This window comes from Microbulbifer sp. MI-G, assembly GCF_030440425.1.
Lineage (GTDB): Bacteria > Pseudomonadota > Gammaproteobacteria > Pseudomonadales > Cellvibrionaceae > Microbulbifer > Microbulbifer spongiae.
The window spans coordinates 547,501-778,186 of record NZ_CP098023.1; the positions used below are offsets into that span (position 1 = coordinate 547,501).

Consider the following 230,686-nt stretch of genomic DNA (forward strand, 5'->3'; position numbering starts at 1 on the left):
GGGTCAGCGACTTATTGTCTGTAGCAAGGTTAACCGTTTAGGGGAGCCGTAGGGAAACCGAGTCTTAACAGGGCGTTTAGTTGCAGGCAATAGACCCGAAACCCGGCGATCTATCCATGGGCAGGTTGAAGGTTGAGTAACATCAACTGGAGGACCGAACCCACTAATGTTGAAAAATTAGGGGATGACCTGTGGATCGGAGTGAAAGGCTAATCAAGCCGGGAGATAGCTGGTTCTCCTCGAAAGCTATTTAGGTAGCGCCTCGCGTCTCACCCACGGGGGTAGAGCACTGTTTGGGCTAGGGGGTCATCCCGACTTACCAACCCCATGCAAACTCCGAATACCGTGGAGTGCAATCGCGGGAGACACACGGCGGGTGCTAACGTCCGTCGTGGAAAGGGAAACAACCCAGACCGCCAGCTAAGGTCCCAAATACCAGTTAAGTGGGAAACGATGTGGGAAGGCCCAGACAGCTAGGAGGTTGGCTTAGAAGCAGCCATCCTTTAAAGAAAGCGTAATAGCTCACTAGTCGAGTCGGCCCGCGCGGAAGATATACCGGGGCTCAAACTGGTAACCGAAGCTGCGGATGCTCTTAGGAGCATGGTAGAGGAGCGTTGTGTAAGCCGCTGAAGGTTGACCGGGAGGTTGGCTGGAGGTATCACAAGTGCGAATGCTGACATGAGTAACGATAAGGGGGGTGAAAAACCTCCCCGCCGGAAGACCAAGGGTTCCTGTCCAACGCTAATCGGGACAGGGTTAGTCGGCCCCTAAGGCGAGGGCGAAAGCCGTAGTCGATGGGGAACAGGTTAATATTCCTGTACTTGCTATTGCTGCGATGGAGTGACGGAGAAGGCTAGGCCGGCATGGCGATTGGTTGTCCATGTTTAAGGTTGTAGGCTGGGGACTTAGGCAAATCCGGGTCCTTAAGGCTGAGAGCTGATGACGAGTCTCTATTTTGAGACGAAGTGGTTGATGCCCTGCTTCCAGGAAAAACTTCTAAGCTTCAGGCAATAGTGAACCGTACTCTAAACCGACACAGGTGGTCAGGTAGAGAATACCAAGGCGCTTGAGAGAACCCTGGTGAAGGAACTAGGCAAAATGGTACCGTAACTTCGGGAGAAGGTACGCCGGTTTTGGTGATGGGACTTGCTCCCTAAGCTGAGGCCGGTCGAAGTGACCAGGTGGCTGCGACTGTTTATTAAAAACATAGCACTCTGCAAACTCGTAAGAGGACGTATAGGGTGTGACGCCTGCCCGGTGCCGGAAGGTTAATTGATGGGGTTAGCTTAGGCGAAGCTCTTGATCGAAGCCCCGGTAAACGGCGGCCGTAACTATAACGGTCCTAAGGTAGCGAAATTCCTTGTCGGGTAAGTTCCGACCTGCACGAATGGCGTAACGATGGCCACGCTGTCTCCACCAGGGACTCAGTGAAATTGAAATCGCTGTTAAGATGCAGTGTACCCGCGGCTAGACGGAAAGACCCCGTGAACCTTTACTACAGCTTTGCACTGAACTTTGAGCCTATTTGTGTAGGATAGGTGGGAGGCTTTGAAGCAGTAACGCCAGTTATTGTGGAGCCGTCCTTGAAATACCACCCTGGTATGTTTGAGGTTCTAACTCAGGTCCGTGATCCGGATCGAGGACAGTGTATGGTGGGTAGTTTGACTGGGGCGGTCTCCTCCCAAAGAGTAACGGAGGAGTACGAAGGTGCACTCAGCATGGTCGGAAATCATGCAATGAGTATAATGGTATAAGTGCGCTTGACTGCGAGACAGACATGTCGAGCAGGTACGAAAGTAGGTCATAGTGATCCGGCGATTCTGAATGGAAGGGTCGTCGCTCAACGGATAAAAGGTACTCCGGGGATAACAGGCTGATACCGCCCAAGAGTTCACATCGACGGCGGTGTTTGGCACCTCGATGTCGGCTCATCACATCCTGGGGCTGAAGCCGGTCCCAAGGGTATGGCTGTTCGCCATTTAAAGTGGTACGCGAGCTGGGTTTAGAACGTCGTGAGACAGTTCGGTCCCTATCTGCCGTGGGCGTTGGAGATTTGAGAAGAGTTGCTCCTAGTACGAGAGGACCGGAGTGAACGAACCTCTGGTGTTCCGGTTGTCACGCCAGTGGCATTGCCGGGTAGCTATGTTCGGACGGGATAACCGCTGAAAGCATCTAAGCGGGAAGCCTCCTTCAAGATAAGATCTCCCTGACTCCTTGAGAGTCCTGAAGGGCCCTGGAAGACTACCAGGTTGATAGGCTGGGTGTGGAAGCGTTGTGAGGCGTTGAGCTAACCAGTACTAATTGCCCGTGCGGCTTGACCATACAACAGAGATGGTTACTGGCGACTGAGCGAGTGGATTGTGTATAGAAAGGCACACAACAGGCGGTTTGCGGTGTATTACTACAGGGTGTTTTACCGAATGATTTGGGGTTATCGCCGGTCACACTGACCGAGGCAAACAGCGATAACACGGCGGGCAGAGTTAAGGCTCTTAAGACCAACGCCACCCGGAGCCAGTTTGCCTGACGGACATAGAGCTGTGGAACCACCTGATCCCTTGCCGAACTCAGCAGTGAAACGCAGCATCGCCGATGGTAGTGTGGGGTCTCCCCATGTGAGAGTAGGTCACTGTCAGGCTTTTAAAAGAGAAAACCCCTGCAGGGAAGCCTGCGGGGGTTTTGTTTTTTTGGGGTATATTGCAAAGCCCTGATCCCTCGCGGCCAGGGCTTTTTCCTTGTCTTGCTGTCGTCAACGGCAGAGGGCAGTTGATATACTCCGCGCCCACATTTTCAGCTAATCAAGTAGAAGAGGACTGGTGGATGGTGGCCAAGCTGATGACAGGTCTGGACTTGAAAGGTAAGCGTGTACTCATTCGCGAGGACCTGAATGTCCCGCTGAAGGGTGGGCGAATCACTTCTGATGCGCGCATCCGTGCGGCAATTCCCACGATCCAGGCCGCGATCAATGCTGGTGCCAGGGTAGTGCTGATGTCCCACCTGGGGCGGCCGGTCGAAGGGGAATACGCAGAAGAACTCTCCCTGGCTCCTGTCGCTGAGTATCTGGGCGAGTTGCTGGCTCGTGAAGTGCCGCTGGTGAAGGAATGGCGCAGCGGTGTGACACTGGCTGATGGCGAGGTGGCTCTGCTGGAGAATGTGCGCTTCAATTTGGGTGAGAAAAAGAATGATGAGGCCCTGGCCAAGGCCTATGCACAGTTGTGTGATGTCTTTGTGATGGATGCTTTTGGTACTGCTCACCGGGCCCAGGCATCTACCCACGGTGTGGCCAAGTATGCCCCGCTAGCCTGTGCTGGCCCGCTTTTGGCTGCGGAGCTGGAAGCTCTGGAAAAAGCGCTGGCCGAGCCGGCGCGTCCGCTGGTGGCGATCGTCGGCGGTGCCAAGGTTTCTACCAAGCTGACCGTTCTGGAGAGTCTGGCTGACAAAGTGGACCAGTTGATCGTCGGCGGCGGTATCGCCAACACGTTCCTTGCTGCCAGCGGCAAGCCGGTAGGGAAGTCCTTGTGTGAATACGATCTGGTGGATACCGCCAGAGGGCTGATGGAGAAATGCAATATCCCTCTGCCTGTGGATGTGGTGACCGGTAAGGCGTTGAGCGAAACTGCCACGGCGGTAACCAAGTCAGCCGATGCTGTGGCTGAAGACGATATGATCTTTGATATTGGTTCCCAGTCCTCCGAGCAGCTGGCGCAGATCCTAAAAAACGCCAGAACCATTATCTGGAATGGCCCTGTGGGGGTTTTCGAGTTTGACCAGTTCGGTGCCGGCACAGAGCATTTGTCCCAGGCAATCGCCGGTTGTGATGCGTTCTCTATCGCCGGTGGTGGTGATACCCTGGCAGCGGTGGACAAATACGGCGTTGCCGATAAAGTATCCTATATCTCCACTGGCGGTGGGGCCTTCCTTGAGTATGTAGAGGGCCGGACATTGCCGGCGGTAGCCATGCTGGAGTCCCGTGCAAACGATTGAGACAGCATTTCAACTCATGCCTGTCAATGATTGCTGGCAATTGATAAAAGCACAATTACAGATACGACGAAGAAACGAGAAAGGAATGAATTATGGCTCTTATCAGCCTGCGCCAGTTGCTGGACCACGCCGCAGAGCACAGCTATGGGGTGCCCGCATTTAATGTAAATAATCTGGAACAGATGCGCGCGATCATGGAAGCGGCCAGGGAGACCAACTCCCCCGTTATCGTGCAGGCGTCTGCCGGAGCGCGTAAATATGCCGGGGCACCTTTCCTGCGCCATTTGATCCTTGCCGCTATTGAGGAATTTCCGGAAATCCCGGTGGTGATGCACCAGGATCACGGCACCAGCCCTGCGGTATGCCAGCGTTCGATCCAGTTGGGTTTCAGTTCTGTGATGATGGACGGCTCGCTGCAGGAAGATGGCAAGACACCGGCTTCCTATACGTACAATGTCGATGTAACCCGCTGCGCGGTGGATATGGCACATGCCTGCGGTGTTTCCGTTGAAGGTGAATTGGGTTGTTTGGGCTCCCTGGAAACCGGCATGGCGGGAGAGGAGGATGGTGTTGGCGCCGAGGGCAAATTGTCCAAGGAGCAGTTGCTGACAGACCCGGAAGAGGCAGCGGATTTCGTACAGAAGACCAGGGTGGATGCTCTGGCGATTGCCTGCGGTACCAGCCATGGCGCCTATAAGTTCACCCGCCCGCCCACCGGCGATATCCTTGCCATTGGTCGCATCAGGGAGATCCACGCTCGTATTCCCGATACCCATCTCGTGATGCATGGCTCTTCCTCAGTGCCACAGGAGTGGTTGGCGGTGATCAACGAGTTTGGGGGGGAAATTCCCGAAACCTATGGAGTGCCTGTGGAGCAGATCTGTGAGGGCATCAAGCACGGTGTGCGCAAGGTCAACATCGACACCGATCTGCGTTTGGCCTCTACCGGCGCTATTCGCCGCTTCCTGGCCCAGAATCCCTCTGAATTTGACCCACGTAAATTCTACAAAGCCACTCTGCAGGCGATGAGGGCGATCTGTGTGGCCCGCTACGAAGCGTTTGGCAGCGCTGGCCAGGCCAGCGGGATTCGCCCTGTCAGCCTTGAAACCATGAGTGAACGCTATGCCGCTGGCGAATTGGAGCCAGCAATTAAGTGAGCGGTTACTTGCGCTAAAAGCCACGGGGGCGGTTATCGCGCGTGCCCTTATTGATTCAGAATATCTATTGGCCAGCCACACCGTCACTTCCTTACTGAAAAATGCAGTACCATTGATCCAATGGATACCTTGCAAGATATCAGTAACTTTGAAAGCAGCCCGGTGATCAAGCGCCCGGACTATTCGGCGCTGCGCCGGAAGTTGCCACAACTTGACTTCAATAGTGACGCGGCCCCACTGGTAACGGAGTTGCAGGACTATCGGAATTTCTATGACCTGCACTTCCCGCTCGCCCACAAAACTGGGGTTGGCACCTTTATCGCAGCGGGCTTTGAGCTGGTGTCACAATACTGGCTGGTGGAGAACCCCCGTGGCACACTGTTTATCTGTCACGGATACTTTGATCACACCGGTATCTATGGTCCGGCGATTCGCTTCGGCCTGGAGCGCAACCTGAATGTGGTGATTTTCGATTTTCCGGGTCACGGCCTTTCCAGTGGGGAGCGGGTAGCCATACAGACCTTCCTGCAATACCGCCAGGTATTTGACCGCCTTCTCTATATTGCCAGCGACAAGCTGCCAGGACCCTGGCATGGTATGGGGCAGAGTACCGGGGGGGCGGCGTTAATGGTCCACTTGCAATACAGTCGCTGGCAGCCACTGGATAAGATTTTCCTGCTTGCCCCACTGGTACGCCCGGCAAACTGGCACCTGGTCAAGTGGAAGTACTACCTGGGGCGTCTGTTTATCAGCGAGCCCAGCCGTGAATTCAATATCAATACCCACGATGCGGAATTCTCCCGGCGCCAGGCGTTGCGCGATCCTCTGCAGTCCCAGGTGATTTCCATGTGCTGGCTCGGTGCCATGGTGGACTGGATAAAAACCTTCCCTAAAACCGCACGAAATCCCCGCAAAATGCTGGTTGTGCAGGGCACCGGTGATGGTACAGTGGATTGGCGCTACGATATGCGTGCGATCCGCGACCGATTTCCCCATTGCCACAGGGTATTGATTCGCGGTGCCCGCCACCAGATGATCAATGAAACACAGCCCTATCGGCACCAGATACTGGCGGCGATGGACGACTGGTTGAACCGCTGAAAGAGTTTGCGGCAGGCAGAGAGGATTTTCTCTCCGTGAGGGTGAACTGTGATAGGGGCATTATTGCGATAGGGTAGATTGGTTCAGTCCCGGTAGCCACACAATAAACACTAACTGGATATTGCGTCGGCCTGTCATTATTCCGTAGCGATGTTATCCGATGCCTTGAGAGAAAATTCGGGCGTGTTTGGCAAGGCAATAAAATAGAGAAAAATCAGCCTGCCTTTGTTGCTGGGGAACTCTATTGGGAAAAACCGGTGGTGGCACCGATGGTTCTTCCCTTTGGTGCAATGTGGTTTCAGCACCTGCGGGAAGAATAGACTAGACTTCTGCCGCAGCATTGTCATAAGTGAAAATTTGATTCACAACCGTTTCTATGCTCAGGTGAAAAATTGTCACACTGAAAAAAATTGTTGCTTAACCTCCTGCCATTCCCCCAATGCGGCTGGTGTGTGCAGGCAGATAGTAATCTGTTCAAATTGGCCACTGCATGCTGTCAGCACCGCCAGTGCCTGATGGGCTGCAATTGCATGGGGAAAACGATTGGTGCCGGCCCCTAATGCGGGAAAGAGAAGGTATTTTAGGCCGTTTTGTTCTGCCAGCGCTAGCACATTTTCGTAGCAGTGTCGCAATTGCTGCAGGGCCTGTGCGCCCCATTGGTCGCCGCTGCTCCACTGGGGTGTCACCGTGTGCAGTAGATAGTTTACCCCCAATTGGTAGGCTCGAGTGAGACGGGCCTCACCTACGGCACATTCGGGTTGCAGTTGGCACTGTGTTACCAATTCCACGCCACCGCGCGCATAAATCTGTGCGGAAAGACCTCGCCCGCAAATCAGGTGTTTGTGCGCTGGACACACAAGTGCATCCCCATGTAGTGTCAGAATATCGCCCCAGGTCAGTATAATTGGTCTCACGGTGTCCCATTTCCAAAGTGTGATTTACTAATACTTTAGCGTGCGACTTTGGCTGCAGAAAGAATCCCCCTATACTCAGCACTGCTGCGCTCCTGTGGCAGGTGCCTTCTGCTGGAGTCATGTGCGGGCACCGGGCTGCAGGACTGGGGACCACTGCGGTCTGTTTGGCAACAGAGATAATCATGCATTCAGGGTATAATAAACAGAATCCCACGCTTTGTACGTCGGTGGAGGAGATGCGGCAGATAGACCTCCGCCGCCGCATCCTGGCCGCTTCTTATATGTTGATATTCGCCATGGCAGTAACAGGCGCCATGGCCGTCATTGCTCTGTCTGTCACAGAAATACTGCAGGCGATAACACTGTCGGTGGTTGCAGTGATCATCCTGTGTACTTACGTCATCATCAATGTGTCAGGCCCCAGTGAGAAGACACCGCTACTGGTTGGGGGTCTGCTGTTGGCACTTTACTTTTATCTGCTATTAACCGGTGGCGTGAACAACACCGGCTTGATGTGGGCTGTTATGCTGGTTCCCGGTTTTATCAACCTTTACGGTTACAAAACCGGCACCGTTGCCCTTTTGGGTATCGGTATTGCCACCGCGTGTGTGCTTTTCTACCCTGAGTTTCCCGGTTTTACTGCCACATATGACACCGCTTACCGCGCGCGCTTTATCGCAGTCTTCGGTGCTCTCACAGCCCTGACCGCGCTCCTTGATAGCAGTCGTCACCAGACACAGCAGCTGCTGGAACGACTGACAGGGGAACTGGAGAAAAACGCATCCACAGATGCCCTGACCGGGCTCGCCAACCGTCGCGAAGCCTACCGTGCCATCCACGACCTGGAGCACCGCAATCGGGAGCTGCACAGTAAATATGTGATCTTGATTGGCGACCTCGATAATTTCAAGACGATCAACGATACCTACGGGCATGCGTTCGGTGATCGTATTCTGCAGGATGTTGCCAGGGTGCTCAGGGACAACACCCGTGCGGGGGATATTGTCGCGCGCTGGGGGGGCGAGGAATTTCTGCTCTTGCTGCCCAACGCGGATGTGCGTGGTGGCAGCCTACTGGCAGAGAAGTTGCGCCGCAGGGTAGAGACTCTAAGCCGCCGTTACGTACAGCCGGTGAAAGTCTCCATCAGTTTTGGTGTCGTGGAAGGCAATAGCCGCAGTTGTCCTCACAATCAGTTGCTTGCAGAAGCAGACAAGCGTATGTACTGTGCGAAAAACAGTGGCCGCAACAAGGTGGTTGCGGCCTGATAGTGATGACTGTTAAGCGATAAAGCTGCGCAGACAAAAGCCAATACCCAGGGCGAGCGCGGCTGCAGCCCCGCCAAAAATCAGCGTTGTGAGCCCCGAGGCCAGTATCCGGCGGGAAAACACCAAGCCTTTACACAGGCCAATGGCAAAGAAAGTGCAAGCTGCTAAAACCGTGCTGATGTAGAATTGCTGTGTTGTGTCCAGCGGTTGAACAAGATAAGGCAGCAGTGGTATGGCGCCCACTCCAATAAACGCGAAAAAGGTCACCAGTGCCGCCCCGAGGGGTTTGCGTGCGAAACGACTGATGCCGTATTCCTCCGCCAACATGGTCTCTATCCAGAGCTTGCGATTGGCGGTAATGGTAGCGACGATTTGTTCCAGTATTTCCCCATGAAATCCTTTGCGGTGAAAGATCTGGCGAATTTCCTCCCGTTCTCCCTCAGGCACTAGGGCAATATGCTGGCATTCGGTGCGGGTTGCCGCCGCCAATTGCGCCCGCTCCACGCTGGTGGCCTCGTAGTTGCTCACAGCCATGCTGAAGCCATCGGCAATCAGGTTAGCGAAGCCCATGACCAGCACCACTGCTTCGGAAAAGCCGGCACCGAATGCCCCGGCTACAATGGCGAAGGTGGTGACACAGCCATCAATAGCTCCCAGAACAAAATCGGAAACCCGCTGGGATTTGGGTGCGCGGTGCAGGCGCGCCTGAATACGTTCCGGGCGGTGTTCTTCGAGCAGGGCGTATCGATCTGCTTTGTCCAGCTTCCCTTTTTTTCCTCCCATTACAAGGGCTCTCCCTTTGGAGCCTATCTCCGCGCCGCTATAACGGTGTGTTTATGCCGCAAAGTCACAAGTCGGGGGCACGGTAGGCTGTGGCTAGATTCTAGATCAAAGCTCGGCACCAGGTGCCATTGCGCAGTGATTGCTGTCGTGCGCATCTGGGAGGAGGGTAACTGACTGTACTGACTTGCAAGGTTGAGATGGAATTTGATATCCAACCCCTCCGGCTCGGCAATGTCTCATTGGGCCGCGGGCCGGTGGAATGCCCTGGATCGCCGCCGGTGGTGTGCACCTTACCGGCATGCTTTTTCATGGACCCGGCAAGACTATTTGTCGCTTGCAATCTATTCGCACGCTTTAATGTACGATAAAGCTGCCTCTGTCAACACCGGTATTACCGGTCTTTGGGTCATAGGCGTAGACCAGGATTTCATAGACACCGGGTGTATCGGTGGAAAAAAGGGCACTGAATGTATTCATGGTGTCGTGTAACTTTAACGGCACTGTGGCAAAGATCTTTCCCTCTTTTTTTACCTGCGCCACCACTTCAATTGTGCTGCCATCCCAGAGGCCGCCCTCGGTAATTGAGCAGCCACACATCATCACCACGTTGGCGCGGATCTCATAAGGGCTCTGGTCGAGGCCAGTGTAGAGGTGTGTCTGCGGATTGAGCAAGTCCACCACCATACCCGGTATTTCCACGATCAGCCCTTCGCCATTGATGGGTTTGCCAGGCACCAGCCAGGTTTGGGTTTGCGCAACCACCCGGGCCTGTTTTTTAATGTATGGGGCGAGGATTTCAATAGTAAGAAACACCGGATTGCTGATATCCAGTGTTGCAGTGAAGTGCGCTGCCCCGGTGGCGATCGGTAGATAGCGTTCCCGCGGGGTTTTCATGATCTTGCCGGTATCTCCGGTACTGCCCTGGGTCAGTCCTTTGGCAAGGATCTCACCGGTATCCGCCGCGCGGATAATGACCATGGCACCCCCAATGGAGGAGCCAATAAATTTCGCATCCCTGGCCTGGGCGCGCACGGTAATCTCTGTAGGTATGGCCTTCGCCCACAGGGGCATGGTGATGCACTGCACAGCCAGAACACAGAAAAAAATAGCCAGTTTTTTCATGGTATATTCCCCATGCAAAGCCCTGTCAGTATCAATGGGTTTCCAAAAAGCAATTCCCCAAGCCACAGCCCCGCACAGCTACCACAGAAGGTGCGGTAGAGTGGATTTACCGAGCGTGTTGCATAGGCGAAACGGCTTTTTTGCTCGGGTTAAGCGCCTACAATCAGGCGCCCTGAACAGATTTCACCCAGCGGGCTACACGGCTCTCCAGTACCGGTATCGGTAGAGCGCCGCCGCCCAACACGGTATCGTGGAAACCGCGGATATCGAACTTATCGCCCAGTTGCTCCTCGGCCTGTCTGCGCAGCTCCTGGATTTTCAGCATACCGATCTTATAGGCGGTGGCCTGTCCCGGCCATACCAGGTAACGGCGCACTTCGGAGCGCACAGCAGTTTCCGGGATTGCGGAATTTTCCAGGAAGTATTCCACCGCCTGCTCTTCACTCCAGCCCTTGGCGTGCATACCGGTATCCACCACCAGGCGAATAGCACGCCACATTTCGGCAGTCAGATGACCGAACAGATTGTAGGGGTCCTCATAGGCCCCCATTTCCTTGGCCAGCTTCTCAGAGTACAGTGCCCAGCCCTCTGAGTAGACGGTAAAGTGCGCCTGGGTGCGAAACAGCGGGATACCCTCCAGCTCCTGGGCAATGGAGATTTGCATATGGTGGCCGGGATTGCCCTCGTGGTAGGCCACGGTTTCCATATCGGTGGTGGAGTAGGCGCTCATGTCAGACAGGTGCGCGTAATAGACCCCAGGGCGGGTGCCATCCGGGGTACCCGGATAGTAGTGCTGGGCTCCACCGTCCTGCTCGCGGAAGGACTCAACGCGCTTCACCACCAGCTCTGCCTTGGGCAGCAACCCGAAGTACTCGGGCAGCCTGGTGCTGATATCGTTGAGAAAGGCTTTCGAATCATTCAAGTAGCTCTGGCGGCCCATGTCGGTATTTGGGTAGTAGAACTGCTTGTCCTCGCGGATAAAGGTAAAGAATTCCTGCAGGCTACCTTTGAAGCCCACCTGCTCCTTGATGGTTTCCATTTCTCCCCGGATACGCGCCACTTCCTTCAGCCCGATATTATGGATCTCATCGGCGGTCAGCTTGGTGGTGGTGGTATTGGCCAGGCGCTGGTTATAGAAAGCCGGGCCGTCTGGCAGGCTGCTGGCGCCCTGGGGTTGCGCGGAGGCTTTCTGCATATCTTCCTTGAGCCAGGAGATCAGGGTTTTGTAGGCGGGCAGGAATTGGGTTTCCAGGGCCCTGCGGGCGTCCGCGGTCAGCTTGTCAGCTTGTTTCTGGTTGATCTTACCGGCTTCCAGCAATGCGGCAATCTTGCCCTTGGCGCCGGCCCACAGGGGGGCGTCATCACCATTCTTGAAGGGGGCGCCGTCAATCAGCTTGCTGGACTGTTCGATAGCGCCCTCAAAGGCAAAGCGCGGTGGGCGGATACCCGCCTTGGCGGCCAGCTCGGCCCGCTCAAGCAACTGGTTGATAGCGCGGGAGATACCGCCGATACGGGCAATATAGGCCTGCATATCCTCGATAGTGTCCACCTTGTGGAAGTTCAGCAGGAAGTTGGGTAGTTGTGACTGGGAGCCGCCCATTTGCTCGAAGATGTAACCATGGCGCTTGAAGGGTTCGGCTGCCCTGGCCTGTTCAAACTGGAAGTGCCAGATATCGTAGGAATTTTTCCCTTCCTGGGTCAGCTTATCGTAGTGGAAGTGCTTCTTCAGGTCGGCAACGGTCTTCTCCATCCAGGCCAGCCGGCGCGCCTCTGCAGCCTCGCTCATATCGTCTATTTGATCGTACAGCTCCTTGCGCCCGAGATAGGACAGTTGCATGGGGCTGAACTGTAACTGCTCTTCGTACCGTGCATCCAGCCACTCGGTCAGGCGGTGTGTTTCCGCTTCGGCGTCCAAGGTGACAGGCGCCTCTGCAGGGGTGCTCTGGACCTTGTCGGTCAGAGCTGTTGCCTCTGTGCCCCTATCGGCCTGACAGCCTGTGAAGATGGCGACAGCCAACAGGCCGGGAATCAAAGGATTGTTCAGCGTAATCGGCATTTTTCGGTCTCGGTCATTCGTTGTATCAATAAATGCCTGTAACTTTGACACGAAATCCCTGGGGTGTCGATTCAGGCGCTTTCAAAGGCCGGTTCTGTGCGTTGAGCGGTGGGGCTTCCAATTGGCAGGGTTTCTCTGGGCAGGGAGTTGCATACGGAGTGAGCCTTATCCCCACTTGAATCTGTATAGCGCTGCAGGCTCTGATGTTATCCAGAAGACCAAACCGGTTTCCCCTTGCATTCGAACTCCTCTATGTAACCTTGCAAATGATGGCAATAAGACCGAAAAGGTTGGCAGAAGTGGATAGCCAGGGTGTGTCTGTGATGCAGAGGTTCTGCAAAGGGTCACTTGGAGTGCTGCTTTTTTACACGCTCGGGGTACAGGTACGGCATATCGGCTGCTGGCGAGGGATATACCAGAGTTATACACAGCTCTATCCATGGTTTCTGTGAGTAACAAGTCTGTAATAACACCATGCCGGTGAGAGGTTGTGGACAGGGCACTTGCACAAGAGAAGTGACAGCTGCTGGAGGAGACCTTGCTATGGGGGTAATGAAAAGCCCCCACAGCGGGGGCTTTTGGTATGGGCAAAGGGGGGTCTTTCTGGCTTGATTCCCGGCCTAATCTGTTTTAGTGGGAATGCGGCCCAGATCGCCTTCCATTTCCGCAGCCAGGAAGGAAATCACGACCCAGGCTGCGACATTCTGGCGAAGGTTTTCTGGGTCAACCTTGTCCAGTGTGTCATTGGGGGTATGGTGGTAGTCGAAGTAATCTGTGCCGTCCTGGTAGAGGCCAAAGGCGGGTACGCCCCGGGCGACGAATACACTGCTGTCCGGACCGCCGGAAGAGGCGTTATTGCCGCGTTCAATGCCGAGGGGTGCGAGCAACTGCATCATCTGGTCGGCGATATCGAATTTGTTCTCGGGCAGGCGGGTGTCAAAACGCCAGATTTTCCCCGCGCCGAAATCGGATTCGGATATGGCGATAATATTGTCCAGTTCATGACGGTGGGCATCGACATATTGTTTGGCACCTACCAAGCCTATCTCTTCGGCGCCAAACAGAATTACGCGCAGGGTGCGGCGCGGGCGAACTGGCAGCTCTGCGATGAGCCTGGCCGTCTCCAGGACAATAGCAACGCCGGCGCCATCGTCAAGGGCGCCAGTGCCCTCGTCCCAGGAGTCCAGATGGGCCCCAATCACCATGGCCTCTTCGGGTCGCTCGCGGCCGGTGATCTCTCCGATCACATTGAAGGAGGGGCCATCGGCAAGGCGTTCATTGTCGACATCAAGTCTGACCACTACGGGCCCGCCGCGCTTGAGCATGGCTTCGAGCAAATTCGCATCCGGTGCCGAGAGCGCCAAAGCGGGCACCGGGTTTTCAATATTATCGATCGCCATCATGCCGGTGTGGGCAAAACGGTCAGAGTCTGTTCCCACGGAGCGCAGAAGCAGCGCTGCGGCGCCTTTTGTGGCGGCTGCACGCATCCCCCTACTGCGTCCTTGAACCGCGGGGCCATAGCCTTCACCGGTGCGGGCCTTTTCCATACGCTTGTTGATAAAGGCAATCTTGCCCTTCACTTGCTCTGGCGGTGCCTTTAACAGCGCTTCCACATCGGCAAACTCGACAATCTCTGCGCTCAGCCCATCCTCCGGTGTGGCGACACCAAATCCCAGGGAGGTGACGACTAGTGGCTGTGGGTAGGGTGCAATCACTTCGGCATGTGCGTGACCGCGCACCCAGCGCGGCACTTCGACCTGCTCGGTATACACCCGGTCGAAACCCAGCGCCTTCATTTTTTGCTGGGCCCAGGCAACTGCGCGGCGGTCACCTTCGGTTCCCGCGCGGCGTGGGCCGACTTCCACTGTCAGTGACTCCACAATGCTGTAGGCATCGGAGGACTCCAGTGCGCGGTCGCGCAGCACTTCGGCAACCGAGAGGTCCTCTTGGGGAAGTGGCTTGGCCTGGACGGCACCGAGGGCCATGGCGGCTATCAAGCTCCCGGTTAGGGTCAACAGTCGTTTAAACATGGGTTTATCCTTGGTTAATGTTTATTGGGTTCAGGATTTAGGCTGTTGGCCGGCTATTTCAGTGAGGAGTTGGCGACGCACCTCACGCAACTGTTTGATGCCGGCTTGGGTAAATAAATAGGGAGAGCCCTCATTGTATTCACGTTCTTCAATCTTCAGGCACTCAAGGCGCAACTGTTCCAGCCTGGGATCGTGACGCATGGGACAGGCTACCAGAGCGCGCCATTCAGTTTCACTGGCCTGCCCGGAAATCACATCTTCAAGCCCCCTGACAAAACTTTGCCTATCCATACGGAATCTGGGTGTGCGCAGGTGCATCAACGTCCAGACAACGATAACAAAAGCGCTAAGCGACAGTAATAGCGTTAAGATTATGCCCACCTTTTACGCCTCCAATAATAATTTTACCGCTACAGCAACTGTAGTGAGAATAAGGATGGGCCTGATTAACTGGATGCCCCGTGAAATCACCAGGTTTGAGCCGATGCGTGCACCGCAAAACTGGGCAACAGACATACTGATTGCCAGCCACAGCAAAAGATGACCACCCAGGATAAACAAGATCATTGAGGTGGTATTGGTTGCCAAAACCAGGGGCTTGGTGGATGCCGTGGCTCTGCGCATGTTGTAGCCGAGGAGTGCAGCGAAGGCGAGGGCATAGATAGAGCCCATACCGGGGCCAAAGAAGCCGCCGTAAAAGCCCACCCCGCTACCCACGGACAGGTTGAATACACCAGTGCCCATTCTGGGTTTGGAATCGATATCGGATATCCTTGGGGAGAGCGCAAAGTATAGCGCAATTGCAATAAGCAGAATCGGTAAAAGGATCTGCAGATCTTCGCCGCCCAGCCGGGTAACGGTCCAGGTGCCCACCAGAGAACCAAAAATTGCAGCAATCAGGCCGGGCCAAAGAGGCTTTAATTGCAGCTGTCCCTTCTGTAGGAAATTGACCGTCGATGAAAGTGTACCGAAGACGCTTTGAAATTTATTGGTACCGAGGGCATCCAGCGGGGGGATGCCGGCCCAAAGAAGGGCGGGCAAGGTAATAATGCCACCACCACCGGCGATAGCACTCACAAAACCCGCGGCAAAGGCTACCGCGGTCAAGATCAGGTAGGTGCTTGTGGATATTTCGCTACTGAGTTCTATCACGGGAGGATGCATTACCCTTCAGGGTGTTGGTCTGCTTATTGCGGTGATATCCCTGATATTTACTGAAGCGAAGCTGAATTTCCCGCATATCCTGTTCCAGGTCCCCTGTAGGCTGATACAGGGAGTCCAGACAAAGACGTTTTCGGGGGAAATCCCAGGCAACCAGGAAAATGGGCACATCGGCAGCGTAGGCAATGCGCAAAAAGCCGTTTTTCCATTTGGTGACTTTCTCGCGTGTGCCCTCTGGGGTGATGCCTACCCACATCTTTTCATTGTCTCGGAACTGGGATGCCACCTGTTGTGCGATACCGCCGGCAGCAGAGCGGTCGGTGGGTACGCCGCCGAGCCATGTAAATAGCCCCCTGAAGGGAAAGAAAAAGGCCTCTTTCTTCATCAGCCAGGAAATCCTTACCCGATAGGCCATGATAAACGGCATGGCCACAACAAAGTCCCAGTTGGAGGTGTGCGGGGCCAGTGCCACCATCACTTTTTTTTCCGATGGAAAGGTGCCTTCCAGGCGCCAGCCTATCAGCCAGATCAACAGCCTGCCAATGGCGGCGGTAAAACGGTTGCCAAGACGCGGTATCTCTGCCGGTAACTCTTTATGCTGGCTCATTCATGGTCTCTCAATCTGCTGCCCGTAAATCTGCAGGAGAATCCGGGCAGGGGTACATAGTGGAAACTAATGTTCCCGGGTGGCATAAAAGCGGATATCCGGATAGCGCTCCTCAGCCAGTTGCAGGTTTACCCGGGTTGGTGCCAGGTAGGTGAGATGTCCACTGCCATCCCTGGCAAGGTTGGTGCTTGCTTTGCGCCTGAAATGTTCCATTTCCCTGGGGCTGTCGCTCTCCACCCATCGGGCGGTGGTGATATTGACATTTTCGTAAATGGCGTCGACCTTGTACTCATCTCTGAGGCGGTAAGCCACCACCTCAAACTGGAGAACACCAACCGCACCGACGATAATGTCGTTACTCTCCTGCGGAAAAAAGACCTGTGTGGAGCCCTCTTCGGAGAGCTGCTGTAACCCCTTTTGCAGTTGCTTGAGTTTCAGTGGGTCTTTCAGGCGGATTCGGCGGAACAATTCCGGGGCGAAATTCGGAATACCGGTAAATTTGAGTAATTCCCCCTCCGTAAAGGTATCGCCAATCTGTATGGTGCCATGGTTGTGCAGGCCGATAATATCCCCGGCAATGGCTTCCTCCACGTGAGAGCGATCTCCGGCCATAAAGGTGACAGCATCGGCAATTTTGATCTCCTTGCCGATACGCACGTGTTTTACCTTCATCCCGCGGTTGTAAGTGCCGGAGCACACGCGCATAAAGGCGATACGGTCGCGGTGTTTCGGGTCCATATTGGCCTGAATCTTAAAGACAAAGCCCGAGAATTTTTCCTCGATAGGAGCTACCTGGCGCTCGCGGGTTGCCCGTGGTTGTGGGTCGGGAGCCCATTCCACAAAGCCATCTAGCATTTCACGCACGCCGAAATTACCCAGTGCGGTACCGAAAAATACCGGGGTGAGTTCACCTTTCAGATAGGCTTCCAGGTCAAACTGGTGTGTGGCGCCGCGCACCAGTTCGATTTCCTCACGAATTTCTTCTGCATACTCGCCCAGCAAGGCATGGGCTTCTGCAGTATCCAGGCCCTTGATCTGGATATCGTCCGGAATGGTGTGCCCCTGTCCCTGGGTAAATACGTGAATCGTGTCGGTGTAGAGGTTGTACACGCCTTTAAAGTTTTTACCGGAGGCAAGTGGCCAGTTTATTGGCGCAGCCTGAATATCGAGCACCTTCTCGATTTCATCCATAACCTCAATAGGGTCGCGGATATCCCGGTCCAGTTTGTTGATAAAGGAAAGAATCGGGGTAGTCCGCAAGCGGCACACATTCATCAGCTTAATAGTGCGGTCTTCGACACCTTTAGCTCCATCGATCACCATCAGTGCGGAATCCACCGCGGTGAGTACCCGGTATGTATCCTCGGAGAAGTCCTCGTGCCCCGGAGTATCCAGCAGGTTTACCGTGCGATTCCTGTAGGGAAACTGCATTACCGAAGAGGTGACAGAGATACCTCTTTCCCGCTCCATGGACATCCAGTCAGAGCGTGCGTGTGGCCCTTTCTTACCCTTGACCGAGCCGGCCAGTTGTATCGCATTTCCGAACAGCAACAGTTTTTCGGTCACAGTGGTTTTCCCGGCGTCCGGGTGGGATATGATAGCAAAAGTTCTACGTTGTTGAATTTTATGGGAAAAATCAGAATTCATGGCATTAAAACTTCGATTGTGTACGCAATAGTGTACACATGTGGAGACTTTCTTAAGCGGAATCTGCAAATCAAAAGGCTGGCATTGTATCAAGCCCGAATGTCACATGCCCAACTCCCTTCTCAAATAGTGCTCCGAAGTACTCTTCTCAGTAAAAATTTATTAAAATCAATGAGTTATAAAAGATGAGGTATTAAGGCGGGCAGGGAAATCCGAAGATATCGGATAATTGACCGCTCATGTAACCTCCGCTCAGCCCTCGGGGCAAACAACCGCGGTAAGCCATACCCACAGGCATTCGGAGATCGGGGTGGTCACAATAACTGTTGCCCGTGGGTTGAGGGTGTGGTGGTTTGTTTCGGCTCGGAGTTTCCAATTCCTATGCGAGAAATACCGGGCAGGCTCTTTAAGCGCATTGCATATCAGAGGAATACAGGTGTTCGAGCGTTCTTTTGGGCCTTCAGCGTTCAGCCTGGCTGCAACGCTTTGGTCGACAGGCATCTCAACCAGAAGAGGGAAGCGGTATTTTTGGCGGTGTTCATATTCTACTGTTACGGACTCCTTCTGGTAGAGGCCGGTGCAGTGTGTTTCGTACTCTGCCGACACGAGAGACTGGCTCTTGTTTTATCAATGAGAACCACACACGGTGCGGGCTCAGAGTAGAGAGGCAGACCCGATTTAGAATTGGAGCCAGAATCCGCTCCGGTGAAGGTGATAAATATACAGGGTTCTACTCATCCACCTATCAATTTCAGGAATCAATCATAGACAGCACTATCCTTGTCCAAATAAAGCAATGTAAGCCTGATTGTATTGCCAAATCCGTGAACGAGTGCGACCAAAGCCAGATTGTTCTATTGTAATAATAAATCATTGAAAGGAAAAAAGCCGCCTTGTGCAACGGCTATAACCCCGGCAGTTCCCTGATAGATAGATGAAAGGCCAAAGTAGGTGGAAATGAATACTTCCGACAACACCCAGGCTTTATTAGGGCCTTCGAACGGGTTTGCAAACCTCTGCGTCTAGTAACCCTGGAAAAGAAGTTTTTCACTAAACGCGGCATCCCCCTGAAAACCATTAAAATCAAGTAGTTGGTAAAATTTCCCCGAATACCTTCTAAAGAACTTAGATCGAATTTTTCAAAATGGTAGTATGGGAGTGTGTCGATAACACTGGATACAAAAAATAATATGACAGTCAAAAAACACTTATTACTATAGTTTTCAGTGTAAATTTATTTCCAAATCCAAAAACAGACCAATCCCATTTTTGCTGCCAAAAATATAGAATATAATGCAGAGGCAAAAAAATAGCCAAAGTTTCTGTCAATTGAGGCTGTCAGAACTGGTATTGTTAATACAGCAATAACTGAATATCGGTTATTTTATGCTTTGGAGAGTGCTTTTTTCATGATTATTTTAAATCTCTTGATGCAATTGTATTCATTACACAGATCAGCCGACTCGTAGATTGATAATGTTGATAATATTGATGATTTGATTTCAGGTTTTTCTGAATAAATACATCAGCCTATGAAGCTTGTGTGTCATGTGGTTAGTTCCGTGAAGATTTTATATGAAATTGAGAAAAGCCAGGAGTTGATAAAGGCGCCGGTAATATAAATTATTTTTGCATTAAATTTCTTTCGCTTCACCATTTTCCAGCAGTCTAAAGTATTTCCCGTTTTTGACTAGAAGACCCTCGCTTTTCCGGAATGGCAAACTGAATAAATAATCTTTTGGATGCTTCACATCAATTGCTATAACTTTTTTGTTATATAGGGTGTTGATTTTACTTTGCAATGTGTGGCCGACAACCACGGCTTTGGCTTTAACTGCTTTTAGGCTCTGCTCAACCTCAGGTTGTGATAAATTATCTTTAAAGTACCCTCGATACCATGCAGGTCCGGTTGTGCTGGATTGTAAAAAAGATTCTTTTGTTTCAAGAGTTGGAGTGTAATAGAGTCTTCTATAGCCTTTTCGAACGATGCTATTGATATCAGATAAAGAGAGTCCGAATTCAGTTATCCTGGGATGAATACCGCCATGCGTGAAAGCAACACTATTAATGACTTCAAGAACATTTTTAGAAGACAGCCAGCGGCCTAAAAATGCATTGTCATCAAACAGTTGGTATTGCTGTTTTCCAAGCATGCCTGCAATATAAAAATATTTTTTTTGCGCAGACTGATAGTTCCCTTGAAGGTTTTTTATTTCATGATTTCCGATGATGAAGTGTACTTTACCTCCTGCTCCCTTAGCAGATTGTTCTAACTTATAGATTCCCCAAAGAATCTGAGTTGTGGAGGCACCACGGTCAACAAAATCGCCAACCAGTACAAGATGACCCCGGTCAAAAGTCCAGTTAAGATGTGTGTCTGCTACCCCGTGAATAACTAGAAACTCTCGAAATGCACTAAAACCACTTTCGATATCAGATAGGGCTATTATGGATTCGCCATCGTTATAAGTTGTATCTGGTATTGTGATTTCAGGATCAATAGTGACATTAAACGTACTGTTATCTAGTGGAAATGAAACGGGAAAGATTAACGTTTCATCTTCGGAAAGTGTACTGGTATCCACGTAATATCCATCATCCTTATTGCCTCTTAATGTTTTGGTGACCAGCGTGTTATTATCATAAAATACATGCACTTCACCATCCAATTTATAGGCAAGTTTATTTTCGAATAAGTGGGCATCAGCGCCAATAAATAACCCAAATGCAACTACACCGGTTATCAATACTATAAAGGTAATCCCGAAGTGCTTTAAATTGGTAAGAATTATAGACATTGCCTATACCTTGAATTTATTATTCTAAATATGCATTTTTAATATGCGGGAAATTTTGTAAGTTAAATATAATGTTCCAGAGCCAATCAATGCGGAGATAGGAACCAACCCGATAGCCGGTATTTCTTGTACCGGGTAATCAGGCTGGTTAAATGAGATTACTACACTGTTGCCATGTTCAGCCAGCCAGACACCAAAGAGTGAAGGTGTAATCACCATCAGTATTGCAGCTAAAACCAGGGTAAGACCAATTCCAAATCCAGCCGTGTAGACTAAATAGTAGAAACTCCTGCTCACTCCTTTTTTAAACCTTGATAAAGGGTTTAAGCCTTTTGGCGGTGCGCAGCCTATCGCGATATGTTCGATATATCCTGCTGCCAATTCCCTGGGTGTACCTAACTTTGCCAGAATTGATTCAATTTCTGTATTCTCTGCATTGTCTTGTAAAGAGAGAGCGTCATAGATATGGCTTTCAATTTCTTGGGCCACTTCCAGAGCCTGAACCTCACTGATGCTGGATAAGTAAAGCTTCAGTTCAGATAAGTAGTTATAAATTAATTTGTTTCTTGCCATTGTGTAACCTGTTATTTTTCAAGATTGTACTTGTGAAAAAGCTGGTTGATGTCCTTTACAGATTTCAGCCATCTGGCTTTAAGCCCACCAAGTCTATCTTTGCCTACATCGGATAGCCGATAGTATTTTCTTGGTCTGGACTCACCTTCTTGTAACCAATAACTTTCGACAACACCGTCTCGCTTTAAACGATCAAGAAGAGGGTACAAAGTGCCCTCCGTAATTTTCATCGTTTCGAATTGATGAAGGTTTTGTAGAAGTTGAAGGCCGAACTGGGCTTTTTGACCAAGCAAAGCCAAAATCACCATCTCAAGCGTACCTTTTCGGAATTGCACATCCCACTTATGTTCAAAGGGCTCCAAATTGTATTCCTTATATGTATTACAAGGTTATTATGCACTACAAGGCATACTTGTAATGCATCGTGAATAAGATTGCAAGGAATTTTTAAGCTATCAGACCTTATGTCTTCGGTATGGGCGAGGAATCCCTGCCTACTTTGCCCTGAGGAGAATAGACAAGCGGGGCCCTATCCAGAGAGAAAATCGGCAGAGGCGAACAGTGAAATCGACGAGCAGGTGTGTACGTATTACGAGGCTGCCTGCCTGTAGGTGAAGGTTTCAGATGGATACTTTAGATGCATTGCGCGCCATACTGCGTGGGTGTCAGTTTTTTTATTTATTGATTAGGGATTTAATCAGATTTTTCATCTCTTTGCTGTTGTTGCGCTGGTCAGAAGCCTTTCCCTTGGCCCAGAACTGATAGTGCAGTGCCTTGTCCAGTTTATCGAATTGTGCCATATATTCCGACATATCACCCTGGTTCACATGATCGGATTTGGATTGAAAGACGAATTCCACCGAGAGACTGTCCTCATGGAGTTCAGCCGTACGGGAAAAAGTGAACCAGGGGTTGTCAATCTCGGTGCTGCCCAACGCTTCCTGCCAGAGCAATTCACCACGAATATTGGCCACAGCACGCTGACGGATATCAACGGGGTGCACCAACGCCAAAGGACTTCGTCTGATTGGCCTTTGTGGTTTGGAGATATACTGCACAATACCGGATCCATACAGGGAAAAAATCTTGCGCGCCGAACTCAATTTGGCAAACGACTGTATTTGGTAGTGCTCGGATACTTTTAGCCGGTTTTCCTCCAGGTTGTCACTGTAGCTGATCAAAGGGGCAGGGTCGACGCCAGGATAATAGGTCGCGATAAAATTGGTATAGCTGTTTTTGATCTGTTCGGAATCCGAGGCCAGAAAAAATCGCCGTACCTGTTCCGCTTTCAGGTGTGAAAAAGTTGTGTTGACCCTCAGTTCGGCACTGTTGTCTGCCGGGTCTATATCAAACAGTTCTTCAATTTCTGTACTCAGTAGCGACTTTTCTGCAAAACTGGGTTCCACCCTCTTTAGGGTCCGGGTGGCCGGGGCCACCGGCAGGGCATGTTCGTAGTTAAAGAACCCCTTGTGCCGGAGTTGAATCCCCTGGCCGGCAGCGGTGGCGTCTACCCAGTATTCCCTGCCATTCAATTGGATCAGGTTGATCACATGATCGAAAGACCCCGGAGAGGGAATATCCCTGCCAATATCCCGACCGCGGCTGGAGGATACCAGTGCAGGGGAGGAATGCACTCCGAGGTGGGCGAGCATACTGGTTAATAGAAGCGCCTTGTCCTTGCAGTCGCCATAGCGTTTTTCCAGAGTTGCCCGCGGGGTTCTTGGCTGGTGTGAGTTGATGCCGAGTTCGATGCCAAAATAGCGGATATCCTCCTGCACATAGCGGATTGCTTTGTTCACCGCCTCTTTTAGTCCGGACTCCTCGCGCCAGGCATCCAGCTGCTTTCTCAAGCTGCCGGGAAGCGTGCGGTCAATGGCATAGAGGCCCCGGGCCCAGGTATTGACCTGTTCCCAATTGCTGTAACCAGAGTACTGGATGTAATTCAGTGGATCGTGCCAGGTGGGGTATTCACTCTCTGCGAGCACAGCGGGAACGTCGCGCAGATCGAGTTCGTAAACATAATTGCTCTGGTGGCGGGAGACTGTCACCGGGTGGTCCCGACGATTGAAGCGGTAATTCAGTTTTTGATCGCTGATAATGCGTACAAAGCGCCGGTCTACCGACTGGGGCCAGGAGAGATAGAAACGGCCAAAGTCACTGCGCTCAAAAATCGGGTTGCTGCCTTGAATGGTATAAGCGTAAGTGAGGATATCGCCGGGGCGTATATCCTCAAGGATATAGAGCGCGCTCCACTGCTCTGAATACAGCTTGCTGGAGAGTTCCCGCTCAGTCTGAAAGAGCTTGAAGGCTGCTTTTTGCAGGCGATTCAGGCGCTTGCCGTCGCGCACAATACTGATATCGTGCACCACCAGGTGTTGAAAAGCCGGGTAGAAGCCAAAGGTCAACTCGGATATCTCGCCTACTCCCTGTTGGTTCAGTGGCTCCATCTTCAATTGGAAATAGGATTGCTGGTCTTTGCCCTGGTGCAGTATCTGGGAATTGGACAGATGATACCGGACACTACCCTGTGGAAGCTGTGTACTGTCTACAGGTGTCAGTGTTTTCACCCACGCCGGGGTTGGTTCAACCGTGATCTCAGGGTCGGCTTTTGCGAGGCATGTGACAAGGAAAAGTACAGTGGCCAGTATCTGACCGAGAAAGCGATATCTCAAAGCGGGCCTCAATGGTTCTCTTCAATGGATCTTCCGACACCGGGCAGGGTACTGGCGCGGGGAATAATACAGCGTGAGCGGCAGTGTCTTCTGGCCCCCTCGACCATCGCTCGAATAACCCCGGTGCTGTGTTTGCAGCGGCGTCCTTCTCTTATTGTTTGCAACTGCGGTTTTACCACCGGCTGGGCGGTTAATATACCCTAACAGGTGTCTGGATTATATCCGATTGTGCAGCCAAAACTTTGGGGTTTTCTGCTTGCTGAGGATTGTGATGGGAGCCTGGGAGTTCAGCGGGCCGGTATCCAGTGGATACGGTGCAGTGGTGAGGTGAGCGCAAAAGCCAACAAATGGGCCGGACAGGGTGTGATCACGCCGCGTGCAAACTGAGCCTAAACAGCTATGGCACAGGCCGCGGTGACTTGTGCTATGCAAGGCCCACTCGATGCCCATCGGTGGTTTCAGGGAGAGAGCGGCTGTCACCAGCCGCCAAACGGATTGTTCATAACCGGTCTGGTGGCTGGCACGGGCATAGCGGTAGAGCTATCGGGGTTTACGGATTGGATTGTGGCTGTTGAACCGGTACCGCCTCCAGCTTTTCCCTCAGCTCCTTGAGCTTCTCTTTTACCCGGATGGCATTTTCCGGCCCCATACGAATCATCAGCTTCTGCACGCCCGGCAGTTTTTCCAGCTTGGGATCGGCAAACTTGTAGTATACCGAAGGGCGCACGAGTTGGATGGGGCCCTCAATTTCCGGTGCTGCGAGCACTTTGTCAATGGCTTCCAGCACCACCTGGTGGAAAGTTTTATTGCGAATACCCAGTTCAGCATAGGCCTGTGCCAGGCGTGGGTACCAGTACTGGTAGAGACTAACTGCGGCTTCTGTATTCATCAGGGCGAACAAGCGCACGGGCTGATCATAGCGGCGGTAGTTGCTTGGTGACAGCTGATAGCCCTCCACAGAGGAGCCGGTAACCAAAATAGGACCCCGGAGTTTCCTTAAGGGCCGGTGCTTGTAAATCAGCGTACCGCGGGAACCAGCATTGATCGCGGCTACCCACTTGCGAATCACTTCACTGGGGACCAGCCAGCGGGACAGGGCATTGTCTGGGGCCAGGCCCATCAAATCCTGATAGGCAGACTTGTCACTGTTGTTAAGTGGAGGCGGTGGTGCTCTGCCCGGTTCTTCGGCTGGTGCGGGTTCCGGGGGTTTGGGCTCGGGGGCCTGCTCTTGCGGTTGCGCCAGGGTTTCCGGTTCGGGTGCTGTCTTGGGTTCCTCAATGATGGTTGTGGAGGGAATTTCTTTTTTCTGTTCGTCGCCGGTCCAGAGCCAATAGGCTGCTGCTGCGACGATGATCACCACAATAATTCCGATGATCCACCCTTGCCTAGATTGTTGTTCCGACATTCCCTGCCTCCTTCTGTTGCAATCAGAATGTTTCGGTTTGACCACGGCAAAGCCTAACGGTTTCTCCGTAGTGTATGGGTTTAACATTACTCTCTGCTGCAGCCAGTCGCAAAGGGGAATTGCATCTCCCTTGCCTAGGGCAATATCCGGCAAAAGGATTCGACTCCGCAGTCGTGGTCATACTTTCTAAATCTGTGCGCAGGTGGATGTGGGGTTGTCTGTGCTGCAGGGGTGGGCTGTGCAAATTGCGGACCGCAAAAGCAGGGCAAATGGTGAAAATACCATGATCGGTGATGAAGACTGTTGGTAAACCACTCCGGATATTTCGATCTATTGTCATCCAAGTTGCGGAGAGCGGGTTGAAAAATGGATAGGGTAAAACGGGCCGGTCGAGAGGCGGTGGCTTGCGGGTTGGCGAATCCCTGAAGAGTTTGCACTGTCCTGTTGCTCTGGTGATGCAGTGTCTTCCGGGTCGAGCGAATCCTTGTGGCAAGCGCTTTGTGCGGTACACTCATGCAGTGAACCGTTCGTTTTTCAGCAGGGAGGCGTTATATGAAATGTACTTTGGTCCTGGTTCTTGCACTGGTGCTGGCCGATTCGATTGCCGCGCACGAGGCACCGACTCACAAACACGCTCAACTGATCCCGATCCCGGCCTATCGCAAGCCTTATGGTGAAGCGGGTGCGCAAGCTTCACGGCAAGCCGCCAAAGCTTTCCTGGCAGCTTTGAGTGAAACGACCGGGAAGCGGTTGATGTTTGCGCTCAATGCTCCGGAGCGCGCGGGTTGGTCCAACCTGCCTGCTGGTATTGTGGATCGTACAGGCATTGCTGTTGCCGAACTCTCTGATGAACAACGCGGCCTCCTGTTTGATTTTCTGGCTTCGTCTCTGAGTGAGGAGGGCTATGGGAGAGTCATGGATATCATGGCCGCGGAAGCTTTCCTGAGCAGCGACCGCCGTGCCCGGCGCCTGCAGTGGGACCCGCAGAACTATTGGATATCCTTCTATGGGACCCCATCTGCGGACTTGCCTTGGGGGTGGCAATATGGTGGCCACCATCTGGTGTTGAATATGTCGGTTGCAAACAACAAGGTCGAGACTCTGTCGCCCAGTTTCGTTGGCACCGAACCCGCAGTGTTTTCCCTGAATGGTGTTGACTATGCATCCATGGTCGATATGCACCAAGCCGGATATGCGGTCTATTCGGCCCTTGATGCCGAGCAGCGGGCAGAGGCCGATGCAGAGCGTGTTCCGCGGGATGTTCAAACCGGGCCGGGCAAGGATGGTGTCATCCCACCAGTGATCGGCATTCGTGCCTCAAAACTGCGCAATGAACAGAAGGCCCTGTTGCTCACGGCGATTCAAAAATGGGTTGCCATTCAGCCCTCGGAAAATGCCGCACCCCGAATGGCCCAGATTGAAAGTGAACTCAACCAGACACATTTTGCCTGGATTGGTGAAAACACCAGCAACACCCCCGCCTATATGCGTATCCAAGGCCCGACACTGATCATCGAGTTGCTTTCCACCGGAGGCAATGTCGGCGAAAATGCCAGTGGCAAAGGCCACTACCATTCCATTTATCGCAACCCCTCAATGGAGTATGGCGGTTAGGGGCTGGAGACCCCAGAGCCGCCTGACCGTTTATTGCACAGGGTTGCCCGCCGCGGGTATCCCGGTCAGGCGTCCGGCATATAGGTCAAGCCGCTGTGATACGCAGCGGCAGGATGCCTGCCACGGTACCCGGTCAAGGAAAATGTTGGGTAAAACGGCCCTGCGCCAGGGCCGGTCAGTCGGTTTTCATCTCCGTGGTGGTAAACTGGTTGCACACCATCACATCCACATCCAACTGACCAATCACGCGCTCTGCGGTATTGCCGCGCAGCAGAGAGCCTGTGGCACCGTACTGGTTCAGGGTGCCCATTACCACCAGGTCCGCGTCGATCTCGCGGGCCACGGCCTCCACCACATCACTGGTATATCCCCGCTTCACGTGAATGCGGTGGGTGGGTACGCCGGTCTTGTCGGCAAGCTTCGCCAGGGCGCCGCGGTCCGGGTAGAGCATGGAGTCCAGGTAGGCGTTGACTAAGTGCAGTTCCGCGCCGTAGTGGCCGGCGATATAGGTGGCGCGCTCACTGATCTGGCGATTCAACTGGCGCTGTTCCAGGGTTTTGGCCTGGTAATTCACTGTGGCCAGTACCACTTTGCGCGCCTCTTTGGCGCCGGGGCGGATCAGTACTACCGGGCAGCGCGCGGTCTTGAGAACTCGCCATTTGGATTCGGCGAAAGTGAAGCGGCGGCTGCTCTTGGCATGCACTGGAAGGTAGATCATTTCCGCATCGCAGCGCTTGGCTTCCTGTACGATTGCGGCCTGCCAGTCGCTGGACCAGCACACTGTAATCTCGCAGGTGAGCCCGGCGGCGGCAATCGGTTCGCGGATCTGCTCGCGGAACCAGGACTCGTCTCGGAAGAGATGATCGTTGACCGCACGGGTATCGACGGCTTCACCATCGACCGCCACAAATACTGCCAGGCGCGGCTGGGGATTGCGCCCCCTGGCAGTGGTCAGCGCCCGCTCCAGCGCCACGTGCTTTTCGTCGTTGGGGTCCACCACCACAAATAGGGTGCTCTGCTGTTCCATCTTTCCTCCTGGGTATAAAGGGTTAGCGGCCCCCAGCATATGGCGGTGGGCCTTTGGGTTTGAATGTATCACGGGATGCAGGTGGCGCGGAAAATTTGCTGATGGTGACTATAGTTTTACGCGCCAAATCCCCGAGTGCACGCGCATAGTGGGGTATTGCAGCGGTATTGTATAGAGGTATAACACAGGCATGGGGCAAGGCTGCCGCTGTCCACCTGAACCGGCAGCCTGCCGGTAGTGATTGCGGAGGAAAACGGCACTTGATCTGGCCCTTGAGACTCCCTGTAAAGTGCCTCTGTATTGCCCCTGAGATGCCCCAAAGCTAATGGCTTGACCTTAAGGCCGGATGAGAGGGCTCCTGGGCATCTGGATTGTGTTTCTGCAGGGTAGGTGGGGTTTGTCCGCGTTTTACAGGGGAGGAGAAGGTGACTAGAGAGCATAGGGATCACTCAATGGTAGCCGGTGGCTTTTTGCCGGGATTGTTGTGCATACGGATTAACCGCAAATAAGCGTGTGTTTATAACCCTTACAGGGTGCAGGCGGAATGGGAAAAGCAGCCTAGAGCGGCAGAAAAGGGGGTGTGCCTCACGCAAATAGAGTGTTATGGATAGCATTTGTCTATGAGTTTGCAGAACCTCAAATTTCTCAGACCTAACAGTGAGGAGCAGAGCTGCCTATTTGTCCCAATAGCGCGCTTGTGGCAATGGATAGTTTGCCCAGGATGGCATCGCAAGGCGAATAACAAGATCAAAGAAAAAGAGCTGGAGAGTCAGACAAGGGGTGTAAAACTGGCGCCTGAAGTACCTCTGGTAAACGAGCAGTGCTCGGGCTGAGAGGGACACTACGTGATTGTGTCAGAAAAATAGGCCGTAACAATTTCAGCGCAGGTTTGCGCCCTGGCTGTCGGCTAGTTGAGCCAACCGCAATACTTATTTTTTGTTATTCGGCTCAAAGTATTTTTAATTTGTGTTAAATCTCTATCGATACTCCCCTGTTGCTTCTATAGTCTGAACAATATCCAGATAAATTCCATTTACATCTTTTACACAAAAATGGCGCTGTCCCCAGTCTTCTGAACGGATTTCCAGGACAATGTCTAGTGCACATTGCTTTGCTGCGGCAAATGCTGAATCTGCATCCTCAACTTCAAGACTAAAAATTACCCCATTTCCATTATATGCTTTATGAAACATATTTGGTTGTGTTGGCTGATCTGGTAACATAAATCCAATTTGAACGCCAGAGTTTGATATGAGGTGTAGATACCATGTGTTTTCAAATGCAATATTAAATCCAAAATACTTTGAGTAGAAATTTTTTGCAGCCTTGAGGTCCTTAACGATGAATACTGGAAATGAATTCATTAAGTCTATCATTCTTATTTGCCTTTCTATTGTTGCAGATTAAGTTTTACCAAGTTTATGATTCTTAAGGTGCCTAATGAGAAGTGATCTTTGAGGCCATAATATCTAGCGAGATGTGCATGTTATAATTGATGCTGTATTAATTTTCCTATCGAGGAATCACTCTAATTATACAGTTTCACTATTGTCTAAATTGCAGGTCCGCTGTGAAGACACTCACAGAGTTAGATTGTATAATCGATTATCGCCGAATCTGACGTATCAAGGCTGTCGCATTCGCTTTAGCTACCAATTTGCCGTCTTGTTTCAGTTCGCCTTCCAAAAAGCATACGTTCTGCCCTTTGGAAACTATCCGTCCATATCCAACCAGTTTTCCTACTCTGGCGGACGCAATAAACTGGATGCTAAGCTCAAGTGTAGGGGCAAATTCGTCTTCTTTTAGGGTGGCAGCGAGCGCCGGGCCCATTGTATCATCAAGCATTGCCGCCAAGAATCCACCCTGGATATTTCCAACCGGATTTGTGAATGCAGGTTTCCCCTCGAATTCTATTTCAATGGTGCCAAGTCCCCTAGAAACCTCGATTATCTGAGCGCCTAGAGTTGCTGCAGCATTGGGTATGGGGAAATCTCCGTTTTGTATTTTACTGAATAGACTTTCGCACATGGTCTGCCCTTGTGGATAGTGAATGGTAACGACAATGATGTTTTGTGGGAAATCGATCGCCTTTGACGATTGATGACTTCATTGAGTCGGCTGGAACTGCATCCCAATCGGCACATGTATTGCGAAGGATGAATATTAAGGGAAGTAGTGGCAGAACTGAAGTACGGCTATTCCATGCTTTAAAGCTCCAGTCGCTCATTTCAAATTCCGTAATAAATTTGTATCTGATCAGAGTGCTGTAAAAAAGGATGGGAAGAAAAATTTCAGTTCTAACTGGGCAGTACACCTTGCCGTTCTTAGGTTCTGAACAAAGCCAATCAAATCCAGAGCGTGACACTAAAATCATCTTAGTAGTTTGCAATACAAAAGTTCTCCATCGTGCCCGGAACCTACCTCAACCCTTGACATACTTAGCTGAAATCTATACCAGTATACGGTGGGCTTGTTGAAGGTCAATACTCAGCTTGTATGTATCGGCAAGCGCAGACGTTCAAATTGTGGATAAAATAACTCTTTTGCCGATGCGCAAAGTGCAATGGAATTTGTGGTTCGAGCGCATAGAAGAAAAGGAGTAAGTCGCATTTATGTCATTGATGATTGTACAAATTTATTCAGTGCTCTCATTGCTTTTTTTGCCAATGCACTTTGAACAAAAATATGATCATGGTAATAACCAGCAACTACATTGGCACTAATTCCATGCTTGGCCAGCTTTGTTGAAACTGCTGCAGTCAACCCAACAGCATCAAGGCTTGAATGCACATTTAATATGATTTTTTTGAATGAGAATGGATAGGGAAGATCTTTTTCATCTGCCCGGTACCTGGGAATAATCAGTGTCAGCCCCTCAGGCTCTTGAATTGAGGCTACCGGTGCTAAGTCCGTGTGATTCCCGTATAGAGAATTCTCAAAAGTAAGAAATACAAACTCACCCCCCACTAGTTCTGGAGATATGGATGCCAGCAGTTTGGTTAACTTATTTTCTCCGTCCATAAAATGCTCGTTGTGCGTCTATTTATAGGGTAATTTCTTATTTTCAAGTAATGGCAAAGACCAGAAATTATTACTCTGTGCTTGCTCGATATCAAAAGGCATTTAAAGCTGATGTGGCTTACATTTAGCACCTCCTGTTGAGGGGGGTTAGCTAGTTTTTGGATAATAAATAAAAATCGCTTTCTCGAGTTAATGAAGCAACGCTTTATTCGATTAGGTATGCAGGTGAGCAATACGCAAATTTTTCAGCAGCCCTACACCTGTCAGAAGTGCGGATAACAATAAGTTGAAGGTGCCGAAATAGATCAGCCAGCGAAATTCTGGCAAGAACGCAACTCCAAAGAAACCGCCAGAGATTGAGACCGCTGCTATGGGTGCACTTACTCGTGACAGCCATTTCATAGAAGAGGACAACTTGGCAGAGTCAATTAAGATTTGCATGACTAAGGATAGTATTACCCAAACGCCGGCATGTGCATGTCCGGCACGCCAGAGGGCAAACTGCACTTCATCCAACGCAATGCCCTCGGCGCCAAAGCCAGATACACCTTGTGTAAGAATGCTCAGCAAGGTTATACCTCCATACATGATGGTTGGAATACTGAGCAGTATTATACCAGAAACAAGTTTAGCCTCTCGGGATAACTGCATAAATCAATCCTCGTTGTTTTTCTTAAAATTAGACATTGACTACGATTATAGTTGGTGAAAGGAGTGAGTATTATGGAGGTTAATTATTAGGATGCAAATTGGTACGCATACTATTATTTATTACTTCGAGTCAGTAGCTGATTTTATTTTTGTACAAAAGTGCTAGTTGAGGGCGTTGAGGCCAGGCTCTCATTCAGGCCCAATCATTCACTGATGGAATCTCGGTACAGGTTAGTTGAATCCTTGCCTAGTATTTGACTGAATCGTTCACTGCTGACCCTGTCAGATAAAGCATTAATTAGTTCACTCCGCAGCTACCACGGCAGGCTCTGACATCTCCACTAATAGTGTCGAAGAAGCTGTTCGCGCCGGATGATCCGACACATCCACTAGTAAAGCTGATATTCCCTGCGTATTAGCCATTGCCTTATCCTTGGGCTCATTTCGACAAAAATAGAACAGTGCTATTAAGGCATTTCTTGAAAGGTCAGCTTGCCTGAGCCACGGAGAAACACAGCGAGGTCAATACTGTGCGGCGTTGTCACATCCACGGCTTAATTCACGAAGTGATGGGAAAGAGGGAATATGAAAACTCACCGTCTATCTTTGGCACTGAATAGTGCTACACAGCCTTGTATTCCTATAAAATATTTATTGAATCTGCTGGCAAGGTAGGTCTCCAGGTCTTCCTTACAGTCTTCCGCATTGGAAAGGATGCCCTTCTTGTTGTAGATCGCCATGAGCTTCTTTGCCATGGTATTTTTGTGGACACCCTTTGACAAGATCGTAGAGCCAAAAACGGTGCCGGAATCGGAAAGTAAGGCACAGACATGGTCCATAGCCGAGAGTTTTTCTGTCAGCTTCCCAGGCAGGCAGTGGAACAAGTAATTCAGGGAGATGGTATCAAACTTGTCAGTTACAACGTGAATTTCATCAAGTACATTACAGTGGAACTGGAGAGGTCTGTACCGTGCAACGCGGGCAGCGGTAACCTCCAGGCTGTTCCGATTCAGATCCATTAATCCCAGCCGGATTGCAGTGGATGGAAAGTGGCATCTGTTCAGGAAATAACCGGTGCCAACGCCCACATCCAGGTGGTTTGCACTAATATGCTTGTTGAAATGCGCCAAAAGACGGGGTGTAGGGCACTGCCAGATAAAGCGATTGGATAAGCCCAAGACCCAAAGATCATACAGTCTCAGAACGGTTTTGGAATAAACCGCTTGCCCCAGTTCAACCTCTTTGGCAATGGCCATAGTGCCCCCTCTTATTCCAGGCCTATTTTTATATTTCTAGACAAGCCGCCCTGTGTTTGGAATTAGCCCTGCCTAATTGCTGTTGCAGTGTTGCGTAATGTTGGAAACGCCCGACACAGAGCAGGATATCAAAAGGAATTGGTCAGGCAAACCGCCTTTGCCTGGATAGGCGGCAAGTAAGTCACTTATTGTCACACATGGCCCAGGGCTGGATGAGTAGGGTAGTTGGTGCTTCCACAGCTATAAACAATAATAGCGATCACCAGGAAAAAGAAACAAAAATGCAAGGCAAGAGTTTTCTGATTTGTACCATCAACCCGGCCTATGGCGCCGGGTTGACTGCTTCTGGATGCCCATCTATCAATTGGAAAATATGGCTCTCATAGGGTGCCAGCTTCAGGTCGATCAGCTCTGCCTTTTGCCTGACAAACAGGTCCGCACTCCGGCCACTAATCTGGTCTAGCAGGCGGTATTGGCCCTGCTTTAAATGCCACTGATCCAGCAGTGCCTCTGGAAGTTGCAAACCGAATCTTGCAGCCGTATCGCCGAAGTTGGCCACCACCAGCAGCTTCTCTTCACCGTGCCAACGCGCAAAAGCAAATTGCTTGTCGCCATAGCCGGGGCTGTGTGCGCGGTTGTAATTGTGCAGGTCCATATACTGCCCGCGCAGCGCATTGCTGGCGGTGGAGAAGTTCAGCAGACGCTGGTAAAAAGTCCGCAGTGTCTTTTCCGTGTCTGTGAGCCGCGCTGTATCGAAGTTGCCGTTATTGTTCCAGCGGCGCACACTGGGGACCGACCAGTAATCAAAAATGGTGGTGCGGCTGGCCTTACCGAACCCTGCATCCCGGTTTGCCGGCTCCCCCAGTTCCTGGCCGAAATAGACCAGTGTGGGTGCGGGGGAGAGGGCGGTGGAAACCAGCATGGCCGGTTTACCCGCTTCCGCGCTACCGGCAAATTCCCCGCTGGCGATGCGCTGTTCATCATGGTTCTCCATAAAGCGCAGCAGATGGGCGGAGATGTCCTGCAGGCCGGCCTGGATTTCCGCGATTTTGTCGGTGCTGCCTGTTCCCTGTAACACTGCGCGGATGGCATCGTAGGTGCCGACTTTATCGTAGAGGAAATCCATTTTGCCCAGGTACAGGTAATCGCGATAGCGCGACGGGGTATAGATTTCCGCAAGCAGCAGGGCGTCTGGCTTGCGGGATTTAATCGAGGCGTTCAGGTAGCTCCAGAATTCCACCGGCACCATGCCGGCCATATCGTAGCGGAATCCGTCCACGCCAAAATCCAGCCAGTAGTGAACGACATCGCGGAACTTTTTCCAGGAGTCCGGTACTTCCAGGCCCGCCCAGAAGCGGGCGTGGGCGCGGTAGTCGCGCCTGGCATAGTCGGGCGGCAGCTCGGGAAAATGCTTGCTGCCATCCGGGCGTACGCCAAAATTGATCTTGACCGTCTCGTACCAGTCGTCGAACGCAGGTTGTGCGCTGCGCGCACCGTTACCGGTCCACTTGGCCGGGCTTTCGGGAAACAGCCCGTCCACCAGGGGATTGGCTTCCCCATTGAGAGGCCGGTAGTCGGTGTCGGCAACCGGCACGCGGAAGTCTTTGCCCACCACGTAATAGAAGTTGTTATTGCGCGCGTAGGTGACCTGGGTATTGTCGTCGGCACCGAAGTCGCGCACCCCCTGGGGCTTATGTAAAGACTGGTAGGCGCGGGCTACATGGTTGGGCACGATATCGATGATGACTTTGAGGCCAGCCGCGTGGCTGCGCTCAACCAGCGCGCGGAATTCCTGCAGGCGCGTTGCGGGGTTGTCGGCAAGGTCCGGGTTTACACTGTAGTAGTCCTTGATGGCATAGGGGGAGCCGGCACGACCCTTGACCACGTCCGGGTCGTCATTGCCGATTCCAAATGCGGTGTAGTCGCCTACCAGGGCGTGGTGCAGGACACCGGTATACCAGATATGGGTGGCGCCGAGCGTGCGTATTTCCCCCAATGCTTTTGGGGTAAAGTCGGAAAACTTGCCCACACCGTTTTCTGCGATGGTGCCCCAGGGCTTGTTGGTACCATTGGTGTTGCCAAAAAGACGCGGCAGCACCTGGTAGATGACTGCTTTATCCTGAGCGACCTCCCGGGGGGGGGCTATTTGCTCCGCAGGGTTTTTGTGGGCACAGCTCGCGGCACCCAGCAGGGCGGTGACGAGCAGCTTGGCAATCAACGGGAAATAGGTTTTCTTCATCTTGCCCTGATGTTGTTGGGTCTGTGGTTTTCAGCCGATGTTCAATACATTCCAGCCCGGATTAAGGATTTTTTACCCTCAACGTCAGCGGCGCCCTGTGCCAATCAAATTTTACCAGCAGTTGCTGTGCGCGTTTGTGGTACCAGGCTCCACGCTCCGCTTGGTTAAAGGCCTGTTCACCCTGGAGGAGTGGCAGATTCACTGTGCCAACTTCCACTACCGCCGGAGCCTGTTGCCAGTTGTGGATTTTCAGGGTGACTGTGCGGGATGCTGGCATCCCTGTGTAGCCGTCACCCTCGCGTTTAAAGGAAAAGGTGAGACCCCCGGCAATTCTATGGGCGGAAAAATGCAGTTTTTCGAATTTGCCTTGGGCAAAAGCGTTAGCGGTCTTGCCGTCGTCTTCATAGATATAGCGGCTGGAAACCGGAGCGGATGCGTGGGCGTAATAATCCAGGGTCAGGGATTTACTGGAGTAGTCACGGCTGGTGTTGATATCCCCGATTGTGGGAATAAAAGCCCCCGCCCGCACCAGCACCGGAATGGTGTCCAGGTCCACTGGCACCAGGGCCCGGTCACCGGAATAACGGGTGTCATTCCAGTAATCAAACCAGGTGCCGCCGGGGAGTGTTACTGCCACTGTAGCCACATCGGCTTCCACTACCGGGGCCACCAGAAAATCCTTGCCCCACAGGTAGGTGTCGTTGATATCGAACAGGGACGGGTCGTTTTCGTTTTCAAAGAACAGCGGGCGCATCAGCGGCATGCCTGTCCGGCTGTTTTCGAAGGCGAGGGTGTAGTTGTAAGGCAGCAGGCGATAGCGCAGTTTGATGTATTTGCGCAGAATATCGCGGGTGCGGCGGTCGTGGAAAACCGGTTCCGAAGGGATATGTTCCTGGGCGTGGGGACGGTATACCGGCTGGAACACGCCATATTGCAGCCAGCGGATATAGAGTTCGCGATCAAAGGTCTCACCGCCAGCAAAACCGCCCAGATCCGAATGGGTATAGCCGAATCCGAGCAGGCCCATCCCCAGTGCCAATTCCACTTGCGGTTGCAGGCCACCCCATTCCCGCGCTACATCGCCGGTCCAGGGGATCATGCCGTAGCGCTGGGAACCGGCGAAACCGGCGCGCATCATGATAAAGGGGCGGCGCTCGGGGTATTTTTCCGTTTGGCGCTCGTACAGTAGTTGCGCCCAGGTGTGGCCAAAGGCATTGTGGATCTCATCCGCCATGCCGATGGCGTGTACAGTGTCGGCAGGGTGCACTTCCGGCTCGCCCAGATCACCCCACCAGCCGGAAACCCCTTGTTCCAGCAGGCCGTCATAGATATTCCAGAACCAGTCGCGGCCGTCTTTGGAGAAGACATCGATCAGGCCGGTATTGCCAAAATAGAAATCAAAGCGCTTGGGACCGCCAGCCAGGTTTTTCGCCAGGGCATTGCCAGCCACCGCTTCCTGCCAGCGCGCAGAGGTGGACAAGACAAAGGGCTCGGTGACCAGGATGGTGTTGATCCCCTGCGCCTTCAGGTCGGCCATCATCTTTTCGGGCGCGGGGAAGGCTTTTTTGTCCCAGGCCAGGTTGCCCATATGGCCCTTGATGTCAGGGCCGAACCAATAGAGGTCCAACACCACCGCATCCAGGGGGAAGTTCTCTTCGCTGAATTTGTCCACAGTCGCGCGCACTTCTGCTTCACTGTGGTAACCAAAACGCGAGGCAAAGTTGCCCAGAGCCCAGCGCGGCGGCAGGGGTTGCCTGCCGGTGACATTCACGTAGTTTTCCAGAAGCTGTGGATAAGTGTCTCCGGCCACTACGATATAGGCGGTGCGCCCGGCGACCGCTTCAAATTGCAGGATGTTCTTCTCACTGGCACCCAGATCAAGGGTGCCAGTGGCGGAGTTGTCGAACAGTAGCAGGTACTTGTTGCTGGATACCACGGCCGGCAGGGAGAAATACATCTGGGGGGATTGTGTGGTGTAGCCGTAATGGGCGCGGTTATACAGCGGCAGGCGCTGCCCACGGCGGTCCATGCCCAGTACCCGCTCCCCGCCGCCGAGCAGTTTCTCGCCGGGTGTCAGCGCAAAACGGAATCCGCGCAGAGTATCAGTAGCGAAAAAGCCGCTCTCCTCACTCAAGAGCCGCTCTTGCCCGCGCAGGTATTCGATATGAAATGGCGCCTTGTGAATAACCGCGCTCAGGCTGCCATTGCGGTAGATGAGTTTGCCATCGTCTTCGCTGAGGGTTGCCCCGGGTTCTGTCTTCCTGTCGGCAGCGATGGCGAAAGAGGGCAGTTGTTTCAGGCCATCGCGACGGTAGTGAATTTCCAGGGCGGAGGGCCCCATCGGGGTCAGGGTAACCTCGCCATCGGTGAACTGGACAGTCAGTGCACCGTCGCTCTCCCAGTGGCCTTGGTAGTTTCTCTGTTCCTGGGCCAGAACCTGGATACACAGGCAGAGCGTGGCGGCGAGGGCGAGAAAGTGCTGGCATGAGAATATTGGGGTCATCGCGCGGAACTTCAGTTAACGATTCAACAGTCATTTTTGGGTGCCAGACCCCTATGGGGGTACACTGGCTCCAAGCCTATGCTAATGCGCTGCCTGAAGCCCGCATCCCCCCCGGTGGGGGAGGGAGCCCCGGAGTCCGTGTCAGAATGGCAAAATAAGCATAACGAGAGTTGCGGTAATCCCTATGGCCCCATCAGTGAGCAGCGCCTGCGCGCCCAAAGTTCAGCAGCCGCGCTTGCCCTTCTGGCAGGTGTGGAATCTCAGTCTCGGTTTCCTCGGGGTACAGTTCGGTTTTTCCCTGCAGAACGCCAATGCCAGCCGCATCCTCTCGGATCTGGGTGCGGACCTGCACGCCTTGTCTTTGTTCTGGATAGTGGCGCCCCTGATGGGGTTGATTGTACAGCCGATTGTCGGCTCCGCTTCGGATCGTACCTGGAGCCGCTTTGGCCGCCGCAACCCCTATATTCTGTTTGGGGCTGTGGCCGCGGCACTGGGGATGGCATTGATGCCCAATGCCGGCATTGTGGTTGCCCTGGTGGCGCCGATCCTGTTCGGTGCCGTGATGCTGGCACTGATGGATGCCGCCTTTAATGTCACCATGCAACCGTTTCGAGCCCTGGTGGCGGATATGGTGCCCTCCCAGCAGCGCACCCTGGGCTATTCGATCCAGTCGCTGCTGATCAATATTGGTGCGATCCTGGGCTCCATGTTGCCTTTTATTCTGACCAATGTCATTGGCCTGGAAAATACTTCGCGCGGCGGCGCAGTGGCGCCCTCGGTTGTGTGGGCTTTTTATATTGGCGCAACGGTACTGCTTGGCAGCGTGCTCTGGACCGTTGTGCGCACCAGAGAGTACCCGCCGAGCCAGTATAACGCCTACAAAGGCATTGAGGCCGAACAACTGCAACAGGAGGGGCAACAGCAGCGCTCCCTGGGGCAGCGCCTGGGGGGCTTTTGCCAGCTACTGATCAGGATGCCGCGTACCATGCGGCAACTGGCCCTGGTGCAGTTCTTCTCCTGGTTTGCCCTGTTTATCATGTGGGTCTACACCATGCCGGCCATCACCCAGCATGTGTGGGGTGTCGAGGCCAAGTGGTTTGATCCCGCTTATCTGGAAGCGGTTGGTGAGATCCCTGCACAGATCGCTGCGGCGAAAGGGGCAGCCGGTGACTGGGTGGGGATTATCTTCGCCGCTTATTCACTGTTTGCCGCCCTTTTTTCCCTGGTTCTGGCCCGGGTGGCACAGACCCTGGGGCGCAAGCGGACCTATTCTTTATCCCTGGCACTGGGAGGCCTGGGGTATATCGGTTTCCTGCTATGCCAGGGCGGTACGGCCATGCAGGTGGACCTGCTCATCACCCAGGTTTCGGTACCCAGCGGCGCCCTCGGCCTGCTGGTACCAATGGTGGGGGTGGGTATCGCCTGGGCAGCGATTTTGGCCATGCCCTATGCGATCCTGTCCGACTCCCTGCCGGCCAGTAAAACCGGTGTTTATATGGGTATTTTTAATTTCACCATCGCCGCACCGCAAATTGTCTCGGCGTTGGTTGCCGGTCTGGTTCTTAAAACAGTATTCCAGAACCAGGCGATTTATATCATCGTGTTGGCGGGAGTGAGCATGATACTCGCGGCACTGTCTGTATTTTTTGTGCGGGAATCACAGCCAGAGGCGCAGATACTGGGGGCAGGTGATGCTGGCTGAAACGACTGCCCATATCGGATTTTTCGTGACTTGTGTCATTTTCTCTATAGACAATGCCGGCACAACGGCTGCGGATTGTCCGTGTTTCAGCAGCCCACTGGACAGCAGCAAACCCCCATGGCCGCGCTGTTTTTGTTAACCGGTGCTTTTTTCACAACCGGAGTTTTTTGACAGGGAGGCACAGGTCTTCATAGACTGCCTTGAATCAAGATACCCAACCGCGCCCTATGCCTTTTTTCAACACGCTCGATTCGGCCCTGCAGGCCTTTGCCGGTTTTGTCTGGGGTCCGCCCCTGTTGGTACTCCTGCTCGGCGGTGGCCTGGCCTTACTGGTGTATTCCCGCGGCCGCCCCTATCGGCATCTGGGCCACAGTATCGGGTTGTTGAGCGGCCGCTACAACGATCCCGGTGATCCCGGCCAGGTTTCCCACAGCCAGGCCCTGTCCACTGCGCTTTCCGGTACTCTTGGGCTCGGTAATATTGCCGGCGTGGCGATTGCCATTACCATGGGTGGGCCCGGCGCTATTTTCTGGATGTGGGCTACCGCCCTGGTGGGGGTGGCGACCAAGTTCTATACCGCCACTCTGGCAGTGATGTTCCGCGGCCGCGATGCGCTTGGCGAATTACAGGGAGGCCCCATGTATGTCATCCGCGAGGGGCTGGGCCGGCGCTGGATGCCCCTGGGCGTGCTATTCGCGGTGGCGGGATTGTGCGGTATGTTGCCGGTATTCCAGTCCAACCAGACCACCCAGCTGTTGCGGGAGTCCTTTGCCGAGCCCCTGGGGTGGATCGCGCCGGGAGGATCATTGGCATTCGATTTCGCCATCGGCCTTTTGCTTGCCATCGCCTCCGCCTTTGTGATTGCCGGGCGTATACAGCGTATCGGTAAATTCTCAGTGCACATAGTACCCGGCATGGTGTTGTTTTACCTGGCGTTGACCCTGATTGTGATCGCCAGCTTCTGGGAGCGAGTGCCGGCGGCTTTTGCCCTGATTTTCACTGATGCCTTTAGTGGTCAGGCTGTCGCTGGCGGTGCCTTGGGTACGGTGATTACCATCGGCGTGAGTCGGGGGGCCTTTTCCAATGAAGCGGGGATCGGTACCGAGTCACTGGCTCACGGGGCGGCCAAAACCCGGGAACCGGTTCGCGAGGGGGTTGTCGCCATGCTGGGGCCCATCGTAGACACTCTGGTGGTGTGTACCTGTACGGCTTTGGTGATCCTGCTCACCGGTGTCTGGCAACAGGGTGAAGGGGTTGCTGGCGTGACCCTGACCGCCCAGGCATTTGCACAGGTGTTTGGCCGGTCTGGCCCCATTCTGCTGTTGATGATGGTTTTGCCCCTGGCGTTCAGTACGATTGTCACCTGCTGGTACTACGGTATGAAGTGCTATGTATTTTTATTTCGCGGGCACTGGCAGAACCTGTACACAGCGCTTTACATGATGCTGATTGTGCTCGGTGCGGTGGCCTCACTGAGTGCGGTAAACAGTATCATTATTGGCATGTATGCGGTAATGGCGGTTCCCACAATGCTGTCTACGCTGTTTCTGGCAAAGCATGTCAACCGTGCGGCCCACGACTACTTTACCCGCACTGACGCCATGCATCGGCCGCGCAGCGAAGAGTTGACCTCCCAATAACCTCCCACCCATAAAAAAGGCGGACCCTATGGTCCGCACCTTTTTATTTGTCAACCAAGATGGCAGCCGGGCGGATAGCCACAGACGCCTAATGGACTACGGAAACCCGCGTACCGACTCTGGCATGGCGATAGAAGACCTTCGCCATATGCCAGGGCAGGCGAATACAGCCGTGGGAGTCCGGATAGCCCGGTACCCGACCGGCATGCATGGTGACGGGGCCGTTAATCCGCATCATATAGTCCATGGAGGCACCGCGAAAAACAGAACCCCGGGGTTTGCGGTGGCGGCGCACGTCGACATTGCTGCGCATCACGTAGCCACGGCGGCTGATGTAGTGCCCGTACAGGTTGGAGCGGTGGCTGTATTTTTTCTCGGAAATACGGAAGTTGCCCGTGGGAGTCCTGTAACCGGCTTTGCCGGTGGAGACTGGAGACATGCCGGCCAGGCGCCTGCCCTTGTAAAAATAGGCCATCTGGTCACTGAGGTCGATTACAATCCGGGACGCGCCCGATATATGGGGACGGAACCACATATGGCCTCCATAGGCCGAGTGGGCGTGCCTGGCACCGTGGCGCAGATAGGGGTTGGAGTAATCGATTGCGGCTACCAATGGGCTTAGAACTGTCGATCCGATCAGTAACAGGGCTGCGACCAGGGAGGAGTTATTCAGCCGGGAAGACCGGTATTTCTGTCGGAGCGATCGATAGCCATGCAGTAAAGACTGGATTTTTTGCAGCGAAGGTTGGCTATGCATTACACACCTCTCTATTGCCAGTGGGCTGTGTAAACAACAGCAGATTGCAAACAGTACCGTCGCCAGACCTGGCGCAGGGAGACGCTCCCGCCTGTGCCGAAATCTGCCAACAGTCAGTGGTTCCCCAATGCAGATTGCCGTTGTACCCGGCATCGCCTGCAGGATGGGTTAGCAGCGGTTTTGCCACTGCAGGTCCAGTCGATATTAGGGTGGGGTATTTGGGACGATCACATCAAAAAGAAATAAGGGCAAAATTAGTTAGAGACTAATTGAAAGACTCAAATGGAAACTACAGTAAGAGCAGCGTTGAGCGGTGAATATCCGGTAGTCTTTGTGCTTGCTGGAATTAGGGGTGGTACATAGTGTGACGATTACTAAGCTGAAGCGATTCGGTGGCGCAAAGCTACCGTGGCTTTTTGACCGCGCATACTCATACCCTGAACTACAGGGGGCAATGCAATGGTAAAATGTGTTCGCAAAGCTTTCTGTGGATGAGGAAACAAGCTGTAATACTGGGATATAAAACAATATCTTTTCAGCTCAACGGCTACGTGTAATGCTACTATTGGCTCTATTTTGGAGTTTGAAAAATAAGGCGTTATAGACGATTGTTTTTAGGGGTTTTCTGATCCTGTTATTTTCTCTCCATTGCGACATCTTTTGAGAAAAAACTAATGCTGAACTTATAATTTGATGGATAAGATTTGATATTGGCGGTATAGGAATAATCTCTGTAATGCTGTGTAATTCACTTGTGTTTACGACGCTACTAAAAAATGATAAAAAATATTTCGTAACAAAATAAGCTTGTAGTGAGGAAGTGGTAGTGAACGGGTTGTTCCGTCGTCAAGCCATGGAAAAACAAGCAGGCCGATTGCACGGTGAGATTCTGCTCCTGCCATGCCTTTCCCTCATCACTAGTTTGTCATTGCTACTAGCCTAGGTGGGTGTGATTATTATTTGGCTTGCCAGCAGTCACTATGCCCGTAAGGAACGCGTGAGCGGTTGGCTGGAGCAGGTTTTTGGTAGTAAGTAACTTGGGGTAGATCGCCATTTTTCTGGATACTGATGTGATTTGTCAAAAGTCAGAGTTGCCCTGTATGGTTATTTGAAGGTCCTGACCGTTAAAAATTAACAGTGTATTGAGAACCGCTTCTAGATTTTAGATGTGTCTTATTGAGAACTATACTTTATAGTCGTCATGCGTTTCTTTATTTTCTTGGCTCAGCAGGCATCCAAATTATTTTTTGGCAAAACGTTCGGGTTGTTCTAAAACCCTTGTAACATTATACTTTCCTTGATCTTCTTTTATCTTTATGTGCATTATGTTGTTCTGGAGTCGAAGCAAGGCTGCCATCAATGATTTGTCCGGTCCTGGCCTTGTAACCACGGGTACTCAATTACAGGTCAAATTTCCTAAACAGGGTATCTATCAAGCCTGCAATGAAAAATCGCTCCTAGGATAGCTAATCGATTTCTGAATCCAATGACTTGTCCCAGCAATTGATTCCGAGGAAATAAAAGAAGCCATGGATGTCTGAGCTTTTAAACTCAAATTTGTCTACAATAAGTTGTACAGTTTTGTAGTACCAAGGTAGTAAATATCATCAACGCATCGAATGGTTTCTACTGGCACTACTTTTATATTTCTTTGTGCGAACTTTACTCAAAATGGTACGAAGGTTTCTTTAGTGAGACAATCTGTTTAATTCAGTGAGAAGGCTAAGTTCATTCAGTTTGAAATATAGATTTTCCAGCTCGAAAAAATGAGTTGTATTACACTATGACCCTGGATTTTGCCCGGATAATGGAATGTCATCAAAAAGTTGTAATTTTTATAGAGACACTTTAGACTCCCTCCACTCATTCAACAAGGAAAAATAATTATGAACAATAATCAACCTTTCTTTGCACAATTTATGCAAGCGCAAGAGTTAACCACGGAGCAAACTGACCAAGTTGTCGGTGGTGTACTTGAGCAGCCTGCACCAAAAAGACCACCTGAGTTTGATAACGTCACCCAAAAAGCTCCTTCCGATAATGATGAGGGTGGTGATCTTTTGGGGGTGGAATCCTAAACGGTTCTTGAATCCTGGTAAGGGAGCACTGATTGCTCCCTTTTTCTTTCTATGGATTCGCAGCCCTTCATCAAGAAAAAAATGAAAAAAGCCATTTTAAGCCTGACCCACTCAGGCGACTACTACACTATAGATAAGGTCAATCATGCACTGGAAGGGCTCGGTTATCGTGCTGTAAGACTGAACTGTGATCAATTCCCGACTCAGTTTCAATTTTCTTTTGCCACTAGCGGAAACCATGGGCTTGTCATCCAGCATCCTGACGGTGAGTTTAGGCAAGTGGACATCGCTGGCGTTTGGATGCGTAAAAACCACCTGCCGGTCATTGAAAACACGCTAGACACACCTATAAGGCAACAATGCATCAGAGAATCTGAGGAAGCCAAAAATATATTACTCGCCGCGGTCGATGTTCCCTGGATAGACCGATTTGAAACCATAAGGCGTGCAGAGAACAAATTATTGCAACTGCAGCTTGCCGCACAACTTGGATTAAAAATACCTTCGACACTCATATCGAATTCACCTCAGGAGGTGCGTCACTTTTATCGTCAGAATAAAGGGAATGTTGTGGTTAAAATGCTAACGCCAGCTAGTCAATCTATGGGCAGGCCACCGCATTTTTTGTATACCCGTGAACTCGAACCTGAGCATCTGGAGAACCTGGATGGTCTTAGTTTGAGCCCTATGGTATTCCAGCAAAAAATTGATAAGGAATACGAGCTGCGTATTGTCTATGTGGGCGGGCAATGTTTCTGTGGTAAACTTACAACCAAAAATGCATCGTCACTCACCCAAATTGATTGGCGACAGGCTCGTGTTGGCGAGCTTATCTGGCAAGATGCTGAATTGCCTCCGTCGCTTTGTCATAAAATTGGCGCATTGATGCAGCGATTAGAGTTAACCTTTGGAGCCATAGATGTTATCAAGTCTCCAAAAGGCTATATATTTCTTGAAGTGAATCCATGTGGTGAATGGGGCATGTTAGAGAAATATCTTGAGTTACCTATCGCGAAACATATCGCGCTCGCTTTGCATGATAAAATCGTCGCAGCCCAAATTAGGATTTCTGCTGAATGACTCCAAATACCATCCTTATTGTTACACACTCCAACGACAATTTGGCCATAGACAAGGTCACGACCGCACTTATTCACAAGGGCTATAAAGTTGTCAGGCTCAATACCGACTTGTATCCATACCAGGTCCGCCTGGAAGTGCTCTACTCTTCATCCTGCCCAGGCCATCAATTGATCACAGAGACGGGAGAAATCTTGCTTGACATAGACATTTATGCAGTATGGTACCGTCGCTTTAACCCGGGTGCAGATCTGCCCAAAGACATGGATAAACAGCAAAGAAAGGCCTGTAGGGAGGAAGCAAAGCGAACCCTGCTTGGTTATCTGCAATCCTTGGATTGTTTCGTTATGGATGATTACTGGCAAATACGCAAGGCATCCAACAAAGAGTATCAGCAAAAACTAGCCCTTCAGCTAGGACTGAATATGCCCGCCACCTTGATCACCAACCAGCCAGCTGCTGTAATGAAGTTCCATCAGGCTTATTCTGGTAAGATGATCACCAAAATGCAAACCGCCTTTTCCCTTGTTCAAGACAACCGAGAGCAAGTAGTTTACACCAGCAAGGTTGAAGAGCAGCACCTGCAACAACTGGATGGCCTAGCACTATGCCCTATGGTGTTTCAGGAAAATATTCACAAGCAACTTGAACTTAGGGTGACACTGGTGGGTGACAGAGTATTCTGCGCTGCGCTAGACTCCAACAAGCATGCTGAGATGCGAGATGACTGGCGAAAGATAGGCGCCATCACTATGCATGAATGGTTTGACTATTCGTTACCTGAAGATATTACCTATAAGCTGCAAGCTCTCAGAAAAAAACTATCGCTAAACTATGGTGCAGCAGACATTATTTTAACCCCGGAAGACCAATATTACTTTCTTGAGATAAATCCATGTGGTGAGTTTTATTGGCTGGATCAATACACTCAGGCAGGCATCTGCGAGGCCATAGCCGAGCATCTTCATCATCAGGGAGTGAAAGAAAATTGATGGAGATCGCGAAGTAACAGATTTCCCGAAATTTGGTTAAAAACGGATGGCGTCAGGACAATTGCACTATAATAGTCGTAAAAAAGACAGACTCTAGAAAAAGTGTCGTAAATACTGCCTAAAAATGAATATTCCTGTTAAGTTGCTTGAGCGACGTCATCTTACTCCAAAGTATCTGCGCTGTAAAAAACACGCCAGTACTCCTATTTTGGCATAAAAGATATATTGTAATTTACCTGGTTGCCAGTGTTGGCTATGGTCTGATTCAGCTTCTCATAGTGATTGGTGATGATGTGGTTAAGTAATTGGGTTAGATCAACTCTTTTGGAGATCGGCAATCCATCACGGCGGGAATAATTCGGCAAGATCCGGTGAATAAATTGCAGCACGAAGTATAATGAATCTCAAAAATTAGTGGTGAATTTTCTAAATATTTTTCAAATTAATAGAGCTACCTTGTAGACTACGCTACCATCAAATGATAAAAAGTACGCCATAATATAAATAAGCCAAAGGTAAGGAAGTTGTAGTGACAGGGTTGTTCCGCCGTCAGGCCATGGAAAAACAAGCAGACCGTCTGCACGGTGAGATTCTGCTACTGCCCCGCCTGTCACATACTCTCATTTTGTCATTGCTTTTAGCCTGGGTGGTTGCCGTTATTATCTGGCTTGCCGGCAGCCACTATGCCCGCAGGGAAAGCGTTACCGGTTGGCTGGAGCCGGCTTCAGGTGTGGTGCGGGTTTATGCTGAGCGTTCGGGCATTATCAAACAGGTGCTGGTGCGCGAGGGTGATCGGGTAATAAAGGATCAGCCCCTGATCGTGGTCAACGGTGACCGAATTTTGGCAGATGGTAAACACCTCGAGTCTTTGCTGTTGACTGAGTACAAAAGCCAACAACAATTAGTCTCCGAACAGTTGAAGCGCAGTGAGAAAATTTATCATCAGCAACTGCGTGATCTTGACCAGCGTATTGTTGCCGGTGAGGAAGACCTGGCCCTGTTGGAAAAGCAGATAGAAACACAAACGCAACGCTATATCTTAATCGCGGAACAGGCAGAGCGCTACCGACGGCTCAAGCGAGATGGCCATATTTCCTCAGCAGAGCTGGACGCGGTTATAGCCCAGGAATTGGAGCTGCAGGCCGACCGCCAGAGCCTTGCACGCAGCGGGGTGAATCTGCGCAATCAAATTCGGCAACTGGAAAGTGACCGCCTGCTGCTTCCCGAAGAGTTTGCCAATAGCAGTGATCAGTTGCGCGCACGCCTTTCCGACCTTGCCCAGCAGATTGCCCAACTGCATGGCCAGCGGGCCTATATTGTCAAGGCTTCCCGAGATGGAGTCATCAGTAACCTGCAGGCAACTGAGGGCCAGCAGGCACGAGCTGATATCCCGATTTTATCCCTGGTGCCGGAGAATCACGTACTTACAGCCCAGCTGCTGGTACCCGTGCGCTCTGCGGGTTTTCTCACTACAGGCCAGCCCTTGAAGATTCGCTACGATGCTTTCCCCTATCAGAAATTCGGCCTTTACCCCGGTGCCGTGTTGGAGGTGTCTGATACTGTGTTGCTGCCCGATGAGCTGCTGCGTGTTCCTGTTGCAGTACGCGAGCCGGTGTTCAGGGTTACGGCAAAATTGGCACAACCGACGGTTAATGCCTATGGCCGGCACTTTTCCCTCAAGCCGGGCATGACCCTATCCGCCGATGTGCAACTGGCGGAACGGAGTTTGCTGCAATGGCTGCTGGAGCCTATTTACAGCTTGCGGGGACGCCTGTGATGGAGGCGACCACACAGCTGCCGGCCAAACAAGAGCGACCGGAAAAGCTTCTGCATTTTTCCCCAGGCCGCCAACTGCCGGTGATTTTACAAACTGAGGCTGCGGAATGCGGATTGGTATGTCTGGCGATGATTGCCGGGTTTCACGGCTATGATACCGACCTCGCCAGCCTGCGCCGCCGCTTCCATATCTCCAGCCACGGTACCAACCTCAAGACCCTGATGGATATGGCCGGGCGCCTGCACCTGGCTGGTCGCGCCCTGCGCCTTGAGATGGAACATCTGGAGGAGCTACAGCGCCCCTGTGTGCTGCACTGGGATATGAGTCATTTTGTGGTGCTCAAATCCGTACAGCGAAACAAAGTCACCATCCACGACCCCGCAGTGGGGGAGCGGGTGCTGACCCGGGAGGAATTTGGCCAGCATTTTACCGGTGTCGCCCTGGAGCTTACACCAACGGATGAATTCCAATCGGTAGAAGATCGCCAACGACTGAAACTCAGCCATTTCTGGTCGCGTATCAGCGGGTTAAAGCGCAGCTTGATTCAGGTGTTGCTGCTGTCTCTGCTGCTTCAGCTGTTTGCCGTGGTTACGCCATTTTATATGCAAACGGTGGTGGATGACGTCATCCTGCGTGGCGACGCCAACCTGCTACTGGTGCTAGCGATCGGCTTTGGCCTGTTACTGATAATACAAACCGGCACCAACGCCTTGCGGGAATGGGTAATCCTGCATATCTCCAGTCGGCTCAATATGCAGATGGCTGCAAACCTGTTCCGCCACCTGATCCGCCTGCCAATGAGCTATTTCTCCACCCGGCATATGGGTGATGTGGTATCCCGCTTCGGTTCCTTGCAAAAGGTGCGCGAGTTGCTCACCACCGGGCTGGTGGCTGCGGTCGTGGACGGTATTATGGCGTTGATCACACTGGCCGCCATGTTTTTTTACGACCTGTGGCTGACCCTGATTGTCTTGTTGGTGGTCGTCCTTTACGCTGCCCTTCGCCTGTTGCTCTATCGCCCACTGCGGCTACTTACTGAAGAGCAAATTGTTGCCCAGGCAAAACACGACTCGCACTTTATGGAATCGGTGCGGGCTATCCAGACCGTCAAACTGTTCCAGCGCGAGAACGACCGCCAGGGCCAGTGGCACAATCGCCTCGCCGATGCCATCAACAAGGATATCCGTATTGCCCGCTGGAATATCGGCTACAACACCATCAACCGCCTGTTGTTCGGTCTGGAAAACCTGTTGGTAATTTATTTTGCTGCGAGTGCAGTGATGGGAAATATCCTCACTGTCGGCATGCTCTATGCCTTTATGAGTTATAAGACCCGCTTCGTTCAATCTATGGACGCACTGGTTGCTCAGTGGATCGAGTTGAAAATGCTGGGTCTGCACCTGGACCGCCTGTCCGATATTGTATTTACCAAATCCGAGGATATAGATGGGCCAAATAGCCTTTCAATGGGTGATGGTCTAGCACATGCCCTGCAGGGAAAAATAGAAGTGCGCAACCTCAGTTTTCAATTTGGTGAGGCGGAGGCCCCGGCATTTCAGAATGTCAACTTTACCATTGAATCTGGTGAAACTGTTGCCATTGTCGGTCCCAGCGGCTGTGGCAAAACTACATTGCTTAAATGTCTGATGGGTTTGCTGGAACCGACCGAAGGGGAAATCCTGATAGATGGCCAACCCCTGAGGCAACTGCCAAATTATCGCGGCCAGATTGCCGGTGTTATGCAGGACGATCAGTTGCTCGCCGGAACTATTGGCGACAATATCGCCTGCTTTGAGCCTCAGGTGGACCTCCAGCGTATAGCTCACTGTGCGCAGTTGGCGTGTATCCACGAAGAAATCATGCATATGCCTATGCAATACAACACGCTGGTTGGTGATATGGGCACCAGCCTTAGCGGCGGACAAAAGCAAAGAATTGTGCTGGCGCGCGCCTTGTATCGCGCACCTCGCATCCTGTTCATGGACGAAGCAACCAGTCATTTGGATGTGGCGAATGAATCGCTGGTTAACCAGCATATTCAGCAGCTTGCTATTACCCGGGTGCTGGTTGCACATCGGCCGGAAACGGTTAAATCTGCAGGGAGGCAGGTTAAAATAGTGGGCGATAAGCCTTCCTTTACTAGGGCCTGTTCACACTAAATCCTGTATAATCCCTTCATGGAAATTACAACACAACAATACAAAATTATCGAAGATTTTCTGCCCCTCCAGCGCGGCAACGTGAAAATATCCAACTTACAAGTGCTGAACGCCATTCTTTACATAGCCGAGCATGGTTGCAAATGGCGAGGTCTGCCCAAGAAATTCGGCCGTTGGCACAGCGTCTACATGCGGGCGAATCGTTGGGCCAAGCAAGGTGTACTGGGTAGGGTCTTTCTGGCCCTCCAGGAAAATAATGTGATCAATATCCAGGTCGATCATATCTCTCTTGATTCTACAGCTGTTAAAGTTCATCCAGACGGCACTGGCGCGTTAAAAAAACGGTCCTCAATCTATCGGCAAATCACGAGCAGGATGGACCACCAAGATTCATATGGTTGCAGCTGGCCACAACCGCGCCGTAGTATTTTCGCTGTCACCGGGACAGGCTGGAGACGCTCCGGAGGGCCGAAAGCTGCTGAAAAGCCTTGAGAACTGCGGTTGGGATGGTGCCAAAGTGATCATGGACAAGGCCTACGAGGGTAATGAAACCCGGCAGTTGGTATTCGATCTGGGCATGGAACCTGTCGTGCCACCGAAGAGAAACCGATTGAGCACCTGGAAATACGACGTGGAGGCATACAAAAAGCGAAATGAAGTGGAGAGGCTGTTTCGACGCCTGAAGGGCTTCAGAAGAATTTTCTCTCGTTTTGACAAACTGGATGTTATTTTCACGTTTTTTATTCACTTTGCGCTTATTGTCGATACTTTAATTAGTGTGAACAGGCCCTAGTATTAACTCGTCGGTAAAATAGTACTTTATTCTCCATATTTAACGAGAGCTTTGCTTGATGTAGAACGCCAGGCACATGGGCCTCTTTTATAACATTTTCGTGTGCGAATGGTGACATTTAGGACAAGAGTTTAACGGTACGCAAAAGTATGCTCTGCGAACACTCAACTCCGCTTGCCCGGTATCACGAGTTTGCCTTTGCGCTCTTCCCTGTGTTGTAACTTGGCGGCTTTCTTGATCAGATTCTGGAAATTCGGGCACTCCAGTTGGTTTTCTTCGGGGCAGTTGGCCACATGCCGGAGGCCGTCACGCATGGCCTCCAGGCGGTGTATGGTCTTATCCAATACGTCTGCCTTGCTCAGTAGCTGTTCCCGGTCGATATCGGGCTTGCCGCTATAGGTGAACATGGTTCCCAACTCGTCCAGTGAAAAACCGGCGTAGCGGCCCAGAGAGATCAACGAGAGTTGTTCCACAACACTGGCCGGAAATACCCTGGTAATACCGCGCCTGCGGATGGACTTGATCAGGCCCTTTTCCTCATAATAACGCAGTGTTGAAGCAGGCAGTCCCGAGCGTTTCGATACCTCGCGGATATCCATTTCCTGCGGACCCTTCATCGATATTGACCTCAAGTTGACTTGAAGTTGTATCCTAGTTTTCCCCGCAGTCAATAGCAAGGTGAATTTACAATTGATGTCTGCTGTTAAGAAGTTGCTCAAAACCCCCGGTGAAACTACATCAAGGGCGCCTTCCACAGGCGGTATTCTCACGGCATTGTGCCTGGCAACCCTGCTCAATGCCTTGGCAGTCAGCAGTGTCAATATTGCTCTGCCTGAGCTGGTGGCCAGTCTCGGGACTACTTATGGCCGGGCCCAGTGGATTATTATTGCCTTTGTGATGTTGCTTACGGCAACCCTGGCCATTGCCGGGCAGGCCAGTGACCGGATCGGGCGAAAGAATATTTTTGTCCATGGTATGGCAATTTTTACCCTGTCCACGCTCCTCTGTGCAATGTCGACCCATATCTGGATGCTGGTATTCTTTCGGGCTCTGCAGGGCATTGGAGCGGCGATGTTTGTCGCCGTCTCCATGGCGATTGCCAGTGATACTTTTTCCAAATCCCGGGTAGGCATGGCGGTAGGCCTGCTGGGCAGTGTATCGGCGGTTGGCACAGGTATGGGGCCTGTACTGGGTGGGTTTTTGCTGGAAGTCGCCAATTGGCAGGCGGTGTTTCTGGTAAAGGTGCCGCTGGGGATTGCCATTTACGGGCTGGCAAAAAGATATCTGCCCGCTGATTCAGGCGTAAAGCCTGGAAAAACCACGATGGGCCTCTGTAATATCCTGTCGATCATCAGCATCTTTTCAGCGATTTTTTTCTATACCCTGTCGATAAAACCCCTGAATGACAGCTATGGTGTGGTGAATATACTCGCGATAGTGATCTCCGGGTTCTCTCTGTTGGCCCTGTTATTCGCAAAGCGCCGACTCTCTCGCAAAACATCTTCCCCCTGCTCCAATCTGGGTGGTCACGAGCTTTATACCAACCTGGCCAGCAATGGGCTTGTTGGTGCCTCGGTCATGAGTTCTCTGGTTGTCGGTCCTTTTTATTTGACTCTGGCTCTGGGTCTCAATTTTTCTCAGGCGGGTTTGGTGATGTCTGCGGGATCTTTTGCCGTGGCCATATGCTCGAATATCGCGGGGCGCCTGGTGGATCGATTCAAGTCCCGAGGCGTGGTTCTTATGGGTCTCGGTTTTCTGGCACTCGGGGCTTTGGGAATGACACGCTTGGATGCCAGTGAGGGTGTACTGGGCTACTTGGCCTGTTCAATCGCCATGGCAATCGGTTACGGCACTTACCTGTCTTCAAACAATACTTTCACAATGAACAGTGCCGCTGAAGAAGTACGCGGGAGTGTTTCCGGCCTGTTAAACCTGTCCAGAAACCTGGGTCTGCTCACCGGCGCTTCCCTGATGAGTGTGGTGTTTGCCGGAGCTTCACAACTGTCTTATATGCATACTGCCGATACAGATCTGGTCGTGGCCGGACTGCATAAAGTGTATGGTCTGACACTGGTATTACTGGTGACTGCACTGATTGCCCAGGCGGTGGTTATTCTTTTCGGGCGTAATAAAGGAAGGGTTGGTTGAGTCTGCCTGCAGTGGTGCCTGCCTCTCTTATAATAATAAGCGCCCGATCGCTAATCATTCCTTTCTGGGCCGCTATAGGTTCTGCCGGGGGCCGTTAATTCCAGCTGCACAGGCAGGCAAAAAAATCTGGACCAATTCTATTGACCTCAAGTGAACTTTAAGTTGTATCTTGTTATTCCTGAGGCGGTAGAAGCCTGGTAGCACCAAAGGGTGGTATTCGGGTTGCCGCGGGGTCAGATGTCCTGGCTCCGACGCAATCGCCTGTTTGAGTGTTGATACAGCAGGAGAAAGACGATGTCAGAAAATGCCCTCGATAGAGGTATTGCAGATTTATGTAAATCCTGGACCGGGTTTAATTCGGATACCATTGTCCAATGTCGAGCCGTGCTCGCGCGGCTGACGGCTAGCCCCCGTTCTGAATCCTGGCTGGCGGAGTTGCACGAGAGAAAGGCACCTACGACGGAGCTGTACCGGGACCCGGAGCAGGGATTTATATTACTGGCCCATGTAGAGACAAAGGGCCTGTACCGCAACCCGCACAACCACGGTAATGGCTGGGTATTTTATGCGCTGCAACACGGAGTGGTGGAAATGTCTACCTATGGCCAATTCAAGGAGCAGGTCAACGGAGAAGGTCTTGTCAGCCGTGGTGCCTATACCATGAAAGCGGGAGATTGCAGCGCTTTTCTGCCCGGCGATATTCACGATACACTTTGCGTATCCGAGTACTCACTGATGTTTCGCTTGACCAGCTGTGATTTCTCAGTGGAGAAGCGCGCTGGTCGGTTACAACAATTTAAGCCGGTTACAAGAGCACACGTTTAGAAATTTCCAATCATCACCCCGGCTACCCTACGGGTAGGCGGTTTGATACCGGTAGAAGTTTGTGCTTTTGAACAGGTGTTTTTTTGACCTGAATTAGGGATGCTCTTATGCAAAAACTGTTTCTTTTGATATTTTTTGTGGCGCTTGGCTCGCCCGTGTGGGCAGGCGAGGTTGAACGATCCCCATTATCGATAGGCGAGGCACTTCGTTTTCCTTCCAAAATACTGGGTGAAGAACGCACTTTAAATATCTATCTGCCGCCCGGTTATCACAAGGATCAAAGCAAGAGGTATCCGGTGATCTATCTCCTGGACGGCTCCATGGAGGAGGGTTTTTTACATATAGCGGGTTTGGTACAGTTTGGCTCTTTTTCCTGGATCCATATGTTGCCGGAGAGTATCCTCGTTGGTGTTGGCAATGTGGACCGAAAACGGGACTTTACCTACGCCTCCAATGCGCTCAAGGATCAAAAAGAGTTCCCCTCCTCTGGTGGCTCAAGCAAATTTATAGCATCGCTGATGAAAGAGATGCAGCCGCTCATACAACGCAATTACAGGGTAAGCGGGGAAACAACCCTGATTGGTCAGTCGCTCGGCGGATTGTTGGCCACAGAGATCCTTGTCAAACACACCAATCTGTTTGATCACTATATTATTGTCAGTCCCAGCCTGTGGTGGGATGGTGAATCCCTGCTTAAGCGGATTCCTGCGAACTGCTGTGCTGCCAAGGCCATTTATGTTGGTGTGGGCAAGGAAGGGGCGGTGATGGAGCGGCTGGCCAGAGAACTGCACGATAAGATAGACCCGAATGGGCAGAGAGAGACGGTGCACTTCGGCTATTTTAAGCAACTCGATCACGGGGATACATTGCACCTGGCGGTTTATGACGCGTTTGGAAAACTATTCTCTAACAAACCCCCTCAAGAGTAACACAGGCAGTTTATAGCTTGTATCCTTGGCGGCAATGGCTGTGGTTTCCAGTACCATTCTCTGGAATGCCGCCATGGTTCTATTGATTTTTTTTGCGGACTTTAATCAGACCCTCTTTAATATCCTGCGCATCCAGTGCATGGTATTTCCGTTTGATGGCTTCGATATCTACCCTGGGCTTCGGAAAACGCATGTTGAGCGATTCCATGGCTTCGGTAACGATGGCGGCCACGGCCAGGTTGCGAAACCATTTGTGATTGGCAGGAATAACAAACCAGGGCGCATGGGGTGTGCTGCATTTATCCAGTGCATCCTCAAAGGCCTGTGTGTAGCTATCCCAGTAAGCGGCTTCTGTGTAGTCACTTTCACTGATTTTCCAGTGCTTTGTGGGGTCATCAATGCGCTGCTTAAATCGTTTCAACTGCTCATCGGCATCAATGTGCAGGAAAAATTTTAAAATCAGGGTCTGGTGGTCGGATAGGAGCTTTTCAAAGTGGTTGATATGGCCATATCGCTTTGACCAGACACTTTCGGGCACCATGCGGTGTACTCTTTGAATGAGCACGTCTTCATAGTGGGAGCGATTGAAAATGGCAATGTGTCCACGGGCTGGAGCAACCTTGTGGCAGCGCCACAGAAAATCATGGGCCAGTTCCTCCTGTGAGGGTTGTTTGAAACTGGTAACCGTACAGCCCTGAGGATTCATTGCCCCCAAGACATGGTTGATGGTGCCATCCTTGCCTGCAGCGTCCCGCCCCTGAAGACATATCAGCAGAGCGCGTTTGCCCTCAGCATACATGAGATACTGCAGAGCGCGAATTCTTTCATCCAGCTTTTGGATGACTGGTATGGCCTTTTCACGATCACTGTAGCAGTCTGTAAAACCGGGATCGATTTTATCCAGCTTAACCCTGCTACCGGGTTTTACCTGAAAGGATTCAAAGCAGTTCATACCGTTTCTCTTTTGATGAGCAGCCTGGATAAGGCACTGGGTGAGTGGCTAAATATCTCGGAGGTGTAGGTAAATCGCTTTTTTTACCAGATCCAGAACGAACATCCACGCAATCATATAGAGCCATACCAGCCCGATCACTGTCCATGGGATCGCTGCTACCAGCCAGCCAAAGCCACACATCAATACAGTGAGGGCCTGGGTACCCACTATGGCCACAAGTAATTTTACAGCGGGCAATGGTTTTGCAAAAAAGGCAGCACGGGAGCGAACAATGAATAGCAGCAAATGCCCACCGGCTACAATCTGCAAAAAAAGCACAGTTTGGACTTGCGCTTTATTGAGTGAAATCCAGGATTGCCAGTGACTGTTCTGCAACCACTCCATACCGATCAATAAAAGCCCGAGGGTTTGTGCAATGGAAAACAAACCGATAATAGTTGCGCCAAGCAATAAATGGTGCATATTCCAGTGCACCGGGTTTTTGGGCAGTAAGGTGTTGTCGTAGGCAATGGTCATAATGGGAATATCGTCCAGCAGGGCCACCAGCACAATCATGATCGGGGTCAGTGGGGGAAAGCCGAAGAGAATTGTGGCAAAAACCACAACCACCATAATATCCAGGGTCATGGATACACGAAACAGCACATAATTGATAATGCGTTCAAAAATTTTTCGGGCCTCGTCGATGGCATCGATCACTGTAGAGAGGCCCGGGGCAGTCAGGATAATGGCCGCGGCGGCTTGGGCTGCGTCCGTGGCGCCACTCACGGCAATGCCGCAGTCGGCCTGTTTTAGGGCGGGTGCGTCATTGACGCCGTCTCCTGTCATGGCCACCTGGTGACCGCGCCCCTGCAGTGCTTTGACAATGGCGTATTTATGTTCGGGGAACACCCTGCCAAAACCATCGGCGCGCTCCACACAGTCGACCACCCGCTTTGGCAGGTGATCCATATTTTTTGTATGGGCGAAAACCTCTCCGGCGGCGAGAATGTTTTGACCAATCCCCACTTGCGCAGCGATTTCTTTGCCGATGGCAACATCGTCGCCAGTGATCATTTTTACCTGCAGGCCGTGACTCCGGGCGCGGCTGATGGTTTGTTTCGAGTCATCCCGCGGGGGGTCTTCCAGGGGCAGAATGCCCAGGAAAGACCAGTGTTCGCCATCGTTGCTGCTTGCCACTGCCAGCGCGCGCAGGCCGCGGGCAGCCAGCTTCTGGACACAGGCCGAAGCCCTCCCGGCCCTGTTGCCACTGAGCTTACACAGCGTTATTACGGCCTGGGGCGCGCCCTTACAAAAGAACCGGCTGTTCCCCTTTGGATCAGTGACCCGGGCTTGAGCGTATTTTGTCACTGGGTCGAAGGGCGTGAATTCCTGCAACCGATAGTTGCTGAGCGGGCGCTTGTCCACAAGACCGGCGAGTATGGCCCGGTCTATCGGGTCGGTGGAGCCGGCTTCGCAGGCAATGGCTGCAGCGAGGATCAGGGAGGCCTCGTCTTTTGCGGCAAATAGCTGGGGGCTGTGCAGGCTCAGTTGGTTTTTTGTCAGTGTACCGGTTTTATCAGTGCACAGTATGTCTACCCCGGCCAATTCTTCAATGGACTCCAGGCGCGAGACGATGGCTTTCTTGCGCGACAGTGCCAGGGCGCCCAGGGCGTTGGTGACGGTAATAACCGAGGGCATGGCCACGGGTATGGAGGCGATCAGCAGTACCAGCACCGTACGCAGGATATTGACAAGGTCAGACCAGCGCCAGTCCGCTGCCAACACAACATCCCGGTACAGCAGTGTACCCACCAGCAGAAGGGCCAGTAGCAGGCACAATACAATCAGGAAGTCGCCAATGCGGGTGACGGCTTTTTGCGAATGGGAAATGCCCCGGCCGGCACTGGCGACCAGCTTGGCGGTGCGGCCAAAAAAAGTATTCGCGCCGGTGCCGATGGCAACCGCGACCATTTCCCCGCGCTTGGCAATACTGCTGGAGTAGCCTATATCCCCCACTGTCTTGTCTACCGGCAAAGACTCCCCGGTGAGAGCGGCCTGATCAATACTGATGGACTTGCCGCTGATAAAACGCACATCGGCAGGCACGATCTGTCCCAGCTTGATACGCAGAATATCGCCGGGCACCACGGCGGAGGCGGGCAGGGTTTTGTATTCCCCATCACGTAAAATCTCAGCCTCTGGCGCCATGCTGGCTTTCAGGGCGGCGAGGGCGCTGGAGGCTTTATATTCCTGCCAAAAGCCTACCGCCGCATTGTAGAGTAACAGTGCCACAATAATGGCGAAGTCCGGCCAATGACCGATAAGGGCAGACAGTGCAGCGGCGGCCTCAATCATCCAGGGGATGGGTCCCCAGAAAAAACGCAGTAACCTTAAAAGGGCGCTCTTTTCTTTTTCCCGGATTGCATTGGGCCCGTATCGCTTGAGTCTCGCTTCTGCTTCAGATTGCGCCAGCCCTTCGGGGGAGGTATTGAGTGCGGTGAAAACGACGTCAGGTGCCGCTGTCTGCAAGTCCACCCGGGTACCGCCAGATAGAGCGGCGGTGGCTTTGCTGTGGTTGTGAGCGGAGCCCGGTTGAGGCACGTGTAGATTCCCGCTGGTGGCCAGGTCTGTGGTGATCGGCAGCAATGACCTACCGGTTGAACGTCGCTACTTCAAGGCTTAAATCTAGCAGTTTGCGCCAGGCGGAATGTTGTAAATCATGCCGACAAAATTGTGCCTAAGCTCATCCGGATACCCAGCAGAGATACCGCCCACACGCCTTGAGGCAGCGCTGCGGGCATAAAAAGGCCGGCACTGGACCGGCGAGAAGGCAGACATCGAGAGGATAAGATGACGTTGCAGAGAGAGAAGAATAAACACGCAATATCAGGGAACCCCGGTATTGCTTGTGTAGATAGAAAAGGCCGCCGCAGTGTGTTGCCGGTTGGTCCAACACCTATGGGCTTTCAGTTCCTGTTTCCCCGCGCAGAACACAGGCTCCGGCGGGCATCAGGGTCAGGACATTTGCGCTGCAGGCATTGCGAAATAGGCTCGGGGTAATATCTTCAGCGTTGGCAAATGCCGCTGGCAGCGTAAAGGTCTCGGGGGTTGTTCCCAGGTTCAGGGCCACCAGGTACGCCTCGTGCGCCGTGCGCCGCAAAAATACCAGCAGCTCGTTGCCGGTAGGCACCACTTCCTGCGCTGCCGTGGCCAGGGATTGCGGCAATTGGCGGTGCCATTGGATCAGGGTGCGGAATTGGTTGAGCATGGAGTGCTGGTTGTCCTCCTGCTGACTGATGGCGAGCAGGCGATGCTCCTTGGGGATCGGCAGCCAGGGCTTGCGGGTGGAAAAGCCGGCATATTGGTCGCCCCCGTCTACCCAGGGCATGGGTGTGCGGCATCCGTCACGCCCCTTGAATTCCGGCCACAGGTTGATGCCGTAGGGGTCCACCAGGTCTTCAAAGGCGATATCCACCTCTGAGAGGCCCAGTTCTTCGCCCTGGTACAGGCACACACTACCGCGCAGTGTCAATTGCAAAAGCAAAAACAACGGTGCCCGTGCTTGGGCCAGTTCGTCGCTCAGGCCCCGATTCCAGCGGGAAATGGAGCGGGGTACATCGTGATTGCCAACAGACCAGCAGGGCCAGCCCTTTTCGATGACCTCGCGGTTATTCTCCAGGGTGTCGCGCAGGAACTGGGCGCTGCAGTCTTCGCTCAGCAGATCGAAGGAATAGGCCATATTCAGGCGATTGTGCGTGGTGTATTCCGCCATGATTCTTTGCGTGTTGTCATCCCCCACTTCACCCATGGTCACGGTTCCGGGGTATTGATCCATCAACTGGCGTATACGCTGCAGGAACTGCCGATTTTCCGGTTGGGATTTGTCGTTTATGTGCCATTGGTAATCGTAGTGATTGACAGGGGGGAGGCCCTGATCGTCGAGTTTGAGCGGGCGCGCAGGATTGTCGTCGAGGGCCTGTTGGTGGAAGATAAAATTCACTGCGTCCAGGCGGAATCCGTCCACACCGCGATCCAGCCAGAATTGCATATCGGCGAGCAGTTGCGCCTGTACTTCGCGGTTATGCACATTCAGATCAGGTTGCGCTTTGAGAAAATTGGCCAGGTAGTATTGGCGGCGGCGGGTGCACCAGTGCCAGGAGCCGCCGCCGAATACGGAGACCCAGTTATTGGGCGGGTTGCCGTCTGGTTTCGGGTCCGCCCATACATACCAGTCGGCCCTGGGGTTGTCGCGGCTGGATCGGCTCTCCCGAAACCAGGGGTGCTGATCCGAGGTGTGGCTCAGGATCTGGTCGATAATGATTTTCAGGCTGCGCTGGTGCGCTGCATCGATCAGTTGGTCAAAATCCCCCAGACTGCCGAAGAGTGGGTCCACATCGCGGTAATTTGCCACATCATAGCCAAAATCCACCATGGGGGACGGAAAAAAGGGAGAGATCCAGATGGCATCCACACCGAGGGATTTCACGTAATCCAGTTTTTGCGTGATACCCGGGATATCGCCGATACCATCACCATTGGTGTCGCAGAAGCTGCGTGGATATATCTGGTAAATAACACTGTTGCGCCACCATTCGGTGCTGTTGCCGGCCATCAATTACTGCCCTGTTGCATTATTCGGAGTGTGGGACTGGCCCACCCTGATAAGGATGGCATGAGTATGGGGGAGTGAAGCGCGGGCTTCCTCCTCCCCATGCAGGGGGGAGAGGGGGCGGCGGGCCGCACGCCAGGGGGGTGCATCCGTGGCTAGGGACGATCCTGCACAGAGCGCAGCATACGCTCAGCTAGGGCGATGGCTTCCTGGCGGTCTTTTACATCCAGCTTCTGGTAGAGACTGCGAATATGGGTCTTGATGGTGCTGGGGGCCACCTTGAAATGGCGTGCGATGCGTTCATTGGACAGGCCGGAGTGAATGGCGTTGAGCACCTGCCACTCCCGCGGGGTCAGTGGCGAGTGGCGCAGGAAATCCGGCACCGCATCGCTGGCGAGGATCTCGCGAATAATGGTGTCGTCCAGCTCGATCCGAATACCGCCATCCAGTTCTGGTTGTCTCTGGGCTATGCGAATCAAAGTCTGGGCCTGGCCGGCCTCCGCTTCGTCCAGACCGTGTTCCAGGGCGGTTTTGAGGATCACGATCAAGGGTTTGCCGATTTGCAGGAAGCTCGCGCGGAAATCTCGCCCAGCCGCCAGTTGCAGCGCTTCGGTGATCGCTGCCAGGGCATCCCCCTGTTGTCCGCGCAGCCACAATAGGTGTGATTCCAGCACCCGGTTGCGCAGGTGGTCGGTCACCAGCCCGCACGCTCCCGCCACCTGCTGCAGGCGGCCCAGTAGCCGGCAGGCATCGGACCAGCGCTGCAGCTCGATCAGGGCGCGCACATGGTTGCGTCCGTGACACTGTTCAAAGTGGTTGCAGGGCTTGTCCACCACCGGTGCGGCCTGCTCCAGCCAGGCTGCGATGGCCTGCTGGTTGCCGAGGGCGCGCCAGGTGCGGATGCGGGTGGCGTCGGCGTTGGCAATCCAGTCCCGGTGGTAGCGTCCATCTGAGAGCAGGCCCTCAATGCGGTCGAGCCATTCCAGGGATTCCTCTTTCTCCCCGCGGGCCTGGGCGATTTTCAATAATAGCGTGTACTCCGGCAGCAGCGAGTGTTCACCCACCTTACGATTGATCTGCATACCGCGGCGGGCGGACTGTTCGGCGCCCTCCAGGTCGCCGCATTCCCACTGCAACTGGCCGTGCAGGCGATAGACAAACTCGGAGATAGGCAGGCTGGAAAGGTGATTTTTCAACACCAGGTGATGCACCTTCCGCTGCAGGGAAGCTGCCTTGTTCAGCAGGCCCTGGGCGAAGGCGATCTCGGCTTGCTGGCAGATGGCCCAGGCGGCACTGGGTGTGTCTTTCTCGACGATGGCAAGGGCTTCAACCTCCTGCATATGGGTATTGGCCTGATCCAGAGCGCCCAGACAAAAGCTGGTTTCGCCGGTAACCAGCAGCGCCGAGATGCGTTCACCGGATTGCTCACGGTGCAGCAACGCCAGGGCAGCCTCGGCGTACTCCTTGGCTTGCAGTGTCTGGCCCCGGGCAATGGCAACCTGGGCGCGCATGGTGGCAAAGGCGCCTTCGTACTGGTGCCACTGCTGTGGGTCCTGGCGCTGCAGCCGGCTCTCGGCGGCGGCCAGTTGCTTTTCGCATTGGTCGTATTCAAAGTTTTCCCACGCCATTTTCACGGAGAGCAGGGTAAAGCGGGCGCTCTGCTCAAGCACCTCGGCTCCCAGCCATTCCAGGCATGCGCGCAGAAGCGGGGACTGGCCACTGCGCAGCAGCTGCTCCCCCTGCGCGTCCAGCAATTTCAGCAGTCGCTCGCGGTGCTCACCGGCGAGGGCGTGGCGCAGGGCCTCCACTGGTTGGCCCAGCACCTGCCAGGTGTCACAGGCGATACTGTGTAACTCCAGCAGCAGGTCGCGGTCGCTGAGCTGACGCTGTAAAAAGCGCGCGAATACCGGGTGAAAGCGAAACCATTGGCGGCTGGAATCCTGGGCTTGCAAAAAAAGGCCGCGCCGTGCCGCTGCCTCCAGTAGTTGCTGGCCGTCGGCCTGGCCGCTCAGGCGCTCTGCCAGGCGGGCATTGACGCGGGTGAGAATTGAGGTGCGGGCAAGCAGGTCGCGCATTCGTGGTTCCAAGCGCTCCAGCACCTCTTCGGCGAGGTAGTCGAGGATATGGCTGTGGCCCCGTTCCAGTTCCGCCAGGTAGCGGTCCACTTCAGCGCGGTTGCGCACCGAAAGGGTGAACAGCTGGACCGCCGGTGGCCAGCCTTCACTCAGTTGGTGTAATTGGGCGGCGCGGTCGGCATCGAGCGCAAACGGCAGGCGCTGCTCCAGCAGGCGTGCAATTTCCTCAATGCTGAGAGCCAGTTCATCGCTGCCCAGCTCCAGCAGCCGCCCCTGCACCCGCAGGGTGGCGAGGCCCAGGGGCGGCTGGCTGCGGCTGGTGATCACTATGCCGATACCGGCGGGGGCGTGGCGCAGTAAAAACCGGGTTGTGTCGTGTATCGCCTGGTTGTCGATCTGGTGATAGTCGTCCAGCACGATGCGCAGTTCGCTGGGGAGACCGCGCAGTTCCGCGAGCAGGTGACTGATAATGGCAGCCGGGTCCGGACATTGGGGGGCCTGTAGCAGCCGGTGGGTGCGGGGTATGCCGTTGCCGGTTGCACGGTGCACGCTCTCCACCAGATAACGGCAGAACTGGTTCGGTTCATTATCGCTGGTATCCAGGGCATACCAGGCTACCGGATTGTCCTGGGTCGAGGCCCAGGCAGAAATCAGGGTGGTCTTGCCATAGCCTGCAGGCGCGGTGACCAGTAGCAGCTGGTCACTGTGGCAGCCCTTGAGTAATGACAGCAGGCGCGGGCGGGCCAGGGTGTGCTCGGGGCAGTCCGGCAGGCTGTACTTGGAGGTTAATAACATCGCTGCAGGAGAAGGTATTCTGAATGAATGATTTTTATACAGGACTATTATGCACCAGCGGAGCCTTATTGTGACAGGGTTGAAATAAGCGCAAGAGTTGTAGGCAGTTGGTGGACTCAGTTCGAATAAGGGTGGCGCGGACTTTGCTTGGGGCAGTATATTACCCATTGGATCGGATCAAAGGGTAAGGGCGCAAGGTGGTTTTGATGCCACCTCAACAACAAGAATAAGAAGAGGCAAACATGGCCGAAATTGTGGTCCTGGCCGCCGCCGGCATGGGGGCTGTCCACAGGGACTTTGCAAAGCCGCTTTTCTCCGCTGTACAGAGTGCGCTGGGTAATGACTGGTCGCGCTTGCACTGCGATTCACTGCCCGGTTTGGAGGCGTTTCACAGCAATATTGAACGGGTGTTCGAAGGCATGCAAAAGCGCGATTTGGATGGTCTGCGTGCCCGCAAATTTCTGCTCTACGGCATGGCCCAGAGCGCGGCGCAGCTGGAAGATATCCGGCAGCGCGAGGGCATGTACGAGCGCGGTCAGGGCGCGATTTATAGCGCACTGCAACGGGCTGCCGCTGTCGCCGGAGACGGGGCTCCGGTGGTACTTTTGAGCCACTCGGTGGGATGTATCACGCTCTCCAACTATTTGTGGGATGCGCAGCGTTCCAGTGTGAACCATGGTATCTGGCGCGATGGAGGCCCCGGCGGTGTGCGCAGAGGCTCTTCCCGCGAGCGCTTTTTACGCCTGAAGACACTCAGTCACTGGTATACCCTGGGGGCTACCAATCCCCTTTGGTGTGCGGGCAAAGCGCGCGAGCAGATTCAGGCAGTGACGTCCAATTCCCGCGGCTACCTCTTTCGCTGGAAGAATTTCTATCATCCGGACGATCTGTTTGGCTGGCCTCTGAAGCCCCTGAGCCCCACCTACAAACAGGCGGTGTACCGGGATTATGAAACCAGCCCGCTCAGTGATCACCGTGCCATCGGGGCGGGCCCCCAGGTGCTGCCACCAGAGGATTACTGGTGTAACGAGCGGGTGTGGGAACAGTTGATCGGGGATCTGCGCACACTGCTCAAGAGTGGTCGCCAGAGGGCTTTGGTGCGCACGGAGCGATCCAGCGAGGCACTCGCGGTATAATTCGGGGCATCTGTATCAGCTCCCCAAAAGGTTGGGCTTTGACTATGTCGCTGCAATTTCATTCGATACCGGTTACCCCCTTCCAGCAAAACTGTACACTGCTCTGGTGTGAAGACAGCAAGCGCGCTGCGGTGGTGGACCCCGGTGGTGATCTCGACAAGATCTGTGCTTTCGTGCACAAGCGCGGTCTGCGCTTGGAGAAAATCCTCCTGACTCACGGTCATCTGGACCATGTGGGCGGCACGGCGGCCCTGTCCAGGCAACTTCAGCTGCCCATTGAAGGGCCGCACAGGGGGGACCAGTTCTGGATTGAGCAGCTGCCGATGCAAGCGCAGATGTTCAATTTCCCCCCGGTGGAGGTGTTTACCCCGGATCGTTGGCTGGCGCAGGGCGATATAGTGGAGGTCGGTGACCAGCAGCTGGAAGTGTTGCACTGCCCCGGTCACACTCCCGGCCATGTGGTGTTTTTCCACCGCCCCAGTCAGCTGGCTCTGGTCGGTGATGTGTTGTTTGCCGGTTCCATTGGGCGCACCGATTTTCCCCAGGGTGACCACGATACTCTGATTCGCTCGATTACCGAACGCCTCTGGCCCCTGGGTGACGGAGTGCGCTTTGTACCTGGCCACGGCCCCATGTCCAGCTTCGGACAGGAGCGCCGGACCAACCCGTTTGTTGCCGACAAGCGCTTTGGCTGACTTGACGGCACTGGGAGAACAATAATCACCGACGGAGGTCGGCCATGTCTACCAAATTGTGTGTATCCCTGTTGTTGGTCACCTGTATTGTAAATGGTTGTGCAGTGATATCCGAACAGGACTGCCAGGCCGGGCTCTGGTATGAGCGCGGGATGCAGGACGGCGCCCGAGGGCGCGCCCAGTCGCTGGTGTACGAGATCGCGCGGGAATGCCAGAGCTATGGGATACACGCGGACAGCGAAGCCTGGTTGCGCGGGCACGAGGAGGGGGTGGAGCAGTTCTGTACCGCGGAGAACGGATTTTATCAGGGGCGCCGAGGCCATCGGTATGCGGGTGTGTGTATCGGCCCCACCGCCGATGTGTTTCTGGACAATTACCAGCGCGGCCTCGCTGAGTATCGTGTGGAGCAGCGGCATCGCAAGCTGCACTGGCGCCGCGATCAGCTGGTGCGGGAACTGCACCTGGTGCACCGTGCCCTCGAGAGTGCGGACAGCGACAGGCAGCGGCGTGTCCTGTATTTTCAGCGCAGCCGGTTGACATGGGCGTTGCGTTCCCTGGATACGGAATTACACCGTTATGGACTTTTTGGACCCGGTGATATCACACCCGGTTTTTATCCTCCCGTTTTCTTTTCCTCCGGACTGTTTTACTGGTGAATGCCGGGGGTACACTGGGTGTCGAATTACCGCAGTTCGCGGTCAAGGATTTTTTCAAGAGCGTTATTTTGATGGCAATTTGGCAGAGTAAACCCACACTGGAAGCGTTAAACCAAGGGATTGCATCCTGTATGCCCGGTTATCTCGGCATGCAGATCACAGAAATCGGTGATGACTATCTCGAGGGCAGGCTGCCGGTGGATCATCGCACGCGCCAGCCGTTTGGCATTTTACACGGTGGCGCCAGTGTCGTGCTGGCGGAAACCCTGGGTTCCGTGGGGGCCAACCTGCTTGTGGATACCGCGCGGTTTTACTGCGTTGGCCAGGAGATTAATGCCAACCACCTGCGCCCGGTACCGGACGGGGAGGTTACCGGTCGTGCAAGTCCTGTGCATCTGGGTCGTACCAGCCAGGTCTGGGAAATCCTGCTTCATGCGCCCAATGGCAAGCTAAGCTGTATTTCGCGTCTCACTATCGCCGTGGTGGCCCGTGGCGACCGCTAGACCCTGCGCAGCCCTGCGGGAGTGGCGGCGGTGACCGGGGTAAAGGAATTTCTGTTTGAGGATATTCCCTATCGCCTGGTGCGTTCTCCGCGGCGCAAACGGCTGGGACTGGTGCTGGCAGAGTCCGGCGTGGAGGTACGCATTCCCCAGCGCTGTGCCGCGTGCCATGGACACCAGTTCCTGCAGGATAATGTCCAGTGGGTGCGCACCCAGTTGCTCGCTGCCAATCAGCGCGCAGCGCAAGTTCCAGAATATACGTACGCTTTTGGCAGGTGCTTTCCCTGGTTGGGCAGATCCCTGCCCCTGGAGCGGGCGGCGAGTGTCCAAAGCACCGGTATCGGGGCGGAATCCATCCGCCTTTACACCCGCAAGCGTGCGCCAGACCCGGATCGGCTTCAGGTGGCCCTGCAGCGCCTGTACCAGCGAGAGGCGCTGGACCTGTTGGCAGACAAGTCCCGGTGTCTGGCAGATCAACTGAAATTGTCGTTTTCCTCGGTGCGGGTGCGCCGTACCAGAAGCAAATGGGGACATTGCAGTATCCGCGGCGAACTGCAATACAACTGGTTGGTGTGCCTGGCACCGGAGCCTGTGGTGGACTATCTGGTGGCTCACGAGGTGTGTCACTTGTACCACCACAACCACAGTCGCGCTTTCTGGCAACTGGTGCAGAGTGTTTGTCCGCGCTTCAAGGTGTTGCGCCGCTGGTTGCGAGACAACGGCCACCGTCTCACGGTATAGGCACTTCCGGTTTTCTCTGAGTCATTGGTTACAGGCTTCAGGACTGGTATGACGACGGAAAATTCTACAGAACCACTGCCCGATTGCACTTTGGCGACCCGCAAAACTCACGTAGACTGCGGGTAGATCCACGCAGTGAAGATGCTATGCAAAACGAACCCTTAAGCGACAATTTTGACGATAACTGTGCGCGTTTTTTGCCTGAGGCCGCCGACCAGGGTTGTGTCTGGGCACTGCGTGGGGAAGAGGGGTTTGCCCTGTGTGAGTCGGTGAAGCGCCCGCAGACCGGAGTCATTCCCTTTTGGTCGCAACGGGTGTTTGCCGAAGTGCACTGTGCAGATGACTGGGCCGGTTATGAGGCAGTCGCTATTGACCTGGAGGAATTTATCGACGACTGGCTCACCGGTATGCATGAGGATGTGTTGTTGGTGGGCCTGAATTGGAACGGCGAGTTGGAGGGGGTGGAGCTGGAACCGCTCGACCTGCTTGAGCAATTGGAGCGAGCGCTGTAGTAAGTAGTGCCAGAGCACCCCGCCGCTGGATAAAAATCACTTGATAGGGGGTCTCAGATGGGGCAGATTCTCGGCCTGCACACAGTGATCTATGGTGTCACGGATATTGCCGAGGCCAGGGCCTGGTACACGCAATTACTGGGGCAGAAACCCACTGTTGATAGCGATGGTTATGTAGGGTTTCGTGTCGGTGATTGTGAGCTGGGCCTGAATCCGGATGCGCGCAGTGCAATCAGCCGCGCAGATGGCGTTATCGCCTACTGGGCAGTTGAGGATGTCGCTGCGCAGGTTGAGCATCTCGGTGCCATGGGTGCGCGACAACACAGCGATGTGGTGGATGTCGGTAAGGGCGTGCTGATGGTGAGTTTTCTGGATCCCTTTGGCAATATTGTTGGTTTGGTTGAGCAGCCACAGACACAGCCGGAGGTGTCGGACCAGTAAATGGAGCAACCCCTTGAACAAACCGCCAGTATCCAGCTTTCGCACTTCCGACCAGTGTTTTGCCGCGGAGAGCCTCGCGCAAATCGGGCGCGGCTACGTGGTCCCGGACAGGGTCGCCCTGATTACCGGTTGTTCCAGTGGTATCGGTCGCGAACTCGCCCTGGCGCTGCATCGCCGCGGTACAATTGTGATTGCCACCGCGCGGCGGCCTGAGAGTCTGCAGGAGCTGGCGGATATGGGTATTGCTACCGAAGCGTTGAATGTCAATTCCCAGGCAGATATCAATCGTGTGGTTTACGCACTCAAGACGGCCTACGGACGCCTGGATATATTGATCAACAACGCCGGTTACGGCCAGATGGGTCCTTTGCTTGAGCTGGATACCCGTTCCCTGGAAAACCAGTTTCGCACCAATGTCTTTGCACCGCTCGCGCTGGCGCGTGCCTGTGTGCCGCTGATGCGTACCGGGCGCGGTGGTATTGTGTGTAATATCGGCTCAGTTTCGGGCGTGTTGGCAACCCCGTTTTCCGGTGCCTATTGTGCCTCCAAAGCGGCTCTGCACTCCCTGACAGACGTGCTTCGCCTTGAGTTGAAACCCTTTGGTATCCACGTTATGACGGTCCAACCGGGGGCCATTGTTTCGGAGTTTGGCCGCCATGCGGAAGTGTCACTGCGGGGCCTGCTGCTTCCGGATTCCCTGTATAAACGCGAGGAGGAGGTAGTGCGGGCCCGCGCCCAGGAATCGCAAAAGAATGCGACTTTGGCCAGCGCTCTCGCGCGCAGGCTGGTGCGTGAACTGTTGCGCAAACGCCCGCCTACACTGGTGCGCATCGGTAACAGAAGCAGTCTGCTACCCTGGATGGCACGCTGGTTGCCCCGCAGCCTGCGGGACCGCATATTACTGCGGCGTTTTCGGTTACACCGGTTGTCACACAGAGCCTGAGGCTGTTCTTTTTTGTTTGGCAATGTCGCCCCAATACGCCTTTTAGCGGGGTAATCTGAAGCCTTATTTGGCCAATGAGACCCCTGATTTGGTCAACCAGGTGTTCACTTCTGCATGCGTGCCACGAAACAGGGGGGCACTTTTGCGCTTTTTCATCAGGTAGTCGTATTGGCCATCGTAGTATTCTTTTAGCAGTGCCACGACCAGAGGAACATAGGCCTTGCTACAGCCACTCTGCACAAGGGCGCAGTTGGCCTCGGCCAACTGCGCATCCAGCTGCTGATAGCGAAGTCCACCCAGGCGCTTGCGGAGTTTGCCGAGACTGCTGCGCAGGGCTTCCCCCAGGGCAGCCGCTGCGGCGGTTTCTGTGCCACTGAAGTGCGGCAGGGCTTCCTGAACATAGTCGCGCACAATCCGTTTGGCACGGATTTCCACTGTCTCCTCCACTAGCACCCATGGCGCCCCCTTCATGGCATTTTGTAACACCGGCGGCAGAGCGCAGCATCCGATCAGGCGGCTTTCATCCTCTATAAGGACCGCCCCGGGGTTTTGTGCCAGCTTGAGCAAATCGATGCTGATCCGGTTTTCAAAATCAACCTGTACAGGCTGTTTGTGGCCGGTGCCACCGAAGCTGGAACCGCGGTGTCGGGCAATGGCTTCCAGGTCCAGGGCGCGGTCGGCATTTCGTATCAGCTCGGTCTTGCCACTGCCGGTGTGGCCGGCGATAACGATAATGGGCAGCCGCTTACTCAGATTTTCAAGCTCAGCAAGCAGATAATTGCGCATGGCCTTGTAGCCGCCTTCCACCAATGGGTAGTGAATACCCTCTGCGCGCAATAGATTCTGAGTGGTGCGCGAGCGCAGCCCGCCGCGAAAACAGTAGAGATAGCCATGGGGGTACCGCTGCACAAAATTACCCCACCGGGCCAGATGCGCCTGTACTACCTCCCTGGTGGCCAGTTGCCAGCCCAGATCGATGGCGGCCTGCTGTCCGTTTCGGCTGTACTCAATGCCGATCAGCTCGCGCTGGCGGTTGTCCAACAGGGGGTGGTTTTCCGCACAGGGAAAGGCGCCGCGGGAGAATTCCACCGGTGCGCGGACATCGAGTAATGGCACATCGTTGAGGAAAAGACATTTGTAGTGCGCGGTGTTCTGCCGCAAAAGGATTCTCCCATTGGGTCTGCTGGGTATACAGGAATACAGCTCCCCTATGGGACCTGCCCGGAGCACTATTATCAACCCAGCGATTCAACAGGTCACGCAATACGTCTTTACATGCCGGGCCAAGAGTCGGGGTTATTCGATGATTTCCCCCCCGCTTGTGGCCTCCGGTGCTGGCGAGTGCTTGAGAGGTCACGCAGTCCTGGTTCGGGGATAAAGAAGCGCTGAGGGCCCTTCAGCCCTCAGGCATTGCCCTGGAGACACTGTTGCAAATGCCGATGGCCTTTTATATGTGCATCCGGCAACGCCGATTGTTCTGGCGTAAAACTGCTCTCCTTGGGTTTTTTTCCAGTGTACTCTGAAATGGTTACCGGGGGATATTATCCGGCTGCCGTTCGCAGGACATCCCAATCCATGACGCTTGACCAGTTGTTGATCCTCAGCATCCTTGCGGTGACCATTGCACTGTTTATCCGTGGTCCGTGGCGACACGACATGGTGGCACTGGCAGCGCTGCTGGCCTGTGTGTTTACCGGCCTGATTCCCCCGCAAAAAGCCTTCAGCGGTTTTGGTCACCCCGCTGTAGTCACCGTGGCCTGTGCACTGATTTTAAGCCGCGGCCTGCAAAATACCGGGGCCATGGATGCTCTGGCACAACGGGTGGTACCGAGGAGCGGTAACACCACTGTGGCGATGTTGCTGCTCACGAGTCTCGGTGCATTTTTGTCCGGATTTATGAGCAATGTGGGTGCACTGGCGCTGTTGATGCCCGTAGCTGCGGAAATGGCAGAAAAGCAAAAGCTGGCGCCGGGTAAAATATTGATGCCACTGTCATTTGCCACCATTTTGGGTGGTATGACCACATTGATCGGCACGCCACCGAACCTGATGGTAGCGGGTTTTCGCGCGAATGCCGGCGCTGGCAGCTACGGTATGTTTGATTTCACCCCGGTGGGACTGGTAGTGGCCCTGGTGGGTGTGGCATTTATCGGCCTGGTTGGCTGGCGCCTGGTGCCGGCCCGTGGCCAGGCCGGTGCAACCAGTTTTGATACCGGCACCTACCTGACCGAGGCACTGGTGGGAGAAAAAAGTGCCGCCGCCGGCAGGACCCTGGGTGAGATTGGCAGGATGCTCGGTGCCGAGGATGCCCAGGTAGTGGGTATTGTACACAACGATGCCCGTATATCACCGGCCGCCCCCTGGCACCGGGTACTGAGCGGGGATATTTTGCTGATTGAGGCGGAGCCTGAATCTCTCGCCACCTGTTTGTCCAGCCTGGGTCTGAAAATGACGGGGGAGCCGGACAGTGAAAGGGAGGTATCGCGGCAAGGGGAAAGCTTACCTGCGGGCAAAATACGGGAAAAAGGCGCAGGCAAAAGAAAATACGCCTATCACAATGAAGAGATGCAGTTGTGCGAACTGGTTGTGATGCCCGACTCCCCCCTGGTGGGTCGCGCCATTCAGTTTCTACACCTTCCCGCCCGCTATCAGATGCACCTGCTGGCATTGTCACGTCGGGGGCGCCGCTCCGTGCGCAGGGTGCACTCCACACCGCTGCTGGCGGGAGATGCACTGCTGATGCTGGGAGCCGAGGACAATCTGATCAGTTTTGCCCGGGAGCAGAGCTGTGTCCCTCTGGCGCAGAGAGATATCAGCATCCCAAACAAGGAAAAAGCCGCCATTGCACTGATTGCCATGGCACTGGCGGTGGCTGGCGCCGCCTTTGGCCTGATTCCTGCGGCCATCTCGTTTGCGACCTGTGTGCTGGCCTTTATGGCCCTGAAGGTCGTGCCTCTGCGCAATATCTACGGAGCCCTGGATGGTTCGGTGATCGTTCTGTTGGGTACCCTGATCGCCGTGGCAGAGGTGATGGAGTCCACCGGTGCGGCAGACCTCATTGCTGAGGTGTTGTTGAATAATCTGGCCCAGGGCAGCGCGGTGCTGGCGCTGGCGCTGATTCTGATTATTACCATGACATTGTCGGATTTTATGAACAATGTGGCTACTGCAGCGATGATGTGTTCCATAGCCCTCAGTACTGCAGAACAACTGTTGGCGAATCCGGACAGTTTTCTGATGGCGGTGGCCATTGGCGCTTCCTGTGCTTTTCTCACTCCGGTGGGTCACCAGAACAACACCCTGATCCTGGGGCCGGGTGGCTTTGATTTCGGCGATTACTGGCGGATGGGATTGCCACTGGAGATACTGGTAGTGGCAGTCGGCATTCCCATGCTGCTGTGGATCTGGCCCCTGTGAGTCACCGGCTACAGTGGAGGCAGGCCCGGTGGTCTGGGCCTGGACTCAGGCAATGGAGTCGTCCACCGGCTGGGCAAGCTCCGCCAGATACTTGCTGCAGAAACGCAGCACATCAGTCACTGTGACAATGCCCACCAGCTCTCCCTCGCGCATCACCAGCACTGAACCGATACCCGTATCGGCCATTGCCAGCAGGATCTTGTCCAGGGGATCGTGGATATCTGCAACAAAAGGTCTTCGTGCACAGAGGTCGTGCACGTAGAGCTGCTGCTCCTCCAGGCGGTGCCCGGGGGCGTGGGCCCTTTCGATATCCCCTTTCGAAATGACGGTTTCCAGTTCCCCCGAGCGGGTTACCGGCAAATGGCGCACCCCGTGTTCTTCCATCATGGCCACGGCCTCCTCGACTGTGGCCTCCATATCGATATGGTGGGGAAAAGGAGTCATCAGTGCTGCCAGAGTGGGCATATGGTGGGAATGGCGGGGGCTTGACATGGTTAAGAGTGATTATCCAATTGTTTTTGGCAATAAGTGCTGGGAATGGCAAAAGCCGGATTGATTATTTGCAATTGGTGACTGCTGCTACAATATAGCGAATACAAGCCCGGATGAATATCCTTTATTGAAGGAGATAAGCCCGCCTTTGTTACTATTCAGTCCCCATAGGGAAGAAGATTGGTATTATATTCAGTGAATGGGTGGTAAAGAGTTGATATTTGCCAGCAAAACATTATTATTCGCGGCCCTGGCCGAAAACTACAGTAATCGTCAGCGATTCGGGTATGTTGACGGAATTCGGTTGGTTTTTAATATTGGTTCAGCACAACTAGGTGTCGGCGGGCGTTTTTGCAATACTGACAATGCAGTTTGATTACACTGGTATTTCAAGGGCGGTTATTCATTATCCACCGGATGTCGGATATATCTAGCGTTGGGGTCCACCAGCGTTGCAGTATCTGCTTTTGGTTTGGGCTGCTGTGTAAGTTGCCGAAAATAATACCGCTATATCGCCTCTAACCTGCCTGCAGTGTTGTTGAATGACTTTTATATTTCGGATATCCGGAACCCGATTCAGTGTCGTTTAACGACACAGAAATACCCCTGTTTTTTTAATAACCGTAGTTGAGGTTTATTGGATGTTTCAGCAATATGAGCAACTTGAACAACAAATCGCCGAACACCAGGCAAAAATTGAGGAACTGCAGGAGCAAATGGCTCAGGCAGAACGCAGGAAAGAGGGTGTCATTGCCTTCGATAAGGCGCTGGTGAACCTGGCCGCTGAATATCGCATGGAAGAAGAGGATTTTTTTACAGCGCGTGGCGATCTGATTGTTGAATGGCTGGTTTCTCAGTTGAATGATGAAGACGCACCGGACTATGTCCAGACCTTGAAGTCTCGCGTCGCCCGTCATCTGAAGAGAGAAGGGGGCGCCCCCCGCCGAGCTCGTCGCGTGGTGTCGGCAAACAAGACTGCCGAGCCCAAATTGGAAACCGGCCACTACCGCAACCCTTACACCGGTGCCACGGTAGAAAAGAAAAAGCGCAATCCAAAAGGCCTGAATCAGTGGATCGATGAATATGGACTGGACACCGTAAGGGAATGGAAGATTTAACCCGGATGTGATTGCCGTCCCGGCACCGGTTGGCCGGTGCCGGGTATTTCCCGCCACTTTTCTTCTTATTATATTTTAGCTTTGGATAACCAATGGTGTTTTCCAAGGCGTATAAACTGATTTGTCTTACCTTCTTGCGCAGAACTGTGTGCCGATTTTTTGACAGAGCGTATTTTTCTGTCTGTGTTTTTTCGGGCGTACTGGCTGTGTGCCTGGCTGGTAATGCTGCCCGGTGGTGAGCCGGGCGACGAGTGAATACGATTGCCCTTCAATGGTTATTTGGATCGCGGAGAATGTGATCTGCTGCTGTGTTGAAAATGGCCGCTGCGCGCTGTCGGGTCGGGGTGTGGCCCCCTCAACAGAAGTTCTGCTCGCGGTCTAACTCAGCAGCTCGTCCACATAGGCGCCGACAATTTTTGATGCGGGCCCCTGGCGGTGTTCGGCAAAGGCGTCCCCCACATTGCTGCGTTCAAGGTTGAGTTCCACACTGTGTGCGCCCGCCCGATTCGCGCATTCCACGAAGCCGGCTGCCGGATAGACGTTGCCGGAGGTACCGATACTGATAAACAGGTCGCAACGGCTCAGGGCGTCGTAGATGGTGTCCATTTGCAGGGGCATTTCCCCAAACCAGACGACGTGGGGGCGCAGTGTGCCACTGCGTTTGCAGCAGGGACAATGGTCTGTCACCTTCAGATCGCCGTCGATTGAAAACAGCGCGCCACTGGTGCTGCAACGGGCTTTACGCAGCTCGCCGTGCATGTGAATCAATTTGAGGCTGCCGGCCCGTTCATGCAGATCATCAATATTTTGTGTGACCAATAAAAATTCGCCCTCAAACGCCCTTTCCAATTCCGCCAGTGCGCGATGGGCGGCGTTGGGGGCAATAGGTGTGGAGAGCAGCTGTCTGCGGCGCGCGTTGTAAAAGCGTTGCACCAGCTGCGGGTCCCGCGCGAACGCCTCGGGTGTCGCCACATCCTCAAGGCGGTGGTTTTCCCACAGGCCATCGGCCCCGCGGAAAGTGCGGATGCCCGACTCTGCGGAAATACCGGCACCGGTCAATACAACGATACGTTGATAGTGCATTATTGTGTTGCTCGTTGGCGCGCTCAGGAACCCTTGGCAATTTTACGGTGTTCGCGCCGGGCGGTACATGCCGGTAACAACGCCCTGTTGGATGGTCAGGGTCTATGGCTAGTGCAGTTTTAAGCGGGGACTCACTGCCCGGTTCGCCTGGCCGACCAGGTAGAGCAACATGGCCTTGGGCCAGCCGTGTATTGCCGCCAGGTGCATACGGTAGAGCGCGCGGTAGGCAAAGCCCGCAATGCGCCCCTCCACGGTGAGGCTGCCCTTCACCAGTGCCCCCATCAGATTGCCCACTGCTGTGAACTTGCTCAGGGAAACCAGGGAACCGCGGTCGCGATAGTAAAAGTGCTTCAGAGGTTTGTCTTCTGTCAGGGCGATGAGGTTGTCTGCCGCCAGCGTTGCCATCTGCTGGGCGGCCTGTGCACGGGGCGGCACTCGCTGTTCGTGGCCATCGATACAACTGGCACAGTCGCCCATCGCGAAGATATGCGCATCGCTCTGGGTTTGCAGCGTGGTTTTCACCTGAATCTGGTTGAGATGGTTGGTGGCAAGGCCATCCAGCCGGGTGAGAAACTCCGGCGCTTTGACCCCGGCGGCCCAGACGCGGATATCTGCCGGAATTTCCTCGCCATCCCGGGTGGTCAGGCCGGTGGCATTGGCGCGGGCGATACTGCAACCTGTCAGCACCCGAACGCCCAGTTTGCCCAATTCGCGCTCGGCATTATTGCCCAACCGTGCGGGCAGGGCCGGCAACAGGTGCGGGCCACCCTCAATCACGGTGATCTCGATGGCATCCGCTCCGATACGGCCGTAATACCCTATTTGCCTGCCCGCATCCACCAGTTCCGCGGAGAGTTCTACACCGGTGGCACCGCCGCCTACAATGGCAATCCGCAGCTTTTCTTCCACATGGGTTTCCAGGCACAGGAAATGATCAAGCAATTGCTGGTGGAATTTTTGCGCCTGCTCACTGTTGTCGAGAAACACGCAGTGCTGGTACACGCCAGGGATATTGAAATCATTGCCCAGGCTGCCGATACAGAGTACCAGGTAGTCGTATGCCAGTTTGCGTGCCGGTACCAGTTGGTTGCCCTGATCATCCAGTATTGCACTGAGCGCAACGGTTCGACGTTTTCGATCCAAAGATTGCAAACTGCCCAGTTGGAATTCGTAGCCATTGGCGCGGGCGTGGACCTGATAGTTGAGAGCAGCCATATTGGCGTCCAACGCACCAGCGGCGACCTGGTGCAGGAGAGGCTTCCAGATATGGGTGCGCTCTTTATCAATCAGGGTGACATGGGCCAAAGGCGGCTTGCGCCGTCGCCACAAGCGACGGGGGGGATTGAAATAGTGTCCGAGTCTTGTGGCCAGCTGCAGGCCGCTGGCGCCGCCGCCGACAATGACAATGTTTTTCATGGTGGCTGGTCTTCCTGTCGATTGCTGTGAAAGCCGACTTCCCCATGCTGTGAAGACCTCTTCGCTCGCTGCCACTTTACTGTGTCAGCGTTTGTTTTTGCGCCAGTATCTCCCGTATTGATACCAGTGGCAACTCAAACCTGGCTTTGTTCCGCCTCGCTGTCTCGCGCGGTTAGCTGGCGCCAATCGCCATCTCTGTACAGGCGCACCCGGGATTGCGCCCGGCTTGAGTGGGAGATTGCACCGATAATCGACGCCTGGGCGCAGCCACTTTGCAGCAGTGCATCGACACAGCTCTCCGCACTGCCCTCGGGTATCGCGGCGAGCAGGCCGCCGCAAGTCTGTGGATCTGTGAGCAACGCCCAGTGGGGCAGGGACTGCCACTCCTGTGGATTTTCCACAAAGGCGTAGGCGCTGGCGTTTTGCGGTTGCAGACTGGAAAGCCAGCCCCGTTCAATACAGAATGCGGCGCCGGGAATCAGCGGCAGGCGCTCGGCGATCAGGGAGGCGCTGAGACCATCTGCACTGAGCATCTCCAGCAGGTGTCCGAGCAGCCCGAAGCCGGTGACATCGGTGAGAGCGTTGGCGCTGTTTTGCGCGAAAATCTCAGCGGCGCTGGCGTTGCTTTGCAGCATGCTGTCCAGGGCTTTTTGCACCCAGCGCCCGTGGGCTTCCCCCATACCTTCGGCGGCGAGAATGGTACCCACACCCAGGGGTTTGCTTAGTATCAGACAGTCCCCGGCGCGGGCGCCGCTTTTTTCCAATAATTGATCGCGCTCGGCGAGACCATTGACGGTGAACCCCAACTGCATTTCCGCCCCCTCGGCAGTATGCCCCCCGGACAGGGCGCAGTTGTGGCGGTTGAGCTCAAAAATGGCACCGGCCAGTAATTGCTGCAAGTCGCGTTGGGTAATTTCTGCCGCTGCAGTGGGCAGGGTGACCAGTGCCTGTGCACTCACCGGGCGGGCGTGCATGGCAAAGAGGTCCGACAGGGCATGTTGGGCTGCAATTCGCCCAAATAGCCACGGATCCGCTACCGGTGCGCGCAGCTGATCCGAACTCTGTACCAACAGTTGTGTTGCGGGCAAATCCAAAACGGCGGCATCGTCACCCACGCCGCGCAGTAAATAGTCAGATTGTTGCACCGGTAATTTTTCCAGGGCCCGGCGCAAGACTTCTGAACCCACTTTCGCTCCGCAGCCATTGCAGCGCATACCCGACAGTGAAATGCCGGCGCGCTGCGCCAGCAATTCGCGCGGTTGCGCTGCCGGCATTTCCTCTGTGGGCATTGAAAGATCGCTAAAGCGCCGCATAAACGTGCGGTCGATATGGTCTTTCCAGTGCCACAGGAGATTCCCGGCCGCGGCGACACGGTTGCGCACGGCGATAGCGCGCTTGCCACCACAAGAGAGCAAGCTGAGGAAACGCTTCTGCGGGCGGAAGACTTTCAATGGTTGCCCGGTGAGGGTGGCGCGTAAGTTGTGGAACAGGATGGGGCCCTGGCGCACAGCGTATACACCGGCTTTTGGCAGCGGTTGTGTGGAGAAGCTGGCCACATCGCCGGCGGCGAAGATCTCCTGGCGCCCCTGGGCACGCAACTTGCGATCGACCAGCACAAATCCCTTTTCATCCAGTGTCAGTCTGGAGTCAGCCAGCCAGGGGGGGGCGCAGGCGTTGGTGGAGAGCAGTACCCGGTCCAGCTCCAGCAATTCCCCGCGGTCGTTGCGCACACCCGGTTCGGTAATTTCTGTTACCGGCCAGTTGCGGTGCAGGTGCACTCCCAGTCTGTTTAACTCGCGCATGGTCAACTTGCGGGCAAGGGCCGGGTAGTCCTGGGGTATGTTGTCCGCGGCGTGGATCAGGTGTATCTCCACCTGCCCGGAGAGCACCTGTTCCCCCAGCGCATGAGCCATGGCCATCGCCAGTTCACAGCCTCCGGCGCCGCCGCCCACTACCCCGAGTTTGAGGGGGGCATGGGTTTTCTGCACCTGCTCCTGCAGCTTTTGCCAGAAGCGGAAAAAGTGCCCGATGGGTTTGATGGGCATTGCCAGCTCGGAGCCGGGCAGTTCCCGCGCTGGAGTTGCACCGACATCCAGGGAGAGCAGGTCGTACTCCAGTGGCGGGCGTCCCAGCAAAGAGACTTTACGCGACACAGGGTCAATTTGGTGGGCACATGCCTGCACAAAACGCGCACTGGCAGCGCGACAGAGACGTGCCAGGTCAATATGAGTCTCGTCCAGAGTGTAATGGCCGGCCACCAACCCCGGCAACATGCCGGAGTAGGCAGTTTGGACCTGGGGGGAAACCAGTGTGAGGCGTGCGCCCGGCAGCGGGTTCATCGCCCACATCTGTAGCACAATGGCGTGGGCGTGGCCGCCGCCGACCAGAACAATATCCTGGTAATTCGGGTACTTCTGCATTTTCACTCGCTGACAACTTGATGGCATGGTGCTTGCGGTCAAACAATTACCCGCCAGCCAAACTCTTCCGCTGCGCGATGACATTTCTGCATAAATAGTAGACAGCACAGCGCCGAATGCGACCCATAGCGCGACGCAGCACACTATTATCGAGAATCGTAGCGCCAGGGTAAAACAATACACAGGTGCTGGTCTTTACTTTATGGGCTTGGCTCCCGTTGCCGCATGCGCTGGATTGATTGAGGGGCGCTTATTTTCAATGCCACCAGAGTTCGTCCAAAAAAACACTTTTTTTACCCGTCTTCTGTGGTGGCTGATTGGTGCATTATTGCTGATGGAGGGCCTATCCATCGCCACCTCGGGTCTTGTGCGGGATAAGACCGGTCAATGGCTTGCCCGGCGGGGCCTGGATTTTCACGCCGATTATGTACGGGTATCCCCTCTGAATTTGCGGGTCATTGTGGTGGATGCGCGCGCCTTCAACAGTCGTGGGCAGGGATTTTCTGCGCGCGAAGTGATGCTGGATTACAGTTGGTGGCAGCTGCTGCGAGGGCGCGTGCAACTGGCGCGCGCTTCGGTCAGCGGTGCTTACCTGGATCTGCAATCCACCCAGGGTGCATCGGGGCGGGTCTGGGAGGTGGGGGGCTGGAATCTGGGCCGGGGCAAACCCAGGGATCGCGATTTTCATCTGGCTATCGGCCGGGCAAAGGTACAAGACAGCAAAATCTGTTATCGACATCGCCCCGCATGGGCGGCACCCACCTGTGCCCAAATTGGCAATATGCACGCGCGGGATTTTCGCTTGGCTTTGTGGCGCAAAGGCGCGGCGCCTCTCAAAGTGACGATTGCCGCCGAGGAAATCCAACTGCAGGAGTTGCTGGCAAAAATAAAAGGGGCACCCGAATTCAATACCACTCTGGCACACCTGTCTTTGGATGAGGGAAATTTCCACTGGCCCAGTCTGCGCACAGAAGCCGAATCCCTCAGCGTGGCATTTTTCGCCAGCTGCCCGCCACAACAATGGGCCGATGCCCTGAGGGGGTTACAGAGACTGATTGGGCACTGTGCGGCTGCGCGCCATCTATCCGCCGAGGGCGACCTGAAGTTCGGGTTTGGCCTGACAGGGCTTGCCCGCTGGCACCGTGCGCGCGGAGAAGGCGTGGTGCTGCGGCGCAGTGATCAGCGCTGGCAGGACTGGGGAGCCGGGACTATCGCCATGAATGCATTCGATTATGATCGCTCGATCAAGCGTCTGCACTGGCGCCAGGCAGGCGCTACCGACTTCGACTGGTGCCCCCGGCATTTGCGCAACACCAATCATCATTATTGTTTTCGCGCCAAGACCCTGCAATTGCCCGAGACCACCACGTTTGACTGGCGCCACCGTCTCAAGATAACCACCGGGCCCAGCCGTGTGCAGCAGATGCACTATCTGGACATGGTTCGACCGCGCAATAACCCGTTAACGGTACAACAGGCCGTTTTCGGTCCGCTTGAATTCGATATTGTCAGCCGCATTCTTGCGGTAGCCAGCCTGCAGGTCGACGGCGCCAACGGCTGCGTTTCCGGTGCACTGTGGCGAAGGCCGGATCACTGCGTGCGCCTGGGTGGTCTGCTCGGTGATGAAAGGGTGGCAGTGCGGTTTGGTTCGACGGCAAAAAATGTGCCTTGGGGGGTTGCCAGCGGACCGCTCAGCCTGGCGCACTTGAGACTGGAAGGGCTGGGGGAGGAGCGGTTACAGCTGCAAAAACTGAAATGGCGCAGTTTTGATACCCTGGCTGATGGTACCCCCTTCTCCATTTCGGATTTTACCCTGCAGTCTCTCTCCGGCTGCCTATCGCGGGGTCTATTGCCAGGAGGGTGGCAACCCCTGTGCGCGGAGCTGAATAACCTGGGCGGGCGCGGCAATTTTGCCTGGCAACCCGGAGCGGATAGCTATGCCATTTTCGGTCAATTACAGTTACAGCGATTGATGCTGAGTGACTCGGTGAAGGGCAACAATGGGCTTTTACTGCAGAAGCTCGCTATTGGCGAAGGGTATTACCGGCGCACCGCAGTACAGAGCCCCTGGGTGGGTGCGGGCCAGGGGCCTGGGGCAGGCCAGGTGGATTTCGGCAAGGAAAAAGGCCGTTTGGATGCCCAGGCCGAAGGCTTGGACCGAGAGAGCGAAGAGACAGCCCCGGCTTCTGTCGATGCGCCCAACTTCCGATTGCAAAAACATTTTCTGCAGCGGCTGGATGGCTGCCTGCCGGGCAGTTGGGCGCGGCTGATTTACCGGGCATCGTCGGCGCCCGGGCGCATGCCGGTCTGTTTTGACCTGCGCGAGTTGCGCCAGGAGCACCCGCTGCTGGTCGCCTGGCAGGACGGGTTGGATATCGCTGTTGCGGGGTTGTCTGTCGAGCGTGCCCTGGCAAGCACGGCGCAGGGTGAGTCTCTGTTGCGCCTGTCCAGCCTGGCGCTGCCCAGCGCCAGAATACGCCATACCACATCTCCTTTCGGCAGCAGTTATATCGCCCTGCCGAATTTCTCCCTGGATGGCCTGGACGCCTGCCTGCCGGCTACTCAAGAGGTGTTGCACCTGAATATCCACTGCGTGGTGTTACAACAGTTGCAACTGGGGGAAAAGTTCCATGTGCAGGTGGAGCCTGCGCAGGCGTCCGCGAACCTGGATGGTTCCCAACTGGCACAGCTGCAGCTATTGGGACCGGGCGATAGACCAAACCTGGAGATCCAGCAGCTCTCGATACCGGTGCTGGCTTTGAACTGGTCCCGCAACGGGAACAAAGTCTCCAGCGTTACAATGGAAAAGTGGTCGATAGAATCCCTTTTTGCCTGCCTTCCCCACAGAGTCCGCTACCCGAACCAGCTGCCGCGCTGTGTGTTGAGCCGGAATCTGAATGCCATTGGCACCAGCGGTGTCTCTGTGGGTGAAACAGAGTTAAAAACTGCGCTCCGGGCACAGCCCCTCTGGCAATTTGAAGCACTGGCCATAGAGCGGATTGCGTTTTCCCCCGATACCCTCGATCTCTACAACCTGCAGATTGACAATATACTTTTTTGCGGCCTTGAAACTCTGCTGCGCCAGAGAGCAGGCGGGGTACCGATCGCGGACTGCGTGGAAACCCCCCAACTGGCATTTCGTGGAGACCCGATACGGATCGGACTCAAGCCGGATGTGGCTCGCGTGTCTTTGGGGCCAGTGAAAAGCCGGCCAATCGCTTTCTGGCAGAAAGAGGGTGACTACTTGCAGGCGGGCTTGCAGCAACTGGATTGGCAGCGCTTTATCTGGAAAAGCGGTGTTCACTTCTCTGTGACGGGTCTGCGGATATTCAATACCCGTGTATGCACACCGGAATCCGGCAAAACAGTCAGCATCGAATTGCTTGAGCGGGCCGGGCCGGGGGATACCCAACGCTGTTATGGGCTCGATGAACTGGCTATTCCCAGTGCGCAAACCATTTCCCTGAGCAGACCATTTGCGATTGACGGTTCACTGGAGCTGGTTGGTCTTTCCCTGGCGCAGAGGGGCAGAGCGCCACTGCGGATAGCCCGTGTTCAATTGGAGAATCCCTCTGTGGGAGGGGAGTTTTTGTTTCAGGCAGGTGCTGTCAGCGGTTGCCTGCCAGCCGGATTGTTTCGAGACTCCCCCCTCGCGCCCTGCTATCGGGCGGGCCCACTCAGCCTGGGTGGGGTTGAGCGGTTGGACTTGCCGGAAGGGAGGGGGGCCATATTCTCGGATATTCGCGCCGATGGTGTGCGGTTGAGTGCGGCGGATTTTCCGAGGGATTTACCGGCAAAACTGTTACAGGTGGAAAAACTGCTGCTCGGAAAGCTGCGCTTTGTTTCTGGTCAGATTATCGCTCAGCAGTTGCATATGCGAAAGATATCCAGTTGCATACCCTACAGTTATTTTAAAACGGGAAATCACTGTATCACCCTGGGGACGCTGGCACTGGAAGGGCAGTTTGCGGCTGAGGATGGACTGGCGATTACTGTGCTGAATATTCATGGGATTGAATTGTTTTCCCGCAAGGGCAAACTTTTGGCGGAAGGGGAGAGTCTCCACCTGTCCCGGTTTCTTGCCAATAGGAGAGAGTGGCGCTTTGAATGGCTCGAGGCAGTCCATTTCCATTTTTTCCCGAGAGAGGAAACCACACCGGACTATGATCGCCACAGCTGGACCGGCGATTTCAGATTTTTGCAGATTGAAGCCCTGCAGTTTGATCGTCTGCGCGGATTGCTGAATATAGCTTCTGTCGATTTTTTTCGTCCGCGACTGATCCTCCTGCGCAATCGTTACGGCGCATTCCCCCTCGTACAGCAGATCTCCGAACTTCGAGGGCTCGACGGGGGGGATAAAATCCATCTCAGGAATCAAACCACACCCCCTTTTCTCTATCATATTCATGATGTCTACCTGCGCCACGGCACCTTTACCTGGATTGATTACCGGGATGAATTCCGGGCCCGTTTACCGGTTCGGGATATCAATCTGAATGTCAGTGATATCAGCAATCTCGGTGAGCACCCACCCGCAATAGTGGTGGCAAATGGCAGGCCTGGCGGATTTGGGGAAATACAACTGAGCGGTACTGTCGATTACCTGGGTGGGCGCAGATGGGATGCCCAGCTGACAAGCTATCTCGACAATGTCAATCTGATACCGGCCACGCCCTATATGGCCAGACTGCTCGGGTACAAGATATTGCAGGGCCAAATGGATGCGGTGATGGACATCCGGATTCGTGACAACCAGATAAATGCACTGGCAGAGATAAAACTGGAGAAAATCAAAATCCGGCGTGTACGCGATGATGATCAGTTGCCGGTCAAATCCAGGTTTATTCCCCTGAATGTGGCCCTGTGGCTTTTAAAGGATGGCCAGGGGAATGTGAAATTTAGCATGCCCGTAACCGGAGATATCCGAGACCCGAAATTTTCATTGAACTATGTCTTCAGTGATGTGCTGCAAAAGGCCATTATGGACGCCCTGTTCAGTTATTTTACACCTTACGGGATCTACCTTCTGGCCAAGCTGGCCTGGGGCCGCTTTCGCGCCAAGTCCTTCGATTCCATAGAGTTCGCCCCCGGCAGTGCGCACTTGAGTAATGTGGCTCTAGCGCAGTTGCAGCAGATGGTGGTCAAATTGCATAAGCACCCGGAGGCACGCCCGGGTATTTGTGGCATCGCCAATGCCAGGGACTGGAATGCCCTTTATCCGAACTCTACACTGGGACTGAATGGCAATCGCAGCAGGCTTGCTGATTTCTATCGGTACCCGCCGATCATGTTGCGGGAGGAGTTTGAGCGCTTGGCACAGGAGCGAAGCCGCCAGGTGGAGCGATACCTGATTGACGCGGGCATACCCGCAGCGGAGTTGATTCCCTGTGCACCGGATTATATGGGCCGGGATTTTGGGGACCCCAGGGTGGAGTTTTCAAACTAGTTGGTGGTAATTTCAGTCTATTGGAAACTTGGATTGGTTAGGAGTCACCACAGAGCTGTTTGATCGCTTTTGACAGGCATGGGAATCTGTCGTGCAAGTGTGTGGTCACTTATCTGAAGGACAGGTTTCAAGCTGGGCCTCTTTGTCCCTCCTGAGGGTTGCTATACAATTTGCGTGGGTACTGACTTGAGGGTGAGGCGGCCAGGTTTCGTGAGTACTGTCAGTTGTGCCCGCAGTGATTGATACCGGAGGGCTCAGGGGGTAAATAGAGGTGTCTGCAGATCGTGACTGAAACTGAAATAGTAGAAATCTTTCTGGCCCATCAATGGTGGTCCATTACCGCACTGGTGGTATGCGTGATTGGTGTCACTTTGTGTTGGTTTGGCGGGCTGATGGCAGCGCTGACGGCCCTGGGCAATCGGCGCTGGGTTTGGGGGATAGCAACAATTTTTCTCGGACCGATTACCGGCATCCCCTATGCGCTGAAATACCAGGAGGCGGAGTACGCCCGTTCGCTGATGCTGCGGGGCGTTTGGGTGCTTCTGGTGGGCCTGGTGATCGCGGCGGTTATTTTGATGCTCGGCCGCTAAATTCCCCTGTGTGCGACGGTTTCAGGCTGGTTCGCTTCCAAAATGGCACCTTGCCTATTTCGTCTGTATAGGGGCATGCGCCTCTTGTCTTGCGCTGCCCGGTCACAGCCCCGCTTAAAATAGCACTCATCCCGGGGCCAATCTGAATTCAGCGATGGCGGCTTTCCACCAGGCGGTGCACACACAATCGCTCGCGTGTATCGAAGAGGCGTCTCGTACACAGGGCGACGGCAGCAAATGTACCAAAACCGGTGCCTGCGGCAATGGTGAACAAAATCAATATCTGGTATTTCACTGCGATGGTGGGGGAGGTGCCCGCCAGTATTTGCCCCGTCATCATGCCCGGCAGAAAAACTATACCCGCAGCGGCCATGGAATTGATCGTTGGCATCATGCCCGCCCGCATGGCGTCGCGGCGGAATTCAATGCAGGCCCTGCCCCAGGTCTCCCCCAGCATCAGGCGATTCTCGATAATTTCCCGCGAGCGCCACACGCTCTCTGTGAGGCGGTCCAGCCCGAGCGCGATGCCTGTCATGGTATTGCCGAGCAACAAGCCGAGCAGGGGAATAGAGTACTGGGGCTGGTACCAGGGTTGTGGCCCGATCAGCACCACCAGGCTCAGTATGGTGACACTAAAGGCGGAGATCAGCATAGACAGCGTGCCGATGGCAAAACTCCAGCCGCCAGCCAGGCGATACTTCTGTCGTGACACCACCTGCTGGCCGGCAAACAGTAACATTGCCACACCCAGCAGGCTCACCCACAACAGGTTGCCCAGGGCGAACAGGGCTTCCAAAACCACACCCACCAGTGCCAGTTGTATTGCCGTACGTGCCGCCGCGATCAAAAGCGGCCTGCTGAGCTGCAATCGGGCCATGTGGGTACAGGCTGCCAGAGCCACTACCAGCGCTGCTGCCAGAGCCAGTTGCCACCAGGCCAGGTCGATTACATTCACAAAGGTATCTCCTGTTCTTTCACGCGTTTGTCCTCAATAGCAAAATACCGGTTCGCCACCCGGCGGATCTGTGCCGGGCTGTGGGCCACCCAGATCACCGGGTACTGTTTTTCCCGAATCACCTCCAGCAAAAAGGCCTCGGTTTTCAAGGTGGAGTCTTCATCAAGATTGGCCGTGGGTTCATCCAGCAGCAAAGCCCGCGGCTCGTAGGAGAGAGCCCGCACCAGTGCCAGGCGCTGTTTTTCCCCGGTGGAGAGTTTTGCCATCTGCCAACCGTCTGCCTCTTCGGGAAAGCCCAGCGCAAGAAGTGCCTGGGGCATGGGTTTGGCCAGGTGTGCACCGGCTGTCTCATACCACCAGGCGCTTTGCGCCGGTACCAGCATAACCTGCCTGCGCCAGCAGTGGCCCGGCATTGAATCCTGTTTCCTGTTGTCAAGACTGGCACTGCCACTGTGTGGCTCCAGATCGGCGATGGCGCGCAGTAGACGGCTTTTGCCGGAGCCCGAGGGCCCCGACAGGCACAGGACTTCCCCCGCTTTGACGGTAAGATCTACCCTGTTAAGAATATCGATACCAAGATTGGTTGTGTTTAGAGAAAGCATAGATTTAGTAGACACAAATAGTTTCAGATAATCAAACAATGTAGTTGAATACTGCAAAATGCTTGTAACTCATCTGGTGTTCAACTAAGCCCGACAAGTCTTGCCTGGCTGTCGCACTTGTAACATTCGAGAGTTTTACGTGGTAGTTTGCATCTCAAAACTTGTAACAGGCTGTGGTGAGTTACAGCATTGTTACATACCACTTTAATTTGATAAAAAGCACTATCTGTTCTGCGGTAGCCTAACGTCAAATAGGGCTCTTAAATTTTTTATACAATTGAATTGAACTGGAAGAAGCGTTTTTAATTGAAGCCACTCATCGAGTTGAGTCCTGCCAACTCTCAAATGCCTACTGCAATACCCAGCGTATGAATCCGGCCAAGAATACCGGAGCCCGGTACCTTATTGGTCCACCTCCCAATAGCGGTTGTCAGAATTCTGTTGCAGGAAGAGTTTTGACATTGAATGTTTGTGTGATTTAAACAGGCACACAAGGTCAAAACATACAGATAATTTTTCATAATGGCATGTTGTTGATTTAGCAAGAAAGGTTGTGATATAAGAATTGATTATAGGATCAATGCCAAAAAATTGAATTTCGCTAAAAATAATAAAAATTCTTTGTATAAGGGTGGCGCTTTAAGTGAATCCTGTTAAAGGAGTTTTGGCATGTATGTAACTTTATGTAATATGACGATATTGTGACTGCGAAGCCTGAACCACATTGTGGTTCACGGGCTAGCTTGCCAGGCAGGTCATAGCTTTTGCTTTTTTCCTTGAATATAGCGCTTAAAAAGTAAACCGCCTGGCGGCTAGTGTGAAGAATCTACAAGGAAGGAATTAAGATAGAGTTTGCCACTGAACACCGCAACAAGCTGGCCCAGCGTCGTTCACTGGATCAATTCAGTCGACGAGTGAGAGAACTGCGCAAACGGCGCGAGGATATTTCGCGTAAGGCCAAGCAGCTAAAGCTGGATGTGATTCAGAATCGGGTCAATGTGGTGTTGGCTAAAGCGTTACAGAAATAGATGTAACACGGATTTTTATAAATTGATCACACCAGTTAGGGGTGCATATGAAGGCGAATGTGCAATTGATCACTCCTTCTATATAGTACGCTAAGATTCGCACAAAATTTTTTGACTGAGGCCGCTAAAACTACACTAATAGTATTTTGAAAGTTGGTTGAATTTATATAAGGATTGTTAGAATATGGACAGGGCCGTTATTCGATTTATTTTTATTATAATTTTAGTGTTTTCAAACTTGGTACTTTCCTCCGCATCTTCATCTCCATCACCGCCAGATTTTCAATGTAGAGGCGCTGCGCCACCAGTCATGGGGTTTGTAATATTGCCGACATCGGACACAGATGGAAGTTATGAATTAAGACATTTTTGCCGGATTTTTATTATTCTTGGTCTTGCAGTGAGATAAGGGTTGAAGAAAGCATAGACGACGGCAGTTACGTACTTTTTAATACAGTCTATCCATCAAAAAGCCTAAACTTTTTTGGGCAAGATTCTGCAGTGTATCAATATAGAATAAAGCATTTTTACACTGGGGATTTTAACGGAAGTGAGTGGATCTATTCCAACGAAATTAAGGTCGTCAGAAAACCAAATAGACCGAATACAATCAGCTTTTCCAACAATGAAAGTGATGCAGACAGGGATGGTGTATTTAATCTTAACTGGGTTGCCTCAAGTACATCGCCAAAAGTCACCGGATACCAAGTCTCTCAGTGCAAGGGTTCCTGTAGCAGTAGCAGCGGTTAGTTTTAGATAATCAAACAATGTAGTTGAATATTGCAAAATGCTTGTAACTCATCTGGTATTCAAGTAAGCCCAACAAGTCTTGCTTGATTGTCGTGCTTGAAATGTTGGAGAGTTTTACAGAGAGTGTAAATTAAATTATGTAACTACCTATGCCTCCGTACTATGAGCCTTAGAATGCCATGAGCAAAACCAGGTCGCATAAGCGGTATGCACTCCAAAGTTGAATCCGCGAAGCCATTCGCACTACTGATAACAAGACATGGAAGAGGCGGAGATGTTTAGTCAATGGATAAACCGAATGGACGCACAAATGGAAGATGCATAAAAGTACCTAATTACCACTCTTGCTAAGCCATACTCAACTGTATATAAATACAGCTATCTTATTGATCTACAAGGGGGTCCGCCATGGCCCGCAACAAAGTACAGATTCAGAAAGGTATCAGTCTGACTGAGTTCCTCAAGCAGTACGGTACAGAGGAGCAGTGCTTCGACGCACTTCATCGCTGGCGGTGGCCGGAGGGCTTCCGCTGCCCTCATTGCGGCCACAATCAGTGCTGCCAACTGTCCTACAGGAAACTACAGCAGTGCAACCGATGCCATCGACAGACTTCAATCACCGCCGGCACCATATTTGACTCCAGCAAACTACCTCTCACCGTCTGGTTTCAGGCCATCTACCTCATCACCCAAGACAAGAAGGGCATCTCCAGTATGAACCTGGCCCGTCGCCTGGGAATCTCCTACAACGCCGCTTGGCGCACGAAACAGAAACTCATGCAGGTAATGGTGGAGCGAGACCAGCAGTACAAGCTATCTGGCTTCATCGAGTTGGACGATGCCTATCTCGGCGGTGAGCGTACCGGATGCAAGCCGGGACGCGGCGCTGAGAGTAAGACGCCTTTCGTGGCTGCGGTTGAAACTACGAAGGAAGGGCAGCCCACCCGGATCAAACTCTCTGTAGTGCAAGGCTTCCGAAACACTGAAATCGCCGCTTGGAGCAAGCGTTACCTAAGCAAAGGCAGTATCGTTATCTCGGATGGTCTGGCGTGCTTCAATGCTGTTACTGAGGCCGGCTGCGACCACGACAAGATCGTCTGCGGTGGTGGCCGCGCCTCCGTTGAGGAGCCCGAGTTCTACTGGGTGAACACGGTACTCGGCAATTTAAAAAGCGCGTTGCGCAGTACCTACCATGCGATACGACCGAAATATGCACAGCGCTACCTGGCGGAGTTCCAATATCGTTTTAACCGCAGGTTCGACCTGTGTGCACTTATTCCCCGGCTTGTCTACGTTTCTCTCCGGACGCCACCAATGCCGGAAAGATTACTGAAACTTAGCTTAGATGGTAATTAGGTATAAGTATGAAAAAGAATGAAATATCTGTTCAGTGAATTTAAGAAATAAAATTAATTGCGGTCGTACTCCAGAGTGACGTAGGTTGGATAAGCAAAGGCGCTGCCCGACATTGTGAGGATGCTCAAAATTCTGTGCCAGCTGAGTAGCCTAATATATTTTTCCAGGAGATTTGAGAAGTGAATTGTCAACTACGGTGCCGAATGCGCAGTGTAAAGCGGTTCCGGCGCACTGCGCGAAGTATCTATCAGCGGTAAGGAATTTATACTTCACCTCGTGGGGGCGTGCTGTCTAGTTCGCACCGCATATACACAGGATATTTACTTTTCCCCAAAAATCACTGGAATTAATTGCAACACTAACTTTATGAACTAATCAAATTTTGTCGGTATTGTCATATATGTCTATTTAGTATCAAGTGGCCATATGATCTAAAGAAAGTTGATGCCAGCTTGTAAAATTAAGTCGTTGTATTGGCGTGATATTGATTTAAATGAAGAAGTTGTGTTATAAGCTTTAGTTATATGGATAACAGGAAAATAATTACACCTCTTTAATCAAATAATTAACACATAGGTAAACCACCGCCTTTGGCGGTGAGACTTGACAGGGCTCTGCCGTTCAGTCGTGCAGGGTAGAGAATATGGCCTCCCATGAACCGGCAAGTTCTATAAGGAGGCCATATGAGAGATTGGCAGAGCCAAGCTCACGTCAAGCATTATTGCAGGTATCACATAGTATTTGTGCCGAAGTATCGAAAAAAGGCGATATTCGGGACCTTACGCAGAGAAATTGGAACGATATTCCGTGATCTTTGCCGCCAAGCAGGAGTTGAGCTGGTAGAGGGCTATGCAATGCGGGATCACATCCACATGCTGTTGATGATCCCACCGAAGTTCAGCGTGGCTAATACAGTAGGACTTCTGAAGGGTAAGTCGGCGATTCGAATATTTCGTGAGTACTTGCAGGTGAAGAGAAATTTCACCGGTAGACATTTCTGGGCCAGAGGCTACTGCGTAAGCACAGTTGGCTTAGATGGCAGATGGTTCGAGAGTACATTAAGAATCAAGAAAGTGAGGAGCGCCGCCAGGAGCAGATGAGACTGGAGGGGCTGTAACATAGCCCCCTCTGGGGGCTTTCATCATACCACCCGCTCTGCGGGTGGTTACTGATTTTTATTTTTTGAGAAGACAACAAGAATTAATTTATTTGTTGCTATGAAATTCGCTCTAATAAACAGGGATTATGATGATTCCCAGGATGTAGGGTAATCTTTTGCCTGGCGATAAATTTGTGGGCAGTGCTTGTCGCGCTTCATTCTTTGTATTCATCCATGTTAAGTGGCACGACTGTTTCAGATTATTCTGGGGATCAAATTTGATCTTTTATATATTTCTATAAATAGTAGATAAGTGGGAAAAGTATGGATAGAAGTTTAAGGTTAACAGGTTGGCTGGCTGTTATTGGGGTTCTTTCCTTGATTAGCTTACCGGAGCGAGCCTTGGCCCGGTGCGGGCGTATATTTGAACCTGGAAAAAATACAATAAAATGCCAAGTTGAATTGCCGCAATTTTTTACACTTAGTTACACGAACAGACAGGCCACTTTGCGCTGGACAGCCTATGACCTTGAGCATGTATTATTAGATAGGAGGCATGAAGATTATTCTATTGTGCAAGTCCTTAATGGAGTGGAAACAACTCTTGACCGGAATCCGCCCTTAACAGGGTCTAGGGTCGTGAATTTAACGGCTGACGGTGCTTATTCTTTATGCTACAGGGGGACTGGGCTAAGTGGCTCTATTAGGAGTGGTCGTCCCGGCAACGTGGCAACCAAAGAAGTTTGCCGTGCTGTTGCTGTCACCTCGACACCCACAACCTTAAACTATCCGAGTACTGATCTGGACGGCGCCTTTACCATTAGCTGGTCTGCCCGTCCCGGTGCTAATCGCTATGAACTCTATCGCCGTCTCAATGGTGGTGCCTGGAGCCGGATTTATAATAGCAGTGGCACCAGTTTTAATGAGAGTGGACGCTCTGCAGGCAGTTATCAGTATCGTGTGCGGGCCTGTACTCCTGATATGTGCAGTGATTACAAAACGGGAGGAACGATCGTTGTTGGGCCACCGCCAGTTCCCGGCTCAATCAGCGTACCCGGCTATGTATCTTCCAGCAGTGCCAGTCTGAGCTGGGCCGCCAGTAGCGGCGCCACCCGCTACGAACTGCAGCAGCGCAAAGATGGCGGCAGCTGGTCCAGCAATATTTACTCCGGCGGTGCCACCAGTACCGATGTTAACAATCTGGAGCACGGCAGTGTCTACCGTTTCAGGGTGCGTGCCTGCGCCACCTTCTGCTCTTCTTTCCGGGAGAGCGGCAATCTGGAGGTATATTTTCGCCCCGGTGTGCCCAGCCCCAGTGTCTCTCCCGGCAATAGCCCCGATGGCAAATACACCGTAAGCTGGAACAGCAAGGCATTTGCCACCCGCTATCAACTTGTCAACGAGGGCGGCACTGTGGTGTATAACGGGGCCGGCTTGAGCAAAGGCTTTGAAGATATTGCCAACGGCACCTACCGCTACAAGGTGCGCGCCTGCAATGCCAAAAACACCTGCTCAGCCTACTCCTCCCTGGTTGCGGTAACGGTGGATCGGGATGTGAGCAAGCCGGTGCTATCGATTTCCCAGCCAACACCGAATATCAGCGGCAAGCTGACACTAACCTGGACAAAAATCACCAAGGGTGGGCTCAGTGTTAACTACAGGGTGATAGATAGCGGCAATAACCAGGTCTATCTGGGTACGGCGCTTAGCCACCAGCTCAATAATTTAAGTGATGGTCGCCACTGCTACCGGGTGCGGGCGGAAACCGCAACGGATCAATCCGGCTATTCACCGGAAGCCTGTGCCACCGTGGCCCTGTTGCAGCCGCCGGTGTCCCCGAGTTATATCACGCTGCCGTCCTCCACCGGTGAGGCCTACACGGTCAGCTGGCCGGCAGCCGACAGGGCTGACAGTTATGATCTACAGCAGCGGTTGAATGGTGGCAGCTGGAAAACGGTGTACAGCGGCGCCAGTCGCAATTATAGCTATAGTGCCACGCCACTGGTGTACGGCACCCATGACTACCGTGTGCAGGCTGTGAACCAGGCGGGTGCATCGGCCTACAGCGATGTCTATAGCGTGACTTTGGAACTGGATCCGACGGTGCAGATTCGCAAGCAGCTCTACTACAACGAGGCCGATACTGTTCCGGCGGCACAGGAAAATCCGGCGCAGGGTATCTTCTCGCGGGACAAGGCCGCATTCCGTTACCTGGATTTGATGTATATCGTCGACGCCAACACCAATACGGTGATCAACCGCTTTGCCAGTGGCGAGCCGACAGCAGCGTTTTCCTCCCTGTATGGTGTTGCCGAGCGCAACCGCGCCACAGCGGTGGAAGCCTTTATTTTCGAGCAGCTAACACACTTCCCGGACAATGAAAACCTGCAGCGTTTCACCCTGGATGTCTACTACGATCGCGCGGTGGCGGAGATGATCCTGGCCAATGAAGCCCTGGACAAAGCCCGCATCAGCCGCTTGCGCAACGAAGCGGTGAGTGTCGAGGTTGGGCATATCGAAGCTGCACACCAGCTGCTGGATGACGCCCTGGAGCAGTACAACTCGCTGCTGCAGTATGCCCCGGAGTTCCTGGCCCAGTGGGGGCCCGGGCGGGGTCAAATCAGCCCGCGTTACTATGACCCCAACGACCTGGCGCAGAAAGACGTGACCCCGGCGGAGCGGCTGTTTACCGGCTACAAGGATGTCACCATGCTGTATCAGTTGATGGGCAGGCTGGCCTCTACCAAGGTAGAGCAAGCGCGCCTGGCGGTAGTGGCGGGGCAGACCAATACCACAATACTGGCGCAGATGATCGAGAAGATGAATACGCTGCGCAGTGACCTAGTGGCCAGGGAGCAGTCTCTGCGCGGAATTTTCCCGAACACCGATTTTACCCAGGTTTCGGGGTTTTCCGGTCTTCCAGAAGCGGTTTCTGCCTGGCAAAGCTACATGCGTGATTTGGAAAATGCGATAAGCTGGCTGACGGGAGAAGCCAATATTCTGGGTCTACCCCAGGATGCGGTGCTGTTGGTACAGGGCTACGGCATTGACGGCAATACCGAGTTTGATTCCTTTAACGCACTGAGTGATTTCCTCGGCAATGACAGCAGTGGCCCTATCGCCACAGCACAGAGCAGCCTGGCTGCGGCGAGAACCAGTTACGACACCTACCGTCACAGCGCCGACACCCTGGCCACAGAGTACACCGATCGCCACCAGCAACTGGGTAACTGGTTATTTAGTTTGCTGGGCTGGGAATTTCCGGAAAGCTGTTTTAGCCAAGACTGTATCATCGCTGAAGAGTCTGCGCAGGAAGGTAGTGAGATCTCGCTGCAGGCGAACAATATCGATATTGCGCAGATCGCCCTGGATCGCAATCTGCAGCGTATGGAGGATCTGCTCGCTGCGATCGAAATCGAAATTGAGCGGCGTGCGGAGGAAGAGGAGATTGTCGACTGGCAATCGGCAATTATCTTGGATTATGGTGCCCAACAGGTTTTCATTTCAGAGCAGATCACTAAGATCAAGAAAGAAGCCGAGCAGTCCAGGCGGAGATTAAGCATTTTCAAATCTGTTGTTAATGTGACAAAAAGCATCTTGCCCGTGAAAAATGGTGGGAGTGGGGGCTCTGTTACTGATTCCTTGCTGGACGCGGCAATCACTATTGCCGAGCATAATATCAATATAAAGAGTATTAAAAAGATAGGTAAATTAGAGGCGGAGAGCATTCGCTTGGCTGCAGAGGAGCGCGCAGCGCTGAATGACAGTACCAACCGGCTGCTGGATGTGGAAAGTAAAGCGCGGGTGCGCACCATGTGGCTGGAGGCCAACACCATCGCCCTGGATATCGCCCAGGCGGAAGCGACGGTTGAACAGGAAGTGGAACGCCTGGCGGGTATGCTCAACCAGGCGCAGCGGGTGACAAACCAGATATTTACCGCCAACAGCAACCTGGCGGAGCGCTACTTTGCCGATCCGATCCACGGCAGCCGCCTGACCACGGAGATGCTGCGTGCCGAGCGGCACTTTGAAGAGGCACAGAAGTGGCTGTTCTACGCTGCCAGCGCGCTGGAATACAAATGGCAGGAGCCCTTTGTGGGCCCGGTTAGCCGGGGCAGGAAAGAGGCGGTGTATACCCTGCGCAACGCGGAGGAACTGCGGGATTTCCACAGTGAAATGCTGTCTTTCGACCAGCTGCGCAATCTCAGCGGCACCCAGCAGGCCACGGACACCTTTTCCATCAAGGACCATGTGTTCGGTTATGTGGATGCCATCGGGGGTATCGCGCAAACCTATCCCCACCCGGACCCGGCCCGGCAGGATGGCCCGCGCCTGAGTCCGCAGGCGGCATTCCATGAAAAGCTGCGCCTGCTGTCGCGCAACTTCGGCAGCGATGTCTGGGTAACGGTGGAGTTCAGTACCGTGAAAGAACTGCCGCGCAGCAATTTCTTCCTCGGCCCGGTGGTGGCGGGCACGGACGATTTGGCCTGCCTGGCTACCGGGGGTACTTATCTGGACAAGATAGAGACCATTGGACTCAATATTCCCCTGAGCTACTCCAGCAGCAATGAGAGTGAAGCGCCGGCCTTCCTGACCTATGGCGGTACCAGTGTGGTGCGCAGCAAGACACCGGGCAGCCTGGTGGTGAATGAAGACGGTGTGGGTATTGCGGATGAGCTGGTGACCTATAGCACGCGTTTCTGGAATACCGTGGAGGGTTCGCAGCTGGCATTCCGTGACAGTTACCGGGTATCCATGGCGGCGGACCTGGATGTGCTGAGCAGTGAGCCCGGTTCCAGTTCCACTGTGACCAGTGTTTTTAAAGAACGCAGTGTGGCCGCCACCGGCTGGCGGCTATCGATCAAGCTGGCGGATCGCTTTGGCCCGCTGGTGGACATTACTGCGATGCAGGATATAGAGCTGATTTTTAATCACCGCTACATTTCCAGGAACTTCGACACCTGTGACGATGACGGTCCTGGCGGCCCGCTGCTGCTGCGCAAGACTGCTCCGCTGCGCAAGGCAACTCCGGAGTGATGGGTTAAGCCTGTATCTCCTGTTCCAAACAGGGTGGGTCCGGCAATCAAGCAGGTCTTCTTTCGCCTGTTTGATTGCCGCAACCACCATGCTCGCAGAACAATATAGGCATACTGATAGAAAGTGTATGGAGTGATCTCAAAAGTAATGCTCCAAAAATCTATTTCATGCGCATTACCCAGTTCCATGCCGATTTTAATCAGTTGAAAAATTCTAACTGCTTTGCAGTGGAGTAATGTCTCTTGTGACACAGGTTTTTCACAGAGTTAAATTACTCTGAAATAAATGTATTTAAACTGATGCCACTCATTGAGTTGAATTCTGCCAGATTTTAAATTCTTCTTGCAATACCGAGAGTATTCATCCGGCTAAGGATATTGGATCCCGGTAGAATATTGGTTCATCTCTTCAATAGCGAGTATCAGAAGTCTGTTGCAAGAAAATTTCTGAAATTAAATATTTGTGCAATTCAAGGAGGTATAAAAGTCAACTTATATAGGTAAGTTTTCGCAGTGGAATGTTGTTGATTCAGTAAGAAAAGTTGTGATATAAAAATTAGCTATAGGGGCAATGCCAAAAAATTAAATCCATTAAAGCTAATAAAAATTCTTCGTGTAATGGTGACGCTTTGAGTGAAGTGTACAAAAAGGAGTTTTGGTATGCTTGTAACTTTTTGTGGTATGGCGATGCTGTGACTGCGAAGCCTGAACCGCATTGTGGTTTAGGCTAGTCCAAAAGGGAGACTCTCCAGATTTTCCGGGGAGGCACGCGAAGTTTGAAAGGTCAGGAAGTCCCTAAGTAACTCCAATGTGTGAGCCGCCAAGCAACACACAAAGAAGTCACCATGAGACAAGTGGACAGTTTAAGTCATACGAAATGGGAGTGTAAGTACCATATAGTTTTTATCCTAAAGTATCGTAGAAAGGTACTATTTGGACAGATGCGCAGAGAGTTGCCCATGGTATTCCACCAGTTGTCCGGGCAAAAGGAGAGCCTGATTGAGGCGGGGCACGTAATGCCGAATCATGTCCATATGATGATATCTATTCCGCCCAAATATGCTATCTCCCAGGTGGTGGGATATATCAAAGGGAAAAGTGCTATTTACATTGCGAGGACCTACTCTGGCCGGCATAGAAGTTATGTAGGGCAACACTTCTGGGCGAGAGGTTACTTTGTGTCCACCGTTGGTCGTGATCAGAATGTGATCTGGGGGAGTATTCGTCATCAGGAGAAGGAAGATCGGCGAGTAGAGCAACTGAACTTGGTATGAAGATATAGGCAGCCCCCTTTGGGGGCTCAAGGAACGCTAGTTTCGTACAAACTGTTTTGAGCGGTTCACGATTAAAGCCATCGGTTTTGCCGGTGGAAATTTACTTTGCCAGGTAGACCATCGGTTCTGCTTTTTTTACCTTGAATATATAAGCGCTTCAAAAAATTGAACTACCTGGCGACTAGTGTGAAGAATCTTCCAGGAAGGAATTAAGATAGAGTTTGACGTTGAGCACTGCAACAAGCTGGCCCAGCGTCGTTCACTGAATCAAGTCGGTCGGCACTAGACCGAATGGCGCGAACGTATTTTAGCCGAGGATATTTCGCGCAAGGCAAGCAACTAAAGCTGGATGTGATTTAGAAGCGAATCAATGTGGTATGACTAAAGCTTTACAGAAATAGATGTGATGCGACTTTTTATGGATCGATTACGTCAGGTTAGAGGTGAAGATGAAGGAGAAAGCGCAACTGCTCACTCCTTCTGTATAGTTTTCCAAGATTCGCGCAAGAATTTTCTGACTGGGACTGGGACTGGGACTGGGACTGGGACTGGGACTGGGACTGGGACTGCCAAAGCTGCACTGATAGTATTTTTAGAATTGATTGAATTTATATAGGATTTGTTAAAATATGGACAGGATTGAGTTTCGATTTATTTTTATTATATTTTTAGTGTTTTCAAATTCGGTATTTGCGCAAATCCACCTACCGCCAACTGAGATATGCAGGGGCCTCAGTGCGCCACCAGTCACCTCTGTTTCATTGCCGACATCGGACGCAGATGGAGGTTATACGCTAGAGTATGTTCCCGTTGGCACGAATATTTGCAGTAATACGGTGGTTGAAGAAAGCAGAGACGGCGGCAGTTACGTACGGGTCGATAAGGGTTTTTCAGGCTCAAGCGTTCGTCGCGTAGATTTTTCTGGGAAAGATTCAGCAGTGTATAAATATAGAATACAGCATTATTATTTGGAGCTTGGCAGAGGAAGCTGGGTTTATTCCAACGAAATTAAGGTTGTTAGAAAACCAAATATTCCCGGCAGTGTCAGTTTCTCCAATAATGAAGGCGGCACAGACACGAATGGGATCTTTACTATCAACTGGGCTGCCTCAAGTACACCTCCAAAAGTAACCGGATACCAAGTCTCTCAATGCAAGGGTTCCTGTAGCAGTAGCAGCGGTACCTGGTCGCAAATCTACTCTGCAGCCAATACGGGAGTCCGGTCTATAAAGGTACCGGGTTCTGGTAAGCTGGCAAATGGAACTTATAAATACCGTGTACGCGCATTTGTAACGATCAGTGGTACCTCCAAGTATAGTGAATGGCGTTACAGCCCTTCAATTACTGTCGCTGTACCGCCCCCACGACCAGCCTCAATTAATGTGCCCAGCTATTCCTCTTCCAGCAGTGCTGAAATTAGCTGGGCCGCCAGCAGCGGTGCCACCCGATACGAAGTGCAGCAGCGCAAAGATGGTGGCAGCTGGTCCAGTAACCTTATTTATTCTGGCAGTGCCACCAGTACCAGTGTTGACAGCCTGGAGCACGGCAGTGTCTACCGTTTCAGGGTGCGCGCCTGCAATGCCGTCTGTTCCGGTTATCGGGAGGGCAGTAATCCTCTGGAGGTGTATTTCCGCCCCGGTGTGCCCAGCCCCAGCGTCTCTCCCAGTAATAGCCTCGATGGCAAATACACGGTGAGCTGGAACAGCAAACGATTTGCCACCCGTTACCAACTTGTCAACGAAGGCGGCACTGTGGAGTATAACGGGCCCGACTTGAGCAAAGACTTTGAAGGTATTGGCAACGGCACTTACCGCTACAAGGTGCACGCCTGCAATGCCAAGGACACCTGCTCGGCTTATTCCTCCCCGGTCACGGTAACGGTGGATCGGGATGTGAGCAAGCCGGTGCTATCGATTACCCAGCCAACGCCCAATATCGACGGCAAGCTGACATTAACCTGGACAGAAGTCACCAAGGGGGAGCTCAGCATTAACTATAAGGTGATAGATAGCGACAATAACCAAGTTTACCGGGGTCCGGCCCGCAGCCACATGCTCCGTAATTTAAGTAACGGTCGCTACTGTTTCCGGGTGCGGGCGGAGACCGCAACGGATCAATCCGGCTATTCACCGGAAGCCTGTGCCACCGTGGCCCTGTTGCAGCCGCCGGTGTCCCCGAGTTATATCACGTTGCCGTCCTCCACCGGTGAGGCCTACACGGTCACCTGGCCGGCAGCCGACAGGGCTGACAGTTATGATCTACAGCAGCGGTTGAATGGTGGCAGCTGGAAAACGGTGTACAGCGGTCCTAGGCGAAATTATGAATACCCTGACAGTGACATGCCACTGGTGTACGGCACTCACGAATACCGTGTGAGGGCTGTGAACCAGGCAGGTGCATCGGCTTACAGCGATAAGTATCCCGTGACATTTGAGCTGGACCCCACGGTGCAGATTCGCAAGCAGCTCTACTATAACGAGGCCGACAATGTTCCGGCGGCACAGGAAAATCCGGCGCAGGGTATCTTCTCGCGGGACAAGGCCGCATTCCGTTACCTGGATTTGATGTATATCGTCGACGCCAACACCAATACGGTGATCAACCGCTTTGCCAGTGGCGAGCCGACAGCAGCGTTTTCCTCCCTGTATGGTGTTGCCGAGCGCAACCGCGCCACAGCGGTGGAAGCCTTTATTTTCGAGCAGCTAACACACTTCCCGGACAATGAAAACCTGCAGCGTTTCACCCTGGATGTCTACTACGATCGCGCGGTGGCGGAGATGATCCTGGCCAATGAAGCCCTGGACAAAGCCCGCATCAGCCGCTTGCGCAACGAAGCGGTGAGTGTCGAGGTTGGGCATATCGAAGCTGCACACCAGCTGCTGGATGACGCCCTGGAGCAGTACAACTCGCTGCTGCAGTATGCCCCGGAGTTCCTGGCCCAGTGGGGGCCCGGGCGGGGTCAAATCAGCCCGCGTTACTATGACCCCAACGACCTGGCGCAGAAAGACGTGACCCCGGCGGAGCGGCTGTTTACCGGCTACAAGGATGTCACCATGCTGTATCAGTTGATGGGCAGGCTGGCCTCTACCAAGGTAGAGCAAGCGCGCCTGGCGGTAGTGGCGGGGCAGACCAATACCACAATACTGGCGCAGATGATCGAGAAGATGAATACGCTGCGCAGTGACCTAGTGGCCAGGGAGCAGTCTCTGCGCGGAATTTTCCCGAACACCGATTTTACCCAGGTTTCGGGGTTTTCCGGTCTTCCAGAAGCGGTTTCTGCCTGGCAAAGCTACATGCGTGATTTGGAAAACGCGATAAGCTGGCTGACGGGAGAAGCCAATATTCTGGGTCTACCCCAGGATGCGGTGCTGTTGGTACAGGGCTACGGCATTGACGGCAATACCGAGTTTGATTCCTTTAACGCACTGAGTGATTTCCTCGGCAATGACAGCAGTGGCCCTATCGCCACAGCACAGAGCAGCCTGGCTGCGGCGAGAACCAGTTACGACACCTACCGTCACAGCGCCGACACCCTGGCCACAGAGTACACCGATCGCCACCAGCAACTGGGTAACTGGTTATTTAGTTTGCTGGGCTGGGAATTTCCGGAAAGCTGTTTTAGCCAAGACTGTATCATCGCTGAAGAGTCTGCGCAGGAAGGTAGTGAGATCTCGCTGCAGGCGAACAATATCGATATTGCGCAGATCGCCCTGGATCGCAATCTGCAGCGTATGGAGGATCTGCTCGCTGCGATCGAAATCGAAATTGAGCGGCGTGCGGAGGAAGAGGAGATTGTCGACTGGCAATCGGCAATTATCTTGGATTATGGTGCCCAACAGGTTTTCATTTCAGAGCAGATCACTAAGATCAAGAAAGAAGCCGAGCAGTCCAGGCGGAGATTAAGCATTTTCAAATCTGTTGTTAATGTGACAAAAAGCATCTTGCCCGTGAAAAATGGTGGGAGTGGGGGCTCTGTTACTGATTCCTTGCTGGACGCGGCAATCACTATTGCCGAGCATAATATCAATATAAAGAGTATTAAAAAGATAGGTAAATTAGAGGCGGAGAGCATTCGCTTGGCTGCAGAGGAGCGCGCAGCGCTGAATGACAGCACCAACCGGCTGCTGGATGTGGAAAGTAAAGCGCGGGTGCGCACCATGTGGCTGGAGGCCAACACCATCGCCCTGGATATCGCCCAGGCGGAAGCGACGGTTGAACAGGAAGTGGAACGCCTGGCGGGTATGCTCAACCAGGCGCAGCGGGTGACAAACCAGATATTTACCGCCAACAGCAACCTGGCGGAGCGCTACTTTGCCGATCCGATCCACGGCAGCCGCCTGACCACGGAGATGCTGCGTGCCGAGCGGCACTTTGAAGAGGCACAGAAGTGGCTGTTCTACGCTGCCAGCGCGCTGGAATACAAATGGCAGGAGCCCTTTGTGGGCCCGGTTAGCCGGGGCAGGAAAGAGGCGGTGTATACCCTGCGCAACGCGGAGGAACTGCGGGATTTCCACAGTGAAATGCTGTCTTTCGACCAGCTGCGCAATCTCAGCGGCACCCAGCAGGCCACGGACACCTTTTCCATCAAGGACCATGTGTTCGGTTATGTGGATGCCATCGGGGGTATCGCGCAAACCTATCCCCACCCGGACCCGGCCCGGCAGGATGGCCCGCGCCTGAGTCCGCAGGCGGCATTCCATGAAAAGCTGCGCCTGCTGTCGCGCAACTTCGGCAGCGATGTCTGGGTAACGGTGGAGTTCAGTACCGTGAAAGAACTGCCGCGCAGCAATTTCTTCCTCGGCCCGGTGGTGGCGGGCACGGACGATTTGGCCTGCCTGGCTACCGGGGGTACTTATCTGGACAAGATAGAGACCATTGGACTCAATATTCCCCTGAGCTACTCCAGCAGCAATGAGAGTGAAGCGCCGGCCTTCCTGACCTATGGCGGTACCAGTGTGGTGCGCAGCAAGACACCGGGTAGCCTGGTGGTGAATGAAGACGGTGTGGGTATTGCGGATGAGCTGGTGACCTATAGCACGCGTTTCTGGGATACGGTAGAGGGCACGCAGCTGGCGTTCCGCGACAGTTACCGGGTATCCATGGCGGCGGACCTGGATGTGCTGAGCAGTGAGCCCGGTTCCAGTTCCACTGTGACCAGTGTTTTTAAAGAGCGCAGTGTGGCCGCCACCGGCTGGCGGCTGTCGATCAAGCTGGCGGATCGCTTTGGCCCACTGGTGGACATTGCTGCGATGCAGGATATAGAGCTGATCTTTAATCACCGCTACAAGTCCAGAAACTTCGACACCTGTGACGATGGCGGTCCCGGCGGCCCGCTGCTGCTGCGCAAGACTGCCCCGCTACGCAAGGTGACTTCGGAATGAGTTAACCCTGTTCCTGCTCAAAACAGGATGAATCCGGCAATCAAACAGGTTCTGCACACTGTTTGATTGTCGCTTTTAAAAGGCCGGTGCGGTTTTTGCTGTTGCAGGGAATCCCACCAGCCTTCTGACAAAAACGGTTTTTTGTATCGCTGATAAACCCGACCGGGTTTGATGGCGAAGCAATACTGCCCCGTACCCCGTAGGTGTCTGCAGCAAAGACGCCGATAATAAAAAGGGAAGTGTATGTTGCGTAATGTTTTGCTTGGCTGCTGTCTGCTTTTGTCGGCCAGTGCTGTTCTGGGAGCCGATGAACACACGGCCCTGCAGGCACCGGTGCTCAATTTGCCCACCGGTCCCGGCAGTATTGCAGGGCTTGGTGAAGCCTTTACCCCCAATTTGAATACGGGCACTAGCTCGCAGCAGATGCGCCTGGCAGTGCCGCCGGGGCGCAACGGTCTGGTGCCGGATGTGTCGGTGGCGTACAACAGCGGATTCGGCAACGGGCTCGTGGGTCTGGGCCACCGGCTGACCATGCCCTTTATCCAGCGCCAGACGGACCAGGGTCTGCCCAATTACTCCGAATGGGGCCGCGCAGATCAGCAAGACAACGACCACGACGGCAGTACAGACGAGTTCGATGAGTTGGATACCTTTATCAACCATCAGGGCGAGGAGCTGGTGCTGGTGGAGGGGGACGTTTATCGGACCAAAAATGCCACCGACTTCGCCCGCTACCAGCGTCTTCCCGAGGGCTGGATGATCACGCAGCCCGATGGTCAGCGCTGGTACCTGGGACAGGATACCGGCAGCCGCATCAGCAGCGGGGATGGTACAGCGGTTTTTGCCTGGTATTTGCAGGCCATAGAGGACACCCATGGCAATCGCATCGAATACCATTACAGCAAGCTGGATAACAGCGCACAGATTTATCTGCAAACGATCAATTACAACAGCAATGGTGATATGGCGGTCCACTTTCACTATGAGAGCCGCCCCGACATCCTGACCAATTATAAAGCCGGATTCGAGATCAAAACCGCGTACCGCTTACAGCGTGTCGAAACACAGTTTGCCGGGCGTTCCTTGCGCAACTATGCCTTTTCCTACCACCCAATGAGCGCCTGGCAAAGCCAGTCCCTGTTGCGGGAAATTCAATTGACTGCCGGCGCGGGGTCATCGGCACAGTCCCTGCCGCCGGTGCGCTATGACTATACGCAGTACCGGCAGGACCAGGTGCTGATGACGTCGATGCCGGCGGCGAGTCGGGTGTCCCTGAGTAGCCCCGACGCAGCGTTTCTGGATATGAACCACGACGGCCTGCCGGACGTGATTCATACCGGTCCCAACAAGGATGCCTACTGGCTCAATCTCGGCCCCGACGCCGACGGCCTGCCGCAGTGGCAGGGCTATCGTGAAATGAACACCTTTTCTACCAGCCGTATCTCGGATGCCGCAGTGACCTGGGCCGATATCGATGGTGACGGCGCGGTGAATATGCTGCAGTACAGTGCTGGCAGCACACACTATTTCCATCTCGATGAAACGCACAGCTGGCAGTACAGCGGCGTTATCAATGGATTGAATCTTCCCCTCAACAGCCCGCATGTGGGCATGCTGGATATTGACAACGACAAACGTGTCGATGTATTCGCCACCATATTAAACAGCAGTGGTGCCGTTTTATCCCATATGGTGCAGTTGAACCACCCCGATGGCTGGTCGCGCCCGATTGAGCTGCCGATGCCTGCGCGCACTCAGAGTATGCGTTTGGGCGATCCCAATGTCTTTCTCTATGACATGAATGGCGATGGCCTGGCGGATCTGGTCACGGCCGGCAATGGCTATGTGGCCTACTTTGCCAACCGGGGTCTGCAGGGCTTTGCACCAGCGGTCGTGTTCGACAACAGCCCGAATACCCTCTACAACGCCGACTTTATACGCATTAGCGATATGAATGGCGACGGGCGCGGCGATTTGGTGTACCTCGGCGGGGAGCGGGTGTCCATCTGGTTGAATCAGGGTCTGGACACTGACCAGCACCAGCAGGCGCTGTTTGGCCAGGAGCAAGTGATTCAGGCGCAGGGGAATCTGTCCGTTCAGGCGGTGCGCCTGGTGGATATCAACGGCAATGGCTCCACAGATATTGTGTGGTACAGCCCCGGCCGCGGAGACAACACCTTTTATTTTGCCGAACTGTTTCCCGATGAGCAGCCAAATCAGTTAAAAAGTATTGATAACGGACTGGGGGGGGCCACAACCCTCGAGTATGCCTCCGTTGCCGGGGAAATGATCAGAGACCGGGATGCCGGCACCCCCTGGAATCAGGGGGTGCCTGTCGCCATGCAGGTGCTCAAGCAGATTGTTGTGGAGGACAATAGCGGTGGTGCGCAGCAAATTACACAAATCGATTACCGCGATGGCTTTTACGATAGCGCCGACAAAGAATTCCAGGGCTTTGCCCACACCGAGGAACGGCGCCTGGGAGATGCCAGCACCCCGACACTGATTAGCCACTACCAATTCCATTTGGGCCAAAGCCCCGATGGCACGGAACAGGAAGCGCTGAAGGGCAAGATCAAACAAATGGAAACCCGCGATGCCCTGGGCGCGGTGTTTTCGCGCGAGGAAAACCAGTGGGAGCTACGCCAGTTGCACGGGGGCTACGGCCAGGAGGCGCGCAGTGTCGATTTTGCAGCAATGACCGAGCGCAGGCAGTACCTGCTGGAGCGCGGCAATGGGGTACCGGTGACGCTTGCCTGGGAATATGACTACGATCATTACGGCAACACCACCTATATCAAGGAGCTGGGCCGCACCGAGGGCAACTGGGGGGATGAACGCATCACCCGCTGGCGTTACAGCGCGGAATCCGCCTCTGCACAGGGGCACTGGTTGCTGCACCTGCCCATTGAGCGCAGCGTCACCGACCTTGCGGGCCAGGCGGTGGCCAAAGAGCAGTGGTTTTACGATGACGAAACCTTTTCCGGCGGCAACCTGGGCGCACTGTCCAGGGGCAACCTGACGCTGCGGCGTCTATGGCATCAAGCGGATAATTCGGCGGCGTATATCGCCGCGGAACGCCACCGCTACGATGCCTACGGCAACCGTATTCAAAGTTACGACCCGCTGTGGAGCGAAGAGCCCGGCCACGCAACCGAGATCACCTACGATGCGCAATACCACACCTTTGCCACCCAGGTGCGGCTGCACACCGGTACCCAGTGGCTCACCGCCCAGGCGGATTACGACAGGGGCCTGGGTGTGCTCACCGATTACCGCGACTTCAATGGGCAACTGAACCAGTACCGTTACGACGCCCTGGGCCGGCTTACCGCCAGAATTGAACCGGGCGACAGCCTTCAATACCCCACCATTGCCTACACGTACCAACTGGCACAAACCGTGGATGGTCACCGCCTCAACTGGGTGGAAACGCGCCAGCGCGAGCGCGGCGGCGCCAGTGGCACCATCGACAGCCGTCACTTTTACGACGGCCTTGGGCGCAGCCTGATGCTGCGCAGCGAAGGCGAACAGTCCGGGCAGGTCATCATCAGTGAACACCACCGCTACAACGCGCGGGGCCAGGTCTCTCGCACCGCCCTGCCGTATTTTGCCGAGGGCCTCGCCTACCAGGCCGGCGACCAGGGGCCCCACCAGCGCCGGTACCGCTACGATGCCCTGGGGCGTATGCAGGAAACCCGCCAGCCCTATTCCGCAGAGAGTGGGGAAAGTGTCTTCAGCCGCATTACCTACCAGCCGCTGGTGCAACTGCGGGAGGATGAAGAGCAGACCCGCGCCAACAGCCCCCATGCCGGTGCCGCCAAGCGGCTGGTGTTCGACGGTTTGCAAACTGCTCGGGGTGAATACCGCCTGCGGCAAGTGGATGAAATTGTCGGTGCCAATACCCAGGGCGGCGCTGGCGGTGCCACCTGGTCGACGTACTACGACTACGACCTCAACGATAACTTCACCCGCCTGCAGGATGCGCAAAACAATGTGCGCAGCATGCACTACGACCACCTGGGGCGGATGCGGTTTTTGGACGACCCCAATCGCGGGCAGCGCTGGCAGCACTTCGATGCCGCCGGCAACCTGCTCGCCACCCGCGATGCCCGGGGCCAGGAGCGGCACTATCGCTATGACGGTGCCAACCGCCTCCTGAACGAATATCACCTGCCGCCGCGGGGAGAAGCGCCGGCCGGCGGGCACTGGCAACCGGATGTGCAGCTGGGCACTACGGCCCCTGTGGTGCGCTACCAGTACGACCAGCGCAGCGAAGCGGACGGTGGGTTTTTACGCGGGCGCCTGGCCAAAGTCACCGACCAGGCCGGCTTTGAACAGTGGCGTTACGACGCGCGCGGGCAAGTGGTAGAGCGCCAGCGCAAAATCCTCGGCCCGGATATCGACAGCCCCCTCTACACCACGCGCTTTGTCTACGACAGCGCCGGGCGCCCGGTAAAACAGTTCTATCCCGACAATACCCGGGTGGATTTCCACTACAACGCCCGCGGTCTGCTGGAGCGGATTCCGGGTGTGGTGGAACAGCTGGACTATACCCCCAACGGCGTCCTGCAACACCAGGGGCTCGCCAACGGGGTGGCGACCCACTGGGACTTCGACGAACGCCAGCGCCTCGCCGCCCTGCGCACCGTGCGCAGCGCAGACGCGCTGCAATTACAGCAGTGGGATTACCGCTTTGACGCCGTCTCCAATGTACTGGGCATCGACGACCAGCGCCCCGCCGGCGCCCTTGCCGCCATGGCCGCTGAACTCGGCGCGGCCGCCCAGGCAGCGTCACTGGCACACAATGTGGTCTACAGCTATGACGACGTCTACCGCCTGACCGGTGTGGCCAATGATCGTGAGCAGACGTATTACAGCTACGACAAAATCGGCAACCTGCTGCAACTGGGCCGTTCCCCCGTCAACCTGCCGGACCTGGCCACCAGTGACGCCATACAGATCACGGACCTGCGCTATGGCGGCAGCGGTGAAAACAGTAACAGCGGCGCCTCCAATCGCACGAGCCGTGGAAATCTGCCCGGGCCCCAGGCCCTGAGCTGGGCCGGGGCAAGCATAGCGTACGACGACAACGGCAACCGGATTCAGGCCGGCGACCAGCACTATCAGTGGGACCACGAGCAGCGCCTGGTCACCGCCGGCAACTCCCAGGCGGCGGATCACTACGGCTATGACTTCAAGCACCAGCGCCGCTTTAAAATCACCGAGGGTACCGGTGGGGCCCGCAGTGTTACCCTGTATATCGATGCAGATAGCGAGGTGCGCGACGGCCAGCTGCTGAAATACATCCGCCTCGGCCAGCGGCGTATTGCCCGCAGTGACCGGGGCGGGGAAACCTTTGCGCCCAGCGCCTACTACCTGCACACCCACCTGGGCTCCACCGCGCTGACGTTGGATGCCGATGCCGGGCTGGTCAACGCCTTTACCTATAAGGCTTATGGCGAACTGGACAGTGTCCTCGGTGACAGCGCGGCGGCGCCCTACGGCTATACGGGCAAGGAGCGGGATACAACCACCGGCCTGGGGTATTTTGAGCGGCGCTACCTGCAATCGGCTTTCGGCACCTTTATCAGCCCGGATCCGCTGCTTAATACCGCGGCGCGCTTTACCGATCCGCAGCGCTGGACGCCTTATCGCTATGGGCGCAATAATCCGATCAGTTATGTTGATCCTAATGGCGAGTTTGTTTTTCTCGCTATTACAATTGCAGTTGTAGCCTATTCAGCATATGAAGGTTACCAGGCGGGTGGTGCGTCCGGTGCAGTTGCAGAAGCGTCAGGCTATAATGACGCTATAGTGGCTTATAATGATTTTAAAAACGGGGATTATAGCGGAGCTGCTATAGCTGTTGTTGGCGTGGCATGCAAACTTTGTAAAGGCGCAGATAAGGCTATAGAGGGCGCGAAGGATTTAAACAAGACTAAAAACAAAACAGATCGGCTCAAGAAGCATATTTTGAATGGTGAGTTGGATGCAGCTAAAAAGGAGTCTTCTGGAGAAATTGTAGCTCGCAAGCTTGATGGCACTCCTTGGGATCACGTTACTGAAGTGAGAGATGCACAACGTGGCCTACTAAAACGTATTAAATCAATAAAAAAACAATTAGGTAGCAATAAAATTGATGAAGCAAAACGCTCTTCCCTAGAAAAGGAGCTTGGTGAGGCGAGTCGTTTGTTAGATAAAACAGAGGGTTTTCTTCCAAGAAAATGAATACCAAGAAACTTTTAGAAAAAGCATCTACAGGTACAATTACAGAAAATGAAGTAAAACTTGTGTATAACGCACTCGTAAATCATGCCAGTGATGAATACGATTTACTTCTAACCCTGGGCCGAGCTGGAGCAAAGCAATATAGGGATGTGGTTGAGGGTTACCTAAATTCACCCCATGACCCTATGCTTGCTCGTGTTGCTTTACAAATACTATGTCGCTACTGGGGGTTAGCTAAAGAATTTAAAGATACATTAGCGAAATTCATCAAAATAGTGGATTGGGACGAAGAGGAAGATGTCCGAATGATGGCAATCGGTTGTGTAGCTGAAGTCTTTAAGCAAGAATCTAGTCCAGAGTTACTTGGCTATGTTTATGATGTGTTTGAAAATCCAGAGGAAGATGAAGTTATACGCGGCGCTGCCTACGAAACCCTTGCGTTAGTAGCAGGTAAGTCAGTAAAGGAACTTCCGCAGCCGCAACATTTTGATTTGAATAAAGATGTTGACCCTTCCGTTCTTAAGCGGACTAAGAAAGTTATTTTAGGAGTCAATTGTTAATTCAGCTGAAGTTTTAATGTTGCGAGAGAGTAAGTGCCCAATTAACTCACCTGGATTAGTTCATACCAAATCTGCTCTGTAAATTAGGCGCTCGCCTGTTGATAAGTGGGCGCCTAATTATGAGTGAACTAAATCACCTTGGGTTTGCCGGAGGCAATTTGATTTGAGTCATGCCGCTTGGGAAGACTCAGCTTGTTGATAATACAAGTTTTTGTATTCGGCTGGAGGCATATCGCCAATTGGCCCGAAAATGCGGCAATAGTTAAACCAATTGCCCTAGGTCAAGGTTGCGCGTTCATCCTCATCTAGACCTTTCCAGTGCCTGCCCCTCTGTAGAGGATCTCCATTTTGAATAAACTGTTGATGGTTTCTGCCAATGAGTTGTCGTAGGAGTCGCGGAAGAAGATGCCTGGAAGCCCGTATCATTAAGCCGCTCGGTCTATCGAATCGACAGCATGCATCGGCATCCAGAAACATACGCTGCATTTCGTGGGGGTTCGTACTGCCCTGTTCGTGCCGGATACACAGTTGCAGTTAACCAAAATCCCTGGCCAATCGTTACCCGCCAGGGAAACTGAATTCGGTGTCGCCTAAAGCTTCGGCTTGATTGTATTCCCTGTAAAAAAGGATTACGGTAAGGTCTGCTGCCCTACCGCCAAGCGGTAATCCGGCCTAAGCGAACAAAAAAACAGAGAATAAAGCCGAAAAAACGCTTAACAGTCATTGTGATTCCGCCCGCAAGGCGCCCTGCAACCGGGGCGCTTGCGGGCAATCCACAGCCACAACTAAGCTTCAACCAATAAAGCAGGACCGCATCATGACCGCGTAAATGATAGAAAAACGCCACCCCCCGGTGCTGGTAACACCGAGGAATGGCTAACCCCAATAGATAAACGAACTATCTAGCGAGGCTGTCTTGAATGATACGCCATACACTCGTTCGTCTTCAATAAAGGTCTTTTTGAAGGTATGCATTTCGGGTCACTCCTGCCCCCGGCGGCGGAGTGTGCTGTGGCGTTGCGTGATGATTGGTGTGGTCTTTTACTTCAGCCGCGCACCGCCTCTCTGGCTGCGCGCCCTGCATATTTCCCTTTGTTTTTTTCCACATGGACTACGCCTGCGGCGGGAGAAACCGCACAAAGCGCTGTGCTTTTTCGGCACCTTTCCGTCACAGGCGAGTCAAGGAGCCTATAAAAATGCCTATATTACCCTGTCGATTGTTTCAGCCGGTGGAGCTGGGGGATTATTTCACCTTCACGCTGGTCGCCATCAAAGAGAATGCCGTAGACCTGCATATTGCGCCCGGCAGGGGCAACCGGGTGATGCGGGCCGTGCATTTCCTGCAATGGTTGGACGAAACCTACCCACTGGACGAAGCCCGTGCGCTGGAGGAGGGGCCAATCGAAAAGCCCCCAGCCATTATCAGACCATTCAAGCCGCGACCCGATAAATAAACGGGGCTCTGAGAGTCAGAGCGGGCACCTCGAAAACCTGTGCAGCCATAAGCAGCATCGCCAGCGCTTACCTGCCTGTGCTGTCACTGCGGGGAGGTAAGCGCGTCGGCTACCGGGGCTCTTTCGTTTTTGCACTTGCAGCGGTAAGCATCATGCGCTTTCCTGTGGGCAAGGTTTTACCGCTTTGCAGTATCCTGGCTGGAAACAGAAAGCGTCTATGGGCACAGGCGGAGCGGACTTGGTGGTGAAGGGTTTCGAGTAATCCCGAAAGGCAGTCAAGGATACAATCAAGAGAAAGCGGGATTGCAACTAGACGAAACCCGTTTTACAAGGCAATCCGTTGCGGGCAACGGCAGAAGCTAGAAGTTAGAAGCTAGCAGGGCGCGGTCGACTGCTTAAAGGCATTAACCATCATTTTCGCTTCCTTGAGGCTCAGTAAATAGCCTTTCAGGGAATTGATTCCTGCACGCACACCGAATGTGATCAGGTGCAGTTCAAGTGTGAAGGCCAGTTCCGATTTCAACTGGGGGGTAAATGCGAGAAAGGCTTTAAAAATGGAGTGGTGTATTCTGTTGAGCAGATTTTGTATTTCTGTATTGCTGGTGGATATATTTTTAGCCTTGTTCTCGAAGGCTTTCAGTTCATCCAGGTGCACAGAAAACCGTTTGAGATTGAAGATAACCGTTCTCTGCTCGCTGTAGCTCGCAATCATGGTACTCAGGGCATCGTTGATCTTTCTGAGGGCGATATAGTCTGTTCTGGTGAGATCTTCGTAAGCGTTGGAGAGGTAGCGGATGGCATCCCTGCGCAACTGGCAAAGCTCAAATAAATGCTGATCATGCTTTTTCATCTCTGCAAGCCGGTATAACTGAACGGCCGTGCCGAGCAGGGCCATTGCCAGCAGTATATAGAGCATTAACCAGACTCCTTTTCATTGACGGGCTTTCTGGGTGCCGTCTTTCTGGTTGGTGGGGAGTAAGAAAAGGCGTTGTCCATCAGCTTCAGAAACCTATCTCGGTATTCCCGATTATCCGCTGCCAGCCGATCGATTTCAAGCTGGCGATCTTTCAGGCGACCGCGGTACATCCAGAACAACAAGTAGTGTGCAAAGATGAAAAAGATGACAAAGAGACCGTTCTTGAGGCCCATCTCCTGCACAAAGGAGAGTATATCTTTGAGCGTATCGGTCATGCAGTCCCTTAAAGCCGACTTATTATAGGATTCCGGGTATTTTTAACTATCGGGACTATTGAGGCAACTGGATTCATCCCCGCCCACCTGGGCAAAACCTGCCTTTGTCTACCGGTTCCTACTCTGCGTATGGCGCTCAGAAAACGTAAACCTGCCTTACCATTCTTTGCGGAATTTTCAATCTGTCCTGTCAGGGTTGTAAAGGTCCCTGAGGCTGGGGGCCCAGCGTAAACAGGCTGTTTTCCGGTATTGACCTCAACCTAAGTTGCGCTGTTAGGCTGCCCCGTATTGAAACCCGGCCCGGAGGATAACAGGCAGATGACAGCGGACACACACGGCATTGATTTGGACAGCTACTTTGCACGTATTGGCTACAGCGGCAGGCCGGCGCAAACGCTGCAAACCCTCAAGGCACTGCTAGCCCGGCATATTGACAGTATCCCTTTTGAGAATATCACCCCCTTTCTTGGTGAGCCGGTCAATATTGAACTGGCCGCCATTGAGGACAAACTGGTGCATCACCAGCGCGGGGGCTATTGTTTTGAACAGAATGCGCTCCTGCGCGCGGTCCTGCAGCAGATCGGTTTTCAGGTGACGGGGCTCGCTGCCCGTGTCCTGTGGCAAATGCCCGAGGGGCATCAATCCGCTCAGTCCCATATGTTACTGCGGGTTGTGTTGGAGGGTGTCCCCTATCTGCTGGATGCGGGGTTTGGCAGCAATACCCCCTCGGCCCCTTTGCGGATGGATTCTGCTGCCCGGCAGAGCACCCCCCATGCGGTTTACCGCCTGACATTAATAGGGGAAGAATACCTGCTGGAAATCCGCATTGCGCAGGGTTGGGCGCCCTTGTATCGCTTTGATTGCAGGCCACGCACCGCGGGGGATTACAAAATGGCCAACTGGTATTGCTGTACACACCCGGAGTCCCGTTTTGTGCAGCAGCTGATTGCAACGCGAATAGTGCCCGAGGGGCGCCATGTACTGCTGGACCGCCAGTTGAGCTACCAACCGATCGATGGCCCCAAAACCGAGAAAACGCTGGCCGATGTGGGGGATTTGCGCCGCACATTGCTGGCGGTGTTTGGTATTGAGGTGCCCTCCGGGGCAGGTGCAGATCGCAAATTGGCAGGTATTTTTTAAAAGGTGGCCGCTTAACCGGGCTGGTGGCAGATCCCCGTCTCGAGCCCTGCGCTTCAGGCTGGCCCGGTGCGCCACCCCCTTTGAACCTCCCGTTGCGGTCCGCCATAATCCGCCCCTCGCAAATCGAACAACGAGTGCTGCATGACCGACACCACTGTCTACGAGGCCACCGAGCGCCTGCCGCTGAAGGCGTATACCGAAAAAGCGTACCTGGATTACTCCATGTACGTGATCCTGGACCGCGCCCTGCCCAATATTGGTGACGGCCTGAAGCCGGTACAGCGGCGTATTGTGTACGCCATGAGTGAACTGGGGCTGAAGAGTTCCGCCAAGTACAAGAAATCTGCGCGCACGGTCGGTGATGTGATTGGTAAGTACCACCCCCATGGCGACAGTGCCGTGTACGAGGCCATGGTGCTGATGGCGCAGCCGTTCAGCTATCGCTACCCGTTGGTGGACGGCCAGGGCAACTGGGGTTCGCCGGACGATCCCAAGTCTTTTGCCGCCATGCGTTACACCGAGTCGCGGATGGGCAATTATTCGCAAGTGCTGTTGTCGGAGCTGGGTCAGGGCACGGTGGACTGGCAGCCCAATTTCGACGGCACTCTGGAGGAGCCCTGTGTGCTGCCGGCGCAGGTACCCAATATCCTGTTAAATGGCACCACCGGTATTGCGGTTGGGATGGCCACGGATATTCCGCCCCACAACCTGTGCGAAGTGGTCAACGCCACCGTGGCCCTGCTGGAAAACCCCAAAGCCACCGTCGAGGACCTGTGCGCGCATATTCCCGGCCCGGATATGCCCACAGAGGCGGAGATCATCACCCCGCGCGAGGATATGCGCAAACTCTATGAGACCGGTCGCGGTTCCATCAGGATGCGCGCCCTGTGGAGCGGGGAGGATGGGGATATCGTGGTCACCGCGCTGCCCCACCAGGTCAGTGGTGCCAAGGTACTGGAGCAGATTGCCCAGCAGATGCAGGCCAAGAAGCTGCCGATGATTGCCGACCTGCGCGACGAGTCGGACCATGAAAACCCCACACGTCTGGTGATCGTACCCCGCTCCAACCGGGTGGATGTGGAGGCGGTGATGCACCACCTGTTTGCCACCACCGATCTGGAGCGCAATTACCGCGTCAATATGAATATGATCGGCATCGACGGGCGCCCCCAGGTGAAAGCCCTCGATAAAATACTGCGCGAATGGCTGACCTTCCGCGCCACCACCACCCGCCGCCGCCTGCAGTTCCGCCTGGACAAGGTGGAGAAACGCCTGCACCTGCTTGCGGGGTTGCTGATCGCCTTTCTCAATATCGATGAAGTGATCGAGATTATCCGCACTTGCGATGAGCCCAGGCAGGAATTGATGGAGCGCTTCGAGCTGACCGAGGTGCAGGCGGATTACATTCTCGATACCAGGCTGCGCCAGTTGGCGCGCCTGGAAGAGATGAAGATTCGCGGTGAACAGGCGGAGCTGGAAAAAGAGCGGGATACCCTCAGCAAAACCCTGGGCAGTGAGCGCCGCCTGAAGACTTTGATCAAGAAAGAGTTGTTGGCTGCCGCCAAGGCATTTGGGGATAAGCGCCGCTCGCCGATTGTCACGCGGGAAGAATCCAGGGCCTTTAGCGAAGCGGAGCTGCTCTCCGCCGATCCGATCACCGTGGTGCTGTCCAGGAAGGGCTGGATCCGCGCGGCCAAAGGCCATGACATCGATCCCGCCGCCCTCAGCTACAAGGCCGGCGACGGCCTGGGTTTTGCCGCGCGCGGCAAGAGCAACCAGCCGGCCCTGCTGCTGGATAGCACGGGGCGCAGTTATGCCATCGCCGCCCACTCGCTGCCCTCGGCACGGGGCCAGGGCGAGCCGCTCAGTGGGCGTATCAACCCGCCTTCCGGGGCCACTTTCGAGGGGTTGTTGATGGGCCCGGACAACCAGCGCATCCTGCTGGCTTCCGATGCCGGCTATGGCTTTATTGCCCGGTTGTCGGACCTGCAGTCGCGCAACAAGTCGGGCAAGGCCCTGTTGACCCTGCCCAATGGCGCCCGGGTACTGCCCCCCTGTGTCCTGCATTGCCCGCAGGAGGCCCTGCTGGCGGCGGTGACCTCCGAGGGCCGGATGCTGGTATTTCCGGTGAGCGAGCTGCCGGAGCTGTCCAAGGGCAAGGGCAACAAGGTCATCAATATCACCGCGGCGCGGGCGGCCAGTCGCGAGGAAGTGGTGGTTGGTGTGGCCGTGCTGGAAGGCAAAAGCCAGCTGCTGGTACACGCGGGCAAACGTCACACCAGGATCAGGATTTCGGAGATGGATCACTACCGGGGCGAGCGCGGCCGCCGGGGTAACAAGCTGCCGAGAGGCTTCCAGAAGGTGGACAGGATTGAGGTGCTGGAAAAGTAGGCACAGCACACCTGCTGCCAGTGGGGCAGGCGGCCGCCAGGGCCGCTTTGCGCACTGCCCGCCACACCACCATCCCCTGGCACATTGATGAAATATTCATCAGGCCTATAATGGGGCCCCTAAAGAGGTAGAGCGCGCCAGGAAACGGGTTTGTGGCCGGGCTCCGTGTCTGGCTGCCCTGGGCCATGTGCCGGTCACCGCACTGTGGTATCCATCCCGTCAGAAAGCCGAGCTCCGATACCGGTGTGAACCGGAACAAAAAACGGGCGCAGCAGACCCGCCCGCAGGCGCTGGTGGGGTTTTGCTTTGAGAGCGACAACCCTGTCAGTGGCCATGGCAGGCTGCACAGAAACCTGACACCCGAAGAGAGTGAATGTGACGGACAAGCGGCACTTAAAACTGGGCCCTGTGGCCCTGCGCAAACTGGGCCTGGTGCTGGCGGTGGTAATCCTGGCAGCCGGCTGGCGCCTGTTTGGCGGCACCCACCTGGTGGAGGCCGAACATGCCTTTGTCAAAGCCGATAAGGTCTCCCTGGCTCCGGAGGTGAGCGGTGTCATCACCCGGGTGCTGGTGCGCGCCAACCAGCCGGTGCACCAGGGACAATTGCTGATCCAGATAGATCGCACCGCCTTTGAACTGGCCGTGGCGGAAGCGGAGGCGCACCTGGCCCAGGTGCGCAACGGGCTGCTGGCGCGTCGCGCCGAGTATGCCGAAGCCGATGCAGCCCTGCAGCAGGCGCGCAAGGATGCGGAATTCTACCGGCGTCAGTTGGCGCGCAATGAAAAGCTCGGCCAGATGGCTTTTTCCGAGGCGGAACTGGACAGCGCGCGTCAGCAGCTGGAGCAGGCCGGGGCGCAGATTGCGATCAATGCCGAGAAGCTCTCCAGCCTGCGCGCAAAACTGGGCGGTGATCCGGACATCGCTTTGGAGGAGCAGGCCGATCTGAAAGTGGCCCAGGCGCAACTGGACAGGGCCCGCTTCCAGTTATCGCGCACCCGAATAATCGCCCCGGTGGACGGCACTATTGCCAATACCCTGCCCCAGGTGGGGGAAATGGCCACGGCCGGCACCCGCCTGCTGGACATGATCGATTCCAGCGAACTGTGGGTGGAGGCGGAGCTGGAGGAAACCGCGCTGGGCCGTGTGCGTGTAGGCCAGCAGGCAGAGGTTACCCTGGCGGCCTATCCGGATTTCCGCTGGCAGGCCCAGGTGGACAGTATGAGCCCCGCAAGCAGCAGCGAATTCACCCCGTTACCCGGGCAAGATGCCAGTAGTCGCCGGGAGGGGGTCGTGCAGCGGGTGCCGGTGCGGCTGCGCCTCTACCCCCTCAAGGATGCACCGGCCCTGCGCGCAGGCATGAGCGCCGAGGTGCGGATTGATACCGGCGAGGACGACAAGGTTATAGCGGCGCGGGCCTCCAGCGGCGCGCGCGGCAGGGTAGTCCTGTAGTGCCTGCAGAGGCGTTTCCCGCTGCCGGGGGACCGCCTGGGGGTGGGCCTGGAGCTTACTGCACCCGCTGCCAGGTCTGGGTGCGGTAGAAGAACCCCAGGTAACCGCGCAGCTTGAGCGTATTGTCGCCCTCGAGCCAGAACTTGCAGTCGTACACTTTGCCCTTGGTGGGGTCCATAATCTTCCCGCCCGAGTATTGGTCCCCCTTCTTCACCATCCCGGTAATCACATCCATGCCCACAAGCGGTTTGCCTTTCAGGTCGCCGGGGCATTTTTCACAAATGGTGTCACTGGGCCTGGAGAGAAGCGTTGCGATTTTGCCGTAGTATTTGCCACCTTTTTCGTAGATTTCCACAATGGACTTGGGCTGGCCGGTTTCATCGTCGATGGTGCGCCACTGGCCCACAACGTCTGCGGCACTGGCCTGCAGGGCGATCAAAAGGCCGAGGGAAACCAACAGCAGGTTTTTAATCATCGGTTGTTGTTCCTCTATTTATTTGTGACCAGGATATTATAAAAATTCATACACCGCGATGCCGGCGGGCTGCCACCCACAACGGGTATCCGCAAAAAACCGGCCGGCGGCCTTATCCCGACAGCATTCCGGTCACTGCGCCTCAGGAAGAGCAGCTGAGCGGGATGCGCTTGGCGGATTCCGGTGGGGCAATGGCCCAGGCCTCGTGCTGCGGGTGCTCCTCGAAGGGGGACTGCAGCAGCCGGCGCAAGGTCCGCAAGGGATGATAGTCGCCCTTTTCGGCAGCCTCGATGACCTTCTGTGCCAAATAATTGCGCAGAATGTACTTTGGGTTCGTTTCTAGCATGGCGGGGCTGCGCCTGCCGGCGTCGCTGTTTTCCCGCGCCAGACGGCTGTCGTAGTGCTCCAGCCACTGTGCCAGTTCGCTGTGCTGCGCGGGGGGGATCCGCTCGCGCAGTGCCGAGGCCGGCCTCTCGCCGCGGTAGCGGGACAGGGTGCGAAAGAACAGGGCGTAGTCGGTCCCGCTGTGCTGCAGTAACTGCAGCAGCGCCGCACACAGTTTGTGGTCGCTCTCCTCCTCGGTGGCCAGGCCCAGTTTGGCGCGCATACGCGCGGCGTAGGCGTCGGTGACCATGGGCTGAAACTGTTCCAGACAGTCGCGCAGGGTGTCCACCTCCACAACACCGGAGAGGGCATGGGCCAGGGCGTTCAGGTTCCACAACACCACCCCGGGCTGCTGTGCGAAGGCGTAGCGACCGGTGTGGTCCGAGTGATTGCAGATATACGCGGGATCGTAATCGTCCAGGAAAGCGTAGGGGCCGTAGTCGAAGGTATCGCCGATAATCGACATGTTGTCGGTGTTGAGTACGCCGTGGGCAAAGCCCTCCGCCTGCCAGCCCGCCACCAGTTCCGCGCTGCGTCTGGTCGTGAAGCGCAGCAGCGCCTCGGCCTGCCCGCCCGCGCTGAGCCCCTCGGAATCCGCCACAAAGCGCCTGCAGATCTCGCCGATCAGCTGCTGCAGGGCCTGCAGTTGCTTGGTGTAAAACAGGTACTCGAAGTGGCCGAAGCGCACGTGACTCTCGGCCACACGAATCAACATCGCGCCCTGCTCGATCCGCTCGCGCGTGACCGGCTCGTCGCTGCCGACGATGCACAGGGCACGGGTGGAGCGGATGCCCAGCCCGCTCAGGGCCTCCCCCGCCAGGTACTCCCGCAGGGTGGAGCGCAGCACCGCGCGGCCGTCGCCAAAGCGGGAGTAGGGGGTCAGTCCGGCGCCTTTCAGGTGCAGCTCCCAGCGCCGCCCGGCCTGTTCGATCTCACCCAGCAGCAGCGCGCGGCCATCCCCCAGGTCCGGGTTGTAGACCCCAAACTGGTGACCGGCGTATTTCATCGCGAAGGGGCGGCTGCCCTTGAACAGCCTGGCCCCCGATCCCAACTGGGCCCAGGCGGGGTTTGTGGCCTCTTCGGGATCGATGCCCAGCAGCGACAGCACGGCCGGATTGGTGTCGATCAAGCGGGGATGTCTGAACGGCGTGGGCTCGATCGGGGTGCCAAAGGCATCACCCAGATCGGCGTAATGGTGGCTGAGGGTAACTTCGCTGAGTTTCATAGTGACTGAGTGTAGGGTGGAAAGTGATACGGGGCCCGCTGCGCAGGGTACGCGGAGACTCAGGCATGGGGAAAGTCATACGGCCAGCAGACGCAGCGGGTGGGGTTGCGACTGCCAGTGCTGCTCCTCCTGGTAAAGCAGTTCCTCAATGGCCGGGCTGGCGTCCAGCCATTGGCGTTCAACCTGCAGGCGGTAGGCGTCTCCCTGGCGGGCCAGGTTGATGCCTCGCAGCGAGCGCTCGCTGCGGTCGCGGTGGATGATACAGCCCAGACGCAGGCACAGCAGCAGATCCGGATTGGGGTGGAAACCGTAGTGTTCCCTGGGTTTTTTGATACGGCCGCGCTGGTTGCGCACCAGGTAGGCCAGGTGTTCCTGTTCGCTTTTGGAAAAACCCGCCATATCGGCGTGTTTGATCATATAGGCGCCCAGCTTGCGGAAGTTGCTGTGGGTCAGTGCCAGGCCCAGTTCGTGTAATTGAATGGCCCAGCGCAGCCGCTGCCTGTCCTCCAGTGGGCAGGTCGGGCGCAACTGCTGCAGCAGCTTGAGGGCGGTATCACTGACACGCCGGACCTGGTTGGTGTGCACCTGCCAGCGCTGCATCATCGCCCTCACGGTCTCGAAGCGACGGTCCCCGCCGTGCAGCCGCCCGGCCAGGTCGTGCACGATGCCTTCGCGGATCCCATAGGGAGAGACCGCCATGCGCTGTATGTCCAGTTCGCAGAAAATGGCGTGGAGTATCGCCAGGCCGGCGGCAAAGACCGGGCGTCGCTCCTCTTCCAGGTGGGGCAGGTCCAACTCTGCGATATGTTCTGCCGCGGCGACCGTGCTTGCCAATTGGTCGATATCCCCGCGTTTGATATCCGCCACCTCGCCGCCGTTGAGTACCCGGGATACCGCTTTGACGGTGCCGGAGCAGCCAATCACTTCGGCTTCTGCGGCCATGTGTTGCAATTCCTGCAATTTCGCGCGCGCCGCCCGCTGTGCCCGGTGGAAGTGATTGACGGTGCACCTGCCAATAATGCCATCGGCAAAATAGCGCTTGCTGTAAACCACACAACCCAGATACAGGCTCTGCAGTTGCTCCGGCGTTTCACTGGCGCGCACCAACTCGGTGGAGCCGCCGCCGATATCGATAATGCAACGCGGCCGGGGCGGCTCGTCCGCAGCGGCCATCACTCCGGTATAAATCAGGCGTGCCTCCTCAATGCCACTGATAATTTCCACCGGTGTACCGAGGATGGACTCCGCCTTTTCGAGAAAGGTGTCCGCACTGGCCGCCGCGGCGCGTAACGCCTTGGTGCCCACCACGCGGATATGGTCTGCGGGCAGCTTTTCCAGTACCGGCCGGAAGCGCTGGAGCGCCGCCAGGGCGCGCTCGGAAATCACCGGGTCCAGGTGGCGCTTTGCATCGAGGCCCTCGGCCAGGCGCACCATGGCGTGGTCCGTATGCAGGCGCAGCATGCGCTGACCGCGGAATTCCGCCAGCAGCAGGTGAAAGCTGTTGGAACCCAGGTCGAGGGCGGCGTAGCGTTCTGTTGGCGTCTGCATCGGCATCCCGGCTCCCTTAGTGAATTGAGACGGTTATCTGCTCTACTATTAGCGGTATCACCCAGTGATCAGGATAGGCGTCCCCGGCCTTTGAGGCCGGGGTGCGCTTTTGCGGCATTCCCCGCATCTGGGGGCCGCAGCCGGTTGCCACTTCCCCGGGGCAGATGGCAACTCACAGGAAGCCGAAGGTATTTTCGCAGATTGCCCATGCCTAATGATATACCCCTCTACCCGAAAGAATTGAGCTGGCTCTCCTTCAACGAGCGGGTACTGCAGGAAGTGGAGGATGAAAGCGTGCCCATTATCGAACGGGTGCGCTTTTTGGGGATTTTTTCCAACAACCTGGATGAATTTTTTCGCGTGCGCGTTGCGGATGTGCGCCGACTTGCGGCTTTTGCCAGAGGGGAGGCGCAGAAAAAACACTTTGCCAAGCTCCTGGGCCAGATAAACGAGCGGATATTGCGCCTGCAGAGGCGCTATGCCCGCGCCTACGCCAAGGTCATGGCGGGCTTGGGCCAACAGGATATTTATCTGGTTAAAGAGAGTAAGTTAACGCAGCCGCAGCGATCATTTGTGGAGGACTATTTTCACCGGGAGGTACTGCCGGAACTGGAGCCGTTTTTTATTGATGACCGCGAAACCATGCCCCTGCTCAATGAGGCGCGTATCTATTTTGCGATCCAGCTGCAATTGAAAGACGGTTCGCTGCGCTGTGCGGCTATGGAGATTCCCACCAATACGCTGTCTCGCTTCGTCTTGATTCCCCCGCGCGAAGGCAAGCGCGAACAGGTCTATATCGTACTGGACAATATTATTCGCGCTTGTTTGGTGGAGGTGTTTCGCGATGTCCTGCCCATTCGCACGGCGCGTGCGTATATGTTCAAAATCAGTCGGGATGCGGAGCTGGAACTGGGCGAGCAGATCACCCAGAACCTTGTGGACCGCATGGAAAAATCCCTCAAGCGGCGCAGGCGGGCCGATCCCGTGCGCCTGGCCTACGATGCGGACATGCCGCCAACGCTGCTGAACCTGGTGAAGAAAAAACTGAAGATGGGGCGCTATGATACCTATACACCGGGGGGGCGTTATCACAATTCCAAGGATCTGATGAAATTTCCCGCAGGTGCTGCCCGCTACAACTACAAGCCTCTGGTACCATTGCCGACCCTGCCCTGCGGCGAGAGCGCCTTCTCCCATATACGCCGTGCCGACCGTCTCTATTACTACCCCTATCACGATTTCCGCGTCATCACCAATTTACTCGCCTCCGCCGCCATTGATCCACTGGTACATGAAATTCGCATTAATCTCTACCGGGTGGCAAAAAACTCCCAGGTGGTTGCCGCCCTGGTCAATGCGGTGCGCAATAACAAGAAGGTCATTGCGGTTGTGGAATTGCGCGCACGTTTTGATGAGTTGGCGAATATCCACTGGTCAGAGGAGTTGCGCGACGCCGGCGTCGAGGTGATCTACGGGGTGCCGGGCTTAAAGGTGCACTGCAAGCTGATCTCCATTATTCGGCGGGAAGAGGGGAAAACGCGATACTACAGCCATTTGGGCACAGGCAATTTCAACGAGAATACCGCGCGCATCTACTGTGATTTCAGTCTGCTCACCAGCAACCAGGCACTGGGGCGGGATGTGCACAACGTGTTTGAGTTGATCCGCTCCACCCGGCGCCGGCCGGTATTTCAGCATATTGCGGTTTCCCCGCTCACGAATCGCGCGGCCCTGATGCAGGCGATCGACAGAGAGATAGAGGCGGCCGCTCAGGGGCGCCGCGCCGAACTGTTTTTCAAATGCAACAACCTGGTGGACAGCCAGATGGTCGAGCGCCTCTACCGCGCCGGCGCCGCCGGGGTCAGGGTTCGCATTATCGTGCGCAGCATGTGCACGCTGGTCTGCGAGACCCCGGGGCTCTCGGAGAATATCCAGGTGATCAGCCTGGTGGACAAATTCCTGGAGCACGCGCGGGTGTATATTTTCCACAACGGGGGAGAGGAGTTGATATGGATGTCATCGGCAGACCTGATGACGCGCAATCTGGATCACCGGGTCGAGGTGACCTTTCCCATTACCCAGAGCGCGCATCGCAGCCTGGTGCGCAAAATCCTCGAGCTGCAATGGAGTGACAACCAGAAAGCGCGGATTCTGGATGCGCGGCAGAGCAACCGGCGCCTGGCCAATAACACAGGCCGGGGATGTCGCGCACAGGATGCGATTTATCGCTATCTGAAACAGCACAGCACCGCCAGAGCCTCTCAGTCCCGGCTAAAGCCCACCAGTTGTCCGCGGCTGAAAGAGAAGCGGTAGCGCTGCCCCACCTGCAGTTGTCCGCTGCAGGGAGATTGAATGGTCATGCGCGGATAGTGCGGTGTACTCGCCCAGGCCTGGAAGTCGTTGCCGGGCCCACTGCCGACCAGCCAGTAGTAATCCCCGTTGTTGCAAAAAGCCTGCGGGGCACAGCGCTCCCCCCCCCACACATAGGCGTTGACATCATACTGCACAGGCAGGCCGGGGTTTTCCCGGAAAGGTCGGCGCGGGTTATCGGTAAAGAGGTAGAGATCGTCAAAGGCAATGGGGGGGAACCCCCGTGCGGGAGTGGTACAGCTGACAACCTGGGGTTTGCCGGTGATACGCGCATGGGGTGGGGGTGCTTTCTCCTTGCCCGCAATGGCCATTTCGCTGGGGAAGTAACCGCAGCCGCTGGCAGATAGCAGGGCCAGGGCCACAAGGTTTGCACCCCATGCACGAATACGCACACATCACCTGTTCAAGTAGCGGAGACCTCCTACCAATATAGTCATTTATTACTCAGCTACCGTCTGCCTGCAGATGCCAGGGAGCGGCGGCGAAAGCGCCACTTGCGCCGGTAGGGGAATGCGCTTTCCACATGGCCGGCGTGTATGCGATCCTGGAGCCGTCTCCAGTAACGGTAGTCGTACAGGTCGCTGTGAAGCTCCTCGAAGGCAGCGCGCGCGGTGGGATTGCCGGAGAAAAACAGGCGGAATTCCTCGGGGAACACATCCGCTTCGTCCACGGTGTACCAGGGTTTGTCCGCCAGTTCCTGCTCGGCGGTGCGCGCCTCGGGAATTTTGCGAAAGTGGCACTCGGTCAGAGGGCACAGCTCGTCGTAATCGTAAAAAACCACACGACCGTGTCGGGTGACTCCAAAGTTTTTTAGGAGCATGTCCCCAGGGAAGATATTGGCGGCGGCCAATTGCTTGATGGCGTTGCCGTATTCCTCCATGGCTTCGCGGGTTTCCTCTTCGCTGGCGTTTTGCAAATACAGGTTGAGCGGCTCCATGCGGCGCTCCACATAGAGGTGCCGGATAATGACCCACTTTTCGGTGATCAACAGTTTTGAGGGCACAAGATCCCGTAGTTCCTGTAGCAACGCCTCACTGAAGCGATTGCGGTAGAAAATAAAGTTGGTGTATTCCTGGGTGTCTGCCATGCGCCCGACCCGGTCGGAGCGGGATACAAATTTGTACTTTTCGCGGACAATTTGTTCAGTGACAGTTTTGGGCCGGTCAAAGTGGTCCTTGATGACTTTAAATACCACCGGGTAGGAGGGCAGGGTAAACACACTCATCACCATGCCCTTAATGCCCGGCGCAATCACAAACTGATCGTTGCTCACTTTCATGTGGGCGAGAATATGCCGGTAGAACTCCGTCTTGCCGTGTTTGTGGAAGCCGATCGAATTATACAATTCGGACCTTTCTTTCAAAGGCATAATGGTGGAGAGAAAACGCACGAAACGGGAGGGAATGGGCGCGTCCACCATAAAGTAGGAGCGGGTAAAGCTGAAGATAATACTGGCGGAATCGTTACTGTGCAGCAGGGTGTCGACAAAGATGCCGCCGCGGCCATTGTTCAGACAGGGCAGGATCATCGGCATCACTTCACCGTGAAAGATCATACGCCCCACCAGGTAGGCGGCTTTATTGCGATAGAACACCGACTCCAGCATGTCCACACGCAGTTGTTTGCCGCTCCCCAGGCCGGCCAGCGGCACTGCGCGCAGGGCGGCACAGATATTCTCCACATCGCGGGGCAGATTCTCCCAGGGGACAGAGAAACCGAAGTCCCCGAGGATCTCCTCCACCATCTGTTCGAGGCCATCGCGGGCACTGTAACTGATATAGATGCTGTAATCCCTGAGGGGTTTGTCGTCGGGGGTGCGCGAGGGTTTCACGAAGATATTGCTGTCGTGAATATGGGCGTGATCGAACTGGCTGCAAAAGACCGAATTAAAGAAAGTCTCGGCGATTTCGTAGTTGCTGTGACTGGCGATCAATTGGGCATAGGTGGCGCGGGCGTCCCGCCACAGCGCCAGTTGACTGGTATCCTTGCTGGTGACGGAATGCACCAGCCTTAACACCTGGTTGACCTTGGTTTTATACAGGTCAATGCGCGTTTTGCTAACCTGGCGCACCGCCTGCCAGGCGGCGGTCTCGAAGCGCGCCTTGGCGCCCAGAGTGATGTTCTGAAAATCTGCAAAATACGCATCGAAGCCATTCAGGATGGTTTTCGCGATGCGACGGGCGGTCGGGGAGTGGTTGGTCATACACTAGACTTTGATTCTGGGGCACAGGGTTTCCATTCGGCAGTCAAGCCCGTCTTCTCGGATTGGTGTGGTGGCCGCTGCTGTCCTACTGGCGCAATTTCGTGCTGCTGCGCTTCAGGATCTGATGCCGGCCTGCAATCTGTGCTGGAGTGCGCAAGGATAGTAGCACGGCTGACCGGGGTGATTATTGAACGATTGGATCAACTGTTTTGTCATTTTCTTCGCAGTGATTGACCCTGTGGGTACACTGCCGGTTTTTATTGCGGTGACTGCCGGTCATGCGGAGTGGAAAAAGCGCAGGATTGCCTACCTGGCAGTGCTGATTGCCACCGCTCTCCTGCTGTTCTTTTTGGTTGCGGGCCAGTTTCTGCTGGAGGCCATGGGGGTGCCGCTGTCCGCTTTTGAGGTTGCCGGTGGCACAGTGCTGTTCCTGTTTGCCCTCACTATGATTTTTGGTGACAGCAAGCCCGAAAAGGAGGTGGAATTTGTGCGGGAGGGCCATGAAACGGCCGTATTCCCTCTGGCAGTGCCCTCCATTGCCTCACCCGGGGCAATGCTCGCCGCCGTTGTGCTGACAGATAATCACCGCTTCAATGTGATGCATCAGTTGAAAGCTGCGTCGGCAATGCTGGCGGTATTGCTGATCGTGCTGGCGCTTATACTGATGGCGAAATGGATTTACCGCTTTATTGGGCCTGCCGGTGCCAGTATTGTCAGTCGGGTCATGGGGCTTATTTTGGCCTCGGTGGCAACAACGAACATACTGCTGGGAATCCAGCAGTTCTTTTCAATCTGATCTGCAGGCCGGTCCCGGTTGGCTGCGCGCCGGTGCATCGGGTTCCGGGACCTGTCGTGCATTGCCGACTCAAACAACCATTCTCGCGCACTGGACTGGCCACCAGTACACAGGGGGATTAGTCCTGTAGGAAAAGCGCCCTGCGGGAACGCGTTTATTCCCTCACCCGTGTGCAGACACTCACTGCCTCAGCCCTTAGCGGGGTCTTAACTGCCCACTGTCTTGCCATCGACCCGGTAGATGGCCAGTACCGATGGGCGTGGCGGCAGTTTCGGGTTGTTATCCGGCCAGCGGTGCAGGGGGTTGTCATAGGTGGAACTGCGCCCTTGCGCGGGGTGTTGTACAGATACAAACAGGGTTTTGCCATCGGGTGTAAATTCCGGGCCGCAGACTTCGGCACCCTGGGGGCATCCGAAAAAGTGCTTTGGCGCGGCGCGCAGGGGACCCTCGGTGGCCATGGCCCAGAGACCGTCGTGAAAACCGAAGCGCTCGCAACCATCGGTGGCTATCCACATATTGCCGCGCGGGTCGAAGGCGACATTGTCCGGATTGGCAAACCAGCCGTGGGGGGAGATACTGTCACTGGACTGCTGGCCATAGGCGCCCCGCTCGGCGGGGTCCCCGGCATTGGGATCCCCCCCGAGCAGAAAGAGCTGCCACCGGAAGTCATCGCTGGTGTGGTCGCGGTTGCCGCTGGTGCCCGGCGGTGCAATTTCCAGGACGTGGCCGCGGGTGTTGTGCGCACGGGGGTTGGCGGCATCGATATCGTTCTTGCGGCGCTGTTTGTTTTTGGTCAGCATTACGTAGGTGCAGTCATTATGGGGGTTGGTCTCCACGTCCTCGGGGCGATCCATGGGGGTGGCGCCCAGTAGAGCAGCGGCGCGGCGCGCGTCGATCAGAACATCGGCCTGGTTGCGAAATCCGTGCTCTTCCGTGAGCGGCCCCTGTCCGTAGCGCAAAGCCAGCCATTCCCCCTGGCCATTGTCTGCAAACCTTGCAGCATAGAGTGTGCCTTCGGTCAGCAGTTCCCTGTTGCCGACATTGTCCTCGGGTCGATAAATGCCCCGGGAGATAAAACGGTACACGAACTGGTGTTCGTCATCGTCGCCACCGTAGGCCACCACCGCCTGGCCAGGCTTGCACACCAGGGTAAATCCCTCGTGCTCAAAACGCCCCAGGGCCGTGAGCTTGCGTGGCCTGGATGCTGGATTGTAAGGGTCGTATTCCACCATCCAGCCAAAGCGGTTGGGTTCGTTGGGCTCCACCTGGATATCGAAGCGGCGATCATAGTTTCCCCAGTTGCGGTTCGAGGGGGCGATACCAAAGTTGTGATGATTGCGCGCCTCGCGGGGGTCTTCTATTTTTTCGGGGTCCCCTTGAAAGGCACTGCCAAATCCCTCTTCCGCGATCAGTACTGTCCCCCAGGGGGTTTTGCCGCCCGCGCAGTTGCCGATGGTGCCCAGCACCCGTCTGCCTGTGGGGTCTTCTGCCGTGCGCAGTCGCCTGTCTCCGGCAGCCGGGCCGCGGATTTCCATCGCTGTGGCTGCGGTAATCCGCCGGTTGTAGGGGCTGTCTAAGTGTATCTGCCAGCCATCCGGGCCGCGTTCGATTTCCACAACCGAGTGACCACAGGCGGCCTGCTCCACCGCTACATGGGCGCCACTGACACCGCGAGTGGCACTGAATTCATCATTGTAGCCGGGAAACATCAGGTGGGGTTGGGTGTATTCGTGATTTACACACAACAGCCCGCGCGTGCTGTTGCGGCTGCGGGCGTGCATATCCCCCCGGTTCGGGGGGGCATTCGGGGCCAGGGGCATAAAAGCGATAAAGTCATTGTTGTAGCCAAAGCGCTGCTGCTGGCTTTTGCTGTCCAGCTTTTCCGGGTGAAAAGGGATATCCGTCTCGGTGATGGGGTCTCCCCAGCGCAGTAGCAGGTCGGCGCGGTATCCCTCTGGCAGGTGATGTTGCGAATCCAGGGCGTGGGGAATTTCCGTAAAAGAGAGGTTCTCCCTGTGGTTTTTTTTCTCCTCGCTGCTGCAGCCGGGCAACAGCATGAGTTTGCCGGCGGCTCCGGCAGCTGCTGTGGTACCCAGGGCTTTCAGCAGGGTGCGTCGAGGGGGGTGTTTGGGGTGGTGGCTCACATTCTGCTCCGGTAGAGGGCGTTGATAGGTGCGATCAACCGCCTTGGTGAATCTCTGCGGTACGGTTTGACAGGCCGGACACCGGGTGGTTGTGCCCGTGTCATGGCCAGAGCTGATCCACAAAGGCTTCAGGTTTCCATAGGGAGATTAGCGGTCAATTTTGAAAGATTAATGACACCTTAAAAAAAACGTCACGCAACAGTCATAGTCACCACTTACTCTGCGCTGCGCTAAAAGACGCCACCGGCAAAACGGGAGTGGGGATGTGATGAAAGATAACAGCCAGTGTTTGCGGCGGCTGGATATGCCTTTGATGGCGCTCGCTGTGGCCATGCATACAACAGGTGCGGTTGCGCAGCAAGACGGGCCACAGGCCATGGAGACGGTAGTGGTCACCGCCCAGGCCAGCAATGCACGCAGTGATCTGGAGCGCCAGCGCAACGCCAACAAAGTGGTGGCGGTACAGACCTCCGATGCGATCGGGGAACTGCCGGATGCCAATGTGACCGAGGCACTGCAGAGAATGCCCGGCGTGTTTATTGCCCGCGACCAAGGCGAAGGGCGCTTTGTGGGTGTGCGCGGAATAGACCCCAACCTGAATGCCTCGACGATCAATGGGATAAGCCTGCCGGCACCAGAAACGGACAGTCGTGCGGTGGCCCTGGATGTTATCCCCTCGGATCTGCTCGCCAGCCTGGAAGTCTTCAAGACCCTGACCCCGGATATGAGCGCCGATTCGATTGGAGGGGCCATCGAAATCAAGAGCCTCAATGCCCTGGATTACGATGACAGCCAATACAAATTCAGTGCAGAGAACAGCTACAGCAGTCTTCAGGAAGAAAACAGTCCCAAACTTGCCGCGAGCATGACCCATGTATTTGCCTTGTCTGGTGACAGGAGATTGGGTGTGGCCCTGGCCGCCAGTCATCAGAAACGCCATTTCGGTTCGGAGAATATCGAAACCGATGGTCGCTGGGAGCATTTTACCGCCGTGGACGGCAGCACCGGGATTGGTGCCAGAGAGATTGAACAGCGCGATTACACTATCACACGTGAACGTACCGGCATTGCGGCCAATTTTGATTTGGATCTCGGCAGCGATGCCAGCCTCTACCTGCACAGCCTCTATTCAGACTTTGCAGATGAAGAGATTCGCCAGCGCAATTCCTGGAAACTGGATGCGCAACGGGATGTGCCGGAAAGTATCTCGGATAATTCGGCAGAGTGGGAAGAGGCAGCGCTGGAAAAATCCCTCAAGGATCGTCGGGAACAACAGGAAATTCTCTCTGTGGTTTTCGGTGGTGAACACTATTTTGACCTTTGGAATTTCTCTTTTGCCCTGGGGTACTCTCACGCAGAGGAAACCGAACCCCATCGCCGCGATACCACTTTCGTTCTGGAGCCCTTGCGTCTGGGGTACGTGGAAGCCGGTAAAACCCCGCGTATGGCCGTGGACAGTAAAGGGCTGGAAAAAGTGTTGGACCCGGCCAGCTACCAGTTGGATGAACTGGTCATTGAGGACAATGACACCGAGGACGGAGAACTGAGCCTGCGCCTGGATTTTAGTCGCGAATTTGAATGGGCCGGTAATCCGTCCACCATACAATTTGGCCTGCACGAGCGCCAGCGGAAAAAACAAGGGGATTTGAACGCAACTATTTACGAAGGTTTCGCAGGCGATTACACCCTGGCTGACTTTGCCCGCAACAACATTGATTACCATCTGGATACATTTGGTCCGGGCATCAATGCCGGCAGCCTCAATCGTTTTATCAACAACAATCTCGCCGACTTTGCGCTGGATGAAGCCGAAACTGCGTTGTCTTCTGCACGCGATTACACCATGTGGGAGGATATCAGTGCGCTCTATGTCATGAATACGGTGGATTTGCAGCGATCCCAATGGGTTTTCGGAGTGCGTTATGAGTATACAGACTTCACTGCCGAAGGTGTGCGGGTGGTCGAGTCGGAGGAGCCCATTCCCCAGGCCGAGCCTATCGCTGAAGGGGTGTATGCCAGTGCGGTCGATTACCGGCGCGATTACGGATTGTTTTTCCCCAGTGTCAATTTCAGGTTCGATTACAACGACAATATCGTTCTTCGCGCGGCTTATAGCGAGTCGCTGTCGCGGCCCTCGTTTGGCTACCTGAACCCCTCCCCAGCCGAAATCGAGTACGATGAGGGTGAGTTGAAGGTGGAAGCGGGCAATCCCGGCCTGCAACCTTACCAATCCCGCAATCTGGATTTCTCCGCCGAGTACTACGCCGATCAGTTGGGCATGTTTTCCGTAGGTCTGTTTCACAAGCAAATAGACCATTTTATTGTCCTGTCCGATGTGTCCAGCACGGCGGATTTCAGCCAGTATGTGGGGACCCTGCCGGTGGAGGAAGCGGAAGTTCTGCAGCCCATCAATGGCGACAGCGCCCGCATCGGCGGTGTTGAGCTGGCCTGGACCAGGGGCTTTGACAGTGGCTTTTTGCTGCGGGCCAACGCTACCTTAACGGATTCTCACGCGCGCCTCGGCCTGGGGGCAGACAGACAGCGCAGTGACAGCATCTCCCTGCCATCCCAGGCAGATGTGGTGGGTAATTTTGTTGTGGGCTACGAGCGCGATGCATTCAGTCTGCGTTTGTCCGCCGCTTTCCGCGGAGAACGCCTGTTGGAAGTGGATCTTGAAGATGCAGCCGGTGATCGCTATGAGGACGATCACCTGCAGCTGGATTTCTCCGCCCGCTATCGTTTCGAAAATGGCTTGCAGCTGACTTTCACCGGGGTGAATCTCACCGATGAACCCTATTATGTGCACAGTGGTGGTTTCAACGGGCAGTATGAAGAGTACGGCCCCACCTATGCCCTGGGTCTCAGCTATCGCGGTTTTTATTGATCCAACTGGGAATTTGGGCTCTGCCCGCCAGTCGTTTTAGGTCCCGGTGCATTTTTGCTGGCGATCTCAGCGATCACCAGGGCTTGAAGCCGGCTTGTGTAGGAGAGCCGGTTGGAATTTTATTGTTTCGCTTTTATTAATTTGATGTCTGATATGAAAAGAACGTGTTTTTGTACTGCAGGTATACTGCTGAGCGCCCTTTTGAGCGGTTGTGACGGTACACCCGAAACCCCTTTTCAGGGGGAGAAAAAGCTGCCGAGGCAGGAAATTGCGCTCGGTGCGATTGAGGCGGAGCAGATGGTGCCGGTATGGCTTGACGGCCGGCAACGCCTGCTCTTGGCCAGTGAGCGCCGTGGGCTGCTGCTGTTGGATGGACGTGGCGATACCCTGGCGGTACAAGCGGGCAGCCTGGAACAACTGGCCGCACAGGAACAAGCAGATGGCAGTGTACTGGTGGCCGCCTACAGCGATGCACAGGCACAAATAAGGCTGTACAGGATACGCCAGCCCTCCCCCGGCGAAGGCCCGGAGATCCAATACCTGGGCGGCCGCTCTGGCTTGTCCCCGCAAGGTGCTCTGTGTTTTTCCCGCCAGAACAATCACACCCATCTGTTCGCGATCGGAGAAGACGGTCTTGGGCACGAGTACCTGATCAAGCCCGGTGCCCGAGAGTGGAAATTCATTGAGGTGCGCCCTCTGTACTTCGGTGAGCAGGTCAATGCCTGCGCGGTGGATCTGGTTACCCAGCGCTTACTGGTATCCCAGCCTCCCCTTGGGGTGATCACCCTGAATGCCGATGCTGAAAAGGATGAGGAGCGCAAGTTATTGATCACGGCGGCGCAGCTTGGTGAGGCGTTTGGCGGCTTGTGGGTAGAGCCTGCCGGCAGCCATGTGTGGCTGGCTGCAGGAGATCAATTGCAGCGCTACGCCCTGCAGGCCGCGCAAGGCGGACCCCAGTGGCGTCTCCGCATTGCGCAACCACACAACCCGATTTCTCCGGCGCTGTTGGATGGATCACTGCTGGCGCTGGACAGCGACCGCGATGCCCTGTTGTATTTTGATGTATCGCCGCCGCTATCGGGGCTGCAGGATGCGCCCTCGGAAACCAGTGCTGCCGTTGCGCGTATTCCCGCTCGGGCCCAGACACAGCCCGTGGTATCCGCCGGTGATGCCGCCGATGATCCGGCAATCTGGGTCAACCCCGAAGCGCCGGAAAACAGCCTGATTTTTGGCACCGATAAAAAAAGGGGCTTGAATGTCTACGATTTATCCGGTGGGCTTGTTCAGCACTTTGCCGTAGGGCGCGTGAACAACGTGGATATACGCGCTATCAGGCACCCCCACTATCGTGCCCTCGCCGCGGCATCCAACCGCTCAACACCGGGCGTCGATCTGTTCGCCATTGGCAGAGACGGGCAGGTGGAACACCTGGGTCTGCGCACAGTCACCCTGCAGGATCCCTATGGCCTCTGTCTTTATCGGGATGGCAATGATCTCCTGGCCTGGGTTTCCGATAAAGCGGGAGCCCTGCACCAGATGAAGATCCAGGTGCCCGATACAGGTCGAAACTGGCAACTGCACGAGATTGCTCGACTGGAGGTAGGCAGCCAGGTGGAAGGCTGCGTGGTGGACGACGAAAACGCACGGTTGTTTTTTGGCGAGGAGGACCTCGGGGTATGGCGGCTGGACCTGGGCGCCTTTGATGCCGGTGGTGCGCCACCGCAGTTGGTGGCGGAAGCGGACGGTGAACACCTGGTTGCCGATGTAGAGGGCCTGGGATTATACCGGGCGGGCGATAGCGGCTACCTGGTTGTTTCCAGCCAGGGCAATGACAGCTATGCACTGTACAGTCGCGATGGCAGTGCGTTTATTGGCAATTTCCGCCTGGGCCTGAATCTCCATGCCGGTGTCGATGCCAGCTCGGAAACCGATGGCCTGGCAGTGACCAGCGCCAATCTGGGTGCCGAATATCCCCAGGGGTTGTTGGTTGTTCAGGACGGCCGTAACCGTATGCCCGATGCGGCTCAGAATTTCAAACTGGTATCCTGGCAGGATATTCGTAAAGCGCTCGAGCTGCCAGATTCCGAACACTGAAGCCGGTTACCCTACCGTATTGCTCTGCAGTGCCCGGGTGCGGTGTAGGCCAGTGCGTCTTCAGGGCTGTTTGAACCGTCGCGTCTGTCTGTTCCCGGGGTACCGCAAAAGTACAGGCCGGCAGCTTCACCGATGGCGCGGAGCAAGGGGGTTAAAGCCCGAGTTCCCTGCGCAGCTCGGCCAGCTTGCGGGCATTCTGCCGTTTCGACAGTGGCTTGCCGGGGTTCTGTTCCAGCTTCAGGGGCTCCGGGGTGGTGAGCTTTTCCCCTTCCAGTACCCGCGCACAGAGTTTGCGGTAGTGGTCGGCAAAGACCGGATAGGCCACTGACTCCGGATTGTTGGCGAGGAAAAACCAATTGGCCTCGCGCCCTGCATAATACACCGCCGGGTGGCTCCAGGTGTGGTTGGTTTTCGGGCTGGGTGCGTTGCAGGCTTCGCGATAGGCGGCGCGGGTATCCGGAAATCCGCTTTCTCCAGCGGTACACAGCAGCAGCATTTTGTGTATTGTGGGAAGGTACTCACTGTGAAGAATAGCGCGTTTCGCGCCCTGCATAATCTTCTGGGGGGCAAAGGCGGCGAGCGCTTCCAGCCACAGGCGCTTGGCGTGGTGCAGCGTTTCGGTATCAGGAAACGCCGCGCTGAACTGGTTGTGGTAGTTCAGCTTGAAGAGTGCGAAAACCTCGTTGATCGCACGCTTCTTTTCATTCAGCAGTAGCTGGTCCCCGGTATCACCAGTTTGTGTCTGTGAGGATGTCGCCGATTGGGCGGTCGCGGGTGCGCTGGTTTGCGCTGTTGTGGGGGTCTTGCCGCTTGCCATAGGAGTCTCCAATTGCCAACTTGTTGCGCTCCGCCCATTGGTGGCGTGCGTGACGCACAAAGACGGCGTCCCAGCTCTTGCGCGCGGCGTTCTGGCCGCGCCAGTAAATAATAAATTCCGCAACCAGGGACAGGGCGAAGTCGCGCTCTATCTCGCACTGGTTCACCAGGTGATTGAGGCAGTCGTCCCCTGGCTGCCAGTTGCGCGCAATGGGTTTGGCGACGGGATTCTTATCGATACCCTGGCAGTAATAGGCCCATTCCTCGCGGGCGTATTCAATAAACAATTCGCCCCAGCGCGCGCTGTGTCCGCCGCGCTCCAGCCACTGATAGATAAATTCCGGCAGTAATTCTGCGCAGAAACGCGGATTGATGGCCAGGCGCTGCAGTTGCTCCCAGGTGTGCTCGCTGGGTTGCCAGTCGCGGCACATGGCGGTGGGTTTGCGCTTTTCGATAAATGGTGTTTCCTGTTTCTCCCAGTCTTCCATGACCCAGTCATTGAATTCCAGGTCCCAGGAAATGGATTGCTTGCCGCTGGAGCGGTGGTAATCCAGAAAACGTTGCAGAGCGCGGTTGACAAAGGTGCTGGGGACACCTTCATCGGCCAATTTGCGCAGGGTGTCGCTATTTGGCTGCCAGCTGTCGGGCAGGGCCCGCTTGCGCTGGGCGGTAGCGCGGAAGGTCTCCCACTTCCCCTTGATGTGGCGCAGGAAAAGGGCGCCGAAAGAGTGCCGGGACTCGCCCCGTTCGCGCCAGTAAGTGACGAATTCCGGTAATTGTTCCCGCACAAAGTGCTCCGGAATCCCCAACTGGCCGATGCGCAACAGGGTCTCTGCATCGGGTTGCCAGTTGGGCGCAATGGTGTTGGCACTGCGGTTGGCGGGTATCTGTGGCGCCGGGGCGGGGCGATTCTGTTCTGTGGGCAGGGCAAACTTGAGGATCTCGCTGCTGCCGAAGGGGGCCGCGCCCAGTAGCAGGGCCCCCTGGTTGCGCAGGCTGGTGGCCACCCGCTGGATATCCGCCGCCTGCCAGAAGGGGACCAGCAGGTACAGTTGTTCTCCCTCTGCCGTATACCAGTCCCGCCCCCCGTGAGGTTGTTGGGGCAGGAAGGGCAGCAGGTCGCTGAGCGCAGTGAGCAATACCGCTTCCTCGAGGCCGACAGTAGCCGCCAGGGCGGGGGAGATACATAGGGGTCTTTCCGGGAGCAGGGGGTGTCTCATGGCGTGATAATAACACTCCGGCGATGGGCTTGCGCAGCGATTGCGGCGGGTCTGTAGTTCTGGCACGGAAGAGTTGCTGCAGTCACTAAGCTGACTATGGGCGAGGTCACAGTGTTACCATTAACCGGGCAATTCAGTGGGCTTTCCGGGGCCTGACCAAGTTGCTTGAAGCGACGCACCTAAAACCCTGGTGCAGAGGGCACTTTGCGCAAAGGGTGAGGATACCGGGTTGTCGCGGGAAACGATCAGGCGGGAGCGCAATATGACCAAAGAGCAACAGCCAGCACCAAGAGTCTTCCGCCTGTATGGCGTCACGTGTGCCGGCTGTGTGCACAAAATTGAAACTGCCCTGCAGCGGGTGCAGGGAGTGCGCGATGCCCGTGTCAACCTTGCCGGAAAGACACTGACCGTGTGCGGTGAAGCCGAGGCCCAGGCATGCATAGAGGCGGTGCGTTCGGCGGGTTATGACGCCGGGGTTGCAAAACAGAGCGAGCGTGAGCTGCGCGCCCAACAGCACAAGGATGAGATGCTCCACTACCACCAGCTTTTGTGGCGCTCAGCTTTTGCCCTGCTTGTGGGTGTGCCACTCATGGCCTGGGGTTTGATTACCGACAAGGTATCGGTGAACACCCTCACAGATCAGCTTGTCTGGGGTGCAATAGGGCTGATCACTCTGGCGGTGCTGATTGTTTGTGGCGGGCATTTTTTCAGTGGTGCCTGGAAGGCGCTGCGCCACCACAGTGCCACAATGGACACTCTGGTGGCGCTCGGTACCGGTGTGGCCTGGCTGTTTTCCATGGGGGTGGTCGTGTTGCCCCAGTTACTGCCGGAGTCGGCGCGCCACGTGTACTTTGAAGCCAGTGCCATGATTATCGGCCTGATCAGCCTTGGGCAGGCCCTGGAAGTACGGGCCCGTGGGCGCACCAATGCGGCGGTGGAAAAGTTACTGCAACTGCAGGACACCTCGGCGCGGGTATTGCGCGACGGCAAAGAGGTGGATATTCCTATTGAGCAGGTACAGGTGGGGGACCGGTTGCGTGTGCGCCCCGGGGAAAAAATCCCGGTGGATGGTGAGGTGATCGAGGGAAGCAGCCGGGTAGACGAGTCCATGCTCACCGGGGAACCGGTGCCGGAAAAGAAAAGCACCGGCGACAGCCTGGTAGCGGGCACCCTGAACAAGAACGGCAGCCTGCTGTTTCGCGCGGATAAGGTCGGCGACGAGACCCGTCTCGCGCAGATTATTGAGATGGTCAAAAATGCCCAGGGTTCCCGGGTCCCCATTGCACGTCTGGCGGATAAGATTTCTGCGATCTTTGTACCGGTTGTCATGGTGATCGCCGTGCTGGCGGCACTGATCTGGTTCAATGCGGGCCCCGAACCCCGCGCCGCACATATGCTGGTGGTGCTCACCTCTGTGCTCATCATCGCCTGCCCCTGCGCGCTCGGGCTGGCCACACCGATGTCGGTTATGGTGGGGGTGGGCAAGGGGGCCGAATACGGTGTGCTGGTCCGCAATGGCAAGGCGCTGCAGCAATCCTGCAACCTGGATGTGCTGGTTGTGGATAAAACCGGAACCCTTACCGAGGGATCGCCCCGCCTGACCGATATCGAGACGGATGGTGACAGCGATGCCCTGTTGCAGTGGCTCGCAAGCCTGGAACAGGGCTCTGAGCATCCTCTGGCAGAAGCCATCGTCAGTGAAGCCCACAAGAGAAAGCTGGATCTGCAACCACTGAGTGATTTCGAAGCAATCACTGCCCATGGGGTCAGCGGCACCGTTGCGGGCAGGCGTGTAGTGCTGGGCAACACCAAATTAATACAGCGGGAAAACATTCCCATGGGCACCTGGCAGGCCCGCGCCGACCAGTTGGCAGAGGGCGGGCGCAGCATTATATACGCGGCCGTGGACGGTGAGTTGAAGGGGGTGGTCGCCGTTGCCGATCCCGTCCGGGACGATGCCGAGGCAGCCATCGGGCGCCTGCGCAGACTGGGCCTGCGTATCGAAATGTTGACCGGTGACAACCGGGCCAGTGCCGAGGCTGTCGCCAAACGCCTGAAAATTAACAAGGTGCATGCGGAGCTTTTGCCTGAAGACAAGGAGCGGATTGTTGCGCAGCTGCAACAGGGCGGCGACCGCGTGGGGATGGTGGGAGACGGCATTAACGATGCCCCGGCCCTGGCCCGCGCCGATGTGGGTTTTGCAATTGGTGCCGGCACCGACGTGGCCATCGAAAGTGCCGATGTCACCCTGATGCGCTCTTCCCTGCACGGGGTGGCCAATGCCGTGGAACTCTCGCGAGCAACTCTGCGCAATATCAAGCAGAACCTGTTTGGGGCATTTATTTATAATACCCTCGGCATCCCCGTTGCCGCCGGTATTATTTATCCGCTCACCGGCATGCTTCTCAGCCCGATCGTTGCCGGAGCCGCGATGGCATTGTCGTCCCTCACAGTGGTCACAAACGCCAATCGATTGCGCCTGTTCAAACCCTCGGAGCCACATTGATGGAAGTATTATTGGTAAATGCCACGGGCCTTTTGCTGATTGCCTGGATTATCTGGTGGTTCTGGCTGGGCCCAAAGTATAAAGCGGGCAAAGGGGTCGCCGGGGGTGGGAAACTGTGTATTCTGGTCAAAGACGGTGTCTATGAACCGGATCGTATCCGTATACCCGCAGACCGCCCCACCACCTTGCATTTTTATCGCAAAGATCCCAGCCCCTGTTCAGAGTGGGTGCTTTTCCCGGACCTGGAAATCAGCGCGGAACTGGCTCTCAACAAGGAGACTATCGTAGAAATTCCAGTGAGTGCGCCGGGTGAGTATCCTTTTACCTGCCAGATGCAAATGTACCGGGGGGTACTGGTGGTGGAGCCTTAATACGCTTTGTAATCTGTCGCGGTGAAATTATTGCCCAGTTTAAAGTGACCCTAACTAACGCTTGTAAAGGATATTGAGCGGGCCGATATTGTCCGTTTCTTTAAAGAATCCCGAGTGTGGATTTTTCAACCCGTACCATTGAGATGACCGATATAAATCGCTGCATCCCTGATATCAAAGATAAAAGAAAACAGGATGACTCCGGTGATTGTGCCCGCCCAGATTCGGAATCCGGCCGGTTCCTTGGTATCCAGAAATGGCCGGTGTATGAGTAGAAGCACCAGCCCCGGCAACCAGCAGAGAATATGCATTATTGCGATGGAGCCGCCCAGGAAAGGCAGTCCCAACAGCGCAAAAGACATAGACCCGCCTGCCGTTGACAGGATAAAACCACCCGAGGTCCACCTGGCCAGCGGATGTTTCCTGGCGTAGTAGAATCCTACAATAAATGTGATTGCCAGAAAGCACACCCAGACCTGTACCCATGTCGGGGTCAGCATAAATCCCGGGGCATTAAAAACCTCTAAGGCGCCATGACCGGCAATATACCCCTCTTCAGTGTTCGTAAGCGCGGAGTCGGGGGTCAGAAAAAAAGCTGACAGCAGGAGCTTCAGCGCGAAACGCGGTTGAGTCAATTGCATATCTTCTTTCCCAAGCTTTCAGAGTACACGGCAGTGTTCCGGCAATAAAACCACGCTGCCGCCTGGCAGTGAGCAGGTCCGGTCAGAGACCGCCTGGAGTGCCTTTAGGGATTGAGGTTTTTTTAATTGGGCCATCCTCGCCGCTTTCAGCTGTCCCTGGCCGGCTTTGAGTATAACTGTTTGATTTAACGGTTACCATTCAGAAGCCCACTCACCTTGCCGGGCTTGCACAGGTGAGTCGTTTTTTACTGATCTTCTCCTGAGCGCTGGTTCGCTCGGTGAATATCCGCAGGCTTTATGTCAGAATGCTGTTGAGTTTTTTGACTGCCGAAAGAACACCTTGACGAGTTTTATCGCTAGAGACCGGGTTGCTTTTTCCTGTACGCTGATCCAACCATGTAGATGCATTTTAAGCAACTCCCTGATCCCATTTGCTCATTTTCAATAAATACCAGGGTGCCGGATTGCTGGGCAGCCTGATTTTTCATGTCGTTGCGGCAGCTTTTAATAATCTCCAAAATTGAGCTGAAGCTCCCCGTATAACTGCAGGACACATCAGTAATATATTCGTATTCATCCGCATCGGGTATGCTTTTGGTAAAGCGCACTTGTTCGGCACCGGAAATCAACTCGGTAGAGGCGCAGGATATCAAGAAATAAAATGTAGCAAGCAGGCAGGCTTTTTTCATGAAGGATTCCAGGAAGGTGTTATTTCTATGGGGTAATGCCAGAGACAGTGGTGCATTTTGCCTGTGCTGGCTCAGGGTTTTTTACATGAACTTGTTTTTCTTTTAAATGTTCTATCTTTGGCGCGTAGGTTCCGTATTGGTGAAATGTTGTTGGATGAATCAACCTTCCAAAGGTAAACTTTCTACAGCAATTATTACTATAAAGCTTCCTGTCAGTCAATAAGCTAACCGGGGTTAAAATTTCTCGGGATGTGACTTGAACTGTATTGAGAGGACCCGCCAAGACAACCCTGATAGTGAGCTTTCCTGTTGATTCCATTTGTATCCCGTCACTGGCAGCGCAACCGGTTTGCCGGTAGAAGTTTGTTTGTGCCACTTTAAGACCTGTTTTCCCAGTGAATAAGAGAGTTCAAGGGTATCTCACAAGCTGCTTCCAGGGCTTTTTACATTTCCCTCGACACCAATTTTGCGAGAATCGTCATCGGAAATGGCTTTTGCTCAGCACCTGGCTTGTCATAGATAGGTTGGGTGGAATCCTGTAACGCCTGCTTATTGACGGGTATGGAAAATATGGCCGGTATCGGGAGACTGGTGGGTATCAATCGGGTGCAGAAAGGGTGACGTCAAGCGGGGCTTGACGTCAATACTTTGGCTATATTATTCGCTCAGCCAACGCATGGCTTCGCTCTCATCCTCAAAATATTTCGCCTCACCTGAGATAAACCAGTGGCTTAGTTTCGCCGCGACCTCCTGCCATTTTTTATTTCCATAAATGGCGATTTTTTGAAATTCATTGCCGTGTTTGAGTCCCAACTTGAAATCATCCCATGCCGCTCTTGGCTCCCAGCCCTCGAGCTCTGTGCCATCAAGGAAGACTTTGACTTTGGGGTCTTTGACCTCTTTCAGGGCTGAATCAATCATTGGGGTTATGGTTTCATAATCCTGGTGGGTCAGTTTTCCCTGAGCTTTTAAGGACAGGAAAAAAAGCTCTCCCGTTCTTTCAATGCCGATGGATAGCCCGTGCCGTCTGGATTCCATTGATAGCTCCTTTTGTTTAAGTGTGAAGTCTGCAGGGCGGGTGGAACAGTTTATTCCTGCCATTTTACAGCTTTGGTCGCCTGTGAAGAGAGTGTGCAATTCGTACATTCTAGCTTTATTAAAAATAACTGTCATCATAAATTGCAGTTTTCTAGGCTCGATCTTTCAAAGGAAAGCCCTGTCACCTTACAGCATTTTTTGCGCTTGATCGATCTTGCGCACTCAGAAGCTGATTGCCCTAGCCTCCAAGATTTCAGCGCGCGGAAATATTTTCCGGAAACATGATGATAGTAATGGCCGCTTACAGGCACATTGCAACACGTTCACCGTGGCTTGTTCAGCCATTGAAGCCCCTTGGGGTACGTTAGGTGTCCTTGCATAGTGTAGATGAGAGCCCTCGCAGCTATTGTGTGCGGCTATTCAGCCAACAGGCACATCCCGAGACATGATGGGCATCATACTTTTCGGGGTGGTGAATTCTGCACACAGGAGGTTGTTTGGATCAGTTTCTACAGGCAGAAAACTCCGGTCGTCTGGTACCTCTCGAGCGGCACTGTGTTCATGTGGTGTCAGTGCGGTAACGCCAGGTTGTGAATAGCTGATCAACGGGGGTAAACCCGGCCGGGGGATGTCAATGTCCGATTCGGACGCTGCTGCCACAGCTTGATCTGTAGTGCATGGGTGGAATCAGTGCACATCAGCGTGTGATTCCGGTAGAAAAGGGGCCGCCCAACCAACCAACCAGCCAAAGCCACTTCCTTTCAGCGGTTTGGGTAAATCGCTGTGAAGTAGAGGCTGTCCCGTGCCAAGGAAGAGCCAGTTGAGCGCCGGGCAGGATGGATCGACACAACAGCGACTTTGCATCCCATAAGCGTGCGGGTGCACTGTTGATTGTCTCAATCAGGCCTTGCTCATCGGCAGCTGGAAGTCCTGGTGGCGCAGCAGATCCGGCCCGCACTCCAGCCGCTCAAACCAGTCCAGGAAGCGCTTCTTCACCGCCTCTGAAACGAAATAGCCACCGTGTTGCGGGACGATAATTGCGGGGTTTAATTCGCGCACCATCTGCACCCACAGGCGGCAGGCCCGATTGCCGCCCATATAACGCCGATGGAAGCCCTCCATGAACTGTACCTGGGTGTCAAAGTCGGTCACCTCTCCCTCTTCCCCCCCCAGTGAGGCGCCGATATCTCCGGAAAAAAGGATTTGGCTCACCGGATCATAAAAGCTGAAGTTGCCGCAGGAGTGCAGAAAGTGGGCGGGCAGGGCCCAGATTTCACTACCGGCAAAGGTCAGTACCTGTCCCCGGTCATCCAGTGGCACTATGCGATCATGCCATCTCTCGCTGCCGGCACGGGAGGCCACAAAACCGGAAACCAGGTGCGGCAGGAAGCGCGACCACAGTTTCGATACGGCCACTTTACAGCGGGAGTGGAGCATCCAGCGGGGCAGGGAGGCGATAATATCCGGGTCCTGGTGCGAGGCCAGGATATATTCCAGGTCGCTCAGGTTCAGGTGACGACTGAGTTCGATCGTCAGGTGTGTGTAGGTAAGATCGCCGCCGGGGTCGATCAGTGCGCCTTTGGTGCCGCGACGGATCACGAATTGATTGGCCTGAATGCCATCGCTGCCGTGTTGTGCTTTAACGAGATCGCAGAACCGCGCAACCAGGTGATTACCCTGTTCAAATAGAATATCCACACCGCGGCTCCGCTTAGTTCACCTGGTTGAGGTATTGTTCCAGCCGCGTTTTGTTGACGGCAATGTGTTCGCTCATGGCTTGAGCATGCTGTTTGGCGCCCTCCAGGTTGCCGGCATTGCCCACCTGGATGACACCTACCATTCCGAGTGCCAGGTGGGGGTCACACTGGTACAGGTAGATGCCCTCTTCATCGAGCGTGACTGTCACTTTCTCGCCCATGCTGCCATTCCAGCTGGTCCCGTTTACCGGTGAGAATACCGAGTGGGTGTTATGGGCCATATCGGTGGGCAGGAAGGTGATGGTGTCACCTGGGGCAACGGCCAGGAAAGCGGGTTCAAAAGCCATCATGCCGTCTTTGCCCTGATTCAGCATCTGGATCTGGTGATTCGCAGCCAGGGCGGAGGTTGAAGCGAAAGTCAGTGCCAATATCGCACTGCGAAGAGAAATGGACGACATATTGACTTCCTGTTTGATAATTTGCCGGTGTTTTGCCTGTACCCACCCACTCGCAGCTACGGACCGCGGCGGATAGTATCTCGCTGAAAATACGGCGAATTGATCTGGATCAATCCTGTGGAGTCCCCGGAATAAGGGAAAACCTGCCATTGGAAGCATTGTTTGGCAGTGCAGTATTCCTGAGCGCAAGCCCTGCCCAGGTGTGGCCTGTCCGAGGTAAACTGTGCGCCAAATAACTGATGGGCGACTTTTCGGGAGAACACTTTGGCCACAAAACGCAAAACTGCCTATGTGTGCAATGACTGTGGGGCCGATTACACCAAGTGGACAGGGCAGTGCAGTGGCTGTGGTAGCTGGAACAGCCTGTCAGAAGTGCGCCCGGGGCCGGGGTATCGAGACAGTCGGGCGGCCGATTTTACCGATACCCAGAGCGGTTATGCCGGAGCTGCCGGTAGCGGCAAGGTGCAGAAACTCGCGGAAATCGACCTGAGTGAATTACCGCGTATCCCCACCTCTGCGTCGGAGCTGGACCGGGTGCTGGGTGGCGGCCTGGTGCCCGGCTCGGTGGTATTGATCGGCGGACATCCGGGCGCGGGTAAATCCACGGTGCTGCTGCAAACCCTGTGTCACCTGGCCGCGGCCATGCCCGCGCTGTATATCACCGGTGAGGAATCCCTGCAGCAGGTGGCGATGCGCGCCAATCGCCTGGGGCTGCCCACGGATGCCCTGCAGGTGCTCAGCGAGACCGATGTTGAGCGAATCTGCCATGTGGCCAAGACCGTCATTCCACGGGTGATGGTGGTGGATTCGATCCAGGTGATGCACATGAGCGAGGTGCAATCGGCACCGGGGTCCGTGGCCCAGGTGCGCGAAAGTGCAGCTTTCCTTACCCGCTTTGCCAAACAGACCGGTACCGCGTTGATTCTGGTGGGCCATGTCACCAAAGATGGCAGCCTGGCGGGCCCCAAGGTGCTGGAGCATATCATCGACTGCTCCATCCTGCTTGAAGGCAGCCACGATTCCCGCTTTCGCACCCTGCGCGCCCATAAAAACCGCTTTGGGGCAGTGAATGAACTCGGGGTGTTTGCCATGACCGAACAAGGCTTGAAAGAGGTTTCCAATCCCTCTGCCATTTTCCTGCAGCGCGCCGAGGAGGTGGCGGCTGGTTCGGTGGTGACCGCCGTGTGGGAGGGCACCCGCCCCCTGTTGGTGGAATTGCAGGCGCTGGTGGATGACAGCAGCCTGGGCAACCCGCGCCGGGTGGCGGTAGGGTTGGACCAGAATCGCCTGAATATGCTGCTGGCCGTACTGCACCGCCACGGCGGGGTGCTGGTGGGGGACCAGGATGTGTTTATCAATGTGGTGGGTGGCGTCAAGGTTGTAGAGACGAGTGCCGACCTGACCCTGCTACTGGCGGTGGTTTCCAGCTTTCGCAACCATCCCCTGCCGAGGGACCTGATGGTGTTCGGTGAGGTGGGCCTGTCCGGAGAAATCCGCCCGGTGCCCTCCGGTCAGGAGCGTTTGCGCGAGGCCGCCAAGCACGGTTTTCGCAAGGCCATTGTGCCCGCTGCCAACCGCCTTAAAAATGATATCGAGGGCATGGAGATGCAGCCGGTGAAAACCCTGGCAGAAGCACTTGCGGCCATCGATATGCGCTGAGGCGATACGACGATGTTTTGTGCACGGGAGCTGCGTTTTCCCGCAAAGTTTTTTTGCTGTTGCCGTTCGATGCTGTTCTTACTCGCCGTGCTGGTTTGCGGCAAGACGGTAGCCTACGAGCGCATCGCCTCCTTGAATCTGTGTCTGGACCAGGTGCTGCTGAACTGGGTGGCGCCTGGGGATATCGTTTCTCTCACCTGGCTGTCCGGCGCCGCGCAATACCGCTCGCGGCCGATACCGCAGCACATACAGTTGAATCGCGCCCGCGCCGAGGAATTGCTGCCGTTACAGCCGGATCTGGTCTTGGTGGGGCAGTATGGCGCCCAACGCGCAGCGCGGCGGCTGCGAGATCTGGGCATGCATGTGGTCACCATTCCCGATGCCTACAGCCTGCAGCAGTTGCAGCAACAGCTGCAGGCACTGGAAAACATATTGGGCCCGCTGGTACCTTTGCAAAAAGAGAAGCGTGCACTGCAGACATTGCTGGCTCAGCCCGTGCCGAAGCGCCGTGCCAGCGCCGTGATTCTCTCCGCCAACAACATCACCTATGGCAGCGGCATGCTGGAACACCAGCTGTTGGAGCGTGCGGGATTTGCCAATCTCGCCGCCAGGCAGGGGGTCAACCAGCTGGGCCGCATCAGCCTGGAGGAAGTGATCGCCCTGCAGCCGGACCTGCTGGTGTTTTACGGTAGCGAACAGGATTTCGCACTGGCCTACCTGGCAGCGCGCCACCCGGTTTTGCAGCGCTATATCGACAGCGGCCGCACCTACACCCTGCCCTCGCAGTTGAGCCTGTGCCCGGTACTGGCGGTGGTAGATACGTTGCAGCAGTTAATGAATAAGAGAAAAAGCCTTGTTGAAGCACCGTAAAGTTGCAATGTCGCTATTAATTGCCGCGCTGCCCCTGGCATTGCTGGGAGCTTTGGCCAGTGGTCCGGTATCTGTGGATCTGTTCAAGGCGGCGGCCCTGGGCTGGCGAGACGAGAGCAGTGACGCAGTGATTTTGTGGCAGCTGCGCCTGCCGCGGGCGCTGCTTGCGGTACTGGTGGGTGCGGCGCTCGGTATGGGGGGCGCCGCCATGCAGGGTATGCTGCGCAACCCGCTGGCGGAACCGGCCCTGCTCGGTGTTTCCAGTGGCGCAGCCTTGGCGGCGGTATTGCTGCTCTATTACGGCGTCGCCTCGCTATCCGGCTGGTTACTGCCGGCTTTGGCCATCGCTGGGGCTTTCACCGCAGTGGGCGCGGTGTGGTTGCTGGCCGGGCACGGCGCCAGCGCCGGGCGGCTGGTACTGGCGGGGGTGGCGATCAATGCATTTTTATCTGCGCTGATCGCCCTGGCCCTGAACTATGCACCGAGTCTGTTCGCGATGCAGGAAGTGGTTTTCTGGCTGATGGGCTCGCTGGCCAACCGCGGCTGGGATCAGCTACGGCTGGCACTGCCGTTTTTACTGGTGGGCGCTGTCTGCCTGTTCCTTGCGCGCAATTACCTGCGCGCCCTGGCGCTGGGTGAAGACAGCGCCGCATCCCTGGGCTTTCAGAGTCGCGCCTACCCCCTGCTGATCTTATTTGGGATTGCCAGCGCGGTGGGCGCCGCCGTGGCAGTGGCCGGCACCATCGGGTTTATCGGTCTGGTGGTACCGCACCTGGTGCGCCCGCTGGTGCGTCAGGACCCCGCGCGGCTGTTGTGGGCCAGCGCACTGGCCGGGGCGCTGCTGCTGTTGCTGGCGGATATCCTGGTGATCCAATTTGTCGGTGCACAGGAACTGAGAATTGGCGCAGTCACCGCCTTTATCGGTGCGCCTTTCTTTTTCTGGCTGATTGTCCGTGCGCGCAGGGAGCAATGGCTGTGAATACCGGGGCCGCCTCAAACCGGGGGGAACCCCTCGAGATTACCTGTCGGGGGCTTGGGCTCAGGCGCGGTCGCAAGCGGGTTCTGACGGAGATCAGCTGCGCGTTTAGGCCCCGTGAGCTGACCGCGGTGGTAGGCCCCAATGGCGCTGGTAAAAGCAGCCTGCTGCAGTGTCTCTCCGGTGTGTTGTCTCCCAGCGCCGGACATATCGAGTTGAACGGGCGCTCTGCCAAAGGGTTTTCGGCAACTGAACGGGCGCGCCTGGGCGCCTACCTGCCGCAATCAGAAACTCCCGCCTGGAGCCTGGGTGCTGCGGATATGGTGGCACTGGGGCTGTTGCCCTGGGGGCGCCCACGGGATCGGGAATGGCGGGTACGGCAGGCGCTGTTGCTTGTGGATGCCCTGGACTTTGCCGAGCGCCCGGTGACCCAGCTGTCCGGTGGGGAGTTGCGCCGGGTGCAGCTGGCCCGCCTGTTGGTGGGCCAGGCGCCCCTGTTGATTGCTGACGAGCCCACGACAGCACTGGATATCCGCCACCAGTTGCAACTGATGCAGCATTTCCGCGCCCTTGCAGATGGTGGTAAAACGCTGGTGCTGGCGCTGCACGATCTCAGCCTGGCGGCGCGCTTTTGCGACCGTATTGTATTGATGCAGGATGGCAGGTTATTGGCACAGGGCGCACCGCGGGAAGTTTTTACCCCGGCACAGATTGGCGATGCTTATGGGGTCAGTTCAGAGTTTCGCTGGCGTGATGGCATTGCCGATTTTGTGCCGCTGGATCTATTGGAAAAATAAGTAGGCGCGGCAGCGCTGGATGCCAACTCCAAAAACACAGGAAGCCAGGCAAAGCCGATCATTGTTCCTGCGCGCTTTTCTCTACCTCAGTTCTGGCGGGAAAACCCATCTACCAAGCTCAATGATGACACTGATTTCTCATCCGATACAGGGCCACTCGTGCAAAGCGGCAGGGTCATACTGAACCAATCTGTTGCTTTGCGTATTTGCCGCTCGGTATGTGCACAGCGCACTGCTATACTTGCCGCCGCTTTGGGTGCCCAGCAGTGAATCGCACTTGGCTGGGTTAAACGGGAAGTCCGGTGATGTGCACTGTTACAGAGTCCGGCGCTGCCCCCGCAACGGTCAGTCGGTGCGTTCTTCAGGAAAAGCCGACAAGCCCGATACCGGCCCTCTGCGAGCGCCCGGATGCTGCGCATCCGGTCTTGAGGATAAAGCGGAGGGCTTTGTCTGGTCAGTGTGCCCGCCCGGGTTGCACACCGATTACACGCACCCTCCCTCAATCCGTCTTTCTTTTCGAGATTGGGGAACCACAATGAAAAAAACCTTGATGGCTGCTGCAGTGTTTGCTGCGGCTCAACCGCTAATGTCCGTTGCCAAAGGCCTGGAAGAGATCCATGTGACCGCCAGCCGCCTGGATGTGCCCAAAAGCCAGCTGGGCGCTTCCGTGTCGGTCCTGGATGCGGAGGATATCGAACGGCTCGGCTATTCCAGCCTGATGGATGTTCTTCGCACTTTGCCGGGCGTAGCCGCCACCAATAGTGGTGGCGCCGGCAAGGTCAGCTCGCTGTTTCTGCGCGGTGAGAGCAGTTTCCGCACCCTGGTACTGCTCGATGGGGTGAATATTGCCGATCCTACCGGTGTGCAAGTGAGTGCCCAGCTGCAACACCTGCTGGCCAGCGATATAGACCGGATCGAAGTGTTGCGCGGTCCCCAGGGCATGCTTTACGGCGCCGGCGCAGGTGGTGTGATCAATATTATCAGCAGGAAGGCCGCTGCACCGCTGAGTGCGACGGCATCGATAGAAGCCGGGCGCTACGGCACACGCAATACCGGCGTCAGCTTGGGTGGCAGTCATGATGCCTGGTCCTTCGATCTGGATGTGCTGGATTTTTCCACCGGTGGCTTTAATGCGCGCGAATCGGATTTCTCCGGTGAGGAGGATGGTTACGATACTCTCACCACCCGGGTGCGTCTCGGCTATCAATTCAGTGAGCGTCTTTCTCTGGAAGGGCAGTACCGCAGGACTGATGCGGAAACGGAATATGATAATTGCGGATTCCCTCCCTCTGACGACTGTCTGAGCCAGTTTGACCAGGAAATCGTCGGCGTAAACGGCCAGTACCAGGCGGCCTCCTGGAACCATAAGCTCACCCTGTCGCAACAGGAGATCGACCGCAAAGAGGGCATCAGTCCAGAGGCACTGCCTTTTTTTACAAATGGCGAAATTCGCGAGGTGAATTACGTCGGCAGTAACCGTCTTGCCGGCGGAAAACTGCTATGGGGCGGAGAATACGAGCAGCTGAATTATTTTACCGGATCCGTCGGGGTCACTTACGGGGATGAAGTGCTGGAAAGCACTGGTTGGTTTACCGAGTGGCACAGTGATTTCGCTGAAACGGTATTCTACACACTGGGGTATCGCCGGGACAGCCTGGAGACAGAGGATCACAACAGCTGGCGTGTAACCGCCGCTCTGCCGGTTTCCCTCGGCGATGCGCAGCAGCTCAAATACCGCGCGAGCTTTGGCACCGGCTATCGCGCGCCCAGCCCGTATGAGTTCAGTACCAATGAGGCCCTGGGTCCTGAAACCAGCCAGGGCTATGAATTGGGGCTGGAATACCGCTGGGCACAATTACTGCAGGTGGAGGTGACCTATTTCGAGCAGGAAATCACCGATGCCATTTTCTATGATTCTGTTTTCTGGCGTTATGACCAGGATGATGGCGAGAGTAAATCCGAGGGGCTGGAGTTGTCTCTTGGCGGTGACCTGAACAACAAGCTCGCATGGTACCTCACCGGTACCTGGTTGGATACAGAGGATACCACTGGTGCCCAGCGGGGCGGTGTTCCCCGGCGCGTCTGCAATGTTGGCTTCAGCCAGCAGTGGTTCAGTGACAAGCTGACCCTGAACGTCAACTGGCAGCGGGTGGAGGGCCGCATCGATGGTTTCACCCAAAAGGGCCTGGAAGACTACAGCAAGCTGGACCTGAATGCGGTGTATCGCCTATCTCCCAATCTGCGTATCAGCCTGCGCGGGGAAAACCTGCTGGACCGCCGCTATCGCGAGGTCGCCGGTTACTATACTACCGGTGCGGCTGTCTATGCGGGTGTGCAGATCAGTCTGTAACGGGTTCTGTACCAGCTGTTTCAAAATAACCGATAAGGCGCCATTGCCAACCACCAGGCGTGCCGGCACCTTATCGGGCTCAGTTGGATTTTTCCCCTGTGACCGATGCCCTAGTCTGCGTGGCTGTTGAGATGCAGAGTCCACTTTCCAGTAAATAGCGAGCGGATTTCCCAATGTGTGCCGAATCAAACAGTAACCGCGAGCGTTACAGGCAGCGAATGCAGAGTCGCAAAAAAATTGTCGATGCAGCGGTTTCCCAAGCACTGGAAACGCGGGGTATCGTCATTCTCTATACCGGTGACGGCAAGGGGAAAACCACGGCGGCGATGGGTACGGTCACCCGTGCGCTGGGCTATGGCTACCCTACCGTGGTGGCGCAGTTTATCAAGGGAGCCTGGGAGTGCGGGGAAAAGAATTTACTGCAGCGTTTGCCTGAGGACCTCTGCCCCTTGCAGTGGTACCAGATGGGAACAGACTTCACTTGGGAAACCCAGGATTTCGAGGCAGATAAAACCGCTGCGCAGGCACTTTGGGAAAAAGCGCTGGTGGCACTGCGCGACAAGCATGTCTATTTGGTGGTGTTGGATGAATTGACTTACGCCCTGAATTATCACTGGCTGGACAGGGGGGAGGTACTGCAGGCCATCACCCAGCGCCCCAGGGAGCAAACAGTGATCATCACCGGACGGGGCGCCAAACAATACCTCAGGGAGATTGCCGATACTGTCAGCGAGATGCGTGCAGACAAGCATGCATTTGACAGTGGGCTCGCCGCTCGCAAGGGTATTGAATGGTGAGTGAGCCGGGATGCGCTGCACATGCCTGGCCTGATTGCCCACGCGGTGGCAGGTGGTCTTCTTATTCGGTCGCCACAGCCCTGGCTGCTGCATCAGCGAGCAACCTGCGCCTTACCCGCATTGGCGTTGTCTTGAACCAACGGGCGCAGGCACGGTTGAAAGAGCTCTGCTCACGGTAACCCAACATATTGGATATTTGCGACATGGGTGGCTGTTTGCCACTTAAATAATATTGCGCACGCTCCCGGCGTATGCGATCCAATACATCCTCAAATACCAGCCCACGATTACGCAGCCTGCGCTGCAGTGTGCGCTTGTGCAAACCCAGCTGGTTGGCCACTTCCTGCAGGCTGCAGCGTTTCAGTGGCATCAGGTAGTCAATCAATTGCTCAACCTGACCCAGCAGATCTGTCTCACCCTGCTGGAGCAAGTCATCGATATGGGCTTTGAACAGTGCGCGCAGGTCCGTACTGCATTTCTCTATCGGCAATAGCAGCGTGTTACTGTTGAGTACGAATCGGTCGCTGTCACTGCCAAAATGCACCGGCGCCTTGAAATAGTCTTTGTACCGCCCGTGCAGAGGCTGCCGAGTTTTCAAATGCACGGCTTCCAGGTGAAAGTGATCACCACACAAGGTTTGCATGGCAACCAGGCAAACGCCCATCAGAAATTCCCGGCACTGCTCGGGAGCTGACGGCGTTCCCACCGGTGTCAACCCTTGCAGGTCCTCCAGGCAGAGAAAGCTGAAACAGGCCCCGTCGTCTTTGTTCTGTAGGGCCAGGCGCAGGCTGTGGGGTGGCTTGCCCAACAGATCTACAGTGACTTTCAGGAATTCCGCCAAAGTCAAAGACTGCAATACTGCTGGACTCAGGAAGGACAGTGCGGCCACTCCCTGGCTGTGTGCCAGGCGCAGGCCAAAGTCAGCACAGTCCAGTTGTTGTGCCGTCTTCTGCAGTAGTGTGGTGACTGAACTCAGGGGGAGGTACCCTGCCTGGCGGGAGACCTGGTGCGGATTGATGCCGGAACTGGTCAACAGTGTCTCCGGGTTGTGGTGCAGCCGGTTGACCAGATCGCAGAAGCCTGTCAGCAGCGTCGTTCTTATTTGTTGAGTCAATTTCCTGTGAGTCCTGTGTGTCATCCGCAAAACCAAAGTCGCCGATTCTTTCTGATGAGAAGAATGTGTTCAGGCGGAATCGATCAGGTTTTTGCGGTGCCCAGTGACTTTTGACAACCAGAGTATTGCGGTGTTGTATTCAACAATTGTCGCTATTGGCAATACTGTGACTGGTTTTGGGACAGTCTCGCCGTCAAAGGCCTGCGCTGTTTTGATACCCCGCTATGCCGGCGAAGGAGTGCAATAGCTATCTTTCTTTTTCTCATCGAGATGAGGGCAAGTCAGGGTGCAACCAAGATGCTCGTCCTGAGCGGAAAATAATGATCGCTAGGTCAGGGCAGATTTTGCCAGTGGCGATAATCCGCGTATCCATCTCCGCTAAACGTTTTTTACAGGAAACTATATTACTTGTTTTATTCCACGTTTTTGAAGGCTATAAATCTCATCGGGAATACACGAGTGTCGCCTAATGAAAAAAAATACCCCTATAAACATTCTCTAAGGAATATTGTTTCTAAATTTCATTGTTATTTTTTTTTTGTTTTAAGGCCTCTGTGTATTTAGGAATATAAGTTTTTTACCGCTTTTGCCTGCCAGTGGATTTCTCCTGAGCAAATTCCGGCGCGGATGGCCTCCTCCAGCAGTATCCGATTGGGGTAAGTTCGTGGGGCTCGCTCAATCCGGCCACCTGGAAAACCCTGTCCTGCAGGTGCTGCCGGTATACGGCTTTTATGATTCCGGTGAAATTGCGCAGCATGCTTGTATTTTAAGGGTACTCGCCAGCTGCAGGTGATGTATCAAGGCATGGGTGTGAATGCAGGCCTGTGAAATAAAAAAGCCCGCTGGTGCGGGCTTTGCTAGGGTTTAACTTAGCTGGCGTAGTAGGTGGCTGCACCTGGGCCAACCGGCAGGCCGAAAACAAACACCCAGAGGTAGAAAAGAACGGTCCATCCCACAAAAAAGAAGATGGAATAGGGAATCATTGTGGCGATCAGGGTACCCATACCCAAGTCTTTCTTATAGCGGGCAGCAAAGGTGATGATCAGACCAAAATAGCTCATCATCGGCGTGATGATATTGGTTACCGAGTCGCCAATGCGGTAAGCCGCCTGGATCACTTCCGGCGCGTAACCCAGGAGCATCAACATGGGTACAAAAATTGGCGCGGTCACCGCCCACTGCGCCGAAGCACTGCCCAGCATCAGGTTTACAAAGCCGCACATCATGATAAAGAACAGGAACAGCAATGGCCCGGTCAGGCCGATGTTTTGCAGAGCGTCCGCACCCAGCACTGCGAAAATAGTGCCCAGATTGGTCACTTTGAAGAAAGCGACAAACTGTGCGGCGAAGAACACCAGTACAATATACATGCCCATGCTGTTCATGCTTTTGGCCATGGCGTCGATTACATCACGGTCATTCTGCATAGTGCCGACCGTTTTACCGTACACAAAGCCCGGGACGGCGAAGAATACCAGGATGAGTGACACGATACCCTTAAGAAAGGGAGAGCCGGCTACCGCGCCGGTTTCCGGGTTGCGCAGCACGCCCCAGGAAGGCGCCACGGAGAGTACAAACAAGGCAGATACGACCAGAACGGCAAGGCCGGCGTATTTCAAGCCGCGCTTCTCGGCATCGGTGAGGGTTCCCAGTTTGTCCTGGCTCAAATCCACAGAGGCTTCCCCGGGATCGTACTTGCCGAGTTTGGGCTCCACGATTGCCATGGTCACCCAGCTGCCTATGGCGGTAATCAGGAAGGTGCTCACAAACATAAAGTACCAGTTCACTTCCGGGCCCACCGTGTAGGAGGGGTCTATGATATGGGCCGCGGTTTCGGTGATACCCGATAGCAACGGGTCTACGGTGCCCAATAGCAGGTTGGCGCTATAGCCGCCGGAAACACCGGCAAAAGCGGCCGCCAGCCCGGCGAGCGGGTGGCGCCCCAGGGAGTGGAAAATCATCGCCGCCAATGGAATCAGTACCACGTAGCCGAGTTCGGATGCGGTATTGGAGAGGATGCCGGCAAACACCACAATAACCGTCACAGTGCGCTTGGATGCCTGCAGTACCAGCCCGCGCACAGCAGCGCTGAGCAGACCGGAGCGCTCGGCAATACCCACGCCCAGCAGGGCAACCAGTACCGTGCCCAAAGGGGCAAAACCGGTGAAGTTTTGCACCAGGCTGGTCACGATTATCCTGAGGCCTTCGCCGCTCATCAGGTTAAAGACTTCAATGACACCATCGGGGTCGCGGCCCGCCGCCCCAACCGGCCGCGGGTCTGCCACAGACAGCCCGAAATAGGCGGCCACGCCGCTTATCAGTATCACGCCTATAGCGAAGAGGGCAAACAGGGTGATGGGGTGGGGCAGGAGGTTGCCAAGCCATTCCACGGCATCCAGAAAGCGGGTAAAGGGCGTTTTGCGCCCCGCAGGGCTATCCTGCCGATCACTTGGAGAGGTCGTTGTGGTCATTGTTTGTCCTCAATCGTTGTATTGCATGCGGGCTCTAATGGCTTCCGAGCCGTCCGGCAGCCCAATAATTGGCTGAAAAATGTTCTAAGTTCGCGATCATACACAAAAGTCTTTCGGGTAAGAATGCCGGAGTAGAGGTGCTGCCGGCTGGTCATTCGGGAGAAATACAGTCCCGGGCTGCCTTCCGGGAAAGTATCGAGGGTAGGGGATATGACGCCTGAGTGATGCCTGCGGGTCGGCTAACGGTGCCGGGAGTCCCGGTTTCAGGTGCGTGTGTGCCTAGGGCCCAAGAGGATCACTGGCACGACCCCGCATGCCCGGATATGCCATAATCCCAACACTCAGCAGTCAACTCAGCGGTGAAATAATGAAGATTGGAGTGTTAAAGACCGACGATGTGCGCAAGGAGCTGGTGGACGAGTTTGGTGAGTATCCGGAAATGTTCGCCGATCTGCTGCGCAGTCAAGACCCGGCGCTGGCGTTTTCTACCTATGAAGTTCAGCACGGCCACTACCCGGATCGAATAGATGAGGTGGATGCTTATCTGATAACCGGAAGCAAGGCTGGTGTCTATGATCACAAAGACTGGATTTCCCCTCTGATGGACTTTGTGCGCAAATTACATGAAGCCAAGAAGCCCACGATCGGTATTTGTTTTGGCCACCAGCTGATCGCTCAGGCGCTGGGAGGCAAAACCTGTAAATCAGATAAAGGGTGGGGATTGGGGGTGCATACCTATGAGATGCAGGAGACGCCCTCGTGGATGTCCGAACCCATGGCTAAATTCAGCTTACTGGTGACCCACCAGGACCAGGTGGAAACCTTGCCTCCAGGCGGCCGGGTATTGGCTTCGAGTGAATTCTGCCCGATGGCGATGCTGCAGGTGGATGATCATATGCTCAGCTTCCAGGCCCATCCGGAATTTAGCAAACCCTATTCCCACAGCCTGATGGAATTGCGACGCGAGGCCTTTGGTGAGGCATTGGTCGAAAAGGGTCAGATCTCCCTGCAAAACGATATCCATGAAAATGTCGTTGCCAAATGGATGTTGGAATTTTTACGCAGATAAATATTGCCTTCCTGTGGGGTGGGTTTACCCGCCCGTCTCTCTGCGTTGACTCTCACTTTCCACAGGGATTCTCGACGCTTTGCTCTCTCTGTTCAAACCCCAGCAGCCAGCACTTGTACTCAATGTTAAGTTGCATACTACAGTAGTGATCAGGGCCCGATACGGCGATAGAGACTACGACTTTTTTAATTGGATCCGTTTATTAAAATGACAAAGTGTTATTGTACGGTGACAGAGATAAATTGGCCTTGTGTCTGCCCATTTTGCCGGATTTAGCGCATTTCCGATTTGTGGAAATAAAACAAGCTGCCATCGACAGAGTTAACAGTCAATGCTGTGGGTTTCTCTCATTGCCAATGCAGGAGCAGGGCGAGTCGGGAGTGGGGCCTGTGAGAAAGTCAACGCAGCACAGCGGCCCTTGTTGCCAATAGATTAACCTGGATTTGACTATGAAGCAGGGGGGATTTAGATTTGGCTGCGCAGTACACAGCCTGAGGCTGTGCATAGAATAACAACCTATCATCACTTGCACACGCCTTAATTGGTACCAATTGGATAAATCGCATTGCCCACACCTTTTGTTCACACGACCCGCTCCATCGCCTCCGAAACGATCCACTCTTTAGCCCTGGTGTCCACCTGCGGGATACTCTTGATGGTAGCTTGGGCGATCTGGTTTTTCAGCAAGGACATTACCACTTACAGTGTCAGTGATGCGGCGAGGCTCGAGCAGGCACAAAACACGGTACAAGTGAGCACACAAAGAGCCGGTCGGGTTGTTGCCATTACCGCTTCTCTCGGCGATACCCTGAAAATTGGTGACCTGCTGGTACAACTGGATACTTCGGCCCTGGATCTGGAACTGGACGGGGACGCCAGGGTTTCGCAGAGACTCACTGAACAACTCTCCGCTATTGAGCGGGATCAAAGTTTGCTGGATAAAAAATTTGCGGAGGAGGATAAAGCCCTTGTCGACCAGCTTAAACTCCTGCGGGGGCAGCACCAGTTGCAGGTGAGCAACCAGCAGATCCAGGCCGAGGTGGCGGAGCGTTACGAGCAGCTTTTGCAAAAGCAGCAGAGTTCGGAACTGGATTATCTTGTAGCCAAGCGCACGTACCAGCAGTTGGCGATGCAATCACTTGCGGCAGAGGCCGACATCCGTGCAGCGGAGGATCGCCGCGAGCAAATTGCCAATGAGTATCAACTGGTTGTGAGTGAGCTGAAACAGCGCAGTGCCGACATCCAGCGCAAACTGGTTGAAGTGGAAACCCGCATGCGCCAGAGCACTCTGGCCGCTGGCGAGCAACAGCTGCGCGCGCCGATCGCCGGCAGCCTCGCATCCCTGGCGGATATTCGCGAGGGTGAAGTTCTGGCTGCCGGACAACAGGTTGCCACTATCCAGGCAGAAGGTGGTATTGGCATACAGGCGTACTTCCCGCCGGCTCAGGCGCTCGGCCATATCCGGCCGGGTCAACATGCCCGGGTAAAACTGGATGGCTTTTCCTGGGCACGCTACGGCCAGTTGCAGGCCCGGGTGGAGCGGGTCGCCAGTGCGGTGCAACAGGAACGGATTCTTGTGCAACTTTCGCTGCAGGGAAAGGTACCGCCGCAGTTACCACTGTTACACGATCTGCCCGCCAGGGTTGAAATCGCCACAGGCACGAAAACCCCCTACCAGTTGCTGTTGCAGCGGGTGGGGGACGCCCTTAGCGGGAGACCTCAGAATAGTCAGGCCACAGCGGAGACACCGCCGTGAATCGGCACACCCGCTGGCTTGTGCCTGAAGTGATCCAGACTTCCAATATGGACTGTGGCCCCGCTTCCCTTAAATGCCTGTTGGAGGGTTTCGGAGTCCGCGTTCACTACGGCCATCTGCGCGATGCCTGCCAGACTGATGTGGACGGTACCTCCATCAATACCCTGGAGCGGGTTGCTGTTGAACTGGGTTTGGATGCCGTACAGATGGTGGTGCCCAAGGATCACCTGCTGTTGAATGCCCCCGGCTATTTACCGGGAATGGTGGTGGTGCGCCTGCCAAACGGCAATACCCATTTTGTGGTGGCCTGGCGTAACCATGGGGGCATTGTGCAACTGATGGACCCCGCCAGCGGCAGGCGCTGGCCCAGCGCGCGCCGTTTTCTCGACGAACTGCATGTCCACACTTTTAGCCTGTCCCCCAAGGATTGGCGCAACTGGGCTGGTGGTGCCGATTTTATTGATCCGCTGTGCGAACGTATGCAGCGGCTCAAGGTTGCCGGGCCGGACAGGGCGACGTTATGTCGCCGATCCCTGGAGTCGGGTGAATGGCTCACCCTGGCGTTTCTCGATGCAGCAGTACGCATGTTGACCGCACTGGTGTCGGCAGGTGCCCTGCGACCTGGTGGGGAAACCAATGGCATGCTGCAGAAGCTGGTCGAGGAATTCAACGCAGATACCACTGGCGCCTACACCCTGGTGCCAGAGCAGTACTGGTGTGTGCGCCCCTGTCGCCCAGCGGGCAGTGCGGCGGGTGAAAGCCTGCAGATGTGCCCGGAACAAGTGGAATTCAGCGGTGCTGTGATCCTGCGAGTGAGGGGCGTGCGCAAAACAGATGCAGCCAAGCCGCACACCGGATCCCTGGCCAGGGCGCTGCAAGTCGCGCCGGTGCGTCCCCTGCCGCAGCTGTGGAATCTACTTCGGGAGGACGGCCTGTTCGCGCCGGCAATTATTGCGCTGGCGATGCTCGGCGCGGTATTCGGCCTGATGACCGAGGCTCTGCTGTTTCGCGGCCTTATCGATATCCACAGCGAACTGGCAACCGGCATGCAGCGTATGGGAGGCGTGGCTCTGCTGCTGGGGTTTTTACTCACCGTCATGGTATTGCAGTTTCCGGTCGCCAAACTGCAGCGGGTACTGGGGCGGCACCTGGAAACCCGCTTTCGCAAGCGCTTTCTCTCCGCACTGCCGCAGATACCGGAGCACTTTTTTCACAGTCGTCCCACCTCAGACACCGCCGAGCGCAGCCACCGCATTGCCGCACTCAGGGAACTGCCGGTGCTGGGGGGCGGTATCCTCTTCAATGCCTTTATGCTGCTGGCGACGGCCGCAGGCATTATCTGGCTCGTGCCCTCAGCTGCACCGCTGGTACTACTGATGGCGGTAATACAGGTGGCGATTCCACTGTTGTTTCAGCCGGTGCTCAATGATCACAATATGAGAGTGCAGACCCATACCGGTGCCCTGGCCAGGTTCTATATGGATGCATTGCTGGGCATTGTGCCGATACGTACCCATGGCGCTGGGGAATCGGTGCGAAGGGAACATGAAGCCTTGCTTTCCGAGTGGATCAGGGCCAGTTATACCCTCCTGCGCTTTCAGCTCAACAGTCAGGCCCTGCAACTGGTTGTGAACTGCGCACTCGCCGCCACTCTGGTTATTTACTGTATCCACAGCCGCGGGGCGGACCCCGATCTACTGCTGTTAATATACTGGGTGCTGGCGCTGCCACCATTGGGCGAGGATATCGCCGTGCGAATCCGCGAGTACCCGCGCCAGCGCACCACCTTGCTGAGGGCGCTCGAACCACTGCAGGCGGCTGAGGACCAGAGTGGTTCGGATACCACAGACAAGGTCGCCGCTTTTAACCCGAAGCGCCCCGCGCATTTTCACTTCGAGGATGTTCGAGTCAATGCCAGCGGCAGAGCCATTCTCGACGGCATCAATCTGGAAATAGGCCCAGGCGAACATGTCGCTGTTGTGGGTGCATCCGGTGCGGGTAAATCCAGCCTGGCAGGGCTGCTTTTGGGCTGGCACAAGCCAGCCAGGGGGCGTGTACTGTTAAACGGTGCCGAGCTGCAAGGGGAACTGCTGGCCCGTTTCCGTTTGCACTGTGCCTGGGTAGATCCCGCTATTCAACTGTGGAACAACAGCCTGCTTGACAACCTGCACTACGGCAACGCCGCCGACGCACCACTGTATCCGATTCTTGAGCAGGCGGACTTGCTCAAGCTGCTGGCATCGCTGCCAGACGGCTTGCAAAGTGCCCTGGGAGAGAGTGGTGCCCTGGTCAGTGGCGGGGAGGGGCAGCGCGTGCGTCTCGGCCGTGCCCTGGGTCGCGAAGCACCCTGCTGTGCCATTCTGGATGAGCCCTTTCGCGGACTGGACCGCGACCAGCGCCAGCGCTTGCTCGGGCGTGTGCGCCATACCTGGCAGGACGTCACGTTGCTTTGCATAACCCACGATATTGCCGAAACACAGCATTTTGATCGCGTGCTGGTGGTGGAGGATGGTCGCATAGTGGAAGATGGCGCACCGGCGGCGTTGTGCAAACGCAGGGGTACGCGCTATGCCCAATTGTTGCTGGCGGAGCAAAACCTGTGGCAGGACTGCTGGAAAAGTAGCGACTGGCGTCACTTGCGCATGCAGGGTGGACGCGTCTCGGAATTGTCGCCTCAGGCTGAAGCCGATCCCCCCCGAACGGCGAATGCGCCTGTGGAGAGCGTCTGTGAGCGCTGAATCTGTGGATAACAGTCTGCGCGACCTGTGCTGGCCCATTGCGCAACTGGATACGGCCCTGCACACCCTGGCCCGGCACTGTGGGTTGTGCCCCGATGCACCCAGCTGCAGTGCCATCGCACAGGGAGTGGAGAATATCGATACTCGGCTTCAGCTGGGTGCTGAGGCCCTGGACTTGCAGATAGAGAAAGTCGGCTGCAGTTACGGTGAGCTGGAACAGATGCTGGCGCGTGCCGCGCCGGCAATGATTCAACTGCGCTTTGGGGAAAGGGCGTATTTTATCGTCCTGTGCGGCGGCAATCGCCGCCGCCTGCACCTGCTCACCCCCACTCTGAAAGTGCAAAAAGTGTGTCCGCGGCGGGTGGTGATCCAGCTCACCCGTGTGCAGGCAGCGCCCCAGCGCCAGCGCATCAACCACCTGCTCGACAGTGCCGGCATTGGCGGCCGGCGCCGCAGCAGGGCCGCCGGCGCCCTGCTGCGGGAAAGCCTGGCAGGATTGCATTTTGAGCAGTGTTGGATGCTACGCCAGCCCGCGCACCGGCCATTCTGGCAGCAACTGCGTCAGTGTGGCCAGGATCGGCGTTTTTTCGCGATGCTTGTTTTTCATGCACTGCAAATGGTGTTGTTTTTGGCCAGTTGGTGGGTGATTGGCCGCGCTTTACTGGGTGGCTATATCGACACCGGCTGGCTTGTGGCCTGGGTGCTGCTGCTGGTTTCGCAGATCCCCCTGTCGCTGCTCACCGCGCAACTGCAGGGATTGGTATCGGTGAAAACCGGCGCGCTGCTGAAACAGCGCCTGCTCGCCAGCGCTCTGCGTATCGAGACAGGCAGGGTGCGGCATATGGGCTCGGGCCAGGTACTCGGGCGGGTTTACGACGCGGAAAGCCTTGAGGCCAGCGCCCTCCAGGGCGGTTTCTCGCTGCTGCTGGGCCTGGTGGAATTCGCGATGGCCTGTATTGTACTCGCCCTGGGGGCTGGTGGACCCCTGCACCTGTTGGTGTTGCTACCGTTTTTATTGGTGGCCTTTTTACTCGGTCGGGCCCTGTACCAGCGCCGTTGCCGCTGGACTGCCCGACGCCTGGCCATGACCCACCGCCTGATAGAAAAAATGCTCGGGCACCGCACCCGCCTTGCGCAGCAGCGGCCCGCCGACTGGCATCGTGGAGAGGACCGCGAGTTGAGTGACTACCTGCAGAGCTCTGCGGAGATGGACGGCACGATGGTGCATCTGGCAGCGCTTTTGCCGCGTATCTGGCTTCTGCTGGGGGTGGTCGGGCTGGTGCCTGTGTTTATCTCCAGCAACCCCGACAGTGCGCAACTCGCTGTGGCCCTGGGCGGCGTGCTGCTCGGTTATCGCGCAGTGCTCAAGTGTCTGCATGGTTTTACCGGTGCCCTGAGTGCCCTGGTGGCCTGGGAAAAAGTACGGGAACTCTTTGCCCTGGAGGCACCGCTCAAGCGCGCCTCACCCGGTGCGGAGCATGTCGCAGCCAGCAGCACGGCCTGTGCGGCTGCAACCCAACCTCTGTGCTATCTCCGTGATCTGAATTTCAGTTACCCCAAAAAAGAAAAGCCGGTGCTGACGGAGTGCAGCCTGGTCATTTATCCCGGCGACCGCCTGCTGTTGCAGGGTGCCTCCGGTTCGGGAAAATCCACCCTTGCCAATGTGATTACCGGCCTGCAGAAACCGGATGAGGGCCTGTTGCTCTTAAATGGGTATGATGGCGCCAGTCTTGCCCCCGGTCAGTGGCAGCGGCTGGTGGCCTCCGCCCCTCAATTCCATGAAAATCATGTACTTGGCGATTCTTTCCTGTTCAACTTGCTGATGGGCGACGAGTGGCCGCCGCGGCAGCAAAGCCTGCGCAAAGCTTATGCTATTTGCGACGAACTCGGCCTTACCCCACTACTGCAGAAAATGCCCGCGGGAATGCTGCAGACGGTGGGCGAGATGGGCTGGCGGTTGTCACACGGGGAGATGAGCCGGTTGTTTATTGCCCGTACTCTTTTGCAAAATGCGGAAATGGTCGTGCTGGACGAAAGTTTTGCCGCCCTGGATCCTGAAAATTTGCGCCGGGCTATGGCCTGTGTACAAAAGTACGCAACTACATTGATTGTGATTGCGCACCCATAGTAGTCAGTGAATGCCAGTGTGCTTTTTTGTAGTCAGGAAAGCCAGCAGGGTTCTGATTCATCAAGGGGATCTTTAATTTGGCCTCTCTTAAGGGAAGTTTGACTGCGGCATCTCAATTTTTCTAAGAGAGCCCGCATGCTGCGGGCTCTCTTACTGTCAGGTCTTCAGTTTCTTATAGTGCATGCGATGCGGCGTGGCATCTTCGCCTTTGCGCTGCACGAAGTCCTCGTGGTATTCGGTGTAGTTACCTTCAAAAAAGATGGCCTCGCTCTCGCCCTCGTAAGCGAGGATATGGGTGGCGACACGGTCCAGGAACCAGCGGTCGTGGGAGATCACCAGGGCGCAGCCGGGGAAAGTGAGCAGGGCTTCTTCCAGAGCCCGCAGGGTTTCGATATCCAGGTCATTGGAGGGTTCATCGAGCAACAGTACGTTGGCGCCCTGTTTGAGGGTATAGGCCAGGTGCAGGCGCCCGCGCTCTCCACCGGACAATTCGCCCACCCGTTTTTGCTGATCGCTGCCTTTGAAATTGAAGCGGCCCACGTAGTTGCGCGACCCCACTTCGTAGTGGTTGATCTTGAGCATATCGTGGCCATCGGAGATGGCCTCCCACACGGTTTTGCTGTTGTCCAGGCTTTCGCGGCCCTGTTCCACATAGGCGACCTTGACGGTTTCACCGATGCGGATTGTTCCGGCGTCCGGTTGCTCTGAGCCACTGATCATACGCAACAGGGTGGACTTGCCGGCACCGTTGCCGCCGACAATTCCAACAATGGCGCCATTGGGAATACACAGGGACAGGTTTTCGATCAGCAGGCGATCCCCAAAACCTTTGCTGACATTTTCGAATTCGATCACCTTGTCGCCGAGGCGTTCGCCGGGCGGGATGTAGATCTCATTGGTCTCGTTGCGGGCCTGAAAATCCTGAGACTGCATCTCCTCCAGGCGTGCGAGACGGGCCTTGTTCTTGGACTGACGGCCTTTGGGGTTCTGACGGGCCCACTCCAGCTCTTTCTGCACAGCCCTCATACGGGCCTGCTCGCTGCGCTGTTCCTGGGCCAGGCGGCGTTCTTTTTGGGCCAGCCAGGTGGTGTAGTTCCCCTCCCAGGGGATGCCGTGGCCGCGGTCCAGTTCCAGAATCCAGCCAGCCACATTGTCGAGGAAGTAGCGGTCGTGGGTGATGGCTACGACGGTGCCGGTAAAGTCGTGCAGGAAGTGCTCCAGCCAGAACACGGATTCAGCATCCAAGTGGTTGGTGGGCTCGTCGAGCAGCAGCATGTCGGGGCGCGATAGCAACAGGCGACACAGGGCCACACGGCGCTTTTCACCGCCGGACAGGTTGCTGATATCCGCGTCCCAGGGCGGCAGGCGCAGAGCGTCGGCGGCCACTTCCAGGCGGTGCTCCAGGTTGTGGGCGTCCCAGGCCTGGATGATATCCTCCAACTGCTGCTGTTTTTTTGCCAGGGTGTCAAAGTCTGCGTCCGGCTCTGCATAATCGGCATAGACCTGTTCGAGGCCGGCTAGGGCATCGATAGCTTCCCGCATGCCGTCTTCCACATTACCACGCACGGTTTTGCCGGAGTCCAACTGGGGCTCTTGCGGCAGATAGCCCACTCTGATGCCGGGCATGGCCCGGGCTTCACCATGATAGTCCTGGTCCACCCCGGCCATAATGCGCAGAAGGCTGGATTTACCGGCACCGTTGAGTCCCAGTACACCGATCTTGGCACCGGGAAAAAAGGACAGGGAGATGTCCTTGAGAATCTCGCGTTTGGGTGGCACTACCTTGCCCACCCGGTTCATGGTGTAAACGTATTCAGCCATCTGGGTCCCAGTAATGTGTGTTGGAATCGGTGAGAATTTGCGCGCAACTTATCAGTTTGCGCGGAAAGTGCAACTGCGTGTGCCGAGCTGAAGGGGGTTGTACTCGCGTGTGGCTGACGCTCGCGGTGATCTGTGCTTAACTGCGAAGCTATCAAATACAGGCACACTAAGACAGACAGCAATGGATCAGGACTTCCCCGTATTGTTTTCCCGGCGTGGCGCTGTGGCGATCGCGACACTCAACCTGCCCAAGGCGTTGAATGCACTGAACCTGCAGATGATAGAGCGGCTCTGTGCCCAGTTGGATACCTGGGCCCGGGACGATACAGTGGCTGTCGTGTGGATAGACGGCAGTGGCGACAGGGCCCTGTGCGCCGGGGGCGATGTGGTGACCCTGTACCAGCATTCGGCGAGCTATGGGGAGACAAGAGATTGCCGCTTTACCACAGAATTTTTCTCCCGCGAGTATCGTCTCGACTACAAAATCCATACCTATGCCAAGCCGGTTGTGGTTTGGGGCGGCGGCATTGTGATGGGTGGCGGTATCGGTATTACGGCCGGGGCCAGTCACCGTATTGTCACTGAAACCACCCGTATGGCCATGCCTGAAATCACCATTGGCCTGTTTCCCGATGTGGGGGGCAGCTGGTTCCTGAATCGTATGCCCGGCCGCCTCGGGCTGTTTTTGGGGCTGACAGGTGCTCAGTTTAATGGTGCCGATGCCCTGTTTGCGGGCCTGGCGGACCGCATGATTGCGCAGGAGCAGCGCGATACCGTCTTGCAAACACTGGCTGCGTTGGCCTTTGCCCGGGATGCGGGCGCGAATCATGTCACCGTCAGTGATTGCCTGAAAACGTTTGAACTCGCATTGCTGCAGCGACCGGAATCGGTACTGCGGGAACACTATGACCAGATCCAGCAACTCACGGATTTCTCCAGTCTGCCAGCGGTGTGTACGGCAATCCGCTCTTACCAGGGCGTGGACAAATGGCTGCGGCGCTCCGCCAACACCCTCGCGGGGGGGTCTCCCCTGACACCCTGGATTATCTGGGAACAGCTGCATCGGAGCCGTTACCTTTCCCTCGCCGATGTTTTTCGCATGGAACTGGCTCTGGCGGTCAATCTCTGTGCCAGTGGCCACTTCAAAGAAGGGGTGCGTGCCCTGCTGATCGACAAGGACCGCGCGCCGCAGTGGCAACCGGCGAGCCTGGAGGAGATCTCTCCAGAGCAGGTGGCGCGCTGCTTTGACAACCCCTGGCACGGCGAGCATCCGCTGACAGATTTATAGAGCGAATCAGGCCGTTTTCGCCTGGGACACCAACAACAAAATCCGGAGTGCTTGTTATGCAAAAGATCGCCTTTTTTGGTCTGGGTAATATGGGTGGCCCCATGGCTGCCAATTTGGTGAAGGCCGGATACCAAGTGGCGGCTTTCGACTTAAATCCCACGGCATTGGCGCAGGCACAGAGGGAGGGCTGCCTGCCCTGTGAGAATAGTGAACAGGCCCTGGAAGGGGCCGGTATCGTGATTTCCATGTTGCCCAGTGGCAATGCGGTGAAAGGCCTCTATCTCGGTGAGCAGGGGCTGTTACAACAGCTTCAGGGGGATACCCTGGTCATTGATTGCTCGACGGTTTCTGCGGAAGACGCCTGCCTGGTGCACGAAGCGGCCCGTGCGCGCGGTATCCGCGCGCTGGATGCTCCTGTGTCCGGCGGGACTGCCGCGGCAATAGCGGGTACCCTGTGCTTTATGTGTGGTGGCGATACGGCGACAATTGATGCGGCGCGAGTACTATTGCAGGCCATGGGCAGCAAGATTTTCCATGCGGGTGGTGCTGGAGCGGGCCAGGTGGCGAAAATCTGTAATAACCTGCTGCTGGCCGTGCATATGACCGGTACTGCCGAAGCGCTGCAACTGGGTGTAGACAAGGGGCTGGACCCCAGGGTGCTCTCGGAGATTATGCGGGAAAGCTCGGGCAATAACTGGTCTCTGGCCCATTACAATCCCTTCCCCGGTGCCATGGAGAATGTGCCCGCAGCCAATGGGTATTGCGGCGGTTTCAGTGTGGCTCTGATGCTGAAAGATCTGCGCCTGGCCATGGATGCCGCTGCGGGCAGTGCTTCGTCCACACCCATGGGCGCACTGGCGGAAAACCTGTACCAGCTGCACGGTGCCAGTGCGGAAAACCAGCAGCTGGATTTCTCCAGTATCCAGAACATGTTTCGTCGTCCGGCAGGCGCTTTGACCGAATAGTCTCGCTTAACCTGTCACTGCGGTGCCCTTTGCTCAGCCAGTGCTGCCGGACAGGGCCGTTCGGTGGCCTGTGCACCTGTGATACGCAGAGTGTGCGCGAGCCTTTGGCCGGCTGAGCCACGTCCCCGGGCAGTATTCATCTGGCAACCGGTGGGGCCCGCCGCAGGGTGCATAACAAGCTGAAGTGCTCCCATGTATCCTGTACTGTCATCTCCAAGAGCAACCCGTTTTTAAAACGGGCCGGATGATTCCTCTGGGTTTTCCGATTGGCGGCGCCCCGCCACATCCGGGCTGTGCCTTATGTTTTCCCGACTCCTCTACAGGGCATCCACGATCGATGATCTTGTTGTCATGCATTTGAACCCCTTGATTTGGATCAATCCTCTGGGCGGGGTCAACGGTTAACCTGCCTGCGGTTGGTGAGCGGGCCTGGAAAGGTCTTCCCAAGTCGGAAAAATGCCAAATTGCCCTATGGAGAAATTGATGAATCGTATCATTGCGTGCGCAACCGTTGCGTTGACCGCTGGACTAGCTGTACCGGCATTTGCCTATGAAGAGGGGAGCATCATTGTGCGCAGTGGCATCGCCACGGTAGCACCCGATGTCAATTCCAGTGCGCTGTCAGTGTCGGGTGCCGAGTTGGGTGGCACCAGGGTGGATGTTGACAACGGTTCCGCCCTGGGCCTGACAGGCGTTTACGTGTTCCGCGATCACTGGGGTGTGGAACTGCTGGCCGCAACGCCGTTCACCCACGATATTCAGGTCGAGGGCCTGGGGGCGACCTTTGACCTTGGAGAAACCAAACAGCTGCCACCCACCCTGCTGTTGCAGTGGTATCCCATGGATCATCGGTCTTCCGTCCAGCCCTATCTCGGAGTCGGCATAAATTACACAGCATTCTTTGATGAGGATATTGACAGCGCTGCGGATGCGAGATTTGCAAGCCTCGGCGCAACAGAAGAGGCCAAGCTGTCCCTGGACAACTCTCTTGGCCTGGCCGCGGAAGCAGGCGTGGATTTTGCTTTCGGCGCGGACAAGCGCTGGCTGTTCAATTTGGCGGTGTTCTGGATAGATATCGATACCGACGCCAAAGTGACAGTGCCGGGGGTGGGTGATATCACCGCCAGCGTGGATATCGATCCGCTGGTATACACGGCGGGGCTGGGCTACCGGTTCTAAGGCTGCGACACCCGGGCCTGGGGGTGGGGCAACCGCTGCGGTTTTTTCAGCGGGTCTGGGGGTTGTCTTTCAGTTTGTGGCGGGGGTTGTCGCAAATGACTGGATAAAATTGTGATGAGTATGGTGCAAGAGATAAAGACCAATGTGGGCGGGCTTTCAGAAGCGCTGTTATCCCGCTACAGCGGGCCCTGTCCCCGCTATACCTCTTACCCCACTGCGGATCGGTTCAGTGCACTGGATGGGGTCAGGCCCTGGGCAGCACTGCAGGACATTCGCAGCCTCTCTCTGTATGTTCATATCCCCTTTTGCCGCTCCCTGTGTTATTTCTGTGCCTGCAACAAAGTGATTACCCAGCAGTATGGGCTCGCCTCCAGCTACCTCGACCATCTTTTGCAAGAGGCGCAGTGGTACCGCGATAAAGTGGCGCGGGTACCGGTCACGCAGCTACATCTGGGTGGTGGTACGCCCACTTTTCTCAACGATGCGGATTTGCGCCGATTGATGGAAGGGCTGGGAGAGGTCTTTGAACTGAACCCCGGTGACGGCGTTGAATACAGTATTGAAGCCGATCCGCGTACTCTGGAGCCCGAGACGCTGGATACCCTGAGGGAACTGGGGTTTAATCGCCTCAGCCTGGGTATTCAGGATTTTGATGCCGAGGTACAGCGATCCATCAATCGTATCTGCAGTGCGGACCAGGTGGGTGCCCTGACTGCAGCAGCGCGCGAGCGGGGATTTGCTTCCATTTCCTACGATTTGATTTACGGACTGCCACAGCAGAACCTGGACACGTTGCAGCGCACTTTGGACCGCGTGCTGGCGTTGCAGCCAGACCGTATCGCGCTCTATCACTACGCCCATCTGCCCCACCGCTTTAAGGCCCAGCGCCTGATCGATACCGATCTGATTCCCCCTGCCGCGGAAAAAATCGCTATGCAACTGGCGGCAGTGGAGCACCTGGTGCGCGCGGGATATGCATTTCTCGGCATGGATCACTTTGCCCGTTCCGGCGACGAACTGGCCATAGCCGCGGATACAGGCAGGTTACAACGGAATTTTCAGGGATATACCTTGATGCCTGCTGATGCCCTTGTGGGGCTGGGTGCATCGGCAATCAGTTACAGTCGCAGCGGCTTCTGGCAAAACCTGCACCGCTTGAAAGAATACGCCCGAGCCATTGGTGAGCGGGGCTATGCGGCTTGCCGGGGCTGGTTGCTGAGCGAGGAGGACCGGCTGCGTCAACGGGTGATCAGTGAGCTCATGTGCCGTCTGCGCCTGGATAAAGGCGAGGTCGAACGCTGTATGGGTACGCCATTTGCGGAGTATTTCCACGAAGAGCTCGAGCGCCTGCAACCCATGTTTGATGACGGGCTTATTTACCAGAACGACAAGGCGATTGTTGTCACTGAGCAGGGGCGCTGGTTTGTGCGAAATGTGGCGTCGGCTTTCGATAGTTATCTCCACAACCAACCCACACAAGCTCAATATTCCCGGGTTCTTTAGCTGGCTGCAGGAGACGGTCGCCCGCTTAGCGGTTACAATTGCCGCAAATTGATTTACCGGCTGGTTAGTATGATGGACTCCTCAGTGGCGGTCAGCTGCAGCAACTGCTCCGTAAGGCGTTTATGCCTGCCCGCAGGATTATCTCAAGCCGATATTGATCGGCTTGAGCAGGTTACTCGTCGGAAAAAACTGGTTAAAGCCGGGGAGACGCTGTACCGCGCTGGTGACCCTTTTTCCAATCTGTATGCCATTCGTTCCGGCAGTTTTAAAACGGTAGTTATTGCTGCCGATGGCGATACCCAGGTGACGCATTTTGCTCTGCCTGGAGAACTGCTCGGTCTCGATGCCTACAGTGACCGGGTCCATCCCAGTTATGCCGAAGCCCTGGAAGACAGTAGCGTCTGCCTGTTGCCATTCACCCAACTGGAAATTCTCGCCCATCAGGTTCAGGCTCTGCAACAGCAGATTTACACGATTTTTTCCGAAGAGCTGCGTCAGGAAAATGACATTTTGATGTTGCTTGGCAAGCGCTCGGCAGATACCCGCCTGGCGGCACTACTGATAAATATTTCCAGCCGGTATTCCCGCCGCGGCTATTCCCACAGCAAGTTTATCCTGTCTATGCCGCGTACCGATATTGCCAATTATCTGGGATTGACTGCAGAAACCGTAAGCCGGCTGTTCTCGCGTTTACAGCGGGAGAAACTGATCAAGGTCAGTGGCAGGGCAGTGGAGATTGTGGATTTGGTGGGGTTGAGTGAACTGGCAGGTACCCACTGCAGTTATGAGGAGTCCCATTGACCGGTTGCATATAATAAAGAAAATTCTCCCTCACCTGCTCTTCGGTATGACACAGGTTGAGGGACTGACTGTTCCATAGAATAAAAATCCCCCTTTCGGATGTTCGTTTGACTCTCCGCGACGCTACCGGGAGAAAGGGGTACAATTGCGACAGTTGGGTTATCTGTCGTTTTGATATGGTTGTCTCGCCTGAGGCGATAAGTTGCAGCAATTGTTCGGTCAGACGCTTGTGCCTCCCTGCAGGGTTGTCCCGGGCTGACATTGACCGGCTGGAGGGCGTTACCGGCAGGAAGAGGATCGTCAGGGCCGGGGAGATGCTCTACAGCGCCGGAGATTCTTTTCAGAACCTTTTTGCCATTCGCTCCGGCAGTTTTAAGTGTGTAGTCACCGCTGTCGATGGCGATATACAGGTAACCCATTTTGCCTTTCCCGGAGAGCTGCTTGGTCTCGATGCCTACAGCAGGCGGCTCCACACCAGTTATTCGGAGGCCCTGGAAGACAGCAGCGTCTGCCTGCTGCCGTTTGTCCAGTTGGAGCGGCTGGCCCGGCAGGTCCCGGCGTTGCAACAGCAAATTTACAGCCTGTTTTCCGACGAACTGCGCCAGGAAAATGAGATATTAATGCTGCTGGGCAGGCGCTCCGCAGACACCCGCCTCGCCGCATTTTTGATCAACATCTCCAGCCGATATGCCCAGCGGGGATATTCGCCCAGTCAGTTTGTACTCTCCATGTCACGCATTGATATTGCCAATTACCTGGGCTTGACTGCAGAAACGATTAGCCGGCTTTTTTCCCGTTTACACCGCGAACAATTGATCCGGGTGGATGGCAGAAGCATGCAGATTCTGGATATAGTCGGGCTCAGTGAGATTGCGGGAACCCATTGCAGTTATGAGAATTCTCCGTAACTGCTGCCTGTAAATAGACTGCACAGGCACAGTAGGTATTGTGCCTCCCGGGATAGTGGCGTGATGACTCGCAATTGTCTACTGGGTGACCCCGTCCCAAAATAGCCGGTTGCCACAGGTTTTCCGCCGAGGCAGTGAAACACAGTCTTTCCGGTAATTTCGCGGGCGCTTCGAAGAAAAAAAGGGGCGTAAACGCCCCACAATCCACTACTTATCACGAGTGCGTGGAGAAAACCGATGTTTTGTCAGTCTGTTTATTGTTAGACGTATTCCCTGTTGTTAGCCAGTCCATGGCTTTATGATCTTCCTCAAAGTAGCGTACCTCGCCACTCAAAAACCAGCCCCCAATTTTTGTTGCGATCTCTTGCCACTCCTCGTCCCCGAGTACGGCAATCCGGGAGAACTCGTTACCGTGTTTCAGGGCGAGCCTGAACTCATCCCACACGGCATGCAGACCCCAGCCCTCAAAATCGCGAATATCCACAAGCATGCTCACCCGGGGGTGTTTCACGCCCTCAAGGGCATATTCCAGCAGGGGTATGATTTGTTCATAGTCCTTGTGGGTCAGCCGGCCAACCGCTTTGATAGATAGCAGAAAATCATCATCGATTCGCTCTATTCCGATGGAGATACCGTGGCGTTTGATTTTCATCCTTCCCCCTTGTTTACAGGCGTACATATCAGGCAAGCGCAGTGGCCGCAGTTTGATGCTGTGTGAGGTGCTCGCGCAGTGTCTCATACATTTTTTTTCTGCTGCTATCAAAAAACGGATTGCCAAGATTTTCAGCTCGAATACGAATCAAGCGCCAGTCTTTTGCATCCAGATACCGCTCAACCTGGGGAAACAGTGCTGTATTTTCCAGGTGGATATGATTGCGTTGCAGTTGTATATAGGCACTGCTGGCACTTCGCAACACTGATCGCTCCACCATTGCGTTATTGGCCACGGCATAAAAGAGTGCGCATACATGTTTGGTTGCGGTTGCAATCTGCCGGTGCTGTTTACGCACTTGATAGATGACGTTGCGATTGTGGATTGGCTTGCGTAACAGCTGTGCAAATATCAAATCCTCCACCGGGTGGTGGTATTGGTCCGGGTAGACGGAAAAATAATCCAGCGCGTCGAGGATGCATGAAAGGGTGTTTGGGTCCCGGTCACTGTGTTCGAAAAGATCCTGCAACAGTTGCTCAAAACTATCGAGCATTTGTTGCATAGATTGATGGTCACAACACAGTTGCCGGTAGATGGCGTCCATCCCAGACCTCCGCGATTTGTTTCTTGCTCTATTGTTGATGGACCTGATGGAGCTGGGTTGATTTGGATCAAGCGAGGGAAAGTTAATGGAAAAGCGGGGGGCATTTGGCGAAATAGGGGTTTGTGCAGGATTCCCGGGGTCCCGCCTCAACTGCCGATTGGGCACCTGGTTGGGGATTCCGGAGAGCCGTGGGTAATACCCCTTTTGGCATCCGGCGCTGAAAGACCAGTGCAATGTCGCCAATCAGCATTGTTCATTTTTTATCCCAATTGCCTGTTGGTTTTGGAGAGATGGATTTGGGAGTGCCTGGGAGCCAGTGGGAAGACACTCCAGTTTTCATTCAGTTACCCAATGGGTAAAGGGCTATCCCTTGGTGTGGCCGGGGAATAAACAGATTGTTCAAAAAATTTTTGCCTCTATAATCCACCGGCTTTTGTGAATTTTACAGTAAGGGAAAAGTATGTCTTTCAATCTTAAAATGTTGGCTGCTGCGGCGGCCTTGTTGTGTTCCGCTGCTGTACAGGCCGAAGGGGCCTATATGGGCGGTGTGATTGGTGTGATGGATGCAGATGGTAGCGATGACAACCCTTTCAATGCCGGTATTCGTGCTGGATATACCTGGAATTCTGGCTGGGGCATTGAGGCAGAGTTGACAGGTTCTATGACTGACGGCGATATTTTAGACCATGATTTCTCTATCTCCACCCAGGCTGTTTATGCCACTTACCGCACCCAGGGAGATATTTATTTCAAGGGGCGTCTTGGTTACCTCAACGAAGAGGTGGATGTAGAGTACTTTGGTGATGCTTCCGATAGCGGTGCCTCCGTAGGTGTTGGTGTCGGTTTTACACTGGCCGAGAATATCTCCTTTGAGACCGAGTACACGCTGATTGAAGAAGAAGTGGATTACTGGTCAGGCTCCTTGGTTGTGCGTTTCTAAGCAAGACTATCCCCTCCAAATGCGGCCGTCGGGCCGCCTGTGCGTTTTGCGCATTCCCTCTGCCCTTTGGTGTACAATGCGCGCCTTTCTGAACGCCCAATACCCCGGTCCTCTCTGCTGCACGGGGCCCGGTTTCAGGGTCTGGGCACTGTAGTACCGGGTTACACAAGTGGCTATTCAGCCCGCTTTAACGAGGGAAAACTATGTTTGATGCATCTGTCACGCTCGCCACCTACGACCCCGAGATCTGGGAAGCCATCCGGGAGGAGGATGCTCGCCAGGAAGACCACATCGAGTTGATTGCCTCGGAGAACTACACCAGCCCGCAAGTCATGGCCGCCCAGGGCAGCAGTCTGACCAACAAGTATGCCGAGGGCTATCCGGGCAAGCGTTACTATGGTGGCTGTGAATATGTGGACAAGGTGGAAACCCTGGCCATCGAGCGTGCCAGGCAACTGTTTGGCGCTGACTACGCCAATGTACAGCCCCACTCCGGCTCCCAGGCCAACGCTGCAGTTTACCAGGCCCTCTGTGCGCCCGGCGATCCTATTCTGGGTATGAGTCTGGCCCACGGCGGCCACCTGACCCACGGTGCCCGGGTCAACTTCTCCGGCAAGATCTACAGTGCCGTGCAGTACGGCCTGAATCCCGATACCGGGGAGGTGGATTACGAGGAGGTGGAGCGCCTGGCGCTGGCGCATAGGCCGAAGATGATCGTTGCCGGCTTCTCTGCCTACAGCCGGGTAATGGACTGGGCGCGCTTTCGCGAGATCGCCGACAAGGTGGGGGCCTACCTGTTTGTGGATATGGCGCACATTGCCGGTCTTGTCGCTGCCGGCGAGTATCCCTCACCGATCCCCTTTGCAGATGTTGTCACTTCGACAACCCACAAAACCCTGCGCGGCCCGCGCGGCGGCATCATCCTGGCCCGCGCCAATGCAGAGATCGAGAAGAAGCTGAACTCTGCGGTATTCCCCGGTGGCCAGGGCGGCCCGCTGATGCATGTGATTGCCGCCAAGGCGGTTTCCTTTAAAGAAGCCATGACCCCGGAGTACAGGGCCTACCAGAAAAAAGTGGTGGAAAATGCCCGCGCCATGGCAGAGACTTTTCTGGACCGGGGCATCAATATCGTTTCCGGGGGTACCGATGACCATCTGATGCTGGTGGATCTGATTGGCAAGGCGTATACCGGTAAGGATGCCGATGAGGCCCTGGGCCGTGCCAATATCACGGTGAACAAGAATGCGGTACCAAACGATCCGCGCTCCCCATTTATCACCAGTGGCCTGCGTGTCGGCACCCCGGCGATCACCACCCGCGGTTTTGGTGTCGAGGATACCCAGCAACTGACCCACTGGATCTGTGATGTCCTGGATGCACTGGAAAAGGGGGAAGCGGAGACCGCTATTGCCGGGGTAAAGCAGAAAGTGCTGCAGGTTTGTGCACAGTACCCGGTGTACCGCCAGGGCTGATCGGTGATATTGACAAGAAAGCGGCTCTTTGGGCCGTTTTCTGTATGGCTGGGCTGGTGCGGTTAGACCGGCCTGCCCAGCGGCGGCGCTCTGGCCGTCGGGCCACCTGACACAGCGGCTATGGTAAACTGCAGCCCATTTTCCACTCCCTTTGGGACTATCCCGTATGCACTGTCCTTTCTGCGGCGCAGAAGAAACCAAAGTTGTCGATTCCCGCCTGGTGGCTGAAGGGGATCAGGTGCGCCGCCGGCGCGAGTGCCTTGAGTGTCGCGAGCGTTTTACCACGTTTGAAACCGCCGAACTGCTGCTGCCGCGGGTCGTCAAGCAAAATGGCCAGCGCGAACCGTTCAACGAAGACAAGCTGCGCGCGGGTATCCAGCGCGCGGTGGAAAAGCGCCCGGTCAGCACCGAACGGGTGGAATCTGCAGTCTCCCAGATAAAACACGCCCTGCAGGCTACCGGTGAGCGGGAGCTGCCCGCCCGCGCCATTGGAGAATTGGTGATGGAGCAGTTGCGCGAGCTGGACCAGGTGGCCTATGTGCGCTTCGCCTCGGTGTACCGGCGTTTCGAAGATGTGAGTGAATTCAACGAAGAGATCGAACGCCTGATCGGTAAGGGAAGTGGTTCGCAATGAGCACTACCGCTGTGCAGAATGCCCAGGCATTGATGGCCCGCGCTGTACAACTGGCGGAGCGGGGCCTGTATACCACCATGCCGAATCCGCGGGTCGGGTGTGTGATTACCGATCCTGCCGGTGCGGTTGTGGGCGAGGGCTGGCATCAACGCGCCGGTGCAGCCCATGCGGAGATCGCAGCGCTGCGCGATGCGGGCGAGCGCGCCCGCGGGAGTACGGTATATGTCACCCTTGAGCCCTGCCGCCACACCGGCCGCACGGGGCCCTGCACAGAGGCGCTGGTAAAAGCCGGCGTTGCCCGCGTGGTCTACGGAATGCAGGACCCGAATCCTCAGGTTGGCGGCACTGGTCTGCAGAAACTGCGCGAAGCGGGTATCGTGGTGGCAGGGCCCCTGCTGGAAGCCCAGTGCCGAAGGCTTAACCCCGGTTTTATCAAGCGCATGACCCTGGGCCTGCCGCTGGTGCGCTGCAAGTCCGCGATGAGTTTGGACGGGCGCACCGCCATGGCCAGTGGCGAGTCCAAATGGGTGACCGGTCCCGCTGCGCGCGCCGATGTACAGCGCCTGCGCGCACGCAGCTGCGCAATTGTTACCGGTGTTGAGACCGTGCGCTTTGACAACCCCAACCTGAATGTGCGCGCCGACGAAATGGCGCTGGCGATGCTCGCGGCGGAGCGAGCCGCTGAAGTACAGCCACTGCGGGTCATTGTCGACAGCCAGCTACGCACACCGCCCAAAGCCTTTATTTTGCAGGGCGACGCCCCCACACTAGTGTGCACTACCGAACGCGCAGCAACAGAGCGCCGCGCGCGTCTGCAGCAGGCCGGTGCCGAGGTGCTGGTATTGCCATCGGATGCCAATGGGCGGGTGGATCTGCTCGCTTTGCTGCAGGAACTGGCGCAGCGCCAGTGCAATGAGGTTCTGGTGGAAAGTGGCGCGACCCTGTCCGGTGCATTCCTGTATCGCGGCCATGTGGACGAGTTGATCGTCTACCTGGCGCCCAAGCTGCTCGGCAGCACGGCGCGACCGCTGTTTGCACTGCCGATCGAGCGGATGGGTTCAGTCCTGCCGATTACGATTACCGATATGCGTGCAGTCGGGCACGATTGGCGCATCACCGCAACCACGGATATCGAGTACTGATGTTTACCGGGATCATTGAAGCTGTGGGTGACATCGCCGAACTGCAAGCGCGCGCGGGCGACCTGCGCCTGCGGGTAAGGAGTGGCGATCTGGACCTGTCCGACGTGCAATTGGGGGACAGTATCGCCACCAGCGGCGTGTGCCTGACGGTGGTGGCACTGTGCGGTGACGGCTACTGGGCGGATGTGTCTGCGGAAACCCTGGCCGTCTCCTGTGTCGGTGGCTGGAAAAGGGGCGACCGGGTCAATCTGGAGAAGGCCCTCACCCCGCAAACGCGTCTGGGTGGCCATATTGTCAGCGGCCATGTGGATGGCATCGGTACCCTGGTGTGGCGCAAATCCGAAGCGCGCGCCGAGCGGTTCCGCCTGCGCGCACCGGAAAATCTGGCCCGCTATATTGCCCATAAGGGCTCGATTACGGTGGATGGCACCAGCCTTACCGTGAATGCGGTGGACGGCGCAGAGTTCGAGCTGACCATCGTACCCCATACCTTGCAGGAAACGATTATGGATGGTTACACCGCCGGTACCCGGGTCAATCTGGAGGTGGACCTGATCGCGCGCTATCTGGAGCGCCTGCTTCTGGGGGAGCAGGCGGCCACACCCGGCACTACGGAGATAAACCGTGAATTTCTCGCCCGGCACGGGTTTTACCCGCGCTAGCCGGCCTGGCGCACCGGGGCCCAGCACAGTTGTCCGCTGCCGTGGGGGCGCCCAATTTGCAACTGACCAATTTATCCAGAGTAAGCAATGGAACTTAATACGGTTGAAGAACTGATCGACGATATTCGCCAGGGCAAGATGGTGATCCTGATGGACGACGAAGATCGCGAAAACGAGGGCGATCTGGTGATGGCGGCGGAACAGATACGTGCCGAGGACATCAATTTCATGGCCACCCACGCCCGCGGCCTGATCTGTTTACCCCTGTCCAAAGAGCGTTGTAAACAGCTGGAACTGCCACTGATGTCGCGGGAAAATGGCGCTTCGTTCAGCACCAACTTCACCGTCTCCATTGAGGCTGCCGAGGGGGTGACCACGGGGATTTCCGCAGCGGACCGCGCCCGCACCGTGCGCGCGGCGGTGGCCAGGAGCGCCAAGCCCAGCGATATTGTGCAGCCCGGCCATATCTTCCCGATCATGGCCCAGCCCGGCGGTGTTCTGAGCCGTGCCGGTCACACCGAAGCGGGATGCGACCTGGCGCGCCTGGCGGGGTTTGAGCCCGCTGCGGTGATTGTCGAGGTCATGAACGCAGATGGCACCATGGCGCGGCGCCCGGACCTGGAGCGGTTTGGCAGGGAACACAACCTCAAGATCGGCACCATCGCCGACCTGATCAACTACCGCGCCCTCAACGAAAAAACCGTGGAGTGTGTCAATGAGCGCAGGGTGCGCACCGAGTTCGGCGAATTCAGATTGCGCACCTATCTGGACAGAGCCCGCCGCGAGCGCCACTTTGCCTTTATCAAGGGGGAGCCCACGCCAAAAGAGCCCACCCTGGTGCGGGTTCATGTGGGCAATACTTTGCGTGATGTACTCACCATTCGTCGCGGCGACGAAACATTCACGCCCTGGACCTTTCGCCGCGCCATGCAGCGTATTGAACAAGAGGGCAAGGGGGTGGTGGTGTTGATCTGCCACAACGAGACAACAGAGGAAATCGAAGAGAGCATCGACTGGCTGATCAGTGGCAAGCAGCAGCGCCCCAGTCAGGATCTGGTGTACAAACAGGTGGGCACCGGCTCGCAGATACTGCGCGATCTCAAGGTGTGCAAAATGCGCCTGATGAGTGCCCCGTTCAAATTCAGTGCCATTTCCGGCTTCGACCTGGAAGTGGAGGAATACCTGAACGCTGACCAGTAAACCGAACTGTGCACGCGGGCCCTGTTAACGGATGGGTGCCGGTGCTACGAGCTGGATACGGATTGGAAACTATGAGCAATATGCAAATGATCGAAGGGGACTTTGTTGGCAGCAGTGGCCGGTATGCACTGTTGGTGAGCCGCTGGAACAGCTTTGTGGTGGAGCGCCTGAAAGACGGCGCGCTCGATACCCTGCGCCGCAAGGGCATCCCGGATGGGGATATCACGATCTGCTACGCACCGGGTGCCTTCGAGTTTCCGCTGATTGCGCAGAAGCTGGCGGAGAGCAAAAAGTTCGATGCGGTGATCGCCCTGGGGGCGGTGATTCGAGGCGGTACTCCGCACTTTGAATATGTCGCCGGCGAGTGCACCAAGGGGCTGGCGCAGGTAGCGCTGAACACCGGCATTCCGGTGACATTCGGTGTTCTCACCGTGGACTCCATTGAGCAGGCCATCGAACGCTCCGGCACCAAGGCCGGCAACAAGGGCTGCGAGGCTGCCGAGTCCGCCCTGGAAATGGTCTCGCTGCTCGGCAGGATCTAATACTGCGGTGCCGGCCGGCAGGCGGCACCAATCCACCCTGTGAAGTATCCACCGGAAAAGACAATGACGGTAACTGCATCCGCCCGCCGCAAGGCGCGCCACTATGCCATGCAGGCGCTCTACCAATGGCAAATGGCCGGCGCCAGTCTCACGACTATCGAGGCGGAGTTTCACGCCGACAATGATATGAGTAAAACCGATGTGGCGTATTTCCGCGACCTGTTCCACGGGGTTGCAAAAAACCTCGATGCGGTAGAGGGCACCTTTACCCCCTACCTGGATCGCAGTGTGGAAGACCTGGACCCGGTTTCCCGCGCACTCTTGCGCATGTCTGCCTACGAACTGCAACACCGCGTGGATGTGCCCTATAAGGTTGTGATCAATGAATCGGTGGCGCTGGCAAAGAAATTCGGCCCCACCGATGCCTTCAAGTTTATCAACGGCATTCTGGACAGGACTGCCGCAACACTGCGCGCGGCGGAAGTGGCTGCGGACAAGAAAGCCTGACTCTCAGTCACAGCCATGAAACGTGCGCCGGGCGAGTTTGACATTATCCGCGACTACTTCGCCAGCGCTCCGCAGGGCGAGGGCGTAGCGCTGGGTATTGGCGACGATTGCGCGCTGCTGCAGGTGCCGGCGCAGGGCCAGCTGGCCGCCTCCGTAGACACACTGGTGGCGGGCAGGCACTTTCCTGTGGTGGCAGACCCCGCCGCCATTGCCGCGCGAGCACTGCGGGTGAATCTCAGCGACCTGGCTGCCATGAATGCGCGCCCACTGTGGTTTACCCTGGCGCTGACCCTGCCGGGTAGTGACGCGGATTGGTTGCAGCGGTTCGCCGATGGCCTGCTGAAAACTGCCAGACAATTTGGCATTTCCCTGGTGGGTGGCGATACCACCGCGGGGCCCCTGTCGATCACGATCCAGGTACTTGGCCAGACCCTGAAACCGCTGTGCCGGGGCGGCGCCCGTCCCGGCGATTCCGTGTATATCAGTGGTCCCCTGGGTGGCGCGGCAGCCGCTCTGCCGGTCATCCTGGGTGAACGGACAGCAGAGGGGGAAACCCGGCGCAGGGCCGAGCGGGCTTATTACTATCCCGAACCGCAGTTCGCCACTGCGGCGGCTATCGCCGGGCTGGCCAGCAGTGCTGTGGATATTTCCGACGGCCTGCTGGCGGATCTCGCCCATATCTGCACAGCCAGTGCGGTCAGTGCCGATGTGTATCTGGAACGGCTGGCGATTGCGCCGCTGGCGCGGGCCCTGGCGGGTGAAGGCGCACTGGCGTTGGCCGCCGCCGGAGGCGATGATTACCAGCTGTGTTTTACCGTGCCCCAGGCGCGGGTTCCCGCCCTGCAAAAGCTGGAGCAGGAGGTGGTGGCTATCGGCACCCTGAGCCCTGGCGAAGCCGAGGTGCGCTGCTGGCAAAACGGCAGGCGCTGGCGGGCGTCCCGTACGGGCTACCGGCATTTTTGAGCGCGGCTTTACAGGCAGGCCATATTGCTATGGCTGTGCAATGTCACCGGACTTGGGCACCATGAAGATACAGAATCCGTCTTTTTCCCAACTGTTGCGCCACCCCGCACTGTTGCTGGCCTTTGGTTTTGGTGCCGGCCTTGCTCCCAGGGCGCCGGGCACCTTCGGCACCCTCGCCGCCATCCCCTTCTGGTGGTTGATGCAGGGGCTGTCACCGGCGGGGTATCTGGGGATTGTGGTGGTCGCGGCGCTGCTGGGGTGTTACCTGTGCGGAGCCGCGGCGAAGCAACTCGGTGTGCATGACCACGGCGGCATTGTCTGGGATGAGATGGTGGGTTACTGGCTCACCATGTGGATGGCCCCCCAGGGCTGGCTGTGGGCGCTGTACGGCTTTGTGTTGTTCCGCCTGTTCGACATTACCAAGCCGCCGCCCGTGCGCTGGGCAGACAGGCAGGTACACGGTGGCATCGGAATAATGCTCGACGATATACTGGCCGCCATTTACGCAGGGCTGGTAGTGCAGATGACTGCATGGCTGATGGGCGTATAAACGGATAGGGACGATCGATGGGAAAACGGTTGTGTGTACTGCTGGGGCTGCTAATTGCCACTGTCGCCGGTGCCCAGCAGGTACAGCTCAAGGGCTTGTTCGGCGACAGCGCCCTGCTGGAAATCGATGGTCGCCAGCGTATTCTCAGCAGCGGGGAAAGCTCCCCGGAGGGGGTCGAGCTGCTGGAGGCCACCACCGGCCATGCCCGCGTGCGCGTCGCCGGACGCGAGCGAAAACTCACCCTGGATGCACCGGTTGCCAGCCGCTATGTGCAGGCCGACAAGGCCGAGGTGCGCCTTATGGCCGACCCTCGCGGCCACTACAGTACCGAAGCCTGGGTGAACGGATTGCGTGTGCCTATGCTGGTGGACACCGGCGCAACCAGCATTGCCTTCAACTACCCCACTGCGCGCCGCCTCGGCCTCAACCTGGAAGGTGCGGAGGAAATCGCGGTTTCAACTGCCAATGGTATGACACGTGCGTATTTGGTGAACCTCAGCAGCGTGACCATTGGCGGCATTAAACTGCACAATGTGAAGGCCACTGTGCACACCGGGGACTTTCCCCGTATCGTGCTGTTGGGCAACACCTTTCTCGCCCGGGTGGATATGAAGCAGCAGGATGGTGTACTGATACTGCGCGCACGCAACTGAGTGGAAGAGGTATGACGTTGGCTATTCGATATGTGGAATCCTCAAAGCTGCCCACCTCCTGGGGTATGTTTGAGATGCACGGTTTTGAGGAAGTGGGCACCGGCAAGGAGCACCTGGTACTCACCATGGGCGACTTCGATACTGATGTGCCGCTGCTCGCCCGCATTCACTCGGAATGCCTGACCGGCGATGCGCTCTTCTCTCTGCGCTGTGACTGCGGTGCCCAGTTACAACACGCAATGCACCGCATTGCCATGGAAGGGCGCGGGGCCATTTTTTACCTGCGCCAGGAGGGTCGCGGCATCGGCCTGCTGAATAAGATTCGCGCCTATCACCTGCAGGACTGCGGGGCAGATACTGTCGAGGCTAATGAAAAGCTCGGCTTCGGTGCGGATATGCGCGATTACTCCCTGCTCAAGGGGATGATTGAGCATCTGGGCATCCATGCCATTCGCCTGATGACCAACAACCCGCGCAAGGTGAAAGCCCTGCAGGATCTGGGTATCGAGGTGACCGAGCGCCTGCCGCACCAGTCCGGGCGCAACCCGCACAATGCCAAATACCTCTCCACCAAAAAAGGCAAGCTGGGGCACCTGATCGAAAGCGGGGAGGAAGAGGGCGGGGAAGCGTAATTTTCGCTCTTTCGTACCCCTGCCATCCCAATAAAAAGGCCGGATATCTCCGGCCTTTTGAATTGTGCCAGGCGCGATAGGCTCAATGAGCGCGGCGCGGCTGCACAAATACTGCAGTGCTGCGCCCGGGCAGGGTAAAGCTGCCGTTGCGGGGGTTGAAGTTTGCCCGCTGCAGGCGCGGGTCTACCGAGCGGCGCTGGCGCGGGTGTAGGCGCAGAGGCACGCCGCGCAGTGTATCGCTGGCGAATGTCACCGTGTCATCATCGCCATTAAACAGCACCACAATGCGCTCAAAACGCGAATCAAAACGCCCCTCAGTATCGGATAGTGCCATGACAATCAGCCCCGGCACCTGGTCCGGGCCGGTATTCAAGAAATGTACATGCGCTGCTACTGCCGCTGCATCGGGCAGGTGGAACAGCGGTGAGCTGTTGCGGATTGCCAGCTGTTCGCGGAACAGGGCGCTGCTCCAGCGGCGGTGGCGGCGCTTGGGGGCCAGCTCGGGGTTGGCCAGCAATGGCTGCATTAAGGGCCACTTGTCCCCGTTCTTGTCCGCCATCGGCAGGCCGGCGCCCCAGTTGTCGGTGGCGAGGCTGAAATCCAGCGCATTGAACCAGTCGCCGGCGTTGTAACTGTCGCGATCCATGGACTTGGAGCGCAGGAAATCCTGGCCCGCGTGGATAAACGGTATTCCCTGGGCGAAGAGTACCAGCGAGTTGCTGAACGCCTGCATGCGCACCCGCTCGCGCAGGCCGGCGTGCTCACTGGCCTTGATTTGCACGCCGTCAAACAGTGTCTCGTTGTCGTGGGCGGAAATATAGTGGATGGATTCCTGTGGGTCGGCGGTGTAGCCCGTGGGCTGGCCGTTGTAAACCAGCTCGCTGCCGGTGATCTGGGCGCCGGTGGCATCCTCAAAGAGGTAATTCGCCAGGTTGCCGGCCAGGGAGACTCGCACCCTGTCCGCCAGGGTCAGCAGGGTGGCGCGCTCATCCCCGCTTTCGAACTTGCCGTTGCTGTCGGTGAACAGGCCGGTACCAAAGCCCTGCTCCGCGTAGCCGCCGAAGGGGTTGCCACCGCGCACGGCATCCCGCAGGCGGTCGTTGAAGGTGCCCACACCCGTGCCCGCCATATTGGCCTGGCGCGCCTGCAGGAAGCGGGTGTCGTTGGCAACCTCACCGAAATTCCAGCCCTCTCCATAAAGGTAGAGGGTGCGGCCATCAACGCCGTCGGCCGCCGGAGTCAGGGACTGCAGCGCCGCCTGGGCCTTGAGGATATTGTCCAGGCTGTGGTGGCCCATCAGGTCGAAGCGAAAGCTGTCCACTTTGTAGGCCCTGGCCCAGGTGAGCAGGGAATCGATCATCAGTTTTTCCATCATGCCGTGCTCAGTGGCGGTATTGGCGCAGCAGCTGCTCATTGCCACATCCCCCTCCAGGGTGCGACGGTGGTAATAGCCGGGCACGATTCTGTCGAGTACCGAATGCGTGTACTGGCCATGGGCACTGGTGTGGTTGTAGACAACATCCATCACCAGGCGCAGGCCGGTACGGGACAGTGCCTGTACCATCTGGCGGAATTCCAGGATACGCGCAGCACCGTCCGGGTTTGTGCTGTAGCTGCCCTCCGGCACCGTAAAGTGCAGCGGATCGTATCCCCAGTTAAACCCGTCGGTATCGCGAACGGTATGCACTGCAGCCTGCTGTGCGCTGCTGTCTGGTGCGTATGGGGACAGGTCGGGCGTCTGCTGTTGCTGCCCGCGGTCTTCGTTGACAGTGGCAAAGTCAAAAGCCGGCAGCAGGTGTACATGGGTGAGCCCGGCGCGGGCCAGTGCGGCGAGGTGGCGCATGCCCCGGCTGTGGCGCCGGGTAAAGGCCCGGAAAGTACCGCGCACTGTTTCGGGGAGTGTGTCATCGTGAATACTGAAATCCCGCACGTGCAATTCGTAAATACTGATCTCTTCCGGCTGCGCCAGTGCCGGCTTGCGCAAACGCTCCCAGCCCCGGGGTTTCAGGTCGCGATCATCGAGATTGACGATCTGGCTCTTGCCGCTGTTGATAGAGAGACTCAGGGAATAGGGGTCGGTGACCAGGTTGGTTTCGATCCTGCGGCTGAAGTAGGAGTAAACCTCCACCTCATAGAGGTAAAACCCGCGGTCCCACTGTTTGTCGATGGTTGCAGACCAGACCCCGGTGGCGGTATCGCGGTGCATGGGGAGCACCAGATCGGCGCTGTCGCCGGCGGAATCCCGGAACAGGTGCAGCTTTACCGAACGCGCGGTGGGGGCCCACAGGTCCAGTTGGATATGATCCGCCTCCACGCGGGCACCCAGTTCGCCATCGTAGTAAAAGCGCGCATCCAGGGCGCCGGCCATCTGCACGCCGGTGGCATCGCGCAGCCGGCCTTCGCGGTTGTAGACTGCAACGGCCAGTTGCCCGGTAACCAGGGCCTCCAGCGGGATCCCGCCGGGCAGTTGCAGCGCGTGAAAGCCGGCCAGGTGTGGGAATTTCTCCCGCGTGCTCTGGGGCAGCCCGCCGGAGGTTGTGAGGGGGATTGCGCCGTCTGAGACGATACCATCGGCGTTCAGTGCCAGCCCGGCGGAATGGCTGTAGTGCAGTTGGAAGGTATCCCCTTGCTGCGCCTGGATATCCCAGGCGAAGGTGTTGGTGTCTACCCAGTGGGCCCTGTCGCGGCTGAGATCGCCCCTGGCGAAACCCTTGCGGACACTGACCTGTTTGCTGGCGGCGTCGAAGGCAAAATAGAGTTCGTCATTGTCGGCGTTTACGGTGAAGGTCATATTGTTGCCGTTGTCGCCGTAACTTTCGTCCCAGCCTTCGTGCAGGGCCACCTTGAATGCATAGGTGCCGGCGGGCAGCCCGGAGGTTACAAAGGTGTAGATGCCATCGTTGTCGGCGTCCTGCATCCAGGTGCGCAGGCAATCGGGCTGCCAGTCGCCGGTACAGCCGAGCAGGCTCTGGAAGTTGCCGGCCACCGTGGCGATGAACCGGTTTGCGTCGTCGCTGATCCAGTGGCTCTCGTGGTCGTAAATAAATTTCACCTCGCGGGCCTCGCCCAGGTCGAGGGGAATATTGGCTCCGTTGCGCTGGGCGCCCTGGCCGTAGTTTTCGTCCCAATTGTTGTTGAGAGCGGCCTTGTATTCCCAGTTTCCGGCCGGTACAAAAAACCGCCCCTGCCACTTGTCGTCTTCGCTGTCGTAATGGAGTCCGCTGGCGGCGCAGTCCGGTTGCCAGTTGCCGCTGCAGCCGAGCTGGCTTTGCAGGCTGCCGGGAATGTTCACTGCCACTGGTGCCGGCGTGTCCGACGCCCGGGCGGGCCACTGGGTGCAACCGAGCAGAGCGCCCAGCAGGAGCGCTCGATAAAAGGGGCGGGTGGATATTTTTGGCATGATCTGGCCTCATTTATTGTTATAGGCAGGGGTTTGCGTTTCTCCCAGCAGGGCATTGAAGCCCAGTTATTTCCCGCCGACCTCCCTCCCCAAGGGGGCGGAGACAGGCGGCTGGTGTTGGCTGGTGGGGATAGGTGTCGCCGCAAACGGGCAGGCAGATGGGGGTGGCTTCACAAAACCTTTATGCAGATGTCATCTGCCGGTCATGCCCGCAAGACAAAGTGTGCCTGGGCAGGGGCGGGCAACCTGAATGGTCGGCGCTCTGCCTGATTGTTGAGATTGCTACGGGTCGGGAAAGGTGATGCACCCGTTGCAATCTCCGGAACGCCGGCATTTGCCGGCCTTACCCTGTGCCGAAAATGCGGTTGATTTGGCAATCCAATAGATTTTTTGTGCACTGTCTGCTTATTGCCGCCGATAGTGCGGCTCACGTTTCTTCAAATCAGTGCGCTCACTCACTGCGCCGACTGCAGCGTTGGCTGGGCAAAGGGTTTGTTGGGGCTTCCAACCCACGGTACTTCTCTGCACCGGTCACACGCCATGCCTCATGGGATTCTGGAAGTGAGGTATGTTTTTTTCCGGCCCGGTACTCACACTGTAACAGTTAATGGCACGCTTTTATTAACTGGTTATAGTATCGCTACTGATATGCGGCCAACAGTACAATGCGGTTTGAAGAGGACAGGCTGATCTAATTCTTGAGTTGGTACCAGTTACCGGTTGAGTGCAAAAATACTGCATTCTTCAAGGGGAAGAGAGCCTGTCTTTCTTGTATATCCATATTTTTGAGATATGTTCAAACCGACATTGTTAAAGATTTATCGGTGTATGACGGATTTAATATACAGAAAAACCTGCAAAGGCAATTCTGATTTTAGACTTTCTATCTGAATAAACCTGGCAGGCAGACCGGTTGCCGGGGTAATACGCCCTATCTCTATTCATTTTTATTTGATTGTCAACCCTATGAGATTCTTGTAACTTACCCGCTGCCCTGTCCGGTTCAGGGCGGTTGTAATAATAAATTTTCCGGAAATGAACTTGCTTGGGGTCTCTCTGTATGCGTTCTGTAGTCGCCTGCCTGTGTGTACTTTTCTTCGCGATATCCTCTGCTACTGTCAATGCCACAACCGGTATTTGGGACAACGGCTACGAAATTTATCGCGGTGATATCAATGGTGATGGGCGGGAGGATCTCTATTTTGAGTACCATCGTCCCATCATTCTTTTGCACGGCGAAGTGGTGACTCCCATCCTGATGCCGGATCTGCCCGATTTTGTTTTGCATGGTATCGGTGTGGGGGGGGTACAAAGTTATTTCGGACCTATTGCCACTACTTTGGACGAATCTATTGTTAGCGGCCTTGAGCGACTCAGCAGCAATCTGTCTCTGACAGGTGACTTCAATGGCGACGGCGACTTGGATCTGTTGGTGTTGGGGACAATCCCTTTGATTTTTCACGCTAATGGCAATGGTCTTCCCAGTTTGGCCCAACAATTTCATTCCGCCTTTCCTGAAGATACTGATGATGTCAAGGCGATTTTATCCCAAGCGGACCCGGATACCGTGACAATTAAAGATGTCAATGGGGATGGCCGCGATGATATTTTAGTGGGCGGCTCCATAGGCGTGACTTTACCGGCCAATGCCTCCGGTATTTTCACCAGCTTCAATACCATTGTCGAACCTAATATAGCTGGCGCTTCTGGTGGTCAGTTCCGTGTCAATGAAGCCGGTGCAGTCACCTATAACTTTCCGATTGCCACCGCGACCGGTACGGCCGGCGTGGTGCCTGAGGTCTCCATCAATTACAACAGTAATGGTGGCAATGGGCTGCTGGGCAAGGGCTGGGCCATCGGCGGTCTTTCCGGCATATCCCGCTGCCGTCAGACCCTGGCCATTGATGGCGCGGTAGCGCCGATCAACTGGACCGAATCCGACCGCTTCTGCCTGGATGGCCAGCGTCTGATCAAGACCGGCGGTAGCCAGTACGGGGCCGTAGGTGCTACCTATAAAACCGAATTGGACAGTTATGCCAAAATCATTTCCGTGGGCGGCAGCTTGGGCAAGCCGGCGTATTTTAGGGTGGAACGCAAGGATGGCTCCACAAGCTATTACGGCAACAGCGGCGATTCAAAACAACTGGCCGGCAGCCACGCACTGGTATGGGCGCTGAACCGCTTTGAAGACAGTGTGGGCAACCCCATTGAATTCCAGTACGAGGGGGATGCCAATAGCGGCCACCGCATCCGGGAAATCCGCTATGCCTATGGTGCCGGCAGCCACGCCGCCAAGATCGAATTTATTTACGAAAACCGCTCGGACTCTTTGCGCGGCTATACCGCCGGCTACGAATTCAAGACCACCAAACGTCTGAAGAGCATAGTTTCCAGCTCCAGTGGCAGTGTAATTCGCGAATATACGTTGGGCTATAAGCCTACGACTGACTATGAATCGGGCTCCTATACGGACAGAGCTTCTCTGCTGTTTTTCATCCAGGAGTGCGTCGGCTCAAGTTGCTTGCCCGCGGTCAGTTTCGAATGGTCGGGCTCTTCCGTTGCCTATAGTGAGTTTCAGGAAGCGATCGACTTCAAACCCGCCAGCGATCGCTTTTTAGTCAAGCATCTGTACGCCGATTTCAATGGGGATGGGCTTCAGGATATTGTCTGGGTCGAGGGGGATCTTAATAAAGCCAAAACCGACACCGATACCCGGGTAAAATATGCCATCTCCGATGGCACCAAATTTGTGCGGCAGAGTTTTTCCGGCAATAATTTTTCCAGAGAATACTTTACCGATACCGACGCCGATGAGATTTTTGATATCCGGGTATTGGATTACAATGGTGACGGCCGCCAGGATCTTGCCATCTACAATTCACGCAATGAATACGGCTATAATAAAAACGAGTGGCATATTTTTCTGTCGCGCTATAGTAACGGTGCCTGGCGATTAAGTTCCGGTAACCCTATAAGGACGGGGTTAACGAGTAAGAATGCGCTGTTCGTGGATTTTGACAGTGATGGCCTGCCGGACTATATCTCGGCTGTGCAGGGCCAGACCAGTGTCAGGCTATTGCAGCCCGGCGGCACTGTCTCATCGGATCGCTACTATCGATTCAGTAGCACTGCGCAATCCTACCCTACTTCCCCTGTATTGGACCCCAATATACGACTTGGGGCAATGCCAAATACACTGGGGGATTTCAACGGCGATGGCGCGATGGATTTATTAATTTCGCGCTATGAATATACGTATGAATGTCGGGATGAGGGTTTTCCATCGCCAATAGATGTAATCTGTACAGATGAAATTGGCAATAGTGAAAGTATTTTTAGAGGCTACGAAGTTGTCACCCTAGACTCAAAGCTCGGTGTGTACACTTCTTTGGCAACTTTGCATACGGGGATGAAAGACAGGGACCCCATCGCTGTGGAGATTAATGGTGATGGCCTTACGGATATTGCTTACTGGACCAGTTCTAATAACCTGCGCATTGAGTTAAGTACCGGTACAGGATTTACTCGCCTGGGATCTTTTGCCGTAAATGAGAAAGCCACTTTCGCTGATCTTAACAATGACGGATATCAGGATCTGGTGTGGCCGGATTTTAGTAGCAGCACTATTAAAACCCACTACTTTGATCAAAATACCGGTGGGTTTGTTGGTGCCGCGGAGGACTGGCGCCCTATAGGTAACGATGACAATGATTCGGTGTGGTTTGCCGATGTCAATGGCGATGGACAAATCGATTACCACAGCTACCATGCTTTTTCCGGTAGGGTGCTTACCTTCTTGGCCAACGCCAGTGATGAGAACCGGCAGGACCAGCCAAGCAATGTGATCCAAGAGATCGACAACGGCCTCGGCAATATCACCAAAATATCCTACGGAAATATGATCGGTAGCGGTGTCTACTCCCGCCTGGAAATGGCCACCAGCACTGAGGAAAAGTGCGTTATCTATCCAGGGGATTTAAGAGACGGTACCCCCTATTTAGAGCCCACCGGAGATGGGCCGAGGCGTATTTGCTATCCGGTTACAACCGGCGATACGGCCGCCTTCTACACGGCACTCAATGGCGGCTGGATGCTGCCGGAAGGCAGCCAGACCCTGGGCAAGGGCCAGCCGGTGCTGGATATTCTGGCCCCCAGGTATCTGGTATCCAGGGTAGAGAGTTCCGCACCCGCGGCCGGTCTCAATCCCGGCGCAGTCAGCTGGTCTGCGCTCAGCTCTGTATCCTACCACTATGAGCAGATGAAACTGCAGGCCGCCGGCCGCGGCATGCTGGGCTTCCAGAGTATCAGCACCACCGATAACCAGACCGGTGTGGTCACTGAAACCACCTACCGCCAGGATTTTCCTTTTATCGGCATGCCCCTGCACACGGAAACCCGCACCGGCAGCGGCAAGATCCTGAGCCGCGCCGCAAATACCTGGCACCTGCAGGGCTGGAGTGGCACTGGCACACCTGCCGCGCCCTACCGGCCGTATATCCACCGGTCCATTGAGGAAACCTATGACCTGAAAACGGACGGTAGCAGCCAGGGGGACCTTGTGCAGTCGGTCACCACCACCAACAGTTACGATCACTACGGCAATGCGCTGACTATCAATGTGGTCACAACCGATCCCGCTACTGGCGACCAGTTTGTCAAAAATACCGTCAATACTTACGGCACCTCCACCTGGGAGCGGGAGATGGGCCGGCTCAGTAACACCCAGGTCACCAGTACCCGCCCGGGCATGGCCAATCATGTGCGGGAATCGGCCTTTACCTACTATCCCTCCGGTATACGCAGAGGCTTGTTGAAAACTGAAGTGATTGAGCCGAATCGGCCGCAGTACCAGCAGACAACAGCCTATGAGTACGACGACTTCGGTAATGTGGTCAAACAGACCCTGAGCGCTCCCGGCGAGACCAGCCGTAGTGCCCGCACGGTGTACGATCCCAGCGGACGCTATATGGAGGAAAGCTACAACGCCCTCAACCACCGCACGGAAAAGGTAGTGTCCCGCAACCACTTTGGTGCCCCGCTTATGGTGGAGGGCCTGAACGGCCTCAAAAGCTATTTCGTCTACGATGTACTTGGTCGCGAAATCGAAAGCTCGAACAATGCCGGTGCCGACAAGCAAACCGAGTATGGGCGCTGTACCAGCGGCTGCCCCGCCGGTGCCAGGTACAAGGTCACCACCAGCAGCAGTACCGGTAGCTGGGGCAGGGAATACTTTGATGCCCTGGGCCGCGTTATACGCACCGAAACCCAAGGCCTGCATAAAACGATCTACTCCGATAGAGAGTACGACAACCTCGGTCGCCTCAAATTTGTCAGTGAACCCTACTTTATCGGCAACAGCCGTCTGTGGACAAAAACCGACTACGACCTGCTCGGCCGTCCCACCCGCGTGCTCGCCCCGGACAGCTCCCAGGCCACCATGGAATATTTGGGGCTCAAGACCATTACCACCAATGACAAGGGTCAGGAAAAAACCGAACGCAAAAACGTTGCCGGTGAACTGGTCGAGGTGACCGATGCCATTGACGGGCGCCTTACCTACGAGTACGACAGCCAGGGCAATCTGCACAAAGCCAAATCCATATTCAGGGACAAAACCAACAGTACCGACAGCCATACCGCCGAGGGTGGTCTTAACAACTCCAATGTGATCCCCCCTCCTACTGGGGAACCTGTACCCCCTCCTCTTGAGGTTTTCCCTACCATTGTGGTCGTCACTATCAACTACGACCACCTGGGCCGTAAAACGAGTATGGATGACCCGGACAAAGGCGCCTGGGAATATACGTACACCGGCTACGGCGAGCTGAAACAGCAGACCAATGCCAACGGTCATACGGTGGAGTTCACTTATGACCAACTGGGCCGCCAGCTGACCCGTATCGAAAAGCGCGGCGGTATTGCCACCACCAGCAACGTTGGCTGGTACTACGACAGCGCAGCAAACGGCCTCGGCCAGGTGGAGATGGTCACCGACAGCGTCAGCGGCTACCAGGCGCTCTACCAGTACGACCAGTTGGGCCGCAATGACACCCAACTGGTGGACTTTGACGGTGACGGCCCCCAGCCATCCTATGTCACCACCACGGTGTTCGACGGCCACGGCCGGGTGGAGCGCAGCTACGACGCCCTCGACAGCCTGCTCGGCAGTGGGCAGTCCGGTATCCGCAACTACTACAACGGCAACGGCTACTTGTACAAGGTGGTCGACCTTGCTACGGGTGACCTGATTGAGGAAATCAAGGCGCAGACTGCCCGCGGCCAGCTCAAGGAGCAGCTGCTGGGCAATGGTGCAACCACCACCTTTAACTACCAGGGTTCCACCGGCCGCCTGCTCAACCAGACCTCCACGGTTCTGGGTGCCTTTGGTATCCAGAATATCGGCTACCAATGGGATACCCTGGGCAATCTCACCAGCCGCCACAACCGGAGCGGCAGCAAGAACCTGCGCGAAAGCTTCTGCTATGACGACCTCAACCGGTTGATCAAAACCCATATTGGCAGCAACGATATCAATTGCAGTAGCTTGTACTCAGGACAGCAGGATGTCCGCTACAACGCCATCGGTAATATCACCTATAAAGCCGGCGTGGGTAATTATGTCTATGGCCAGAACGGTGCCGGTCCCCATGCCGTGACCACTGCCGGCGGGGTCAGCTATCACTACGACGCCAACGGCAATATGACCTCAGACGGCTTCGACGGTGGCCGTACTATCGATTACACCACCTTCGACAAAGCGGAGCGCATCGAAAAGGGCAACCACACTACCGAGTTCCTTTACGGGCCCAGCCACAGCCGCTATTACCGCAAGGACACCAACAGCAGCAGTGGCGAAGTCACCGAGACCTGGTATATCGGTGGTATTGAGCGCATCCAGAATTCCAACGCCCCCAACGAAATCCAGTGGAAGCGCCACCTGGGCGTCGCCGTGTACACGGTAAAAACCGATCTCGCCTACGCCGTACAGTCCACCGACAAGCTGTTCCTGTACAAGGACCATCTGGGCTCCATGGACTTGATTACCGATAAAGCTGGCAAGGTGGTGCAGGAGATGTCCTTCGACGCCTGGGGCCAGCGCAGGAATACCGCCAACTGGAGCGCTCTGACCCTTACTGCCCTCTACGGCTTTGACCACAGCCACACCACCCGCGGCTATACCGGCCATGAGATGCTCGACGAGGTGGGCCTGATCCATATGAACGGGCGGATTTATGATCCGCGTTTGGGACGCTTTATGCAGGCGGACCCGTTTATCCAGGCCGCAGCGGATACCCAGATGTATAACCGCTATAGCTATGTGCGGAATAATCCGTTGAATGCGACGGACCCTAGTGGCTATTTTATATTTACACTGGCTGCAATTATTAATACGGCTTTGGTTACTGCAAAAGTCATTAGTCTTACTCAGGGGATAATTGCTGCATTTGTGATTGGTTTTGCAGGGGCCGTAGCTGCGGGGGGCAGTTTAGGTGATGCCCTAATTTCTGGCATATCCGGTGCGGCATTTACGGCCTTGGGTGGAGCAAATTTTGCAGATACTGCATTAGCCGCGATTCTGACTGAAACAGGTGTGCGGGTCCTTGCCTTCGGAGCATTGGGAGGGATCACCAGTATTTTACAGGGAGGCAAGTTTGGCCATGGTTTTGCTGCGGCCGGATTAGGTGCAGCGGCGGGAAGCATACCGGGGCTGGGAGGTAAGGGACCTGGTGCAATACTGAAAAGAGCAGTTGTCGGCGCTGTGGTAGGGGGAACGAGTACAAAAATTACTGGTGGGAAGTTTGCAAATGGGGCGGCAACTGGAGCTTTTGTTTCGATTTTACAGACGGGTGTGAAAGCTGCAGTAGATTCTACTAACGAAGTGACCAATAGGAAGTTTGATGCTGAAGACTTAACAAAGAGGCAAGCAGTTGCTGAGGAATTGGTTGAGGAACTATACAAAGAAAAAATCTTAAGAGTTGACCAGCGCTTCAAAAAATTGGATGCTTTAGTCGATTATTTAGCACCCCATATGAATGGTATTACAAGAAAGACCGGCTTAGAGGTTGGGGGCTGGATATACCGGGATGCAGGTGGGCTTGGATACACGAGACCTATAGTTGGATTTGAAAGGCCGTTGGGGCCGGCGTATGGTGGCGGTTTTATCAGCTCAGTATACTTAGGTGAAAAAGCCGATGTTATATTACCAAAAGGAGGCACTCTTACTGCAACCTGGCATACTCATCCGAGTAATTCTACCTTTTCTATCTCAGATATTAATAATGCTGTAGAGAGAGAGCTTGATCATCACGTTTTCACTCAGAGTGGGGAAATTTATCGCAGATTGTGGAGTCAAAATAAAACTTGTATTACAAACGCACAATTTTCTTTAAAAAGTTCAACCGATGGACACAATATACTATCATGTGGCTCTTACTGATGACGAAACGACCTGTCTTGGTGGCATTACTTGGCATTTTATCCGCGTGCCTATCACAATATTGTTTCAGTAAAGATTATGTTGGAGAGGATAAAATTAATGAGAAGATGTTTGAAAATTCCAATAGTTTTTATAGTTATTTACAGAAATATCATGAATTAACTGGGAAATCCGTTCCTACTCCAGCGTTGAGTTTGAATATGAATGATTTTCTCTTGATAAATGCCTGTATTAAATTTCGATCAAAACAAGAGGAGAGTGTCGGTGAAGCGGATCTTTCATTGTGGCAGGAGTGGTACGTTGATGTTTATAGAGGTGGGAAAAATAATGTCGTAAGGTTCTATTTAAAGGGTCCTGAAGACGCAGAAATACTATGCTTTATTGATAATAATTTTCGAGTGACAGAATTTTAGGTCAAGTTAAAGTGGGCAAAACTTTTGTGCCGCAAGCATAGCTTAGGTCCAGGAAAAGTGGATATCAAGAGGTCGAATAAATGGACACTGTGCACAGGCTCTCCGAGAGGCGATTGACGGTCTAAGTCACGCAAAGTTGATCGCCGCTATGAAGCGAGCCTTGGGCTACCTAGCAGTGATGCGCGCAGTTGAATATAGACCATTAGCTTACAGCTGAATCCAAGGAGCGGGTAACGCTGGCGAGCAAGCATTGGTAAAATTGGGCTTTTAATCGCAGTCAATGGAGTAACTTGGGATTCTTTAGTTTTTGTAGAATTCTATTATTCTTCAGAGCAGTAGGAAGATTATGAGCTTTTTCTGGCGGCAATTCCCTTCTGTCCTTTTTGGCAGCACTAGTGCGCCAGCTTTAACGTGATCACCCCAAGTATAATCAGCAACACACCGAGGTAGCGGCTCAAACTGGCGGGGTCCCCAAAAAAGAGAATACCTACCAGGAATGCCCCGGCGGCGCCGATACCGGTCCAGACCGCGTAGGAGGTGCCGATGGGTATCTCCCGTTGCGCCAGCCACAGCAGCAATCCGCTGGCCCCAATAAAGACCGCGGCCATCAGGATGCCCAAAAGGCGCGTGGTGTGGTCCTGGGAAATCTTTAGTCCGAGGACCCAGCCGATTTCACACAGGCCCGCCAGTATCAGGTAGAACCAGGCCATTTTTTCCTCTTCGAGATGCAGGGTTATTTATCCGGGCAGATAAGTATACGCCCGCGCGCTCCCCTTGACAGGCAACCAAGGCGCAAACAGCGGGGTTCTTTCTTTTGGGGTGTGCAGTCACGATATCCCCTGCAGGCCCGTTAACGATATCCATTCCACACAGGGGCCTGGTGAGGTAAACCAAACAGCCGATCCCATCCAGATGCTGTACAGTTTGGGCAAAACCGGTCCTGGCCAAAGAGGGATTGCTCAGGGCAAACCGGGTTTAACAGCTATCGCTAAGTGTAATCGGGGCCCTGTTGTGTTGATATTCTGTTATCTATCTGGTCCTGCTGGATTGGGATGCCGGGTAGTATTGTTGCCCTGTGAATTTGCTACCGTAGAAATCCTTGGCGGATTTTTCAGGGGAGTTGCAATGCAAAGTGATTGCGTAAAAAAGCCAACTACACCGGAGGCCGTAGTGGTTTGCTGGGCCCGGAAATTTCAGGATTTTATTGACTGTATTGAGTAGTGATACTTTGGTTGGAATCTCCGTGGGCCGCCCTGATGATCGTTCATACACATAATGACGCTGAATTTTCCTTTGGCCAGGGAGAGAGCGGGCATTGAAAATGCTATAGGAGATTTCGGATGCCAAAGGAGATAGCGCGGCCAATACGGCAGGGGGCTGGTCTGTATTGCATGAGTGGTCTGCTGGGGTGGCTTATGCTGCCGGGCAGCGGCGTGGCCGGGCAGGAGCGTATCGAGAACTTGCTGGTAACGGCCAGCCGCGCCGGGGCACCCGCAGGGGCATCGTCGGAGCGCTTCTCTGAAGTTGGCGGTGAGGCCCTGTCCCTGGTGGGACACAGACATATTCAACAGAGCCTGGTGCGGGTGCCCGGTGTGAATCTGGCCAGGGGCAATGGCCAGGAATACCTGCCGGCGCTGCGCTCGCCGGTGCTGTCCGGCGCCGGGGCCTGTGGCAGTGTGCTGAGCGCCGAAGACGGCATCCCACTGCGTGCGAAGGGCTTTTGCAATATCAATGAACTTTTCGAATCCCACAGTGAAACGGCCCGGGGTATCGAGGTGACACGGGGGCCCGCCGGCATCCTGTTTGGTGCCAATGCCCTGCATGGTGTGGTGAATGTGATCAGTCCCAGCGTAGGGGAAAAAGCGGGTGGGGCCTCCGCTGCGATTGGACTGGAAGCCGGTCCGGAGGCGTTTTACCGGGCGAAATTCTCGGCAGACACCGGTACCGACAATCCCTGGGGTCTGCGTATGGATCTGTCCTTGTCCACAGACGGCGGCTACCGGGACCGCTCCGGCTACGACCAGCAGAAACTCAGCCTGCAACACCTTATGCAGACTGGCTCCTTGGAGATCCGGACACGCCTGGCCACAACCAATGTCAATCAGGAGACGGCGGGGTATATTGAAGGCACCGGTGCCTATCGAAACCGCCGCGCCAGTCGGGAAAACCCCAACCCCGAGGCATTTCGCGATGCCGGCGCCCTGCGGCTGTATTCGCGCTTGGATATCGATTTGGGCGGGGATCGGACATTGGTACTGACGCCCTACCTGCGAAAGACGGAGATGCGTTTTTTACAACACTATCTGCCCGGGCAGGCCCTGGAGGAAAACGGCCAGGAGAGTGCGGGCATCAGAAGCCGTTACCGCGTTGCTGGGGGGGACCAGTTGGCGCTGGTGGCGGGCATCGACGGGGAGTTTACCCGGGGCTATCTGCGCGAGAGCCAGGCACACCCCACAGAAGGGTCGGACTTTCTGCAGGCGACCATTCCCACTGGCAAACACTACGATTACGAGGTCGACGCCTGGAGTATTGCTCCCTTTGCCCTGGCCACCTGGCGCCCGAACGAGCGGTGGGACCTTCTCGGGGGCCTGCGCTTTGAAGCGGTCCACTATCACTACGACAATAACATGCTGGCCGGGCGCACCAGGGAGGATGGCACACCCTGTGGGTTTGGCGGTTGCAGGTTCAGCCGCCCGCAAGACCGGGAGGACCGCTTTCTGAACGGGTCCCCGAAACTGGGGGCCATTTTCCGGGTTGCGCCGGGTCTGCAGCTGTTTGCCAACCTGGCCCAGGGGTATCGGGTCCCCCAGACTACGGAGCTCTACCGCCTGCAGCGGGAGCAGCGCGTTGCGGCACTGGATTCGGAGCGGATACAAAGCCTTGAGTTGGGTCTGCGCGGCCATGGCGGCGGGTTTTCTTACGAACTGGTCGCCTACGGGATGCGCAAGCGCAATGTGATTTTTCGCGATACCGAGTACTTTAACCGCGCCAATGGAAAAACCGCGCACCAGGGCCTGGAGTTTGCGTTTGAGTACGCATTCGCCAGCCGCTGGCGGATAGAGACCGCCGCCAGTTATGCCGAGCATCGTTACCGGGACGCGCGCCGGCTGCAGGGTGTGGCACTGGATGGCCGGCTTGTGGATTCGGCGCCGAGGGTGTTTGGCAGCACCCGTCTGCGCTGGCAGCCATGGGCGGGGATGGCCGCCGAGCTGGAGTGGTTGCACCAGGGGCGCTACTATACCGATCCGCAGAACCGGCACGAGTATCCCGGTCACAATCTGCTCAACCTGCGCCTGCGCTGGGCAATGCAGCGCTGGGCGCTGTCTGTGCGGGCTCTGAACCTCGCCAATAAAGCCTATGCGGAGCGGGCGGATTACAGCCGCTTTGGCGGCGAGCGCTATTTACCCGGTGCGCGCCGCGCACTCTACCTGTCAGTGTCCGCCGACTGGTAAATACGGGCGTCCCTGCGGGGGCTGAGCCGGAGCCCCACACCTGCCGAGGTACGCTAGCCTGCGGGTGGCGGTGCGGTCTCCGCGGTTGTGCGGGCGGAGGGAGCGCCCTGGCTGTCAATCCAGTTGTCCATACGGGCTTCCAGGATATTGAGGGGCAGGGCGCCGGCGCCCAGCAGCGTATCGTGGAAGCGGCGGATATCGAAGTTGCTGCCGAGGCTTTGTTCCGCTTTCGCCCGCAGTGCCCGAATTTTTAGCTGCCCCAGCTTGTAGGCCAGCGCCTGGCCCGGCCACACCAGGTAGCGGTCGATTTCCACAGTGACATCGTGCAGGGGTTTGGCACTGTTTTCCATAAAGTAGGCAATGGCCTGTTCGCGGTGCCAGCCCAGCTGGTGCATCCCGGTATCCACCACCAGGCGCACTGCGCGCCACATATCATAGGTCAGGGCACCGAACTCACTGTAAGGGTCCCGGTACAGACCCAGATCGTAGCCGAGGCTCTCGGAGTAGAGGCCCCAGCCCTCCACAAAGGCCGTATACAGGGCCAAGCGGCGCAGGGGGTGAATCTCGCTCTGTTCCTGGGCCAGGGCGATTTGCAGGTGGTGGCCGGGCATGGCTTCGTGCACGGTGAGGGCTTCCATCTCCCACTTGGGTCGGCTGGGCAGGTTGTAGGTATTGGCGAAGAAGATCCCCGCGCGGCCGGCCTCGCGGGAGCCCGGCTGGTAGTAGGCAGTGGTTTGCGATTGCTCGGAATAGCCGGGGATGGGTTCAACCCCGTAGGGCAGGCGCGGCAGGGTACCGAACAGGGCCGGCAGCTTGCCGTCGATGCGCTTGGCGATAGCCCGGTACTCCTGCAGCAGCGCTTCGCGACTGCTGTGATAGAACTGTGCATCTGTGCGCAGGAATTCGGTAAACGCCTTGAAATCGCCCTGGAAACCGGTCTTGCGGATAATTTTCTCCATCTCCCCGCGGATGCGCTTGACCTCCGCCAGGCCGATGCGGTGTATCTCCTCGGGACTCAGGTCCGTGGTGGTGTTCTGGCGGACTTTGTGGGCATACCAGCGCGATCCGTCGGGGCGACTGGAGAGGGCGATGTCCACCTGTGCTGCGGGGATATATTCGCGCTCCACAAACCCGGCCAGATCCCGCCAGGCCGGCACCAGCTGCTCGTTGTAGAGGGCGTAGGCGCGTTGTTGCAGGCTGCGCTGTCGGGCGGCGGATAGGTTCCCGGGCATTTCCGCGAAGGCTTTGAGTAGCGGGCTCTGCTGTGGGGATGCGGGAATCAGGGCGCGGATCTGGCGGGACAGGTCGCGCAGGGTGATTTGTGGCGGTGTCACCTGTTGCCTGAGCCCCAGGCGCATCAGTGCCTGGGTTTGCGCCACCAGTGTGGGGAGCTTCTCCAGGCGCGCCAGCAGGGTATCGTAATCCGCAGCGGTGCGGCGGGGCATGCTGTTGAGCACCGCCGGTACACTGCGCTGGATACCGCTTATGTGGGTGAGCGGCTGCAGGTGATCGGGGAACTGGAACCCCTTCACTGCGCCGAGCAGGTCCTGGTACAGCAGTTGGTAGTCGAGTTGCTGTGCTGCGGGCAGGGCACTTGCGTCGATATTGCGGGTGGCCCCCAGCAGGCGTCGTGTCTGCGCCTGGCGGCGCTCAATAGCGGCGATCGAATTGTCTACCCAGCGGTCATTCTGGCCGGGGTAGCCCTCGTAAGTGGCCCGGCTGGGGAAGCTCTCCATCAGCCAGCGGTAGCGCAGGTCTTGCAGGGCCGGCAGGCGTTCGGAGGCGCTTTCAGTGGGCAGGGCCTCGAAGGCCCGATCAAAGGCTTCCCGATCCATGGCGGTGGCACTGAAACTGGCGAGCAGGCCCATGGTTAAGGCAAGGACTTTCCTGAAGAATGACATTTCCCCTCCCGTACAAAGCGGAATCCGCTGTAGAAATACCCGCGCCCGCGCGCGGGGCTGCAAGGTTCAAAGGGTTGCACCGGACTGAGGCGGCGCTCACCTTTACCCCGGTGCTCCGGTATTGGGTTGCCGGGTGTCAGCCATCGGCTCTACCCCGGCTATCGCAGTGATCTCGGGCCGCGCCCCCAGGGGCAACAGCTAGTTGACCGCTGCGGTGCGGTTGCTGAAATCGTGCTGGCTCAGAAGCTGCAGGCGCCGGCGTATCCGCTCTTCAATACCGGCGGCATCGAGGCCGATTCCGGCGAGCAGGTTGGCGTGTTTTCCGTGTTCAATCACCCGGTCGGGCAGCCCCAGTTGCAATACCGGCAGGGTCCTGGCGGTGCTGTTGAGGTACTCCAGCACAGCACTGCCGACGCCGCCGGCCACGGCGTTCTCTTCGATAGTCACCAGGAGCTGGTGGTTCCCGGCAAGTTCATCAATCAGTGCCTGATCCAGGGGTTTGATCCAGCGCATATCCGCCACTGTTGCCCCCAGGCGCTCCGCCGCCGCTGCGGCTGGAGCCAGCAGGGCGCCGAAATTCAAGATGGCCACGCCGCTGCCCCGATGTAGCAGGTGACCTTTGCCGAGGGGCAGCGCGCGCATTTCCGCTTCGATCGCGGCGCCCGGGCCGGTGCCGCGGGGGTAGCGCACCGCGGCGGGGCCCCGGTGCTGGTAGGCGGCGGTCAGCAGCTGGCGGCATTCATTTTCATTGCTGGGGGCGGCAATGGCCAGGTTGGGCAGGCAGCGCATAAAGGTCAGGTCAAAGCTGCCGGCGTGGGTGGGGCCGTCCTCACCCACGAGGCCGGCGCGGTCGATGGCAAAGGTGACATCCAGGTTCTGAATGGCCACATCGTGCACCAGCTGATCGTAGCCTCGCTGCAGGAAGGTGGAGTAGATGGCCACTACCGGTTTCTGGCCTTCACAGGCGAGACCGGCGGCGAGGGTCACGGCGTGCTGCTCGGCGATGGCGACATCGTGGAAGCGCTCGGGGAAGCGCTGGGAAAATTCCACCATGCCGGAGCCCTCGCACATGGCGGGGGTAATGCCGACCAGGCGCTCGTCGCAGGCGGCGGTATCGCACAGCCAGCGACCGAAGACGTCCTGGTACTTGGGCAATGTCTTGCGGCCGGGTACGGCGACCTGCACCTTGCGTGCCGGTTCCAGCTTGTTCAGGGCGTGATAGCCCACCGGGTCCGCTTCAGCGGGCCCGAAGCCCTTGCCTTTGGTGGTGGCGATATGCAGAAGCTGGGGGCCGGGCTGGCTGCGCAGGTTGCGCAGGGTGTGCACCAGGTCGTGCAGGTTGTGCCCATCCAGCGGGCCCACGTAGTTGAAGCCCAGTTCCTCGAACAGGGTGCCGGGCGTGATCATCCCCTTGACATGCTCTTCCGTGCGCCGCGCCAGTTGCCAGGCCTTGGGAATTGCAGACAGTATCCTGCGGCTGCCCTCGCGCATATTGAGGTAGGCCTTGCTGGCGAGGATCTTGGCGAAATAGGTGGCGAGCCCCCCCACATTTTTCGAGATCGACATACGGTTGTCATTGAGTACCACCAGCATATCCCGGCCGGTGTGGGCGGCGTGGTTGAGGGCCTCGAAGGCCATACCCGCGGTCATGGCGCCATCGCCGATCACCGCCACCACCTTGCGCTCGTCGGGAGAGCCCAGTGCCATGCCCAGGGCGGCGCCAATGGAGGTGCTGGAGTGCCCAACCCCGAAGGTGTCGTAGGGGCTCTCGCTGCGCTTGGGGAATCCGGACAGGCCGCCCTGCTGGCGCATGGTGAGCATCTGTTCACGGCGCCCGGTGAGAATCTTGTGGGGGTAGGTCTGGTGGCCCACATCCCACACCAGGCGGTCTTCCGGGGTGTTGTAGATATAGTGCAGGGCAACGGTCAGCTCCACCACACCGAGGCCGGCGCCGAAGTGCCCGCCGGTCTGGCCGACACAGTACAGCAGGTATTCGCGCAGCTGGCTGGCGAGTTCGGGCAGTTGGCGTTCATCGAGGGCGCGCAGCTGGGCCGGGCTGTCGATGGCATCGAGCAGCGGCGTGTGCGGGCGGGTGCGTGGTATATCTTCGAGCATCAATCGGTTCATTGGCTACAGGTGATGGTAATGAAGGGGATTGTATGCCCGTGACGGGTATATTGCATCCCGGGGCGTGGCGGGCACCGCGGCTCAGTGGCTGCGCTGGACGATGTAGTCCGCCAGTTGTGCCAGTAAGCGGGTATCGCCGGGCAGGGGATTGAGGGCATCCAGGGCCTGCTGGTGCAGGCTTTGCAGCTTTGCGCGGGCGCCATCCACACCCAGCAGGGATACGTAGGTGGGCTTGTTGCGCAGGGCGTCTGCGCCCCGGGGCTTGCCCAGAACTGCGGTGTCTGCGGTGATATCGAGGATGTCGTCCTGTACCTGGAAAGCCAGGCCGATGGCCCGGGCATACAGGGTCACAGCTTCCAGCTGTTTCTCACTGGCACTGCCGAGCATAGCGCCCATGCGGGCGCTGGCGCAGATCAGGACACCGGTCTTCAGGCGGTGCATGGGCTCCAGTTGGTCCAGGCTGAGGGCTTTGTCGACCGAATTCAGATCGATGGCCTGACCCGCAACCATACCCCGGCTGCCGGTTGCGGCGGCAAGCTCCTGTAGCAATCGCAGCTTCAGGGCGGGCGCCAGGGTGTCCGCCAGCAGCAGTTCAAAGGCCTGGGTCTGCAGGGCGTCGCCGGCGAGGATCGCGGTGGCCTCACCAAAGGCAATATGGCAGGTGGGGCGGCCCCGGCGCAGATCGTCATCATCCATGGCCGGAAGGTCGTCGTGGATCAGGGAGTAAGCGTGGATGCATTCCAGCGCTGCGGCCGTTGCGTCGCAGCGGGCGGGGTTGAAAGCCTCCGTGCAAAAAACCTGAGCGCAGGCATACACGAGTGCCGGGCGCAGGCGTTTGCCGGGCCCCAGTGCCGCATAGCGCATGGCGTCAAACAGGCTCTCTGCCCCCGCTGTGGGGAGGGAGAGTGCCTCCCGGATGCGGGTTTCGACCCGGGTGGCGGAACACTGCAGCCATGCCCTCAGCGCTGCGGGCGGGTCGGCGGCAGTGCTAGGCATCTTCTGCGGCGTCGGTATCGAAAGGCAGCTCTTTAATGCCGCCATTCTCCTCCATCAGCAGTTTGACTTTCTGCTCCGCGCCCGCCAGTTTGCGCTGGCACTCGCGGGTGAGTTTCACCCCCCGTTCAAAGTCGGCCAGGGCTTCCTCCAGGGGGAGGTCCCCGGCCTCCAGGCGCTCCACCAGTTTTTCTAGCGCCTCCAGGTTCTCTTCAAACGTTGCCGATTGTTTCTTTGCCGCCATAGCATCGCCTCGTCATTGCGGGGCAACCTTAGCCGCTGGCGCAGCAGGGGTCAATGCGGGGCGATTCCGGGTGTTGGCACCGGTTGCGTGGGCGCCTGCGGGGAGACTTCCCGGGACATCAGATAATGTGCCAGGGCTTTTTTCTGGGCGCTGTCAAAATTGTAATTGGGCATCGGTGGGGTGGGTGCGTCGAAGTATTCCGCCAGGGTCTGCACAGTGTATTTACTGCGCAGGTTTGTTAAGGGCAACTGCTGCTGATGGCAGAGGCCGCAGCCATTGCTTTGGTACAGCCCGGCTCCCTTGCGGACCGCAGCGGCATCAACAGCGGGTGGGGTGTCCTGGGCCTTGGATGGTGCCTCCTCCGTGGGGGCGGTGCCGGCACCGGGTACACCACTGCCGGACAGGCGATAGACGGCCCCTGCGTAGTCGTCGGAGATATAAATGTTGCCATTAGTATCTTCTGCGATCGCTACCGGTCGGCCGAACACCGTCTTGCGGTCCTTGCTGAGAAATCCCCAGAGGAAATCCCGTTGCTCGATTTCTCCACTTTGATGCCAGTGCAGCGAAACCACTTTGTAGCCGTCCTTGACACTGCGATTCCAGGAACCGTGCAGGGCTACCAGTGCGGCATTGCGATAATCCGCCGGCTGTTTGGCGCTGCGCAGGAACTGGAGTCCCAGTGGGGCGTTATGGGCCGCAAAGGTGTGTACCGGAGGCACCGAGGTGGCAATCTTTTCCTGGATGGCGGGGGTCGCGTCGACACCGAAATCCGGATCTGGCACCCGATCGCCATAGGCGTAGGGCCAGCCGTAAAACGCTCCCTGCCGGATTCGGTTGAGTTCATCGGGCGGCAGGTTGTCACCGAGCCAGTCGCGACCATTATCTGTAGCGTAGAGACCGCCATCTCTCGGGGACCAGTCGAAGCCCACACTGTTGCGCAGGCCGGTGGCGAAGATTTCCAGGTCGCTGCCATCGGGGCGTAAGCGCATAATGGTGGCGCGACGCGGGTCCTTTTCAATACATACATTACAACTGGAGCCACTGCTTAAATACAGCCAGCCATCGGGACCCATATCGATGGTTTTGGTCCAGTGGCCATCATCTTCCAGTCCTTCGACAATTCTCTGGTAACTGCCGGCGAGACGGGCATCCGAGTGATCAAAGGGCACGCGCCCCACCGCGTCGCTCTCGGCAATATACAGCCAGCCCTCATGGAGGAGCAGGCCGTGGGGGCGGCGCAGGTCCTCAATAAGGACACGCTGGCCGTCTGCACGGCCATCGCGGTTGCGATCGGCAAACAGGAGTGAAACCTGGCCGCTCCTGGGCTGGGAAACAAGCACGTCTCCGGAGCGGGTGACGGCCAGCCAGCGGGCATTGGGCACCTCGCTGGCAAACAGCTGGAGCGAATATCCCTGTGCTGTGGATAGGTTGGCGGTGACCTCCTGCTGGGTCGTCCTTGCGACGCCAATAATCTGGCGCCAGGGCACACTGATACCCGTGTCAACGGCGGCCAGGGTGGTTGAAACTATCGCACTGAGGATAAGCAAAAATATTAGCGTATATTTCAACATTTTATTTCCGAACTGGATTGAACTTGGCATGGAGGCAGTTATAGTGGCCGCGTTCTTTGCGCGGGACCCGTTTTACCACAGAGCGCGCTTTAAATCCCTCTCAATGTGAAGGGTATCTCTCACAATGTGAGATATTTCTTACATAAAATTCAGTGGATCACCCCTACTTTTTTCTCACTTGATGTCCATAATTAACGGGCATGGATGCGTAAGGGACTGCATTTTTTGCGGCAAGGGATAAATGGAATGCGCCGCTGGCCCTAGGGATATGGGCTCCATCCTGTGAGACGCACCGCCCAGGCCGGATTGCCTGGGCGGTGTTTTAATCCCCTTAACACTACTGTCTTTTTTCATTGAACAGTCATTATGCCAGTGGATTTGGCAGCAATGATCCCTTCGAAATGGTTTTCTTCGCCCTGCCGGTGACGCAGTGCTTGTCTGGAATTTGTAATCTTAATCCGCTTTAATGGGGAGAGGCTGGCCGACTTTGCTCCGGGCCGGCGGAGGGTGGCGCATTCAGTAATCTATTCCCGGAGGTACCCGTTTCCCCCCCGGCTGCATTGCAAGGCCGGATACCTGCCGTTGTACCGGTCGCAATCCCAACCGGTCAATCCAGTGAACCCGCAGGATTTTTCTTTTTGTGGATGTCAACAGTTTTTGCTGGTAGTGAACTCCGCTGCTCTCTTTTTCCTCGTATCTTTCCAGATTGCCAGTGCTGGGCCTGGCACTGTTTAAAAATAGTCCCTTCGGTGCCTGGGATGGCCGGGTTTTCCGGCTGGTTTTTTTTGTTTGACTGCGGGGAGGCAGAGCTGTGCAAGCGAGAATTTTACGTCTGAATCTGGCCGGGCAACCGCTCGAGTGGCTCACTTGGCAGGAGGCGTCCTGCCTGTATGTGCGGGAACTGGTGACCTGGTCGCTAGGTGGTGTGGTGCTGCGGGTTCGCGGCGGGTTTAACCGCAGCGGCGAGCGCTCCGGCCTGGACCTGGCGGCGATTATTGCCTGTGGGGGTACGCGTATGGCACGCCCGCGCAGTCGTCCGCCACTGACAAACCGAGCGCTGTTTTTTCGCGATGTGCAAACCTGCCTTTATTGTGGCATTGCGTTCAAACCCAGTGAGCTGACCCGTGATCACGTGATTCCACTGTCGAAAGGGGGCATGGATTCCTGGGAGAATGTGGTGACCGCCTGCAGGCGCTGCAACCAACATAAAGGCCACCACCTGCTTGAGGACATTCACATGGAACTGTTGGCGCTGCCGTTTTGTCCCAATGCAGCGGAATATTTGGCGCTGATTAACAGTGAGCGGATCCGCGGTGACCAGATGGAATTCCTGCGCAGCCAATTTTCCCGGCGCAGGCAGCAAGGTTGGCTGCTGCATTAAATCCGAAAGGAAAATGGGCGCGGGCCGGCAGAAGTTAGCGCCTCCTGGAAACCGCAGCGCGAATCAGGCTGGTGAGAAATTGGGTAAAATTGTGGCCGTGATTTTCCAGCATTTTCGGAAACATGGAATTTGGGGTCATGCCGGGAAAAGTATTGACTTCATTGAGATAAAGATCTCCGGCTTCTGTCAGGAAAAAATCAATCCGGGATAAATCCTTTAGCTTCAGCGCCTTGAAAGTGCGTATTGAGACCTCCTGTATCCAGCCAAGTTGTGTTGCGGTCAGTCCCTGCGCCTCGACAAAGGTGGTGGCGCGGCTGCTTTCGGTATACTTTTCCCGGTAGGTATAAAAGGTATCTGCCGGCGCGCGCACTTCACCGGGGCGAGTGGCAATCAGTTCGTGGTGATAGGTATACACCGCGACCTCAAGTTCGCGTGCTTCCAGTGCCTTTTCCACCAGTACATAGGGGGAGAGGCTGAAGGCTTCCTCTACAGCCGCTTTCAATGCCTCTGGGGAAGTGACCTTGTAGCAGCCGACGGAAGACCCCTGATTGGAGGCTTTGACAAACACCGCTCCCCATGTTTCCAGCGCGGCGTAGGCTCTATCCAGTTCGGAAGGTTCAAAACTGCACAGGAACAGGTAGGGCGTGTTGCGTATTCCCAGGGCGCTCAGCCACAGTTTCGCATTGATTTTATTGAAGCAGAGTTTGCTCGCTTCCGGAGCAGAGCCGAAATAGGGGATGCCGAACATATCCAGCTGTGATTGCAGGTCGCCGGTCTCTCCGGGATAACCATGAATGGCCGGAATCACATAGTCCACGGCCCAGGCGTTGCCTTCCTCGTCGCGGATTTTTCGGTCGTAAAAAATATGGTAAACCCGGCCCTCTCTATCCGTGAGGCAACCACTGGCATCCATCTCCACTTGCATCAGCGCGATATCCGCGGCTTTGCCCAGTTGCTCCTCGATAAAGGCTGCGGTGCGCAGGGAGACGGCGTGTTCGCTGCCGCCACCGCCGCAAATGAGCAAGGTGTTGATCATACCGTTAATCCGTTGTGGCGCCCGTTGAGGGTGCAAGCAAAACCTGTCGGCACTGTTGTGGCATTGTTTTTGGTTTGGGCCTGGTCGGTTTGGCCTTTGTGCCATTCAGTATTGCGTAGAACTCGTCGGAGAACCACCAATCCAGGTCATTGCCGCAAGGCTCGGTGCGCACTGGTGCCTGGGGCGTGCAGGTGCTGTCACCGGGGGGGCAGGTGAGGCGTACATGAAAGTGGTAGTTGTGCCCCCACCAGGGGCGCACCTTGCGCAGCCACTCGCGGTTTGGGCCGGTGATTTCACACAGGTGACGCTTGATGGTGGGATGCACGAATATGCGCTCCACCCGCTTGTCTTGTGCGGCCAGACGCAGGATTTGGGGGACCCGCTCGTCCCAATGCTCCTCGATCAGGCGATGTCTGCGCGCATCTGCCAGGGGGATGGCAGAGATATTGTCACGCTCCCAGCGGGTCAGCGGGCGCTCTGCTGCGCGCAGATCCTGGGAGTACCAGATATCCACGTCCAGGCCCGTCTGATGGCTGCTGTGCCCGCTGCTGCCAAAGGGGCCGCCTCTGGCCATGGACATATCGCCGATCTGTATGCGGCCAAGCTTATGCTGCGCAACACTTTGTGAGAGATCTTTCAAAAAGGCGATGGTTGCCGGGTGAGCAAAGTGGCGCGCGCGACCAGTGCGCACCAACTGGTAGCCCTCGCCCCGCAGAGGCAGGGTTTCACCACCGGCGAGACAACCATTAGTGTAGGTACCAATACTGGCGGCGCCCTGAGCGCTGGGTCCCTCTACCGCTTCCCAGGCATTGGCCAGAACCCGATCCGGGTTGAGGGCGCTCACGGTGAGGATGGCAAAAACCAGAAAAAGGGATGGCCGTTTGAAAGGCCCGGTTTTAGCGTGGCGGGTGTGGGGCTTGTCAGGTCTGGGGTTTGCGGAAAAAAGCTGCATGGGTCCCGGATTACCAATAAGTCACAAAATCGGGCCGCAGCGGACACGGCCCTGGAGAGTATAGATAAACAGCGCACTAGCTCTGTGATGCAAGTATCTCTTTGCAGTTCCCTATCAGTTGATCCATCTCCACATCGGTGCCGATGGAGATACGCAGGTAGTCCCGGATACGGGGTTGATCGAAGTAGCGCACCAGGATATCCCGTTTGCGCAGGGCCAGGTAAAGCGCTTCGGCACCAGGCGCCGGGGGCTTGGCCAGGATGAAGTTTGCTCGGGAGGGAATGACCGTAAAACCCAGTGCTTGCAGGGCCCGCTCGCTGCGCTTGCGAGTGGCGATAACCTTGCCGCAGTTGTCAGCGTGCCAGGCCTTGTCGCCAATAGCGGCAGTCGCCACCTGCTGGGCAATGGCATCAATGGGGTAGGGGTTAAAGGAGTTCTTGGCCCGCAGCAGCCCCTGGATCAATGGTTCCTGACCCATGGCGAACCCCAGCCGCAACCCCGCCAGGGCATAGGACTTCGACAGTGTGTGGATCACCAGCAGATTCGGGTAGCGGTTGATCAGTGATATCGCACTCTCTCCGCCAAAATCAATATAGGCTTCGTCGATGATGACAACGCGATTGGGTTGTAGCTGCAGCAGCGCTTCAATGTTCTCAAGAGAAAGATAACACCCGGTGGGGGCATTAGGGTTGGGAATAATCACGCCCCCGGCCCTGCCGGCAAAGTCCCGCACCTCTATCGTGAAGTCCTCCTTGAGGGGCGCAGCGCGGTTGGTGATACCGAAAAGCTGGCAATAAACCGGGTAGAAACTGTAGGTGATATCGGCAAAGAGCAGGGGTTCCGGACGCCGGAAGAAGCTGTAAAAACTCAGTGCCAGCACCTCGTCGGAACCATTACCGACAAAGACCTGAGCCGGTTTCAGCCCATAGCGGTGGGCGATGGCGGTGCGCAGCTGACAGGACTCCGGATCGGGATAGCGGCGCAGGGCATTGGCAAAGTCCCCGCTGGTGAGCAGTGCCAGTGCCCGGGGCGATGGGGGATAGGGGTTTTCGTTGGTATTGAGCTTGATGCAGGTTCCGCTGTCGGGTTGCTCGCCGGGGGTGTAGGGTTCCAGCTGTCCCAAACCAGGGCTCCAAAACGCCCCACTCATGGCCCTACCTCTGTATTGCTGCCTTCACCGCCACTGGAGGCGCTGGCTTTTTCGTTTGACTCGTCTTTCTCGATGGGAATATCGAACAGCGCCGGCGAACTGGCAATAAACTCCTGCATGGGTACCGGTTTGCGCAGCAGCATATTATCGTATTTCAGTTCGGTGGAAATTTCCGGTGCTTCACTGAAGTCATTGAGTTGACTGATACTCTCCACCAGGTTGAGCCCCAGAAAGCCGAGGGGCAGTACCAGTGCGACGGACCAGCGCCAGCCGCGACCGAGGTTGGTCGCCAGGTAACAGGCACACCAGAGCATCGACGGCAGTATGATGATCAATACTGCGAAGTCGAGAGTCTCCATCCAAGTGCCAATGGCGAAATTGTAATTCAGCACACCGCTGAACCACTCCCAAACCGTATAGCTCAGGGCCCCGATCGCGGCGATGGACAGGTGTGCGAAGAAGTGGGTTTCGTGGCGCACTACCCTTCCCACAAAAGCCCAGGCACCCGCGTATACCACCAGCCCGACAATGACGCTCGCGAGGATATTAATGGCGATCGTCCACTCGTAGGTGCGTGCATAGCCCAGGTAGCTGAGCAGCAGCGTGGAAATGGCAACCCCCAAGACGAGCAGTACGGCTGCAACGGGGCGGGACAGGCTTGAAAAGAGATTTTCCAGCGAATGCAGGGGGGTCGCTTCAGGTACCACGTCGTTACAATAAAACAGCCGCAGACGGGATTTGCCACACTGCACCAGATCCCCGGAGGCGATCTGGTGTGACGAGATTGTGCAGGGCTTGACGGACCTGTCGTTGAGGTTACCCAGCAGCTGGCTGCCGTTGGTACTGTTCAGGTCCTGCAGGTAGTAGTGGTCGTCTTCCCCCAGGCGGATTTCCGCGTGGCGGGCATCGGTATGAATATCCTCAAGAATGGCATCGTTACTGTAGGCGCGACCCAGGGTAAACCGGTCCCCGTCCATACGGTAGCGTGCCTGTACCCGATGGGCACGGTTCAGTTCTTCAATAATCAGAGCCATTGGATCTCGCTTGTAAACTTTTCGAAAAAGGCGTCGGCGGATTCCCGGGTGAAGCCGGACAGGGTGAAGTGGCTGACCAATGCACGATTTTTCTGATCCACGCTGAGACTCAGGAAGAAAATATCATACAGATCGGGAAAATCCTTATAGCGTCTTACACAGTAGCTGGTGCGTGTGATCAGCGGTTTGCGCCCGCGTTCCGGTTTTGACACGCGGTCATTGCCATTGCGCGGCTGGGAGGTGAATGCCTGGCGGCAGCGGAAGTTGGTCACGTCCTCTTCCCCGGCACTGTTGCCGGGGTAAAAGGTGCTCATCTGCTGTTCATATTCCGCGTAGAAGCGCGCCGGCAGCAAGTCTTCCGCCTCCAGCCAGAAAAATTCATATTCGACCCTGCCGGTATTGAAGTCGTCGGAGAGAAAGACAACGTCCTGCCCTGTACAGCCTTTGTCAATACGCTTGATGGGGCTGTCATCACTCTCCTGGCTGTTGCCCCAGCACTTGATTGCCGGCACGATTTCCCCGACCACCTTGGCCTCTCCCAGGGCACGGCGCTGCCAGTCCGCCTGCAATATGGAATGGATGATGCGCTTCTGGTTCTCCAGCAGCTGCTGGTAGGTCACCGCTTTGAGGTCCAGTTGGCCTTCACGCTGGTGAAAGTGCTTCAGGAGCGTAGAGAGCTTGTCGACAGGCACCAGAAAACTGACCTGGTTGCCTGCTGTTGCCACATTGATACCCACCACCTGGCCCGCGGTGTTAATGGCGGGTCCGCCACTCATACCGGGATTGATGGAGCCGGCAAAGTGGATGCGGTCGTAAAAACTGCCGCCGGCGATACCGTTATAGGTACCGGGGATGAGCGTCATGCCCAGGTCCAGAGGATTGCCGAGCGACACAATGGTTTCGCCTTTTTTCGGCGCGTCCTCGGCCAGTTGCAGGTATTCCTTACCGGGCTTGTCCTGGCGCAGCAGGGCCAGGTCGTTCACCACGTCGATATCCAGCAATGTCAACGCACCCTTGGTGCCGTCGGTGGAAAGGTATTCCAAGGTGTACTTGTCGGGATCACTGACTGCCTGTGCGACCACGTGATAGTTTGTGGCAACCAGCCCATCGGCAGAGATCTGGAATCCGGAGCCAAGGCCGGATTTGGAGTTGGAGGATTTTTCGATCAGGCGAATCTGGTAGAGGCTGCCGCGATAGTCGCTGTAGAGCTGCTCATAGCCTTGCGCCATCGCCAGTGCAGACAAACAACACAGCATCAAGGCCAACAGGGGTGCGGAAGAGTTCGGCATTTTGTTTGATTAAATTATGGACAGAAACAGGGATGGTACGGGATATGGGGCAGTGCAACAAGCGCGCGCCGCCGTTTGTAAGGCGGCGGTGTGCGCTAAAACTCCCTTTACAGGTAGTCGGCTATTTTCGGTTGTGCCTGCACCACTTTCCGGTGTGACTCCAGATAGAAACGAGTGAAGAGTGCGTCGGCTTCCTCCGGCGCCATAAAGCCCCCACTGAACCCCGGAGCTACCGGATCCAGGTGCAGCCGTGCGCAACTGATTACATGGGCCGCCATTTGGGCCATATTTTCATCCCCCACGGAAATCCGGATAGTAGTGGGGAAAATACCCGCTGCTTCCATCGCCTCGGGGGATAGTTCCGAGTGGGAGGTCAGCGCGGGGCAGAGCACCATGGTATTGGTCTGACCCAGGCTCACCATCTGCCCGAAAGCGGGTTCCAGGGCATCAAAGAAACTTTTGAATGCCTCTGTGGGCAGCTCCGCGGCTTCCATATCGATACTGAACAGCGGTGTCGGCAGCTGGTAGCGCATCAGCTGCTCACGCATTTTGGCGTTTGGATGGCTTTCAAGCGCGTGGCTGTTTACCCGGATTTTCGCGTGGCTGGCAAAGAAGTGGCTGAGGCTTTGGGTATTGATGCATTTGGTGAGCATGCGCATTTCCAGGGTACGCATGCCACAGTGTACTTCCCAGGCTTTGTCCGCATCCAGAAAGGCGCCTTTGATGTAATAGACATCCCAGAACATGCACTGGTCCCAGTTGAGTCCCTTGGCACTGTCTCCCTTGGGGATAAACATGCGGTGGTTTTCCCCAATCACAACACCTGCGGTGGCGGCACCGGTACCGCCAATATCCTTAGTGTAGGAGTGCACGACAAAATCCGGGCGCTCTGCGCGGTTTTCACGGCGCAGTGGCTGGTACAGGAAGGGTGTGGCTAGGGTGGCATCCAGGCTCACCAGGATATTCTCTTGGTGCGCCGCTCTACAGATGCCAGGAACATCCAGCATGATACCGTGGGGATTACAGGGCGATTCGATATAGACATGAATCCCGGCCCCCTCGTGTAATTTTTCAGTGTAGTTGCGTTGGGTTTCCTGCAGCAGCGCGCCGAAGTCCTCGCCACTGGTGCCATCAAACCAGACAAGTTCAATTGCAAACTTGTCTTTGCGGGCATAAAAATCCTGCAGCAACTGGTGTACACCACCGTAGATATTCCTGGAGACAATCAGAATATCCCCGCGGCGCAACTGGTTTGCAAGCAGTGCATCGATAGCTGCCATGCCGGAATTGAAATTCCAGGCCATGTATGCGTTCGCCTCCGGGCCGCATTCCAGATCTACAATGGCATTGGCCAGGGAGATTGACGTGGGGTTGAGGAGGCGGGAGTAGATATCGTGACTGGGCTCGCGGCCGCGGAAGGCGTCATCCACCCATTCGGTACAGGCGTAAATATAGGTGGCGGTGCGGGCAATCACCGGCGTTGCGGAGAAAATCGCCGGGATATTATCGAACAGGGGGTAGCCGCCGCGGGTGGTGATATTGAAGTCGTCCCCTTGCAGGCTCTGGAAACTCGCGCGCAGCGGGTTTTGCAGGGTATCCAGCAGCTTTGCCAGTTGGAAGCTCATAAAGCGCTTGGCATTAAAGTAGGCGATTTTGTCGGATCGATCCAGGCGCTTCAGGGTATCAGTGACCTGGTTCCACAACTGGGCCAGATTGCCTTGGGCACGGTACAGAAGTGCCGCGGTTTGCTCCAGTACCCGACCGTGCTCCGACTCTACATCAATACAGAAGTGCTGCAATTGCTCCCGCGCCAGTGCCTCGATACTGCTGGCCTCCGTACTGTTGCGCAGGGGAGAGAGAACTTTTACATCTTCAAGGTTAGCTTCCATCGTATCCTCATTGGTTGAAGCTTATTGTTATACCTTGACTCTAACAGCCTACAGCGGCGGTTAGAACACCTGGTAAGTAATTTTGTGTAATTGGATGTGATAGACCTGTAATGGGTCCGTTTGTATAGTGACGCTTGCTGAAAGGGCAAGGCTAGCTGGACTGTATCGCCGGGGTGTGGCCAGTCTCAGTGCAGGAAACAGGTTTGATTGCCGTGCGCTCGTGAACCGTGTGGGCAGACTGTGGGTTCAGCGCAAGCTGAACGATCAGACTGGACCCGATAGATACAGAATGTTGATCGGGGTTTCCGGATGGGCTTGTCCGGGCAGGGATGTCAAATTGTGCTCTTGATAGTGTTGTTGTAACCGTCGATGGCTGGGGCCATCCTTCCGGGCCGGCAATATCAGTACTGCCGGCTTTTTTTTTAATTCGAATAGATTAAGATAGCGGGGTCACAGACGTATTTTACCGGATAGTTCGTGTCCAGGTAGTGACACCAGATAACAAATTGTAGCAAAGGGGATACACAATGGTCGCTTGTGCCGACTTGCCCGCACTGGAGTGCGAAGTACCAAAAGAGGGTCTGAAGCTGGATTTGGTCTTGAGACCCAGAGAGCCTGTAGGCGGTGAACTCCAGTACTGGCCGCTGTTTAATGCCGACAATCCGGAAGAACACTTTGGCAATATGCGCTTTAAAATCCACAAGGGCGGTGTGGTTACCCTGAAAATTACTCTGGATCTGTCTGAGGTGCCGTGTCGCGAATTGGAATTTGCCCGCTGCCCTTACCACAAACTGGACGGTATTATTGCCCTAAGCCCCGACTTCCGTCATCAGTTCCGTGCCCGTGCGAAGGCGGTGGATGGGGAGTACACAAAACTGGTGATTAAGATCAGGGATAAGAAGCATATCCCGGATAATTTTTCCTTTCTGTGGAAATGTGTGGACCCGGAAACGGGAATGCATTTTGTTTCCGGGGATCCGCAAGCACATATTGATCCATGGGGGGGGATCTAAGTACCCCTATAAATCGAGCGATTGACTGTGTCGAAGATCGGTGCGCACTCTCTGGCACACCAGTGGTTTGGCACTGTGCCCAACCTGGGTAGGATCTCGCGGATCATGGGCGACATTGGCCTCAGAGCAAGCCAAGCCGAACGATGGTGCAGGATCGGCAGGTTTGAGTTGGGTGTCAAGTCGCCACTAATGACATCTTGCGACGTGGAAGAAATGACAAGCTGAATTAAGACTGGTAGCTATTTGGACACGGCGGAACTTTTAATCGATTTTTTTTGAACATTTGTAATGATAAGACTTTCCGCCGTTTAAAATCTGAATTAGTTAAAATTCAGGCTAAAGTGGCTCCTCAATGTGAGCTTGAGGCCCAGCTTGAATATCAGTTTCAGTATACATGTTGTATCTCCTTTTTATAGGGTTTGTTGAATCTATAACTATACAATACAAAGCGACCAGGACAACAATTTATAAATACCAGAAATTTCCCTTAAGGTCTAGTGCATTTTCAATCTTGTACTATCTGCTAGTGTTAGAATGGTTTTGTGATCATTTTTTAATCGGCTAGGGGCGAAAGGCAGAAATAAAATAGCGTGTAGAATGTTGGGATACAACGAAATTGGTGAGAAATAGTAACTCGCGGGTACTGGAAATTAGCGACACACTGTATTGAGAACAGCTTGAGAGGTTTGCGGTTGTGCGCAGATAAGTTGAAAAGCAGGCAGGTTAAACCATTCCGGGCTCATGCCCTGGGATAATAGCTGCTCCAGATAGTAATTTGCTGACTGCCATTCTCCGGCGAGGGCATACACCTGTACGGCAGTATATTTTGTATAGGTATTTTCTGGAGCCTCCCTAAGTAACTTCATGGCTAGTGCTACCGAGCTTGCAGTGTTTCCAAGGTAAGCTAGAGCTAACGCTCGATGCTGCCAGTTAATGAGAGGAGAGTTTTCATTGGTGAGCAGAATGACTTGATTAAAGTATTCGTTGGCCTTGGCTTTATTTCCTTGCATCAAATAGACTTCCGCCATATGAAAGATTATTGCTATATTATTTGGAGAGTTCTGCAAAACCTCCTGGTAAACACTGAGTGCTTGCGAATATTTGCCCTGTAAAAAAAAGACTGTTCCCAGGTTACTTTTGGTACGCCAGGTGCGAACGCTTTTAGGGATTGTGGTAATGGCTTGTTCGGCAAATGTTATGTTTCCGAGTTCTAGCTCAATGGCTCCCAGAGCCGAGAGGGCTGGCCAGTATTCAGGCCATTGTTTATTTAGCTTTTGTAAAGTGCTTCTGGCGAAGTCATAGTCTGCAGTTGCCATCTGGTTGATGGCCACCAGATAAGTGTTGTGGGGTGTAGGGTGTAGGCTTGTAGCCTGTTTTGCATAGGCAAGCCCTTCCGAGTAATTACCCTGTACAAATTGAAAGCGAGCAAAGTCGGCCAGTATAAGTGCGGAAGGGTAGCCACTGGACTGTAGTTTGCTCAATATGGATTCAAAGCCTTTTCGGTCCGCTCCAAGAGACTTGATTCTTAGTTTGGCTTCCAGTAGCACGAATTTATCAATGCCCGAGCCCTCTGCACTAGAGAGTATACCTAGAGTCGATGTGAGAACCTTTGAGTTGTTAGTGGCATTATAAATACCAGCTGCGACCTCTGCATAGGTTCTGTAGGTGTTGGTGTTTCTTGGGTATTTTGCAATTAATTCTTCTAAAAGATCCAAATCACTCTCTTGAAGTTTATCATTTTGGCTTAATCTGGATAATAATTCTAAATACTGGTTGTAGTCTACCGAGTCCATTTTTATTTCGGTGGTTGGCTTTTTGCGATAATCCTCTGGAAAGAGCGCTGTCGTATTATTGGTAATGGTATGCTGAGCTTTTTGAGCTTGACCTGAGTCTGTGAGAACAGTAAAGCTTGTCTGTTTTAGAATTTGATGATTGTTAACCTTTATTCTTTGTAGCTCGATATTGCAACGAAGTTCTATACAATTTAATCGAGCTAGAAGTGCGTCAGTAATTCCTCTACTATTTAGTTTCTGAAGCTGTTCTTCAATGGTGGTATTTGTATTTGGCGTATGGCTTACAAGCGCGCTGGATTTTAACTGCGCGGTTGCATTTGTGAGGGCTTGGCGTACCATTGCTGTAAATAGAGGCTTTGGGTTTTTTTCTCCTCGTATTGATATCTCACCGTTTAGTTGTACGGGTAAAATTGCAATGTATTGGGGCGGTAACTGCATAAAAATTTGCCAAGCCCCAAATACTCCCGCACCCAGGAAGCTGCTTATTATGGTGATAAGCGCAGCAATATGCCTGCGCTTTTTACGGGGCTTGGTTAGCAGCTGGGTAACGGTTTCCGAGTATTGCTGGGTATTGCCAGTGATACCGTGCCTACCTACTAGCTCCAGTGCCTCATAGACCTGCTGAGCGGAATCCGGGCGCTGCTCGGGGCGTTTGGCCAGCAGACGGTCGAGCAGGGCGGCCAGTGGCTTTGGAATTTCGGACCAGGCTTGCTGGGGGGAAATATGTGGTTTACTGGTGATCTGCTGGGCAAAAGCCAGCGCACACAGCTCTCCGCGCTCAAACGGCTTTTTGCCGCAGAGCAATTCATAGGCAATGGTGCCCAGGCTGAATAGGTCGCTGCGGGCATCCATGGGAGCCCCTTTCAACTGCTCCGGGGACATGGCCTGCACGCTGCCTGCAATATGATCTTCGCGGGTCAGTTGCTGGTCGCAATCCAGGGCCTTGGCAATGCCAAAGTCGGTTATTTTGGCGATACCATCATGGGTGACAAGGATATTTTCTGGTTTGAGGTCTCGGTGAATAATACCCAGGGAGTGGGCCTTGTCCAGACCCTTGCAGATTTGCATCAGCAGATCCAGTTTCTCCCCGAGAGAGGCTCTGTGCTCGCGCATCCACTCCCTGAGTGTAACGCCCTCCACCAGTTCCATCACCAGGGCAGTACGGGTGCCATCCTCCAGTACATCGTACAGTCGCACAATATTGGGGTGGTTGAGCCTTGCGAGAAGCTGTGCTTCGCGACGAAAACGGGCCTCTGCGGAGTCGCCCTTCAGGTCTGAGCGTAGTTGTTTAATGGCTACCTTGCGCCCAAGCTTGATATCTTTCGCCAGGTAGATGACACCCATCCCACCGGCGCCCAGGGTGCCCTCTACACTGTAGCGGCCTTGATATACCTCTGTTTTCTCCAGCGCGGCTACGTCCATTGTACTTTGATCTTTCTGGGTAGACGGGGGATTTTACCCGATGACACGGGTTCGTGAAGACATATCTCTTTAATCAAAGTGGCATGGTTCACGTTATCTTATTGCTTTTGGGTAGTTGGTAATTCTATGGGGAGAACATAACATAGGTGAGTTGGTACGCAAATCATGAAAATTGATGTGGGTGACAATGCTTTCACAGCTGCTACTGATAAAAAGTGATTGAAGTTGGCTACAATTCATGGGCTGGACTAGTCAAATGAAAGCGAGCATATAGTTTGCGATACGCTGACTACTTCTTTTCAGCAGCACAGACATCAGTATAAAATTTGACCAGCTGTAATCAAAACCGAGCCAAGTAAGCCGTGATCTTTTGGGTTGGGAAGCTTTTCCTCAGCTTGAATCCTCCGGTGAAGGTAAACAGTCGCTGTTGTGAGATTTTGCATTTCTCATTCAAGCCGTAATCTTCTCCCCTTGTTGGTAAGGCTTCATCAGGTTCACAACCGGTTTTCCTTTCTGCCTAAGACCTTTTGTTGACTTTTCTGTAATTTATACAATTGGAATTGGCCATTAATCGATTGAGTACCACTTTCCTTGTGGTACTCGGGTTCGTGACCTGGTTTACTCCTCCTCAGAGTCAGTCCTGGCCTCCAGTTGGGTACTTTTGTGGATCTCAAACTGGTGGCAGCCTAAACGAATTTCCCATGATCGACGCTCTACAAGGTTTGAGATGTCTACCGCATCCGGCAGCGACTCGGAAATCTGTTTGCGGGCCCGGAAAATCTGCGTGTTCAGGTGGTTGACCGTGATGCCCAATTCGTGCGTAGCAACCTGAATGGAAACCCAGCCCTGGGAATCCTGGTCCATACCGTCTTGCATATCCTTAAAGCGCGCTCGCGCCAGATAGAGTAGCAGGTAGTTGTGAATGCGTGCCGGAAGAGGCTGTGTCAACTCTTCCTGTTGTAACTGCAGTTGTACATGTTCTTCATGGGCGCTGACCGAGAAGCGCAGGTGAAAATCGGTAATGCTCAGCTGCTGCAAAGCCAATTCTTTGGTGGCCCCCTGGTTGTCGGCCAGAAACAGCTGCCAACTGCACAAACCGCAGTCAATGCGGTCACCGTGGCCAACCAGGGATCTGTTGCCGCCCTCGACTGAGTTGCCGGTGAACTCATATTGCCACTGCCCGGCAATGGGATTGAAATGCAGGCTTGCCAGAGGTTCGCTTTCATTCGGCAACAAATGGTAATGTTCCAGCAATTGGGCTTCCCCGGTTCGGAGATCAATCAGTAGATTCTCAGGTGCGTCGAGGTTCTCGACAACCCAGATGGGATTGTTTGCCCGGCCAAAACAGATTTTATCACCGTGTTGCAGGGAGTAATTCTTGGCGGGAACCAATTGTTGATCGTTGAGCCAGGTTCCATTGCGACTGAGGTCGCGAATATTCCAATGGGTACCGGTCCACTGGATGGCTGCGTGGATACCGGAAATCTCGGCGGTGGTTATACGGGTATCCACGGCGCCCTGGCGGCGACCGATTGTATGGTGCGCTACAAGATAAACCGGTTGATCTCTTTCTGGATGTTGCAGGTAAGCCATTTCTTGTGTCCTGTTACCGGAGCCTCCTTGCGGGTAAGACTGTTATTACTTCAAAGCCAGGCGCGGGCTTAATCACATAGGGTAAGACAAATCCTGGGATTATTGGGGCCATTGTCGCGCTGAGCACTTGCTCAAAATTGTTATGAGTGAGCATTCGCTTACAAGGTGTGTAAGTTGCTCAGTGTTATTTTGTCATTTATACCTATCTGAAGGGTGATTGCAATGTTTGCGATTACTATCCCGCATTCGAGTTGGCCTTCTGCGACATTTCCCGGCGCTTTCCTTGAAAAACTGGCAAACTTGCTCAGAATCTTTGGTTATTCATTGATGCCCGCTAGCCCCGGGGTTGTGTGGAGCTAAGTTTGGGTTTCTGCTTAGAATATCCACACTTGGCTACTTCGACAGGAGCTAATTAGATTTCTGGGTATCAAGCCATGACCGCGGCGGCAGTATGCGCCTTGCCGGATAGGTTTTGCGGGAACTCAAATTAAGGGCCCAGCCAGGTATGGCCAAAGGCCCTTTATAGGTCGGAGTGGAACCTCTGAGCCTAGATTCTGATTCCCTCGATATCCAGAATCATCTCCACTGTCTGCGATGCAGGACCCAGGTTGTAATCAATACCGAAGTCTTTCAGCTCAAACTCTGTGGTCCCGCTAAAGCCCTGGCGGTAGCCTCCCCATGGGTCCTTGCCCCCGCCAATGTTGGTTACCTGAATGGTTATTGGCTTGGTGATACCATGCAGGGTCAATTCGCCATTCAGGCGTGCCTTGCCATTTTCCAGGGGTTCAAAACTGGTGCTTTTGAAAGTGGCGGTTGGGAATTTGGCCGTATTGAGGAAATCTGCTCCGCGAAGGTGTTTGTCCCGTTCGGCGTGGTTGCTGTTCAGGCTGGTCACATCGATATTGACATTGACCGATGACGCCTCGGGCTTTTTGTCATCGTAGAAGAAAGAACCGTTAAAGTCGTCAAAGCGGCCATAGAGCCAACTGTAACCCAGGTGTTTGATGCGAAATTGAACAAAAGCGTGAGCGCCTTTGGTATCAATTTGGTACTCCGCAGCCTGTGCCGTGGCACCCAACAACAGCATTGCTAAGACAAGTGCGATGGGCTTTTTCATAGTGTAGTTTCCTTTGTTGTACTTGTGAGTGTCGTTTGCTTTTGAACACGATTACTGCTTGAAGAGTGATTTGTCGGGGTGCCCAGCATTTTAAGCAGGGTTGTATCCCGGTTGATAAAGTGGTGCTTCAAAGCGGCCAGGGCATGTACTGCGATCAGAGCCATCAGGCTCCAGGCGAGTATTTCATGCACGCGGCCGGCAATATCCTCCTGGTTTGGGATGCCCTGGATAGTGGACGGTAGGCTGAACCAGCCAAACACTTCAATTGCTCGCCCATCTGCGGTAGAGATCAGGTATCCCGATAACATGATGATCAATAATATCAAATAGATAAAGCCATGGGTGAGCCTGGCAGCCAGGGTTTGCCACGGTGGGGTAGTGGGCAGAGTTTGTGGGGAAGGATTAAAAGTGCGCCATAGCAATCGAAATACGAGCAGGAACAGCATCAGTATGCCAATACTTTTATGGATGTCTGGTGCCTTCTGATACCAGGGATCGTAGTAGGATAATTGGCGCATCCACCATCCGAGCGCAAAAAGACCGATAATGCCTGGTGCCATCAGCCAGTGTAATGTGATGGCGATACAGCCGTAGTGAGTCTGGTGATTCCTGAAGCGCACGTTCTACCTCCAGAAGGCTTTGGTTTCTGTGTTTTGAGATCGAAGCTAGGGTATCGCCTTTATGGTCTGTGACCAATGCAGGCCTGCGACTGTGGGAGCGAGAAAGAACAGGATCAATAGTAAGTAATCACTTACTTATCGGTGAAATTTTGATTAATGAGCGCGGGGTTGAGCATGTTGGCGTTCAGCAGCGAGAAGTACTTGTTCACAGTCATTGCGATCCAGTGATGGGGAATCATTGGCAAGCTGTTCTGCCAGCCAACTGACAGAGTGGTGCTTCCCATTCAGGGCCAACTGCTCCAACTGCCAGATCACATCGAGTAATAACTGGCGTTCCAAACTGCTGTCTGTTTCCTGGGGGGAGAACAGGCGAGGCTCAAGCTGCTCAAGATCACTGCGCTTCAATACCAGCTCCGCCAGGCTCGGATACCAGCGGCTGCTATAGGGCTCAGGGCGCTGGTTATAGTCAAAGGTAATGCGCAGTCGATTGCCCTCGGCGTCCTCCAGCAGGGGGGTATCCTGCTCGTAGGCGGGCAGAGCCGGGTTATGGCGCAGAATCCCAACAATGGCATGCCAGTCGCTGCGATTATCAGTGCAGAGCCGCAGGGGCTCTACCAGCTCCTGGATTCCAAAACGGTCCTGAAAGGTCAATTTCTGCCCGGGGCGGTACCAGTAGAGGTCGAGGAGTTGCTCCTCGGCAAGATCTGCGAGATGGGCGCTGGTGAGTGGTTCTTCCGCCAGGGCGCTCAAGTGACTGATGGCCTGCTGGACACTCAGCCACTGTTTGCGATGGAAATGTTTGCCTGTAGTAGTTCCCATGCGCGACTCCTGGCGTGGTATCGCAATCTCCGAAAGCTGGACCCGGCAGGCTTTAACCACCGAGCCCGGGTTTGTGGTGCCAATGCCATGATTTTCCGTATAGGGTTGGGTAGTGCAAATTATGCCGTAACCTCCAGCTCAGGCACATCTGCCGAACTAAAACGGATAGCGTGTCCGCACTTGTTGTCACTGAACAGTTTAGCAGCCAAAAAAAACCGTTTGCCTGGAAACCTTTGGTATCGGGATGGCACATAAGTTCAATGGTGTCTGAAGTGAAAAAGAGCTTTATGGGATTGGCAGAAAAGGTACAATGACGCTTTTTACTTTCTCGGGATATGGGGCCCAAACTCCCTTTTCGACTTGTTTACAGCCGGTATTTTATCTGTTCCACCTCTCTGAAGTCTTCTTCGAGAGGTCGGAGTAAATCAGACTAAATGGTCAAAAAACATCAAGTCGCCATTGTTGGGCCGGATAGCAGAATTACGACCGTGCCATGGTGTTTGCTCGTGGACGGCAGAAAAGTGAGTAAAGTTCCACATTGCGATAGCGGCCATTCTTGGCATGTGTGTATCACTGTGGGAGCAACTCCGGCTGAATTTTAAAATGGACAAAGCGACGGGGTAGAGACCGGATGTCTCATTATGACCAGCAAGAGCCGGAACCGGGTAAGCGAGTCCTGCACCGGCGGGTATTGCACGGTTATCAGAGGCTGAGTAATCACCTACTAAAGGCTGGCCACTTGCCTCTGCTATAGAAAAAAACTTTATGCTCTGTTAAGACAACATAGAAGTGCAAAATGTTAAATTTTTTCCACTCCTCAGTGATTTTGGTTTTGGCCTCGAGCCTGTTGGCAGTTGTGACTATTATCTGTTTCTTGCCAATTTTATTTTTTGTGGTGCTTCGATTGCTCCTCCCCTTTTCTGGTTTGCGCAAGTTCTTTTCCTCCATATTTATGGGAATTGCGGGTGTATGGATTACTCTGAACAAAGGATGGATGAAACTAACCCAGAAAATGCACTGGGATGTACAGGGAGCGGAAAATCTTGATAAAAACGGTTGGTATCTGGTCACCTCCAATCATCAGAGCTGGGCTGACATCTTTGTGCTGCAATCAGTTTTCAACCGCAAAATCCCTTTTCTAAAATTCTTTATCAAGCAGGAACTGATTAAGGTCCCAGTGATGGGAATATGCTGGTGGGCACTGGATTTTCCCTTTATGAAACGCTACAGCAAGACGTTTCTGGAGAAGCATCCGGAAATGCGTGGTAAGGACCTGGAAGTCACCCGGAAAGCCTGTGAGCACTTCAAGCTTATTCCAACCAGCATTATGAACTTTTTGGAAGGAACGCGTTTTACCCGTGAAAAACATGATAGGCAGGGTTCGCCATTCAAATATCTGCTAAAACCCAAGTCTGGCGGTATTGCCTTTGCCATGCAAAGTATGGGTAAACAACTCAGTCAATTACTGAATATCACCATTGTGTATCCCGATGGGATTCCTTCATTTGTGGATTTTCTTGCCGGTAAGATGAAGCGGGTGATTGTCCGTGTGGAGCATATTCAAATTCCGCAGAAGTTTGTCATTTCAGATTATGCCAATGACCAGGTGTTTCGCGCTGAATTTAACCGTTGGGTGAATGAACTGTGGACGCAAAAGGATTCTCTGGTTGAAAGGTTGCTTGCAAATACTGCCAGAGCATAGACTTTTTGAAATGAATAAAGCTGATGAAACCTGCTGTTCTTTCCGGTGACCACTCCATCCCAAAAACACGCAGTCTCTTCGAGCTATAACCAGATGGGCAGCTGCGCGCGTATCTTTTCTGGCTGAAAATCCACTAGATTTTTGCCTGTCTCGCCGGCGACAGTCGCACGGGTTGGTATTTTGAGAGCATTGCGTAAACTGCCAACCATGTAGGGCTCTGCTACAATGTACAATTTTTCATAGCGGCCTTCCTGCCTGCCCCGCTCTAGTTTTTTGGCAATCTGTTTAGCGAATTTATCTCCGCTGCGGCGGTGTATTTCAGAGAAGTTGCCCAACGCGTGGCGGCCTTGACCGTGGCTGTCAAAACTGCGCCCCGGGGCATCACTCTCCTGCTCGCGCCCTGGTAATCGGGATTCCGGATGAAAAAGATCTTCGATTTCCCGGAGTTGCCCTGCGCGCTTCTGGGCCTCGAAAATTCTGGCTTGGGACTGGTTGGCCACCAGGATCCATGCTAGTGCCATAACGATTCCCCCCACTGTTTCTACACCTTTATGCTAGTTAAATACTACGCCAACAGCGAAAGAGTATTGGCCAGCCGACCAGTGTACTGTTCGATGAGAAATAAAAAGTAATTAAAAAGCAATTTTTAATGCTGTTTGTGATGGTTACAGCGGGCGTTCCTCTCTCCCGAGTGCTGTTGGATTTTCTAGAATGAACTAAAGATGCGAGAGACACAGGCTTGGACTCACACGTCACGCCCGTGTCTCTTGCTGTATGGTGGAAGTAAAGAGGTTGTAATTATGAGCCTGATACCGAGAGGGTCCCTGCTGGATCTGGACAATATGTTTGAGCAAATGCTCTTTCCTGCACGCGCCATTGGCAGTGAGCGGGAGGGGTTTTTTTCGCCCCGTATTGATGTGAGTGAACGGAAAAATATGTATGAAATCAGTGCCGAGCTGCCCGGAGTTGGCAAGGACGATATCAGTGTGACCCTGGAAAATGGGGTTTTGACTCTGGAAGCGGAAGTGCATCGGGAAGTGAAGGAAAAGCAGGACGGGCAGATACTACGCCAGGAGCGCCGTTACGGTAAATTCCTGCGCAGCTTTAACCTGGGTGAGGAAGTGCGCGAGAATGAGATAGATGCGAACTTTAAGGATGGTATTCTGACCCTGAAAGTCCCGAAACACGAAGGGCAGCCTCCGCAGAGAAAGCGTATCGAAGTACATTGATTCAATACACCACAAAGGTGGCGGGAGCAGCCCGTCACCTGGAAACCCGATTCCTCGGGGTAGGCGGAGGTCGATGATGAAAGTGAAACAGGCAATGCATCAGGGAGTCACCTGGTGTAGTCCGGATACGCCACTGGAGGAGGTGGCGACAATCCTGCGCGATGAAGATATTGGCGCTGTACCTATCGGTGAAAATGACAGGCTGATTGGTATGGTAACCGACCGTGACATTGTATGCCGTGGTGTGGTGCAAGGGGAAACTTGCTCAGCACTGAGTGCACGCGATGTCATGACTGAGGGTATCGAGTGGTGCTGGGAGGAGGATGACCTGCTCTCTGCTGTGCACAAGATGGAGCAGCAACTACTGCGACGAATGCCAGTGCTCAATAGCGAGAAGCGCATGGTTGGCATTTTGAGCCTAGGTGACATCACAGCTGCAATTGCTGCCAAGCAAGGTGGTCATTTTGCTTCGGCGGTGTCGGCGCATCACTGAAGGGAGTTCTTGGGTCCCTTTCTTCAATATCCCATAGGCCCCAAAATTTATCTTTCCGGACAGGATCGATATTGGGGCTCTTTCCCCGCGGCAGAGTAATCCCCACCTTTTAGATGCTGTGGGCGTCTTCTTTTCCTTCACAATCCCTATTGATACGCCGCGTTGACCCAAAAGCAGGGTGGCTTCCTCTTTTTTTCTTGGCTATCAATTGCCGGCTGGCAGTATTGATTGCCAGGTGAGTAACCTTGGGCCGGGTTGTAAAGCGTAGTCAGAAAGCCCGGCTGTATCGGGTGTGGCACGGCCGCTCTGTTACCCGAGTGGATTTGGCCTGTTATCATATCGCTTTGTTATTGTCCCTCATGCACTTTGTCATTGCGCACGCTCTTAGACGCACCCAAGTGCGTGGGCCGCAAAGCACCCAAAATCTGGTGCCAGATGGAGTGGAGGCTAAATTCCGGAGATGGATCAATGAAACCCACTTATGAAATCCGCATAGGTACTTTGGCGGGTTTCGATACACTTGTGCCACAATTGGGCGGTGTCCCGGCCAAGCTTCTGGCACGTGCTTCTCTCCCCCCAAACTGTGTGCGCCGCCCCGAGATATTGATTTCCATCTCTACACTGGTAGACCTGCTGAATGTGTGCAAGCAGGAGTTGCAGTGTGATGACTTTGGCCTGCGTCTCGCCGAGTTGCAGGGGCTGAGAATGCTGGGGATCCTGGGGAAACTACTGCTCAATGGGGGGAATCTGGATACGGCTCTGAGCGCGTGTCATCGCTATATGGTTTTGCACAATCAGGCGGACCACTGGCGACTCTCGGAGCAGGGGGAGCGCTTGCAGGCGCAGCGGATCAGCCACTATTCCGGGCTCAGTGACACAGACCAATATAGTGAGTTGGCGATGGGTGCTGCCTGCAGATTGTTTCGGGAGCTGGCGGGTACAGACATCCGTCCTCTGCAGGTGTTGTTTCGCCATACGCCGATTTCCTCTATGCAGCGTTATCGGGAGTATTTCGATGCTGAGGTGCTGTTTGCTCAGGAGCGGGATTGTCTAATTTTTGATGCCACTTTGTTGCGTCGCCCACTCAGCGCCCCCGCCCCCAGCCTGATCAATTACTTCGAGAAATTTACCCATGGGCTGATCAAGCAATACCAGGGGGATATCGCCGCGCAGGTACGCACCCTGATTTTACAAACGCTGGGTGCCAAGCAGCACAGCTTGGCGCAGATTTCCCAATTGATGGACATGCCGGTGCGCACTTTGCAGCGACGCTTGAATGACTCGGGAACCTCTTTCAGGCAGCTCTTACAGCAGGCGCGTATGGAGACAGCGCGCTGGCATTTGCGCGCCTCCAGCATTGATATCGGTTTGCTCTCTGCAAGTCTGGGTTATACGGATGTCAGCGCTTTTTCAAAAGCTTTTCGGAGTATTCACGGCAGTTCCCCTTTGCAGTGGCGTAAATATCAACATGAAATGCACTGATTGGGGTGCAACAGCGGATTGTCGGGTTCGGTCTGCATGTTGGGCTTGTTAGATCAGTCCTTGTACCATTCCAGACAGATCGGTTGGCTAAGGTCGGTGTGACGGCAATCTCTGTCACTCTAATACCAGTGGGGAATGATGTGTGTTTTCCGGGCAGCAGCACAGGCCCCTTCCGCCGCCCTTTTGCCTCGCTCACGGTGACGAGTTATGCTGCATGCCAGTTTCATTTGACTGGTATCAGTAGGAAAGATGCATGGGAACGGACAATATTCGCTGCAAAGCTGCTGTGGCCTGGAAAGCGGGTAGTCCCCTTTCCATTGAGGAAATCGAGGTGATGCCTCCACAAAAGGGCGAGGTGCGCGTCAAGTTGATGGCTTCCGGGGTTTGTCACACCGATGCCTTCACATTGTCCGGGGAAGATCCGGAAGGTGTATTCCCTGCAATTCTCGGCCACGAAGGGGCGGGTATTGTCGAATCGGTAGGCGAGGGTGTTACCAGTTTGCAGGTAGGAGATCATGTTATTCCCCTGTATACGCCTGAGTGTGGTGAGTGCAAGTTCTGTATGTCTGGGAAAACCAATTTGTGTCAAAAAATTCGTACCACACAGGGTAAGGGACTGATGCCGGATGGCACTAGCCGCTTTTCTATCAATAGCCAACCTATTTATCATTATATGGGGACTTCTACCTTCTCCGAGTACACAGTTTTGCCAGAAATTTCCCTGGCCAAAATTAACCCCGAGGCACCACTTAGAGAAGTGTGCCTGCTTGGCTGTGGCGTTACCACCGGTATTGGTGCGGTGATGAATACCGCAAAAGTTGAATCGGGCTCTACCGTGGCGGTTTTCGGTCTGGGAGGCATAGGTCTGTCTGCGGTGATCGGCGCTAAAATGGCTGGCGCTGAGGGGATTATTGGCATTGATGTGAATGAGGATAAATTTTTACTAGCAAAAAAACTGGGTGCAACGATATGTGTGAATCCTAATAATTATGAACAACCCATTCAGGAGGTGATTGTTGATCTGACTGATGGCGGTGTGGATTACTCTTTTGAATGTATCGGCAATGTGCAGGTGATGCGCGCTGCTCTGGAATGTTGCCACAAAGGCTGGGGAGAATCTGTCATTATCGGGGTTGCCGGTGCCGAACAGGAAATCTGCACGCGCCCATTCCAACTGGTAACCGGTCGGGTTTGGCGTGGCACAGCTTTTGGTGGCGTAAAGGGCCGTTCAGAACTGCCGCAATATGTAGAGCGTTACCTGGCGGGGGAATTTCATTTGAATGATTTTATTACCCATACCATGACGTTGGAAAAAATCAATGACGCTTTCGATTTAATGCGCGAAGGCACGAGCATTCGCAGTGTTATTCATTACGACCAAGCCTGAGTGGAAATAGGAATATGTCTCTCGAACTTGTCAGTGGTACCAAATCTTTTGACGGCCTGCAGCAGCAATATCGTCACTGGTCTAAGGTCCTGAGTTGCCCGATGCAATTCTCCATTTTCCTGCCTCAGACTGCCGACCGGGAACCTGGGCACCGATATCCGGTTCTCTACTGGCTCTCCGGCCTCACCTGTACGGACGAGAACTTCAGCCAGAAAGCTGGTGCCCAGCGCATGGCCGCCGAACTGGGCATTGTTCTGGTGATGCCGGATACGAGTCCTCGGGGAATGGACGTCGCTGATGATCCGGCTGATGATCTGGGTCAAGGGGCGGGCTTTTATGTCAATGCCACACAGACGCCCTGGAAGCAACATTTCCAAATGTATGATTATATCGTCGAGGAATTGCCGCTATTGATCGAGGCCAATTTTCCGATAAATCAGCGCCGCGCAATCAGTGGGCACTCCATGGGGGGGCATGGTGCTCTGATGATCGGGTTGAGGAATCCCGAGCGTTACACTTCTATCTCGGCTTTCAGTCCGATCTGCAACCCCATGGCTTGCCCCTGGGGTGAAAAAGCACTGAGTGCTTACCTGGGAGCCGATACCACCCGCTGGGAGGAGTACGACGCGACAGTGCTGGTAGGCCGTGCGACCCTTCACCGGCCCCTGTTTATTTCCCAGGGGGAAGAGGACGAATTTCTCAAACAGCAGTTGCGGCCTGAAGCCCTGCAGATGGCCGCTGATGCCTGTGGTTATCCGATTCGGCTGGAGCGCCATACGGGTTATGACCACAGTTATTATTTCATTGCCTCTTTTATAGAGGCACATTTGCGCTTTCATGCGGATTTTTTGTTGAGAAATCGCCTTGAAAGTACACTTGTTCATTTTACCCCGGATCTGCTGAAGCCGTGGTGAGATCAAAGCACTGCCAAGGCTGCTTAAGCAGAACCAAAACCTATAAAACCTTGTGATAGTAGCAGGAGTGTTTGTCAGTCACCCTGAGGCACTACGCACCTCTTTTTGCAGGAGAGTTCTTTATAGAAACTGATGCCTTGCTGAGAGATCTATAGTATTGTTTATTCACCAGTTTAATCGGGTTTTTACAGCCCACTGGTTTTGTGCCCTTGAAGTAGGGATGCCGTCGCGCGGTGCAGTTTGTATCGCGAGGGCTCGCGCCAACTGACTATAGCCTTTTCCTGGGTACAGTCTACCCGATTGTAGAGGTATTGATGAGTCCCGCTCTCCTAGAGGCTGTGTGCCAATCACTTCGTGGGTGGTTGGTAAGTCCTTCTAATAAAGAGTTGCCCTATGAAACGAATGTTGCTTGCACTGATAGGTATTATTTTTTCGGGAGTTGGTTCTGCAAAGCCGCTTACTATTGAGCGATTGTTCTCCGACCCCGCCTTGAAAGGGTCTGTTCCCCGTGCGCTGGAGTATTCACCCGATGGCCGTCGCGTGACCTTTCTGAAAGGCCGTGAAGATGACTACAACCGCTACGATTTGTGGGAGTACAATATTGCCGACCGTCAATCCCGTATACTGGTGAATTCCGACAATCTGCACAGTGGCGCTGAAACCCTGTCCGATGAGGAAAAGGCTCGGCGGGAACGGCAACGACTCTATGGAAGTGGCATCATGGGCTACAGCTGGTCTGAGGATGGTGAGTCCCTGCTGTTTCCCCTTGCCGGAGATATATTCTACTACGAACTGAAGACCGGATCCGCACAGCGGCTGACTGAAACGGAAGCGTTCGAGACCGATGTGCGTGTTTCCCCTTTGGGGCGGCAGGTCTCTTTTATTCGCGAACAGGATATTTTCGTTGTTGATCTGGCAAGCGGAGCGGAACGCCCCCTGACAACCGATGGCGAAGGGCCGATCAAAAATGGCATGGCGGAATTCGTTGCCCAGGAGGAAATGGGCCGTATGACCGGCTATTGGTGGTCCCCGGATGATCGCTATATCGCTTTTCTGCAAGTGGATGAGTCGCCAGTGGATGAAGTAACCCGCAGCGAAATCTATGCGGATCGCATTGATATCATTCGCCAGCGCTATCCGGCTGCTGGCCGCGCCAATGTAAAAATCCGCCTCGGGGTGATAGAGGTAGAGTCCGGCAAAACCCGCTGGATAAATCTTGGTGAGACACCGGATATCTATATCCCCCGGGTGAAATGGGCGCGGGAGGACTTGCTGAGTTTCCAATGGCAGTCCCGCGACCAGCAAAAGCTGGAATTGCGCCTCTTCGATCTGAAAAATGGTACCTCCCGTGTCCTCCTGACAGAATCCAGTGATACTTGGGTTAATCTCAACGATGACTTGTATTTCCTGAAAGGTAGTGATCAATTTATCTGGTCCTCCGAGAGGGATGGGTACAGTCATCTCTACCTTTATACGCTGACAGGCAAGCTGCTTAAGCAGTTAACCTCCGGGGATTGGGTGGTCGATGAGTTGGAAGCGGTAGATGAAAAAGCTGGACTGGTTTATTTCACAGGGCGCAAGGATACTGTGTTAGAGCGACATCTGTATGCAGTACCCTTACAGGGCGAGGAAGAAATTCAGCGTTTATCCAAACGACCCGGCATGCACAGAATTAAGTTTGCCGAGGATGCCTCGGGTTATATCGATACATTCTCCAACATAGATACTCCACCCCAGGTCAGCCTGCACCGAAGCGGTGGTGAGCGGGTTACCTGGTTGGAGGAAAATGCGGTTGTCAAAGGACATCCTTTGCATCCTTATATGAGCGACTGGATTTTCCCCGAGTTCGGTACTATCCAGGCACCCCAAGGGCATCAACTGCACTACCGCCTTTACAAGCCTGCGGATTTTGACGCGGATAAACGTTACCCGGTTATGGTTTATGTGTATGGCGGTCCCCATGCGCAGGTGGTGACCAAGAATTGGGATAGGGAGTTTAATCAGTATATGGCTCAGCAGGGCTATATTGTATTCTCCCTGGATAACCGCGGCTCTGCGAATCGGGGTACTGCGTTTGAAAACCCCATATTCAAGAATATGGGCGGTCCCGAGGTGCAAGACCAGATAACCGGTGTGAAATTCCTGCGTTCACTGCCTTTTGTGGACAAAGACAATATTGGCATTTATGGCCACAGTTATGGTGGATATATGGCTTTGATGAGCCTGTTTAAAGCAGGCGAATATTTTAAAGCAGGTGTTTCCGGTGCACCGGTTACAGACTGGTCGCTCTACGATACCCATTACACCGAGCGCTATATGGGCAATCCGAATTCTGATGGAGATGCCTACCGTGCCTCTTCCGTTTTCCCCTATACGGAAGGTTTGCAGGGAAATTTGTTGGTCTACCATGGTATGGCGGACGACAATGTGCTGTTCACCAACACCACGCAGTTGATCAAGCAGTTGCAGGATAAGGGCCTGCAGTTTGAGTTGATGACCTATCCGGGCAAGAAGCACGGTTTGCGCGGCAAAAAAACCCGAATTCACCAATATACCTTGATCAAGGATTTCTTTGATCGCCACCTTGGCAATGGTCGTTGAGGGCTGTTTATCCGGCAGTTTGAGAGATGTCTCCAGGGCTTCGAGATACTGGACCCTTAAATGGCAGTAAAAGTATGTGCCTGTATTTGGTAGCCGCTCCTCCCAAGCAGTTTTGCCCAGGCAATCTTTTTCGGTGCTGGAATGGTCTCATTCAATAAACAACCGGGCACGATTGCCCGGTTTGCTAACAGTGAGTTTTTTTGCCGCCAACACCTTTTCCGTCGGCCAAGAATTTAACCTGATTGCGTTATTGCTTTTCCTTCTGGTCAAGTATTGTCTTGATCGAAACGATCCAGATTCATTACTTTGGTCCAGGCACTGACAAAATCCTTTACGAATTTTTCCTGGGCATCATTGGATGCATACACTTCGGCGACAGCTCTCAGTTCAGAGTTAGAACCAAAAATCAGGTCCACGGAAGTTGCACTCCATCTGGGTTCACCGGTCTTGCGGTCCTGTCCCTCATAAATCCCTTTCGATTTCTCTGACTTTGACCACTCGGTAGACATATCCAGCAAATTGACAAAAAAATCGTTGGACAAAGTCCCAGGACGATCAGTGAAGACGCCATACGGCGTTTGTTTGGTATTGGCGTTGAGGGCGCGCATGCCGCCGATAAGAACCGTCATTTCGGGCACGCTGAGGGTAAGAAGGCTTGCGCGGTCCACCAGCCACTCGGTTGGGGATCTGCCGTTACCTGAACCGAAATAGTTTCGAAAGCCATCGGCAACTGGTTCGAGCATTGCTATAGACTTGACATCTGTTTGTTGTTGCGAGGCATCTGTCCGACCCGGTGTAAAGGGCACTTCAATCTTATGCCCGCCTGCCTCGGCTGCTTTTTCCACAGCTGCCGATCCACCAAGGACGATGATATCTGCGAGGGATACCTTTTTACCACCGGATTGCGCATTATTAAAATCCTGCTGGATCTCTTCCAGTTTTGCC

The 230,686-nt window shown here is 55.2% G+C and carries 160 protein-coding genes, 2 rRNA genes, 1 pseudogene and 1 riboswitch (2 of these 164 running past the window's edge); of the genes and pseudogenes, 87 read left to right on the forward strand and 76 right to left on the reverse strand.

Annotation, left to right across the window (positions count from 1 at the left end; genetic code table 11):
* The 5 genes from M8T91_RS02235 to M8T91_RS02255 all read left to right on the forward strand — a co-directional run.
* A 23S ribosomal RNA gene (locus tag M8T91_RS02235) occupies positions 1–2,322 on the forward strand; it begins 559 nt to the left of the window's first position.
* 200 nt (positions 2,323–2,522) lie between these two features.
* Positions 2,523–2,638: ribosomal RNA gene (rrf, locus tag M8T91_RS02240) — 5S ribosomal RNA — on the forward strand.
* A gap of 182 nt (positions 2,639–2,820) precedes the next feature.
* Entirely contained in the window at positions 2,821–3,984 is a 1,164-nt protein-coding gene (locus tag M8T91_RS02245) for a phosphoglycerate kinase (RefSeq protein ID WP_301416408.1), read from the forward strand.
* A gap of 92 nt (positions 3,985–4,076) precedes the next feature.
* Positions 4,077–5,141: a class II fructose-bisphosphate aldolase gene (gene fba, locus M8T91_RS02250; RefSeq protein WP_301416410.1), complete on the forward strand. Its 1,065-nt coding sequence runs from the start codon at positions 4,077–4,079 to the stop codon at positions 5,139–5,141.
* Between the two features lie 120 nt (positions 5,142–5,261).
* The gene (locus M8T91_RS02255; protein WP_301416412.1) at positions 5,262–6,242 is read left to right on the forward strand and encodes an alpha/beta hydrolase; all 981 of its coding nucleotides are present in this window, start codon (positions 5,262–5,264) and stop codon (positions 6,240–6,242) included.
* 395 nt (positions 6,243–6,637) lie between these two features.
* Here the strand turns inward: M8T91_RS02255 and M8T91_RS02260 are convergent, their stop codons facing one another.
* Complete coding sequence (locus M8T91_RS02260; protein ID WP_301416414.1) at positions 6,638–7,156, reverse strand: macro domain-containing protein; 519 nt, start codon at positions 7,154–7,156, stop codon at positions 6,638–6,640.
* A gap of 182 nt (positions 7,157–7,338) precedes the next feature.
* Between M8T91_RS02260 and M8T91_RS02265 the strand changes: the two genes are divergently transcribed.
* Positions 7,339–8,421, forward strand: coding sequence for a GGDEF domain-containing protein (locus tag M8T91_RS02265; protein ID WP_301416415.1), 1,083 nt, complete (start codon positions 7,339–7,341; stop codon positions 8,419–8,421).
* A gap of 12 nt (positions 8,422–8,433) precedes the next feature.
* Here M8T91_RS02265 and M8T91_RS02270 read toward each other — a convergent pair whose 3' ends face one another.
* The 13 genes from M8T91_RS02270 to M8T91_RS02330 form a co-directional block, all read right to left on the reverse strand.
* A complete protein-coding gene (locus M8T91_RS02270) occupies positions 8,434–9,204 on the reverse strand; it encodes a VIT1/CCC1 transporter family protein (RefSeq protein ID WP_301416417.1) in 771 nt (256 codons plus the stop codon).
* A 354-nt stretch (positions 9,205–9,558) separates the two neighbouring features.
* Entirely contained in the window at positions 9,559–10,326 is a 768-nt protein-coding gene (locus M8T91_RS02275) for a hypothetical protein (protein WP_301416419.1), read from the reverse strand.
* Between the two features lie 163 nt (positions 10,327–10,489).
* Positions 10,490–12,433 carry a DUF885 domain-containing protein gene (locus tag M8T91_RS02280; protein WP_301416421.1) on the reverse strand — a complete coding sequence of 648 codons (1,944 nt, stop codon included), beginning with the start codon at positions 12,431–12,433 and terminating at the stop codon, positions 10,490–10,492.
* A gap of 569 nt (positions 12,434–13,002) precedes the next feature.
* Entirely contained in the window at positions 13,003–14,412 is a 1,410-nt protein-coding gene (locus M8T91_RS02285) for a M20/M25/M40 family metallo-hydrolase (RefSeq protein ID WP_301416423.1), read from the reverse strand.
* Between the two features lie 30 nt (positions 14,413–14,442).
* Positions 14,443–14,793, reverse strand: coding sequence for a hypothetical protein (locus M8T91_RS02290; RefSeq protein WP_301416424.1), 351 nt, complete (start codon positions 14,791–14,793; stop codon positions 14,443–14,445).
* A 3-nt stretch (positions 14,794–14,796) separates the two neighbouring features.
* Entirely contained in the window at positions 14,797–15,564 is a 768-nt protein-coding gene (locus M8T91_RS02295) for a TSUP family transporter (protein WP_301416425.1), read from the reverse strand.
* Positions 15,548–16,180, reverse strand: coding sequence for a 1-acyl-sn-glycerol-3-phosphate acyltransferase (locus M8T91_RS02300; RefSeq protein WP_301416426.1), 633 nt, complete (start codon positions 16,178–16,180; stop codon positions 15,548–15,550). The genes M8T91_RS02295 and M8T91_RS02300 overlap by 17 nt, the downstream gene beginning before the upstream one ends.
* A gap of 66 nt (positions 16,181–16,246) precedes the next feature.
* A complete protein-coding gene (locus tag M8T91_RS02305; RefSeq protein ID WP_301416428.1) occupies positions 16,247–17,827 on the reverse strand; it encodes a peptide chain release factor 3 in 1,581 nt (526 codons plus the stop codon).
* Positions 17,828–19,461: 1,634 nt separating this feature from the next.
* The gene (locus tag M8T91_RS02310) at positions 19,462–20,625 is read right to left on the reverse strand and encodes a metallophosphoesterase (RefSeq protein WP_301416430.1); all 1,164 of its coding nucleotides are present in this window, start codon (positions 20,623–20,625) and stop codon (positions 19,462–19,464) included.
* A gap of 24 nt (positions 20,626–20,649) precedes the next feature.
* Positions 20,650–21,198 carry an HAAS signaling domain-containing protein gene (locus tag M8T91_RS02315; RefSeq protein ID WP_301416432.1) on the reverse strand — a complete coding sequence of 183 codons (549 nt, stop codon included), beginning with the start codon at positions 21,196–21,198 and terminating at the stop codon, positions 20,650–20,652.
* A gap of 11 nt (positions 21,199–21,209) precedes the next feature.
* On the reverse strand, positions 21,210–21,560 hold the full coding sequence (locus M8T91_RS02320) for a PadR family transcriptional regulator (protein ID WP_301416434.1): 351 nt from the start codon (positions 21,558–21,560) through the stop codon (positions 21,210–21,212).
* 312 nt (positions 21,561–21,872) lie between these two features.
* Positions 21,873–23,870, reverse strand: a complete 1,998-nt coding sequence (locus M8T91_RS02325) for a DUF3857 domain-containing transglutaminase family protein (RefSeq protein ID WP_301416436.1) — start codon at positions 23,868–23,870, stop codon at positions 21,873–21,875.
* A 550-nt stretch (positions 23,871–24,420) separates the two neighbouring features.
* Entirely contained in the window at positions 24,421–25,275 is an 855-nt protein-coding gene (locus tag M8T91_RS02330; RefSeq protein ID WP_301416438.1) for a DUF3014 domain-containing protein, read from the reverse strand.
* Positions 25,276–25,827: 552 nt separating this feature from the next.
* On the opposite strand from M8T91_RS02330, the gene M8T91_RS02335 reads away from it, so the two are divergent.
* Positions 25,828–26,889 (forward strand): DUF3500 domain-containing protein, encoded by a 1,062-nt coding sequence (locus M8T91_RS02335; protein ID WP_301416440.1) that lies wholly within the window; start codon positions 25,828–25,830, stop codon positions 26,887–26,889.
* 175 nt (positions 26,890–27,064) lie between these two features.
* Here M8T91_RS02335 and M8T91_RS02340 read toward each other — a convergent pair whose 3' ends face one another.
* From M8T91_RS02340 to M8T91_RS02375, 8 genes are all read right to left on the reverse strand, one after another.
* A complete protein-coding gene (locus M8T91_RS02340) occupies positions 27,065–27,916 on the reverse strand; it encodes a universal stress protein (protein ID WP_301416442.1) in 852 nt (283 codons plus the stop codon).
* A gap of 977 nt (positions 27,917–28,893) precedes the next feature.
* Positions 28,894–29,292, reverse strand: coding sequence for a VOC family protein (locus M8T91_RS02345; RefSeq protein WP_301416443.1), 399 nt, complete (start codon positions 29,290–29,292; stop codon positions 28,894–28,896).
* A 229-nt stretch (positions 29,293–29,521) separates the two neighbouring features.
* Positions 29,522–29,944, reverse strand: a complete 423-nt coding sequence (locus M8T91_RS02350; protein WP_301416444.1) for a PaaI family thioesterase — start codon at positions 29,942–29,944, stop codon at positions 29,522–29,524.
* 582 nt (positions 29,945–30,526) lie between these two features.
* Positions 30,527–30,937 (reverse strand): ACT domain-containing protein, encoded by a 411-nt coding sequence (locus tag M8T91_RS02355; protein WP_301416446.1) that lies wholly within the window; start codon positions 30,935–30,937, stop codon positions 30,527–30,529.
* 213 nt (positions 30,938–31,150) lie between these two features.
* The gene (locus M8T91_RS02360) at positions 31,151–31,588 is read right to left on the reverse strand and encodes a hypothetical protein (protein ID WP_301416447.1); all 438 of its coding nucleotides are present in this window, start codon (positions 31,586–31,588) and stop codon (positions 31,151–31,153) included.
* 593 nt (positions 31,589–32,181) lie between these two features.
* On the reverse strand, positions 32,182–32,844 hold the full coding sequence (locus M8T91_RS02365; RefSeq protein ID WP_301416449.1) for a class I SAM-dependent methyltransferase: 663 nt from the start codon (positions 32,842–32,844) through the stop codon (positions 32,182–32,184).
* Between the two features lie 322 nt (positions 32,845–33,166).
* Positions 33,167–35,083, reverse strand: a complete 1,917-nt coding sequence (locus M8T91_RS02370) for an alpha-amylase family glycosyl hydrolase (protein ID WP_301416451.1) — start codon at positions 35,081–35,083, stop codon at positions 33,167–33,169.
* Between the two features lie 61 nt (positions 35,084–35,144).
* Positions 35,145–37,586: a glycoside hydrolase family 31 protein gene (locus M8T91_RS02375; RefSeq protein WP_301416453.1), complete on the reverse strand. Its 2,442-nt coding sequence runs from the start codon at positions 37,584–37,586 to the stop codon at positions 35,145–35,147.
* Between the two features lie 184 nt (positions 37,587–37,770).
* Between M8T91_RS02375 and M8T91_RS02380 the strand changes: the two genes are divergently transcribed.
* A complete protein-coding gene (locus M8T91_RS02380) occupies positions 37,771–39,288 on the forward strand; it encodes an MFS transporter (protein WP_301416455.1) in 1,518 nt (505 codons plus the stop codon).
* 227 nt (positions 39,289–39,515) lie between these two features.
* Positions 39,516–40,928: an alanine/glycine:cation symporter family protein gene (locus tag M8T91_RS02385; protein WP_301416457.1), complete on the forward strand. Its 1,413-nt coding sequence runs from the start codon at positions 39,516–39,518 to the stop codon at positions 40,926–40,928.
* Between the two features lie 88 nt (positions 40,929–41,016).
* Here M8T91_RS02385 and M8T91_RS02390 read toward each other — a convergent pair whose 3' ends face one another.
* Positions 41,017–41,685 carry a L,D-transpeptidase family protein gene (locus M8T91_RS02390; RefSeq protein WP_301416459.1) on the reverse strand — a complete coding sequence of 223 codons (669 nt, stop codon included), beginning with the start codon at positions 41,683–41,685 and terminating at the stop codon, positions 41,017–41,019.
* Positions 41,686–43,571: 1,886 nt separating this feature from the next.
* On the opposite strand from M8T91_RS02390, the gene M8T91_RS02395 reads away from it, so the two are divergent.
* The 6 genes from M8T91_RS02395 to M8T91_RS02420 all read left to right on the forward strand — a co-directional run bounded on the left by M8T91_RS02395 (position 43,572) and on the right by M8T91_RS02420 (position 50,564).
* Complete coding sequence (locus M8T91_RS02395; protein WP_301416461.1) at positions 43,572–43,763, forward strand: microviridin/marinostatin family tricyclic proteinase inhibitor; 192 nt, start codon at positions 43,572–43,574, stop codon at positions 43,761–43,763.
* Between the two features lie 81 nt (positions 43,764–43,844).
* Positions 43,845–44,843, forward strand: a complete 999-nt coding sequence (locus M8T91_RS02400; protein ID WP_301416463.1) for an MvdC/MvdD family ATP grasp protein — start codon at positions 43,845–43,847, stop codon at positions 44,841–44,843.
* On the forward strand, positions 44,840–45,835 hold the full coding sequence (locus tag M8T91_RS02405) for an MvdC/MvdD family ATP grasp protein (protein WP_301416465.1): 996 nt from the start codon (positions 44,840–44,842) through the stop codon (positions 45,833–45,835). The genes M8T91_RS02400 and M8T91_RS02405 overlap by 4 nt, the downstream gene beginning before the upstream one ends.
* Positions 45,836–46,364: 529 nt before the next feature.
* A complete protein-coding gene (locus M8T91_RS02410; protein WP_301415293.1) occupies positions 46,365–47,612 on the forward strand; it encodes an HlyD family secretion protein in 1,248 nt (415 codons plus the stop codon).
* On the forward strand, positions 47,570–49,771 hold the full coding sequence (locus M8T91_RS02415) for a peptidase domain-containing ABC transporter (RefSeq protein WP_301416467.1): 2,202 nt from the start codon (positions 47,570–47,572) through the stop codon (positions 49,769–49,771). Before M8T91_RS02410 ends, M8T91_RS02415 begins: the two co-directional genes overlap by 43 nt.
* A gap of 18 nt (positions 49,772–49,789) precedes the next feature.
* Positions 49,790–50,564, forward strand: a protein-coding gene (locus tag M8T91_RS02420; RefSeq protein ID WP_301416470.1) for an IS5 family transposase whose coding sequence is annotated in 2 segments (ribosomal slippage) — positions 49,790–50,109 and positions 50,108–50,564 — 777 coding nt in all. Because the reading frame shifts where the segments join, the coding sequence is not laid out codon by codon here.
* A 164-nt stretch (positions 50,565–50,728) separates the two neighbouring features.
* Here the strand turns inward: M8T91_RS02420 and M8T91_RS02425 are convergent.
* On the reverse strand, positions 50,729–51,181 hold the full coding sequence (locus M8T91_RS02425; protein ID WP_367317736.1) for a helix-turn-helix domain-containing protein: 453 nt from the start codon (positions 51,179–51,181) through the stop codon (positions 50,729–50,731).
* A gap of 76 nt (positions 51,182–51,257) precedes the next feature.
* Between M8T91_RS02425 and M8T91_RS02430 the strand changes: the two genes are divergently transcribed.
* The 3 genes from M8T91_RS02430 (at position 51,258) to M8T91_RS02440 (ending at position 54,466) form a co-directional block, all read left to right on the forward strand.
* On the forward strand, positions 51,258–52,712 hold the full coding sequence (locus tag M8T91_RS02430; RefSeq protein WP_301416472.1) for an MFS transporter: 1,455 nt from the start codon (positions 51,258–51,260) through the stop codon (positions 52,710–52,712).
* Between the two features lie 294 nt (positions 52,713–53,006).
* Complete coding sequence (locus M8T91_RS02435; RefSeq protein ID WP_301416474.1) at positions 53,007–53,537, forward strand: hypothetical protein; 531 nt, start codon at positions 53,007–53,009, stop codon at positions 53,535–53,537.
* 107 nt (positions 53,538–53,644) lie between these two features.
* Positions 53,645–54,466 (forward strand): alpha/beta hydrolase, encoded by an 822-nt coding sequence (locus M8T91_RS02440; RefSeq protein ID WP_301416476.1) that lies wholly within the window; start codon positions 53,645–53,647, stop codon positions 54,464–54,466.
* A 79-nt stretch (positions 54,467–54,545) separates the two neighbouring features.
* On the opposite strand, the gene M8T91_RS02445 is transcribed toward M8T91_RS02440, so the two are convergent.
* From M8T91_RS02445 to malT, 4 genes are all read right to left on the reverse strand, one after another.
* The gene (locus M8T91_RS02445; protein ID WP_301416478.1) at positions 54,546–55,418 is read right to left on the reverse strand and encodes a polyphosphate kinase 2 family protein; all 873 of its coding nucleotides are present in this window, start codon (positions 55,416–55,418) and stop codon (positions 54,546–54,548) included.
* Positions 55,419–55,466: 48 nt separating this feature from the next.
* Positions 55,467–58,004: a plasma-membrane proton-efflux P-type ATPase gene (locus M8T91_RS02450; protein WP_301416480.1), complete on the reverse strand. Its 2,538-nt coding sequence runs from the start codon at positions 58,002–58,004 to the stop codon at positions 55,467–55,469.
* A gap of 355 nt (positions 58,005–58,359) precedes the next feature.
* Positions 58,360–60,015, reverse strand: coding sequence for an alpha-amylase family glycosyl hydrolase (locus M8T91_RS02455; protein WP_301416481.1), 1,656 nt, complete (start codon positions 60,013–60,015; stop codon positions 58,360–58,362).
* Between the two features lie 152 nt (positions 60,016–60,167).
* A complete protein-coding gene (malT, locus tag M8T91_RS02460; protein WP_301416483.1) occupies positions 60,168–62,882 on the reverse strand; it encodes an HTH-type transcriptional regulator MalT in 2,715 nt (904 codons plus the stop codon).
* 242 nt (positions 62,883–63,124) lie between these two features.
* Between malT and M8T91_RS02465 the strand changes: the two genes are divergently transcribed.
* The 8 genes from M8T91_RS02465 (at position 63,125) to M8T91_RS02500 (ending at position 68,506) form a co-directional block, all read left to right on the forward strand.
* Positions 63,125–64,018 (forward strand): hypothetical protein, encoded by an 894-nt coding sequence (locus tag M8T91_RS02465; RefSeq protein WP_301416486.1) that lies wholly within the window; start codon positions 63,125–63,127, stop codon positions 64,016–64,018.
* 44 nt (positions 64,019–64,062) lie between these two features.
* Entirely contained in the window at positions 64,063–64,713 is a 651-nt protein-coding gene (locus tag M8T91_RS02470) for an MBL fold metallo-hydrolase (RefSeq protein WP_301416487.1), read from the forward strand.
* Positions 64,714–64,757: 44 nt separating this feature from the next.
* Entirely contained in the window at positions 64,758–65,369 is a 612-nt protein-coding gene (locus M8T91_RS02475) for a DUF2799 domain-containing protein (protein ID WP_301416489.1), read from the forward strand.
* 71 nt (positions 65,370–65,440) lie between these two features.
* Entirely contained in the window at positions 65,441–65,872 is a 432-nt protein-coding gene (locus tag M8T91_RS02480) for a hotdog fold thioesterase (protein ID WP_301416491.1), read from the forward strand.
* A 30-nt stretch (positions 65,873–65,902) separates the two neighbouring features.
* Entirely contained in the window at positions 65,903–66,610 is a 708-nt protein-coding gene (locus M8T91_RS02485; protein ID WP_301416493.1) for a M48 family metallopeptidase, read from the forward strand.
* 146 nt (positions 66,611–66,756) lie between these two features.
* The gene (locus M8T91_RS02490) at positions 66,757–67,122 is read left to right on the forward strand and encodes a DUF2750 domain-containing protein (RefSeq protein WP_301416496.1); all 366 of its coding nucleotides are present in this window, start codon (positions 66,757–66,759) and stop codon (positions 67,120–67,122) included.
* A 57-nt stretch (positions 67,123–67,179) separates the two neighbouring features.
* Positions 67,180–67,563 (forward strand): VOC family protein, encoded by a 384-nt coding sequence (locus tag M8T91_RS02495; protein ID WP_301416498.1) that lies wholly within the window; start codon positions 67,180–67,182, stop codon positions 67,561–67,563.
* A 13-nt stretch (positions 67,564–67,576) separates the two neighbouring features.
* Positions 67,577–68,506: an SDR family oxidoreductase gene (locus tag M8T91_RS02500; protein ID WP_301416500.1), complete on the forward strand. Its 930-nt coding sequence runs from the start codon at positions 67,577–67,579 to the stop codon at positions 68,504–68,506.
* Positions 68,507–68,569: 63 nt separating this feature from the next.
* Here M8T91_RS02500 and mnmH read toward each other — a convergent pair whose 3' ends face one another.
* A complete protein-coding gene (mnmH, locus tag M8T91_RS02505; RefSeq protein WP_301416502.1) occupies positions 68,570–69,667 on the reverse strand; it encodes a tRNA 2-selenouridine(34) synthase MnmH in 1,098 nt (365 codons plus the stop codon).
* Between the two features lie 414 nt (positions 69,668–70,081).
* Here mnmH and M8T91_RS02510 point away from each other — a divergent pair, with 414 nt between their 5' ends.
* On the forward strand, positions 70,082–71,923 hold the full coding sequence (locus tag M8T91_RS02510; protein WP_301416504.1) for an SLC13 family permease: 1,842 nt from the start codon (positions 70,082–70,084) through the stop codon (positions 71,921–71,923).
* 45 nt (positions 71,924–71,968) lie between these two features.
* Here M8T91_RS02510 and M8T91_RS02515 read toward each other — a convergent pair whose 3' ends face one another.
* Complete coding sequence (locus M8T91_RS02515) at positions 71,969–72,415, reverse strand: CBS domain-containing protein (RefSeq protein ID WP_301416506.1); 447 nt, start codon at positions 72,413–72,415, stop codon at positions 71,969–71,971.
* A 641-nt stretch (positions 72,416–73,056) separates the two neighbouring features.
* On the opposite strand from M8T91_RS02515, the gene M8T91_RS02520 reads away from it, so the two are divergent.
* Complete coding sequence (locus tag M8T91_RS02520) at positions 73,057–73,533, forward strand: hypothetical protein (protein ID WP_301416509.1); 477 nt, start codon at positions 73,057–73,059, stop codon at positions 73,531–73,533.
* A gap of 378 nt (positions 73,534–73,911) precedes the next feature.
* Here the strand turns inward: M8T91_RS02520 and cobB are convergent, their stop codons facing one another.
* The 3 genes from cobB to selD form a co-directional block, all read right to left on the reverse strand.
* Positions 73,912–74,616, reverse strand: coding sequence for a Sir2 family NAD+-dependent deacetylase (gene cobB / locus M8T91_RS02525; protein WP_301416511.1), 705 nt, complete (start codon positions 74,614–74,616; stop codon positions 73,912–73,914).
* A 108-nt stretch (positions 74,617–74,724) separates the two neighbouring features.
* On the reverse strand, positions 74,725–76,032 hold the full coding sequence (locus M8T91_RS02530) for an NAD(P)/FAD-dependent oxidoreductase (RefSeq protein WP_301416513.1): 1,308 nt from the start codon (positions 76,030–76,032) through the stop codon (positions 74,725–74,727).
* A gap of 134 nt (positions 76,033–76,166) precedes the next feature.
* Entirely contained in the window at positions 76,167–78,452 is a 2,286-nt protein-coding gene (selD, locus tag M8T91_RS02535; protein ID WP_301416515.1) for a slr1591 family oxidoreductase, read from the reverse strand.
* A gap of 259 nt (positions 78,453–78,711) precedes the next feature.
* On the opposite strand from selD, the gene M8T91_RS02540 reads away from it, so the two are divergent.
* Together M8T91_RS02540 and M8T91_RS02545 are read left to right on the forward strand one after the other, a co-directional pair.
* Complete coding sequence (locus M8T91_RS02540; protein WP_301416517.1) at positions 78,712–83,898, forward strand: DUF748 domain-containing protein; 5,187 nt, start codon at positions 78,712–78,714, stop codon at positions 83,896–83,898.
* A 284-nt stretch (positions 83,899–84,182) separates the two neighbouring features.
* Positions 84,183–84,488, forward strand: a complete 306-nt coding sequence (locus M8T91_RS02545) for a hypothetical protein (RefSeq protein ID WP_301416519.1) — start codon at positions 84,183–84,185, stop codon at positions 84,486–84,488.
* Positions 84,489–84,636: 148 nt separating this feature from the next.
* On the opposite strand, the gene M8T91_RS02550 is transcribed toward M8T91_RS02545, so the two are convergent.
* Together M8T91_RS02550 and M8T91_RS02555 are read right to left on the reverse strand one after the other, a co-directional pair.
* Complete coding sequence (locus tag M8T91_RS02550) at positions 84,637–85,443, reverse strand: ABC transporter permease (RefSeq protein ID WP_301416521.1); 807 nt, start codon at positions 85,441–85,443, stop codon at positions 84,637–84,639.
* Positions 85,440–86,060 (reverse strand): ABC transporter ATP-binding protein, encoded by a 621-nt coding sequence (locus M8T91_RS02555; protein ID WP_301416523.1) that lies wholly within the window; start codon positions 86,058–86,060, stop codon positions 85,440–85,442. The genes M8T91_RS02550 and M8T91_RS02555 overlap by 4 nt, the downstream gene beginning before the upstream one ends.
* Before the next feature lie 2,171 nt (positions 86,061–88,231).
* On the opposite strand from M8T91_RS02555, the gene M8T91_RS02560 reads away from it, so the two are divergent.
* The 8 genes and pseudogenes from M8T91_RS02560 to M8T91_RS02595 all read left to right on the forward strand — a co-directional run bounded on the left by M8T91_RS02560 (position 88,232) and on the right by M8T91_RS02595 (position 110,214).
* Entirely contained in the window at positions 88,232–89,179 is a 948-nt protein-coding gene (locus M8T91_RS02560; RefSeq protein ID WP_301416525.1) for an IS1595 family transposase, read from the forward strand.
* Between the two features lie 683 nt (positions 89,180–89,862).
* A pseudogene (gene tnpA / locus M8T91_RS02565) lies at positions 89,863–90,296 on the forward strand (IS200/IS605 family transposase).
* A gap of 708 nt (positions 90,297–91,004) precedes the next feature.
* Positions 91,005–95,315 (forward strand): fibronectin type III domain-containing protein, encoded by a 4,311-nt coding sequence (locus M8T91_RS02570; protein ID WP_301416528.1) that lies wholly within the window; start codon positions 91,005–91,007, stop codon positions 95,313–95,315.
* Positions 95,316–96,159: 844 nt separating this feature from the next.
* Positions 96,160–96,588 carry an IS200/IS605 family transposase gene (tnpA, locus tag M8T91_RS02575; protein WP_301416530.1) on the forward strand — a complete coding sequence of 143 codons (429 nt, stop codon included), beginning with the start codon at positions 96,160–96,162 and terminating at the stop codon, positions 96,586–96,588.
* 1,382 nt (positions 96,589–97,970) lie between these two features.
* The gene (locus M8T91_RS02580; RefSeq protein WP_301416532.1) at positions 97,971–101,969 is read left to right on the forward strand and encodes a fibronectin type III domain-containing protein; all 3,999 of its coding nucleotides are present in this window, start codon (positions 97,971–97,973) and stop codon (positions 101,967–101,969) included.
* Positions 101,970–102,212: 243 nt separating this feature from the next.
* Positions 102,213–108,200: a toxin TcdB middle/N-terminal domain-containing protein gene (locus M8T91_RS02585; protein ID WP_301416534.1), complete on the forward strand. Its 5,988-nt coding sequence runs from the start codon at positions 102,213–102,215 to the stop codon at positions 108,198–108,200.
* Complete coding sequence (locus M8T91_RS02590) at positions 108,197–108,760, forward strand: hypothetical protein (RefSeq protein ID WP_301416536.1); 564 nt, start codon at positions 108,197–108,199, stop codon at positions 108,758–108,760. The genes M8T91_RS02585 and M8T91_RS02590 overlap by 4 nt, the downstream gene beginning before the upstream one ends.
* A 1,196-nt stretch (positions 108,761–109,956) precedes the next feature.
* Complete coding sequence (locus M8T91_RS02595) at positions 109,957–110,214, forward strand: hypothetical protein (protein WP_301416538.1); 258 nt, start codon at positions 109,957–109,959, stop codon at positions 110,212–110,214.
* A 373-nt stretch (positions 110,215–110,587) separates the two neighbouring features.
* Here the strand turns inward: M8T91_RS02595 and M8T91_RS02600 are convergent, their stop codons facing one another.
* Both M8T91_RS02600 and M8T91_RS02605 read right to left on the reverse strand, forming a co-directional pair.
* Positions 110,588–111,130 (reverse strand): hypothetical protein, encoded by a 543-nt coding sequence (locus tag M8T91_RS02600; protein ID WP_301416540.1) that lies wholly within the window; start codon positions 111,128–111,130, stop codon positions 110,588–110,590.
* Complete coding sequence (locus tag M8T91_RS02605) at positions 111,130–111,405, reverse strand: hypothetical protein (protein ID WP_301416541.1); 276 nt, start codon at positions 111,403–111,405, stop codon at positions 111,130–111,132. Before M8T91_RS02605 ends, M8T91_RS02600 begins: the two co-directional genes overlap by 1 nt.
* A 318-nt stretch (positions 111,406–111,723) precedes the next feature.
* On the opposite strand from M8T91_RS02605, the gene M8T91_RS02610 reads away from it, so the two are divergent.
* The 3 genes from M8T91_RS02610 (at position 111,724) to M8T91_RS02620 (ending at position 116,385) form a co-directional block, all read left to right on the forward strand.
* Positions 111,724–112,545, forward strand: a complete 822-nt coding sequence (locus M8T91_RS02610) for an arylamine N-acetyltransferase family protein (protein ID WP_301416542.1) — start codon at positions 111,724–111,726, stop codon at positions 112,543–112,545.
* Between the two features lie 141 nt (positions 112,546–112,686).
* The gene (gene parC, locus M8T91_RS02615) at positions 112,687–114,936 is read left to right on the forward strand and encodes a DNA topoisomerase IV subunit A (RefSeq protein ID WP_301416543.1); all 2,250 of its coding nucleotides are present in this window, start codon (positions 112,687–112,689) and stop codon (positions 114,934–114,936) included.
* A 375-nt stretch (positions 114,937–115,311) separates the two neighbouring features.
* Complete coding sequence (locus tag M8T91_RS02620) at positions 115,312–116,385, forward strand: HlyD family secretion protein (RefSeq protein ID WP_301416544.1); 1,074 nt, start codon at positions 115,312–115,314, stop codon at positions 116,383–116,385.
* A gap of 55 nt (positions 116,386–116,440) precedes the next feature.
* Here the strand turns inward: M8T91_RS02620 and M8T91_RS02625 are convergent, their stop codons facing one another.
* The 3 genes from M8T91_RS02625 to M8T91_RS02635 form a co-directional block, all read right to left on the reverse strand.
* A complete protein-coding gene (locus M8T91_RS02625; protein WP_301416545.1) occupies positions 116,441–116,860 on the reverse strand; it encodes a DUF2147 domain-containing protein in 420 nt (139 codons plus the stop codon).
* 142 nt (positions 116,861–117,002) lie between these two features.
* The gene (locus tag M8T91_RS02630; protein WP_301416546.1) at positions 117,003–118,469 is read right to left on the reverse strand and encodes a protein adenylyltransferase SelO; all 1,467 of its coding nucleotides are present in this window, start codon (positions 118,467–118,469) and stop codon (positions 117,003–117,005) included.
* Between the two features lie 75 nt (positions 118,470–118,544).
* A complete protein-coding gene (locus M8T91_RS02635; protein WP_301416547.1) occupies positions 118,545–120,023 on the reverse strand; it encodes a Ppx/GppA phosphatase family protein in 1,479 nt (492 codons plus the stop codon).
* A gap of 201 nt (positions 120,024–120,224) precedes the next feature.
* Here M8T91_RS02635 and ppk1 point away from each other — a divergent pair, with 201 nt between their 5' ends.
* Positions 120,225–122,330 (forward strand): polyphosphate kinase 1, encoded by a 2,106-nt coding sequence (gene ppk1, locus M8T91_RS02640; protein WP_301416548.1) that lies wholly within the window; start codon positions 120,225–120,227, stop codon positions 122,328–122,330.
* Here the strand turns inward: ppk1 and M8T91_RS02645 are convergent.
* Entirely contained in the window at positions 122,279–122,779 is a 501-nt protein-coding gene (locus M8T91_RS02645; protein WP_301416549.1) for a hypothetical protein, read from the reverse strand. The genes ppk1 and M8T91_RS02645 overlap by 52 nt on opposite strands.
* A gap of 56 nt (positions 122,780–122,835) precedes the next feature.
* Complete coding sequence (aceK, locus tag M8T91_RS02650) at positions 122,836–124,590, reverse strand: bifunctional isocitrate dehydrogenase kinase/phosphatase (RefSeq protein ID WP_301416550.1); 1,755 nt, start codon at positions 124,588–124,590, stop codon at positions 122,836–122,838.
* A 187-nt stretch (positions 124,591–124,777) separates the two neighbouring features.
* Between aceK and M8T91_RS02655 the strand changes: the two genes are divergently transcribed.
* Positions 124,778–125,386: a MarC family protein gene (locus tag M8T91_RS02655; protein WP_301416551.1), complete on the forward strand. Its 609-nt coding sequence runs from the start codon at positions 124,778–124,780 to the stop codon at positions 125,384–125,386.
* A 206-nt stretch (positions 125,387–125,592) separates the two neighbouring features.
* Here the strand turns inward: M8T91_RS02655 and M8T91_RS02660 are convergent, their stop codons facing one another.
* A complete protein-coding gene (locus tag M8T91_RS02660; protein ID WP_301416552.1) occupies positions 125,593–127,530 on the reverse strand; it encodes a PhoX family protein in 1,938 nt (645 codons plus the stop codon).
* A 268-nt stretch (positions 127,531–127,798) separates the two neighbouring features.
* On the opposite strand from M8T91_RS02660, the gene M8T91_RS02665 reads away from it, so the two are divergent.
* Both M8T91_RS02665 and M8T91_RS02670 read left to right on the forward strand, forming a co-directional pair.
* Positions 127,799–130,414: a TonB-dependent receptor gene (locus M8T91_RS02665; protein ID WP_301416553.1), complete on the forward strand. Its 2,616-nt coding sequence runs from the start codon at positions 127,799–127,801 to the stop codon at positions 130,412–130,414.
* A gap of 153 nt (positions 130,415–130,567) precedes the next feature.
* Positions 130,568–132,508 (forward strand): phytase, encoded by a 1,941-nt coding sequence (locus M8T91_RS02670; protein ID WP_301416554.1) that lies wholly within the window; start codon positions 130,568–130,570, stop codon positions 132,506–132,508.
* Between the two features lie 151 nt (positions 132,509–132,659).
* Here M8T91_RS02670 and M8T91_RS02675 read toward each other — a convergent pair whose 3' ends face one another.
* Entirely contained in the window at positions 132,660–133,325 is a 666-nt protein-coding gene (locus M8T91_RS02675) for a replication protein P (RefSeq protein ID WP_301416555.1), read from the reverse strand.
* On the reverse strand, positions 133,237–134,610 hold the full coding sequence (locus M8T91_RS02680; RefSeq protein ID WP_301416556.1) for a DnaT-like ssDNA-binding domain-containing protein: 1,374 nt from the start codon (positions 134,608–134,610) through the stop codon (positions 133,237–133,239). Before M8T91_RS02680 ends, M8T91_RS02675 begins: the two co-directional genes overlap by 89 nt.
* A 196-nt stretch (positions 134,611–134,806) precedes the next feature.
* On the opposite strand from M8T91_RS02680, the gene M8T91_RS02685 reads away from it, so the two are divergent.
* Positions 134,807–137,050, forward strand: a complete 2,244-nt coding sequence (locus M8T91_RS02685; protein WP_301416557.1) for a heavy metal translocating P-type ATPase — start codon at positions 134,807–134,809, stop codon at positions 137,048–137,050.
* On the forward strand, positions 137,050–137,421 hold the full coding sequence (locus tag M8T91_RS02690; RefSeq protein WP_301416559.1) for a cupredoxin domain-containing protein: 372 nt from the start codon (positions 137,050–137,052) through the stop codon (positions 137,419–137,421). Before M8T91_RS02685 ends, M8T91_RS02690 begins: the two co-directional genes overlap by 1 nt.
* A 125-nt stretch (positions 137,422–137,546) precedes the next feature.
* On the opposite strand, the gene M8T91_RS02695 is transcribed toward M8T91_RS02690, so the two are convergent.
* The 6 genes from M8T91_RS02695 to M8T91_RS02715 form a co-directional block, all read right to left on the reverse strand.
* A complete protein-coding gene (locus M8T91_RS02695; protein ID WP_301416561.1) occupies positions 137,547–138,062 on the reverse strand; it encodes a hypothetical protein in 516 nt (171 codons plus the stop codon).
* A 356-nt stretch (positions 138,063–138,418) separates the two neighbouring features.
* Positions 138,419–138,751, reverse strand: a complete 333-nt coding sequence (locus M8T91_RS02700) for a DUF4156 domain-containing protein (protein WP_301416563.1) — start codon at positions 138,749–138,751, stop codon at positions 138,419–138,421.
* A 234-nt stretch (positions 138,752–138,985) separates the two neighbouring features.
* The gene (locus tag M8T91_RS18825) at positions 138,986–139,147 is read right to left on the reverse strand and encodes a ClbS/DfsB family four-helix bundle protein (RefSeq protein ID WP_367317754.1); all 162 of its coding nucleotides are present in this window, start codon (positions 139,145–139,147) and stop codon (positions 138,986–138,988) included.
* A 261-nt stretch (positions 139,148–139,408) separates the two neighbouring features.
* Positions 139,409–139,927, reverse strand: a complete 519-nt coding sequence (locus M8T91_RS02705; protein ID WP_301416565.1) for a SpoIIAA family protein — start codon at positions 139,925–139,927, stop codon at positions 139,409–139,411.
* 762 nt (positions 139,928–140,689) lie between these two features.
* Entirely contained in the window at positions 140,690–141,487 is a 798-nt protein-coding gene (locus M8T91_RS02710) for an oxygen-binding di-iron domain-containing protein (protein WP_301416567.1), read from the reverse strand.
* A 13-nt stretch (positions 141,488–141,500) separates the two neighbouring features.
* On the reverse strand, positions 141,501–141,944 hold the full coding sequence (locus tag M8T91_RS02715) for a pseudoazurin (RefSeq protein WP_301416569.1): 444 nt from the start codon (positions 141,942–141,944) through the stop codon (positions 141,501–141,503).
* Positions 141,945–142,208: 264 nt separating this feature from the next.
* Here M8T91_RS02715 and radA point away from each other — a divergent pair, with 264 nt between their 5' ends.
* From radA to cobO, 6 genes are all read left to right on the forward strand, one after another.
* Positions 142,209–143,603 (forward strand): DNA repair protein RadA, encoded by a 1,395-nt coding sequence (gene radA / locus M8T91_RS02720; protein WP_301416572.1) that lies wholly within the window; start codon positions 142,209–142,211, stop codon positions 143,601–143,603.
* Positions 143,604–143,672: 69 nt separating this feature from the next.
* Positions 143,673–144,473 (forward strand): ABC transporter substrate-binding protein, encoded by an 801-nt coding sequence (locus M8T91_RS02725; protein WP_301416574.1) that lies wholly within the window; start codon positions 143,673–143,675, stop codon positions 144,471–144,473.
* Between the two features lie 7 nt (positions 144,474–144,480).
* The gene (locus M8T91_RS02730; protein WP_301416576.1) at positions 144,481–145,452 is read left to right on the forward strand and encodes a FecCD family ABC transporter permease; all 972 of its coding nucleotides are present in this window, start codon (positions 144,481–144,483) and stop codon (positions 145,450–145,452) included.
* A complete protein-coding gene (locus M8T91_RS02735) occupies positions 145,443–146,246 on the forward strand; it encodes an ABC transporter ATP-binding protein (protein WP_301416577.1) in 804 nt (267 codons plus the stop codon). The genes M8T91_RS02730 and M8T91_RS02735 overlap by 10 nt, the downstream gene beginning before the upstream one ends.
* 237 nt (positions 146,247–146,483) lie before the next feature.
* Positions 146,484–146,655: riboswitch (cobalamin riboswitch) on the forward strand.
* A 126-nt stretch (positions 146,656–146,781) separates the two neighbouring features.
* The gene (locus tag M8T91_RS02740) at positions 146,782–148,596 is read left to right on the forward strand and encodes a TonB-dependent receptor plug domain-containing protein (RefSeq protein WP_301416579.1); all 1,815 of its coding nucleotides are present in this window, start codon (positions 146,782–146,784) and stop codon (positions 148,594–148,596) included.
* 173 nt (positions 148,597–148,769) lie between these two features.
* Positions 148,770–149,393 (forward strand): cob(I)yrinic acid a,c-diamide adenosyltransferase, encoded by a 624-nt coding sequence (gene cobO, locus M8T91_RS02745; protein WP_301416581.1) that lies wholly within the window; start codon positions 148,770–148,772, stop codon positions 149,391–149,393.
* Between the two features lie 61 nt (positions 149,394–149,454).
* Here the strand turns inward: cobO and M8T91_RS02750 are convergent, their stop codons facing one another.
* The gene (locus M8T91_RS02750; protein WP_301416584.1) at positions 149,455–150,507 is read right to left on the reverse strand and encodes an AraC family transcriptional regulator; all 1,053 of its coding nucleotides are present in this window, start codon (positions 150,505–150,507) and stop codon (positions 149,455–149,457) included.
* Positions 150,508–151,376: 869 nt separating this feature from the next.
* Positions 151,377–152,978 carry an AbgT family transporter gene (locus tag M8T91_RS02755; RefSeq protein ID WP_301416586.1) on the reverse strand — a complete coding sequence of 534 codons (1,602 nt, stop codon included), beginning with the start codon at positions 152,976–152,978 and terminating at the stop codon, positions 151,377–151,379.
* A gap of 367 nt (positions 152,979–153,345) precedes the next feature.
* On the opposite strand from M8T91_RS02755, the gene M8T91_RS02760 reads away from it, so the two are divergent.
* The 4 genes from M8T91_RS02760 (at position 153,346) to M8T91_RS02775 (ending at position 160,669) form a co-directional block, all read left to right on the forward strand.
* On the forward strand, positions 153,346–154,047 hold the full coding sequence (locus M8T91_RS02760; RefSeq protein ID WP_301416588.1) for a glutamine amidotransferase-related protein: 702 nt from the start codon (positions 153,346–153,348) through the stop codon (positions 154,045–154,047).
* 655 nt (positions 154,048–154,702) lie between these two features.
* The gene (locus M8T91_RS02765; protein ID WP_301416590.1) at positions 154,703–155,803 is read left to right on the forward strand and encodes an HlyD family secretion protein; all 1,101 of its coding nucleotides are present in this window, start codon (positions 154,703–154,705) and stop codon (positions 155,801–155,803) included.
* Positions 155,800–158,541, forward strand: coding sequence for an ATP-binding cassette domain-containing protein (locus M8T91_RS02770; protein WP_301416592.1), 2,742 nt, complete (start codon positions 155,800–155,802; stop codon positions 158,539–158,541). The genes M8T91_RS02765 and M8T91_RS02770 overlap by 4 nt, the downstream gene beginning before the upstream one ends.
* The gene (locus M8T91_RS02775) at positions 158,531–160,669 is read left to right on the forward strand and encodes an ATP-binding cassette domain-containing protein (protein WP_301416594.1); all 2,139 of its coding nucleotides are present in this window, start codon (positions 158,531–158,533) and stop codon (positions 160,667–160,669) included. The genes M8T91_RS02770 and M8T91_RS02775 overlap by 11 nt, the downstream gene beginning before the upstream one ends.
* Positions 160,670–160,825: 156 nt before the next feature.
* Here M8T91_RS02775 and ettA read toward each other — a convergent pair whose 3' ends face one another.
* Positions 160,826–162,490: an energy-dependent translational throttle protein EttA gene (ettA, locus tag M8T91_RS02780; protein WP_301416596.1), complete on the reverse strand. Its 1,665-nt coding sequence runs from the start codon at positions 162,488–162,490 to the stop codon at positions 160,826–160,828.
* Positions 162,491–162,671: 181 nt separating this feature from the next.
* Here ettA and M8T91_RS02785 point away from each other — a divergent pair, with 181 nt between their 5' ends.
* From M8T91_RS02785 to M8T91_RS02810, 6 genes are all read left to right on the forward strand, one after another.
* On the forward strand, positions 162,672–163,778 hold the full coding sequence (locus M8T91_RS02785) for an enoyl-CoA hydratase/isomerase family protein (RefSeq protein ID WP_301416598.1): 1,107 nt from the start codon (positions 162,672–162,674) through the stop codon (positions 163,776–163,778).
* A gap of 56 nt (positions 163,779–163,834) precedes the next feature.
* Positions 163,835–164,743 (forward strand): 3-hydroxyisobutyrate dehydrogenase, encoded by a 909-nt coding sequence (gene mmsB / locus M8T91_RS02790; protein WP_301416600.1) that lies wholly within the window; start codon positions 163,835–163,837, stop codon positions 164,741–164,743.
* Between the two features lie 483 nt (positions 164,744–165,226).
* A complete protein-coding gene (locus M8T91_RS02795) occupies positions 165,227–165,922 on the forward strand; it encodes an OmpW/AlkL family protein (protein ID WP_301416603.1) in 696 nt (231 codons plus the stop codon).
* Between the two features lie 114 nt (positions 165,923–166,036).
* Positions 166,037–167,425: an oxygen-independent coproporphyrinogen III oxidase gene (hemN, locus tag M8T91_RS02800; RefSeq protein WP_301416605.1), complete on the forward strand. Its 1,389-nt coding sequence runs from the start codon at positions 166,037–166,039 to the stop codon at positions 167,423–167,425.
* A 69-nt stretch (positions 167,426–167,494) separates the two neighbouring features.
* On the forward strand, positions 167,495–168,226 hold the full coding sequence (gene fnr, locus M8T91_RS02805; RefSeq protein ID WP_301416607.1) for a fumarate/nitrate reduction transcriptional regulator Fnr: 732 nt from the start codon (positions 167,495–167,497) through the stop codon (positions 168,224–168,226).
* 245 nt (positions 168,227–168,471) lie between these two features.
* Positions 168,472–169,134, forward strand: coding sequence for a helix-turn-helix domain-containing protein (locus tag M8T91_RS02810; protein ID WP_301416609.1), 663 nt, complete (start codon positions 168,472–168,474; stop codon positions 169,132–169,134).
* Between the two features lie 214 nt (positions 169,135–169,348).
* On the opposite strand, the gene M8T91_RS02815 is transcribed toward M8T91_RS02810, so the two are convergent.
* Positions 169,349–169,786, reverse strand: coding sequence for a SpoIIAA family protein (locus M8T91_RS02815; protein ID WP_301416611.1), 438 nt, complete (start codon positions 169,784–169,786; stop codon positions 169,349–169,351).
* Between the two features lie 28 nt (positions 169,787–169,814).
* Positions 169,815–170,390: a hemerythrin domain-containing protein gene (locus M8T91_RS02820; protein WP_301416613.1), complete on the reverse strand. Its 576-nt coding sequence runs from the start codon at positions 170,388–170,390 to the stop codon at positions 169,815–169,817.
* A 460-nt stretch (positions 170,391–170,850) separates the two neighbouring features.
* Between M8T91_RS02820 and M8T91_RS02825 the strand changes: the two genes are divergently transcribed.
* The 12 genes from M8T91_RS02825 to ribA all read left to right on the forward strand — a co-directional run bounded on the left by M8T91_RS02825 (position 170,851) and on the right by ribA (position 180,287).
* A complete protein-coding gene (locus tag M8T91_RS02825; protein WP_301416615.1) occupies positions 170,851–171,330 on the forward strand; it encodes an outer membrane beta-barrel protein in 480 nt (159 codons plus the stop codon).
* Between the two features lie 203 nt (positions 171,331–171,533).
* Complete coding sequence (gene glyA / locus M8T91_RS02830) at positions 171,534–172,802, forward strand: serine hydroxymethyltransferase (RefSeq protein WP_301416617.1); 1,269 nt, start codon at positions 171,534–171,536, stop codon at positions 172,800–172,802.
* Between the two features lie 166 nt (positions 172,803–172,968).
* Positions 172,969–173,436 carry a transcriptional regulator NrdR gene (gene nrdR / locus M8T91_RS02835; protein ID WP_301416620.1) on the forward strand — a complete coding sequence of 156 codons (468 nt, stop codon included), beginning with the start codon at positions 172,969–172,971 and terminating at the stop codon, positions 173,434–173,436.
* Positions 173,433–174,578 (forward strand): bifunctional diaminohydroxyphosphoribosylaminopyrimidine deaminase/5-amino-6-(5-phosphoribosylamino)uracil reductase RibD, encoded by a 1,146-nt coding sequence (gene ribD, locus M8T91_RS02840; protein ID WP_301416622.1) that lies wholly within the window; start codon positions 173,433–173,435, stop codon positions 174,576–174,578. The genes nrdR and ribD overlap by 4 nt, the downstream gene beginning before the upstream one ends.
* Positions 174,578–175,240, forward strand: coding sequence for a riboflavin synthase (locus M8T91_RS02845; RefSeq protein WP_301416624.1), 663 nt, complete (start codon positions 174,578–174,580; stop codon positions 175,238–175,240). The genes ribD and M8T91_RS02845 overlap by 1 nt, the downstream gene beginning before the upstream one ends.
* 87 nt (positions 175,241–175,327) lie before the next feature.
* A complete protein-coding gene (gene ribBA / locus M8T91_RS02850; protein WP_301416626.1) occupies positions 175,328–176,440 on the forward strand; it encodes a bifunctional 3,4-dihydroxy-2-butanone-4-phosphate synthase/GTP cyclohydrolase II in 1,113 nt (370 codons plus the stop codon).
* A 71-nt stretch (positions 176,441–176,511) separates the two neighbouring features.
* Positions 176,512–176,982 carry a 6,7-dimethyl-8-ribityllumazine synthase gene (gene ribH, locus M8T91_RS02855; RefSeq protein ID WP_301416628.1) on the forward strand — a complete coding sequence of 157 codons (471 nt, stop codon included), beginning with the start codon at positions 176,512–176,514 and terminating at the stop codon, positions 176,980–176,982.
* Between the two features lie 63 nt (positions 176,983–177,045).
* Positions 177,046–177,489, forward strand: a complete 444-nt coding sequence (gene nusB / locus M8T91_RS02860) for a transcription antitermination factor NusB (RefSeq protein ID WP_301416630.1) — start codon at positions 177,046–177,048, stop codon at positions 177,487–177,489.
* Positions 177,490–177,504: 15 nt separating this feature from the next.
* Positions 177,505–178,452 carry a thiamine-phosphate kinase gene (thiL, locus tag M8T91_RS02865; RefSeq protein WP_301416632.1) on the forward strand — a complete coding sequence of 316 codons (948 nt, stop codon included), beginning with the start codon at positions 177,505–177,507 and terminating at the stop codon, positions 178,450–178,452.
* A 61-nt stretch (positions 178,453–178,513) separates the two neighbouring features.
* On the forward strand, positions 178,514–179,002 hold the full coding sequence (locus M8T91_RS02870; protein ID WP_301416634.1) for a phosphatidylglycerophosphatase A family protein: 489 nt from the start codon (positions 178,514–178,516) through the stop codon (positions 179,000–179,002).
* A 17-nt stretch (positions 179,003–179,019) separates the two neighbouring features.
* Positions 179,020–179,655, forward strand: coding sequence for a retropepsin-like aspartic protease family protein (locus M8T91_RS02875; protein ID WP_301416636.1), 636 nt, complete (start codon positions 179,020–179,022; stop codon positions 179,653–179,655).
* A gap of 17 nt (positions 179,656–179,672) precedes the next feature.
* Positions 179,673–180,287: a GTP cyclohydrolase II gene (gene ribA / locus M8T91_RS02880; RefSeq protein ID WP_301418990.1), complete on the forward strand. Its 615-nt coding sequence runs from the start codon at positions 179,673–179,675 to the stop codon at positions 180,285–180,287.
* Between the two features lie 82 nt (positions 180,288–180,369).
* Here ribA and pulA read toward each other — a convergent pair whose 3' ends face one another.
* A complete protein-coding gene (pulA, locus tag M8T91_RS02885; protein WP_301416638.1) occupies positions 180,370–183,687 on the reverse strand; it encodes a pullulanase-type alpha-1,6-glucosidase in 3,318 nt (1,105 codons plus the stop codon).
* Positions 183,688–184,747: 1,060 nt separating this feature from the next.
* On the opposite strand from pulA, the gene M8T91_RS02890 reads away from it, so the two are divergent.
* A complete protein-coding gene (locus M8T91_RS02890) occupies positions 184,748–192,124 on the forward strand; it encodes an FG-GAP-like repeat-containing protein (RefSeq protein WP_301416639.1) in 7,377 nt (2,458 codons plus the stop codon).
* On the forward strand, positions 192,124–192,537 hold the full coding sequence (locus M8T91_RS02895) for a hypothetical protein (protein ID WP_301416640.1): 414 nt from the start codon (positions 192,124–192,126) through the stop codon (positions 192,535–192,537). The genes M8T91_RS02890 and M8T91_RS02895 overlap by 1 nt, the downstream gene beginning before the upstream one ends.
* Positions 192,538–192,929: 392 nt before the next feature.
* On the opposite strand, the gene M8T91_RS02900 is transcribed toward M8T91_RS02895, so the two are convergent.
* Positions 192,930–193,247 carry a DMT family transporter gene (locus M8T91_RS02900; protein WP_301416642.1) on the reverse strand — a complete coding sequence of 106 codons (318 nt, stop codon included), beginning with the start codon at positions 193,245–193,247 and terminating at the stop codon, positions 192,930–192,932.
* 630 nt (positions 193,248–193,877) lie between these two features.
* Between M8T91_RS02900 and M8T91_RS02905 the strand changes: the two genes are divergently transcribed.
* A complete protein-coding gene (locus M8T91_RS02905; RefSeq protein ID WP_301416644.1) occupies positions 193,878–195,989 on the forward strand; it encodes a TonB-dependent receptor in 2,112 nt (703 codons plus the stop codon).
* Positions 195,990–196,042: 53 nt separating this feature from the next.
* On the opposite strand, the gene M8T91_RS02910 is transcribed toward M8T91_RS02905, so the two are convergent.
* From M8T91_RS02910 to M8T91_RS02930, 5 genes are all read right to left on the reverse strand, one after another.
* Positions 196,043–197,890 (reverse strand): DUF885 domain-containing protein, encoded by a 1,848-nt coding sequence (locus M8T91_RS02910; protein WP_301416646.1) that lies wholly within the window; start codon positions 197,888–197,890, stop codon positions 196,043–196,045.
* Between the two features lie 198 nt (positions 197,891–198,088).
* Entirely contained in the window at positions 198,089–200,005 is a 1,917-nt protein-coding gene (gene dxs / locus M8T91_RS02915; protein ID WP_301416648.1) for a 1-deoxy-D-xylulose-5-phosphate synthase, read from the reverse strand.
* 93 nt (positions 200,006–200,098) lie between these two features.
* Positions 200,099–201,013, reverse strand: coding sequence for a polyprenyl synthetase family protein (locus tag M8T91_RS02920; protein WP_301416650.1), 915 nt, complete (start codon positions 201,011–201,013; stop codon positions 200,099–200,101).
* Entirely contained in the window at positions 201,006–201,254 is a 249-nt protein-coding gene (locus tag M8T91_RS02925) for an exodeoxyribonuclease VII small subunit (protein WP_301416652.1), read from the reverse strand. Before M8T91_RS02925 ends, M8T91_RS02920 begins: the two co-directional genes overlap by 8 nt.
* 50 nt (positions 201,255–201,304) lie before the next feature.
* Complete coding sequence (locus M8T91_RS02930) at positions 201,305–202,825, reverse strand: PQQ-dependent sugar dehydrogenase (protein WP_301416654.1); 1,521 nt, start codon at positions 202,823–202,825, stop codon at positions 201,305–201,307.
* 811 nt (positions 202,826–203,636) lie between these two features.
* On the opposite strand from M8T91_RS02930, the gene M8T91_RS02935 reads away from it, so the two are divergent.
* Complete coding sequence (locus M8T91_RS02935; protein ID WP_301416656.1) at positions 203,637–204,206, forward strand: HNH endonuclease; 570 nt, start codon at positions 203,637–203,639, stop codon at positions 204,204–204,206.
* A 34-nt stretch (positions 204,207–204,240) separates the two neighbouring features.
* Here the strand turns inward: M8T91_RS02935 and M8T91_RS02940 are convergent, their stop codons facing one another.
* The 6 genes from M8T91_RS02940 to M8T91_RS02965 form a co-directional block, all read right to left on the reverse strand.
* Positions 204,241–205,242 (reverse strand): D-alanine--D-alanine ligase, encoded by a 1,002-nt coding sequence (locus tag M8T91_RS02940; RefSeq protein ID WP_301416658.1) that lies wholly within the window; start codon positions 205,240–205,242, stop codon positions 204,241–204,243.
* 4 nt (positions 205,243–205,246) lie between these two features.
* Positions 205,247–206,194: a penicillin-insensitive murein endopeptidase gene (mepA, locus tag M8T91_RS02945; RefSeq protein ID WP_301416660.1), complete on the reverse strand. Its 948-nt coding sequence runs from the start codon at positions 206,192–206,194 to the stop codon at positions 205,247–205,249.
* Between the two features lie 76 nt (positions 206,195–206,270).
* Complete coding sequence (hisC, locus tag M8T91_RS02950; RefSeq protein ID WP_301416662.1) at positions 206,271–207,344, reverse strand: histidinol-phosphate transaminase; 1,074 nt, start codon at positions 207,342–207,344, stop codon at positions 206,271–206,273.
* Positions 207,341–208,378 (reverse strand): FHA domain-containing protein, encoded by a 1,038-nt coding sequence (locus M8T91_RS02955; RefSeq protein ID WP_301416664.1) that lies wholly within the window; start codon positions 208,376–208,378, stop codon positions 207,341–207,343. Before M8T91_RS02955 ends, hisC begins: the two co-directional genes overlap by 4 nt.
* Positions 208,369–209,667 (reverse strand): S1C family serine protease, encoded by a 1,299-nt coding sequence (locus M8T91_RS02960; protein WP_301416667.1) that lies wholly within the window; start codon positions 209,665–209,667, stop codon positions 208,369–208,371. The genes M8T91_RS02955 and M8T91_RS02960 overlap by 10 nt, the downstream gene beginning before the upstream one ends.
* A 107-nt stretch (positions 209,668–209,774) precedes the next feature.
* Positions 209,775–211,556, reverse strand: coding sequence for a trans-sulfuration enzyme family protein (locus M8T91_RS02965; RefSeq protein ID WP_301416669.1), 1,782 nt, complete (start codon positions 211,554–211,556; stop codon positions 209,775–209,777).
* A gap of 527 nt (positions 211,557–212,083) precedes the next feature.
* Between M8T91_RS02965 and M8T91_RS02970 the strand changes: the two genes are divergently transcribed.
* Positions 212,084–212,569, forward strand: coding sequence for a hypothetical protein (locus M8T91_RS02970; RefSeq protein ID WP_301416671.1), 486 nt, complete (start codon positions 212,084–212,086; stop codon positions 212,567–212,569).
* A 650-nt stretch (positions 212,570–213,219) separates the two neighbouring features.
* On the opposite strand, the gene M8T91_RS02975 is transcribed toward M8T91_RS02970, so the two are convergent.
* The 5 genes from M8T91_RS02975 to M8T91_RS02995 all read right to left on the reverse strand — a co-directional run bounded on the left by M8T91_RS02975 (position 213,220) and on the right by M8T91_RS02995 (position 219,933).
* On the reverse strand, positions 213,220–215,784 hold the full coding sequence (locus M8T91_RS02975; protein WP_301416673.1) for a serine/threonine-protein kinase: 2,565 nt from the start codon (positions 215,782–215,784) through the stop codon (positions 213,220–213,222).
* A gap of 618 nt (positions 215,785–216,402) precedes the next feature.
* Entirely contained in the window at positions 216,403–217,377 is a 975-nt protein-coding gene (locus M8T91_RS02980) for an FHA domain-containing protein (protein WP_301416675.1), read from the reverse strand.
* A 547-nt stretch (positions 217,378–217,924) separates the two neighbouring features.
* The gene (locus M8T91_RS02985) at positions 217,925–218,494 is read right to left on the reverse strand and encodes a YceI family protein (RefSeq protein ID WP_301416677.1); all 570 of its coding nucleotides are present in this window, start codon (positions 218,492–218,494) and stop codon (positions 217,925–217,927) included.
* Positions 218,491–219,114, reverse strand: a complete 624-nt coding sequence (locus M8T91_RS02990) for a cytochrome b (RefSeq protein WP_301416679.1) — start codon at positions 219,112–219,114, stop codon at positions 218,491–218,493. Before M8T91_RS02990 ends, M8T91_RS02985 begins: the two co-directional genes overlap by 4 nt.
* A 153-nt stretch (positions 219,115–219,267) precedes the next feature.
* Positions 219,268–219,933, reverse strand: a complete 666-nt coding sequence (locus tag M8T91_RS02995; protein WP_301416681.1) for a hypothetical protein — start codon at positions 219,931–219,933, stop codon at positions 219,268–219,270.
* Between the two features lie 796 nt (positions 219,934–220,729).
* Between M8T91_RS02995 and yihG the strand changes: the two genes are divergently transcribed.
* Entirely contained in the window at positions 220,730–221,635 is a 906-nt protein-coding gene (gene yihG / locus M8T91_RS03000; RefSeq protein WP_301416683.1) for a 1-acylglycerol-3-phosphate O-acyltransferase, YihG family, read from the forward strand.
* An 83-nt stretch (positions 221,636–221,718) separates the two neighbouring features.
* Here the strand turns inward: yihG and M8T91_RS03005 are convergent, their stop codons facing one another.
* Positions 221,719–222,156 (reverse strand): host attachment protein, encoded by a 438-nt coding sequence (locus M8T91_RS03005; protein ID WP_301416685.1) that lies wholly within the window; start codon positions 222,154–222,156, stop codon positions 221,719–221,721.
* A 279-nt stretch (positions 222,157–222,435) separates the two neighbouring features.
* On the opposite strand from M8T91_RS03005, the gene M8T91_RS03010 reads away from it, so the two are divergent.
* The 6 genes from M8T91_RS03010 to M8T91_RS03035 all read left to right on the forward strand — a co-directional run bounded on the left by M8T91_RS03010 (position 222,436) and on the right by M8T91_RS03035 (position 229,741).
* Positions 222,436–222,864 carry an Hsp20/alpha crystallin family protein gene (locus M8T91_RS03010; RefSeq protein WP_301416687.1) on the forward strand — a complete coding sequence of 143 codons (429 nt, stop codon included), beginning with the start codon at positions 222,436–222,438 and terminating at the stop codon, positions 222,862–222,864.
* A 73-nt stretch (positions 222,865–222,937) separates the two neighbouring features.
* Positions 222,938–223,357, forward strand: a complete 420-nt coding sequence (locus M8T91_RS03015) for a CBS domain-containing protein (RefSeq protein ID WP_301416689.1) — start codon at positions 222,938–222,940, stop codon at positions 223,355–223,357.
* Between the two features lie 468 nt (positions 223,358–223,825).
* Positions 223,826–224,839, forward strand: a complete 1,014-nt coding sequence (locus M8T91_RS03020) for an AraC family transcriptional regulator (RefSeq protein WP_301416692.1) — start codon at positions 223,826–223,828, stop codon at positions 224,837–224,839.
* A gap of 253 nt (positions 224,840–225,092) precedes the next feature.
* On the forward strand, positions 225,093–226,226 hold the full coding sequence (locus tag M8T91_RS03025; protein ID WP_301416694.1) for an S-(hydroxymethyl)glutathione dehydrogenase/class III alcohol dehydrogenase: 1,134 nt from the start codon (positions 225,093–225,095) through the stop codon (positions 226,224–226,226).
* A 14-nt stretch (positions 226,227–226,240) separates the two neighbouring features.
* Positions 226,241–227,140 (forward strand): S-formylglutathione hydrolase, encoded by a 900-nt coding sequence (fghA, locus tag M8T91_RS03030; protein ID WP_301416696.1) that lies wholly within the window; start codon positions 226,241–226,243, stop codon positions 227,138–227,140.
* 393 nt (positions 227,141–227,533) lie between these two features.
* Complete coding sequence (locus tag M8T91_RS03035; protein WP_301416698.1) at positions 227,534–229,741, forward strand: S9 family peptidase; 2,208 nt, start codon at positions 227,534–227,536, stop codon at positions 229,739–229,741.
* A gap of 266 nt (positions 229,742–230,007) precedes the next feature.
* Here the strand turns inward: M8T91_RS03035 and katG are convergent, their stop codons facing one another.
* Positions 230,008–230,686 carry the 3' portion of a catalase/peroxidase HPI gene (gene katG, locus M8T91_RS03040; protein ID WP_301416700.1) on the reverse strand. It continues 1,595 nt past the right edge of the window, so the window shows 679 of its 2,274 coding nt (coding positions 1,596–2,274); its start codon lies beyond the right edge, outside the window — the gene reads right to left on this strand; the stop codon is at positions 230,008–230,010.

Coding starts and splice junctions, on each gene's coding strand:
- M8T91_RS02380 (WP_301416455.1), top strand. CDS start 37,771: ATGGCCCCATCAGTGAGCAGCGCCTGCGCGCCCAAAGTTCAGCAGCCG.
- M8T91_RS02430 (WP_301416472.1), top strand. CDS start 51,258: ATGTCTGCTGTTAAGAAGTTGCTCAAAACCCCCGGTGAAACTACATCA.
- M8T91_RS02955 (WP_301416664.1), bottom strand. CDS start 208,378: ATGGCTCTGATTATTGAAGAACTGAACCGTGCCCATCGGGTACAGGCA.
- M8T91_RS02315 (WP_301416432.1), bottom strand. CDS start 21,198: ATGGCAAGAAACAAATTAATTTATAACTACTTATCTGAACTGAAGCTT.
- M8T91_RS02930 (WP_301416654.1), bottom strand. CDS start 202,825: ATGTTGAAATATACGCTAATATTTTTGCTTATCCTCAGTGCGATAGTT.
- M8T91_RS02870 (WP_301416634.1), top strand. CDS start 178,514: ATGAAGATACAGAATCCGTCTTTTTCCCAACTGTTGCGCCACCCCGCA.
- M8T91_RS02675 (WP_301416555.1), bottom strand. CDS start 133,325: ATGGCAAGCGGCAAGACCCCCACAACAGCGCAAACCAGCGCACCCGCG.
- M8T91_RS02405 (WP_301416465.1), top strand. CDS start 44,840: ATGACTCCAAATACCATCCTTATTGTTACACACTCCAACGACAATTTG.
- M8T91_RS02265 (WP_301416415.1), top strand. CDS start 7,339: ATGCATTCAGGGTATAATAAACAGAATCCCACGCTTTGTACGTCGGTG.
- M8T91_RS02630 (WP_301416546.1), bottom strand. CDS start 118,469: ATGAAACTCAGCGAAGTTACCCTCAGCCACCATTACGCCGATCTGGGT.
- ppk1 (WP_301416548.1), top strand. CDS start 120,225: ATGCCTAATGATATACCCCTCTACCCGAAAGAATTGAGCTGGCTCTCC.
- M8T91_RS02365 (WP_301416449.1), bottom strand. CDS start 32,844: ATGGCCATTGCCAAAGAGGTTGAACTGGGGCAAGCGGTTTATTCCAAA.
- M8T91_RS02425 (WP_367317736.1), bottom strand. CDS start 51,181: ATGAAGGGTCCGCAGGAAATGGATATCCGCGAGGTATCGAAACGCTCG.
- M8T91_RS02725 (WP_301416574.1), top strand. CDS start 143,673: ATGCTGTTCTTACTCGCCGTGCTGGTTTGCGGCAAGACGGTAGCCTAC.
- M8T91_RS02385 (WP_301416457.1), top strand. CDS start 39,516: ATGCCTTTTTTCAACACGCTCGATTCGGCCCTGCAGGCCTTTGCCGGT.
- cobO (WP_301416581.1), top strand. CDS start 148,770: ATGTGTGCCGAATCAAACAGTAACCGCGAGCGTTACAGGCAGCGAATG.
- ribBA (WP_301416626.1), top strand. CDS start 175,328: ATGGAACTTAATACGGTTGAAGAACTGATCGACGATATTCGCCAGGGC.
- hisC (WP_301416662.1), bottom strand. CDS start 207,344: ATGAGTGGGGCGTTTTGGAGCCCTGGTTTGGGACAGCTGGAACCCTAC.
- yihG (WP_301416683.1), top strand. CDS start 220,730: ATGTTAAATTTTTTCCACTCCTCAGTGATTTTGGTTTTGGCCTCGAGC.
- M8T91_RS02910 (WP_301416646.1), bottom strand. CDS start 197,890: ATGTCATTCTTCAGGAAAGTCCTTGCCTTAACCATGGGCCTGCTCGCC.
- M8T91_RS02520 (WP_301416509.1), top strand. CDS start 73,057: ATGTTTCAGCAATATGAGCAACTTGAACAACAAATCGCCGAACACCAG.
- M8T91_RS02940 (WP_301416658.1), bottom strand. CDS start 205,242: ATGATCAACACCTTGCTCATTTGCGGCGGTGGCGGCAGCGAACACGCC.
- M8T91_RS02585 (WP_301416534.1), top strand. CDS start 102,213: ATGTTGCGTAATGTTTTGCTTGGCTGCTGTCTGCTTTTGTCGGCCAGT.
- M8T91_RS02310 (WP_301416430.1), bottom strand. CDS start 20,625: ATGTCTATAATTCTTACCAATTTAAAGCACTTCGGGATTACCTTTATA.
- M8T91_RS02415 (WP_301416467.1), top strand. CDS start 47,570: ATGGCTGCTGGAGCCTATTTACAGCTTGCGGGGACGCCTGTGATGGAG.
- selD (WP_301416515.1), bottom strand. CDS start 78,452: ATGCAGAAGTACCCGAATTACCAGGATATTGTTCTGGTCGGCGGCGGC.
- M8T91_RS02275 (WP_301416419.1), bottom strand. CDS start 10,326: ATGAAAAAACTGGCTATTTTTTTCTGTGTTCTGGCTGTGCAGTGCATC.
- M8T91_RS02440 (WP_301416476.1), top strand. CDS start 53,645: ATGCAAAAACTGTTTCTTTTGATATTTTTTGTGGCGCTTGGCTCGCCC.
- M8T91_RS02635 (WP_301416547.1), bottom strand. CDS start 120,023: ATGCCGATGCAGACGCCAACAGAACGCTACGCCGCCCTCGACCTGGGT.
- M8T91_RS02445 (WP_301416478.1), bottom strand. CDS start 55,418: ATGAACTGCTTTGAATCCTTTCAGGTAAAACCCGGTAGCAGGGTTAAG.
- M8T91_RS02510 (WP_301416504.1), top strand. CDS start 70,082: ATGACGCTTGACCAGTTGTTGATCCTCAGCATCCTTGCGGTGACCATT.
- M8T91_RS02795 (WP_301416603.1), top strand. CDS start 165,227: ATGAATCGTATCATTGCGTGCGCAACCGTTGCGTTGACCGCTGGACTA.
- M8T91_RS02335 (WP_301416440.1), top strand. CDS start 25,828: ATGAAATGTACTTTGGTCCTGGTTCTTGCACTGGTGCTGGCCGATTCG.
- M8T91_RS02970 (WP_301416671.1), top strand. CDS start 212,084: ATGGTCGCTTGTGCCGACTTGCCCGCACTGGAGTGCGAAGTACCAAAA.
- M8T91_RS02670 (WP_301416554.1), top strand. CDS start 130,568: ATGAAAAGAACGTGTTTTTGTACTGCAGGTATACTGCTGAGCGCCCTT.
- M8T91_RS02705 (WP_301416565.1), bottom strand. CDS start 139,927: ATGATGACAGTTATTTTTAATAAAGCTAGAATGTACGAATTGCACACT.
- M8T91_RS02785 (WP_301416598.1), top strand. CDS start 162,672: ATGGATCAGGACTTCCCCGTATTGTTTTCCCGGCGTGGCGCTGTGGCG.
- hemN (WP_301416605.1), top strand. CDS start 166,037: ATGAGTATGGTGCAAGAGATAAAGACCAATGTGGGCGGGCTTTCAGAA.
- M8T91_RS02600 (WP_301416540.1), bottom strand. CDS start 111,130: ATGCTCTATATACTGCTGGCAATGGCCCTGCTCGGCACGGCCGTTCAG.
- M8T91_RS02845 (WP_301416624.1), top strand. CDS start 174,578: ATGTTTACCGGGATCATTGAAGCTGTGGGTGACATCGCCGAACTGCAA.
- M8T91_RS02370 (WP_301416451.1), bottom strand. CDS start 35,083: ATGAAGAAAACCTATTTCCCGTTGATTGCCAAGCTGCTCGTCACCGCC.
- M8T91_RS02330 (WP_301416438.1), bottom strand. CDS start 25,275: ATGTCGGAACAACAATCTAGGCAAGGGTGGATCATCGGAATTATTGTG.
- M8T91_RS02980 (WP_301416675.1), bottom strand. CDS start 217,377: ATGGCTTACCTGCAACATCCAGAAAGAGATCAACCGGTTTATCTTGTA.
- M8T91_RS02480 (WP_301416491.1), top strand. CDS start 65,441: ATGGCAATTTGGCAGAGTAAACCCACACTGGAAGCGTTAAACCAAGGG.
- parC (WP_301416543.1), top strand. CDS start 112,687: ATGACCGACACCACTGTCTACGAGGCCACCGAGCGCCTGCCGCTGAAG.
- M8T91_RS02890 (WP_301416639.1), top strand. CDS start 184,748: ATGCGTTCTGTAGTCGCCTGCCTGTGTGTACTTTTCTTCGCGATATCC.
- M8T91_RS02895 (WP_301416640.1), top strand. CDS start 192,124: ATGACGAAACGACCTGTCTTGGTGGCATTACTTGGCATTTTATCCGCG.
- M8T91_RS02560 (WP_301416525.1), top strand. CDS start 88,232: ATGGCCCGCAACAAAGTACAGATTCAGAAAGGTATCAGTCTGACTGAG.
- M8T91_RS02245 (WP_301416408.1), top strand. CDS start 2,821: ATGGTGGCCAAGCTGATGACAGGTCTGGACTTGAAAGGTAAGCGTGTA.
- M8T91_RS02820 (WP_301416613.1), bottom strand. CDS start 170,390: ATGGACGCCATCTACCGGCAACTGTGTTGTGACCATCAATCTATGCAA.
- M8T91_RS02825 (WP_301416615.1), top strand. CDS start 170,851: ATGTCTTTCAATCTTAAAATGTTGGCTGCTGCGGCGGCCTTGTTGTGT.
- pulA (WP_301416638.1), bottom strand. CDS start 183,687: ATGCCAAAAATATCCACCCGCCCCTTTTATCGAGCGCTCCTGCTGGGC.
- M8T91_RS02540 (WP_301416517.1), top strand. CDS start 78,712: ATGCCACCAGAGTTCGTCCAAAAAAACACTTTTTTTACCCGTCTTCTG.
- M8T91_RS02975 (WP_301416673.1), bottom strand. CDS start 215,784: ATGGACGTAGCCGCGCTGGAGAAAACAGAGGTATATCAAGGCCGCTAC.
- M8T91_RS02925 (WP_301416652.1), bottom strand. CDS start 201,254: ATGGCGGCAAAGAAACAATCGGCAACGTTTGAAGAGAACCTGGAGGCG.
- tnpA (WP_301416530.1), top strand. CDS start 96,160: ATGAGACAAGTGGACAGTTTAAGTCATACGAAATGGGAGTGTAAGTAC.
- M8T91_RS02360 (WP_301416447.1), bottom strand. CDS start 31,588: ATGCAGTTATCCCGAGAGGCTAAACTTGTTTCTGGTATAATACTGCTC.
- M8T91_RS02400 (WP_301416463.1), top strand. CDS start 43,845: ATGAAAAAAGCCATTTTAAGCCTGACCCACTCAGGCGACTACTACACT.
- M8T91_RS02730 (WP_301416576.1), top strand. CDS start 144,481: ATGTCGCTATTAATTGCCGCGCTGCCCCTGGCATTGCTGGGAGCTTTG.
- nrdR (WP_301416620.1), top strand. CDS start 172,969: ATGCACTGTCCTTTCTGCGGCGCAGAAGAAACCAAAGTTGTCGATTCC.
- M8T91_RS02255 (WP_301416412.1), top strand. CDS start 5,262: ATGGATACCTTGCAAGATATCAGTAACTTTGAAAGCAGCCCGGTGATC.
- M8T91_RS02350 (WP_301416444.1), bottom strand. CDS start 29,944: ATGTGCGAAAGTCTATTCAGTAAAATACAAAACGGAGATTTCCCCATA.
- M8T91_RS02455 (WP_301416481.1), bottom strand. CDS start 60,015: ATGGCCGGCAACAGCACCGAATGGTGGCGCAACAGTGTTATTTACCAG.
- M8T91_RS02920 (WP_301416650.1), bottom strand. CDS start 201,013: ATGCCTAGCACTGCCGCCGACCCGCCCGCAGCGCTGAGGGCATGGCTG.
- M8T91_RS02395 (WP_301416461.1), top strand. CDS start 43,572: ATGAACAATAATCAACCTTTCTTTGCACAATTTATGCAAGCGCAAGAG.
- M8T91_RS03010 (WP_301416687.1), top strand. CDS start 222,436: ATGAGCCTGATACCGAGAGGGTCCCTGCTGGATCTGGACAATATGTTT.
- M8T91_RS02965 (WP_301416669.1), bottom strand. CDS start 211,556: ATGGAAGCTAACCTTGAAGATGTAAAAGTTCTCTCTCCCCTGCGCAAC.
- M8T91_RS02755 (WP_301416586.1), bottom strand. CDS start 152,978: ATGACCACAACGACCTCTCCAAGTGATCGGCAGGATAGCCCTGCGGGG.
- M8T91_RS02390 (WP_301416459.1), bottom strand. CDS start 41,685: ATGCATAGCCAACCTTCGCTGCAAAAAATCCAGTCTTTACTGCATGGC.
- M8T91_RS02435 (WP_301416474.1), top strand. CDS start 53,007: ATGTCAGAAAATGCCCTCGATAGAGGTATTGCAGATTTATGTAAATCC.
- M8T91_RS02690 (WP_301416559.1), top strand. CDS start 137,050: ATGGAAGTATTATTGGTAAATGCCACGGGCCTTTTGCTGATTGCCTGG.
- fnr (WP_301416607.1), top strand. CDS start 167,495: ATGATGGACTCCTCAGTGGCGGTCAGCTGCAGCAACTGCTCCGTAAGG.
- fba (WP_301416410.1), top strand. CDS start 4,077: ATGGCTCTTATCAGCCTGCGCCAGTTGCTGGACCACGCCGCAGAGCAC.
- M8T91_RS02590 (WP_301416536.1), top strand. CDS start 108,197: ATGAATACCAAGAAACTTTTAGAAAAAGCATCTACAGGTACAATTACA.
- glyA (WP_301416617.1), top strand. CDS start 171,534: ATGTTTGATGCATCTGTCACGCTCGCCACCTACGACCCCGAGATCTGG.
- M8T91_RS02960 (WP_301416667.1), bottom strand. CDS start 209,667: ATGCCGAACTCTTCCGCACCCCTGTTGGCCTTGATGCTGTGTTGTTTG.
- M8T91_RS02905 (WP_301416644.1), top strand. CDS start 193,878: ATGCCAAAGGAGATAGCGCGGCCAATACGGCAGGGGGCTGGTCTGTAT.
- M8T91_RS02340 (WP_301416442.1), bottom strand. CDS start 27,916: ATGGAACAGCAGAGCACCCTATTTGTGGTGGTGGACCCCAACGACGAA.
- nusB (WP_301416630.1), top strand. CDS start 177,046: ATGACGGTAACTGCATCCGCCCGCCGCAAGGCGCGCCACTATGCCATG.
- M8T91_RS02610 (WP_301416542.1), top strand. CDS start 111,724: ATGACAGCGGACACACACGGCATTGATTTGGACAGCTACTTTGCACGT.
- M8T91_RS02305 (WP_301416428.1), bottom strand. CDS start 17,827: ATGAATTCTGATTTTTCCCATAAAATTCAACAACGTAGAACTTTTGCT.
- M8T91_RS03025 (WP_301416694.1), top strand. CDS start 225,093: ATGGGAACGGACAATATTCGCTGCAAAGCTGCTGTGGCCTGGAAAGCG.
- M8T91_RS02375 (WP_301416453.1), bottom strand. CDS start 37,586: ATGACCCCAATATTCTCATGCCAGCACTTTCTCGCCCTCGCCGCCACG.
- M8T91_RS02625 (WP_301416545.1), bottom strand. CDS start 116,860: ATGATTAAAAACCTGCTGTTGGTTTCCCTCGGCCTTTTGATCGCCCTG.
- ribD (WP_301416622.1), top strand. CDS start 173,433: ATGAGCACTACCGCTGTGCAGAATGCCCAGGCATTGATGGCCCGCGCT.
- malT (WP_301416483.1), bottom strand. CDS start 62,882: ATGTTATTAACCTCCAAGTACAGCCTGCCGGACTGCCCCGAGCACACC.
- M8T91_RS02345 (WP_301416443.1), bottom strand. CDS start 29,292: ATGATAGACTTAATGAATTCATTTCCAGTATTCATCGTTAAGGACCTC.
- M8T91_RS02665 (WP_301416553.1), top strand. CDS start 127,799: ATGAAAGATAACAGCCAGTGTTTGCGGCGGCTGGATATGCCTTTGATG.
- M8T91_RS02695 (WP_301416561.1), bottom strand. CDS start 138,062: ATGCAATTGACTCAACCGCGTTTCGCGCTGAAGCTCCTGCTGTCAGCT.
- M8T91_RS02900 (WP_301416642.1), bottom strand. CDS start 193,247: ATGGCCTGGTTCTACCTGATACTGGCGGGCCTGTGTGAAATCGGCTGG.
- M8T91_RS03005 (WP_301416685.1), bottom strand. CDS start 222,156: ATGGCACTAGCATGGATCCTGGTGGCCAACCAGTCCCAAGCCAGAATT.
- M8T91_RS02595 (WP_301416538.1), top strand. CDS start 109,957: ATGCCTATATTACCCTGTCGATTGTTTCAGCCGGTGGAGCTGGGGGAT.
- M8T91_RS02495 (WP_301416498.1), top strand. CDS start 67,180: ATGGGGCAGATTCTCGGCCTGCACACAGTGATCTATGGTGTCACGGAT.
- M8T91_RS02515 (WP_301416506.1), bottom strand. CDS start 72,415: ATGTCAAGCCCCCGCCATTCCCACCATATGCCCACTCTGGCAGCACTG.
- M8T91_RS02875 (WP_301416636.1), top strand. CDS start 179,020: ATGGGAAAACGGTTGTGTGTACTGCTGGGGCTGCTAATTGCCACTGTC.
- M8T91_RS02995 (WP_301416681.1), bottom strand. CDS start 219,933: ATGGGAACTACTACAGGCAAACATTTCCATCGCAAACAGTGGCTGAGT.
- M8T91_RS02605 (WP_301416541.1), bottom strand. CDS start 111,405: ATGACCGATACGCTCAAAGATATACTCTCCTTTGTGCAGGAGATGGGC.
- M8T91_RS02815 (WP_301416611.1), bottom strand. CDS start 169,786: ATGAAAATCAAACGCCACGGTATCTCCATCGGAATAGAGCGAATCGAT.
- M8T91_RS02685 (WP_301416557.1), top strand. CDS start 134,807: ATGACCAAAGAGCAACAGCCAGCACCAAGAGTCTTCCGCCTGTATGGC.
- fghA (WP_301416696.1), top strand. CDS start 226,241: ATGTCTCTCGAACTTGTCAGTGGTACCAAATCTTTTGACGGCCTGCAG.
- M8T91_RS02270 (WP_301416417.1), bottom strand. CDS start 9,204: ATGGGAGGAAAAAAAGGGAAGCTGGACAAAGCAGATCGATACGCCCTG.
- M8T91_RS02715 (WP_301416569.1), bottom strand. CDS start 141,944: ATGTCGTCCATTTCTCTTCGCAGTGCGATATTGGCACTGACTTTCGCT.
- ettA (WP_301416596.1), bottom strand. CDS start 162,490: ATGGCTGAATACGTTTACACCATGAACCGGGTGGGCAAGGTAGTGCCA.
- M8T91_RS02475 (WP_301416489.1), top strand. CDS start 64,758: ATGTCTACCAAATTGTGTGTATCCCTGTTGTTGGTCACCTGTATTGTA.
- M8T91_RS03035 (WP_301416698.1), top strand. CDS start 227,534: ATGAAACGAATGTTGCTTGCACTGATAGGTATTATTTTTTCGGGAGTT.
- M8T91_RS02985 (WP_301416677.1), bottom strand. CDS start 218,494: ATGAAAAAGCCCATCGCACTTGTCTTAGCAATGCTGTTGTTGGGTGCC.
- mepA (WP_301416660.1), bottom strand. CDS start 206,194: ATGCAGCTTTTTTCCGCAAACCCCAGACCTGACAAGCCCCACACCCGC.
- cobB (WP_301416511.1), bottom strand. CDS start 74,616: ATGCACTATCAACGTATCGTTGTATTGACCGGTGCCGGTATTTCCGCA.
- M8T91_RS02300 (WP_301416426.1), bottom strand. CDS start 16,180: ATGAGCCAGCATAAAGAGTTACCGGCAGAGATACCGCGTCTTGGCAAC.
- M8T91_RS02735 (WP_301416577.1), top strand. CDS start 145,443: ATGGCTGTGAATACCGGGGCCGCCTCAAACCGGGGGGAACCCCTCGAG.
- M8T91_RS02490 (WP_301416496.1), top strand. CDS start 66,757: ATGCAAAACGAACCCTTAAGCGACAATTTTGACGATAACTGTGCGCGT.
- M8T91_RS02740 (WP_301416579.1), top strand. CDS start 146,782: ATGAAAAAAACCTTGATGGCTGCTGCAGTGTTTGCTGCGGCTCAACCG.
- mmsB (WP_301416600.1), top strand. CDS start 163,835: ATGCAAAAGATCGCCTTTTTTGGTCTGGGTAATATGGGTGGCCCCATG.
- aceK (WP_301416550.1), bottom strand. CDS start 124,590: ATGACCAACCACTCCCCGACCGCCCGTCGCATCGCGAAAACCATCCTG.
- M8T91_RS03020 (WP_301416692.1), top strand. CDS start 223,826: ATGAAACCCACTTATGAAATCCGCATAGGTACTTTGGCGGGTTTCGAT.
- M8T91_RS03015 (WP_301416689.1), top strand. CDS start 222,938: ATGATGAAAGTGAAACAGGCAATGCATCAGGGAGTCACCTGGTGTAGT.
- M8T91_RS02765 (WP_301416590.1), top strand. CDS start 154,703: ATGGTAGCTTGGGCGATCTGGTTTTTCAGCAAGGACATTACCACTTAC.
- M8T91_RS02700 (WP_301416563.1), bottom strand. CDS start 138,751: ATGAAAAAAGCCTGCCTGCTTGCTACATTTTATTTCTTGATATCCTGC.
- M8T91_RS02465 (WP_301416486.1), top strand. CDS start 63,125: ATGGCCGAAATTGTGGTCCTGGCCGCCGCCGGCATGGGGGCTGTCCAC.
- M8T91_RS02285 (WP_301416423.1), bottom strand. CDS start 14,412: ATGTTTAAACGACTGTTGACCCTAACCGGGAGCTTGATAGCCGCCATG.
- M8T91_RS02760 (WP_301416588.1), top strand. CDS start 153,346: ATGAAGATTGGAGTGTTAAAGACCGACGATGTGCGCAAGGAGCTGGTG.
- ribH (WP_301416628.1), top strand. CDS start 176,512: ATGAGCAATATGCAAATGATCGAAGGGGACTTTGTTGGCAGCAGTGGC.
- M8T91_RS02530 (WP_301416513.1), bottom strand. CDS start 76,032: ATGAAAAACATTGTCATTGTCGGCGGCGGCGCCAGCGGCCTGCAGCTG.
- thiL (WP_301416632.1), top strand. CDS start 177,505: ATGAAACGTGCGCCGGGCGAGTTTGACATTATCCGCGACTACTTCGCC.
- dxs (WP_301416648.1), bottom strand. CDS start 200,005: ATGCTCGAAGATATACCACGCACCCGCCCGCACACGCCGCTGCTCGAT.
- M8T91_RS02470 (WP_301416487.1), top strand. CDS start 64,063: ATGTCGCTGCAATTTCATTCGATACCGGTTACCCCCTTCCAGCAAAAC.
- M8T91_RS02355 (WP_301416446.1), bottom strand. CDS start 30,937: ATGGACGGAGAAAATAAGTTAACCAAACTGCTGGCATCCATATCTCCA.